The 230,686-nt window shown below is 49.3% G+C and carries 203 protein-coding genes, 5 tRNA genes and 4 pseudogenes (2 of these 212 cut by a window edge); 171 read left to right on the forward strand and 41 right to left on the reverse strand.

The window, feature by feature from the left end; translation table 11 throughout:
- On the forward strand, positions 1-150 hold the final stretch of the coding sequence (gene groL, locus KB559_RS10330) for a chaperonin GroEL (RefSeq protein WP_211021658.1). It extends 1,470 nt beyond the left edge of the window; the window shows 150 of its 1,620 coding nt (coding positions 1,471-1,620); its start codon lies beyond the left edge, outside the window; its stop codon occupies positions 148-150.
- A gap of 89 nt (positions 151-239) precedes the next feature.
- Here groL and KB559_RS10335 read toward each other — a convergent pair whose 3' ends face one another.
- The gene (locus tag KB559_RS10335) at positions 240-521 is read right to left on the reverse strand and encodes a phosphatidylinositol kinase (protein ID WP_211021659.1); all 282 of its coding nucleotides are present in this window, start codon (positions 519-521) and stop codon (positions 240-242) included.
- A gap of 221 nt (positions 522-742) precedes the next feature.
- Between KB559_RS10335 and KB559_RS10340 the strand changes: the two genes are divergently transcribed.
- The 9 genes from KB559_RS10340 (at position 743) to KB559_RS10380 (ending at position 17,824) form a co-directional block, all read left to right on the forward strand.
- A complete protein-coding gene (locus KB559_RS10340) occupies positions 743-1,855 on the forward strand; it encodes an amidase domain-containing protein (RefSeq protein ID WP_211021660.1) in 1,113 nt (370 codons plus the stop codon).
- A 76-nt stretch (positions 1,856-1,931) separates the two neighbouring features.
- Positions 1,932-3,416, forward strand: a complete 1,485-nt coding sequence (locus tag KB559_RS10345) for an oligosaccharide flippase family protein (RefSeq protein ID WP_211021661.1) — start codon at positions 1,932-1,934, stop codon at positions 3,414-3,416.
- Positions 3,417-3,675: 259 nt separating this feature from the next.
- The gene (locus KB559_RS10350) at positions 3,676-5,310 is read left to right on the forward strand and encodes a sensor histidine kinase (protein ID WP_211021662.1); all 1,635 of its coding nucleotides are present in this window, start codon (positions 3,676-3,678) and stop codon (positions 5,308-5,310) included.
- A complete protein-coding gene (locus tag KB559_RS10355) occupies positions 5,310-6,896 on the forward strand; it encodes a response regulator transcription factor (protein WP_211021663.1) in 1,587 nt (528 codons plus the stop codon). Before KB559_RS10350 ends, KB559_RS10355 begins: the two co-directional genes overlap by 1 nt.
- A 244-nt stretch (positions 6,897-7,140) precedes the next feature.
- Positions 7,141-8,493 (forward strand): ABC transporter substrate-binding protein, encoded by a 1,353-nt coding sequence (locus KB559_RS10360; RefSeq protein WP_211021664.1) that lies wholly within the window; start codon positions 7,141-7,143, stop codon positions 8,491-8,493.
- Positions 8,494-8,592: 99 nt separating this feature from the next.
- Positions 8,593-9,465 carry a carbohydrate ABC transporter permease gene (locus tag KB559_RS10365; protein ID WP_211021665.1) on the forward strand — a complete coding sequence of 291 codons (873 nt, stop codon included), beginning with the start codon at positions 8,593-8,595 and terminating at the stop codon, positions 9,463-9,465.
- Entirely contained in the window at positions 9,450-10,307 is an 858-nt protein-coding gene (locus KB559_RS10370) for a carbohydrate ABC transporter permease (RefSeq protein WP_211021666.1), read from the forward strand. Before KB559_RS10365 ends, KB559_RS10370 begins: the two co-directional genes overlap by 16 nt.
- A 278-nt stretch (positions 10,308-10,585) precedes the next feature.
- Positions 10,586-12,220 carry a methyl-accepting chemotaxis protein gene (locus KB559_RS10375; RefSeq protein WP_247681731.1) on the forward strand — a complete coding sequence of 545 codons (1,635 nt, stop codon included), beginning with the start codon at positions 10,586-10,588 and terminating at the stop codon, positions 12,218-12,220.
- A 333-nt stretch (positions 12,221-12,553) separates the two neighbouring features.
- The gene (locus KB559_RS10380) at positions 12,554-17,824 is read left to right on the forward strand and encodes an InlB B-repeat-containing protein (protein ID WP_211021668.1); all 5,271 of its coding nucleotides are present in this window, start codon (positions 12,554-12,556) and stop codon (positions 17,822-17,824) included.
- Between the two features lie 94 nt (positions 17,825-17,918).
- Here KB559_RS10380 and KB559_RS10385 read toward each other — a convergent pair whose 3' ends face one another.
- Positions 17,919-18,164 carry a hypothetical protein gene (locus tag KB559_RS10385; protein WP_211021669.1) on the reverse strand — a complete coding sequence of 82 codons (246 nt, stop codon included), beginning with the start codon at positions 18,162-18,164 and terminating at the stop codon, positions 17,919-17,921.
- A 168-nt stretch (positions 18,165-18,332) separates the two neighbouring features.
- Here KB559_RS10385 and KB559_RS10390 point away from each other — a divergent pair, with 168 nt between their 5' ends.
- A complete protein-coding gene (locus KB559_RS10390) occupies positions 18,333-18,821 on the forward strand; it encodes a hypothetical protein (protein ID WP_211021670.1) in 489 nt (162 codons plus the stop codon).
- Positions 18,822-18,963: 142 nt separating this feature from the next.
- Here the strand turns inward: KB559_RS10390 and KB559_RS25125 are convergent, their stop codons facing one another.
- The 3 genes and pseudogenes from KB559_RS25125 to KB559_RS10400 form a co-directional block, all read right to left on the reverse strand.
- On the reverse strand, positions 18,964-19,881 hold the full coding sequence (locus KB559_RS25125; protein WP_247681733.1) for a glycine betaine ABC transporter substrate-binding protein: 918 nt from the start codon (positions 19,879-19,881) through the stop codon (positions 18,964-18,966).
- A gap of 14 nt (positions 19,882-19,895) precedes the next feature.
- Positions 19,896-20,727: pseudogene (locus tag KB559_RS25130) on the reverse strand (ABC transporter permease); the annotation flags it as partial.
- Positions 20,711-21,928 (reverse strand): quaternary amine ABC transporter ATP-binding protein, encoded by a 1,218-nt coding sequence (locus KB559_RS10400; RefSeq protein ID WP_211021671.1) that lies wholly within the window; start codon positions 21,926-21,928, stop codon positions 20,711-20,713. The gene KB559_RS10400 and the pseudogene KB559_RS25130, both read right to left, overlap by 17 nt.
- A gap of 328 nt (positions 21,929-22,256) precedes the next feature.
- On the opposite strand from KB559_RS10400, the gene KB559_RS10405 reads away from it, so the two are divergent.
- On the forward strand, positions 22,257-22,811 hold the full coding sequence (locus tag KB559_RS10405) for a GbsR/MarR family transcriptional regulator (protein ID WP_211021672.1): 555 nt from the start codon (positions 22,257-22,259) through the stop codon (positions 22,809-22,811).
- Positions 22,812-23,490: 679 nt separating this feature from the next.
- Here the strand turns inward: KB559_RS10405 and KB559_RS10410 are convergent.
- Both KB559_RS10410 and KB559_RS10415 read right to left on the reverse strand, forming a co-directional pair.
- Positions 23,491-25,719, reverse strand: a complete 2,229-nt coding sequence (locus tag KB559_RS10410; protein ID WP_211021673.1) for a poly(ethylene terephthalate) hydrolase family protein — start codon at positions 25,717-25,719, stop codon at positions 23,491-23,493.
- Between the two features lie 140 nt (positions 25,720-25,859).
- On the reverse strand, positions 25,860-27,206 hold the full coding sequence (locus KB559_RS10415) for an amino acid permease (protein ID WP_211021674.1): 1,347 nt from the start codon (positions 27,204-27,206) through the stop codon (positions 25,860-25,862).
- A gap of 202 nt (positions 27,207-27,408) precedes the next feature.
- Between KB559_RS10415 and KB559_RS10420 the strand changes: the two genes are divergently transcribed.
- The 10 genes from KB559_RS10420 to KB559_RS10465 all read left to right on the forward strand — a co-directional run bounded on the left by KB559_RS10420 (position 27,409) and on the right by KB559_RS10465 (position 39,158).
- The gene (locus tag KB559_RS10420; protein ID WP_211021675.1) at positions 27,409-28,365 is read left to right on the forward strand and encodes an ABC transporter permease; all 957 of its coding nucleotides are present in this window, start codon (positions 27,409-27,411) and stop codon (positions 28,363-28,365) included.
- A gap of 30 nt (positions 28,366-28,395) precedes the next feature.
- Positions 28,396-29,292 (forward strand): carbohydrate ABC transporter permease, encoded by an 897-nt coding sequence (locus KB559_RS10425; RefSeq protein WP_211021676.1) that lies wholly within the window; start codon positions 28,396-28,398, stop codon positions 29,290-29,292.
- Between the two features lie 94 nt (positions 29,293-29,386).
- The gene (locus tag KB559_RS10430) at positions 29,387-31,075 is read left to right on the forward strand and encodes an extracellular solute-binding protein (RefSeq protein WP_211021677.1); all 1,689 of its coding nucleotides are present in this window, start codon (positions 29,387-29,389) and stop codon (positions 31,073-31,075) included.
- Positions 31,076-31,205: 130 nt separating this feature from the next.
- The gene (locus tag KB559_RS10435) at positions 31,206-32,786 is read left to right on the forward strand and encodes a response regulator (protein ID WP_211021678.1); all 1,581 of its coding nucleotides are present in this window, start codon (positions 31,206-31,208) and stop codon (positions 32,784-32,786) included.
- Between the two features lie 14 nt (positions 32,787-32,800).
- Positions 32,801-34,597: a sensor histidine kinase gene (locus KB559_RS10440; protein ID WP_247681735.1), complete on the forward strand. Its 1,797-nt coding sequence runs from the start codon at positions 32,801-32,803 to the stop codon at positions 34,595-34,597.
- A 478-nt stretch (positions 34,598-35,075) separates the two neighbouring features.
- Positions 35,076-36,296: an MDR family MFS transporter gene (locus KB559_RS10445; protein ID WP_211021679.1), complete on the forward strand. Its 1,221-nt coding sequence runs from the start codon at positions 35,076-35,078 to the stop codon at positions 36,294-36,296.
- Positions 36,297-36,565: 269 nt separating this feature from the next.
- Positions 36,566-36,835, forward strand: coding sequence for a CD3324 family protein (locus KB559_RS10450; RefSeq protein WP_211021680.1), 270 nt, complete (start codon positions 36,566-36,568; stop codon positions 36,833-36,835).
- A gap of 251 nt (positions 36,836-37,086) precedes the next feature.
- Positions 37,087-37,848, forward strand: coding sequence for a TrmH family RNA methyltransferase (locus KB559_RS10455; RefSeq protein WP_211021681.1), 762 nt, complete (start codon positions 37,087-37,089; stop codon positions 37,846-37,848).
- A gap of 7 nt (positions 37,849-37,855) precedes the next feature.
- The gene (locus KB559_RS10460; protein WP_211021682.1) at positions 37,856-38,758 is read left to right on the forward strand and encodes a GNAT family N-acetyltransferase; all 903 of its coding nucleotides are present in this window, start codon (positions 37,856-37,858) and stop codon (positions 38,756-38,758) included.
- A 136-nt stretch (positions 38,759-38,894) separates the two neighbouring features.
- Complete coding sequence (locus tag KB559_RS10465; protein ID WP_211022167.1) at positions 38,895-39,158, forward strand: hypothetical protein; 264 nt, start codon at positions 38,895-38,897, stop codon at positions 39,156-39,158.
- A 261-nt stretch (positions 39,159-39,419) separates the two neighbouring features.
- On the opposite strand, the gene trpS is transcribed toward KB559_RS10465, so the two are convergent.
- Complete coding sequence (gene trpS, locus KB559_RS10470) at positions 39,420-40,427, reverse strand: tryptophan--tRNA ligase (protein ID WP_211021683.1); 1,008 nt, start codon at positions 40,425-40,427, stop codon at positions 39,420-39,422.
- Positions 40,428-41,040: 613 nt separating this feature from the next.
- Here trpS and KB559_RS10475 point away from each other — a divergent pair.
- The 4 genes from KB559_RS10475 (at position 41,041) to KB559_RS10490 (ending at position 44,418) form a co-directional block, all read left to right on the forward strand.
- On the forward strand, positions 41,041-42,159 hold the full coding sequence (locus KB559_RS10475; protein WP_211021684.1) for an outer membrane lipoprotein-sorting protein: 1,119 nt from the start codon (positions 41,041-41,043) through the stop codon (positions 42,157-42,159).
- 190 nt (positions 42,160-42,349) lie between these two features.
- A complete protein-coding gene (gene alr, locus KB559_RS10480; RefSeq protein ID WP_211021685.1) occupies positions 42,350-43,531 on the forward strand; it encodes an alanine racemase in 1,182 nt (393 codons plus the stop codon).
- Positions 43,532-43,782: 251 nt separating this feature from the next.
- Positions 43,783-44,064 carry a CopG family ribbon-helix-helix protein gene (locus tag KB559_RS10485; RefSeq protein WP_018750966.1) on the forward strand — a complete coding sequence of 94 codons (282 nt, stop codon included), beginning with the start codon at positions 43,783-43,785 and terminating at the stop codon, positions 44,062-44,064.
- A gap of 3 nt (positions 44,065-44,067) precedes the next feature.
- On the forward strand, positions 44,068-44,418 hold the full coding sequence (locus KB559_RS10490; protein WP_211021686.1) for a type II toxin-antitoxin system PemK/MazF family toxin: 351 nt from the start codon (positions 44,068-44,070) through the stop codon (positions 44,416-44,418).
- Positions 44,419-44,579: 161 nt separating this feature from the next.
- Here KB559_RS10490 and KB559_RS10495 read toward each other — a convergent pair whose 3' ends face one another.
- Genes KB559_RS10495 through KB559_RS10510 form a run of 4 tightly spaced genes read right to left on the reverse strand, consistent with a single transcriptional unit; the run spans position 44,580 to position 47,856 of the window.
- A complete protein-coding gene (locus tag KB559_RS10495) occupies positions 44,580-45,752 on the reverse strand; it encodes an ABC transporter permease (RefSeq protein WP_211021687.1) in 1,173 nt (390 codons plus the stop codon).
- Positions 45,749-46,393, reverse strand: coding sequence for an ABC transporter ATP-binding protein (locus tag KB559_RS10500; protein WP_211022168.1), 645 nt, complete (start codon positions 46,391-46,393; stop codon positions 45,749-45,751). Before KB559_RS10500 ends, KB559_RS10495 begins: the two co-directional genes overlap by 4 nt.
- A 56-nt stretch (positions 46,394-46,449) precedes the next feature.
- On the reverse strand, positions 46,450-46,968 hold the full coding sequence (locus KB559_RS10505) for a hypothetical protein (protein WP_211021688.1): 519 nt from the start codon (positions 46,966-46,968) through the stop codon (positions 46,450-46,452).
- A gap of 60 nt (positions 46,969-47,028) precedes the next feature.
- The gene (locus tag KB559_RS10510) at positions 47,029-47,856 is read right to left on the reverse strand and encodes an efflux RND transporter periplasmic adaptor subunit (RefSeq protein WP_211021689.1); all 828 of its coding nucleotides are present in this window, start codon (positions 47,854-47,856) and stop codon (positions 47,029-47,031) included.
- Positions 47,857-48,089: 233 nt separating this feature from the next.
- On the opposite strand from KB559_RS10510, the gene KB559_RS10515 reads away from it, so the two are divergent.
- From KB559_RS10515 to KB559_RS10570, 12 genes are all read left to right on the forward strand, one after another.
- Positions 48,090-48,461, forward strand: coding sequence for a DUF4190 domain-containing protein (locus KB559_RS10515; protein WP_211021690.1), 372 nt, complete (start codon positions 48,090-48,092; stop codon positions 48,459-48,461).
- A gap of 135 nt (positions 48,462-48,596) precedes the next feature.
- Complete coding sequence (locus KB559_RS10520; protein ID WP_211021691.1) at positions 48,597-50,822, forward strand: Tex family protein; 2,226 nt, start codon at positions 48,597-48,599, stop codon at positions 50,820-50,822.
- A 410-nt stretch (positions 50,823-51,232) separates the two neighbouring features.
- Positions 51,233-51,379 (forward strand): hypothetical protein, encoded by a 147-nt coding sequence (locus tag KB559_RS10525; protein WP_211021692.1) that lies wholly within the window; start codon positions 51,233-51,235, stop codon positions 51,377-51,379.
- Between the two features lie 363 nt (positions 51,380-51,742).
- The gene (locus tag KB559_RS10530; protein WP_211021693.1) at positions 51,743-53,011 is read left to right on the forward strand and encodes an MFS transporter; all 1,269 of its coding nucleotides are present in this window, start codon (positions 51,743-51,745) and stop codon (positions 53,009-53,011) included.
- Positions 53,012-53,029: 18 nt separating this feature from the next.
- Complete coding sequence (locus KB559_RS10535; RefSeq protein WP_211021694.1) at positions 53,030-53,746, forward strand: thioesterase II family protein; 717 nt, start codon at positions 53,030-53,032, stop codon at positions 53,744-53,746.
- Positions 53,739-62,777 carry a non-ribosomal peptide synthetase gene (locus KB559_RS10540; RefSeq protein ID WP_211021695.1) on the forward strand — a complete coding sequence of 3,013 codons (9,039 nt, stop codon included), beginning with the start codon at positions 53,739-53,741 and terminating at the stop codon, positions 62,775-62,777. The genes KB559_RS10535 and KB559_RS10540 overlap by 8 nt, the downstream gene beginning before the upstream one ends.
- Before the next feature lie 25 nt (positions 62,778-62,802).
- Positions 62,803-64,026, forward strand: coding sequence for an ACP S-malonyltransferase (gene fabD, locus KB559_RS10545; RefSeq protein WP_211021696.1), 1,224 nt, complete (start codon positions 62,803-62,805; stop codon positions 64,024-64,026).
- A complete protein-coding gene (locus tag KB559_RS10550) occupies positions 64,023-65,714 on the forward strand; it encodes a CPBP family intramembrane glutamic endopeptidase (protein ID WP_211021697.1) in 1,692 nt (563 codons plus the stop codon). The genes fabD and KB559_RS10550 overlap by 4 nt, the downstream gene beginning before the upstream one ends.
- The gene (locus KB559_RS10555; RefSeq protein ID WP_211021698.1) at positions 65,715-72,845 is read left to right on the forward strand and encodes an HAD-IIIC family phosphatase; all 7,131 of its coding nucleotides are present in this window, start codon (positions 65,715-65,717) and stop codon (positions 72,843-72,845) included.
- A gap of 22 nt (positions 72,846-72,867) precedes the next feature.
- Positions 72,868-76,866 carry a non-ribosomal peptide synthetase gene (locus KB559_RS10560; protein WP_211021699.1) on the forward strand — a complete coding sequence of 1,333 codons (3,999 nt, stop codon included), beginning with the start codon at positions 72,868-72,870 and terminating at the stop codon, positions 76,864-76,866.
- Between the two features lie 67 nt (positions 76,867-76,933).
- Positions 76,934-81,544, forward strand: coding sequence for an AMP-binding protein (locus KB559_RS10565; protein WP_282103152.1), 4,611 nt, complete (start codon positions 76,934-76,936; stop codon positions 81,542-81,544).
- Positions 81,541-82,014 (forward strand): pullulanase-associated domain-containing protein, encoded by a 474-nt coding sequence (locus KB559_RS10570; RefSeq protein ID WP_211021701.1) that lies wholly within the window; start codon positions 81,541-81,543, stop codon positions 82,012-82,014. The genes KB559_RS10565 and KB559_RS10570 overlap by 4 nt, the downstream gene beginning before the upstream one ends.
- Before the next feature lie 126 nt (positions 82,015-82,140).
- Here KB559_RS10570 and cmpA read toward each other — a convergent pair whose 3' ends face one another.
- Both cmpA and KB559_RS10580 read right to left on the reverse strand, forming a co-directional pair.
- Complete coding sequence (gene cmpA / locus KB559_RS10575) at positions 82,141-82,275, reverse strand: cortex morphogenetic protein CmpA (protein WP_211021702.1); 135 nt, start codon at positions 82,273-82,275, stop codon at positions 82,141-82,143.
- A gap of 96 nt (positions 82,276-82,371) precedes the next feature.
- Positions 82,372-82,725, reverse strand: coding sequence for a hydrolase/acyltransferase (locus tag KB559_RS10580; protein ID WP_211021703.1), 354 nt, complete (start codon positions 82,723-82,725; stop codon positions 82,372-82,374).
- A gap of 100 nt (positions 82,726-82,825) precedes the next feature.
- Between KB559_RS10580 and KB559_RS10585 the strand changes: the two genes are divergently transcribed.
- Together KB559_RS10585 and KB559_RS10590 are read left to right on the forward strand one after the other, a co-directional pair.
- On the forward strand, positions 82,826-83,287 hold the full coding sequence (locus KB559_RS10585; RefSeq protein ID WP_211021704.1) for a SprT family protein: 462 nt from the start codon (positions 82,826-82,828) through the stop codon (positions 83,285-83,287).
- A 36-nt stretch (positions 83,288-83,323) separates the two neighbouring features.
- Complete coding sequence (locus tag KB559_RS10590; protein ID WP_211021705.1) at positions 83,324-83,554, forward strand: hypothetical protein; 231 nt, start codon at positions 83,324-83,326, stop codon at positions 83,552-83,554.
- Here the strand turns inward: KB559_RS10590 and KB559_RS10595 are convergent.
- On the reverse strand, positions 83,513-84,079 hold the full coding sequence (locus tag KB559_RS10595) for an ArsR/SmtB family transcription factor (RefSeq protein ID WP_211021706.1): 567 nt from the start codon (positions 84,077-84,079) through the stop codon (positions 83,513-83,515). The two genes, KB559_RS10590 and KB559_RS10595, sit on opposite strands and share 42 nt — an antisense overlap.
- Positions 84,080-84,176: 97 nt before the next feature.
- Positions 84,177-85,448: an MFS transporter gene (locus tag KB559_RS10600; protein WP_211021707.1), complete on the reverse strand. Its 1,272-nt coding sequence runs from the start codon at positions 85,446-85,448 to the stop codon at positions 84,177-84,179.
- Positions 85,449-85,656: 208 nt separating this feature from the next.
- On the opposite strand from KB559_RS10600, the gene KB559_RS10605 reads away from it, so the two are divergent.
- The 15 genes from KB559_RS10605 to KB559_RS10675 all read left to right on the forward strand — a co-directional run bounded on the left by KB559_RS10605 (position 85,657) and on the right by KB559_RS10675 (position 103,504).
- Positions 85,657-85,732, forward strand: a tRNA-Asn gene (locus KB559_RS10605).
- A 7-nt stretch (positions 85,733-85,739) separates the two neighbouring features.
- A tRNA-Ser gene (locus tag KB559_RS10610) sits at positions 85,740-85,828 on the forward strand.
- Positions 85,829-86,644: 816 nt separating this feature from the next.
- Positions 86,645-87,217 (forward strand): glycerol-3-phosphate responsive antiterminator, encoded by a 573-nt coding sequence (locus KB559_RS10615; protein ID WP_211021708.1) that lies wholly within the window; start codon positions 86,645-86,647, stop codon positions 87,215-87,217.
- A gap of 229 nt (positions 87,218-87,446) precedes the next feature.
- A complete protein-coding gene (locus KB559_RS10620; protein WP_211021709.1) occupies positions 87,447-88,256 on the forward strand; it encodes an HAD-IIA family hydrolase in 810 nt (269 codons plus the stop codon).
- 109 nt (positions 88,257-88,365) lie between these two features.
- The gene (locus KB559_RS10625) at positions 88,366-89,694 is read left to right on the forward strand and encodes an ABC transporter substrate-binding protein (protein WP_211022169.1); all 1,329 of its coding nucleotides are present in this window, start codon (positions 88,366-88,368) and stop codon (positions 89,692-89,694) included.
- Between the two features lie 164 nt (positions 89,695-89,858).
- Entirely contained in the window at positions 89,859-90,641 is a 783-nt protein-coding gene (locus KB559_RS10630) for a carbohydrate ABC transporter permease (RefSeq protein ID WP_211021710.1), read from the forward strand.
- Between the two features lie 15 nt (positions 90,642-90,656).
- Positions 90,657-91,469, forward strand: a complete 813-nt coding sequence (locus tag KB559_RS10635) for a carbohydrate ABC transporter permease (RefSeq protein WP_211021711.1) — start codon at positions 90,657-90,659, stop codon at positions 91,467-91,469.
- Between the two features lie 137 nt (positions 91,470-91,606).
- Complete coding sequence (locus tag KB559_RS10640) at positions 91,607-96,580, forward strand: S-layer homology domain-containing protein (protein ID WP_211021712.1); 4,974 nt, start codon at positions 91,607-91,609, stop codon at positions 96,578-96,580.
- 152 nt (positions 96,581-96,732) lie between these two features.
- Positions 96,733-96,807, forward strand: a tRNA-Glu gene (locus KB559_RS10645).
- Positions 96,808-96,811: 4 nt separating this feature from the next.
- Positions 96,812-96,894, forward strand: a tRNA-Leu gene (locus KB559_RS10650).
- A gap of 169 nt (positions 96,895-97,063) precedes the next feature.
- Positions 97,064-98,731, forward strand: coding sequence for a helix-turn-helix domain-containing protein (locus KB559_RS10655; protein ID WP_211021713.1), 1,668 nt, complete (start codon positions 97,064-97,066; stop codon positions 98,729-98,731).
- Positions 98,732-98,840: 109 nt separating this feature from the next.
- Positions 98,841-99,851, forward strand: coding sequence for an ABC transporter substrate-binding protein (locus KB559_RS10660; protein WP_211021714.1), 1,011 nt, complete (start codon positions 98,841-98,843; stop codon positions 99,849-99,851).
- Positions 99,852-99,873: 22 nt separating this feature from the next.
- A complete protein-coding gene (locus KB559_RS10665) occupies positions 99,874-100,881 on the forward strand; it encodes a FecCD family ABC transporter permease (protein ID WP_211021715.1) in 1,008 nt (335 codons plus the stop codon).
- On the forward strand, positions 100,874-101,896 hold the full coding sequence (locus KB559_RS10670; protein ID WP_211021716.1) for a FecCD family ABC transporter permease: 1,023 nt from the start codon (positions 100,874-100,876) through the stop codon (positions 101,894-101,896). The genes KB559_RS10665 and KB559_RS10670 overlap by 8 nt, the downstream gene beginning before the upstream one ends.
- A 36-nt stretch (positions 101,897-101,932) precedes the next feature.
- Entirely contained in the window at positions 101,933-103,504 is a 1,572-nt protein-coding gene (locus tag KB559_RS10675) for an alpha/beta hydrolase (protein ID WP_211021717.1), read from the forward strand.
- A 65-nt stretch (positions 103,505-103,569) separates the two neighbouring features.
- Here the strand turns inward: KB559_RS10675 and KB559_RS10680 are convergent, their stop codons facing one another.
- Complete coding sequence (locus KB559_RS10680; RefSeq protein ID WP_211021718.1) at positions 103,570-104,421, reverse strand: Cof-type HAD-IIB family hydrolase; 852 nt, start codon at positions 104,419-104,421, stop codon at positions 103,570-103,572.
- Between the two features lie 190 nt (positions 104,422-104,611).
- A complete protein-coding gene (locus KB559_RS10685; protein ID WP_211021719.1) occupies positions 104,612-105,238 on the reverse strand; it encodes a PAS domain-containing protein in 627 nt (208 codons plus the stop codon).
- A gap of 256 nt (positions 105,239-105,494) precedes the next feature.
- Here KB559_RS10685 and KB559_RS10690 point away from each other — a divergent pair, with 256 nt between their 5' ends.
- The 6 genes from KB559_RS10690 to KB559_RS10715 all read left to right on the forward strand — a co-directional run bounded on the left by KB559_RS10690 (position 105,495) and on the right by KB559_RS10715 (position 110,773).
- A complete protein-coding gene (locus tag KB559_RS10690; RefSeq protein ID WP_244861582.1) occupies positions 105,495-105,809 on the forward strand; it encodes a helix-turn-helix domain-containing protein in 315 nt (104 codons plus the stop codon).
- Positions 105,810-105,872: 63 nt separating this feature from the next.
- Positions 105,873-105,955: transfer RNA gene (locus tag KB559_RS10695), tRNA-Leu, on the forward strand.
- Positions 105,956-106,091: 136 nt separating this feature from the next.
- A complete protein-coding gene (locus KB559_RS10700) occupies positions 106,092-107,804 on the forward strand; it encodes an alkaline phosphatase (protein ID WP_211021721.1) in 1,713 nt (570 codons plus the stop codon).
- 89 nt (positions 107,805-107,893) lie between these two features.
- Positions 107,894-108,595: an ABC transporter ATP-binding protein gene (locus KB559_RS10705; protein WP_211021722.1), complete on the forward strand. Its 702-nt coding sequence runs from the start codon at positions 107,894-107,896 to the stop codon at positions 108,593-108,595.
- Positions 108,592-109,797, forward strand: a complete 1,206-nt coding sequence (locus KB559_RS10710; RefSeq protein WP_211021723.1) for an ABC transporter permease — start codon at positions 108,592-108,594, stop codon at positions 109,795-109,797. Before KB559_RS10705 ends, KB559_RS10710 begins: the two co-directional genes overlap by 4 nt.
- A gap of 13 nt (positions 109,798-109,810) precedes the next feature.
- A complete protein-coding gene (locus KB559_RS10715; RefSeq protein ID WP_348772906.1) occupies positions 109,811-110,773 on the forward strand; it encodes a hypothetical protein in 963 nt (320 codons plus the stop codon).
- A gap of 61 nt (positions 110,774-110,834) precedes the next feature.
- Here the strand turns inward: KB559_RS10715 and KB559_RS10720 are convergent, their stop codons facing one another.
- Positions 110,835-112,184: an Nramp family divalent metal transporter gene (locus tag KB559_RS10720; protein WP_211021724.1), complete on the reverse strand. Its 1,350-nt coding sequence runs from the start codon at positions 112,182-112,184 to the stop codon at positions 110,835-110,837.
- Between the two features lie 161 nt (positions 112,185-112,345).
- On the opposite strand from KB559_RS10720, the gene KB559_RS10725 reads away from it, so the two are divergent.
- The 5 genes and pseudogenes from KB559_RS10725 to KB559_RS10745 form a co-directional block, all read left to right on the forward strand.
- A complete protein-coding gene (locus KB559_RS10725; protein ID WP_211021725.1) occupies positions 112,346-112,768 on the forward strand; it encodes an organic hydroperoxide resistance protein in 423 nt (140 codons plus the stop codon).
- Between the two features lie 195 nt (positions 112,769-112,963).
- Positions 112,964-113,242: a hypothetical protein gene (locus tag KB559_RS10730; RefSeq protein WP_211021726.1), complete on the forward strand. Its 279-nt coding sequence runs from the start codon at positions 112,964-112,966 to the stop codon at positions 113,240-113,242.
- A gap of 75 nt (positions 113,243-113,317) precedes the next feature.
- On the forward strand, positions 113,318-113,740 hold the full coding sequence (locus KB559_RS10735) for a thiol-disulfide oxidoreductase DCC family protein (RefSeq protein ID WP_211022171.1): 423 nt from the start codon (positions 113,318-113,320) through the stop codon (positions 113,738-113,740).
- A gap of 135 nt (positions 113,741-113,875) precedes the next feature.
- Positions 113,876-115,033 (forward strand): nucleotide-binding protein, encoded by a 1,158-nt coding sequence (locus KB559_RS10740; protein ID WP_211021727.1) that lies wholly within the window; start codon positions 113,876-113,878, stop codon positions 115,031-115,033.
- Positions 115,030-115,917: pseudogene (locus KB559_RS10745) on the forward strand (TadA family conjugal transfer-associated ATPase); the annotation flags it as partial. The gene KB559_RS10740 and the pseudogene KB559_RS10745, both read left to right, overlap by 4 nt.
- A gap of 14 nt (positions 115,918-115,931) precedes the next feature.
- Here KB559_RS10745 and KB559_RS10750 read toward each other — a convergent pair.
- The 4 genes from KB559_RS10750 to KB559_RS10765 all read right to left on the reverse strand — a co-directional run bounded on the left by KB559_RS10750 (position 115,932) and on the right by KB559_RS10765 (position 119,253).
- Complete coding sequence (locus KB559_RS10750; protein WP_211021729.1) at positions 115,932-117,449, reverse strand: recombinase family protein; 1,518 nt, start codon at positions 117,447-117,449, stop codon at positions 115,932-115,934.
- A 23-nt stretch (positions 117,450-117,472) separates the two neighbouring features.
- A complete protein-coding gene (locus tag KB559_RS10755; RefSeq protein WP_211021730.1) occupies positions 117,473-118,336 on the reverse strand; it encodes an ImmA/IrrE family metallo-endopeptidase in 864 nt (287 codons plus the stop codon).
- Between the two features lie 301 nt (positions 118,337-118,637).
- Positions 118,638-118,853: a hypothetical protein gene (locus KB559_RS25575; protein ID WP_211021731.1), complete on the reverse strand. Its 216-nt coding sequence runs from the start codon at positions 118,851-118,853 to the stop codon at positions 118,638-118,640.
- A 40-nt stretch (positions 118,854-118,893) separates the two neighbouring features.
- Positions 118,894-119,253 (reverse strand): helix-turn-helix domain-containing protein, encoded by a 360-nt coding sequence (locus KB559_RS10765; protein WP_211021732.1) that lies wholly within the window; start codon positions 119,251-119,253, stop codon positions 118,894-118,896.
- 143 nt (positions 119,254-119,396) lie between these two features.
- On the opposite strand from KB559_RS10765, the gene KB559_RS10770 reads away from it, so the two are divergent.
- The 24 genes and pseudogenes from KB559_RS10770 (at position 119,397) to KB559_RS10880 (ending at position 133,155) form a co-directional block, all read left to right on the forward strand.
- Positions 119,397-119,657: a helix-turn-helix transcriptional regulator gene (locus KB559_RS10770; RefSeq protein ID WP_247681737.1), complete on the forward strand. Its 261-nt coding sequence runs from the start codon at positions 119,397-119,399 to the stop codon at positions 119,655-119,657.
- Positions 119,658-119,804 carry a hypothetical protein gene (locus tag KB559_RS10775; protein ID WP_211021733.1) on the forward strand — a complete coding sequence of 49 codons (147 nt, stop codon included), beginning with the start codon at positions 119,658-119,660 and terminating at the stop codon, positions 119,802-119,804.
- A 12-nt stretch (positions 119,805-119,816) separates the two neighbouring features.
- Complete coding sequence (locus KB559_RS10780) at positions 119,817-119,966, forward strand: hypothetical protein (RefSeq protein ID WP_211021734.1); 150 nt, start codon at positions 119,817-119,819, stop codon at positions 119,964-119,966.
- A gap of 12 nt (positions 119,967-119,978) precedes the next feature.
- The gene (locus KB559_RS10785; RefSeq protein ID WP_211021735.1) at positions 119,979-120,224 is read left to right on the forward strand and encodes a hypothetical protein; all 246 of its coding nucleotides are present in this window, start codon (positions 119,979-119,981) and stop codon (positions 120,222-120,224) included.
- A gap of 88 nt (positions 120,225-120,312) precedes the next feature.
- Positions 120,313-120,828 (forward strand): helix-turn-helix transcriptional regulator, encoded by a 516-nt coding sequence (locus tag KB559_RS10790; RefSeq protein WP_211021736.1) that lies wholly within the window; start codon positions 120,313-120,315, stop codon positions 120,826-120,828.
- Between the two features lie 9 nt (positions 120,829-120,837).
- Positions 120,838-121,122 carry a hypothetical protein gene (locus KB559_RS10795; protein WP_211021737.1) on the forward strand — a complete coding sequence of 95 codons (285 nt, stop codon included), beginning with the start codon at positions 120,838-120,840 and terminating at the stop codon, positions 121,120-121,122.
- A complete protein-coding gene (locus tag KB559_RS10800) occupies positions 121,122-121,418 on the forward strand; it encodes a hypothetical protein (protein WP_211021738.1) in 297 nt (98 codons plus the stop codon). The genes KB559_RS10795 and KB559_RS10800 overlap by 1 nt, the downstream gene beginning before the upstream one ends.
- A complete protein-coding gene (locus tag KB559_RS10805) occupies positions 121,415-121,591 on the forward strand; it encodes a hypothetical protein (RefSeq protein WP_211021739.1) in 177 nt (58 codons plus the stop codon). Before KB559_RS10800 ends, KB559_RS10805 begins: the two co-directional genes overlap by 4 nt.
- Before the next feature lie 138 nt (positions 121,592-121,729).
- Positions 121,730-121,963 (forward strand): hypothetical protein, encoded by a 234-nt coding sequence (locus tag KB559_RS10810; protein ID WP_348772907.1) that lies wholly within the window; start codon positions 121,730-121,732, stop codon positions 121,961-121,963.
- A gap of 60 nt (positions 121,964-122,023) precedes the next feature.
- Positions 122,024-122,287, forward strand: a complete 264-nt coding sequence (locus KB559_RS10815; protein WP_211021741.1) for a hypothetical protein — start codon at positions 122,024-122,026, stop codon at positions 122,285-122,287.
- Positions 122,284-124,281 carry an AAA family ATPase gene (locus tag KB559_RS10820; protein WP_211021742.1) on the forward strand — a complete coding sequence of 666 codons (1,998 nt, stop codon included), beginning with the start codon at positions 122,284-122,286 and terminating at the stop codon, positions 124,279-124,281. Before KB559_RS10815 ends, KB559_RS10820 begins: the two co-directional genes overlap by 4 nt.
- Positions 124,282-125,343: a recombinase family protein gene (locus tag KB559_RS10825; protein ID WP_247681738.1), complete on the forward strand. Its 1,062-nt coding sequence runs from the start codon at positions 124,282-124,284 to the stop codon at positions 125,341-125,343.
- Positions 125,343-126,050, forward strand: a complete 708-nt coding sequence (locus KB559_RS10830) for an MBL fold metallo-hydrolase (protein WP_211021743.1) — start codon at positions 125,343-125,345, stop codon at positions 126,048-126,050. The genes KB559_RS10825 and KB559_RS10830 overlap by 1 nt, the downstream gene beginning before the upstream one ends.
- Complete coding sequence (locus KB559_RS10835) at positions 126,047-126,235, forward strand: hypothetical protein (protein WP_211021744.1); 189 nt, start codon at positions 126,047-126,049, stop codon at positions 126,233-126,235. The genes KB559_RS10830 and KB559_RS10835 overlap by 4 nt, the downstream gene beginning before the upstream one ends.
- An 11-nt stretch (positions 126,236-126,246) precedes the next feature.
- On the forward strand, positions 126,247-127,128 hold the full coding sequence (locus KB559_RS10840; RefSeq protein WP_211021745.1) for an HTH domain-containing protein: 882 nt from the start codon (positions 126,247-126,249) through the stop codon (positions 127,126-127,128).
- Positions 127,115-127,456: a hypothetical protein gene (locus KB559_RS10845; RefSeq protein ID WP_211021746.1), complete on the forward strand. Its 342-nt coding sequence runs from the start codon at positions 127,115-127,117 to the stop codon at positions 127,454-127,456. The genes KB559_RS10840 and KB559_RS10845 overlap by 14 nt, the downstream gene beginning before the upstream one ends.
- Positions 127,428-128,840: a replicative DNA helicase gene (gene dnaB, locus KB559_RS10850; RefSeq protein ID WP_211021747.1), complete on the forward strand. Its 1,413-nt coding sequence runs from the start codon at positions 127,428-127,430 to the stop codon at positions 128,838-128,840. The genes KB559_RS10845 and dnaB overlap by 29 nt, the downstream gene beginning before the upstream one ends.
- A gap of 14 nt (positions 128,841-128,854) precedes the next feature.
- Positions 128,855-129,043: a hypothetical protein gene (locus tag KB559_RS10855; RefSeq protein WP_211021748.1), complete on the forward strand. Its 189-nt coding sequence runs from the start codon at positions 128,855-128,857 to the stop codon at positions 129,041-129,043.
- A 119-nt stretch (positions 129,044-129,162) separates the two neighbouring features.
- Positions 129,163-129,576 carry a RusA family crossover junction endodeoxyribonuclease gene (locus KB559_RS10860; RefSeq protein ID WP_348772908.1) on the forward strand — a complete coding sequence of 138 codons (414 nt, stop codon included), beginning with the start codon at positions 129,163-129,165 and terminating at the stop codon, positions 129,574-129,576.
- Between the two features lie 19 nt (positions 129,577-129,595).
- Entirely contained in the window at positions 129,596-129,985 is a 390-nt protein-coding gene (locus KB559_RS10865; RefSeq protein ID WP_211021750.1) for a replication terminator protein, read from the forward strand.
- An 8-nt stretch (positions 129,986-129,993) separates the two neighbouring features.
- Positions 129,994-130,701, forward strand: coding sequence for a hypothetical protein (locus tag KB559_RS10870; protein ID WP_211022174.1), 708 nt, complete (start codon positions 129,994-129,996; stop codon positions 130,699-130,701).
- 88 nt (positions 130,702-130,789) lie between these two features.
- Positions 130,790-131,224 carry a hypothetical protein gene (locus KB559_RS10875; RefSeq protein ID WP_211021751.1) on the forward strand — a complete coding sequence of 145 codons (435 nt, stop codon included), beginning with the start codon at positions 130,790-130,792 and terminating at the stop codon, positions 131,222-131,224.
- 11 nt (positions 131,225-131,235) lie between these two features.
- Positions 131,236-131,892, forward strand: a pseudogene (locus KB559_RS25465) (DNA cytosine methyltransferase); the annotation flags it as partial.
- Between the two features lie 39 nt (positions 131,893-131,931).
- A complete protein-coding gene (locus tag KB559_RS10880) occupies positions 131,932-133,155 on the forward strand; it encodes a hypothetical protein (protein ID WP_247681778.1) in 1,224 nt (407 codons plus the stop codon).
- On the opposite strand, the gene KB559_RS10885 is transcribed toward KB559_RS10880, so the two are convergent.
- A complete protein-coding gene (locus KB559_RS10885) occupies positions 133,139-133,345 on the reverse strand; it encodes a hypothetical protein (RefSeq protein WP_211021752.1) in 207 nt (68 codons plus the stop codon). The genes KB559_RS10880 and KB559_RS10885 overlap by 17 nt on opposite strands.
- A gap of 164 nt (positions 133,346-133,509) precedes the next feature.
- On the opposite strand from KB559_RS10885, the gene KB559_RS10890 reads away from it, so the two are divergent.
- Together KB559_RS10890 and KB559_RS10895 are read left to right on the forward strand one after the other, a co-directional pair.
- Entirely contained in the window at positions 133,510-133,749 is a 240-nt protein-coding gene (locus tag KB559_RS10890; protein WP_211021753.1) for a LexA family protein, read from the forward strand.
- A complete protein-coding gene (locus KB559_RS10895) occupies positions 133,746-134,177 on the forward strand; it encodes an ASCH domain-containing protein (protein ID WP_211021754.1) in 432 nt (143 codons plus the stop codon). The genes KB559_RS10890 and KB559_RS10895 overlap by 4 nt, the downstream gene beginning before the upstream one ends.
- Positions 134,178-134,269: 92 nt before the next feature.
- Here the strand turns inward: KB559_RS10895 and KB559_RS10900 are convergent, their stop codons facing one another.
- On the reverse strand, positions 134,270-134,755 hold the full coding sequence (locus KB559_RS10900; protein ID WP_211021755.1) for a hypothetical protein: 486 nt from the start codon (positions 134,753-134,755) through the stop codon (positions 134,270-134,272).
- 173 nt (positions 134,756-134,928) lie between these two features.
- Between KB559_RS10900 and KB559_RS10905 the strand changes: the two genes are divergently transcribed.
- Positions 134,929-135,129, forward strand: a complete 201-nt coding sequence (locus tag KB559_RS10905) for a hypothetical protein (RefSeq protein ID WP_211021756.1) — start codon at positions 134,929-134,931, stop codon at positions 135,127-135,129.
- 335 nt (positions 135,130-135,464) lie between these two features.
- Complete coding sequence (locus tag KB559_RS10910) at positions 135,465-135,962, forward strand: Ntn hydrolase family protein (RefSeq protein WP_211021757.1); 498 nt, start codon at positions 135,465-135,467, stop codon at positions 135,960-135,962.
- Positions 135,963-136,061: 99 nt separating this feature from the next.
- Here the strand turns inward: KB559_RS10910 and KB559_RS10915 are convergent, their stop codons facing one another.
- Together KB559_RS10915 and KB559_RS25375 are read right to left on the reverse strand one after the other, a co-directional pair.
- A complete protein-coding gene (locus tag KB559_RS10915) occupies positions 136,062-137,672 on the reverse strand; it encodes a hypothetical protein (protein ID WP_211021758.1) in 1,611 nt (536 codons plus the stop codon).
- 420 nt (positions 137,673-138,092) lie between these two features.
- Positions 138,093-138,224, reverse strand: a complete 132-nt coding sequence (locus tag KB559_RS25375; RefSeq protein WP_282103146.1) for a hypothetical protein — start codon at positions 138,222-138,224, stop codon at positions 138,093-138,095.
- A gap of 615 nt (positions 138,225-138,839) precedes the next feature.
- Between KB559_RS25375 and KB559_RS10920 the strand changes: the two genes are divergently transcribed.
- The 28 genes from KB559_RS10920 to KB559_RS11055 all read left to right on the forward strand — a co-directional run bounded on the left by KB559_RS10920 (position 138,840) and on the right by KB559_RS11055 (position 164,704).
- Complete coding sequence (locus tag KB559_RS10920) at positions 138,840-139,142, forward strand: hypothetical protein (protein ID WP_211021759.1); 303 nt, start codon at positions 138,840-138,842, stop codon at positions 139,140-139,142.
- Between the two features lie 324 nt (positions 139,143-139,466).
- On the forward strand, positions 139,467-139,712 hold the full coding sequence (locus KB559_RS10925) for a hypothetical protein (protein ID WP_211021760.1): 246 nt from the start codon (positions 139,467-139,469) through the stop codon (positions 139,710-139,712).
- Between the two features lie 260 nt (positions 139,713-139,972).
- The gene (locus KB559_RS10930) at positions 139,973-140,785 is read left to right on the forward strand and encodes a hypothetical protein (protein WP_211021761.1); all 813 of its coding nucleotides are present in this window, start codon (positions 139,973-139,975) and stop codon (positions 140,783-140,785) included.
- 61 nt (positions 140,786-140,846) lie between these two features.
- Positions 140,847-141,719, forward strand: coding sequence for a phage terminase small subunit (gene terS, locus KB559_RS10935; protein ID WP_211021762.1), 873 nt, complete (start codon positions 140,847-140,849; stop codon positions 141,717-141,719).
- On the forward strand, positions 141,716-142,984 hold the full coding sequence (locus KB559_RS10940) for a PBSX family phage terminase large subunit (protein WP_211021763.1): 1,269 nt from the start codon (positions 141,716-141,718) through the stop codon (positions 142,982-142,984). Before terS ends, KB559_RS10940 begins: the two co-directional genes overlap by 4 nt.
- A 212-nt stretch (positions 142,985-143,196) precedes the next feature.
- Positions 143,197-144,633 (forward strand): phage portal protein, encoded by a 1,437-nt coding sequence (locus tag KB559_RS10945; RefSeq protein ID WP_247681739.1) that lies wholly within the window; start codon positions 143,197-143,199, stop codon positions 144,631-144,633.
- Positions 144,633-146,108: a phage minor capsid protein gene (locus tag KB559_RS10950; protein WP_247681740.1), complete on the forward strand. Its 1,476-nt coding sequence runs from the start codon at positions 144,633-144,635 to the stop codon at positions 146,106-146,108. Before KB559_RS10945 ends, KB559_RS10950 begins: the two co-directional genes overlap by 1 nt.
- Positions 146,086-146,427: a hypothetical protein gene (locus tag KB559_RS10955; RefSeq protein ID WP_211021765.1), complete on the forward strand. Its 342-nt coding sequence runs from the start codon at positions 146,086-146,088 to the stop codon at positions 146,425-146,427. The genes KB559_RS10950 and KB559_RS10955 overlap by 23 nt, the downstream gene beginning before the upstream one ends.
- 506 nt (positions 146,428-146,933) lie before the next feature.
- On the forward strand, positions 146,934-147,647 hold the full coding sequence (locus tag KB559_RS10960; RefSeq protein WP_211021766.1) for a scaffolding protein: 714 nt from the start codon (positions 146,934-146,936) through the stop codon (positions 147,645-147,647).
- A gap of 15 nt (positions 147,648-147,662) precedes the next feature.
- Positions 147,663-148,040 carry a head decoration protein gene (locus tag KB559_RS10965; protein ID WP_211021767.1) on the forward strand — a complete coding sequence of 126 codons (378 nt, stop codon included), beginning with the start codon at positions 147,663-147,665 and terminating at the stop codon, positions 148,038-148,040.
- A 30-nt stretch (positions 148,041-148,070) separates the two neighbouring features.
- Positions 148,071-149,213, forward strand: a complete 1,143-nt coding sequence (locus tag KB559_RS10970; RefSeq protein WP_211021768.1) for a major capsid protein — start codon at positions 148,071-148,073, stop codon at positions 149,211-149,213.
- 53 nt (positions 149,214-149,266) lie between these two features.
- Positions 149,267-149,617, forward strand: a complete 351-nt coding sequence (locus KB559_RS10975) for a DUF7210 family protein (RefSeq protein WP_211021769.1) — start codon at positions 149,267-149,269, stop codon at positions 149,615-149,617.
- Between the two features lie 48 nt (positions 149,618-149,665).
- Positions 149,666-150,016 (forward strand): hypothetical protein, encoded by a 351-nt coding sequence (locus tag KB559_RS10980; protein WP_247681741.1) that lies wholly within the window; start codon positions 149,666-149,668, stop codon positions 150,014-150,016.
- A complete protein-coding gene (locus KB559_RS10985; protein WP_211021770.1) occupies positions 150,013-150,345 on the forward strand; it encodes a hypothetical protein in 333 nt (110 codons plus the stop codon). Before KB559_RS10980 ends, KB559_RS10985 begins: the two co-directional genes overlap by 4 nt.
- A 25-nt stretch (positions 150,346-150,370) precedes the next feature.
- Complete coding sequence (locus KB559_RS10990) at positions 150,371-150,772, forward strand: HK97 gp10 family phage protein (protein WP_247681742.1); 402 nt, start codon at positions 150,371-150,373, stop codon at positions 150,770-150,772.
- A gap of 3 nt (positions 150,773-150,775) precedes the next feature.
- The gene (locus KB559_RS10995; RefSeq protein WP_211021772.1) at positions 150,776-151,180 is read left to right on the forward strand and encodes a phage tail terminator protein; all 405 of its coding nucleotides are present in this window, start codon (positions 150,776-150,778) and stop codon (positions 151,178-151,180) included.
- 68 nt (positions 151,181-151,248) lie between these two features.
- Entirely contained in the window at positions 151,249-151,734 is a 486-nt protein-coding gene (locus tag KB559_RS11000; RefSeq protein WP_348772909.1) for a hypothetical protein, read from the forward strand.
- A gap of 78 nt (positions 151,735-151,812) precedes the next feature.
- Complete coding sequence (locus tag KB559_RS11005; protein ID WP_211021774.1) at positions 151,813-152,220, forward strand: hypothetical protein; 408 nt, start codon at positions 151,813-151,815, stop codon at positions 152,218-152,220.
- A 35-nt stretch (positions 152,221-152,255) separates the two neighbouring features.
- Complete coding sequence (locus KB559_RS11010; protein ID WP_211021775.1) at positions 152,256-152,519, forward strand: hypothetical protein; 264 nt, start codon at positions 152,256-152,258, stop codon at positions 152,517-152,519.
- 4 nt (positions 152,520-152,523) lie between these two features.
- Positions 152,524-156,666 carry a hypothetical protein gene (locus KB559_RS11015; RefSeq protein WP_211021776.1) on the forward strand — a complete coding sequence of 1,381 codons (4,143 nt, stop codon included), beginning with the start codon at positions 152,524-152,526 and terminating at the stop codon, positions 156,664-156,666.
- The gene (locus KB559_RS11020) at positions 156,667-157,212 is read left to right on the forward strand and encodes a phage tail domain-containing protein (protein ID WP_211021778.1); all 546 of its coding nucleotides are present in this window, start codon (positions 156,667-156,669) and stop codon (positions 157,210-157,212) included.
- Positions 157,213-157,223: 11 nt separating this feature from the next.
- Positions 157,224-157,637: a phage tail fiber protein gene (locus KB559_RS11025; protein ID WP_211021780.1), complete on the forward strand. Its 414-nt coding sequence runs from the start codon at positions 157,224-157,226 to the stop codon at positions 157,635-157,637.
- Positions 157,638-157,643: 6 nt separating this feature from the next.
- The gene (locus KB559_RS11030; protein WP_211021782.1) at positions 157,644-160,415 is read left to right on the forward strand and encodes a hypothetical protein; all 2,772 of its coding nucleotides are present in this window, start codon (positions 157,644-157,646) and stop codon (positions 160,413-160,415) included.
- Between the two features lie 13 nt (positions 160,416-160,428).
- A complete protein-coding gene (locus KB559_RS11035) occupies positions 160,429-161,202 on the forward strand; it encodes a hypothetical protein (protein ID WP_211021784.1) in 774 nt (257 codons plus the stop codon).
- The gene (locus KB559_RS11040) at positions 161,192-161,335 is read left to right on the forward strand and encodes an XkdX family protein (RefSeq protein ID WP_211021786.1); all 144 of its coding nucleotides are present in this window, start codon (positions 161,192-161,194) and stop codon (positions 161,333-161,335) included. Before KB559_RS11035 ends, KB559_RS11040 begins: the two co-directional genes overlap by 11 nt.
- A gap of 42 nt (positions 161,336-161,377) precedes the next feature.
- Positions 161,378-161,911 (forward strand): phage distal tail protein, encoded by a 534-nt coding sequence (locus tag KB559_RS11045; protein WP_211021788.1) that lies wholly within the window; start codon positions 161,378-161,380, stop codon positions 161,909-161,911.
- A 12-nt stretch (positions 161,912-161,923) separates the two neighbouring features.
- Entirely contained in the window at positions 161,924-164,089 is a 2,166-nt protein-coding gene (locus KB559_RS11050) for a prophage endopeptidase tail family protein (RefSeq protein WP_211021790.1), read from the forward strand.
- A gap of 48 nt (positions 164,090-164,137) precedes the next feature.
- Positions 164,138-164,704 carry a hypothetical protein gene (locus tag KB559_RS11055; RefSeq protein ID WP_211021792.1) on the forward strand — a complete coding sequence of 189 codons (567 nt, stop codon included), beginning with the start codon at positions 164,138-164,140 and terminating at the stop codon, positions 164,702-164,704.
- 155 nt (positions 164,705-164,859) lie between these two features.
- On the opposite strand, the gene KB559_RS25140 is transcribed toward KB559_RS11055, so the two are convergent.
- The gene (locus tag KB559_RS25140) at positions 164,860-164,970 is read right to left on the reverse strand and encodes a putative holin-like toxin (RefSeq protein ID WP_247681743.1); all 111 of its coding nucleotides are present in this window, start codon (positions 164,968-164,970) and stop codon (positions 164,860-164,862) included.
- Between the two features lie 126 nt (positions 164,971-165,096).
- Between KB559_RS25140 and KB559_RS11060 the strand changes: the two genes are divergently transcribed.
- From KB559_RS11060 to KB559_RS11080, 5 genes are all read left to right on the forward strand, one after another.
- On the forward strand, positions 165,097-165,315 hold the full coding sequence (locus KB559_RS11060) for a hypothetical protein (protein ID WP_211021794.1): 219 nt from the start codon (positions 165,097-165,099) through the stop codon (positions 165,313-165,315).
- Positions 165,316-165,337: 22 nt separating this feature from the next.
- Positions 165,338-165,616, forward strand: a complete 279-nt coding sequence (locus KB559_RS11065) for a hypothetical protein (protein WP_211021796.1) — start codon at positions 165,338-165,340, stop codon at positions 165,614-165,616.
- A gap of 171 nt (positions 165,617-165,787) precedes the next feature.
- Positions 165,788-166,201: a hypothetical protein gene (locus KB559_RS11070; RefSeq protein WP_211021798.1), complete on the forward strand. Its 414-nt coding sequence runs from the start codon at positions 165,788-165,790 to the stop codon at positions 166,199-166,201.
- A complete protein-coding gene (locus KB559_RS11075) occupies positions 166,167-167,114 on the forward strand; it encodes a peptidoglycan recognition protein family protein (protein ID WP_211021800.1) in 948 nt (315 codons plus the stop codon). Before KB559_RS11070 ends, KB559_RS11075 begins: the two co-directional genes overlap by 35 nt.
- Before the next feature lie 11 nt (positions 167,115-167,125).
- Positions 167,126-167,476, forward strand: coding sequence for a phage holin, LLH family (locus tag KB559_RS11080; RefSeq protein ID WP_211021802.1), 351 nt, complete (start codon positions 167,126-167,128; stop codon positions 167,474-167,476).
- 106 nt (positions 167,477-167,582) lie between these two features.
- Here KB559_RS11080 and KB559_RS11085 read toward each other — a convergent pair whose 3' ends face one another.
- The 3 genes from KB559_RS11085 to KB559_RS11095 form a co-directional block, all read right to left on the reverse strand.
- Positions 167,583-168,848 carry a ComF family protein gene (locus tag KB559_RS11085; protein ID WP_211021805.1) on the reverse strand — a complete coding sequence of 422 codons (1,266 nt, stop codon included), beginning with the start codon at positions 168,846-168,848 and terminating at the stop codon, positions 167,583-167,585.
- Positions 168,829-170,022, reverse strand: coding sequence for a DNA-processing protein DprA (locus tag KB559_RS11090; protein WP_348772910.1), 1,194 nt, complete (start codon positions 170,020-170,022; stop codon positions 168,829-168,831). The genes KB559_RS11085 and KB559_RS11090 overlap by 20 nt, the downstream gene beginning before the upstream one ends.
- Positions 170,023-170,354: 332 nt before the next feature.
- Positions 170,355-170,507 (reverse strand): aspartyl-phosphate phosphatase Spo0E family protein, encoded by a 153-nt coding sequence (locus KB559_RS11095; RefSeq protein WP_211021807.1) that lies wholly within the window; start codon positions 170,505-170,507, stop codon positions 170,355-170,357.
- 255 nt (positions 170,508-170,762) lie between these two features.
- Between KB559_RS11095 and KB559_RS11100 the strand changes: the two genes are divergently transcribed.
- Complete coding sequence (locus KB559_RS11100) at positions 170,763-171,428, forward strand: hypothetical protein (RefSeq protein ID WP_211021809.1); 666 nt, start codon at positions 170,763-170,765, stop codon at positions 171,426-171,428.
- 52 nt (positions 171,429-171,480) lie between these two features.
- On the opposite strand, the gene KB559_RS11105 is transcribed toward KB559_RS11100, so the two are convergent.
- Entirely contained in the window at positions 171,481-172,344 is an 864-nt protein-coding gene (locus KB559_RS11105) for an ATP-dependent DNA ligase (protein ID WP_211021811.1), read from the reverse strand.
- A gap of 565 nt (positions 172,345-172,909) precedes the next feature.
- Between KB559_RS11105 and KB559_RS11110 the strand changes: the two genes are divergently transcribed.
- The 13 genes and pseudogenes from KB559_RS11110 (at position 172,910) to KB559_RS11170 (ending at position 185,181) form a co-directional block, all read left to right on the forward strand.
- The gene (locus tag KB559_RS11110) at positions 172,910-173,323 is read left to right on the forward strand and encodes a YhjD family protein (protein WP_211021813.1); all 414 of its coding nucleotides are present in this window, start codon (positions 172,910-172,912) and stop codon (positions 173,321-173,323) included.
- 132 nt (positions 173,324-173,455) lie between these two features.
- Entirely contained in the window at positions 173,456-174,466 is a 1,011-nt protein-coding gene (locus KB559_RS11115) for a hypothetical protein (protein ID WP_211021815.1), read from the forward strand.
- Positions 174,467-174,556: 90 nt separating this feature from the next.
- Positions 174,557-174,934 (forward strand): annotated as a pseudogene (locus tag KB559_RS11120) (CpaF family protein); the annotation flags it as partial.
- Complete coding sequence (locus KB559_RS11125; protein WP_211022178.1) at positions 174,934-175,743, forward strand: type II secretion system F family protein; 810 nt, start codon at positions 174,934-174,936, stop codon at positions 175,741-175,743. The pseudogene KB559_RS11120 and the gene KB559_RS11125, both read left to right, overlap by 1 nt.
- Positions 175,744-175,755: 12 nt before the next feature.
- Complete coding sequence (locus KB559_RS11130; protein ID WP_211022179.1) at positions 175,756-176,634, forward strand: type II secretion system F family protein; 879 nt, start codon at positions 175,756-175,758, stop codon at positions 176,632-176,634.
- A gap of 30 nt (positions 176,635-176,664) precedes the next feature.
- Positions 176,665-176,859 carry a Flp1 family type IVb pilin gene (locus KB559_RS11135; RefSeq protein WP_211021819.1) on the forward strand — a complete coding sequence of 65 codons (195 nt, stop codon included), beginning with the start codon at positions 176,665-176,667 and terminating at the stop codon, positions 176,857-176,859.
- The gene (locus tag KB559_RS11140; protein WP_247681744.1) at positions 176,856-177,515 is read left to right on the forward strand and encodes a TadE/TadG family type IV pilus assembly protein; all 660 of its coding nucleotides are present in this window, start codon (positions 176,856-176,858) and stop codon (positions 177,513-177,515) included. Before KB559_RS11135 ends, KB559_RS11140 begins: the two co-directional genes overlap by 4 nt.
- Before the next feature lie 45 nt (positions 177,516-177,560).
- Entirely contained in the window at positions 177,561-179,786 is a 2,226-nt protein-coding gene (locus KB559_RS11145; protein WP_211021822.1) for a TadE/TadG family type IV pilus assembly protein, read from the forward strand.
- A complete protein-coding gene (locus KB559_RS11150; RefSeq protein WP_247681745.1) occupies positions 179,755-180,783 on the forward strand; it encodes a TadE family protein in 1,029 nt (342 codons plus the stop codon). Before KB559_RS11145 ends, KB559_RS11150 begins: the two co-directional genes overlap by 32 nt.
- A 59-nt stretch (positions 180,784-180,842) precedes the next feature.
- Positions 180,843-181,355, forward strand: coding sequence for an A24 family peptidase (locus tag KB559_RS11155; RefSeq protein ID WP_247681746.1), 513 nt, complete (start codon positions 180,843-180,845; stop codon positions 181,353-181,355).
- A 23-nt stretch (positions 181,356-181,378) separates the two neighbouring features.
- Positions 181,379-182,959: a DUF6382 domain-containing protein gene (locus KB559_RS11160; RefSeq protein WP_211021824.1), complete on the forward strand. Its 1,581-nt coding sequence runs from the start codon at positions 181,379-181,381 to the stop codon at positions 182,957-182,959.
- Positions 182,960-183,112: 153 nt separating this feature from the next.
- The gene (locus tag KB559_RS11165) at positions 183,113-184,150 is read left to right on the forward strand and encodes a FecCD family ABC transporter permease (RefSeq protein ID WP_211021826.1); all 1,038 of its coding nucleotides are present in this window, start codon (positions 183,113-183,115) and stop codon (positions 184,148-184,150) included.
- A complete protein-coding gene (locus KB559_RS11170) occupies positions 184,147-185,181 on the forward strand; it encodes a FecCD family ABC transporter permease (RefSeq protein WP_211021828.1) in 1,035 nt (344 codons plus the stop codon). The genes KB559_RS11165 and KB559_RS11170 overlap by 4 nt, the downstream gene beginning before the upstream one ends.
- Before the next feature lie 12 nt (positions 185,182-185,193).
- Here the strand turns inward: KB559_RS11170 and KB559_RS11175 are convergent, their stop codons facing one another.
- Positions 185,194-186,123 (reverse strand): TIGR01777 family oxidoreductase, encoded by a 930-nt coding sequence (locus tag KB559_RS11175; RefSeq protein WP_211021829.1) that lies wholly within the window; start codon positions 186,121-186,123, stop codon positions 185,194-185,196.
- A 153-nt stretch (positions 186,124-186,276) separates the two neighbouring features.
- Complete coding sequence (locus KB559_RS11180) at positions 186,277-186,747, reverse strand: DUF2621 domain-containing protein (protein ID WP_211021831.1); 471 nt, start codon at positions 186,745-186,747, stop codon at positions 186,277-186,279.
- A 216-nt stretch (positions 186,748-186,963) separates the two neighbouring features.
- On the opposite strand from KB559_RS11180, the gene KB559_RS11185 reads away from it, so the two are divergent.
- The 17 genes from KB559_RS11185 to ppnP all read left to right on the forward strand — a co-directional run bounded on the left by KB559_RS11185 (position 186,964) and on the right by ppnP (position 211,543).
- On the forward strand, positions 186,964-188,076 hold the full coding sequence (locus KB559_RS11185) for a deoxyribonuclease IV (protein ID WP_211021834.1): 1,113 nt from the start codon (positions 186,964-186,966) through the stop codon (positions 188,074-188,076).
- A gap of 52 nt (positions 188,077-188,128) precedes the next feature.
- Complete coding sequence (purU, locus tag KB559_RS11190) at positions 188,129-189,028, forward strand: formyltetrahydrofolate deformylase (protein WP_211021836.1); 900 nt, start codon at positions 188,129-188,131, stop codon at positions 189,026-189,028.
- 150 nt (positions 189,029-189,178) lie between these two features.
- Positions 189,179-191,557, forward strand: coding sequence for a DUF7408 domain-containing protein (locus KB559_RS11195; protein ID WP_211021838.1), 2,379 nt, complete (start codon positions 189,179-189,181; stop codon positions 191,555-191,557).
- Complete coding sequence (locus tag KB559_RS11200; protein WP_211021840.1) at positions 191,554-192,495, forward strand: ABC transporter ATP-binding protein; 942 nt, start codon at positions 191,554-191,556, stop codon at positions 192,493-192,495. The genes KB559_RS11195 and KB559_RS11200 overlap by 4 nt, the downstream gene beginning before the upstream one ends.
- Positions 192,479-193,420 (forward strand): ABC transporter permease, encoded by a 942-nt coding sequence (locus tag KB559_RS11205; RefSeq protein ID WP_211021842.1) that lies wholly within the window; start codon positions 192,479-192,481, stop codon positions 193,418-193,420. The genes KB559_RS11200 and KB559_RS11205 overlap by 17 nt, the downstream gene beginning before the upstream one ends.
- Positions 193,421-193,492: 72 nt before the next feature.
- A complete protein-coding gene (locus tag KB559_RS11210; RefSeq protein WP_211021844.1) occupies positions 193,493-195,214 on the forward strand; it encodes a phage tail tape measure protein in 1,722 nt (573 codons plus the stop codon).
- Positions 195,215-195,240: 26 nt separating this feature from the next.
- A complete protein-coding gene (locus KB559_RS11215; protein ID WP_211021846.1) occupies positions 195,241-196,230 on the forward strand; it encodes an AAA family ATPase in 990 nt (329 codons plus the stop codon).
- A complete protein-coding gene (locus KB559_RS11220) occupies positions 196,227-197,156 on the forward strand; it encodes a DUF58 domain-containing protein (protein ID WP_211021848.1) in 930 nt (309 codons plus the stop codon). The genes KB559_RS11215 and KB559_RS11220 overlap by 4 nt, the downstream gene beginning before the upstream one ends.
- Before the next feature lie 57 nt (positions 197,157-197,213).
- Positions 197,214-199,202 (forward strand): vWA domain-containing protein, encoded by a 1,989-nt coding sequence (locus tag KB559_RS11225; protein ID WP_211021850.1) that lies wholly within the window; start codon positions 197,214-197,216, stop codon positions 199,200-199,202.
- Positions 199,186-202,293, forward strand: coding sequence for a VWA domain-containing protein (locus tag KB559_RS11230; protein WP_211021852.1), 3,108 nt, complete (start codon positions 199,186-199,188; stop codon positions 202,291-202,293). The genes KB559_RS11225 and KB559_RS11230 overlap by 17 nt, the downstream gene beginning before the upstream one ends.
- Positions 202,294-202,775: 482 nt before the next feature.
- Positions 202,776-204,128 (forward strand): extracellular solute-binding protein, encoded by a 1,353-nt coding sequence (locus KB559_RS11235; RefSeq protein WP_211021855.1) that lies wholly within the window; start codon positions 202,776-202,778, stop codon positions 204,126-204,128.
- 89 nt (positions 204,129-204,217) lie between these two features.
- Positions 204,218-205,108 (forward strand): carbohydrate ABC transporter permease, encoded by an 891-nt coding sequence (locus KB559_RS11240; RefSeq protein ID WP_211021857.1) that lies wholly within the window; start codon positions 204,218-204,220, stop codon positions 205,106-205,108.
- A 15-nt stretch (positions 205,109-205,123) separates the two neighbouring features.
- On the forward strand, positions 205,124-205,948 hold the full coding sequence (locus KB559_RS11245; protein WP_211021860.1) for a carbohydrate ABC transporter permease: 825 nt from the start codon (positions 205,124-205,126) through the stop codon (positions 205,946-205,948).
- Positions 205,949-206,032: 84 nt separating this feature from the next.
- Positions 206,033-207,796: a sensor histidine kinase gene (locus tag KB559_RS11250; protein ID WP_211021862.1), complete on the forward strand. Its 1,764-nt coding sequence runs from the start codon at positions 206,033-206,035 to the stop codon at positions 207,794-207,796.
- A gap of 2 nt (positions 207,797-207,798) precedes the next feature.
- Positions 207,799-209,004: a response regulator gene (locus KB559_RS11255; protein ID WP_211021864.1), complete on the forward strand. Its 1,206-nt coding sequence runs from the start codon at positions 207,799-207,801 to the stop codon at positions 209,002-209,004.
- Positions 209,005-209,160: 156 nt separating this feature from the next.
- Positions 209,161-211,185 carry a transketolase gene (gene tkt / locus KB559_RS11260; RefSeq protein ID WP_211021866.1) on the forward strand — a complete coding sequence of 675 codons (2,025 nt, stop codon included), beginning with the start codon at positions 209,161-209,163 and terminating at the stop codon, positions 211,183-211,185.
- Between the two features lie 34 nt (positions 211,186-211,219).
- Positions 211,220-211,543: a pyrimidine/purine nucleoside phosphorylase gene (gene ppnP / locus KB559_RS11265; protein ID WP_211021868.1), complete on the forward strand. Its 324-nt coding sequence runs from the start codon at positions 211,220-211,222 to the stop codon at positions 211,541-211,543.
- Positions 211,544-211,687: 144 nt separating this feature from the next.
- Here ppnP and KB559_RS11270 read toward each other — a convergent pair whose 3' ends face one another.
- Positions 211,688-212,584 carry an NAD(P)-dependent oxidoreductase gene (locus KB559_RS11270; protein WP_211022183.1) on the reverse strand — a complete coding sequence of 299 codons (897 nt, stop codon included), beginning with the start codon at positions 212,582-212,584 and terminating at the stop codon, positions 211,688-211,690.
- Between the two features lie 180 nt (positions 212,585-212,764).
- Here KB559_RS11270 and KB559_RS11275 point away from each other — a divergent pair, with 180 nt between their 5' ends.
- The 3 genes from KB559_RS11275 (at position 212,765) to KB559_RS11285 (ending at position 215,458) form a co-directional block, all read left to right on the forward strand.
- Positions 212,765-214,120 (forward strand): glucose-6-phosphate isomerase, encoded by a 1,356-nt coding sequence (locus KB559_RS11275; protein WP_211021871.1) that lies wholly within the window; start codon positions 212,765-212,767, stop codon positions 214,118-214,120.
- Between the two features lie 103 nt (positions 214,121-214,223).
- Complete coding sequence (locus KB559_RS11280) at positions 214,224-214,856, forward strand: YigZ family protein (RefSeq protein ID WP_211021873.1); 633 nt, start codon at positions 214,224-214,226, stop codon at positions 214,854-214,856.
- Positions 214,857-214,861: 5 nt separating this feature from the next.
- Positions 214,862-215,458 carry a TetR/AcrR family transcriptional regulator gene (locus tag KB559_RS11285; protein WP_211021875.1) on the forward strand — a complete coding sequence of 199 codons (597 nt, stop codon included), beginning with the start codon at positions 214,862-214,864 and terminating at the stop codon, positions 215,456-215,458.
- Positions 215,459-215,632: 174 nt separating this feature from the next.
- Here the strand turns inward: KB559_RS11285 and KB559_RS11290 are convergent, their stop codons facing one another.
- The gene (locus KB559_RS11290) at positions 215,633-216,034 is read right to left on the reverse strand and encodes a secondary thiamine-phosphate synthase enzyme YjbQ (RefSeq protein WP_211021877.1); all 402 of its coding nucleotides are present in this window, start codon (positions 216,032-216,034) and stop codon (positions 215,633-215,635) included.
- A 220-nt stretch (positions 216,035-216,254) separates the two neighbouring features.
- On the opposite strand from KB559_RS11290, the gene KB559_RS11295 reads away from it, so the two are divergent.
- Positions 216,255-217,319 carry a sulfate/molybdate ABC transporter ATP-binding protein gene (locus tag KB559_RS11295; RefSeq protein ID WP_211021880.1) on the forward strand — a complete coding sequence of 355 codons (1,065 nt, stop codon included), beginning with the start codon at positions 216,255-216,257 and terminating at the stop codon, positions 217,317-217,319.
- A gap of 73 nt (positions 217,320-217,392) precedes the next feature.
- Here the strand turns inward: KB559_RS11295 and KB559_RS11300 are convergent, their stop codons facing one another.
- The 3 genes from KB559_RS11300 to KB559_RS11310 form a co-directional block, all read right to left on the reverse strand.
- Positions 217,393-218,334, reverse strand: a complete 942-nt coding sequence (locus KB559_RS11300; RefSeq protein ID WP_247681773.1) for an ABC transporter permease — start codon at positions 218,332-218,334, stop codon at positions 217,393-217,395.
- Between the two features lie 113 nt (positions 218,335-218,447).
- The gene (locus KB559_RS11305) at positions 218,448-219,404 is read right to left on the reverse strand and encodes an ABC transporter ATP-binding protein (RefSeq protein WP_211022184.1); all 957 of its coding nucleotides are present in this window, start codon (positions 219,402-219,404) and stop codon (positions 218,448-218,450) included.
- 47 nt (positions 219,405-219,451) lie between these two features.
- On the reverse strand, positions 219,452-220,612 hold the full coding sequence (locus tag KB559_RS11310; RefSeq protein WP_211021884.1) for a COG1470 family protein: 1,161 nt from the start codon (positions 220,610-220,612) through the stop codon (positions 219,452-219,454).
- Positions 220,613-220,907: 295 nt separating this feature from the next.
- On the opposite strand from KB559_RS11310, the gene KB559_RS11315 reads away from it, so the two are divergent.
- The 3 genes from KB559_RS11315 to KB559_RS11325 are packed head-to-tail and all read left to right on the forward strand — an operon-like array spanning position 220,908 to position 223,169.
- A complete protein-coding gene (locus KB559_RS11315) occupies positions 220,908-221,501 on the forward strand; it encodes an RNA polymerase sigma factor (RefSeq protein ID WP_211021886.1) in 594 nt (197 codons plus the stop codon).
- Positions 221,479-222,309: an anti-sigma factor gene (locus tag KB559_RS11320; RefSeq protein WP_211021888.1), complete on the forward strand. Its 831-nt coding sequence runs from the start codon at positions 221,479-221,481 to the stop codon at positions 222,307-222,309. Before KB559_RS11315 ends, KB559_RS11320 begins: the two co-directional genes overlap by 23 nt.
- Positions 222,310-222,356: 47 nt before the next feature.
- Positions 222,357-223,169 carry an MBL fold metallo-hydrolase gene (locus KB559_RS11325; protein ID WP_211021890.1) on the forward strand — a complete coding sequence of 271 codons (813 nt, stop codon included), beginning with the start codon at positions 222,357-222,359 and terminating at the stop codon, positions 223,167-223,169.
- 88 nt (positions 223,170-223,257) lie between these two features.
- On the opposite strand, the gene KB559_RS11330 is transcribed toward KB559_RS11325, so the two are convergent.
- The gene (locus KB559_RS11330; protein WP_211021892.1) at positions 223,258-224,061 is read right to left on the reverse strand and encodes a Cof-type HAD-IIB family hydrolase; all 804 of its coding nucleotides are present in this window, start codon (positions 224,059-224,061) and stop codon (positions 223,258-223,260) included.
- 303 nt (positions 224,062-224,364) lie between these two features.
- On the opposite strand from KB559_RS11330, the gene KB559_RS11335 reads away from it, so the two are divergent.
- Genes KB559_RS11335 through KB559_RS11355 form a run of 5 tightly spaced genes read left to right on the forward strand, consistent with a single transcriptional unit; the run spans position 224,365 to position 229,351 of the window.
- Positions 224,365-225,534, forward strand: a complete 1,170-nt coding sequence (locus KB559_RS11335) for a serine hydrolase domain-containing protein (RefSeq protein ID WP_211021894.1) — start codon at positions 224,365-224,367, stop codon at positions 225,532-225,534.
- Positions 225,535-225,588: 54 nt separating this feature from the next.
- Positions 225,589-226,788 (forward strand): serine hydrolase domain-containing protein, encoded by a 1,200-nt coding sequence (locus KB559_RS11340; protein WP_211021897.1) that lies wholly within the window; start codon positions 225,589-225,591, stop codon positions 226,786-226,788.
- A complete protein-coding gene (locus tag KB559_RS11345; protein WP_211021899.1) occupies positions 226,785-227,594 on the forward strand; it encodes an ABC transporter permease in 810 nt (269 codons plus the stop codon). Before KB559_RS11340 ends, KB559_RS11345 begins: the two co-directional genes overlap by 4 nt.
- Positions 227,591-228,373 (forward strand): ABC transporter permease, encoded by a 783-nt coding sequence (locus KB559_RS11350; RefSeq protein WP_211021901.1) that lies wholly within the window; start codon positions 227,591-227,593, stop codon positions 228,371-228,373. The genes KB559_RS11345 and KB559_RS11350 overlap by 4 nt, the downstream gene beginning before the upstream one ends.
- A gap of 3 nt (positions 228,374-228,376) precedes the next feature.
- Positions 228,377-229,351 (forward strand): ABC transporter ATP-binding protein, encoded by a 975-nt coding sequence (locus KB559_RS11355; RefSeq protein WP_247681747.1) that lies wholly within the window; start codon positions 228,377-228,379, stop codon positions 229,349-229,351.
- A 69-nt stretch (positions 229,352-229,420) separates the two neighbouring features.
- Here KB559_RS11355 and KB559_RS11360 read toward each other — a convergent pair whose 3' ends face one another.
- Positions 229,421-229,627 carry an LSm family protein gene (locus KB559_RS11360; RefSeq protein WP_211021904.1) on the reverse strand — a complete coding sequence of 69 codons (207 nt, stop codon included), beginning with the start codon at positions 229,625-229,627 and terminating at the stop codon, positions 229,421-229,423.
- Between the two features lie 204 nt (positions 229,628-229,831).
- Here KB559_RS11360 and KB559_RS11365 point away from each other — a divergent pair, with 204 nt between their 5' ends.
- Positions 229,832-230,686: the 5' portion of a tellurite resistance/C4-dicarboxylate transporter family protein gene (locus tag KB559_RS11365; RefSeq protein WP_211021906.1), read on the forward strand. Its footprint extends 201 nt past the window's final position; only the first 855 of its 1,056 coding nucleotides appear in the window; its start codon is at positions 229,832-229,834; the stop codon falls past the right edge of the window.

Genomic DNA, 230,686 nt, shown 5'->3' on the forward strand with positions numbered 1-230,686 from the left:
GTCGATCCGGCGAAAGTAACCCGTTCCGCATTGCAATATGCTGCTTCCGTTGCAGGCTTGTTCCTGACTACTGAAGCTGTAATTGCCGACAAACCGGAACCAGAAAAACCGGCTATGCCTGACATGGGCGGCATGGGCGGCATGATGTAATAAAGGGTTCTACAACCCCGTATTACCGCAAGATGAAAGGCTCCCGAAAGGGAGCCTTTTTTTGCATAAAATCATGTTCCCCACACGCGCTAGATGAAAAACGGAAGCAAAAACAAGCTGGTGATAAAAGGAAATGGGATGCGTCTCGAAAAAAAGCGGCGGCGCGGGAAAAAACCTGGATGGAATCCGAATTGTCTGTACGTAGATGCATTGGCCGGCATCCCCGCCATTTCTGATGAAGGAATGGCAAGAGTAATGTAGTCATCGCCAACATGTGCAATGAATCCGTCATAAGACTGTCCGTCAGAAGTTGTTATACCCACATATTTATTCATGCAGCTCAATGCGATTTGTTGATAATTGGTATCCATGAATAACCTCCTCGAAATTTTTACTCGACTACAGTCTATGGACTTTTACCTATAACGCTCGCGGCAAATGCCCATTGCTCTAAAATATAATGGGTCCCTGGCCTGTTATTTTTCTTTAAAAATTACCAGCTTTACCGGAGGAGATATTGGATACCATACCTTCTGGGAAGGATATGAAGATCGACTAGTCGTCTTCACTAAAATGGATGGTGTGGTGACAAATGATTAGAATCCTAAAGTTGATTGTATGTTTTTCAATTTCTATTACCGGTTGTTTTTGGTGCGGGGAAGTTCATGCAAACGACAGTAAAGCAGAAGAGGATATTAAGGTTTTTTTGAATCAGGTATATGGAAAAAGAGCAGAGGCAATGATTCACCAGAACGATCACGTTTTGGAGGATAATTACTTATCGGATAAAGCAAGTATAAACGCTCTTCATAATGAAAAAAGACGGATAAAATACATCAATTCATGGGCCGGCAAAAGATCGATCAAATTAGTTGACGCCAACAGTGAAATAAAAATTGTTCGCTTAAAGGCTATGAACGAAACAGCTACAGTATCTGTAGTACAGTCACTAAAGGTAAGTTACGATTACTTGAATACAATCGTCCCGGTCCAATCTTTTGGAATAGGGACCCGGCATTTTATGACATTGAAAAAAGCAAATGGCGAGTGGATGATTTCGCGTGAATGGTATTTAGATCCACTGGATGAGAATCCCGATAAAATTGCGGAAACCGAAGATGGAGCAGCGCCGTCCGTTCCTAAAACCGGGAATATAGTCAACGGCAAAAGGTATAAAAGGCAGCAGGCAATAGCGTACGCAGACAAATATGCGGGAACGGCTTGGGGAGCCGGAAATAATCGCAGATATAACCCGGATTATAAGGATTATACAGGCCGGGGAGGGGACTGTACCAATTTTGCTTCTCAAGTGGTTGGGGACAAAAGGGGAGGCAGCCTTCCCATGACGAGCCAATGGCGGTACAACAAACAATCGGGTGGAACCCAATACTGGGTTAGAACGGATTCCTTCAAACATTTCCTTCTCAACAGCGGGTACGGAAAACAAGTTTTTAAAGGCGGGTATGAGCAAGTTGTAAAGCCGACAAAGGAAGATCCTAATGGTGCGCTTGCGCGGTTACAGCCTGGGGATCTGATCGGTTATATCATTCATGGGAACGATATAGACCACTTTTCGGTGCTTGTTGGATATGATGAATATGGATACCCGCTCGTTAATTCGCATACCACAGATCGGTATAGAGTCCCGTTTGATCTAGGTTGGGACAGAAATACAAAATATGTTCTGGTCCATATTAAAGATTAATACAATGCTTGTCAGCATAACTGAATTTGAAATGTAATAAAAATGAGGTATGCACATTGAGTCCCTGGGGGCGAATATGAACAAACCTCATTTATTATTACAATCTGCAATTAGAGCCAGTGCAATGGCATTGGTAAAGTTGCTTGGCTTAGTGGGCCGAATCATTCTTGCCAGACTGGTTGGTGCAGAAGGAATTGGCTTGTACCAAATGGGTTATTCGTTATACGGTTTCGTTATTATGCTTTTTGGAGGGTTGCCTACTGCTTTGGCGATTATTACTGCAAAAAAGCCAGCGCAAGGGTGGCAACTCCTAAAAATACTATCATTCGGCATAATCATTTCGGGCGGTATTCTTAGTCTAACTGTATTCTGGAAGTCTCCCCGGATCGCGGTGTTGCTTGGCAATCCGGATTTAAACGGCGCACTGAAAAGTATTGCACCGGCCATCTTTGCTGCTCCTTTACTGGGGCTGTTGCGGGGCTATCTACAGGGACTCGAACGGTTTAGTATGATTGCCGTTTCGGAAGTGGTTGAGCAGGCTTCTCGAGTGTTTCTGATGCTGTTGATTATTTACTATTGTCTGCCTTCCGGATTAGGGGCTGTTATTGGAAAAGGGTTATATGCCACTTTTTTGAGTGTGGTTATTACCTTCATATTGCTGACGATTTATATTTCTTATCACGGTTTATATTCTTCCGGTTCACAGCAAACTAAATCATCACTCCCTATCAACTGGTTACTTCGGGCGTCAATCATGATTTCGGTTACCCGATTGTTGGTTCCTGCCTCTGAATTTGTAGATTCGATTCTTATACCTAACCGGTTAATGGCTTCGGGATACAGTCCTTCGGAAGCTATTTCGATTTACGGCATTATCACGGGGATGGCGGTTACTATGGTGTATACGCCCACGCTAATAACAGGAGCCCTTAGCCATACTTTAACCATGAGAATCGCCTCGCAGTGGCAGCAAAAGGAAAGAGTGAAATTTCATGAGCTTCTAAGGATCGCCATAAAATTAAGCTGGTTATGGGGATTGATTTCCGCTTCATTTTTATTTGTTTATGCCAAAGAACTTTCATTTTACATATTTCATACCGACAAGGCCGGTGAGTTAATCAAGTATTTATCGGTCATTCCAATTATTGTAGGGCTGCGAGAGATGACGACCAGCATACTTTGGGCTCAGGATGTTAAGAAGGTTCCCTTCCTAGGGCTTGCGATCGGGATAGGCTCTTCGACGATCATTCAGTTTTTTACATTGGCGATCCCTGGTTATGCTTACGTTGGAGCAGCAGCAGGTGTGTTATCCATGGAAATAGCTCCATTTATATTGAATATAGCGGTTTTTAAAAGAAACCTGAATATGATCAAAGTTTTACCTTCAGCATTGCTGGACGTTCTGGTAATCGGAGGAAGTATTATGGTGTTGGCACAAATAAAACCTAAATCAATCATAAGCTTCTCCGACTTTTTAATGAGCATTGTTTTCTTTTTTTCTTTAACAGGGATTTATATGATTTTGCGGTGTAGAGACTTGAGAAATATGAGTTCAAAATAATCCAAAACGTCTTTTTCCGTCGTTTGTTCGGGCTATGGCGAGTGGACTTTTTTAATCATAGGCATATTACCGGGTTCGTCGTAAAATAAAGGAACGATCAGAGATGGTTATGAGCTAAATTACGATAGAGGGGAACCCAATGATTCGAAATTTTAGAAATAGTATAAAGATGAAGCTGATGATCTCTTTTCTCGTTGTATTAATTATTCCAACGGCCAGTATCAGTGTAAGTACGAATTTGATTTCTAAATCTTTATTGATGGAACGGGTAAGTGAATCTTTTATGGACAACCTGTCCTATCTCGGCCAATCGTTAGAGTTTGATATGAAGGAATGGGAACGAATTATCGATTCTTTGCAAGTAAACCATACGATGGAGTCGATTTTTACGTCCAAATATGACAGCGACGTGGATTATTTTTTCGATGTAAAGAAGGCGGGCCAAGTATTTGATGATTGGGCCTACGCGTCCAATATGTACAAGTATATCTCTTCATTAGTCCTCATAGGCAGTAACGGGAAGATTATTCGCTATGGCGACGATGTAGGACATTTGGATGTGGATAAGCTCATCCGGAAAGATTGGCTGCAGGAGTTGAAGACATCCGACGGTAAGCTCGTATGGCTCGGTATTCACGAAAACTATGCGGATGTTCATTACCGGACACCTTATGTCATTTCTTTAGCCAAGCGTTTGGATTACGGAAAACATGATGTGATTGTGTATATGTCCTTTAAATCGCAGTTTTTTGTCGATAAGCTAAATACAAAGCATGATCCCAATAACAATCTGTATTTGCTCGACGGACACAACAAAATCGTTTACAATCGTGAAGCAAAGATTATAAACGAGCGATATGAGAATCCGATAAATACTCGTGTTAAAGGTGATACGGTGCGTCGAAGCTCAAACGGGGAGAAAATTCTGGTGGCTAGTCTTCCTCTCTCCAATACAGGATGGAGTATTGTGGAGACCATCCCTTTATCGACATTGACGGAAGGATATTCCTTAATTTTCAAGGTCACGGTCATCGTATTCCTGCTGTCCGTTTGTTTCTCCGGAATCATATGGTTCGTCATTGCCTCCAAAATTGTCAACCCGATCCAGAGACTTGCGAGAGTGATGAACCGGGTTCAGGGGAATGAACCTTCCGTGATCACGATGTCGAATCGTAAAGATGAAATCGGCCAGCTGACTCAAAACTTCAACTATATGATGAAGCGAATCGATCGCTTGCATCAAGAGCATTTGCAGGATCAAGCGAAGAAAAATGAAGCCGAGTACCGCGCGTTACAAGCACAGATTAATCCCCACTTTCTGTATAATACTCTGAATTCGATACGCTGGATGGCAACGATTCAGCATGCGGACAATATTCGGGAAACGGTGGAAGTGCTGGGGCGGTTGTTAAGGAATACCATTAAGACGAAAGAAACGATGATCCCGATCCATATGGAACTGGAATTGTTGAATGATTATATATATATTCAAAAAGTCAGATATAACGATAAATTTGAAGTATTATTTGAACTAGAACCATCCATTAAGGGTTACCGATGTCTAAAATTTATTTTGCAGCCTATTGTTGAAAATGCAATCTTCCATGGGATAGAACCTAAAGACGAGAGAGGAACGATTACCGTCCGGGTCTTTCAGGAACAGGAACGGATTGTTTTTGAGGTTCATGATAATGGCGTCGGGATGCCGGAGGAAGTATCGGAGAAGCTATTATCATGCCAAGAAGGCAAAGATGGTATAGGACTGAGAAATGTTCATGAACGGCTACAAAGGACATTCGGCAAAGATTACGGTCTGGAAATTGAAAGCCGTTGCGGAGAGTACACGCTCATTCGTATCAATCATCCCGTTATTCTGCAACAGGAGGATCAATAGTGATTAAAATACTCATTGTAGATGATGAATTGTTGGCACGTATAGGCATCAAGTCTTTAATATCCTGGAATGAAAGCGGATACTCGGTTGCGGGTGAAGCCGATAACGGCAAGAAAGCTTTCGAGATGATCAAGGAATTGCATCCTGACATTGTAATAACCGATATGAAAATGCCCGTCATGAACGGGATTGAGTTAATCCGAAAGGCGAAGGAGCTGCCGAATCCGCCGGATTTTATCGCTTTGAGCTCTTATGATGATTTCGATTATGTGAAACAAGCACTAGTACTGGGGGCAAAAGATTATTTTCTGAAGTTGGAACTAAAATCCGAACAGCTCGTATCCGCTTTGGAGCGAGTGAGCCAGGAGAGAAGCAGAACAAAAGCAGTGAAACGACATTCGAAGCAGCCCTATGCCGAAAATTTATCATCGAAAGATTATGAAATTGTTAAAAATAACTTTTTGAAAGAAATGATTCAAGGTAGTTACTACAAGGAGAATGAGATTGAAGATAAGCTTCGGAACTTGGGGATTTCATTTTCTCCGGATCGTATTCAATGCGGGGTAATCGTATTGAGTGGGATTGAAGTCTATCAAAAATACAAAAAAGACGACATACCTTTATTTCGGTTCACCGTCCAGAATATTATTTCGGAAATCGTATCCAACTATCGGCATGCGCATGCCATGTTCACGCAGTCTAAGGAAATCACGGTTCTTTATGCTCCTGTGCGGCAGGAGGAAATGGATGAGAAAATGGAAGAGCTGATGTCCTCCATGCTTAAATCGCTTAAAACGTATCTAAATATCACGGGATTCATCGGAATTTCCGAAGTTCGTTCAGGTTACGGTTCCATCAAGATGAGTTACGGGGAAGCGTTGGACAATGCCAAAAAGGATCATTTTCCTGAGGGTTTTTCAAAGCCATTCGTGAAACAAGACAATCCTATCCTGAATGTCAATAATTATATAAAGCAGTTTGACACAATTTTACAAGTTGCCGATAAAAATAAACTGGAGCAATGCCTGGGCTCCATAGCGGGAATGATTCAAGCTACATTTGCCGAGGACAAACACAAAGTGAAAAGCCTTTGTTCAGCCCTGCTGCTTTCCTTAAGCTCTTATATCGCGGAGCAGCCGACGCTTCAACTGGACCAGCTTTGGGGATCGGACCCTTATCAATCACTGGAACATTTGTATACCGACTATGATTATCTTGTCTGGATTAAGCATCTGGAGACGACCATTCACCTGGTTTTCAATACTTTAGGAGAATCCCGCAAATTAATTCAACAGGCGAAGCAATTCATTCATTCGCATTATGCACAAAATATGACTCTTGAAGTGATTGCGGAGGAGCTGAATCTTTCACCCAATTATTTAAGTTATTTGTTCCGTAAGGAAACCAAGGAAAGCGTCGTTGAATATTTAACCGGATATCGCATCGAACAAGCTAAAAAATTGTTAAGAACAACCCACTATAAAGTATACGAAGTCGGACAAATGGTTGGTTACGATAGCGAACAATACTTTAGCCGGGTATTTAAGAAGGTCGTAGGCATACCACCGGCCAAATATAAAATGTAATGAAGAAACTAAGTCCGTATTGATCCTTCGTGGCAATGCGGACTTTTCGCTTGAATATTCGAATTGTCTAATTTTTCTTACAAAAAGATAAGAGCTACGGAGTGCCTTGTTGATTACTTAGGATCGGGTTCATAAAAGAATTGGAAAAGATAAGTTTCCGAAATATTCTCCATTAACTTGAAGGTGCGAATTTTCTATACTTTCTTTATAAGCAAGAAATTAAGTATTTGGGGGAATTTAGTCTATGAAAAAGAGAAGTAAAATTGTCGCTTTGTTGCTTGCGGCAGTAATGTTGGCAAGCCTGGTGGCAGGATGCGGTTCAAATAATTCGAATAAGGATGCTTCGAACGGGCCATCTTCGGATACGGCGGATGCTGGCGGAAAGAAGACCGTTAAGATATACGTGGACGGGAACCGTGCCAAAGACGTTAATTTTTTGAATGTCGTTGATGGATTTAAAAAAGATACGGGGATTAACGTAGAGTTTAACGTGATTCCTGGGGACGGCGTAGATATTTACAAAAAAATTGATATTGATATGGGAGCTAAGGACAGTTCTACCGATATTATTTTGCTGGGGACCCCTATTTTGTTAGATAAGTATATCAAAAGCGGATCTCTACTTCCGCTCAACGAATTGATTCAGGAAGATAACTATGACGCGAAGGGCAAGTTTGGAAAATACCTTCAGGAAGTTGACGGCAATGTTTACAGTCTTCCTTTTGGTGCAGGAAATTGGGCGGTTTACTTTAACAAAAAGATATTTGACGATGCGAACGTTCCTTATCCATCCGGGGCTTGGACTTGGGATCAATATATTGAGACCGCTAAAAAGTTAACGGATAAATCCAAAGGAATCTATGGTTCGTATATGCTCGATTATGACTGCTACATGTATTTCACGGCACGGCAAAAAAATGTACCCGGTCATAAAGCGGACGGCACCTCGAACTATGATGATCCGGCATTCAAGGAGGCACTTCAGTTCTTTGGCGATCTCGGAAATGTGCACAAGGTTCAACCAAGCTGGATGGAATTTAAAACAAAAAAATTGGCTTGGGATGGATTTATGTCGGGCAAATATGGGATGCACGTCATCGGAACCTGGTATACAAATATGTTCCTGGACAAGGAGAATTATCCGAGGGATTGGAACTTTGGCATAGTGGAACTCCCGACCCCTGAGGATGGAGCCGGAAACAACAATCTTGGCGTAATTAGCAGCCTAGGGATTAATGCCAACACCAAGCAACCGAAGGAAGCTTTTGAATTTGTTAAATATTTCGCCGAAAACAATTATAAATTTACAGGAGATCAGCCGGCTCGCGTAGATTTAACGGATAAAGACATAAACGACATGTTCCAAACCCTCGTTGACCGGCTTGACGGCGAAGTTTCGGTAGATGATTTGAACAAAGCGATTTATCAAAATGATTTAGGCTTTGCCGATGAGAAAATCGTAGGCCCGGCTTCCGCGGAATATAGCAATATTATTTTGCAGGAAAGCGAGCTGTACTTAATCGGTCAAAAATCTTTGGACGATACCGTAAAATCCATTAAGGAACGTGCAGATCAAGCCATCAAATCCGAACAGTAAAATCCAAATCAGAATATCAAATTTGTTGGGTTGGGCTGCCATAGGTAGCCCACCTACTATTTAGTGGGGTGAAGCAGCATGGTATCCATTAGAGAATCGATGAAATCAAGCGAAGCAAAAGCGGGGATCGGGTTCATCCTTCCATTTTTGGCGGGTTTTCTGATTTTTAATTTATTCCCGCTTCTCTATGCCTTTTATATTAGCCTTGTCGATTACAATACCTTGAAGCCGAGTTTTAACTTCATCGGCTTTGATAACTTTACTAGAATTTTTCACGACCCAATCGCGTTGCAAGCCTACTGGAGCAGCTTTCTTTACACATTAATATATGTCCCGGCTTTGATCGTGCTCTCTTTCTTTCTCGCAGTATTGTTGAATCGTAAGTTTTTCCTGCGGCCTGTCAGCCGAACGATGATTCTGATTCCGTATGTGGCCAACGTAATTGCGATTGCGATGGTTTGGTCCATGATACTCGATCCTTATGACGGTCCCGTCAATGCCTTCCTCCATCTAATCGGGGTCCAAAACCCGCCGATGTGGCTGGGCGGAACGAAAACGGCACTCCCAACCATAGCGCTCGTTAACGTTTGGCAAAGTCTATCCTTCCAAACCATTGTCTTCTTGGCCGCGCTGCAAGGCGTGCCGAAGGAGTTGTATGAGGCCTCGGAGCTTGATGGGGCTGGACGATGGAAAAAGGTACGCAATGTGACCATTCCGTTGGTTTCTCCAACCACCTTTTTCCTGGTAATCACAAGCGTAATCGGTTCTTTCCAAAACTATGCTTCCGTACGCGCATTAACGAATGGAGGACCCGGGGTAGCTTCGAGAGTCATCTCACTCAACATCTATGAAGAAGCATTCACCTATAACCGCTACAGTTATGCGGCGGCACAGGCCATCTTGTTGTTTGGGGTTATTCTTGTAATTACGATCATCCAGTGGAGGGGGCAGAAGAAATGGGTTCACTATTAATGAAAAGAAAGAAATCCTACGCTGAATTTTCAATCTCGACGGTCATCGTTTCAATTATAATTTTCCTGCTCGGCCTGATGATGGTAGTTCCCTTTTTATTCATGATTTCAGCGGCGCTTAAGCCAAATGCGCTTATATTCTCGGAACCTCTCAAGTTCCTGCCCGATCAAATCTTTTGGGACAATTTCAAAACGATTTTCCATCACGAATATTTCTTCAAATGGTACGGAAACTCAATCTATATCGTAGTTTTGACGATGATTACGAGATTTATCGTCGTGACCATGGCTGCTTATGCCTTTGCTAGATTGACTTTTCCTCTTAAAAATACAATCTTCTTCCTCTTGATTTCAACCATGATGATCCCGGCCGATACCACGGTAATCGCCAGATATATGCTGTATAGATCATTGCATATTTACAATTCGGAATGGGCTCTGATTATTCCGGCCACGTTCGATGTATTCTTTATCTTCTTGCTGCGCCAATTTTTTGCGGGTTTGCCTAAAGAGATTTCCGAAGCGGCAGTAGTTGACGGCTGTTCCCAATTCAAAATTTATTACCGGATCGTCTTGCCGCTCGCGGTTCCCGCGCTTGTGACCATGCTGTTGTTTACTTTTATTTGGACCTGGAATGATTTCGTAAATCCTTTTATCTTTATTTCCAGCATCGATAAGCAGGTCGTCACCGTAGGGTTGGAATATTTCCAGGAACAAGCGGGGACGGACTATGGGCTGCAAATGGCAGGAGCATGTATTATTGTCATTATCCCGATCCTATTGTTTGCATTCTCCCAAAAATATTTTGTCGAGGGGATTGCAAGCTCCAGTGTAAAAGGATAGACTCGACGATAGAGTGTTGCAAGCCCCTTGAATAAAGGTTTCCTTTTCATATGTTGTATATTTAGGCAGCTTCTTGCAGGCAAAATTCTGCAAGAAGCTTTTTTATACAAACAGGGTCCTAAGGGGTGTACTAATATAGGTATTTATACCTAACAAATTCAACTGAATTAGCCGATATACCTACTATAGTCTCAAAAATATATTACATCATAGGAGAGTCACACATTATGAAGGTCTCGGTAAGGAAAAAGATTTTGTTAGGCTTTTTAAGCGTCGTAATGTTGTTAGGATTAACAGGCGGTATTTTTTATTTCGAGGTCAAGAAGATGGATGAATCTTATTCCGATTTGGTTGATCGGAGGGCGGAAATTCTTTCCCATGCTAAAGATGTGCAGAATTACGCTTCGAGAGAAATCAGCAGCCTCAGAGCCATTTTGTTGAGGGAAGAAGGGGCTTACGATTCATTGAAAGAAGTCATCTCCGGGTTGGAGTTCTCCGTTCAACAAATGGAAGGCTTGGTGCAGCTTCAAAACACTAAGGATGAGATACAGAAAATCACCAGCCTGAACATGGAATTCGTAAATAAGGTCGAGCAGGTTGTAGAGATGCTCAGAACTCGTCCCGAAGAGGCGTCAAGAATAGCTATAGAAGAAGCCATGCCCTTGGCCCGGAGTATTAGAGATGACGTAGATGCATTGGTGTCCGATCAGGCTCAACGCATGAAAGAAGGCAGCAAGGCAAATACGGAGCTGGTGGATTCCATTAATTTCACTATTATCGTATTAAACTTGTCGGCGCTTCTATTAGCCCTCGCGATTAGCGCGCTTGTCGCGCGCATGATCTCCAAGCCGATATCGGCAATGGCGTCAGCCGCGAAATCGATCGCGGATGGGAATTTGAATATAGCGGATATTTCCGTTAAAAATAGAGATGAGATTGGCAGTTTGGCGGACTCTTTTAATCTAATGAAGAGAAACCTGCACGATCTGATCAGCCAAATCGGCTGGAACAGCACCCAGGTTGCCGCTACCTCCGAACAGCTTTCCGCCAGTGCGGAGGAGAGCACCAAGGCAACGGAACAAATTTCAAATGAAGTTCAGGAAGTTGCAGCCGGTGCGGAGAAACAAATGACATTGTCGGATGAATCCGCCCAAGCTGTTGTTCAGATTCATGATCAGATGAATCAGGCTGCTTCTACCATCCATGCGATGGCTAGCTATATGGAGTCGACCAATAACAAAGCGATATCCGGCAACCAAGTTGTGTTGAACACCGTTGATCAGATGAATGCCGCTCAAGCATCGGTAGGCGTGACAGTGGAAGTGGTCCATGATCTGAACCGGAAGCTGCAGGAAATCGGCCAAATTGTCAATCTGATGACCGATATCGCAAGACAGACGAACCTGTTGGCGTTGAACGCGGGAATCGAGGCTGCCCGGGCGGGAGAACACGGCGGAGGCTTCGGGGTTGTGGCAAAAGAGGTACGGGGCTTGGCGGCCCATTCCAACGATGCCGCAGAACAAATAAAGTCGCTGATTCAGGAAGTGCAAACGAAATCGGAACATGCGGTTCGAGCGATGAACGAAGGAGCGGCCACCTTGGATAACGGCATCCAATTGGTACATAGAACGGGAGATACATTCCAAGAGATAGCGAATTCGGTAGAACGGTTGACCGAAGGATCCCGGAACATATCAGAGATGTTCGAACAAGTTACGCAAAGAGCGGTAACGATGACGGAATCGATAGAGCATATGGCACGGATTTCCCGGCAATCCGCAGCCAATACGCAAAACGTTGCGGCTTCAGCTGAAGAACAAAATGCTTCAATGGAAGAAGTGTCTGCCGCTGCAGAATCTCTGAGCAGCATGGCCTTAGAGCTTCAGGCAACTATCAAGAAATTCGCAGTATGATCTATTTGCTAGATATATAGTAACTTAAAAAGGACTCAAGTAAGGGCAAAGTGACCTTGCTTGAGTCCTTTTTTTATTAGTTTCTTTCGACTCTGTCGAATAATTTGAAAAAAAAGGTGAATTTCGTCATTTTAATACTATTCATATGGGACAGGTTATAATATAGTTTTTTTAATAGGCATTTAAAATTTGTGCATTTAAAAATTCAGGAGGTGAGGTATGTTACAACGGAGACAACTATTTATTCCAGTCCTTTTGTTTTTTGTGTTATTTTCTTGGCTATCACCGCAAGCATCCGCGGCAACAATCGATTTTGGAACTGCCCGAGTAGATGTGGAGACTAATGATGTCCAAGATGGGTATGCGCCTCTAAAGCCGGTGCCATTGGGGGACGATCTTCTGTTGTATTGGCAGGACTATACGACTACGAAGGATTATCTAGAATTGATTCATCCTGACGGTTCATTCAGTTCGCTGCCCGCTCCGACGATTAGCCCGAGAACGAATGATCAGAGCGATACGATTATTTACGAGGGGCTTTCGAATGGCAATATTCTTGTGTATTGGTACAGCGGCAGTTCGGGTACAGGGCTTACGGATACTTATTTTAAAATCATCAATCAGAATGGAACCGAAGTTGTTGGAGCTACAAAGATAAATTCGAGTCCGGGCAGCTTGAATCGGTTCACGAAAGTCGCTGAATTGTCCAATGGCAATTTGGCGTTTGTCTGGGCGACAGACGGCAGCAATTACGCTCTGAGAAGATTCCAGCCGAATGGTACCCCTGTAGATGCTGCACAATTGTCGGTAACTTCTCTGGCGGGGATTTCGGGGTCGCAATACACTCATGATATTGCAGCCCAGAAGAACGGCAAGTTTATGATAATGATTTCATATTATAACCCCAACTATGTTGGAATGATTTTTAATAATGATTCACCGACGCCGATTCAGATCAATGGGCAGAATTCTTTCGTCATTTCAAACCGGGGCGAAAACGGGAATGAAGTTCAATGGTTGAAAGCTATGCCGGACGGAAGATTCTTAGCAATTTATCGAAAGAAGACGGGGGCCGATACCAGCTCCAGGAGCGCGGTATACCAAATTTTTAATTCCGATGGCACCGTATCCAAAGCGGAGACTCTGATTCGGAATCTGAATTCATGGGGAGGCATATCCGAACCAATCCTGCTTCCTGAAGGCGGATATTTACTCGAAACTTCATATTTGGACTACAATACCGAACCCGATACATATCATTCCTATTTCGAAATTTACGACGATTCAGGAGTGTATCAAGGCGATGTAACGGCCAGCTTTCCAACGTTAAATGATCAATACGGCACAAGTATTCTTTTTTTGGATGTGGACGGGAAGCTTTCTCTTCTGATTAATGATAAGGAACCGAATCGAGCTACTTATGACGTTTGGCTTTTAAGGCACAGTCAAGCTGCGAGCTACGAGGTGACTTTTGAAGATTGGGACGGGACCGTGTTGAAGACGGAGACGGTGAACCGCGGAGAGGATGCCACCGCACCAGCGGCCCCTTCGAGAACCGGCTACACATTTACGGGCTGGGATGTCGGGTTTACGAACGTAACTTCAGCTTTGACGGTAAAAGCGCAATACAAAGTAAACCAATATACGGTGAGCTTTGATAGCAATGAAGGCAGCTTGGTAACGGAAATAACGGCGGATTTCGGTTCGAAGATCGTTGCTCCGGCAGAACCGACGTTAGAAGGCTTCACCTTTGCTGGCTGGTATAAGAACGAGGCATTAACGCAAGCCTGGAACTTCGCCATAGACACGGTTCCGCTGAACGGAATTACACTGTATGCGAAGTGGAACATCAATGTTTATCAGGTCACATTTGAAGACTGGGACGGAACCGTGTTGAAGACGGAGACGGTGAACCACGGAGCAAATGCTACGGCACCAGCGTCACCTTCGAGAACCGGCTACACGTTTACGGGCTGGGACAAGGGCTTCTCTAACGTGACTGGAGCCTTGACGGTGAAGGCACAATACGAAGCGAACCAATATACGGTGAGCTTCGATAGCAATGGAGGCAGCCCGGTAGCATCGGTTACGGCGGATTTCGATTCATTGATTGTTGCGCCGACTGAGCCAACGCTGGAAGGCTTTACATTTGCTGGCTGGTACAAGGACGAGGCGTTGACGCAAGCGTGGAACTTCACCACGGATACGGTTCCACTGGACGGGATTACACTGTACGCGAAGTGGAACATCAATGTTTACCAGGTCACATTTGAAGACTGGGACGGAACCGTATTGAAGACGGAACCGGTGAACCACGGAGCGGATGCTACCGCACCTGCGCCACCTTCGAGACCTGGCTACACGTTTACGGGCTGGGACAAGGGTTTCACCAACGTGACAGGAGCCTTGACGGTGAGGGCGCAGTACGAAGCGAACCAATATACGGTGAGCTTTGATAGCAACGGAGGCAGCTTGGTAACGGCAATAACGGCGGATTTTGGTTCGAAGATCGTCGCTCCCGCGGTACCGACGTTAGAAGGCTTCACCTTTGCTGGCTGGTATAAGGACGAGGCATTGACGCAAGCGTGGAACTTCACCACGGACACGGTTCCACTGGACGGGATTACACTGTACGCGAAGTGGAACATCAATGTTTATCAGGTCACATTTGAAGACTGGGACGGAGACGTCTTGAAGACGGAACCGGTGAACCACGGAGCAAATGCTACGGCACCTGCGTCTCCTTCGAGACCCGGCTACACGTTTACAGGCTGGGACAAGGGTTTCACCAACGTGACCGGAGCCTTGACGGTGAAGGCACAATACGATGCGAACCAATATACGGTGAGCTTTGATAGCAACGGAGGCAGCCTGGTAACGGCAATAACGGCGGATTTCGGTTCGAAGATCGTCGCTCCCGCGGTACCGACGTTAGAAGGCTTTACCTTTGCTGATTGGTATAAGGACGAGGCATTGACGCAAGCGTGGAACTTCACCACGGACACGGTTCCACTGGACGGGATTACACTGTACGCGAAGTGGAACATCAATGTTTACCAGGTCACATTTGAAGACTGGGACGGAACCGTGTTGAAGACGGAACCGGTGAACCACGGAGCGGATGCTACGGCACCTGCGCCACCTTCGAGACCTGGCTACACGTTTACAGGCTGGGACAAGGGTTTTACCAACGTGACCGGAGCCTTGACGGTGAAGGCGCAATATGAAGCGAACCAATATACGGTGAGCTTCGAAAGCAACGGAGGCAGCTTGGTAACGCCTATTACAGCGGAATTCGATTCATTGATCGTTGCGCCGACTGAACCTACGCTGGAAGGCTACACCTTTGCTGGCTGGTATAAGGACGAGGCATTGACGCAAGCGTGGAACTTCACCACGGATACTGTTCCGTTGGACGGAATTACTCTGTATGCGAAGTGGACGATCCAATTGCCATCGGTACCCTCAAATCTAAGGGTAACGACAGGAGATGGCCAGGTCACATTAAACTGGGACTCCGCATCTGGTGCAACCTATTATGACGTATACATGTCTACGACGCCGGGACTGGCCGGCAAAACCTCGATTGCAACCGTAACGGAGGCAACCTATCAAGTATCGGAACTGAGTAACGGTACCACTTATTATTTTGTAGTTAAAGCCGGAAATGCCGGCGGTTTGAGTACCGAATCCAATGAGGTGAACGCTACTCCGCAGATTCCTGCACCGGGAGCGCCCGTATTGCAGCAAGCAATTGGGGGGAATGCCAAGGTACAACTGTCATGGAGTCCGGTTCTTGGATCTACGGGATACCAGATTTACCAAAGTACTGAATCCGGCATTTATGGTTCAGAGACCGCTACGGTTACTGAGTCGGTATACAGTTACGAAGTGGACGGATTAACCAATGGTAAGGTTTACTACTTCGTGGTCAAAGCAATTAACGAAGGCGGCTTAAGCGCAGAATCTAATGAAATGAGCGCAAAACCGGCAACCGTTCCATCTGCTCCAAGAGATGTTACTGCGGTGGCTGGAAACGGTCAGGCAACGATCACCTTTACTTCTCCTGCCGACAATGGCGGCAGTTCTATTACAAAATATGAGGTGACATCATCGCCAGGTAATATTGTAGCGACAGGAGTAGGAAGTCCGATCGTCATTACCGGTCTATCCAACGGGACAAGTTATTTCTTTACCGTAAAAGCAATAAACGAACAGGGCGGCAGCGAGTCGTCCGCGTCATCCAATACCGTGACGCCGTTTGTTTCTTCAGGGAATAATGATCCTGGTTCTTACAGTCCGCCGGCCCAAACGACACCTTCGAATCCGGCAGTAACGACGGAGAACAAGAACGTAAATATTCTCGTAAACGGCAAAGTTGAGAATATCGGGACGCAATCGTTGGACGTAGTGAACGGGCAACAAGTTACTACCATTCAAGTTGACGAAGCGGAATTCCAAAAACGTCTTGAAACGGCGGGTAACGGGGCAGTCATTACTATTCCGTTTGACGGGGAGAGCGACATCGTGATCGCCGAACTTAACGGCCGCATGTTGAAGAACATGGAGGATAAGAAGGCGACAGTGGAAGTTCGTACAAACGGGGCAGTATACACGTTGCCTGTGCAACGCATCGACATCCAGTCCCTGGCCAAGCAGTTCGGGAGCAACTTGGAAATTCAAGATATTATGCTCCGAGTTGAAATTGGAATCCCGTCTAAAGAAAGTATCCAAACAGCAGAAAAGGCTGCTTCTGCCCAAGGGCTGCAAATGATAGTTTCTCCGTGGAATTTTAGTGTTAAGGCAGTCTACGGTGGCCGCACGTTGGAAGTGACGAAATTCGATTTCTTCGTTGAACGCTCCATTGCGATTCCGAATAGTGTGGATCCGAACAAAGTCACTACGGGGGTAGTAGTGGATCCGGATGGGTCTATACGCCATGTGCCAACAAAAGTTATAAATCAAGAGGGGACCTATTATGCGCAGATTAACAGTCTAACGAATAGTATGTACTCTGTTGTATGGCATCCTGTAGAATTTGCTGACGTGGAGAATCACTGGGCAAAAGATGCGGTAAACGACATGGGATCAAGAATGGTCATCAACGGAACAGGAAACGGGATGTTCGATCCGGATCGTGATATTACCCGTGCCGAGTTTGCATCCATCATAGTACGCAGCCTGGGGCTTAAGCAGGAAAATGCTCCAGAGTCGGCGACATTCTCTGATGTATTCACGTCGGATTGGTTCAACGGTGCAATCAATACGGCATCCGCGTACCAGCTGATCAACGGCTTCGATGACAGCTCATTCCGTCCGAACGACAAAATAACCCGGGAACAGGCGATGGAGATCATCTCCAAAGCGATGAAGATCACGGGCTTGGAAACAAAAGGTTCGACCTTGGACTCGGATTCGACGCTTCGTCCATTTGCGGACAGCGAAGACGTATCCCATTGGGCAATGAATGGCGTAACATCTAGTGTTCAAGCGGGCATCGTATCCGGAAGAAGTGTAAACGAACTTGCACCAAAATCATTTATTACTCGTGCCGAAGTATCGATGATTGTGCAGCGTTTGCTTCAAAAATCCGATTTAATTTAAGCGTAACGGTTAGTTATAGTTATAATAAAATTTGGCCGCTCCAAAAGCAGATATTTGCTTGGGAGCGGCCATTTCATTTATAGAGATTTACTATTCAGATCAACGCGATTGCGAGCAGGGTAAACAGGCTCAGGGTCAAAATGTCATTACCGTACCAGCCTGCACCGCCGTATGGGCCAGGGTAAAATGCGGACGTTTGGACAATTCCACCGCGTTCCGGACGCAAATATACGTTGTTACGATCAACATCGACAATAGTACCCGTATATTGCTGTCTATCAAACGTCATGATGCGAACCTTCCGATTTTTCAGGCGCAAACAATTGTAATAGGCATCCACTTGGGCATTCCTCCTCCTTTTCTATAAATTATGAGGAATAGGGCTAGGGAGTCACGGCGAAGGGCTATATGCCAAACTTTATATAAATGATTCAGATCGGTTAATAGTCGGTTTAATAATACTTATTGGCTTTACAACGGATTTCGGTCGGGAGGAGATGATGCTGTCATGGCGAAATTACTAATTGCAATCACGAAGTCTAGACAAGACGCAGCCTTGGTCATTGAGGATTTAAAGCAGGCGGGGGTTAAAAAAGGAAGTATTTCGGTCGTAGCCAGAACCGAGCAGGAGTTGGGACTAATTAGCCGGGATACCGGGCTTTCGAAGCCGAAGCGAGGCGACGGGAACCATGCGTTGTTCCATCCGCTTATCGAGGTCGCCGCCATCCTCGAGGATGAGCCGGCAAATGTGGCCGTGATCGGTCCAGCAGCAAAATTGTTGGCGGGTGCGGAGATCGGGAAGGGCAGCGACGACTTCGTCGTCGGTCTAGTGGGAGTGGGCATTCCGGAGAAGGATGCGAAAGAAATTGAACGGGTTCTGGTAAAAGGGGATTTCGTGATTTTTATCGAATCCGAGGAAGAGGAGGCCGGAAAACTGGGAGAAATAATAGCTTCGCGGGAAGATGTCAGACCTTTTCCGTCTCCTTTGAAACCATAAATAAATTAATCTGTTTTTCAGGTTTCCGTAAGGTTGTATTAAGGAACTGTTGGTACATTATATATACTCCCTCTTCATTAATATAGATGCAGTAAAGAAACCATCCCAGCCAGAGGGATGGTTTCTTCGTTTTAATCGTGAATTATTTCAAATCTTCGATCGAATTAACATCGACATAGGCAGGAACGACCAGCCCGGTTTTTACGCCGGTCATGTTTGGACCGAGGTCCTCCAGCTTATCGCCGTACTCTGTCCAATAATCGGCATGTGTCAATGGCAGCCATGCGGCAGGAGAGGCATCGACATCCCCGCTGGCAACGCCGGTCCACATTGGGCCCGCTTCAACCTGAAGCGCGGTAACGTCATACCCCAGCTTACTTTCCAGCACGTATTCCAGCAGGTTGGTGCTGGCGATTTCCGAATCCCACGCTACATAACTAAGCTTGAGTTTATCGCCGCTGACAGGCTTCAAATCCTTCGTCCAAGTGTCCACACGGTCGCCATGACTGTCAGCCCATTCTTTGGCTGCATCCGCCGGATCTTTCCCTTCCTGGATGGCGGTCATAATTTCACCCATCTCATCGGAACTCCATTCGAAGCGGTCAAGAAACTCATAAGCTACAGGATGATCTTCTTTTAAGCCTTTCCGTGCGACGGTATGGATTTCTTCGGCTTCCCCGAATACTTTTTTCGGATCTTCAAGATACTTCAGATCGTATTTCGAGAACATCCAGTGTGGGGTCCAGCCGGTAATGATGATCGGCTTTTCAGCCTTTACCGCTTTGTCGAGCATGGCGGTCATAGCCGCTCCCGAACCTTCGATCAGCTTCCAGTCGGTGAGACCGTACTGGTCTATCGCAGCGGCGGTAGCTTTCATAATGCCGGCCCCAGGGTCGATCCCGATGATTTCATGTTTAACCTGATTCCCGAACGATTCAGCTGTACCGGTTTCCCCTTTGTTCCCGGTATTGGCGCCTTTACCTGAATTAGAGCCGCAAGCGGACAGGGCCAGAACCCCGGCTAAACCTGCAAGTACTAGTAGTTTCTTCGATATCTTCATTCTTTAACCTCTCCCTTTGTTCGATTTGAAAAGATTTTGCGTAAACCGGTCAAGTACGATAGCCAGCACGACCACAGCAAGGCCGGCTTCGAAACCTTGTCCGATTTTAAGCTGGGTAACGGCGCGGTAGACGGTGGCGCCGATCCCCTGGGCCCCGATCATCGAAGCGATGACGACCATGGACAAGGATAGCATGATCGTTTGGTTGATTCCGGCCATCATGGTCGGCATGGCGAGCGGAAGCTCAACCTTGATCAGCTTCTGCCAGGAAGTCGAGCCAAAGGCGTCGGCCGCTTCGGCCAATTCGCCGGATACCTGCTTGATACCGAGGTAGGTCAAGCGAATGGTTGGCGGAATCGCGAATATGACGGACGCAATAACGCCGGGCACAACGCCGAGACTGAAGAACGTAACCGCAGGCAGTAAATACACGAATGCCGGCATCGTCTGCATGAAATCAAGCAGAGGCGATATGATCCGGTGCGCCGTTTTGCTGTAGGCACTCCAGATTCCGATCGGAATGCCGAATACGATGGATATGAGCCCTGAAGTAATGACCAATCCAAGCGTGTTCATCGTTTCTTGCCAGTAGCCGAGATTATCGATGAGCAGGAAGCCGATCACCGTAAACAGGGTCAATCTCCATTTTCCGACCAGATAGGCGAGAATTCCGATAATAACGATGAAAAGCAGCGGATGCGGAAGCAGGAACAGTCCTGAGAAGAAGCCTACGACGGCTTCGATTACGTCAGAAATTCCATCAAACAATCCTTCGAGATTGGATGCCATCCAGTCGACGATCGCTTCTATCCAGTCTGCGAGCGGAAGCTTAGGAATGAAGTCCATGTTCGCTCACCTCCTTGTTATCCACTTCTCCAGCAAGAGCGCCGAGCACGGCTCCTCTAACAATGACGCCGAGCAACCGCTCCTGTTCGTCAACGACCGCCAGCGGTACCTTCGCGGAACTGGTCACTTCAAATAGCTCATTCAGCAAAGTTTCAGGTGGCACCTTCGGGCCGTCTTCGATCAGAATATCGCGTAGGGAAGCCCCTGTTTTAAGCGCTTGAGAGGCGTCCTCGGCCGTAATGACCCCAAGCAGCCGCTTGGCCCGGTCGATTACGAACAGATTGGAAATACCTCTTTCCCGCATGAGCTGCAGAGCGACCCGCGGTCCGCGGTCCAATGTTACTGTTTCTGGCCGGCGCATTACCCGCGATGCCGTCAGGACTTTGGACAAGTCGACATCTTCGATAAAGCGTTCGACGTAACGGTCCGCAGGCTGGGTCAACATTTCTTCCGGCGTACCGATTTGCACGAGCTCCCCGTCCTTCATCAGGGCGATCCGGTCGCCGATGCGCAGCGCTTCATCCAGGTCATGGGTAATAAAGACGATCGTTTTCTTCATTTTCTCTTGCAATTCGAGCAGTTCATCCTGCATGTCGCGGCGAATGAGCGGATCGAGTGCGCTGAATGCTTCGTCCATCAGCAAAATTTCCGGGTCGTTGGCCAGCGCCCGCGCTAAGCCGACCCGCTGCTGCATGCCGCCGCTCAACTGATCCGGCATAACATGCTCCCAGCTCTTCAGCCCAACCAGTTCCAGCGATTTCTGGGCTTTTTCGCGGCGCTCCGCTTTATTTACTTTCTGCACTTCCAAACCGTATTCCACATTCTCGAGAACGGTCCGGTGAGGAAAGAGAGCAAATTTTTGAAACACCATGCTTATGGTTTTGCGGCGAACTTCTCGAAGCTGAGACTTATTCATCTTTCTCAAGTCCTGTCCATGGATCAGCACTTCGCCTGAAGTAGGTTCGATCAGACGGTTAAGCATGCGTACCAAGGTGGATTTACCGCTGCCGGACAGTCCCATGATCACGAAGATTTCACCTTCATTAATACTGAGGCTTACCCGGTTTACGCCGACCATGATGTTTTTTTCCTTAGCGAGCCGTTCCTTTGTATACCCTTGCTCCAGGAGTTGGATGCCTTGCTCGGCACCGGGTCCGAATAGTTTACTTAGTCGATTGACTTTTAAGATTTCACTTCCCATACATTCACCCCTTTTGAATTCAGCAAATTTCATTTCTCTATATGGACACAGTTAATTTTCGCCGTACCGTGCCAATCCATGCTCCTAGTGTAGCAAATAACCAAGCTTTTAATCAATTCTTAAAACCGTACGTATAGAACGTACAGAAAAAACTGTACGTAAGGAATCTTCGTATACCTGCCGAATGCTCCAAAATGCTACCCGGTTCACTTCTTTACTTTTGGGCATCCTTTTCTTAAGATAGAAGAAGTATCCGTCCGCCTGCGGAAATGCCGATAACTGCGGAAATGAGGATGCCTTGATTGCGCAATGATAGGAGGTCGCACGCATGAGCTTGGACCAGCTCACTACGGAACAACATGCCGAGTTATTAAAAGTGCGTAAGCGTGTTATAGAAGCGATAGGCAGAAACATGGACTTATATGGAATATCATTGTCGACGGGCCATTTGTACGGGCTGCTTTTTTTTGCCGACAAGCCGATGACCTTGGATGAAATGGGACTGGAAATGAAAATGAGCAAGACTAGCATGAGTACGGGAGTGCGTACCCTGCTTGACTTGAAGATGGTAAATAAAGTGTGGGAGAAGGGCTCCCGCAAAGATTTGTATGAAGTAGAGTATGATTGGTATCAGACGTTTACCGATTACTTTGCGATTAAATGGAGAAAAGCGGTCGAAACCAACATCTTGGTGCTTCGCCGCGCGATACAGGAAATCAATAAGTCGTTGGCGGGAGAGAACAGTCCGCAGGAGCCGTTCCGTTCCATACTTGAGGAAGACCGCCGCAAGATGGGCGAAGCCGTCAAATATTACGAATGGATGGACCGGTTAATCGATGTGATGGAGAGCGGCGAGATCTACGATCTGGTGCCAAAGGAGTAACAACAGAAAAAGGCGAGTTCCGGTAGGGAACCTCGCCTTTTTTATTTTCAGGATCTGCCGCTCAGAAAATGTAACGGACATGAGGGCCGTTATCCGGCGCAAAATGAAGCGTTTTGAAATCTAACGGACACCAGAGACCTTAATGAGGTGAGAAAGCCAGGTTTGACGGGGAATGGAGGCAAATAACGTCCTGTATGTCCGTTAGAATTTAAAAACCGGGGATTTTCCAGGAATAACGTCCCCTGTGTCCGTTAGAGCTACGCTTATCGTCTGTCGAGCCACAAATCACCGCTCAGCACCCAATGTACAGCGTCAAATACCTAACACACAGCGCCAAACGCCATATACAGCGCCTGCGATCCGCAATCTACCATCCATCACCACGGACCACAATCGACCCAGGCATCTCGTCAAACGTCCACCGACCAGCACCTACAGATCAACGTCCGCCGACCGCCGCCAACAGATCACCGCACACCGCACACCGCACACCGCACACCGCACACCGCACACCGCACACCGCACACCGCACACCGCACACCGCACACCGCACACCGCACACCGCACACCGCGAACACCTTGCAGACCAGCATCCGCCGACCACCCACCTCTAAAGCTGAGCACTTAGAACCGAGCACTTAGAACCGAGCTCTAAGAACTGAGCTCGGAACCTCGCCGCTCAATACACCCCGATATCATCCAGCATGACCCGTCCGGGGCCGTCGGTCAGGCGGAAGGTGAGCCGCGAGATGCCGGAAGCTGCGTTAAAGTCCGGGTCTTCGTCGCTGAAGGCGGATAGCGGCAGCAAATAAGTTTGGAAAACCGCCTCTGTCGGATTTTTGTATTTGCCGTCGGACAAATGCAGGTCCAGCCAAGGGTGGAGGGTGTAGTTGGTTTCGGGTAACGGCAAAATCGGCATGAACTTCGAAAGAGGTAGTCGTACGATGACCCCATCCAAACTCTCCAGCTCCACTTCAATATCTATTTTTTTCACCTGGCTTATTTCATAGCTCCGATCCGACAAGGAAAAGGATAGAAATTGTGCCGATGCCTTGCTAGGCGACGGTGCTGCTTTATCCCAGCTCAAACTGTAGGTGGACACCGTCTCGGATTGATCATCTCTCTCCAGCACCGCACCCCGCGTGCCTTTGCCGGACTGGCGGCGGTTTTTGGCCTCTTCTTCCTTCCAAAGAATATCCTGGCCTTCGGCTACGCCTCCGCCCGGAACGGTCATCCGGTTCATATCCTCGTCGAACTTGGCCCAAGAGGTCATTTGTCCGCTTTCGAACCGGTTAAAATAGGTGGTCTCGGGCAGCCAATCCAAGCCGGTCCTGTAGTCGCGGAACAATGGAAGGTACTGATCCTGCCGGTGGAGCGTGGCCTCCAGAAATGCGGAAATATAAACCTTTGCTATCGTTCGTTGTTCTGCGGCGGGCAGCAAGCCTTTTCGGCTCAGCAGAATACCTTTCGGGTAACTGATATCCCGGCCGCCCCAACCGGTATTAAACTGGCTATGGTTGGCGTCCGCAATATAGAGGGAAGCTTTGAAAGAAGCCTCTCCCTTCGAAAACGAGGTCCGAGCGTACTGGCGCTCTCCGTCGAAATCATTGACGTCGCCGTCCCGCGCGCCTTGCAGCGTCAAATAATTGACATCCTTCAGCTTGGCATAATTGCCGTCGACTTTTTTGTCGGTCGGGGCAATGGCTGCGATCGCCCGGATCTGATACTGATCGATGCCTTCCAACGTTTCGTCGGCGGCGAACCACCGTTTATAATCGGAAGCCATCGATACGGCCTGACCGCCCCGGGAGTGCCCGATCAGAGCGATTTGCTCAAAGTTGACCCGCCCGTAGAACGGCGTCTCAGGATCCGCGGCGAACTTGCCGATTTCCTGCAGATGTTTGAGCAGAATCCACGCCCGAACCTTCATATCATTATCCGGGATACCGGTCCACACGGAATAATTAAGGAAATTCTCGTCCACAGACACGGCAACGAATCCCCGGCTTGCTAGCAAATTCCCCAGATAAGAATAGCCGTCATCCGAATAGTCTTCCATTAAATGATTCCCATGAACGATCAGGACGAGCGGAAAAGGACCGGAACCTTCCGGCATCCATACCCGTCCGTTTATAGGAAGTGCCTTTTCATTGAATCCCCAATAGAACGTTCTGAAATCAGACCATTTTTTAATGTAAGCGGAGGCATCCGCCGAGCTTGAAATCAGATCGGCGCCTACGCCGTATTCCGGCTGCCAAATATCCTTGCCGCTTCCGTAATAGAAGGATTCGACTTGGTAATTGCCCGGTTCGCCGGGATTCAAGGCGTTGATTTCAGGAAGGTCAGAAACATCCACGGAGACCGCGGATTCCGTTGGATCAGGCCATACGGCAGAGGACAAGCAAGCCAGCACCAATACGGCGGCCACACTGGCTTTAATCCGCAGCGTAATTTTACGGGAAGCAAATAACCCCACCAACAGACCGATAAGCACCCCGGTAAGCGTTACAGCCGAAGATACGATGGCCGAGATCGCGAACGCTTCATCTTCCTGATAGAAAATGAGGAAAATGGCAACCAGATCAAAAATGACAGTGCCTATAAACAGGCGGGGAGCGGGTAGGCCGGTTAAAGCCAGAATGATTGCGATGAGATGGGCTATCAGAAACAGTGCCGCTGTTCCGGCAAAGGCGAAGGTCATGGTGTCAAAGGCGGTACCCAGCCCTGTCGGCATTCCCAGCGCGGCAAGGATAAACGCGAAGATGCCGGCCCCCCAGGGACCGGCTATGCTGATCCGCCAGAACGCGGTATCGTAGCGATACGTCTCTCGGATGCGCTCGCGCAGCTTTGAACGAAGCGGTATTTTCGGTTGCTTGATGACATACTCTGTCCGGATTTCAAGTTCCATGGCTTCCCCCAGCTATTCTCTATATATAATGTCTGAAGATTGTGCGTCGTAACAACCTTCATTGTAACATGCACAAAGGAGGGAGAGGTAATGGAGAATACCGGGTCTTCAATTTCAGGTTCATAAATACCGACTTTTGATTACCGGCCTCGATTCGGTTTGAAGCGGATGAAGGACCAGATGAACAGGACGAGCATAATTGCGAGACAGACGCCGATGCTAATCCGGTTTTGCTCGTCAAAGAGGAAGAGAACCGCGATGACGGATAAGCAAATGACGGTCAGAATCGTGATGTAAGGATATCCCCAAACCGTAAATCCCGGCTTGGTAGGGTAAGTTTTACGAAGTTTCCATTCCGACAACAGAATGCTGATCCAGACCAGCAGCACCACAAAACCGGGCACAGCCATCAGCAGTCGGAATACGTTGTCCTGAGCGATATAAGCAATCATGGATCCCAGAATAAGCACGACGGCACACAGCTTAAGGCTGTTCACCGGTATGCCCTTGGAGGACAGACGTGCCAATCCGGATGGGGCTTCTCCGTCTGTAGCCATCGAATGCAGCATCCGGGTTGCACCGTATATTCCGGAATTTGCCGCGGACAGCACGGCAGTGATCAAGATGAAATTCATTAGATGTGCGGAGCCTTGCAGCCCTGCGGAAGTAAGCACCTGCACAAACGGGCTTGTATGCTCGTTCAACGAATTCCACGGTATCAGGCCGCAAATAATCAGTATCGGTAAAGTGTAGAACAGGACTACGCGCAATATAAAGCTTTTTACTACTTTAGGAAGTACTTTTTCGGCGTCTTGCGCTTCCGATAGAGTCAGGCCGATCAGCTCGGAGCCCCCGTAAGAGAACATGACGATCAACAATGCGGGGAAGATGGCGGTCCAGCCGTTCGGAAAAAATCCGCCGTAAGCGGTAAAATTATGACTCCATGAGGCGCTTGCCCCCGGAAGAATTCCGAACAGGATACAGGCGCCCAGCACAATGAACACGATGATCATGGCGATCTTGATTCCTGCCAGCCAAAACTCGAATTCCCCATAGCCTCCGACGCTCATCATATTGATCGCCAGGATAAATCCGGCGCTGGCCAAGCTGAGTACCCATAGCGGAACATCCGGGAGCCAGAACTGCAGGAAGCTTCCCGCGGCGATCACTTCAATTACGCAGACGGCGAGCCACATGAAGCAGTACAGCCAGCCGACGACAAAAGACAGCCGTTCGCCAAACGCTTTGCGAATAAAGTCTTTCATATTGAGACCCGGGTACACGGTAGCCATTTCGGCAATGGCCCCCATTACGACCAGGAGCAGCAAGCCGGCGAGGATATAGGACAAGACGACACCGGGTCCGGCCACGCTGACCGTTTCGGCGCTTCCTTTAAATATGCCGGTGCCGATTACCCCGCCCATCGCCATGAAGCTGATGTGCCTCGGGAGCAATTTTTTTTGCAAAGTATTCTTGTTGGAATTCAACGATCGTAGCCTCCTGACCTAAGGTCAATTTTAAGTGTATTGCACTATATTACAATAAAAACCGGATTTATTGTAATGCAATAGATTATAATTCCCCATTGTTGATTAGTATCATATTTCGTTGATTGCTCTGATAGTAAGCGGTTTCCTGTTCTATTAGAATGTAAATAGACGGAGAAAGCAGTTTGGGGAGGAAAGACAGATGACACAGCTATCCGTATCAAAACCGGTGGAGACGCCGGGGAAAAAGCCAAACGGGGTGCAGCGATTTTTTAAACAAATCGATTTGCAACTGATGGTTATTCCGGCGCTCATCCTCATTTTTATTTTTAGTTACATACCGATGTACGGCATCCTGATGGCTTTTCAGGATTACAAAATCGGAAGAAGTTTTTCCAGCAGTCCGTGGGTAGGGCTCAAGCACTTCACTTATTTCTTCCATGCACCGGAATTTAAAACCGTGATGAGAAATACGATTGTTATCAGTTTTCTGAAATTTCTCATCGGATTCCCGGCCCCGATTGTTCTGGCTCTCATGCTAAATGAAGTTAGAAAAATGGCCTTCAAACGGGTTGTTCAGACGATTACTTATTTGCCTCACTTTATGTCCTGGGTTATCCTGGGCGGTCTGGTCAGCGCATTGCTTGCGGTGGATAACGGCAGCATCAACATGCTTCTGGAGAAGCTGAGCTTCATAGACAAGCCGATTAACTTTTTGTCACTACCTCAATATTTCTGGGGGATTCTCGTAACGACGAACGTCTGGAAGGAAATCGGATTTGGCTCTATCGTCTACCTTGCGGCAATCGCCGGTGTGGATCCAAATACATATGAGGCTGCATCGATCGATGGTGCGAGCCGATTCAAGCAAATCTATCTGATTACGCTTCCATCCATTATGCCTGTTGTCAGCATCTTCATGATCTTGGCTATCGGCAACCTGTTAAGCGCGGGTTTTGAGGACATTTTGATTCTCGCAGCCAACCCGGCCATCCGGGATGTATCCGATGTATTGGATACGTATGTGGTGCGTGTCGGGATCGACAATTACCGATACTCCTATGCAACTGCCGTTGGGGTCTTCAAAGCCGTAGTCAGCGTGGGTCTGCTAAGCTTGGCCAATTTCATAGCACGGCGGTCGGGCAACAGTTTGTGGTAATCCGGATATAATCAGAGGAGGTTGCTTGATATGAAGGACACCTTGGGTGATCGCATTATGATGCTTTTTATCTATTCATTTCTTATTTTGCTCGCGGTATCTACGCTGTATCCATTCTTGAACGCTTTAGCGGTATCTTTTAACCAGGGGCTTGATACTTCCAAAGGCGGAGTTACGCTATGGCCGAGAGTATTCACCTTGGAAAACTATAAAGTAGTGTTTAAGGATGACCGTTTGATGAGCGGATTTTTCATCTCGGTTCTACGTACCATCATTGGTACGGCATCCGCGATTCTGTGCACAGCGATCTTTTCTTACGGCATGTCCAAAAAGGAACTGATGGGCCGTAAATACTATATGGTTATGTGCATTATCACAATGTATTTTGGCGGCGGGTTGATTCCTACCTTCATGCTGATTCGCAACCTGGGTTTGATGAACTCGTTCTGGGTCTTCATTATTCCTTCGCTGATCGGCGTGTGGAACATGATCATTTTCCGAACCTTCTTCCAAGGGCTTCCGAATGGATTGGAGGAGTCGGCAAAAATCGACGGCTGCGGCAACTGGGGGACCCTATTCAGAATCGTTCTCCCTTTGTCGGGACCGGTTATCGCCACCCTGGCGCTGTTTACCGCCGTGTATCACTGGAATGAATGGTTCCTCGCCGGGATTTATATCTCCGATCAGAATAAATACCCGATCCAGACGATTTTGCGGCAGATTCTGTTATCCAATATCGTCTCCGAACAAGGGGGAGGGGGGCTGGATGCTTCATCGCTGGCCCACATGCAGCGGGCCAAAACGATAACAAGTAAATCGCTTTCGATGGCGACGATGATCGTTGCTACGCTTCCAATTATTTGCGTCTATCCTTTTGTACAAAAGTACTTTGTCAAAGGCGTACTGGTCGGTTCACTGAAGGAGTAGGTAAAGTGGATAAACGATATTTCAAGCGGGTTTAGAGCACAAGCTTTAACCATAGATCATATCATTTGTATTTCAGAAAGGGGAAAGCAACGCTATGATGAAGAGGAGAAATTGGCTGGTTACCGTTTTATCGGTCCTGACGATTATTGCACTGGTTGCCGGTTGCTCCGGCAAAAACAGCAATAGCGCTAAACCGGCTGAACAGAACGGCAACACTGCGGAGACGCCAACGACAGAGGCGAACTCAGAGGGGCCGAAACTCTACGAACTTGGGAAAGAGCCGCTCAACATTACATTGTTCGGAAATTATGACTGGTATACGATGCCTAAGTGGGGCGATGATCCAACCACGAAATGGGTTCAAGAGAACAAGAAAATTACGGTGACGGAAGTACCAAACGGCGGCAACGCAGCTCAGAAGCTGAATACGATGATTGCATCCGGCGAATTGCCTGACATCGTATGGGGCGAACGGGGAACTGACGTAGAACGGCTGCGTGAAGCAGGATTGCTTGTTCCGCTTGATGATTATATCGATAAATACCCGAATTTGAAAAAATGGCTCGACCCGAAAGCTCTGAACATGCTTCGTTCACCTGACGGTAAGCTGTATCAGTTCCCGAACTGGTATACGAACCGGCCGAACGGGAACGCCGGCTGGGTTGTAAACAAGGAGTACTATACGGCGCTTGGTTCGCCTAAGCTTGAAACTACGGATGACTTATACGCCTATTTGAAACAGGTTAAGGAAAAGTATCCGAACGTAATTCCGTTTGAAACGGACCTTGCCACTGAAGGACATGGTCTGGACCAAATTTACTCCGCGTTTAAGGAAGATAACATGGGCTTCGGCAGATTCTTTGCCGTACCTGACGGTGACGACAAGATGAAATCAATCTATAAGGATGAACCTTACCGTGAGTCCGTTGTATATGCTGCAAAATTGTTCCGGGAAGGCTTGATGACGCAGGATGCATTTACACAAACTCGTGACCAGGTCGATGAGAAGTTGATGAATGGCCGGGTAGCGGTATATGCGACAGCGAACCCGACGGTTTACGCGATGGCTGCGGATACCGAGCTTAGAAAAAAAGATCCGTCCAATCCTGATCTTGGCTACTTCATGATATGGCCGATTCACAAAGAAGGGCTGGATAAGAACAAAATCTATCCGGGTACCTACAACAAATTGGGTTGGAATGCGGCAGTAATTACTACAAGCGCTAAAGATCCGGAAGCCGTCTTTGCATTCCTGGATTGGTGGACCGGTCCGGAAGGAACGACGCTGCAATTCTGGGGCGTGGAAGGCGAGTACTGGCAAGGACTTGAAGCGGATGGCTACACACCGAAATTTACGGAGAAATACGGTACGGAGAAAGACAAACTGGCTGAGTATCAGAAGTTCATGGATCCGTTGATGTGGGTCGGCAACACCGTATTTGCCGATGATACAAAAGGTAAATACGAGTCAACATTGGCTGAAAACGAGCGTAACTGGGCGACTTACTGGCAGTATCAAATTACCTGGAAAACGCAAGGGGACGCTACGGAGTTCGTTAATATGCCGCCAAGCCCGGACAGCGAAGCAGGCATTGCGTTCCAACGCGCTAAGGACATTTGGGATCAAGTGAGAGCGCAAACGCTGTTCACGAAGAATGACGCAGAAGTGTTGGCTCTCCTAGACAAGGCTTATGATGATACGATGGCTGCGGGATTCCAAGCAACATTGGACCACTTCGCTAAGAAGTGGGGCGAGAACAAAGCAATGATTAACGGGAATTAATTTTTCATGAAAGGGCCTGGTTTGTTCGGGCCCTTTTTTTCTATCACTGCCGGATGAATATGTGCCTGTTCAAGGAACATATTGGAACGGTATACTGGATTAAAGAGCCTATCCTAGGAGGATTCTCATCATGTATAAAGTGTTGTTGGCCGATGACGAATTGCTTGATTTGGAAGGAATGAAGCGTTTTATTCCGTGGACAGAGCTGGGATTGGAAGTGGTCGATGCAGTAAACAACGGATTTATGGCATGTGAAGTCATGGACCGCCATTCGATCGACATTCTCGTTACGGATGTCAATATGCCGAATATGTCAGGACTTGAATTGGCCAAAATCGCCATTGAGAAGAAGCCGAACGTCAGGATTATTTTTGTTAGCGGTTACCAGGACTTTCACTATGTGAAAGAAGCCTTGTCATTAAAGGCCTGCAGCTATGTGCTGAAACCGATGGACGATAATGAGCTGATTGCATCGCTGCGGGGGATTTCCGAGGAATTAAAGCTGGAAGAAAGACAGCGGGAAGCGGAAGAGAACTATCAACGCATGAAACCGATGGCGAAAAATGATCTGCTCGTGCGGTTGCTGGAAGGGGAAATTATCTGGAATCAATCCGACAGTATGATGAAATTGACCGCTTCCTACGGGCTGAATCATCTGGAGGGACCGCTTCGAGCAGCGGTGTTGGAAATCGACGACTTGAATTGGCCAAAATCAAGGGACTCGGATCCTGATGCCGGGACCAAACTTGAGAGCTGTCTGAATCAACTTTTTGAAGTGGTTTTTAGCCAGGACCTTCACTACTGCAAATTGGCCAGAAACCGGATTGCAATTGTATTGCATGGACCCGAAATGAGGCAAGCTCTTGAGGAAATCCGCGGGGCAGTCGACGCGTCTATCTCAATGTCATTAACGGTGGGGCTTGGCGGAGAGGTGCAGCATATCTCCATGCTTCCCCTTTCTTATAAGCATGCTTTGGAAGCGCTGGACGGAAAAATGTTTTTCGGGCGGGGACAGGTCATTAATTTCGAGGACGTCAGGAAGGCGCCCGAATTAAACGATGCCAAAACCTTGGACATCCGCCTGGATGCCCTGTTTAAAGCGATGTCTGACTATGAGTTGGTCCATATCCATGACGAGATCGATAATTTGTTCAAGTCGGTGTCCACGCTGCGCTCCAAATTTACAGTCTACAATCTGGCCATGTATATTGTGTTCAAGCTGGAGCACTATCTGCAAGAATTGGACGAAGATTTGTTTGACATGCTAGGGATGGAACTACATAGTCTGGATGTTGTCCTGAAATTTGAGCGGATCGGGGATATCCGTTCCTGGCTGGTTCGCCGGGTATTCGAGATCTCTGAATTGATCCGAAGGAAGAGAACATCCAAGAACAGCCGGCTGATTCGGGAAATAATAAGAACGATGGAAGAGCGGATGAACGAGAACATCACACTGAAGGACATCGCGGAACAATTCTCGTTTTCTCCGAATTATCTGGGACATTTATTTAAAGAAGAAATGGGCAAGAACTTCAGCGAAATGTTGATCGGCATGCGAATGGAGCAGGCCCGTGAATTGCTCAAAAATCCTACGCTGAAAATCTATGAAGTTGCCGACCAGGTCGGTTATCGTTATATTCCTTACTTTAGCCGGCAGTTCAAGGAAACATACGGGATAACCCCGATGGAATTCCGTAAGGGAGACCAGTGACGGAGGAAATGAATATGCCTACTTTAGGGGAGAAGCAAAAGCATAAATATATCCCGTTCGGTTATAAACTGATGATTACGTATATGGTGTTTATTATTCTGCCGGTCATCGCGATCGGTTACTTTTCCCATTCGATGTACCAGGATTCTATCCGTCAACAAACGAAGAACAATATCCAGGGGACGCTGGTGCAAATGAAAGATAATATCGAGTACAAAATGGGGGAAGTGGACCGGATATCCACGATGCTGTATGGCGACTACTCGTTGATCACGCAGCTTAGAGTTTATGGAAAAGGGTGGGATAGCTTCGAGCGGACCACTAAAATTATTATGCCTAAGTTTTCCATCGCCCTGAATTCCACCGGACTGAACATCGCGATGTTTTTGTTTTTGGAGAACGACACGTTTCCCGAGATTTATTACGGCTCTATCGATAACGAACGGCCGGAGGATTTCGAAGGAAGCTATAATATATACCATTTGTCCCGGATTCAGGACAAGGCGTGGCATATGGATTTTCCTCCGGAACAATTCGGAAAGACGAAGCTGTGGCAGCGGGTGGAAAAGGATAGGGAATTCAAACGCATCTCCTTTTTGCGGCGGTTAGTGGATTATGAGAAACCGCTCGAATTGAAAGAGATCGGGTTTATGCGGATCAGCGCCAGGACGGAGGAACTGTTTCAGGCGGTGGATTATCAGAAAATTGGAGTCGGCAGCGCACTGCTGATCAAGGATGAACTAGGCAGGGTTCTATACCAGTCCGGAACCGTTCCTAAAGAAACCAGCGGCAAGCTGAGTCAGAATGCGGAGTATTTGACCATTCGGGAATCTGTCGGAGAGCAGTCGTGGCAGCTCGAGGCCTATGTCCCCCTGACGGTTATGGAGCAGGATTCGGCTAAAGTACGTATGTTCATCATCTTGATTTGTTTTTTGTGTTTGGTAGTCTTTACCTTTGCGGGGGTATTCATTTCGAGATACTTCTCGGTTCGGATGAATAAAATTGTCTTCGTACTGAACGCATTCCGGGAAGGGGACCTGAGGAAACGGATGGGCTACCGGGGTAAAGATGAGTTCTCGCAGATCGCTTCGGCTTTAAATGAAATGGGCCGCAATATCGATAATTTGATCGAGCAGGTGTACGTGACCCAAATCGAGAAAAAGGAAGCTGAGCTGGAATCGCTTCAAGCCCAAATCAACCCCCATTTTCTATATAATACTCTCTCCTCGATCAGCCGCTTGGCTCAGTTTGGGGAGGTGGACAAGCTGCAGCGGATGGTGCTGGACTTGGCGAAGTTTTACCGGCTTTCCTTGAATGAAGGACGGACGGTAATTCCGATCCGCAGCGAATTGGAGCAGGTTCAGGCCTATATGAATATCCAGACGACCAAATTCGGCGACTCGGTGTCGGTGTTCTACGATATTGATCCGGAGATTATTAAATACGTGACCGTGAAGCTGATTCTACAGCCATTTATTGAGAATGCCCTAGAGCACGGCTGGTTCGGAAGCCCGATTCATATCCGCGTCTCCGGCAAAATGGAAGAGGACAACATTGTATTTAAAATTATCGATGACGGTATCGGTATGTCCGAGGATTTAATCCGGCAAATATTCGATCCGGTGGAGGGATTGAACACCGGGTTCGGCATCCGGAACGTCAACAGCCGCATCCAGCTCCATTTCGGAGCAAAGTACGGAGTTACGATCGGAAGCAGGCCGGGCATTGGCACAACGGTGCAGATCGTCATTCCCGCCGAGCGGGCCGAATGTCCTAATCACGGGACAAAAGGGAAGCAAGATCCCGGTTAAATCCATGCAATATGGAACTTAATCCCTGTTTTGATGCGAAGGTGTTTGCGGGGAGCGCAATGAGGGTAAGAGATCAAAGGTACAACGTGCCGGATACCTTTTTGCAAAGGAGTCTATGACATGAATCTCAGCGTACATAGCCCCGTGCCTTACCACTCCCAATACCCGAAGTCATCAGCGGCTAATAGGGAAAAAAGAAATGAAAGTCAAAATACGTCTCTCAGCTTCCATGATATATTACTTGAGAAAATGAAATCGAGCCGGGACCGGCACACTTCGGGACCGAATCGAATTCCTGCGCCTAGACAAGTCTAGAGCCATTACAATTGTCCCCCCTAGTCCAAACTCATCGACTGTTAGTATAACAGCGACGGGTTTTGGACTTTTTTTCTGTCCCTGCAAATTTCTTGACAGATTTCGGCATCTCGGTTTTAATAATCCAATAGTTTTTATATTCGGATCAGGAAAGGCAAATTTTATGAACTCACACTTGAGACAGATTCATCCGTTATCATGGACCATTATCATCGGGACGATCTTCGGCCGGATGGCCACTTCCATGAGTATTCCCTTTCTCTCGATCTACCTGATCAACCGGCTGGGCTCTTCGCCTACGCAGGCTGGTACCGTGGTTGCCGTAAGCTCGCTGATCGGCGTGTTTGCAAGCTTTTATGGCGGGTACATCTCCGATGTTATCGGACGCAAGAAGGTGCTCTTTATTTCGATATTCGGTTGGGCGGTCGTGTTTGTCGGCTTCGCCCTGGCGAATCAAATCTGGATGTTCTTCGTTATTAACGCGCTTAACGGACTTTGCCGGGCGATGTTCGAACCGACGTCCCGCGCGCTGCTGGCGGATATCACTCCGCAAGAGAGCAAACTTCTCGTATTCAACCTCCGCTATGCGGCCATTAATCTGGGGGTCGTGGTCGGTCCGATTCTTGGATTGCAGATGGGCAATTCCAATTCGGGATTTGCGTTTTATATTGCGGGCCTTGTTTATTTTTGCTACGGGATGGTCTTAGTCTTCCAGTTTCTTTTGCATAAAGGGATGGGCGGAGCGACAGGGCAAAGCACCGACAGGATTTCGCTCAAGGGAGCGCTGCGGATCACCGGAAGGGACCGTACATTTGTATATGTTTTGATCGGAATGATCTTCTGCGTGCTTGGTTATGGGCATTTCAGTTCGACGCTGGCACAGTATCTGGAGTTAAGTCCAAGCTTTACGGACGGGGCAAAATGGTTCGGTTACATGCTGTCGCTGAATGCGATTGTGGTGTTGGCGGTTCAATTCCCGCTGGTCCGGTTCTCCAGCCGCTTTTCTCCCATCGTTCCGCTGATCGCCGGCAATCTGTGCGTAGCCTGCAGTCTGCTTATATTCGGACTTTTTCCGTATATATGGACGATGGTGCTTGGTGTTGTTCTCTTCACGATCGGTGAGGTGCTGATGTTCACCATGACGGATGTGCTCGTGGACCGGATCGCTCCGAACGAACTGCGCGGGACCTATTTCGGCATGTTCGGATTCAACAACTTGGGGAATGTCATGGCCCCTTTGCTGGGAGGCTTTCTACTTGATGCGCTCGGAGTGAACCGGCCCCTGCTCATTTTCGGGATCATCGCGTTGACGACGGCGTTCGGTCTGCCATTCTTGCTGTTGGCGCGGCGGCATTTGCCTGAGGAACAGGCTCGTGTAGAGTAACCGGAAAAATTGTGAACGATGTTATATCCTTTTTTTGGAATATGGGAGATACTATTGTAGAGATTCAGATGGAAAGGAGGATCCTGAAAATGGTTTGGGTTATCGATTTCGTACTCGCTGAGCTCCATGCAAAGTCTGCAGAATCGACTGGGGCGATAACTTGCATGGAGCGTTAAGGAATATCGCCTTCTAACGGAACGACAATATCCGAAGTGGATTACCGCAGGCTTTGCTACCTTAAATTCAATTGAATTAAGGAGCGGGCTAAAATGAAATATATGAAAGCGGAAGTCATATTGCCGGAAGATCTATTGAGAGAACTTCAGAAATATGTTCAGGGAGCTACCCTATACATTCCAAAGTGTGAAGGAGTACGCAAAAAGTGGGGCGAAAACTCCGGAAGCCGGGATTTTCTGAGTCATCGAAATCAGGAAATCTGCAATAAATTCCGGGAAGGTCACTCCATAGATGATCTCGCCGAAACTTTCTGTCTCTCGTATGACAGCATTAAGCGCATCGTCTATTCGAAAAAAAGATAAATCTTAGCCCGTTCGCCGTTTCCTGGCGGCGGGCTTCTTTGTCTCTCCGTCTTTTGTGTCATAAACAAATAGAAACAGAACTTGATCTATCAGCCGCGTATTTGATCATTTATGGTTATTTATATACCTGATACACAAAAGGAAAGATGGATATGATTTCTCCGGAAATAACATTATTACTCGATAAGTATCTCCATAAAATCAAAGCGGTCGGTATACATCATGAGAAAATAGCGGAGCTAAGGCGTTTATTGAATCATGGGACTAATGGACAGCCCGGGTTGCGTTTTGCTGCCGAAGGGATGTGGTCGCAGCAAAAACTGCTGTCGGCGGGGCTGACAATCCACTCGTTCTTTTTCTGTCCGGATTGCGCCTATAGCCTAGAGGCGGTACAGTTGGCCGAGAAAATGATCCACGCAGCCGGTGAAGTATACCTGATTTCTAAAAAGGTGCTGGAAAAGTTGGGTGACCGGGATAAACCTGATGGCTTCCTCTCGATTTCCGAAATGCCAATAATTACGGCACAGGAGCTAATTTTGCCCGATAATGCGATGGTTATGGTACTGGACGGACTGGAATCGCCAGGGAATATCGGAACCATTCTGCGAAGCTGCGACGGCGCAGGGGTAGATGCCGTATTGATCTGCAACTCCAAAGTAAGACTGACCCACCCGAAACTGATCAAAGCTAGCATGGGGGCGGCATTTGTGGTCCCGTTGGTTTGTTTTGCAGCCGCAGAGCACTGTGTTGAATGGTTGGTGTCCCGGGGTTACGAAATCTATTTGGCGGATTCATCAGCGGAGGACAGCTATACAACAGTGATCTATCGTCGCTGTAATAAAGCCCTCGTTGCTGGCAGTGAGCGGTATGGACTTTCCGAAGCATGGAACAGGACCCGAGCGGGAATCCGTAAAGTTTCGATACCAATGCATGGAATATGCGATTCCTTGAATGTCGGGATCGCGGCCTCGATCCTCATTTATGAGATAAGTACAAAATGCAGTAAAGGGTGACAGAGATATGAAACCAAGATTAAGGAAATATGAACCCGACGATATGATGAAGGTGCGGAATTTTATAATCAGAACGCACAGCTTGCTGGGACAACCGAATAGTTGGGGGATAGACAGGTGGGAATTCGTTCCTTACTGTCAGGAGAAGAAGAATGGAACCTTGGAGCAATGGCTGAGCAGAATCGGAATATGGGAGCTTGAGAACGGGGAGATCGCCGCGGTCGCTTGCGATGACGGGGATGCTTATTTTTTGCTGGATACCTGGGAACCCGGCGATGCGCTAATGCATGAGATGTTCGAATATGCGGAAAGTCATCTTTTATTTAGTGAACCGGGGCGGCGTATTACGCGAAATGCACTGGCAATCACGGCGGGGATGAAGGGGATGGAGCATATTGCGGCAAGCAGAGGGTATGTACGGGAGCCGCAGGCAGATATCATGTTGTCGATGGAGCTCGACCGTCACTATGATGTAATCTTGGCTCCAGGGTTTGTCATAAAAGACGGCAATGAAGTGAACGATCAAAAAAAAGCGTTGGGGCACATTCGAGCCTTTGACTATGAGGGAACGGATGAAGCGGTAGATACGATGATTCATTTTGGAAATATCCGGAATGCTCCTGATTACAGGGCCGAACTGGATTTGTTCGTTATGAATCCTTCAGGCGAAGTCGTTTCGTTCTGCGGTCTCTGGCACGATGGAATTAATCATATAGCGATTTTGGAACCGGTGGGGACCCACAAAGATTACAGACGCAAAGGTCTAGGGAAAGCTGTCATCTACGAAGGCTTGAATCGTTTAAAACGCCTTGGCGTCCGCGAGGTTTACGTGGGATCCGACCAACCATTTTACCGTAGTATAGGGCTGCAAAAGGAACACCTGTTACACCGCTGGGTTAGGCACTTTTAGAGGGCTGGAGTCCTTAGGTCATTCTCCAGCAGAAAAATAGTGTGACGTCCCGATGAGGCGAGGCATCTGCCCAATCTTTCTCTGGGTTTGACACGTATACTGTGTCATGACCTAGAGGAGGTGGGGGATTTTGACGATGAAAGCACGGGGGAATCTGGCCCGGAAGTATCTGGGGAAGAAGGTTCGGATCAAGACCAAAACCGGTGCAATCTTCTACGGTAAAATCGTGAAAGTAGGAAACGGCAAGGTGTATCTCAAGACCGACGCGGTTCATAGCAAGGGCAGCAAGGCACATGCGACCTTTGCTCCGTTTATTTTACCTCTGGTACTGTTCGATTTGCTGGCGATTGTGCTGCTGGAAACGAGACCGAGACGGAGAAGAAGAAAAAGAAGATGGTAATCATAAAAAACGGTTGGGGCAATGAAGATCATGCCTAACCGTTTTTTATGATTACATATAACTGTATTATCTACAGTTAATTAGGGACTTGAAGCTCTTGATTGCGTATTAACTGGAAAACCTGCAGTTAAATAATAGATTTATTCAAGTGTCGGCCTGATATGGAAGAAATAACTGTAGGTTATACAGTTATTATCTACCATGAGCCGTAATATGAAAAATTAGCTGTATAAAATCCAGTTAATCTTCTTCAGATGGTCTTCACATGGTCCGAAAATAGTCCAGTCCCATCGCTTCACGCACCTCGGACAACGTCTCGCGGGCAACCTCCCGGGCCCGTCTTGTCCCCTCTATGAGGATTTCGTCGACGGTCCGGGGAATGCCCGTATAACGGGAGCGCCGTTCGCGCATCGGCTCCAGCAGGGTGTTGAGCGAGGATTCGAGCCGGTGTTTGCATTCGCTGCAACCGATCGAGCCGCGTTCACAGGCTTCGTGGATTTCCGCGACGCCGGAAGGCTCGAATACTTTGTGGTAAGCATAAATTGGACATACCTCCGGATGGCCGGGGTCATGTTTTCGGACCCGGGCCGGGTCGGTAACTGCCCGGCGGATTTTGTGGGCCAATTGTTCCTGAGAAATGTCCAGCTCGATGGCATTACCGAGGCTTTTGCTCATCTTCGCGTTGCCGTCGGTGCCGATCAGCCTTGGTGTTTCGCTGATCAGCGCCTGCGGCTCGGGAAATACGGGGCGATACAGCTCATTGAACCGGCGTACGACCTTCCGGGCAAGCTCCAGATGAGGGAGCTGATCGTCGCCTACTGGTACAATAGAAGCTTTGCAGAAAGTAATATCGGCCGCCTGGCTTACGGGATAGCCCAGGAATCCGTAGTACAGATCGTCAAGGCTGCTGCCCTTCGATTCGGATTTGATCGTAGGATTGTGGCGCAATGCATTTACCGTGACGAACATGGAGAAGAAAACGGTGAGCTCGGCGATTTCCGGAACCATGGATTGAACGAAGATCGTAGCCCGGTTAGGATCGATTCCAACCGCCAAATAGTCGAGGGTCACCTCGCGCAAATGCTCCCGGATGGAGTCCGGTTTGTCAAAATGGGTTGTCAGCGCCTGAACATCGGCGAGCAGAATATAGGAGTCATGCTTGTCTTGCAGCATTACGCGATTTTGGAGACTGCCGACGTAATGGCCGAGATGAAGTTTTCCGGTTACGCGGTCGCCCGTAAGCATCCGTTCTTTGTTTTTGGGGTTCATTTGATTTCCTCCTTAAATTGGGGACCTGGTTCCCCGATGAGAACAGGTCTGTGTAATCTAGAACTGCACAACATAGCAAAACGTGCCACCACCAGCCATCATCCACGGCCATCACCTCCTTAAAAAATAAAAAAACCTCGTCCGTATAAGGACGAGGTTATCGTGGTACCACCTTAATTAACCATCCGCCTCCGCATAATGGGGGGAATGGCCTTCTCGACCGGTACGGAGAATGCATCTGAATCTTAAAATTCAATTTCGATATTCTCGATACCTGTCCCTTGATAACGGCGGGAACCCCGGCTTTTCCTACTATGCCCTCCGCGGACAGTTCGGCCAAGCAACTCCAAAGGCCATTCGATCAAACGCGGGATACCGGTTCACAGCGGCCACCGGCTCTCTGAGAATCCCTGCATGTCTGTCTACTTACCCTTCATCACAGTTGTTCACAAATATAGATACAATATTACAACCGCTGAGATGCACGGTCAACATGAAATGTACACGGTTGCCAGCCTCTTTCGTCCAAGCCGGAACTCGTCTGCATAATCGGCCAAGTTCCCTCATAAACATGTATCAGTTTAGGAAATCAAACTGCAGAGGGGATGATCTCATGCGTCGGATCGCAAAGATGCTGACTATTTTGATTGTGTTAAGCATCGTACTTGCCGCATGCGGGAAAAAGGATGCCGCTGGCGTCGTCAAGGATTTGGACAAAGTGGTTACCAAAATGGAAAGTTATCAGGGCACCGGCACCATGACGCTGTTTACCGGCGAGAAGCCCCAGGAGTACAAGGTAGAGGTGTGGTATCAAAATCCTTCCTTTTACCGGATTGCGCTTACCAATGCCGAGAAGGACGTGACTCAGATCGTTCTCCGCAATGAACAGGGTGTATATGTTTTAACGCCGAGCTTGAACAAGAGCTTCCGCTTCCAGAGCGACTGGCCTGAGAACCAGGGCCAAGTGTATCTTTACCAAACCCTGGTACGGAGCATTCTGAGCGACGGCTCCCGTCAATTCGTGAGCGACAAAGACAGCTATGTATTTGAAGTAGCGGCCAATTACAACACGCATGCGCTCGTACGCCAGAAAATTTGGCTGGCTAAGGACAATTATGCGCCAAAACAGGTACAAGTCTCTGACGCACAAGCAAAAGTGGTCGTAGAGGTCAAATTCGACAAATTCGATTTCGATGCCAAGTTTGAGAATAACTCCTTCGATATGCAGCATAATTTGGATGCCGCGGCCAAGGATGCCAAAGGCACGCTGCTGGAAGTCGATGAGAACGGCATGCTGGTCGAGAAGGCGCCGGAGGCGAGCCAGAATGATCCTGCAGCTGAGGACACTGCCTCGGCCGTAGATAAAGGAGATGCCGCACTTCCTGCGTTGTCCGATCCGTTCGGCGTAATTATTCCGACCTATCTGCCTGATGGGGTTGTTTATCAGGATGATAAAATCGTTGATGACAGCGACCGGAGCCTAGTGCTGCAGCGCTATGGAGGTACATATCAATTTACGCTTACGGAATCCAGGTCTCCGGACCGGACGGCCTCGCTGGTTCCCGGCGAATTGATCGACCTTGGCTTTACTTGGGGCTTATTAACCGGAGATAAGCTCCAGACTCTGACCTGGACTACGGATGGTTTGGAGTTCCGGATCACAAGCGACAATCTTCCGCTTAATGAAATGGTGAAAGTCGCCGCTTCTATGCAGGACCAAACGGGTAAATAATTTAGGACAATAGGCGGATTACGGTTATTCCGGAGTCATTTGCACTCCGGAACCCGTCTATTCGCCTCTTTCTTTATTTCTCAGCTCCCGGATTTGACAGCCGCTCCCCGGGACATTACCATTAGTGTATTGTTTGAGAAATGTATTATTTGAGCATGGACTTTCAATCATTAGAGAAGGTGACCTAGAAGTGCAAGTGAAGTATCGACCAACCCAGGCAGTCATTGATTTGGACGCGTTGTATTCCAATTATACGGAGCTGCGGCAGGGACTGCCGTCTGACATGAAACTGCTCGCATGTGTAAAGGCTAATGCCTATGGGCACGGCGCAGCGACTGTGGCAAAGGAGCTTGAACGGTACGGAGCGGATTATCTCAGCGTAGCTTTTTTGGATGAAGCGCTGGAACTGCGCCGTGCCGGAGTGAAGATCCCCGTATTGATTCTTGGATACACGCCGCCGCATGGCGTAAGAACTGCATGGGAGCACGACATCACGCTGACCGTGTTCAGCTGGGAAGTGCTGGAGACGATCAGAGATCTGGATCCTTCGGAATTTCCGCATAAGCTTAAGGTCCATATCAAAATTGACTCAGGAATGGGTCGTCTTGGCCTACTTCCCGGAGAAGAGGCGGTTGCGTTCATTCGCAATGCGCTGCAAATTCCGCATGTGGAAGTGGAGGGGATGTATACCCACTATGCCACGGCGGACGAAGAAGACAAAAGCTATACATTGGAGCAGTACCGGCGTTTTCAGGAAGTGGTGGACGCGCTGCGGGAACATGAAATTCATATCCCGATTATACATACGGGTAACAGCGCCGTAGCTATTGATATACCGGAGCTTTCTTGCCGTATGGTGAGAATTGGCATCGCTTTATACGGTCTTTATCCTTCGGATGAAGTACATAGGGACCGTATCAAGTTAAGACCGATATTATCGCTGACAACGGAGCTGGTAAGGGTTAAAACAATGCCACCGCACTCCGCCATTAGTTACGGGGCGAAATACGTAACCGACCGGGACGAAAGAATCGGAACGATTCCGATCGGCTATGCCGACGGTTATTCTCGGTTGCTTGGCGGCAAGGCGCAAGTATTGATACGCGGACGCCGCGTTCCTGTAGTCGGAACCATCTGCATGGACCAATGTATGGTGTCGCTTCAACCTTTGGCTGAGGAAGCCGAAGAAATCCAAGCCGGCGAGGAGGTTGTACTCATCGGCCAGCAGTCCGGCGGCGAAATTACCGCAGACGAACTGGCCTCCATGCTTGGAACTATCCACTACGAAGTGATTTGCATGCTTGCGCATCGGGTCCCCCGTTTATACGTTAGTACCGGGAAACCCGACATTCTGGTGAATCCCCTGTTATAAAAGCAAGGGACGACAAAAACCTACAAAACTTTTTTCCTGTATGAAGGAATTTATGACCGGGTAGCGAATGAATAACACATGGAAATCTTCTGGTATGTACGGCATAGTCATTTTTGTTTATAATGATATGCAGCATACTTGATATACTCTCGGCATATATTTCTTTTGTATATATTTCCTTGAATAATGCTATACTGAATCACAAGGTCAGGGGAACAGGGTCGACAAGGTTTTGGGGGTGGAAGTTAGGGATGGCCAACATGCATAACACCAAAAGAATCATGATTAGTTTACCGGATCATCTTTTGCAGGAAGTGGATGGAATCGTCGCGATGGAGAACTCCAATCGCAGCGAGCTGATCAGGCAAGCCATGAAGCTGTATTTAAATGAGCGGAAGAAGAGATTCATCCGTGAGTCGATGCAGCGCGGCTATATGGAAATGGCTAAAATTAATTTATCCATGGCCTCTGAAGCATTCCATGCGGAGGAAGATGCAGACATCACTCTGGACCGCCTAGTAAGCGGGGTGTAACCATTGATCGTAAAGCGCGGCGACGTTTTTTTTGCAGACCTCTCCCCTGTAGTCGGTTCTGAGCAGGGCGGGGTAAGACCGGTGCTTATTATCCAGAACGATATCGGCAACCGATTCAGCCCGACGGCGATCGTTGCCGCTATCACGGCACAAATCCAGAAAGCGAAGCTGCCGACTCATGTGGAGATTGAGGCGGCTACGCATGGTTTTGACCGTGATTCCGTTATTTTGCTGGAACAAATCCGCACGATCGACAAACAGAGACTAACCGATAAGATTACGCATTTAGACGAAGAGACGATGAAAAAAGTGAATGACGCTTTGTTGATCAGTCTTGGTTTAATTGACTTTTAAGCATACAGCCAGACGGGATCTTCGATCCTTGTTGGCCGGGCGCTCCGAACAGGTTGTTCGGGGCGCTTTTCTTTTTTGAAGGATAAGAAAAACAGTGATTTGCCTCAAAATGCTGGAAGCGAATCACTGCCGATATTCAGAGAAAACCCGGGTACTAAGAGTCAATCTGTGCGTAAAGCGTAGATCGGCCGGAGTTTGGCCGCCTTATTGGCAGGAATCATTCCGAACACGATGCCGATGAATAAGGAAAAGCCGAAGGCGATCAGGACGATCGGGACGGAAACCGAGGTGGAGAGGGAAGAGTAATGGCCGATCAACGCGCTGGCGCCGTATCCGAGTCCAACTCCGATTAAACCGCCAAACCCGCTTAAAGCGGTAGACTCGACCATGAATTGTAGCAGGATGTTCCTCTTTTTTGCTCCGATCGCTTTACGTATCCCGATTTCTCGTGTTCTTTCGCTGACGGAGACCAGCATAATATTCATGATGCCTATGCCGCCTACAAGCAGTGAAATGCCGGCAATGCCCCCGAGTGCGAGCGACAACATTTGCGTGGTGGAATTCAAGGTGTCCAGCATTTCCTGCGAATTAAACACAGTATAAGCATTGTCCGCGTTCATGAATTTTTTATCAAGAGCGGCTTCCAGCGATGACTTGACTTGTTCGATTTGTTTCGTGTCTTCCACCTGTACGGTGATGGAACGAACTCCCCGGCTTCGCAGAAAGCGTTCGGCCGTGCTGATCGGAATCAGGATTTTGTTATCGTTTGAACCGGTCAGACTGGACCCCTTTGACTCCAGCAGGCCGACAATTTTGAAGCTGGTGCCGTCCAACTGGATCGTTTTCCCAACGGGATCGGCCGTGCCCAGAAACGTGCTGGCCGTTTCGGTCCCGATTAACGCCACCTTCATTCTGAATTCATTGTCCAGATCCAGGATATAGCGGCCCGACTGGACGTGAAAGTCCTGCACCTCTTCATATGACGGAGCAATGCCCTCGATGGATACGGAATCATTGACGGTATCTTTTTTGGCTGTAGCTGACCCGCTTACGACAGGAGAGACCGCCTTGATCCCCTCAATGTCGGCAAGCTGCATTGCTTCTTCATAAGACAAAGAAGTCGTATTTCCCCGCCCCGTAATGTTTACGGTCAATAAGTCCGTGCCCAAGCCTTCGAGCTGCTCCGTAATCTGCGAAGTAGTCCCCTGGCCTACCGATACGAGCGTGATAACCGAGGATACCCCGATAATAATTCCGAGCATCGTGAGCAGGGAACGAATCTTCGCCCCGATGATGCTTTTCCAGGCCATTTTTACGCTTTGCAGCAGATTCATACCGCAAGCCTCCGATCCTCGACGATCATGCCGTCCTGAATGCTGATGACCCGTTTGGCCTGCTCCGCGATGGAGAGATCATGGGTGATGATAATAATGGTATGACCGAGACGGTTAAGCTCCTTCATCTTCTCCATAACCTCTATGCCAGTCTTGCTGTCCAGTGCGCCGGTGGGCTCGTCGGCCAGAAGCAGGGGAGGATTTCCCGCAATCGCTCTTGCTATGGCCACCCGCTGCTGTTGTCCGCCGGACAGCTCGGAAGGTTTATGATGCATCCGGTCCGCCAGACCGACTAGTCTCAAGGACTCTTCGATCGCCTTTTTTCGCTCCTTGTACGGGACATTCCGGTAAATGAGGGGAAGCTCTACATTTTCGAATGCCGTTAGCTTGGGCAAGAGATTGAACTGCTGAAATATGAACCCGATCTTTTCATTACGAATTACGGCCAGTTTATTATCCGACAATTTCTTCACATCCTGGCCATCAAGCAGGTAGATTCCTTCATTGGCTACGTCCAGGCAGCCTAGCATGTTCATCAAAGTGGATTTACCGGAGCCGGATGGGCCGATAATCGCCACAAATTCTCCCTGGTGGATCTGAAAGCTGACGTCTTTGAGGACTGGCATGAGTTCTCCAGCCATTTTGTATCCGTGCCCCAACCCGGAAACGTTGATCAGAGGCTGCTGTAAATCAGACACTATCTGCCACCTCCTGTCCGACTAGCTCCGCCGCCAGGTGTGCCACCGCCCGAGAAGCCTCCACCGGACATGCCTCCGCCAGGCATGGCGCCGTTCGGATTGACACCGCCTCCGCCGAAGCCTCCAAAGCCCCCAAAGCCCCCGGCTTGGCCCATTTGCTCCTGCTGCCGGGTTGAATTAGAGGAGGAGGAACCCATCACTGTAGGAATGACGACTTCGTCGCCTTCTTTTAAACCGCTGACGATTTCAATGGAAGTTTCGTTATGAACGCCGATTTCAACCTCTTGCATGTTCGTTCTGCCGGTAGTTTTAGTTCTTTGCCTGTCTTGTCCTGAATCGCTTGAGGGCTGCCTGTTATCTTCCGATATTTGGGAAGGTCTCGACGGTGGTTCGCCGGAGGTTCCGATTGGCTGCTGCAGATCGCCTTCCGGAACGATTCTTCCGCCATTCCGGCTGCCGGCCGCGGAGGCGTCGGTAGTCGGAAGAATCACGAAGTAAGACTCGCCTCTTTTTTGCACGGCTTCAACGGGGAGGGTCAAAATATCTGTCTTGTCGGAGAGAACAATGGATGCTTCAGCCTACATGCCGACGCGGATCCCGTCCGATTGCTTCAATTTAATCGTGACATCGAATAGGGATACTCCGCCCGAAGCGGTGCCTTCATTCGCAATTTCGGATACTTCGCCGTCGATCGTTTGATCCGGCAGCGCATCCAGTTGAACGGAAGACTTCATCCCGGTTTTCACCTGCGGGATATCCAATTCATCCACTTGAATTTGTACGCTCAAATTCTGATAATCCTGGATGACGAACAATTCGCTTCCATTGTTGGCCTTTTCGCCGGCAGTGATATTTACCGAAGTAATCGTCCCGTCCATAGGTGATGTTAATGAGTCGGGTGGAATCATATCTTCTTTTATTGAGGCGATTTCATTCTCCGTGCTTTTAATATTCAGTTCTTGCTTGGTGATGGATTTCCGGGTGTTATTCAAATCTTCCTCGGAGGCGCCATCATAAACCTGACGCTTGTACTGGGCCTGAAGGTCAATCAAATCCATTTTCTGCGATTCCAGAGAAGTTTCCTTTGTCTCCAGACTGTCCGATAAGTCGTCGGCCTCGAAGGTAAGCAGGGTTTGCCCCTTTTTCACAATATCTCCGGCTTTGACCATTACCTCTTTGACTTTGCCTTCATCCTTGGTACGTACGCTTTGGCTATCCGTCGATATTACCGATCCTGATCCCGACACACTGACGAGGATATTGCCTTTGACAACCTGGGTTGTCCGTTGGACAGGCGCGGCTTCTCCGGTTTTTTTATCCGGCAGGATCAACATCGTAGCCGCCAAGGCAATCAAAATGGCGCCGACAATTCCGACTCCGATCCATAACCATTTCTTTTTTTTCATTCGCTCACTCCAACTTCCCACGGGTATTTTAAAGATAAAGGTATGTATCAGGTCATATACTAAGGGGCCAATATTAAAGGGGTCTGAAACGAAACTTAAAGTTGTCTGAAACGTAACTTAAAGTTAGCTGAACGTTTTCCGGTACGAAAGCAAGCCCAAAAGCCAAAAATGGTTGGCGCCCGACCCGGAGATGAAGTACAATAATCATAGTTTATGGAGGAGGTACTTTTTTAATGGATCAGAATCCGTCAGATCAGTATCAATATACGACATTCAATAATTATCCGCAGGGTTATCAGCCTGCGCCGCCAGGACCGCCGACACCGGCCAAGACGAACGGCAAATCGATCACATCGCTCGTACTGGGCGTTTTGTCCATCGTAGTCCCGTACATAGGTTTCCTTTTGGGAATTGTCGCAATCGTGTTTGCCAGCCTGTCCTTCAAAGAGTTGAAGCGCACCGGGGAGCAGGGCAAAGGCTTATCGATAGCCGGATTAGTTTGCGGAATCGTCGGAACGGCGATTTACGGAATAATTCTATTTATTCTTGTTTTGGCAATTATTATGTTTGCATCGGCAGGGGTGGAGAATTACTCCACATTTTAATGCACAAACAGAAAGCACCGCAGCCTGGAAGATAATTCGGGCCCGGTGTTTTTCTTCTTTAATCCGCGATGCCTGAAAACTACCATTCGTCCTGCGGTGGAAAAGACGCGGGAAGTTTGTGATAATAAAGGAATCATGGAATTTTTGAATGAAAGAGGGATTTCTTTGTCGCAATCGGAAGCTAACGCAACGCATGAGAAGAATGAGAGCGGAGACCGGGAACGGATTGTTCAGCAGGTAGCAAAGGAACTGAGCTTGTCCCTGAAACAGGTGCGGACTACGATTTCGCTGCTGGATGAAGGCAATACGATTCCGTTTATCGCCCGTTACCGGAAAGAAATGACCGGAGAACTGGACGAGAACCAGCTTCGCGATATCGAAGAGCGCACGAATTATCTCCGGAATTTGGAGGAGCGTAAATCCGAGGTAATCCGGATCATCGCGGAGCAGGACAAATTGACAGGCGAACTGGAGGCGGCGATCCGAAAGGCGGTCAAGCTCCAGGAAGTGGAGGACTTGTACCGCCCTTACCGCCAGAAGCGGAAGACACGGGCCAGCTTGGCGAAGGAAAAAGGACTCGCCCCATTGGCCGATTGGTTGCTCTCCCAGCCTAAACAGGGCGCTCCGTTGACGGAAGCCGCCAAGTACATTCAGCCGGACAAGGGCGTGGAGACGGCGGAGGAAGCGCTACAGGGCGCTATGGATATCGTGGCTGAAGGCATGGCCGACGAAGCGGCGACCCGAGCTTGGGTCCGCAAGTATACGATGGATCATGGCATGATGACGTCCGAAGCGAAGTCGCCTGAGGCCGAGTCTGTATATGAGATGTATTATAACTACCGGGAAGCGGCCAAGAAAATGCCGTCCCATCGGATTCTCGCCATGAACCGCGGGGAGCGGGAAGAGATACTTAAAGTCTCTCTTGAAGTGGAGCCAGAGCCGATCCACCGTTTTATTGCCGGCCGATGGATCAAGGGCAGTTCCGTTGCGGATAGCTTGCTGCATGCCGTTGTGGAGGACGCCTACAAACGGTTGATCGCGCCTTCCATCGAGCGGGAAGTGCGCGGCGAGCTCACGGAAAGAGCCGAACAGCAGGCGATTTCCATCTTTGCCGGAAATCTGCGCAGCCTGCTGCTGCAGCCGCCGGTGCGGGGCAAGCGGGTGCTGGGCGTCGATCCGGCATTCCGGACCGGCTGCAAGCTCGCCGTTGTGGACGATACGGGCAAACTTTTGGAAGTTGCGGTAACATATCCGACGCCGCCGAACAACAAGAAACGGGAAGCGGCCGCCAAGTTTAATGAGCTGATCGATCGCTATGATATAACCCTGATCGTTATCGGCAACGGTACGGCATCGCGCGAAACGGAACAGTTTGTGGCGGAAGTAATCGCGGAACGCAAGTCTCAGGAACTGGCCTACTTGATCGTCAACGAGGCTGGAGCAAGCGTGTACTCCGCATCCAAGCTGGCTGCGGAGGAGTTCCCCGATCTGGATGTCGCCGAGCGAAGCGCGGTATCCATTGCCCGCCGGCTGCAGGATCCGCTGGCGGAGCTGGTTAAGATCGAGCCGAAGGCGATCGGGGTTGGCCAATACCAGCACGACGTCTCGCAGAAGCACCTCGACGAGAGCCTGACCACCGTAGTGGAATCGGCGGTAAACCACGTCGGTGTCGACGTCAATACGGCTTCGCCTTCACTGTTATCGTACGTGTCCGGCGTGAATGCCACCACGGCGAAGAACATCGTCAAATTCCGCGAAGAGAATGGACGCTTCCGCAACCGGAAACAGCTGCAGAAGGTTCCGCGCCTCGGCGCGAAGACCTATGAGCAATGTATCGGTTTTATGCGGATCGCCGAAGGCGAGCATCCGCTGGATCGTACACCGATTCATCCCGAGTCGTATGAGGTGGTAAACCGGTTGTTCGCCGAGCTGGGCGTAGGCTTGGATCAGCTTGGCTCTAAAGAGCTGGCGGACAAGCTTGCAGCGTTAAACGCCGAGGCACTGGCGGAACGGCTGGAGGTCGGCGTGCCGACCCTGCGCGATATTCTGGACAGTCTCCAACGGCCGGGGCGCGATCCCCGCGAAGAGCTGCCGCTTCCGATTTTCCGCACCGATGTGTTGAAGATCGAGGATCTGGTGCCGGGGATGGAGCTGCAGGGCACCGTCCGGAACGTGATCGATTTTGGCGCCTTCGTGGATATCGGGATCAAGAACGATGGCCTCGTCCATATTTCCCAGCTAAGCGAGGGCTATGTCAAACATCCGATGGACGTCGTATCGGTTGGAGATAATGTTACCGTTTGGGTGCTGAATGTAGATCTGAAAAAAGGACGCGTCGGATTAACGATGCGGAAGCAGTAACGAACATAAGGACATTAACTACAGATAAGCCCGCCGATTTCGGCGGGCTTTTACATTGTGATAGAATTCAGCTTGTTTGAGTTGGAGAAGCGCGTGAAGGGTTTGGACAACGCGATTAATTGTTAGCGCTTACAAATATGGTGAATTTGACCTATTCATCTGTGATAATAGTCTGATGTTAGATGACCGTGGAGTCATATATTATGAAAATAAATTCATTGACTAGAATATGTATTCAAAATATAATTCAAATTGAAGTTATTGGGTTGGCTTACAATTAAAAGTTGAACCTTTCTCTAAATTGCAAACGTTTGCCCAACTTCATAGTATCTCCTAAAGGAAATGTGGCGGTATTGTTGTCGCTTTTACCCGACTCTATGTTTTTTATTATTTATTGTTAGGAGGTTCTTATGGAAAATATTTTGCAAATGGGCAAATCCGATTCAATGTCGCTTTTTGTCACGCTTTTGTCCTCTTTTCAAGGCATGCATCACAAATACAACGATCAAGAAGATATCGTTCTTTCCCTTCCTATCCTTCCATCCGTACCCGATTAATTCAACGATTCTATATTTTAGACCGAGTTTCGATTCAACAGGAATGACATTTCAAGATGAAGTAACCCCCGGCTATCTTGCATCAAGACCACTCTTAAGTCATTGTTCTGAATGATTTCACCTCACACTAAGCAATTCATTCAATACCGATCCAAGTGACCATACCCACAAACAAGACCCTGCGAAATGTTTTTAACTACTTATCAAATTCATTTGAAGAATGATATACCTGTTCCATATGAAGACACCTCCAATGACGATTTTGTGCAAACGATTGAACAATCGGGAAAAGTCAAGCCATTCAGGTGGACCGATGTTAGTGAACATGATGATTCAAGCATTTCTGTATAAGGGGGTGTGTCCGTGAATTCAGAAGCTTTAGTTGCAGCCAAGCCGCAGGAGGCCGTTCCGGAATCCCAGTCAAAGCGTCTGATGAATAACCGAACCTTTCTGTGGATCTATTTAGGAAGCACACTATCCATTATGGGGGAAGGTTTTCATTCCATTGTAGTCGGCTTCTGGGTACTATCGACGACAGGCAGCGCGAAAGCCATGATGACCATCATGGTGGTTCAGATGATAACAAGCTTTTTACTAGGAAGTGTTGCCGGGACTATAGCGGACCGTTATAACCGACGGATGATTATGCTGGGCATGGATATCGTGCGGGGGATTCTGATGGTAGGAGTTGCCGCTGTTGTTTCTTTTGGGGAAGGTCAAGGCTGGTGGATGCTGATTGTTTTACTGGCATTGGTCGGTGCTGCTTCACAATTCCATAATCCTGCCTTCTCCTCCTCGCTCATTAACATTGTGGGCAAAGAACAGATCCAGAGAGCAACGAGTCTGATGCAAATTACGGATACACTGGCCCGTCTTGCCGGGTTGTCTCTTGGGGGAGCTGCTGTCGCCATCTTTGGCGGACCGACATCGGTTATCGTCGTAAGTATTGCTTTTTTTATCTCAGCAGGCTGTGTGCTTCTGTCCGGCTCGTTTCCAAACCCTATACAGCAAGACAGGGAAAAAAAGGGGTTTTGGGCCGACTTAAAGCACGGATTGTCTTATATTCGCGGTCATTCCATTGCCCGTTCCGTCTCCATTCTACTGCCGTCGATCATGGTCTTCTTCGTCGCTTCGATGATGGTTTTTCAAGTGCTTGCCGTAACGATATGGAAGGCGACTCCGTGGCAATTCGGCATGCTGGAGGCCATTATCCCGATTGGGTATGCGACGGGTGCTGGACTTATCGCATTCATGGGAAGCAGAATCACCAAACGAGGCATCTGGGTGAGTATTGCCATGCTTTTGGCCGGGCCCAATTTAATGCTTCTTTCATCCATAAACGATGTCTATTTTGCCATTCCCTTTGTCTTTCTTGTTGGCTTTATCCTGTCTGTCGGAACGATCATCGTAATGGTAATGCTGCGCACCGAAGTGGATGGAGAATACCAGGGGCGCGTGTTTGGAACAATCGGATCCCTTTCCAGTCTCGCCACGCCTTTCGGGATCATTTTGTCCGGAGTGTTCTCTGACCTATATGGTGCTGACCTTGTCCTGATGATGAATGGGGCAGGATTAACACTGATTGCGGCGGTTTGTATTTATTTCCTGAAAACTCTGCGCAAATACAATTAATAAAGGGGATGGGGAGTTTTGAAAAGACTCAACATGTTTTTCTTTCCGTATGCTGGAGCTTCCGTATCGGTTTATGAAAGGTGGAAAAACTTGCTGTCTCCTTCCATTACACTAGTCACTGTCGAGCTTCCGGGGCGAGGAAGACGTTTCGGTGAGCCGCTGCTGACTTCTGTAGATGAGATAGTGGAAAATGTTCAGCATACGCTGATTCCACATCTCGACGGCAGTCCATATGCGATGTTTGGACATAGCCTGGGCAGTATTATCGCCTTTGAAATGAGCCGTAAACTGAGCAGTCTCGGATACCCGGAGCCTGAACACCTTTTCGTTTCGGGCCGTGCTGCACCGCATGTCATCGAGAATGAGAATATGCACTTGATGCCGGATGATCTGTTTCTGGCTAAGATTCAGGAATTAGGAGGAACACCGCGGGAATTTTTTGAGAATCAAGATTTGTTATCTTTGTTCTTGCCGATTTTGAAATGTGATTACCAAGCATCCGAAACCTACCGATTCCATAATGATGATCGCAGCCCATTGTCATGCGACTTGACCGTATTCTCGGGTTTGCAAGACGGGGATTATGATCCGATGGAGTGGAGCGAACATACGACTGGCCGATGCGAAGCTTTTGCCTATGAGGGAGGGCATTTTTTTCTTCATGATCATGCGGAGCAATTGGCGGAAAAAATTCAATCACGACTGTTACAGCCGGGGAGGTGCTGTGATGAATAGTTTAGTCGAGCTCATTCGGATGCGGGGTGATAGTGTCAAAGGCATCACCTTCATCCGCAACGGCAAAGAGGAAGCTGCGATAACCTATGGGGATTTGTTGCAACGTTCATCTGCACTGCTCAAACGTATGCAGGATAAAGGGCTGCAGCAGGGCAGGGAAATTGTGTTCCTTCTGGAGGATCAGGAATTGTTCCTGACTTGGTTCTGGGCCTGTCAGCTAGGAGGGATGATTCCGGTTCCCTTATCCGCCGGTGCGAGCGAGGAGAACAAAAGAAAGCTCATCAAGGTGTTTCAAAAACTTCATGCCCCTCTTCTGGTAATTGAGGACAAGCGGGTTCTCGAACGATGGGAAGGGGAAGCGGAGTCGGAATCGGAAGATCAGATTACATTCTTTAGAAAGTTAAGGGATACGACCTGGCAGACAGGAAAAGAGGATTTGTTCGAAGGTCCGACGGGAGAAATACATCATCCAGACCCTAATGATCTTGCTTTCATACAGTTTTCTTCCGGATCCACCGGTGATCCCAAAGGCGTCATGCTGACGCACGCTAATCTGCTTGCGAATATGCAGGCAATTGTGGCTTGCTCCGAAGCAACGGATCAAGACTCCTCCCTCAGCTGGATGCCGCTTACTCATGATATGGGGCTGATCGGTTTCCACCTGACTCCGTTGCTGGCTGATATGCAGCAATATATGATGCCGACTGCTCTATTTATCCAACATCCGACGATGTGGTTTCAGAAGGCAAGCGATCACCGTATTACGACGCTGGCGTCCCCAAATTTCGGGTATAGTCATTTTTTGAATTTTTACAAGAAGGATCGGGCAACGGGGTGGGATCTGTCCCGCATCCGTTTGATATTCAACGGTGCAGAACCGATATCGGCCAAACTGAGCAGACAATTTACAGAAGAGATGAGCGCATACGGACTCCGTTCTCATACTGCATTTCCCGTGTACGGTATGGCGGAAGCCAGTCTAGCGGTGACGTTCCCGCCGGTTGATGAGCCGCTCCTCGACATTCGGATTGAACGTGATACCGCCGTAGGAGAACCTGTCAGGGAAATTGCCGGGGACGATGTGGGAGAACTTTCGGAGTTGTCGTTTGTCGATCTCGGGATGCCGGTGAAGTATTGTCAAGTTCGTATTTGTGATGATGACGGGAATCCATTATCTGAACGAACGATAGGTGAAGTTCAAATCACGGGACCGAATGTGACCAGCGGGTATTATAACGACCCGGTGGCTACAGGCAAAGCGATCGGGGAAGATGGGTGGCTGAGAACCGGGGATTTAGGTTTCATGCGTAACGGTCGCTTAGTCGTTACAGGCAGAAAGAAGGATATTCTGTTTGTGAACGGTCAGAATGTGTACCCGCATGATTTAGAGCGAATCATCGAAGAAATGGATGCAGGCAAATTACGAAGAGTCGCCGTATGCGGCGCATTTAACGAACAGTTGCAAAGTGATGAAATCATCGTATTCGCCGTATATCGGGGCAGCATCGAGTCGTTTGCTCCCCTTGCGGATAATGTAGCCAAATTTATTCGTGAAAGAGCGGGCTACGAAATTGGCTGGGTACTGCCTGTAAAGCAATTGCCGAAGACAACGAGCGGCAAACTGCAGCGATATATTCTCGCAGACCAGTACAAAAACGGTCACTTCGATCAAGATAAAGAAGCACTCCAGCAAATCAGGAAGAGTTCGGAGCAATTGCGTGAGGCCAAGTGGTCCGAGGATGAGACGGAGCGAGCATTACAGCGGTTATGTTCAGAAGTATTGCAAACGGGACCGCTGGATGTGAATGATTCTTTACTTGATATCGGTATCAATTCCTTAAAGGTGATGATGCTGGTTTCCGCCGTGTCCGAGAGGTTTGGCGTAGACCTGTCCATTCGGGAGGTGTATTCGGTTCCTACAATCCGAGAGCTGGCCAAGGTGGTGAAAATGTCCAGAATTGAGGAACGAGGACCAATCGAAAAGGCAGCGCCACGTCCGTACTATCCATTAACAAGTGCGCAGAATCGGATCTATATGCAAGAGCAGCTTGGGGGAATCGGTGCTACATACAATATTCCGGCCTCTTTAAGCATGAATGGTTCCGTTGACTTGAACCGTGTAGAACAAGCGCTGCAAGAGCTGGTCGACAGGCATGAGTCGCTTCGGACCTCGTTTCATTTTGTGAACGGGAAAGCAGTGCAGCAAATTAAAAACAAATCAAAATTCAGCCTGGGTAGGGTACAGGCGGAAGAACAGGAACTTTCCCGTATAATGGAACGTTTTGTTCAACCATTTGAAATATCGGAGGCGCCATTGTTCCGAGCCCAAGCGGTTCGGTTGGGGGAATCCAGCTACGTCTTGCTTCTGGATACGCATCATTTAGTCTGTGACGGGATTTCTTTAAACGTGCTGATTGATGAATTCAGAATGCTCTATCAAGGGAACACGCTTGAAGCGGTCCCGATTCAATATAAAGATTATGCATTATGGTCGCTCACTGAACGAAGCGGAAAGAGGATGGAGCGCCATCGGACTTACTGGATGCAGCGTCTTGAGGGACCGCTTCCGATACTGGAGATGATCACGGACCACGCTCGTCCAACCGAGCGGACTTTCGACGGAAATCAGATTAAGCTCCCTATCCCTGCTCGAACCGTCCAAAAGTTGAATAAGCTTGCAGCTGCGCGCGGCGCCACCGGTTATGGGATATTATTGTCCATTTATACTGTCTTGCTGCATAGGTACACATCGCAGAACGACTTTGTCATCGGCGCCTTAACGGGAGGACGGATTCGGCCGGAAAGTAACCGGGTGATCGGGATGTTCAACAATTTCTTACCGATTCGCCAAGAGGTGCATGCGGAGCAATCATTCATCGATTTGCTGCACCAACTGAATGATACCTTGCTGGATGCATACGATCATCAGGAAATGCCGTTTGACGAGATTGTGGCGAATTGCGGAATCGTACAGGATCGATCCCGTAATCCTTTATTCGATACGATGTTGATTTACCATAACCAAATGGATGGAAAAGTGGGCTTTGAAGCAAACGGAGTCCGTTTCATCCAAAGGGATATACCGGGGAGAACTTCAAAGCTCGACCTGAAGTGGGATATATTCCCCGGCGCTGACGGACAATTGGATTGCGTGCTGGAGTATAACTGTAACTTATTCGATCGAGATACGATGAATCGGTTTGCCGAGCGGTTCATCCAACTGACGGAAGAGGCGGCCGAGCACCCGGAGCGGCCTGTGGGCGAATTGGAAATGATGACGCCCGGGGAGAAGGGGGAGCTTGTTCAATGCAGTGCCGGAGAAACGGTGGAATACCGCCGCGAGGCGACGCTGCATGGACTGTTCGAGGAACAGGTGCGAAAGGATCCGGATCAAGTGGCTTGGAACCTGGATTCCTCAGCTCTAACCTATGGGGAATTGAACGAACGGTCGAACCGGCTGGCCCGGCATCTACGGGATTGCGGTATCGGTCCGGATGTAATCGCCGCCGTGGTAATGGAGCGCTCAGCGGAGATGATGGTCGCCCTGCTCGCCATACTCAAAGCTGGCGGCGCTTATCTGCCGATATCGCCGGATTTCCCGGCCGAGCGGATGTCGTACATGCTGGAAGACAGCGAAGCAAGAGTGGTGTTGACGCAAGGGAAGCTGCTTAGTGAATTGCGCGGGGAGCTCGCTGCATGGAACGGAGTGTGGGTGGATGTGTCCGCGAAGATTGGTCCTGAAGAGAGTGATTCGGCAGACAGGCAGGCGGATAACGATAATTTGGAACCGCTCGGAAACTCACAGAATTTGGCCTATGTGATCTATACTTCCGGCTCAACCGGCCGCCCGAAAGGGGTCATGGTGGAGCATCGCTCCGTCGTGAACCGGTTGAACTGGATGCAGAGAGCCTATCCGCTGTGTGACCAGGACGTTATTTTGCAGAAGACGCCGTTCACATTCGACGTCTCGGTATGGGAGCTGTTCTGGTGGGGACAAGTTGGAGCTAAAGTGTGCTTCCTGGCCCCGGGGGGCGAGAAATACCCGGCAGAGATTATCGAAGCGGTATTCAGGCATGGCGTAACTACGATGCATTTCGTGCCATCGATGCTGAATGCGTTTCTCGACGAATTGGAGACGAGACCGGAAGGCATTGGCAAACTGGGAAGTTTGCGATATGTGTTCGCCAGTGGAGAGGCCTTGACAGCACGACAGGTGAACCGGTTCCGGGCGCTGCTTGGAGGCAGCGAAGGCGAAGAAGCCGGCGGAGTACGGCTGATCAACCTGTACGGACCGACCGAGGCCACGGTGGATGTCAGTCACTATGATTGCTCGGGTATGATGGAGGTCGTTGACCCGGTGCCGATTGGGAAGCCGATTGACAATACGAGACTTTACATTGTGGATAGCGGTAACCGACTGCAACCGGTGGGCGTAGCAGGGGAGTTGTGTATTGCCGGCGACGGGCTGGCAAGAGGGTATTTGAACCGGAATGACTTGACGGTCGAGAAGTTCATTCCGTGTCCGTTTGAAGCGGAATCGGGCGGAGTGATGTACCGGACGGGTGATCTGGCCCGCTGGCTTCCCGACGGCAACATTGAATATTTGGGACGGATCGACAACCAAGTGAAAATCCGGGGTTATCGCATTGAGCCGGGTGAGATCGAGGAAGCGATTTTGAGGTTTGAAGCGGTGAAGGAAGCGGTGGTCACAGCCCGGAAGGATACGCACGGCAACGCCTACTTATGTGCGTATTACGTAACGGAGCGTGATGGGTTGCTTGAGCCGTCCGAACTGCGCAGCGAACTGAAGACTCACTTGCCGGGTTATATGGTTCCGGCGTTTGCGGTTCGGCTGGAGAATCTTCCTTTGACGGTTAGCGGCAAGATTGACCGGAAGGCGCTGCCGGAGCCGCAATCGCAGCATACGGCAGAGGAAGGGGATTATACCGCTCCAACCGGGGAGACGGAAGAAAAGCTTGCGGAGATTTGGCAAGAGGTGCTCGGGGTGGAGAAGGTTTCCGTGCACGATCATTTTTTCGATCTGGGAGGGAACTCCTTAACTGCGGCGCAATTGACGATGAGGATTCATCGATCCTTCGGTCGGAGCTTACCGCTTCGCGATTTGTTCCGTACGCCGACTATAGCGGGTCTGGCTAGCCAATTGGAGTTGCTGGAATCAACCGGGGACTACTCGGAAGTTGTACCGGCAGAGTTAAGGGATGCATATCCGCTAACCCCTGCCCAGAAGCGTCTATTCTTCCTAAGCAGAATGGAAGATCAAAGCCGGGCTTACAATTTGCCTGTTGTCATTGAGATCACAGGAAGCGTGGATGCGGGCCGGTTGGAGGAAGCATTCATGAAACTCATCGAGCGGCACAGTTCTCTTCGAACCGCATTCGTGCTAAAGGATGGAGTTCCGGTTCAAATGATACGTGAGAACGTCGGCTTCGAGCTTTTCACTGCCGATATCGGGAATAAATCACTCCAGGAGTGGTACCAGAGATTTGTAACTCCGTTCGATCTTGCAAACCCTCCGTTGTTAAGGGCAGCCCTGATCAATGAGACGGATGAAAAGCGATATTTGCTGTTTGATATGCACCACATTGCCGGAGACGGCTTGTCGATGGTTGTGCTGCAAAATGAAGTGATTGCCTTATACGAAGGGAAGCCGCTTGCCGAGCAGACGGTGCAGTACAAAGATTTCGCATTGTGGCAGCTTGGGGAAGCAAATCAGCGCATGCTGGAGAAGCAGCGGCTTTACTGGCTGGATGCGATGGCGGGAGAACGGCCCGTGCTTGACTTGCCGATGGATTATGCCAGACCGTCGCTGAAGAGCAACGAAGGCGGCCAACATACATTCATTATTCCGGAAAGACTGGCTTCCAAGCTGAATGCCCTTGCTTCTCAAGCGGGCGCAACACCTTATATGGTACTGCTATCCGTCTTCCATATCCTTTTAGCCCGAAGTTCCGGTCAAACGGAGATTATGATCGGAACACCGGTTGCAGGAAGACCGCAAGCATCGCTTGAATCCATGATCGGTATGTTTGTGAACACGCTGGTCATTCGGAATCGTATGAACAACGGGCAAAGTTTTAAATCGTTTCTGGAAAGCGTCCGTACGACTGCGCTGGGTGCGTTCGACAATAGTGATTATCCATTCGAGGAATTGGTCGATGAGCTCGGAATAGCCCGGGATTTAAGCCGAAACCCGCTATTCGATGTCATGTTCGTTATGCAAAATATGCAGCGGGCGAAGCCGCAGATCGGTGAGGTCACCTTTCATTCATTGGATATACCGACGGGCGTCTCAAAATTTGATTTATTACTGGAAATTATGACGGACGAAATGGATGCATATGCATACAAATGCAAATTCGAGTACAGTACGAAGCTGTTTAAAGCCGCAACGATCGCACGATTTGCAGAGCGGTTCATCCAGCTGGCCAATGAGGCGGCCGAGCACCCGGAGCGGCCTGTGGGCGAGTTGGAAATGATGTCGTCAGGGGAGAAGGAACAGCTTGTTCAATGCAGTGCCGGAGAAACGGTGGAATACCGCCGCGAGGCGACACTGCATGGACTGTTCGAGGAACAGGTGCGAAAGGATCCGGATCAAGTGGCTTGGAACATGGATTCTTCAGCACTGACCTACGGGGAATTGAACGAACGGTCGAACCGACTGGCCCGGCATCTCCGGGAATGCGGTCTCGGTCCGGATGTAATCGCCGCAGTTGTAATGGAGCGCTCAGCGGAGATGATGGTTGCCCTGCTCGCCGTACTCAAAGCAGGCGGCGCTTATCTACCGATTTCACCGGATTTCCCGGCGGAGCGGATGTCGTACATGCTGGAAGACAGCAAAGCTCGATTCGTGTTGACGCAAGAGAAGCTGCTTGGTGAATTGCGCGGGAAGCTTGCTTCATGGAACGGTGAGTGGGTGGACGTGTCTGCGAAGATTGGTCCTGAAGAGAGTGGTTCGGCAGACAGGCAGGCGAATAACGATAATTTGGAACCGCTCGGAAACTCACAGAATTTGGCCTATGTAATCTATACTTCCGGCTCAACCGGCCGCCCGAAAGGGGTCATGGTGGAGCATCGCTCCGTTGTGAACCGGTTGAACTGGATGCAAAGAGCTTATCCGCTGTCTGATCGAGACGTCATTTTACAGAAGACGCCGTTCACGTTCGACGTCTCGGTATGGGAGCTATTCTGGTGGGGACAAGCCGGCGCTAAAGTATGCTTCCTGACCCCGGGGGGCGAGAAAGACCCGGCAGAGATTATCGAAGCGGTATCCCGGCATGGCGTAACTACGATGCATTTCGTGCCATCGATGCTGAATGCGTTCCTCGACGAATTGGAGACGAGACCGGAAGGCATTGGCAAACTGGGAAGTTTGCGATATGTGCTCGCCAGTGGCGATGCCTTGACGGCACGACAGGTAAACCGATTCCGGGCGCTGCTTGGAGGTAGCGAAGGCGAAGAAGCCGGCGGCGCACGGCTGATCAACCTGTACGGACCGACCGAGGCCACGGTGGATGTCAGTCATTACGACTGCTCAGGTCTGATGGAGGTCGTTGATCCGGTGCCGATTGGGAAGCCGATCGACAATACGAGGCTTTACATTGTGGATGTTGGAAATCGTCTGCAACCGGTGGGCGTAGCAGGGGAGTTGTGTATTGCCGGCGACGGGCTGGCAAGAGGGTATTTGAACCGGAATGACTTGACGGCCGAGAAGTTCATTCCGTGTCCGTTTGAAGTGGAATCGGGCGGAGTGATGTACCGGACGGGTGATCTGGCCCGCTGGCTTCCGGATGGAAATATTGAATACTTGGGACGGATCGACAACCAAGTGAAAATCCGGGGTTACCGCATTGAGCCGGGTGAGATCGAAGAGGCGATATTGAGACATGAAGCGGTGAAGGAAGCGGTGGTCACAGCCCGGAAGGATACGCACGGCAACGCCTACTTATGTGCGTATTACGTTACTGAGCGTGATGGAAAGCTTGAGCCGTCCGAACTGCGCAGCGAATTGAAAGCCCACTTGCCGGTTTACATGGTTCCGGCGTTTGCGGTTCGGCTGGAGGAGCTTCCTTTGACGGTCAGCGGCAAGATTGACCGGAAGGCGCTGCCAGAGCCGCAATTGCAGCATACGGCAAAGGAAGGGGACTATACCGCTCCATCCGGACAGATGGAAGAGAAGCTGGCGGCAATCTGGCAGGAGGTGCTCGGTGTGGAGAAGGTTTCTGTGCATGACAACTTCTTTGATGTTGGAGGCAACTCCTTACTCCTGCTCCGCATGCAGCATGAATTAGATCGTATGGCACCGGGCGCTGTGAAAATAACCGATTTGTTCGCTCATCCGACTGTAACCAAACTGGCGGCTTTCATCGAGGAACGGCAACGGGATGGGAATCGTCCATGGCCGGTACAACCTGCAGTGTTGCCTGTTTCTTTCTTCACGGTTTCTGGGCAGAATCAACAAGCGACTGTACTTGAAAGTCGGCTGGATTCGGAAACAACTCAACGCTTGAATACCTTTGCCCAAGCGTATAACACCGATCTTTATGCAGTTCTCGTGACGTCTTACTTATTCGTCCTTGGCAAACATGCGCATGCGAAGGAGATGACAGTCCAGGCGGCATTACCAGGGCAAACACTGGTTAATGTTGGGCAGCAGTTTGAAGGAATTACCGACTTCTCTGAATTGCTAGACAGTGTATCCCAAGGAATGTCTAATGCCGGCAATTCTCTCATCTATACTGCTGACGAAATGAGGCAGCGGGGTGTGAAAAAAGATGACCATGAGGCGTATCCCTTGGTCCGATGGAAGAAAGACGGACAATGGGGAAGCCGTGAACTTCATTGGTTTGACTTCGTATTGTCCGCCCAACAGGATGCCAGGGGCGTAGAATTTAGTCTCGATTACAACGGCAGAAGAATGAGAAGAGAGAAAATGAAGGCCCTCTTATCAGATCTTATGAAATTCCTTGTTTATTTATCCGAACAGAGCATGCAGAAGGAAGGGGCCGTGTGAGGATGAGGAAGGAGGAAGTGAATGGATGAAGCGATTAGCCGTTTTATTTCCCGGGCAAGGATCGCAGTACAACGGAATGATGAAGGAAGATTATGAGCGGTACAGTGTGGTCAGACAAACGTTTGAAGAGGCGTCAGATACGCTCGGGTATGACATGGCTGCCTTGTGTTTTCACGGCGGGGAAGAGAAGCTGGCCCAGTCGGATCTGACACAGCCTGCCCTCTTGACCGCAGGAGTAGCGTCCTATCGGCTTTTTGTCCAAGAGACGGGTATACGACCTGCAGCGGCGGCAGGGCATAGCTTGGGCGAATATACTGCGCTAACTTGTGCAGGCGTGTTGAAATATTGCGATGCCCTCCAGCTCGTTAGGGAAAGAGGACGTCTTATGATGGAAGCATCGGCGTCCGGCCTTGGCAGAATGCTTGCCGTTAGCGGCATTACTGAATATGAAGCGGCAAATATGTTAGAGAGGATGCGGGATGTAAAGATCCGTCCTGTGATTTCCTGCTATAACTCCTCCAAGCAAATTGTACTTTCGGGAACGACAGAAGCGGTAACGGCAGCCGAAGAGCTGCTGGCCGCAGAGGGAGTAAAGTTATCTTCCTTAAAAGTAAGCGGAGCTTTCCATTCCCCACTCATGGCGGAAGCAGCGAATGAATTGGAAGAGCGGCTTAGGCGATATGAATTTGGAGCATTCACTTTTCCCGTGATTTCCAACATCCAAGGGGAGATATATGGGGCGAATGCTGAAGAGATCATCGGCAGCTTAAAGCGTCAGATGACGGAGCCTGTCCGTTGGCGGCAAAGTATAGCCTGCTTACTGAAACGCAGCATGGATGCGGTTGTCGAGCTAGCTCCGCGCAAAACGTTAGCCAGGCTGTTGAAGGAGGACTATCCTGCATTTCCAGCATACTCGATGGATGACCAGACTGATCGTCAAGTTGTGTTCTCCCCGTCTTTTAAGGCGAACTACCAATATACGGAGCGTCGTGTGTTGGAGGAATATTTGGCGATAGCGGTATCTACCAGAAACCACTGTCATAATGAGCAAGTCTATCAAGAGCAAGTAGTTGCTCCGTATCGTCAATTGGAAGGTCTTTTGCTGAATCTTGAACATAACAACGCGGAACCATCTGCCGAGCAGTTAAGGGAAGCATGGAATTGGTTGAAGTCTATCGTCAATGCGAAAGGAGCCGAGATTGAAGACTATGGTAACCCATTTGAAACAGAAGGGATGTTTACACGATGAAGAAGCAGGTTGGAAGCGTGATCCTGAAAGTGGTTGTGCTGCTAGGACTGTATCTCGTTGTATTTGAAGGCCAAGTATTCATCATGTCGCTGAATGAGTCCTACAAAAAGCTGCTGCAAAACAATGTGCCTGTATGGCTATTGATTAATTTCAGCGTGATGTATCTGTTGCTTATTGCGCTATTTGGTATTCGAAATCGGGTGAGTAAGAAGGAAAAGACAACATTTTTCGAAGAAGCGGGATTCCGGCCGATCAGCGGGAGAGATCTCTTGCTTTCTCTGACGATTGCGATTAGCTGTGCTTTTGTTTTCATCGGACTGATGAAGCTCCCGTTCCTTCCACAGCCGGCACTTCATCAAATGCAGGCGTACGTGGATATATTCGGGCAGGCGGAATTATTTATTTTTACTCTGATCGGGGTTGGACTTGCCGGGGCATTTATGGAGGAAATTTTCTTTAGAGGACTTGTGTTCAATCAGCTTCGCAAAGGGCTGCCATTTGCAGCAGCTTACTTGATTCAAGCTGTCATATATGCCATCTTCCAGCCGAATTTAACGATTACTGTCTATGCCTTCTTCCTGGCACTTATTTACGGATTTCTCTATACGAAAACAGGTTCCATTTGGTCAACGATTTCGATTGCGGTAATCGTGAATGTTCTAATTGTAAGTGCAAATGAAGCCGGTATGATTGACCGGATTGCACAGGGCAGTTTGCTTGGTTATGTCATGTTGCTGATCGGGTTAGGGGGGATCGTTACAGGATTGATCCTGTCGGCAAAACGTCCGGAGGAACAGGTTCAGGTTCAGGCCGCAATGGAGTTTGCAGCAAAGGCTAAACCTTACCTGGTGATGATAGGAAGGCTTGTCGTATTTATAGCCATCTACTATGCCGTTCTTCAGCCGCTGGTGTACTTATGGTACAACCAACTGACGAAGATAGATGCCTTTCGTCCCTGGCTAACGGATGCCCGAAACGGGAACTGGGGGCTGGTATTGAACGATTTTATCGCCATTCCGGTCTATTACTTCATTATGCGCAGGTATCAGAAGAGAGACTTGATTCAAGTATGTCGCTTTGAAAAAATCCCTTTCCGCAGTGTGTGGCAAATTGCTCTTCTCTCGATATGTATGGGGCTGTGGGTAACAAGCATGGTGAAAATCCCCGCGGTTTCGGAAACGTTCCCGCAGTTTGAGATTTTGTTCAGTTCATTAATTGGCGGCGCGCCAATCGCTTTCCTTATCTTCTTGGTCGTACATTCGATCTACAAGGAAGTGTTGTTCAGAGGATTGGTTTTCAATGAATTAATAAGTGTTTTGCCGCTCGGTTTTGCGCTGGCCGGTAATGCGTTGGTATACGGTTTGCTGTTCTTCAATCTCGATCCGGCGCTGACGCTTTACGGGGGGATGGGGACGGTCATTTTCGCCCTTCTCTATTATTGGTACCGTTCGATATGGGCGTCGATCGTCGCGGAAATCGGATTGTTCGCCACCTATTATATTGCCCGAAACCTGTATAGCATGTTTGAGATCGGCTTTAACATGTACTTTGTTATCCTCATCGCCATCTGCTCGCTGGCTGTGCCTCCGCTAATGTATCGTTTGTGGAAGCAAAGTCCGTCCTATGAGGCGAAAAGTGCAGTTACAGTAAGCACAAGTCAACTTCAGGCAGAGGCAGGGGGGAGATAAATGATCGATTTAGTTGGATTCTCGTTTGACATGGAAGAAGATGACTCAGAAAAGGTAGAGATCAAAGAAAGCTCTCTTCAGGATATCGCCGTAATCGGGATGTCCGTATGTCTTCCCGGAGCCGACCACATCGATCAATTTTGGCGCAGTTTGGCCGAGGGAGAAGATTTAGTTTTTCCTTTTCCTGAAGAGAGAAAACGGGATCTCCGGGATTACGCCGAAAGAATTGGACTTGATCTTGATCATACCGATTTTTTCAAAGGGGCATACTTGCCGGAAATTGATAAGTTTGATTACCCGTTTTTCCGTTTGTCGCCCAGGGAGGCCGGTTTGATGAATCCGAACCAGCGTCTCTTTCTGGAAACGGTCTGGAAGACGATCGAGGATGCCGGATATGGAGGAGGTCAGTTGAAGGGGACCAAGGCGGGGATTTTCCTTGGATATTGTGCAGATGCATTTCATGACTATAAAAAACTGATCGAAAACCTTGACCCTACTGGAGTCTCGATGGCGGTTCCCGGTAATTTGTCCTCCGTCATCGCCGGGCGTATCTCTTATCTGCTGGATCTAAAAGGGCCTGCGATCACCGTGGACACCGCTTGCTCATCGTCACTGGTTGCGATTCATCTCGCTTGTCAGGCATTGCGGAGCGGAGATTGCGATACAGCGCTTGCCGGTAGCGTGAAGACATTAGTCTTCCCCGCAGATACCGGGATTCGAATCGGTATTGAGTCGTCCGATGGCCGGGCGAAGTCCTTTGATCACGGATCGGATGGAACCGGAATGGGCGAAGGGACCGCTGCGGTAATGCTAAAGCCTCTAGCCCGCGCCATCGCAGATGGAGACTCGATATATGCAGTTATCAAGGGTTCGGCCGTGAATCAGGACGGCAGCTCTATCGGGTTATCCGCTCCGAATGTGGCAGCACAGGAAGAAGTGATCGCTGATGCGTGGTTGAATGCCGGTATCGATCCGGAGACCATTTCCTATATTGAAGCGCATGGAACAGGAACGAAGCTCGGGGATCCGATTGAAATCGAAGGAATTCACCGGGCGTTTCGCAGATTTACTTACCGCAAACAATTTTGTGCCGTAGGCTCGGTCAAATCGAATCTGGGGCATTTGGACAATGCGGCGGGTGTGGTTGGATTCGTAAAAGCTTGCCTGGCATTGAAGCATAAGCAGCTTCCTCCGAGCCTGCATTTTAACAGGCCGAATGCATCCATCGATTTTATCGAGTCTGCGGTCTATGTCAATCGCCGGTTGAAGCATTGGGAGGACGAAGGGCATCCGAGAAGATGCGGAGTCAGTTCGTTCGGTCTCAGCGGAACGAATTGTCATGTCGTGTTGGAGGAAGCACCTGTACTGGAGGGAACACATGACACCACGATGTTCACAAATCGGCCGGGCCCGAATTCGAATGACAGTGAACAATATTTGTTTACGCTGTCCACGCAGAGTCTGTCCTCGCTGTCCAGATTAGTAAATGCTTATGCCGATATGTTGTCTGATGAGGACCGCCACTGGAATATCGGGGACCTTTGCTATACGGCGAGCTTGGGGAGAAGCCATTTTAGTTACCGGCTTGCGTTCGTCGTAAAGAATGTAAATGAAGTTATGGAGCATCTAAGAAGGCTTCAGCTTAACTCCGAATTACTGTCATCACTTACAGCATGCAATCCGGAAACAACATCAAGGAAAAACGAGTGTTGGGATGAGCTTTCGCTTCAAGAATGGCGGGATTTATATATCTCAGGTGCGGACATCCCGTGGAGTTTGCTTTATCGCAGCGGTACCTACCGCCGAGTGCATTTACCTTCGTACCCGTTTGATAAACATCGCTGCTGGGTGGAGAACAATTCTCCCCCTATTCGTCCTATTATGGCTCCCCTGGGCGAGGGGACGGAGCAGGCAGCAACATCAGCTAGAAAAGTCAATCTGACGGGACGGGCAGAAGGACACTATTCTCACACGGAACAGCTCATTGGCAACGTATGGGGACATGTTCTTGGATTTACAGAACTTAATATCCACGACCATTTCTATAGTCTGGGCGGGGACTCCATCTTGGCTTACCAAGTTGCTGTCAAGCTGGCAGAGCATATTGGAAAGCCGGTGGAAGCGGTTGACATCCTAAGGTGCGAAACCGTAGCACAATTAGCTGCTCATTTGGATCAGCAGGTCGAGCAAGGGCCATCAAACGGAACTGCAAGTATAACGAAAGACCGATATCCGCTAACCTCCTCACAGCTTCGGATTTTTATTCAAGAGCAAACCGGAGGAATCGGCACCAGCTATAATATGCCGCTTGCCTTTCGAGTAAGGGGAAAGGTTGACCATGCGTCAATGGAGCGTGCTTTGCAGCAATTGATTAATCGGCATGAGGCGTTACGTACGACATTTGCGATGGAAAAAGGCGTCCCGGTTCAAATCATTAGAGAGCGGGCGGAAATGGACCTGGAGCGTTATGAATCAGCGAATGGCGGAGTATCGGACATTATCACCCGGTTTATTCGTCCTTTTGATTTGAATGCCGCGCCATTGTTCAGAGCCGGACTCATTACGATCAACCCCGATGTCGAGGTGAATGAGCAAGAGCAACATGAACATGTGCTCATGATAGATTCACACCATCTTGTCTCGGACGGATTCTCCACGGCAATTCTGGTCAAACAGTTCTTCGAGCTCTATCAGGGCAAGAACCTGATTCCGCCAGCGTACCAATACCGGGAATACGTAGAATGGTGTGAACAATTCGATAACTCCGATGTCATGGTGAAACAAGAGTCTTTTTGGATAAACCAGCTTGAACAAATGTGTAGTCCGCTGCGCCTGCCGCTGGATCATCACAGGCCGAAGGTGAAAACGTTCGCAGGAAGACAGATCGGTTTTCGCATTGAAAAATCTACGAGTCAGCGTATCAGGCAAGCTGCGGCAGAGAATCACACGACTCCGAATGTGATGCTGACTTCCTTGTATGGTCTGACTATTCTTAAATACGCGGACCAACAGGAGGCTGTCGTCGGATCGATTGTATCCGGACGGGGACGTCCAGGGCAGGAAAATGGCGTCGGGATGTTCATTAATTTTGTCCCGCTGCGATTCCGTGCAGAGAGCAATTGGACGTTGCAGCAATACATTGAATCGGCAAAGTATCTGATGACGGTCTGTTATGAGAATCAGGACGTTCCGTTTGAACGGATGGTGGAGTTGTATAACCGGCCTGTGGATCGCTCACGGAATCCGATTTACGATACGATGGTGGTTTTTCATAATGAGTACCGAATGACGGGCTCGGATCAGATGCGTGTTGATGGGCTCCAGTTTGAGCAAATGGAGCTTCCGATCGACACGGCGACTCTAGATATCAAGCTTGATGTGTTCCTGACGCAAGAAGGCGAGCTGGATTGCAAACTGAATTATAATGTGGACTTATTCCAAGAACGGACGATGTTACGTTTTATCGATGATTTTCAGCGTGTGATCGCCGGTTACCTGGAAGAGCCTCAGCAACCTGTCGGGAATGTTAGATTGTTTGACGAACAGGAAGAGGCTGAACTGGCTGAACGCCGGAAGTTGAATGATGGTTTGAAAGATTCCTTGAGTAAAGAAATCGTCGTGAACGCTACGTTCACTTCAGAGCCGATTGGGGGGCATTTGCAATGGTGGATGCAACAATTCAGTATTCCGGCTTCCGTTCGACTTGGCGGCTACAATCAAGTGTTTCAACAATTGCTGAATCCTTCGGATCAATGGGATGGCGGGGACGGCTGTAGAGTCATGCTAATCCGTTTTGAAGATTTAATCGGCGGCGCCGAGGCTGCACGAGATTCAGTGTACACCGAGTTGGAGCGTCACTTTACGGATTTGCTGGGCTTGGTTCAAGCGGCTGATAAGTCGGTTCCGTACCTGTTTGGCATATTTCCTACATCGACTCATCTGGGCTACCCGGACTCGCTTCTTCGTTATCTTGACCAATTATATGAACGGTGGAAGCAGGCGCTAGAACATATTGACCAAGTGTACACCGTCGACTTCCGTGGAGCAAGGCAGAATTATTCCGTTTCTGAAGTGTTCGACCCAATCACAGATCGGGCGGGGCATATGCCGTTCAGCGAGGAATTTTATGCGGTGATGGGTACTTTACTTGCCCGGAAGGTTATTTCGATGGTTGCCGCACCGTTCAAAGTGATCGCGCTGGATTGCGATAACACGTTGTGGCAAGGCGTTTGCGGCGAAGACGGTCCGCTTGGCGTCAAAATCGAGACTCCCCATTTGCTTCTGCAAAAATGGATGCTGGACCGGGCGCAAGAGGGACAGTTACTGACGATTTGCAGTAAAAACAATGAAGCCGACGTATGGGAAGTATTTGAGCAAAACCCGGATATGCTGCTGAAGAAAGAACATTTTGCCCATTGGAAAATCAACTGGCTGCCCAAATCGGACAATTTGAAGCAAATGGCGAAGGAACTGAATTTAGGAGTCGATAGTTTTGTCTTCATCGATGATAATCCTCTGGAATGCTCGGAGGTCATGCAGAACGCCCCGGATGTGCTGACACTGCGACTTCCGGCTGAAATACGTTATATGGAGAAGTTCCTGTCTCATATTTGGGCTTGGGACCGCATGACAATTACCGAGGAAGACCAGATGCGCACGCAATTATACGCTGCGGAGCGTCATCGCAGAATGAACCGGGAGGCATCCGCCGCTACCCTAGATGACTATTTATATGGATTAGGCCTAAGGATGAGCATGCGGACGATGGATGATGCGGAGGTCGTTCGAGCGTCACAATTGACGATGCGCACGAATCAATTTAACTTGAACGGCATTCGATTGACGGAGGATGCGCTGAATGAAAGGAGATCGCAGAACGATTGTTGGTGCTGGGTAGTTGAGGCATCGGATCGTTTCGGTGATTACGGCATTGTCGGTGTGGTTCTGGCTTCATCCGATGAGGATCTGCTCCAGGTTGATGCCTTCCTGCTTAGTTGTAGAGTGCTTGGCCGGGGGATCGAGGATGCGGTGTTGTCTCAATTGAAACGGGTTGCCGGAGCAAACGGATTGCATGGAATCGTGCCGGATTATCACAAGACGGATAAAAATGATCCGTTTCTTTCATTCTTGCAGCGGGTCGGTTGGGACTACGAGAAGAATGATGTGATCCGGTTGGATCAAATTTCGGATTGTCCGGGCTATGTGGAACTCTATTTCGAATCTCTCTATGAGAAGCCGGAGAACGAAGCGGTATCATTGCCTGAGTATTTTGTACCTGCTTCAGATTCGGCAACACCTCCTAAACAAACTGTAGAAGATACAACAACAGTCGCGATAATGGATGATTGGAACCCTGAAATTCACTGGCTGCCGTCCGGCGAAATTCCGGATCATGTCCGTCACCAGGCATACATGAAAGTCATTTCTTGCAGTCGTGCTGATCTCTTGTTGAATATTGCAGTCAGCGAGTTTACTGGATTGCAATCTGTACCAGTGAACCGGAAGCCTTACGAAGCTCCTTCCACCCCGACGGAGCGGCGTCTCGCACAAATCTGGACGGAGATGTTGGGCGAATCCCCCGGAAGACATGATCACTTTTTTGAAATCGGCGGGAACTCTCTCAAAGCGGCTTCGCTCGTCTCAAAGGTTCATCAGGTGTTTGGTGTGGAACTGACGATAGGAGACATGTTCACAGAGCCGTCCTTATACGAGTTGGCCCAAATGATTGATAGCTCGGAAGCGTCGGGTTTTGAAACTATTGAATTATGCGAGGCGCGGGATTATTATCCCGTTTTGTCGGCTCAGAAGCGCTTGTTCCTGCTCCATGAAATTCAAGGTAATCAGGACGGATACAACATGCCTGGTGTCCTGCTGCTTGAGGGACAAGCAGATATCGAGCGAATGGAAACCGCTTTGCAATCCGTAATTTCGCGTCATGAATCATTAAGGACTTCATTCACCTGGGTGGACGGAGAAATCGTGCAGAAGATTCATTCGGATATGAAGTTCAATTTGGAGTTGCACAATCAAGTCCCCGATAACAACGTCGACTCGTTGATTCAAGCCTTTGTCCGTCCGTTCCGGCTGTCGGAACCGCCTCTGCTGCGGGCCGGATTTATTACAACCATATCGGGCAAGCAAATGGTGCTGATCGACATGCATCATATCATTTCAGATGGCGTTTCGCTTGGTAATCTGATTCAGGACTTTGCTCGGGCTTATCGTGGAGAGGTTCTTCCGCCACTTCAACTGCAAGTCAAAGACTATGCGGTTTGGCAAAAGAACAGGCTGGAGTCGGGAGGAATGGAAGAGACCCGGAGATTTTGGTTGAATTCTTACTCAACCCCAGTTCCCAAGCTAAGCATGACAGCGGTGCAGGAGCGGCGTTCTACTGATCAGAACGAAGGAGCGTTACTTTCCTTCCGGGGAGATTCCGATTTGCGCCGGAAGCTGGCTGATTACGCCTCCAAGAAAGGCGCAACATTATTCATGGTACTTATATCCGCTTACTACGTGCTCTTGTCCAAATATTCGGGACAGGAAGATATCGTTATCGGCACACCGGTAGCAGGTAGAATTCGGCCTGAGCTTGAACCGCTGATCGGCATGTTTGTTAATACGCTAGCACTTCGGAGCTATCCTGCAAGGGATAAAACATTCGACGAGTACGTAGTGGAGAATCGGGATTTGATATTGAAAGCGTTGCGGCATCAAGAGTATCCGTTCGAGCTGTTGGTTCAGGAACTGGATATTTCTCTGCAGAGAGGTCAGAATCCATTATTCGATACGATGTTCGTTATGCAAAATATGGACCCTTTCCGCTATGAGTTCGAAGATTCGGTACTTTCTGAATATTTCTTCGACTTTGGAGTGTCCCGGTTTGATCTGACGATGCAAGTGCGGGAGTTGAATGATGAACTGAATTTCACGCTCGAATACCGGACCCATTTGTTCCGTAAGGAAATGATGGAACAGCTTTCCTTGCATTACATTCGGATTCTGGAGCAGATTGCGAGTGATCCAGAGGCACGACTGCAGGATATACGTATTCTCGGAGATGAGGAAAGGGCAAGCGCAGTTGAGCGTATTCGCACTAATCCAATGATGGAATTTGCCGAATTTGACTTCTAGACTACATGGGGAGTGAAGTGTAATGAATTTGGATCTGCTGAGCGGAGAAGTGGAGGAATACCGGGAGGCCAGACAATTTTGGCTGGACACGCTGGCCGGGAAAGAAGAAGTGGAAGTGCTTGTGCCTGATCGGCCATCGGAACTGCGAAAGCAGGGAGTGTTTAGCGAGCGGCGACTGAGTCTTCCGATCACATTATCGCTAATTGAGGGTCTTTTAAACTGGTCCAGCCGAAAAGATTCACTTATCTATGTCATTTTATTGTCAGGGACGATGACTGCACTGGCTAAAATAAGATCCAGCCGATCCGTCATCGTTGGCTGTCCGGCGATCGCAGGCCCAAATGAGGAGTCTGCGGTTAATTCCTTTCTGCCCACTTCACTCCAGTTGGATGGCAGTCAAACGATGAAGCAATTGTGGAAGGATTTGAACCGGACAGTAACGGCGGCATACGGCTATCAGTATTTTCCCGTGAATCAGTTGTTTCAAGGTGAGCAAGAACAGAAATGGGATTTCTCTCAATTATGCAATGTGGCCTGTGAGCTTGTGCCGATGCATGATCCGTCGAAATTGCAAAATTGCAGGATGTCTGCCAGCAACGGAGTCACCTTCTCTTTCAAGAGAATAGATGAAGATATTACGGGCGAGTTGATCTATAATGGCGAGCTGTATAGTGAAGGAATGATGCAGGCGCTGGCGGACAGTGTTCTTCATATTCTTGAACAAATGGTCGGAAATCCGGAGATGCAAGTACAAGCACTTTCGCTTGTGAATGAGAAGGTACGGACGCAGCTTTTGACGGAGTTTCATTCAAATAAAGGCGAGTTTTCCAGTGATAAGACAATTTCGCAGTTGTTTGAAGAACAAGCTCTACTTAAGCCGGAACGCACGGCTCTGGTATGCGGTGCAAGAAGTTTGAGCTATAGGGGGTTGAATGAAAGAGCGGAAGTGTATGCCGAGCAATTGAAGAAGAACGGTATCCAAAGGGGACATATCGTAGGTGTTGTTTGCGACCGGACCATGGATATGGTTATCTCCATGATTGCTGTGCTCAAGGCGGGAGCGGCTTACTTGCCGATTGACCCCGATTATCCGCAGAAGCGCATTCAATATATGCTGGAGGACAGTGGTGCGGTCTGCTTGATTACCCCCGTTAAATATGTCAGCCAATGCCCGTTCAGCGGTTCCACTTTGCTCATCCAGGGAGATCAATTGCTGCCAGTGCAAGCCAGTGCAAATTCTGAGAATCAAGTTGAGAAAGGGGCTTCCGCAGGGGGAGAGGAGATAGCCTATGTGATCTATACCTCCGGTTCGACCGGAAGTCCAAAAGGGGTCAAAGTTGGACATCGAGGCATGGCGAACTTGCACAGCTACTTCAGGAATGAACTGGGTATAAGGGAAACCGATAAAATCGTTCAGTTTGCGAGCGCCTCCTTCGATGCTTCGATCTGGGAGATATTCATGGCGTTATTTACAGGGGCGGAGCTGCATCTGCTAAATAAAGAGACGATTGAAAGCTACGACGATTTCACGGACTATGTCCAGCAATCAGCAATTACCGTCGCTACGCTGCCGCCGGCCTATGCCGCTCATTTGGAGCCTTCGCAGATGCCGACGCTGCGTATCCTTGTCACCGCGGGATCGGCTTCCAATCCGGAACTCGCAGCGCGCTGGGAGAAGCATCTCAACTATATAAACGCATACGGACCCACGGAATCGACGATTTGTGCGACCTACTGGCAAACGGGGGAGAAGTTAAACCGGGAGGATGACAGCACCTTAACGCTTGCAGCGAATGTGGCGAAAGTACCGATCGGTAAGCCCATTTTGAACACGGAGATCTATATTATCAACCATGAACAACATCTCGTGCCGATCGGCTTCATGGGCGAGCTGTGCATCGGCGGGGTATCTCTGGCCCTGGGGTATTTGGGGCGCGAGGAAATGTCGGCGGAACGATTCGTCGAGAATCCGTTCGTTCCCGGTGAACTCATGTACAAAACAGGGGATTATGGGAAATGGCTCCCGGACGGCAACATTGAGTTTTTAGGCAGGATGGATGATCAGGTGAAAATCCGGGGATTCCGGATTGAGACGGGTGAAATCGAAGTCCAGTTGATGCAGCATCCGGAGATCAGCGAGGTTTTCGTAACGGTGCAAAAAGATCAACGCGATAAAAGCGATGAACAAGTCTTGTGTGTGTACTTTGCAGCTTCGAATACGTTAGGCGCAGAGCAGTTGCAGGAATGGCTCGGAAGCCGTTTACCGGCTTATATGCTTCCCCAGCATTACGTCCAGATGAGTGAGCTTCCTTTGACAGCCAATGGGAAGATCGATACGAAATCGTTACCCGATCCTTCATTATCCAGTTATGCCGGAATTGACGTGGCGGACAATCCGAACGCAACGGTGACGGAACGCCGGCTTGCAGCGTTGTGGAAAAGCACGCTCGGTATAGATCATGTGAACCTGAACGATCATTATTTTATCCGTGGGGGACATTCGCTGAAAGCGGCTATGCTAGTCACGGAAATCCACAAGCATTTTCATATCCAGCTATCGCTGCGAAAAATTATGGAAGTTCCGGTATTTCAAGACATGGCGGTTGAGATTGATCGGAGTCTAGTGAGCGGAGCATTGCCGACGATCAGGCCTGCTGAGCATAGAGATTTCTATCCTCTGTCGCTGGCACAGAAACGGCTCTTTATTTTAAACCAATACGACCCGATGCAATTAACCTACAACATTCCTGTATTTTTACAAATCAATGGCCCTGTACAAGTGGACAGGCTCCAATCAGCAATGAACCGACTGGTTCGCAGGCATGAGACACTCCGGACCGCCTTTATGCTGCATGAAGGAAAACCGGTTCAGTATATCCATGAGGAAGAGGAACTGTCACTGCAATTGGGCTGCAGAACGATTCAGGAATCGAATTTAATAACGGAGGTCCGGACTTTCATCCAGCCGTTCGATTTGGCGCAGGCGCCGCTATTAAGATCACAGCTGCTCCGTATCGGCGAAACTCATCATGTTTTGTGCCTGGACATGCATCACATGATTTCTGATGGAGTCTCTATGTCCGTCCTCATCGACGATTTATTGGCTTTCTACCAGGATGAGACAGTGGAACCCCTGCGTCTACAGTATAAGGATTATGCCTGCTGGCAAAATGAGATGCTGGAAACGGGACAGCTTGCTGAGCAAGAAGCATTCTGGTTGAACGAGTTTGCTGTACCTGCTCCGTTGCTGCAAATTCCAACCGATTATCCTCGACAGGCTAACACGGAGGGGGAAGACGACGCTGTAAAAGCAGTCCTTCCCCCCGATGTTGTAGAAAGCCTTCATACTCTGGCTTCCAATACAGGATCTACATTGTACATGGTGTTACTGTCGGCTTATACTCTTCTATTGTCCATTTACTCCGGTCAGAAGGATATTGTCGTAGGAACGCCGGTTGCCGGACGAAGCCGTGCGGATCTCCAGCCTCTGATCGGGATGTTCGTAAATATTATTCCTCTGCGCAGTCTGCCGGAAAATCAGAAGACCTTTATTGATTTTTTAGTTGAAGTAAAGGAAACGGCACTTTCGGCGTTTGAAAATCAGGATTATCCTTTCGACGAATTGATTCGCAAGCTGAATGTTTCGAGAGACGCCGGGCGGAATCCGCTGTTTGATGCTTCATTTGCCCTGCAGAACATGGATACAGCTATACCGGAGATCGAGGAGCTTAACATCAAACCGTTGGATTTAGTCTTTTACAGAGCAAAGTTTGACCTTACGTTATGGGGTGAGGAAGCCGGAGAAGAAATCCTGTTGGCGCTCGAATACCGAACTAGTCTTTTCAAAAGAAGAACTGCAGAGAAAATGCTGCATGATTTCATCCGGATCTTTGATCTGATCATCGAACAACCGCATAGGCCGTTGGGACAATTTGATTTGCGCACGACTGAGGTGATAGAGGAGCAGAGGCGAAGATATACAGAACTGGAGGCGCTGCTGGAAATGGACTTCGATCTGTAGAGACTGTAACGAACATTCCAATCAAAGGAAGGGGTTTAATCTACTTATGAGGATGATAGAGGAGCAGATGGAAATTGGGAGACGTTATTGGTTGAGTCATTTAACCGGTGAAATTCCCCGTTCGGCTTTACCTGTTCAGTATCCCAAAACAACGGCCTTTGAACAGGCTTCTTACCCCATTGAACTATCGACTCCTCTAGCCGCTCAGTTGTCGGAGGTCAGTAAAAATAAGAAAATTGCCATTTTCTTGACTTTATTCTCTGCTTTTCAGGCGTGGATCGGAAAGGTGAATGGGGGGCTGTCGGAGATCGCGCTTACGATCCCAGTGCTTCCGCTTTCTTCAGACGAATCATCAGGGTCTCATCTCATTATTCGAAATCAGATCATGTCCGAAGCCAATTTCAAAGAAACGCTGGAACGGGTCAAACAAAGCGTTGCCGAAGGGTATAAACATCAATATGTCGACCTTCAAGAGATCGCCGGGCAATTGGGACTGCAAAAGGAAGAGGCGTTATCGACCCCGCTGGCTTTTGCGATGTCAGGGTTGCATCGTGAAGCAGACATTCAGTCGTTGTGTAATGGAAAATATGAAGCTGTAATTGTAGTGGATCAGCAGTCCGATGGTATCACTATAAATTTTCATTACAATGGGCGATTGTTTGCATCTGAGGCTATAGAAATTTATGCCCGAAGTTTTATATTTGCTTTGGAACAGTATTTGGAATTTCCGGAAAATCGGATTTCCCATGCGTTACTCATTGAGCAAGGGGAAGGAAAAGCTCTCATTGAAGCCTTCAATGATACGGATGTTGCTTATGTCAGCGAAATGACGATCCCGCAAATGATTGAAAGTCAGGTACTGCTTACTCCTGATGGGGTCGCCGTATGTTCGGAGGGCGGTTTGGAGGTTACGTACCGGGAGCTCAATGAAAGAGCGAACCAGCTTGCCGCATTGCTTGTGGAACAAGGAATTCAAGCAGGCTCTTACGTTGCCGTCCTGCTGGACCGCTCTGTTGAGATGATCGTTGGCGTCTTGGGGATTTTGAAAGCAGGCGCGGCCTACGTACCGATCGAGCCGGGATTTCCAAAATCCAGAATCGAGACGATACTGGGAAGTTTACCGATCAAGACCATCGTCACGAAACAGGACGTCATGCGCCCTTTTCAGGAATTGATATGGACCATTGAATCATTGCAGGACGTCGTATACCTGGATGTGAAGGCGGCGATGCCTCCTGCGGAACAAGAAAACTTGCGAATGATGGGGGCGCTGTGGGATCAAGTCGCAGAGGAATCGAAGGACTACATCACGGCGGGAGGTTTTATTAGCAGCTACAGCGGGCTTCCTTTCACTGAAGCCGAGGTGGACGAATATCGCGACCGGGTTGTCGGGCAGGCTCGTCCTTTTGTTACCCCCCAGTCCAGCGTACTTGAGATAGGCTGCGGGGCCGGACTGATCGCCTTTAGCATCGCACCCATGGTTCAACGCTTTGTCGGCCTTGATCCATCCAGGCGGATGATGGAGATGAACTCCGCCAAGTCGGCGGAGCTTGGATTAAATCATATGGAGTGGATAGAAGGTTATGCGCTTCAGATTGAAGGAATGGAGTCAGGGAGCTTTGATCTTGTCCTGATGGCGAGTACGGCGCAGTTTTTCCCAGGTTACTTCTACTTTGAACAAGTGGTTCGTGAAGCGATGCGATGTCTTAAGCCTGGAGGAACCCTGATCGTTGCGGACATCATGGACTTGCGGCGGAAAGAGTCTTTCCTTGAAAGTGTACGTCAGTATCGAGTGGAGCATGGGATGTCGTCTAATGATAGAGGGGCAAATAATCACGAGTTATATTTTGATGAAGACTTTTTTACTGACTTGCAGCTCCGTATCCCTGAAATTGACCATACAGAAGTGTTGCACAGGCGGGAAGGCTTTGCGAACGAGTTGGGGTATCGGTTCGATCTCGTCTTTCGGAAGAAGATCGGTTCACCAAAGGAAAAGGAAGGGACAAGCTTTGCAGAAGATGTTTACCCAATGACACGCTGCCGGAAAAGAAGCTGGACCCGGTTCCACCTGGATCGTTATCCAACTTCGAATCCAGCTACGGGATTAACTTCGCAGCATGAGGCCTATGTCATATTCACATCCGGCACAACCGGAACGCCAAAGGGCGTAGTTGTCCGGCATCGCCCGGTAATCAATCTCATCGAGTGGGTGAATCGGACGTTCGGGGTCGGTTCCGGGGATCGGTTGTTGTTCGTAACTTCCCTCTGCTTCGATCTATCGGTCTATGATATTTTTGGCATGTTGGCTTCCGGGGGGTCTATTCGAATTGCCTCGGAGGGAGAACTATCCGATCGGGAACGATTGCTTGAAATTCTCCGTACGGAGCCGATTACGTTCTGGGATTCCGCACCGGCAGCCCTGCAGCAGCTTGCATTATTGATGGAAATCGATGCTGAAGCAGCTGCTGCTTCGAATCCGAACCTGCGTTTAGCATTTTTAAGCGGAGACTGGATACCATTGACATTGCCGGATGTCATGAAGAAGCATTTTCCTAACGTGCAAGTAGTAGCTCTTGGAGGAGCGACGGAGGCGACCGTCTGGTCGAATTATTATCCCGTCACCGAGGTGGAGGAACATTGGGTGAGCATCCCTTACGGAACTCCGATTCAGAATGCGAAATACTATATTTTGGACTCAAAGCTCCAACCTTGTCCGCCGTATATTCCCGGAGATTTGTACATTGGAGGCGAATGCCTGGCATCGGGGTACACGGATCCTCGATTAACGGAGGAACGTTTCCTTCCGGATCCATTCCGGGAGCGCAAGATTGCCGGAGCCCAAATGTATAAAACGGGTGATTTGGCCAGATGGATGCCGAATGGCGTGATGGAATTCCTCGGGCGCAGCGACCATCAAGTCAAGATTCGCGGTTACCGGATTGAGCTTGGAGATATTCAGGCACAGCTTCTCAAGCATCCTTGCGTGCTTGAAGCGCTGGTCACGGATTGGACGGATGCGAGCGGCAGCAAATCGTTATGTGCTTACTATACTTTAAGCGGCGAGCAATTCTCTGGAGAATTAAAAGAGTATTTGTCCGGCCTGCTCCCGGACTATATGATTCCGTCCTATTTCGTTTCATTGCCCGTGATGCCCATAACGGCGAATGGGAAGATTGATCGGGGCGCACTGCCTGGTCCACAGGATCATCTATATACGAACGTTTCCTATGAAGAACCGGTTAATTCGCACGAGAAGATGCTTGCTCAAATTTGGGAAGAGGTACTCGGCGTGGAGCGGATCGGGGTTACGGATGATTTTTATACCTTGGGCGGGGATTCACTAAAGGCGGTACAAGTGGTAGCGAAGGCCAATGAGTATGCATTTGCGATCAGTTTGAGGGACATGCTCAGTTATCGTACGGTTCGTGAAATCGTGGAAGCTGGAGAATGGCGGACAGTGGATGAAGCGGCCGTTGGAATTTCGAACACCGAGGATTCCGATGCCAGAAAATATAATCTTGCTTTTGGCGCGAACATTCAAGAGATTCCTTATTACTATCCTTGCATGATGGGAGCTATGTACACCAAAATACAGTACGAAGCGGGCTATCCTATTCCTAGAGGCTTCCTGCCGGTCTGTATTGGCTTAGGGATATCCGTATTCAGCGTTCCTTTAAGCGGGGTAATGGAGGATCGGCTTCAAATCGATGATATCCGTGACATTCCGGGTCTGGACTTGCTTGGAAGACTTGGTATTGATGTTAAGCCGAAACAGTTCAATTCGATTGAGGAAGGTATGGCTTGGTGCGAGGAGAAGATGAGTTTAGGTCAGCTGGTAATCGGAGTTGGTACGACCTATTTTTTGAACTATTCCCATGATTATTTAATGGAAGAGGATCAATTCGCAACCAAAATACTCGAGATAGAGCAAGGGATTTCCAAGAACGATGTAGATGGGATTCACCATTCGCATATGTTTTTGCTTGTAGACCATACACAGAACGGCTATACCGTCTACGACAGTACTTATAATTTCTATGGAACAATTCCTGAAGAAGAGTTAAAGCGTTCCTTCGCCGGCGCCGGAAGTTTGGAATTTTTAAAACGCTATCCAGTCCGGTATGCGAATGCGCAGAGGATTGTCCTTGACGTCAGTTTCGAGAATTTTCAGGAGGTCCCATTCAAGCAGCTGGCAATCGAGATTTTGGAAAAACATATCGACCATTATTGTTCACCTGAACCGTTTGAGCTCGTGACGGAAAAAAGATTAATCTATACAGGTTTATCGTCATTTAAGCCATTTCTTAAACTGATTGAGGATGCTTCTCTGGATGAAGAATTCCACGAGGAATTATATTTGTTCGTGATGTTCTGGGTAAGGAAGTGGAAATATACGTTTATCTTCTTCAGAGACTTCTTACAGGACGCCCAACCTCTTCTGGAACTACAGTCATTTGAAGGATTAATAGAGGTTATGAAAGATTCAATAAATTGCTTGGGTAACCTGTTCGATCAGTTGCAGGACGGTGTAGACCGAAGGAATGAAATACAGCTTGCAGAGTTACAAAGGAATATTGAATTGGTGTGGGCAGAAATGAATGGTTTGGAGACGAAACAACGGAAGGCGTTTGCTGGTGTGCAGGATGAATTGGATCTGATAAGGGAGTGGTCAAAATGAGATCATGGTTAATCGGAGCTTTGTTGGTAGTGATGGGGTTAGTATTGCCGGTCTCTTATGTCCAAGCTGAGGGAAAAGATACGACCAAAGTAGTGATTCACTATGAACCGTTGGAAGGGGATACGACGGAATGGAGTTTGTGGGTATGGGGGGAAGGTGATGAAGGGGCCCGTTATCCATTCACAAGTGTAGATGAGAAGGGTATGAAAACAGCGGAAATCGAGCTTTCCGGTCAATACAGCAAAGTCGGGTTTCTGGTGAGTACCGAGGATTGGATCAAAGACGGCTCGGATCAGTTTATCGATGTCGTGAATGGCGTGGCTGAAGCTCATGTCATGGGCGGTGGCTTGGATAGCGCTGAAGGGATGGGCAATGGCCCCATGCTTTGGCTGATTGTAGGCTTGCTGCTTGCTATTATTTACATTACAGTTATGGAGCAACTGCGGAGACGGCGTGTGGCGGCGGCTTAATATCGGAATATGGAGGGAGACGGGAGATTTATTATCTTCCGTCTCTCTGCATTCAAGAGCAAACCACCCGATGGACGGGTGGTCATGATGGAGTAAGGCTATTTGTCCGGTATGGGCTTAATCTCATTATAGGTTGCTGGATTCGTTATTCGCGCCCTGGCGATTGTAATAAAAGAACCAGCAATCATTGAGCAAAACAATCTGGCGGCGGTCGCGCTTATGGAAGGCGCGCATAATTTGGTTGCTGAGCCATTTGGGCAACAGGGTCTCCTCCTCCGGCATTCTTTGTAGGTAGCATATGGGTGAATGCCGGAAACCGTGCAGGTCCAAGAGGGTTCTGCAAAATGAAAGAATGAATTAGACGATGCCTTCCTCTTCGTACCACTGCTCCAATTGAGCTTGCAGGGCACGAATTTCCGTGAGCAGGGAGACGAGAGGGTAATTCTCTTCCCGGATGGCGGTGAATGCCGCCTCAAGCTCATTAATATACTCCAATCCGCTCGTGATTTGCAGCGATTCCTGGAGCAGATCGAGACGGTCGCATTCCGCGATCGCCCGCGGTAAAACCGGCACTTGCTCTGCCGTAAGCTTATCGATCTCTTTGTTAAGGCGCAAATTCAGCGCGCTCAGCTGATAGGCGTAATCGCCGGGCATTTCCACGAACAATAGTTTCTGATCCTGCTGTAAAATGACGTATCTCATAACGGCCATGTCAAGATATTCTCCTTTTCGTTCTATACCTACTTGACAGTGTAGCGTAAGGAGAAGTTAAAATTCAAGTACATCCTCAGAAAAGGAGAACGATGAAGACATGAACGACAAGCAGCTTCAGCAATGGGTCGAGGAGATCTCGCTGCGAAGTTTCGGGGTGCCGTTCCGCCATCAGGCGAGGTTTAACGGACGACTTAGAACGACGGGCGGAAGGTATTTTATGAAAACCCACCATATCGAAATCAACCCGGCCCAATTGGAAGCTTACGGAACGGATGAGGTGGAAAAAATAATTAAGCACGAGCTATGTCACTACCATTTGCATCTATCCGGAAGAGGGTACCAGCATCGCGATCCCGAATTTAAGGCCCTGTTGAAGAAAGTCGACGGAAGCCGCTTCTGCCAATCCCTGCCGGGCCAGACGAATCGTAAAAGCCTCCCTTACCGGTATAGGCTGGTTTGCTCGGACTGCGGAATGGAATATCTTCGTAAACGCCGGGTGGACCCGGACCGTTACCGTTGCGGCAGATGCCGGGGTGTCTTAAAACTGAATATGTTATAATGAAGTGGAATGTAAATTGTAAGGAGTGAGATCATTATGGCCAAATCGCAAGCCCAAAAAATGCGCCAAAAGCTGGTCCGGGAAGGGAAACGCAATCCGGAGCTGAGCCGCAGCCCATTCGCCTTCGCGGATATGAGAATGAGAAAGACGAAGAGCAAGCAGGAGCAACTGAATAGCAGCAAGTACAAGAACCGGATTTCCTCTTATGGAGATGATGGTTCTTTTTTATTTGTCCCCGGAAGGCTCGGGTCCCTGGTTTCTGGCTAGGGTAAAAAAGACTTCATAGTACTCGCGGGATGCGGATGGGTCGTTGTTCTGATGCTTTTCACAGAATTCAGTGATCAAAGCTGTTAGTTCTGCGGCTTCCTCTTTGGTCAAAAAAACATCGTGAGTCATCAGCGTCCCCTCGGGAGAAGGACCTTGGTTGGCCCGTAAAAAGCGCTTCTTGCTTTCTTCGAATAGATTGAACAGCAGCTTTTGAGTTTCGGATTGAAATACTTGCTGCACGGTTTCGTCGAACTCGCTCTTCTTGATCGCAATCTGACCTTTGAACGGCGCATAATATTTGGCGGTGATCCCGTTCACCAGTTTGGTATCCACGATGGACACAAGTCCGATGCTTTCCAGTTTCTTCACATGATAATGGACCTTGGCCGGGACTTCGCCCAGTGAGTCGGCAATCTCTTTAACAGTTGCCGGACGGCCGAACTTTTGGAATTCATTCATAATTTGAATGCGGTACGGATCGGAATAAATGCGGATTTCTTCCAATGATTTGAGTTCCTTTTTCATGTTCCTGCCCCCGAATTTGATCCAAAGCTGACGATTTGGAGTTGTTGAGTTTAAGTATAACGCATGATCGGGACGGCATACAAAGAGAAACGGTTGTTTATAGCTTCATAAAGCTTCGGTTTCTCATCAGAAGGAAGCCCGGTATGATCAGGAACAGTCCGAAGCACAGATAGAGCGCATGGATTTGAATCTGTTCCCCCATCACTCCCGCCAGCAAGCTTCCAAGCGGTATTGCACAACTAGATATCATACTATACAATGCGCCAACTCTCCCCAACAGTTCTTTCGGGACCGTCTCCATAAAATACGTTGTTGAGGGCGTACTAGCCAAAGGGACTGCTATGCCCATCCCGAAGCTGAACAGTGGGGCCAGGTAAAGCGGGGGAATCGGTAAGTAAGCTGGCAGGTAAAAAAGGGCATAGCTTGCGCCAAGCAGCATATACCCGGCGATAATAAGCCGGCTTTTTTTGTAAGAATCGCCTTTGCGGCTGAGCCATATTCCACTGACAACCATGCCGCTTAGGAGCGTAATTCCAAGCAAGCTCAACCCGACGGGGCCCGATTTCAATATTTCATCGACATAAACAGGATTGAGTACGTTATAGGGGGATAGACAGAAATTTACATAGGCGGCTATAAGCACGATGGTGAGAATTAACTTATTAGCAAAAATGAATTTAAAACCGATCCGGATCTCCTGCAGCAGACTCGTCTTCTCGATGACCTTGGAAACAGGAGTTTCGGCAGTTTCGGCTGGAACTTTAATCATAAAGATGAAGGCTGCCGCTGCAAAAAAGGTCAATCCGTCAATTAAAATGGCGCCGGATATACCGGCAATAGCAATGATCCCCCCAGCTACAGCCAGGCCGGCGAGCTCCGAAACCCGTGAAACCGTTGTGCTGATGGAATTACCGCTAAGCAGCTTTTCTTTAGGAAGAAGACGCGGGACCAGCGCTATTTCAGCCGGTGCGGTGAAGCATTCCAGAGTCGAGATGAGGAAGGTAAGCACGTAAAGATGCCAAGGCTGTAGTAGAGACAATCCATATAAGACAGCGGTCAGAATAACCAGCAGGCCCCGGCCCAGGGATGTAAACAAAACGACATGGCGTTTGGACCAGCGGTCCACGAGAGCGCCCGTAAAAAAGCTGAACATAATGCTGGGTACAAAGTTCAGAGCAAACAGCGACCCCATCATCAATTTGGACCCGGTCAACGTATAAACCATCCAGCTATAGGCAATGGAATCGATGGAATCCCCAAACCGGGAAATGGTTCTTGAAATCAGTAAATACATAAACGACTTATGTTTGGTAAGTCCCGATAATCCATTCGTAATACTTTTTCGTTTAGTTAATGCTTCCGCACGCATCACAGCAGCTCCTTTGATTGAAATTCGTTAAAATAATTTTAACGTTAAATATATTTTAACGTTGAGATCGAATTTTTCAAGCCCTAAAATGAAATTTTTTTTAGAGTTTGTGACGGTTACTCAGAGAGCATTTTAGGGCTGCATTTGTTGACTTTGTTGCAGAAACGTGTTAAATTTAATCATGTTCTGATCTTAATTTTCTCAATGTTCCCTGATAGCTCAGTTGGTAGAGCACTCGACTGTTAATCGAGTTGTCACAGGTTCGAGTCCTGTTCGGGGAGCCATTTTCTTGGAGAGATACCCAAGTGGCTATAAGGGGACCCTCTGCTAAGGGGTTAGACTGCGTAAGCGGTGCGAGGGTTCGAATCCCTCTCTCTCCGTTCTGAAATACAACGACAAAACAGCCTGCTGATGAAATCGGCGGGCTGTTTTTTTGCATAGGGATGAGAACCCTCACAGGAGGGGGCGCCGGAGCATAGACATCGTGAGAAATGGCTTCGCAGTCTCGACCAACGGGAGAGTATCCCTCTCTCTCCGTTCTGAAATACAACGACAAAACAGCCTGCTGATATAAATCGGCGGGCTGTTTTTTTGCATAGGGATGAGAACTCTCATAGGAGGGGGCGCCGGAGCTTAGACATCGTGAGGAATAGCTTCGCAGTCTCGACCAACGGGAGAGTATCCCTCTCTCTCCGTTCTGAAATACAACGACAAAACAGCCTGCTGATGAAATCGGCGGGCTGTTTTTTTGCATAGGGATGAGAACCCTCACAAGAGGGGGCGCCGGAATGGGAGCATTAACTGCTGCTGGATTAATAACATTAGGGACAAAATGGGTCTTATATCGGAGAAACTCGCTATTTTGAGAGCAATAGAGGACTAAAAGGACGCTATTTGGCCACAAAACAGGGCATTGTCCCCCTTTCTCCTGCAATCTAAAGAAATAAGACCCAAAAAGGCGCTATTTCTGCTTGAAACCGTGATTTGGCTTAAATAGAAGCCTGAAAGTCCCCTATTTGAAATACTTAGCGTACAAATAAGTTAAGAAGGCCGGGCAAGGGAAGTGAGAGAATCCCGGTTCGGCGACCTTATCCTAAAATTGAAAGAAAAACTGGCAGGTTTCGTTAATACTGCTCAAACAGTTTATTGCTAGACTAAAGACAGGACAAGACAAGAATCATAGGGCAGGTGGGAAAATGAGACATTATCCAATCATCGCTTCGGTAACGAAGGAAGAGCAATTTGTACAAGTGTTGCAAAGCGATGTGAAGCGCGTCAATCTGATGATCGGGCATATCGGGAATATTGAGGAGTATATCCGCCAGCTTCATGAGGCGGACAAACAGGTCTATGCCCATATCGAGATGATCTCGGGACTTGGGAGAGATGCTCATTCCATCGCATATTTGTGCGATAAATTCAAAGCAGATGGCATCGTTACGACCAAATCCAGCGCCATTACGGCAGCGAAGCAGGCTGGCATCAAGAGCATTCAGCGCATCTTCGCGATCGATACTGCGGCCATGACCACGGCTGTAAGGATGATCAACAGTACGAATCCGGATGAAGTAGAGCTTATGCCCGGCTTAATGCCCCGGGTGACTCGCGAATTAAAAGCCTTGATTAAACAACCCCTGATCGTTGGCGGGCTCATCCGTCATGAACATGAAATGGTCGAGGCTTTGGAAAGCGGCGCGGACTATATCTCCAGCGGAGACCCGTTGATATGGCAGCATGCGGAGGCATCATTAAAGGTAGGGCTGCATTAGTAAAAAGCAATAGTAGCGTTTTACATTACAATAACAATGGCTTGATACCCCCTTGATATTTCGGTTATATACTAATCTTGTACCATAGTTACTGCGATAATCGGGTTGAGACCAGGAGAAAACCCTTGTTCGGTAATGATGATACGGTAAGGCCGCCAGATGGTCTGCTTCCGTATCTCATTTTTCGGGCAAGGGTTATTTTGTTTGAAAGGAGCAGCTTGGGAAACAAATGCAGCAGATCCCTTTGAGTGATTTTTCCAGTTATCTGTTTGACCTCGACGGCACCATTTATGTAGGGAATCGGGTTTTGGAGGGCGCGGCCTCCACGATCGAAGGCTTGCGGGAGCGGATGAAAACGGTCCTGTTCGCCACGAACACAACGGTTTACACAAGAGAAGAAGTGAGGGACAAGCTCGGGCGCTTCGGCATTGCCTGCACCGCGGAGGAAGTGATCACCGCTCTGTCCGTTGCCGGGATGTACTTCCGGAATTATGCTTCAGGCGCAAAAGTACTCCTTCTCGGAGATGAAGCCATGCGCGAGGAGATGACCCGCAGCGGGATTGCCGTCACCGGCGAAGCGAGCCACGCAACTCATGTTCTGGTAGGGCTGGACCGCACCTTGGATTTCGATAAACTGACGGCCGCCGTAAACGCCGTAAGGAACGGGGCATTTCTTATCGCCGCAAATCCGGATCCGTATTGTCCGATGGAGGACGGGGTAATCCCCGATACCTGGGCGCTCGTCAAAGCGATCGAAACGGCAGGTAACCGGTTAGCCCACGACACCGTCGGAAAGCCTTCAGGGCACTACGCTGCTTACGCTTTACAGAAGCTGAAATCGCCCCCCGAGCAATGCCTGATGGTTGGAGACAAGCTGGAGACGGATATCATGCTCGGTAAAAGTATCGGCATGCGGACAGCGCTTGTCCTCTCCGGCGTAGACTCCCGGGAATCCGTTCGCTCGACGGGAATTCACCCGGATTACATTTGCTCTTCTATAAACGACATTTTGGAAGAAACCCGGTTGGAAACCATTTGATGTTTCACCCAGGCAATAACCTTCGTCCTTAGATGAAGGAGCAAATATAAGCTTCATAAAAATAGGAGGGAATAACGTGAAGAAGTTTAGTCTTCTCATCATTGCCGTGATGCTCTTGCTTTCGGCTTGCGGAAATGCCGGAAACAGTAAAGGTGCCAGCGGAAACAGCGTTGCCTCGGCAGCGGAACAAGATTCGAAAGGGAACAACAAATCAACTGGAGGCGGGGAGGAAAAACCGGTCGACCTTAGCTTCTATTTTCCAGTAGCGGTCGGTGGGCCGATTACAGGCTTTATCGATAAGCTGGCTGCCGATTTCCACGAGGAAAATCCATCGATTACCGTAAAGCCCATCTATGCGGGCAGCTACCAGGATACGATGACGAAAGTCGTGACGGCGGTCCAAGGCGGGAATTCGCCGGATTTGGCCGTGCTGCTCTCGACAGAGCTGTACAGCCTGCTGGAAATGAACGCACTCGAAGAATTGACTCCTCGTTTTTCACAGGACTATTTTAACGGATTCTATGAAGCTTTTATGAGCAACACCAAATCCGGCGACCAGGTCTGGAGCGTACCTTTCCAGCGCAGCACGATTGTCATGTACTACAACAAAGATATGTTTAAGGCGGCGAACCTGGATCCGGAGAAAGCGCCGGCCAATTGGAACGAATTAAAGGAATATGCTCAAAAGCTGACCGTCAAAGATGGCGCGGGCACGGTAAGTCAGTGGGGTCTGGAAATTCCGAGCACGGGCTATCAATATTGGATGCTTCAAGCGCTGTCCCTGCAGACCGGCACCAACATCGTATCCAATGACGGCAAAGAAGTTTATTTCAACAAACCGGAAGTAAAAGAAGCCTTGCAATTCTATGCTGATTTGGGCCGCAAAGACAAAGTTATGCCGGAAGGCATCTTGGAGTGGGCCACTGTCCCTTCCGACTTTATCAGCGGCAAAACAGCAATGATGTTCCATACGACGGGGAATTTGTCCAAGGTAAAATCCGATGCGAAATTCGACTTCGGGGTTGCCTACCTGCCTGCGAACAAAAATTACGGTTCGCCGACGGGCGGCGGAAACTTGTATGTGTTCAAAGACATTCCTGAAGAGCGCAAAGCAGCTGCCGTGAAGTTCATCGAATTCCTTACGCAGCCGGAACGCGTAGCGCAGTGGTCCATCGATACCGGATATGTAGGAACGACCAAAGCCGCTTATGAAACGGAGCTTCTGAAGGACTATGTTGCCGGCTTCCCGCAAGCTGCGGTAGCGCGAGATCAGATGGAATACGCTTCAAGCGAGCTGTCGACCTATCAAAACGGACAGGTAACGAAATTGTTCAACGATAATATTCAATCCGCGCTGCTTGGGGAAATGACGCCGGAAGAGGCGCTCGAGAAATCGCAGCAACAGGCGGACGAGATTTTGAAGAAATATCGCAAATAAGAAATCGGGGAACCGATGAACGTAAAACGTAAAGAGAGAAGTGAGACTTTGTGACACGGCACTTGCTGCAAGCATTCCGCAGGTACAGTTGGAAGGACAACATTCTGGCCTATGCCTTGCTATTTCCTTCGCTTATTTTTCTAGTGATTTTTACATTCTACCCCATGATAAAAGTGTTGGATTGGAGCTTTTATGAATCCGTCATGAACGTAAGACACTTTGTCGGTTTGGAGCTCTACGGGCAAGTTCTTCGGGATGAGGTGTTTTTAAAAGTACTTCGCAATAACGTGCTGCTTGCGCTTGTGACCGTGCCGGTAAGCATTCTGCTTGCGTTATACATGGCGGTTTGGGTCAACGGTAAACTGCGGGGAAGAAGCTTGATCCGGGCGGCGTTCTTTTATCCGACACTGATTCCCATGATTGCTATTGCGAACATCTGGCTGTTTATTTATACGCCGGATTACGGGTTGCTCGATAAATTTCTGGGCTTGTTCGGTGTGGACGGTCCAAGCTGGTTGGGCAATCCTTCATGGGTGCTCATTTCCATGATGGGGATGCTGATCTGGAAGGAAGCCGGGTATTTCATGATCTTTTTCCTGGCCGGTCTTCAAGCTCTGCCGAAAGAGGTCTATCAGGCCGCCGAATTGGACGGAGCCGGACCGATCCGGAAATTCAGAACGATTACGCTGCCGCTGGTCATGCCGACCACCTTGTTTGTCCTTATTATTGCGACGACGAATTCCTTCAAGCTGGTCGACCATTTGTACATCATGACCAAGGGCGGCCCGAACAATGCGAGCAATCTGCTGTTATATCATATTTATGAGACGGCATTCAGCTTCTGGGATATGGGCAAGGCGTCTGTATTGACTGTGATTCTGCTCGTCATTCTGCTGGTCATTTCGATCTTCTATTACGGATATTTGGACAAGCGGATCCATTATTAGAGAGGAGTCAAAGCGATGCATCGCCTGTTAAACCAAATCGCCATATCCATACTTGCGCTCATTTTCGCAGTTCCCTTGGTCTGGGCTGCAGTAACTTCGATTACGCCGGCCGGCGAAATGCTGACCCGGTCCAATCCGTTTGCCGTGACGCAGCCGACGTTTGCCAATTACACGGAGGCTTGGCAGACGATACCCTTTCCAGTGTACTACTGGAACACGTTGTTGATCGTCGCAGGCGTACTGATAGTACAGCTGCTGACGGCCACGCTGGCTGCGTATGCATTTGCCAGACTGCAATTTCTGGGCCAAGGCTTGCTATTCATCTTGTTTCTCGTGCAAATTATGATTCCGCCAGATATTTTGATCTTTCCCAATTATACGATTATGAAGGAGCTTCATCTTATCGATACGAAATGGGCGATTATGATTCCGTTCTGGGCTTCTTCCTTCGGTATCTTTCTGCTTCGGCAAACCTTCAAGCAGATTCCTTACGAGCTGGATGAAGCGTCCAGAGTTGACGGATGCAGGTGGTGGCAAAGCTTATGGCATGTTTACCTGCCCTCCGCGAGGCCGACCTATGTCGCTTTTGCGCTGATCTCGATCAGCACCCATTGGAGTAATTTCATGTGGCCGCTTATCGTCACGGATTCGGTTCATAACCGGCCGCTGACCGTCGGGATCGCCATCTTCGCCCAGTCTTTCGAGACCGGGGCGCAATGGGGGACGGTTACTGCAGCTACAATGATGGTCATTGCGCCGTTGCTGATCGCATTCTTCTTTTTTCAGAAACAGTTTGTCGAGAGCTTCATGCACGCCGGTATCAAGTAAACCAAACCGAATAAACCGGGGTAGGAGACGTGGAGAAAACCCTTTATGCAACGGAAGATCGCTTATTTGCGCATTCCTTCCTGTTGGATGAAGGGTTTTTATCGTTTTTTGCCCGCGATAAGAGAGGAAGAAAGCCAATGAGAACACGTACAAAGTATTTGAGTATCTGTTTGCTTACCGCACTTCTCGGGAATACCTTCATGTCCCTGGTCCAGCCTCCCTCAACAGCCGCAGCGGCGGAAGCAAGCCGGAAAGAGTTGAATGTGTCCAAAACGCTGACTGCGCCGGTGATTGACGGCAAGTTCGATGAATCGTTTTGGTCCCTGACGGAGACGCTCGAAGTTCCATTAGGAGAAGGACTGAATACTGCGGCCAAGCTGGGTCTGCTTTGGGATAATCAGTATTTATATATTGGAATGGAGATGCAGGATGATGCCTTGATGTCGGACGCGGCAGGCTCCTGGTTCGAGCAGGATAGCGTGAGTCTGTTCTTTGATCCGAGTCTTCATCAGTCGGCTCCGTTCCAGAACAGCGACATGCAGGCGGGCTTTGTTTACAAGCCGGGTTCGGCCACGCCTCAGTTTCATTTCGGGGCAGCGCTAGGGAACCATGGAGCCAAGGATGAGAAGAACGTCCTGAGAGCCATTCGGACGACCGATAACGGCTGGTCATTGGAAGCCGCAGTACCTTGGAGCATGCTGGAGATGAATCCAGTGATCCAGAAGCAGGTGGGCTTCGAGGCGACCGCAACCGACCGGTATGGGGCCGACACGTCCCAGCAGCGGGTGAATGCCTGGAGCGCGTATCAATCCAGCTCCTTCTGGAACAATACGCAAGGCTACGGGGTGCTGACGCTAACCGATGATCAGCCGGTTTCAGGGATCGTGAATCCGGTGCTCCTTGAGGAGAACTTCGATGCCTATGGAAACGGAGAGATTCCATATGGTTGGATTTCGGACGTGAACGGAGGCAGCACACCGTTTTCGGTCGTTCAGGATACGTACGGCAACGGCAGAATGACGTTTTCCGGGACGGCGTCCGGTCAGCAGGGGCGCATCAGCGCTCCAGTCCAATGGGACAATTACACACTCGAAGCCGATGTCCGCTTTGACAGTGTGCTAAATTCCGCCCGATGGGCTGCCCTTATGTTCCGGGGCGCGTCGGATGGCAAAGCTCCTTATAATCAAATGGCTGTCCGGCAGAACGGCACGTATGAGGTGGCTTACCGGAAGCCGGATAACAGCTGGTCGGTAATCGCCAGCGGACCTTCGGAAGCTTTGGAAGTTGGAAAGGACTATAGCTTCAAGGTTCGGGTGTTTGACAATAACGTGAAGGAATATATCAAAGCCAAAGAGGATGAGGATTACAAGCTTCTGGTCGACAAGAGCTTTGCTACGGACCTGTTGGCCCGAGGGAAAGTGGGGTTCCAGGCCGACCAAAGCACGGTTTCCTTTGACAACCTGAAGGTTACCCGCATTACGGCGGATGAGCTGCGTCTACAAGTGCCTGCTTCCATTGAAGCATTGACAGGGCCTTTAACGGTAACAGGCAGCGTCTACTATTCCGATGGTTTGACAGAACCGCTGGAGGCCGGGAAGCTCCGGTTCTATTCCTCGGACGAAAGCATTGTAAAGGTAAGCGATGGCATGCTGTATCCGGTAAAAGAAGGAACGGTGACGCTAACGGCAGTTTACGCTAATGCGGATTGGTCCGGTTCAGTAACGGTTACGCCAAGCTCGAAAGGAGCAGCCGTAACCTCCCTTGCCCATGAAACCGGATATACGCTGGCCGAAACGGGCAAGGAGCTTGACCTGTCCGAATTACAGTTTGAGGCCAAGTTTAACGATTTTACTGAGAAGTCCATAACCGGCGCTGAGCTAGAATGGACTTCAAACGAGAGTAATGTGGAGATCCGTGACGGAAAGCTGGTTCCTCGTCAGAAAGGAATCTATTCCATTGTCGGCAAGAAGGATGAGGCCGCAGTGAAGCTGATGATTGTAGTGAAAGACGAAGGAGATGCCGAGTACGTACTCTATGAAAATAACTTTGATCAGGAAGCGGAAGGCGAGCTGCCGTCCGGCTGGTCGAGAATCGAAGGGACCACGAAAGCCAATGCGGCCGTAAAAGCCGGCGCTTTCGAGATCCGGGCAAGCGCCTCCCCGGACAATCCTTCCAGAGTGCTGCTTCCGGATTACTTATCGCTGTTTGGAGATTACAAAATCGAGGCGGATGTGACGCATCTCGCAGCCAATGATCTGGCAAGGTGGCACTCCATCATGTACCGGATTCAGAATCCGCAAGGCAGCGGGTCCCCTTACTATCAAATGGCCGTCCGGCAAAATGCAACGGCGGTCAACGGAGTGGAATTCGCGGAAAGAACGCCGACCAATGAGTGGAACGTCATGAATAAAGCCGCTTTTTCCGAAAAGATTAGCCCGGACAAAATGTATCATTACTCCGTTACGTCCTATGGCGATAGAGTCATGCAATCGATCAACGATAAAGTGCTGATTAATACGGCTAATGCCGGGGCTTATCTGAAAGGCGGCATCGGATTGCAGGCGAACGGCAGCGTCATGAAGGTGGATAATCTCCGGGTCACGCTGCAGTTGGAAGAGTTGCCTCCGCTGCCCGAAGAACGTTTCGTCTCCGTAGCCGAGACCGACACCAGAATTGCGCTTGCTCCATCCATCATCACGGAACTGGAAAGTGCGGAGCAGTTGAACGGGTTAAACCGCAGTCAAATGCCTGCGACTCTCTTTATTTATGTGAATAAAGACCTCAACGTGACGACTCCTGGCGGCAGCAAAGTCATCATGAGCCTGCAGGAAGCGATTGAGAAGATTGGAACGGTAATGATTCCGGCTTTTTACGTCAAGGACGAACAAACCGTAACCGCCTTGACGGATTATTTGAAAGACATCGATTTGGAGGATGCCTTTATCGTATCCGATAACCCCGATCTAGTGAAAAAGGGCAGGGAAGCGTACTTGATGATCCGCGGGATCGTCGATTTCAGCGGAGTGAAGGCGGCTAATGATGAAGAGCTGATGGATATTCGGAAACAGGCCACGCTTAGCAAAGCAAAGATTGTGATTTTGTCTCAGGCTGCGGCGACTAAGGACAATGTCGCATATCTTCAGCAGCGGACCATGATGGTTTGGGCCAAAGAAGGAAAGGGGACAGGAACTCAGGAGGAGTATGTGAACCTGCACCGCCTGATAACGGCAGGCGTCAATGGGATTGTAGCGAAGTCACCGGCGGAGGTCAGACGGGCGCTTCAGGTGTATTCCCATGAGACTACGCTCATTCGCAAGCCATATATTATCGGACACCGGGGAATGCCTTCGGTTGCTCCCGAGAACACGATCATCAGCAATGAGCTTGCCCTGGATGTCGGCGCGGATTACATTGAAAATGATATTTATCTGTCCAAGGATGGTCACCTGGTCATTATTCACGATAGCGTAGTAGATACGACGACCCATGGAACGGGTTTGGTGGAAAACATGACTTTGGAAGAGCTGCGGAAGCTAAAAGTGAAGCAGGTACCGGGTACCAATTATCCCGATGCAAGAATAGCGACGCTGGAGGAACAGATCGATCTGGCCAGGGAACGGGGCGCCATGGTTTACGCCGAAATCAAAACCGGTACGCCGGCGGCAGTGGATGCTTTTGTGAAATTGGTGAAAGAAAAAGATGCCGAGGATCTGATCAATGTCATGTCGTTCGATACGAACCAATTGACCCGGCTTGCCGAGCAGCTGCCCGACATGCCGCTTGGACTGTTGACCGGCGGATATGCGAACGAGAACCGGGTGAACGGCGCGCTTCGGGAGACGTTTAAAGTGATGCAGCAGTATGACAGCACGTTGAACACCAGCTATGGCGGGCTCGGGCCGAAGTTCATGGAGGCGGCTCACCATCGCGGCCTGATCGTTTCGCCTTGGACTTACAACAACAATGCCGAATTTAAATCGATATTTATGTTGGGTGTGTTCGGCATCACGACGGATTACGCATTTTGGGCGAAGGACTGGGACATTTTGCTGACGCCTCAGCAAACCGAGGTAACGCTTAAACAGGGAGAGAGTATTCAGTTATCGACTATCGTAGAGAGTTACAGCCGCAACCAAAAAACGGTCAGCCCGGAGATCGTGCTTCTGGATAACAGCGGAGTCGTCAAGCAGGATGAAGATGATCGCAGCCGGATTACGGCGAACAAGCCGGGCCGGACGTATGCTTTGCTGCGGTACACAGCCTCGCTGGATGCCGAGAAGGTTTACGATATTTACACGGAGCCGGTGTTGATTCAGGTATCCGGTAATGGAGATGGCGGCGGAGCTCCGGGCGGGGGCGGAGACGGAGGCGGCAACAACGGGAACAACGGAAACAATGGAAACAATGGAAACAATGGAAACAATGGCAATAACAGCAATAACAGCAATAACGGAAACAATAGCAATAACAGCAACAACAGTAATGGTAGCAATAATGGAGGTAGCGGTGTAAACAACGGAAGCGCCGGTTCCGGCAGCAACACTAACGTCGGAAATGGGGGCCCGGTAACTCCTTCGCCTGTGTTCGCGGATGTGGCCGGACACTGGGCTTCTGCTTCGATTCAACGTCTGGCGGAGCAAGGTCTCATGACCGGTTACGAGGACGGCACGTTCAAACCGGACCGCCTGGTAAGCAGGGCGGAGTTTGCGGCCATCATTTTCCGGATGCTGGGACTAGAGAGATCTTCGGCCAACACCGGCTTTAAGGATGTTCAGGCAGGCGCTTGGTATGCCGAGTACGTAAACGGGCTGCAGCAGGCCGGACTCATCAGCGGATTCCCGGATGGAACCTTCAAGCCCGGCCAACAGATTACGAGAGAAGAAGCGATGGTGATTTTGTACAAAGCGATCAAATCAGACCTAATGATGCCAAATGGCAAGACGGGATCTGATTTCAAGGATAAGGCACAGGTATCGGCCTGGGCATCACAGGCTGTACAAGCTTTAACCGCAGCCGGAGTAATTTCCGGCTATCCTGACGGCACGATGAAGCCGAAAGCGAATATTAGCCGGGGGGAAGTAGCGGCTATTATTGCCCGGTATATTAAATAACCTGTTTAAATTTAATTAGCATTCCGTCACTCAATATGGAGAGGCGGAATGCTTATTATTACATTCGAAAAAAAATACAAAAAAAGTGTTGCAAGGTATATTGGTATTTGGTATACTCAATCTTGTCGCTGCTTCAGAGCGAAATTAAATAAGGCCCGTTGGTCAAGGGGTTAAGACACCTCCCTTTCACGGAGGTAACAGGGGTTCGAATCCCCTACGGGTCACCAATTTGCGGTCGTGGTGGAATGGCAGACACGCTATCTTGAGGGGGTAGTGGGTGTATACCCGTGGAGGTTCGAGTCCTCTCGACCGCATACAAAACTGGAAAGCTCCTGCATATGCAGGGGCTTTTTTGTTGCATTCAGCATACATAGAACCGGCATAAGAATGGCGGATATTTCTCGGACATATTTTCTGGACAGGGGAACCTCGTTATGGTATCTATATGATAATGATAACCATTATCAATAAGGTGGAATTAATTTGCTGACCAATTATAATACTGACGGCCCTGGAGCTCGGCAATCCTCCGGCGGAAATGCTTGGACCATCCGGTTATGGGAGATGGGAATCTATGGTGGACAAGAACTGCCTTTAGATCCATGCCTGACTTGGAATATGGTACTGATCATCCTGCTTGAAGGAGAGGCCAGTATGGAAAGGAACGAGCAGGTTACCCGAATGGCCAAAGGAACCGCCTGCTTTTGTCCTCCGAACAGCACTTTCGGAATCCGTGCCGTTTCCGGGGCAAATGTCAGCATCGCGGTGTTTCAATTCAGCGTGTTCCAGACGGGAGACTCATCCGACCATGCATTATGCGAAGGGGTGCCGGCAGGAATATTTCCAGAGGGGATGATAGGCTTGGCTTCGGCAGAAGACCGGGTACACCACTGGGCCTTTTCGATTTATCAAAACTCCCGTCACCAAAAACTCCTAAAGCAGTGGAGAGCCCAGGTCGATTTTCAGGAAATGCTGTATGAAATTCTGGAGACGAGCGGGCAAAACTTCAACAATCAGGATAAAACCCGGATTCTGGAGAAGACCAGAATATATATGGAAGAGCATTACGGTGAAGATTTAACAACGGAACAGCTTGCCGGGATCGCTGAGCTGAGCCCGAAATATTTTGCCGAGGTGTTCAAGAAGACATACGGTTCCGGCGTCATGGAATTCTTGACTCAAATCCGAATGAATAAGGCGAAGCAGCTTATGCTGGGCACGGGCCGTTTACTTCGGGAAGTCGCCCATCAGGTGGGATACAGGGACGAATTTTATTTTAGCCGGAAGTTTAAAAAAGAGTTCGGTCTCCCGCCGTCAGCCTATATGAAGACGCACAAAAATAAACTTGCCGTGTACGGCTCCTCATCGATTCTCGGTTATCTGATCCCGCTTGAGGTCACCCCTTATGCCGCGCCGCTTCATCCTAAATGGTCCCGTTATTATCATCAGTCTCTCGCGCCGATCGTTCCCGTTCACCTCAGTGCCTATCGGCAGAACCATAACAAGGAAGAAAACTTGCAAAAGCTCAGCGCTTCACAGCCGGATTTGATCCTGTGCGCCACAGGTGTCGAGCCTTGGGAGAAAGAACGTCTAAAAGAGATAGCACCTATATATGAAATGAAGGAAAATGTCATTGGCTGGGAAGCCCAGCTTCGTGAATTAGCAGAGCTGCTTGGGAGAATGGAGGAAGCCGATCGATGGCTCGAAGGATACAACCGGAAACGGGCGGTCGTTTGCCGGAAGCTCCGGAATGAGCAGGATATGAGCTTGAACTCTCGCATGTTGCCGCTCCGTTTTCATAGAAACGAGTTATGCCTGAATCAAGGACCGGGGATCAACGAGGTATTGTTCGGGATTTTAGGTTTTATGCCTTCATCTTTAATGGACAACAACGCTCATACGAATCCCTTTACAACTTCCCATCTGGTCGATTGTGATGCGGACCATTTATGGCTGCTGATTCGTCAAGACACGGAAACTCTGGAATACTGGAAGACGCTACAGTCCTCTCCCGAATGGATGGGCCTCCCTGCGGTTCGGGCCGGAAGGGTGCATGTACTCTCGTCTTATCCTTGGCGGGAATATTCTCCTATCGCTATATTGCGAATGTTGGAGGAGATCGAGGATATCATTTCCGTAAATAATCCATGAAAGTTCCGGTAATATTCCATGGCGAAAAATGCCGATTCTCTTTACGATAAAAATGATAATAATTATCATTATCAATATATTGGAGATAGGAAGGGAGTAGCAGGTATAAATGAAACAGACGAAGTGGATCGTGGGGTTGTTATTAGTATTTATGCTAGCATTAACGGCTTGCGGAGAGAAGAAAGAGACATCCGGAACTGCTTCCGGCAACGCAACTGCAAATGCTGAGACAAATGTGGAAGCGTCGGAGAATTCCGAGGCACAGCAAGCACAGCAAGAAACCAGAACCGTGAAATACCTGGACAAGGAATATACGCTGCCGGCGAAGACAGAACGAATTGTCATTACCGGGGCCGTCGAAGCGATGGAAGACTCGATCGTACTTGACGTAAAACCGGTTGGAGCCATCACGTTCTCCGGCGAGTTTCCGGAGCTGTTCCAATCGATTACAACGGATGCCGAATCCGTCGGCGAAAAGACCGAGCCGAATTTCGAGACGATTTTAGCTCTGAAGCCAGACGTAATCCTGGGGAGCACCAAGTTCAAGCCGGAAGTGATGGAACAGCTGAGTAAAATTGCCCCAACCATTCCTTACTCCCATGTCTCTACGGATTGGGAAAGCAACCTGCAATTGCTTGGAGAATTGAGTGGAAAGCAGGAGCAGGCCAAACAGACGATTGAGAAATACAAGGCGGATTTGGAGACAGCCAAGTCACAGCTTAGCGATACCGTAAAAGGTGGAAAAGTAATCGCGCTACGTATCCGTGCAGGTGAATTGTACATTTATCCGGAAAAAGTGTTCTTTAATCCTGTCCTGTACGAGGAACTCGGCTTTACCGTGCCGGCGGAAGTTAAGGCAGCAAAAGCACAGGAACTGGTATCCAAAGAGAAGTTTGCGGAAATGAATCCGGACTACCTGTTCTTGCAATTCTCCCCGGACGAAAACAAAGACACGCCTAATGCGCTCGAAGAGTTCCAGAATGACCCGATCATCAAAAACATATCCGCCGTCAAAAACGGAAAACTGTTCGTCAATGTGGTTGATCCTTTGGCTCAAGGGGGCACGGCTTACAGTAAGATCGAATTTCTGAAAGCAGCGGTTAGTCAGTTGACAAAATAGCTTAGAATAAGGCGTGTTGAAAATGAGACACAAAAAAATACTGCCGGCGTTCATCCTAGCGATGGCTCCGGCAGTCGCTCTTTTATTGATCATGGTATCCATCCGTTACGGCGCAAAAAATATGACCTTCGATACCGTCTGGAATGCGGTATTTTCATTTGACCAAAACAGTCTTGATCACCAAATCGTGATGACCTCCAGACTGCCGAGAGCCGTAGGCGCTATGCTCATCGGTGCCTTTCTCGCGATTTCAGGGGCGCTGATGCAGGGGATTACAAGGAACTATCTTGCCTCTCCTTCGATTATGGGCGTATCGGACGGTTCGGTGTTTGCCGTGACCTTGTTCATGGTCCTTATGCCGAATGCTCATCCGGATCTCTACATTTTAAGCTCGCTGCTCGGGTCTGCGGCAGGTGCGGCAATCGTATTCGGTCTGGCATGGGCGATTCCCCAGGGAATGAGCCCCGTGCGGCTGGCGATTTTGGGTACGGTGATCGGAAGTTTTCTGAGCGGGACCGCGAGCGCGGTTGCTGCGTATTTTCAGCTATCGCAAAAAGTCAGCTTTTGGTATAATGCCCGGCTGCATCAATTGGACCCGGAATTGATCAAGCTTAGCATTCCATTTGCGATCGCAGGCTTGCTGCTAAGCCTGACCTTGACGAAATCAGTCTCGGCGTTATCCCTGGGCGAAGAGACGGCGGCGGGGCTGGGTATGCGGATATGGCTGGTGAAAGGACTCGCCATGCTGGCGGTCGTCATTTTGACCGGGGTGTCCGTGGCGCTGGCCGGCAAGGTTGCGTTTGTCGGGTTGATCATCCCCCATATCGCGAGATTTGTGTCCGGTTCCGATTACAGGTGGGTCATCCCCGTATCCGGGGTACTGGGAGGTCTGTTCCTGACGGCCAGCGATATTATCGCCCGGTTCCTGAACTACCCGTTCGAAACTCCGGTGGGTGTCGTGACCGCCTTGTTCGGCGTGCCGTTCTTCCTTTATCTCATCAGGACGAAGGGAGGGGAACAGCGTGCCTAAATCTTCGAACGGCAGGTTCGTCACGGTGCTGGCATGCGGAATCCTGGTCGTATTCGTTGCGGTCTACTTCAGCTTGACTAACGGGACGTTCGACATTTCCGTAATGAACATTTTAAAAACGATTCTGCGCATCCATCATCAGGCGGATTATGATCTGGTCATCTTCGATTTCCGGCTTCCCCGGATCGTATTGGGGCTGCTTATCGGCTTCGCGCTGGGTATTGCCGGGACGGTTATTCAAGGGATTACGCGCAATGGACTGGCCGATCCCGGGATTCTGGGGATTAACGCGGGGGCCGGCATGGCGGTCGTCTTGTTTATGCTGCTGATCCAGGGCACCATGAGCCTGACCGGCTGGATGGGCGTGATGGCGATGCCGCTGTTTGGACTGGTCGGAGGGATTGCTGCCACGGCGGTCATCTTTTTATTTGCAAGACAGGGCGGCAAGCTGGATCCCCAGCGCTTGATTCTGGTCGGAATCGCGATGAGCTCCGGATTTGGCGCCGTGACGATGTACGTCTCGCTTAAGATGAATCCGCAGGACTATGAAACGGCCGCAGTTTGGCTGGCCGGCAGTCTTCATGGCGCCAATTGGAAGTTTGTCGTCGCCACGCTGCCCTGGATGTTGACGATTCCTGTGGTCATCTGGCTCCGTTCACATGTGCTCGATCTGTTCCAGATGACCGAAGATAGCGTAAAAGGGCTTGGCGTAGCGGTGGAGCGGGAGAAGAACCTGTTATTGCTGTGCAGCATCGGCCTGGTTAGCGCAAGCGTCGCCGTTTCGGGTTCGATCAGCTTCGTCGGATTAATCGCTCCTCATTTGGCGCGGCAGCTGGTTGGATTACGGCATAAGCATATTCTCCCGGTCAGCGGTGTCGCAGGGGCGGCAATCGTCGTCATTAGCGATTTTATCGGCAAAACCTTATTTGCTCCTGCCGAATTGGCAGCAGGTATTGTGGTGTCCATTCTGGGAGTGCCTTATTTCGTCTACCTGCTGCTTCGGAGCAGAAAATAAAAAGCAGAGGCTCGACAGAGGGGGCATGATGTGTAAATGAAGCTTTTTAGACAGATGACGATTGGGACTAGAGAAGTGCTGTTGTATTTGCCGCCATCCTATGAAGATTCCGACCGCCGTTATCCGGTGGCTTACGTCCAGGATGGAGGCTTTCTGTTTACGGGATGCATCCGGTATCTTGAACATCTGTTTGCTTCGGAACAGTTAGGCGAAGTGATTCTGGTCGGGCTGGAAACGGAGGACCGGAATGCTGAATATACGCCGTGGCCTGCCGGTTCGGTGGGCGGGAATGGCGATGGATTCGGCGGCAAAGGCAGAGATTACGTAGATGAGGTTGCGGATGTTCTCAAACCTTACATCGATGCCAACTACCGGACTTTGAAGGAGCCGGAGCATACGGCGATGATCGGCGGATCGCTCGGCGGCTTGATCTCCTGGTTTGCAGGATATTGGAGACCCGAGGTATTCGGGCGGCTCGGTCTTTTGTCGGCTTCTCTTTGGTACGAAGGGGTCATGGAATTTATCAGCAATTCCTCAGAGCTGCAGTATGATCTCCAGCGTGATCTCCGGATTTATATGTCCATTGGAGGTTTAGAAGGGAAATACAAGACGAACTCACAACGAAATATGGTCAGGTATAATGAGGAATTGCACAAGCTTCTGCAGGAGCGGGGATTCCCGGAAGACCGCTTGACCTTTGAGTTTGAGCCTGAGGGAACGCATGACGATTTATTTATGATAAAAAGATTTCCCGAAGCGCTGAAGCGGCTATTTGGTCCTGTCCCTAAATCGCCGGTTTCCGTCAGGGGTGATACAAGCCGGTATTCCGTCCCGGGAACGGTGGTCTGGCGAATGACCGCCAAGGGAACAGGCCATGAATATAGAATCTTCATCGCCGTGCCCGACAGTCCTCTGCCGGAGGAAGGGTACCCGGTTATTTATTCGCTAGATGCCAATGCGTCCTTTGCAACTCTGGCGGAATCCATGCGGATGCAGGCGCGTGGACCTCATGGAATCCCTGCGGCTGTTATCGTTGGAATCGGGTATGATTCCAATGATCCGATCGTTAGCGGAGAGAGGTTCCGTGATTATACGGTATATGCGGACGCCAGTGAACTTCCCCTTCGTCCGGGAGGTCTTGCCTGGCCGAAAACGGGAGGAGCGGATGTATTTCTTGATTTTATCGAGCAGCAGCTTAAGCCAGAAGTTGAGCGGTATGTAAGGATCAATACTTCCAGACAGACCTTGTTTGGGCATTCGCTTGGCGGATTTTTGACCTTGTACGGGTTGTTCGCGCGTCCGGGAACGTTCCAGCGTTATGCAGCGGCAAGTCCGTCCGTCTGGTGGAAGAATAAGATGCTTTATAGCAAGTGGGAGGAAGTCAAGCCGCAGTTTACCGCATCGGGAAGAACACCAGAACTGCTCGTTATCGTGGGCACGGAAGAAAAGGAATCTATGATCCGGGATGCGAGAGAGCTGGTGAGGAGGCTGCGGTTGACCGAAACCGGTCTCTCCGTAATGTTTAAAGAAATCGAGGAAGAAGGGCATGTGTCCGTGCTACCTTCTTTGATGAGTCCGCTGCTGCGATTCGCAACCCAATATGAATAAGAACGAACAATAACCGCCAAGAGACTGAGATGTCTTCCGGCGGTTATTTTTTGATACTTGACGTATTAGATCAGATGCTTCAACGCATAAGATACACCATGTTCGTCATTCTTTCGGGTTACGGCAGTACTGAGCTTTTTGATCTCATCCACGGCATTACCCATAGCGATGCGGGTACCCGCGATACGGAACATGGATATATCGTTATAGCTGTCCCCGATGACCACTGTGTCTTCCAGGGGCACCTCGTAGTGTTCCGCCAGAAACTGCAGAGCTCGTCCTTTGTCCGTTTCGGTCGAAATGACTTCCAGCGTATGGTCGGCAGAGGAAGTGGTGTGTACGTAAGGATGGTTATCAAAGTGGCTTCGGATCGCATTCAGTTTGGTTTCATTATAGGTAAAGATAAGGAGCTTGTACGCTGAATTCCCGGATTTGATGATGTCCAGAGGCTGTTCGGTAGGTTTGATGCCGAATTGTACAAACTGGACAAGCGCGCTCTCCCATAATTGATCGTAGTCTATATCGGGATTGGCGCTCTTGTTTACATCCATCTCCGCACGCAGCTTATCTTCACCCCGTGAAGGAGAGTAGATGGCATCCGGGCAAAAGATTTCAAAATAAACATCCTGCTCTTCCAAATAGGCGATAGCCTCCATAGCGGTTTGACGCTTAATCGGCGTTTCTTTTAATAATTGGCCGTTCTCGTCATGAATAGCCGCTCCGTTAAATGAAATGATGGGCAGCTTTATATCGTCTCCTACCAGATGGCGCACATCATAGCCGGCTCTTCCTGTGCAAATTGCGACTCGATGATGGCGTTGTTCCAGCATGTCACGGATCGCAGCCAGCCCCTCCCCGCTCGGTTTGCTTTCCGAGGTCAACAGCGTTCCGTCCAAATCTATAGCAATTAATTTCATGATTATTCCTCCTTGTCTCAAGTTGTCTGCCTGTGCTGGAATGAGTATAAAACATGAAATGCATTTCAGGTCAACCCTTATTGTATGTGAAGTATGGAACGGTATGCAGTCGGGCTAAGTGTAATGTGAACGAAGTGGTGTCGTTAGTGTAGAGAGGATGGCAGGGGTCATGGCAGGAATGATTGGGCTGCTATAGATCGTTCGGCTGGTCCAAGATTGAGGAATATTGCGGATACAACAGCCTGATGCATTCGGGACAAATATCGTGGGTAAATTCGGCATGGGTATGCTTCATTAAGTATTCTTCGATGGAATTCCAGTTTTCTTGCTCGTCCTTGATTTGCTTACATACCGCACAGATTGGCAGTAAACCGCGCAAGGTACGAATTTGACAAGTGGCCTCTTTTAATTGTGATTCAAGCTCCTTATAGCCCGTAATGTCGGAATATACAAGCAGCATGCCGCGAAGCCGTATCATCCCTTCCAAATTAAGCGGAACCGCTTCCAAGAGATACCATCTTGATTCTAGGTGGTTAGAGTAAATCTCGGTGGAGTAGTAGAGGCTGTTACCTTCCAGAATACACTTTAAACTGGGCCACAATTCGCGGACGAGTGGTGCATTGTCACCAATGAAGTTCTCGAAATGTCGCTCGAGATTTAATCCCGGACGATCCCACAGCGGGGATAACCCGTGCAATAACGCAAGCTTTACCCAAGTCCGGTTGACGAATTGAATCGTTCCATTGGGATCGACGAAGGCCACGCCTTTGGGAAGAAAATGTGCGGCTTCCTTCAGTAAAGAAAGGGGTTCGGTCACGGTTTACGCTCCTATAGTCCAAAATTAGATGAATAGAAACATACATAGGCTGCTCGGCCTATTATTTGTTGGAAATTTTATGTTATAATTGGCCGATGACAGGAGCACAAAAAAGTGTTCAGTTCATTATATGCGTAAAAACGTTATTTAACAATAATGAATACTTAAATGCGTAATCCGGCGTATTTTGAAGGAAGGTCGAAGAAGTTTGTCTATCTATGACAGGATTGAACTTTTGATTAAGACTAAAGGTCTCATGAAAAAGGAGTTTTGTCTCGAACTAGGAATCAGTACGGGAAATCTGGGAGATTGGAAACGGGGAAAGTCGACGCCGAGCACGAACAAATTGATCGAGATATCAGCTTATTTTGATGTCAGTTTGGATTGGCTTTTGACCGGTCGCGAAAGAACCGCTATACAGATTCAGGAAAGCAGCGCTGTATACGCAGCCAACCTCACGATGAACTGGGAGAAGCTGGCCGGCGATTTAACACCAAAAGAGGCGCTCTTTATTCAAGAGTATCTGGAGTTTGCAAGGTATCGGAAACACAAGAAAGAGGGAGGGAATTAATTCCACTTTACATTTAGTAAACACAATTATATAATAAAAAATGTTCGTTTCTGAAACTGCCGAGCGGTCGTGGTGGAATGGCAGACACGCTATCTTGAGGGGGTAGTGGGCGTATGCCCGTGGAGGTTCGAGTCCTCTCGACCGCATCATATTTAACAAAGGAAAGTCCCTGGACATGGTCCGGGGACTTTCTTTTTTTACGTATCCGGAACATTTCTCTGACATTCCCCTAATACTGGCCCTTTAAACTCTACATAGTGTCAATAAATGGGAGGGGACAAAATGAATAAATTCTGGAGAGGGCTTGCAGCTTCCGGGTTAGCATTATCTGTCATCGCAGCCGGGCCGGCGGCCGTCGCTAAAGAAAACGGGAATGAAGCGGCAGGCGGGAAGTCGAAAAATCTGATCGTATTGATCGGGGACGGCATGGGGCCGGCGCAAGTATCGGCAGCACGGTATTATCAGCAGTATGTCAAAGGAATTGATAAATTGAACCTCGACCCCTATTACGTCGGGCAGGCTACTACATACGCCGACCGCGGTGAAGACGGCGGTACGATCGTCTCCGGAATCGTTACGGATTCGGCTTCGGCCGGAACCGCTTTTGCAACCGGACATAAAACCTATAATGCGGGCATCAGCGTTTCCAATGAGGATGTTTCCAAGCCTTTCGCTTCCATTATTGAAGCGGCCGAAATTAACGGAAAATCTACAGGCCTCGTGACGACTGCACGGATTACTCACGCTACTCCGGCCGTATATGCTTCGCATGTCCGGAGCCGCGACAACGAAAGTGCGATTGCTTCCCAATATCTGGACAGCGGAGTGGATGTATTGTTCGGCGGAGGCAAATCTTTCTTCGTGACCAAAGAGGAGAAGGGCAAACGGACTGATAAAAACCTGCTCCCTGATTTTGAGGCCAAGGGCTACAAAATAGTAGAGAATGCACAAAGCCTGAAGTCGCTGACCGCGAAAGACGCCAAGGTGCTTGGGCTGTTCGGTGGCTCGCATGTTGCTTACGTACCGGATAGATCGTCGGAAACGCCAAGCCTTGCGGATATGACATCCAAAGCGCTGGAAATCCTGTCTGCAGATTCGGACGGCTTTGCGATCATGATTGAAGGCGGCCGGATCGACCATGCCGGACATGCCAACGATCTTCCGACCATGGTGCAGGAAGCCCTGGACTTCGATGCCGCTTTTAAAGTTGCGATAGATTTTGCGAAAAAGAACGGAAATACTTCCGTCGTAGTAACCGCGGACCATGAGACAGGCGGACTGTCGCTGTCCAGAGATAATATTTACGAGGTAAATATCGATCTGTGGGATAAGCAGAAGCATTCGTCGGAGTCCTTGATCGCCGCATTGGATGGAGCCAAAACGGTAGCCGATATCAAGAAAATCGTGTCCGAAAACACTTGGATTAACGATTTGACCAATGAGGAAGCACAGCAGATTTTGGATGGAGACGGTTCTTCCTATAAGCGGGAAGGCGGATATAACGCCGTCATCTCCAAGCGTTTGTTGATCGGCTGGTCCGGTCACGGCCATTCGGCGGTGGATGTAGGCGTTTGGGCTTACGGACCGATTGCCGATAAGCTGAAAGGGCAGGTCGACAATACGCAAATCGCGATTGCCGGGGCGGAAGTGCTTGGTGTTGACTTATCCAAAGCCACCTCCAATTTGCAATCTAAGCATTTGTATCCGAAGTTCAAAATTAACCGTGACAAAGAGGTGCTCTATCCGGCTAAAGCTTTAACCGAATCGCTTGGAGGAACTTACCAGGCAACCGGAAATAACGTGACATTAACCGGAAAAGGCGCAACCATAACCGTCGATCTTGGCGCGGGAACGGCCAAAACGGGCGGCAAGTCCGCTTCCTTTACCGTAGACGTGGACAACGGAACCTTATACCTGCCGCTGTCGGCATTCAATCAGCTTACCGGCAAAACGCTGAAATGGGATGCTTTGTCGGAACGGATCCAATTAAATTAACGGAACAGGTCAAGACAAAACAAGGCAGAAGAAAACAGGAGAAGCCGCTTCTCCTGTTTTCCTTTTCATGATGGTTAGGGGGAAGAGTCATGCTTCAGATCCGCGGTTTGAGGAAACAGTTTCATGTGGCGGGAAAAGAGATTCCGATTCTGGACATTCCGGAATGGCATGTCGGACAAGGCGAAAAAATCGCGATTACCGGACCGAGCGGCTCCGGCAAAAGCACGTTGCTTCACTTGATTAGCGGCATTATGCGGCCGGATGAAGGGGATATCCTGATCGGAGAGAACAAGCTATCCGGCATGAGCGAGGCACTCCGAGACCGTTTTCGGGGAGAGCATATCGGTTACATTCTTCAGGATTTTCATCTCATACCCTCTCTTACGGCGAAAGAAAATGTGGAGATCGCTTTACCCGGGAACCGGAATACCGGGCGGAGCGAACGCCTCGAACTCATCAACCACTGGTTTGAACGGGTTGGGATGCTGGAGCGGAGGGATCATAAGCCCTCCCAGCTCTCCAGAGGACAACAGCAGCGTGTGGCCATTATCCGGGCGCTGATCTCAGGACCATCGCTGGTCCTTGCCGATGAACCGACAGGCAGTCTGGACTGGGAGACCGCGGACGAAATCGCGGAGCTCCTGCTGGAGCTATGCGGGAGCGACCGTCATACCCTGCTTGTCGTTACCCATGATTTAAGAATGGCGGAGCGTTTCCCGGCATGCAGGCACATTCATGAAATTAACGAAATTCATCGCCGGGTTCGTAAGCAAGGGGGGCTTGCGATATGAGTCTCCTCCGTTATTTATTTAAAAATTTGCTGCACCGTAAATATTTATCGCTGTTGACGATTGTGTCCGTCTCCGCAACCGTCGCCTTTATCATTTTGCTTACCTTGTCAAAAGCGGGTGTAGAGCAAGGAGCGGAGAAAGGCTATGGTCCGTTCGATTTGGTGATCGGGGCGGCGGGCAGCGAAAGTCAGCTTGTGTTGAACACGTTTTATCATGTTGGTGCACCAACCGGGAATATACCTGGTGAAACACTGGAGAAGGTGCGTGAGAACAACTCCGTCGAAAAGGCGTACGCTTTGACGACAGGTGACCATTATAACGAATATCCGATCGTCGGTATCGATCCGCAATATTTTATGACCAGGTACGGCGATCAGCCGATGACAGAAGGGCATTTATATGGGCAGACCGGAGAAGTCGTGATCGGTGCTTATGCGGCGAAAATGCTTCATGTGCAGGTCGGAGATACGTTTTCAGGGGCGCATGGCCTGGTGGAAGAGGTTCATCTCGAAGAAGAGGAGAATCACGGAGAGCATGATGAACATGAGGGTTTTGTCTATACGGTCAAGGGAATTTTGCCGCGGCTGAATACCCCGGATGACCGGGCTATTTTTACGACGGTGGACTATGCATGGGCTGTTCATGGGGAAGCCGCAGAAGACCGCGATATAACGGCTATCCTTGTGAAGCCAGCAACCCTGCAGGCCGGGCAGGATTTACGGTCCTTGCTTGAAGGAGAAGGCCGGGTTCAAGTTATTTATACAAGCAAAGCGGTTGCCGATGTGGTTAATCTCGTGGATAAAGGCTCCGAACTGCTTGGAATCGTGACGGCGCTATGCATTTTGCTGGCTGCGGTGTCGATCCTGCTTTCCTTGATCGCCGCTGCAGGAGAGCGGACGAAGGATGCGGGGCTGCTGCGTCTTTTGGGGAAAACGCGTGGTTATATCGTGATGGCCATGTTGGGCGAAGGTCTGGTTCTGACAGGGGCCGGGCTCGTCCTTGGGATTGCGGCGGGTCATGTCGGTGGTTACTTTTTGCGGGACGCTCTGTTTCAATACGCCGGAATTCAAATTTCACCGTTCCTTGTTTCAGGTGATCACGCTTTAATCGCAGCAGGCACTCTCGCGATCGGAATCGCAGCTGCATTGCTGCCCGCTGTCCGGATGTATCGGCTGGATCCGCTCGCCTTGTTCAAAGCTTAAGGAGGTAGATGAGGTGAAAAAAACATGGGTATGGGGGCTGCTACCTTCTATCATCGTTTTTGCGATGCTTATGCAGGGCTGCGGTCAAAACAAGGCGCTTACTCCGTCTGCTGGTTCTTTTGGAGAGGCCGCCGGTTCTTTGCCGTCAAAGTCCGGTTCGAGCGAAGAAGTTCCTGCGAAGACGGGGTTAGCAGAAGCTGAATCGGCTTCAACAGGAGTACCGAGCCAAGTACAGGAAACAGAAAAAGCCGGAGATAAAGTGAAGGAAGAAGATCCAACCGCTGAGGAGAAGAAGGCAGCTTCGCCTGAGGAAAAGAAGGCAGCTCTAGCTCCATTGCCAAAGTCCGCTTCAGAACAGCCGGAGGATTTGGAAAGCCAGGTGGAGAACAAGCCGGATGGACGGACGAACTCCACGGGCGGAGCGGTTTCGGCGAAGGAGCAAACGACGTCAAAGGAGCTGAAATCGACGGAAACGCAAACCAAGGTAAAGGCGGGAACGGGGAAAGATAGCAACGCGGTCTCCGGTAAAGCGACAGCAAACGTTGCTTCTACAAAGCCCGATACATCCCAAGGGAATAAAGCCACATCAGGTGTTAAGGATAAAAAGGGGGCTCAGCCGATCGGATGGTCCCAATTTTTTGACGGCGACGATCAAACGACTCCATCCGAAGCATTCTGGGACTTAAGCGGATCAACCGTAACGATCAAGGGGTTTATGGGAGAAGTGTTGTCTTTTGAAAATAACTGGTTCCTGCTTATTCCCGAACCGGGAGCGGAGTGTCCTTTTGATAACGGGGACGAAACTTACTGGAATAAAATTATGATTGTGTTTGTTCCGGAGGATGTCAAATTGAGATATAAATCGGAGCCCCTCGAAATAACGGGCCGGCTCGATGTCGGGATCAAAATAGACGAATCCGGTTATAAAACCATGTTCCGGCTTTATGATGCCTCCTTTAAAGAGATCAAGGAGTAGCTTCGGATAGAATCAAAACCCCCGCAGCGCCTTGATTTCAAGACGCAGGCGGGGGTTCTTATCAGAACAGGATACTTTGAACCAGCAGGTATACGTTCAGCACGACGATAACGCCGGCGATAAGCCAGGCCAGAATGTTCAGCCAAAGCTTGTTGGCGAATTCGCCCATCTTCGTTTTACTCGAGGTGAACCTGACCAGCGGAATTACGGCGAACGGAAGCTGTAACGAAAGAATGACCTGGCTAAAAATAAGCAGATCCTGAGTCCCTCTTTCCCCGTAAATGGCGGTAACGATAACGGCCGGGATGATAGCGATCAGGCGCGTAATCAAACGTCGCAGCCAAGGAGTCAGGCGGATGTTCACGAAGCCTTCCATGACGATCTGCCCGGCGAGCGTCCCGGTCAACGTAGAGTTCTGCCCGGATGCAAGCAGCGCGACCGCAAACATGACGCTTGCCAGAGTGGTGCCTACAATCGGAGTAAGCAGGTGGTAGGCTTCGCTGATATCGGCGACCTGGGTCATTCCCGCAGAGTGGAATGTCGCGGCGGAAACGATCAAGATCGCCGAGTTAATAAACAAAGCGAATGTTAGCGCGATGCTCGAATCCCAGGTCGCGAACTTGATCGCCTGCCGTTTGCCGGCCGGAGTCCGGTCATACTGTCTGGTTTGCACGATGGAGGAGTGCAAATACAGATTGTGCGGCATGACTGTCGCTCCCAATATACCGATCGCGATATAGAGCATTTCCGGCCGGCGGATGATGTCCGCGTTAGGAATATAACCGAGGGCGACCTGCCCCATATCCGGTTTGGAGAGAAACAGATCGATGCCGAAGCAAATCCCGATCGTAGCGATAAGGACGACGACGAAAATTTCCAGCGTTCGAAATCCTTTGTTCTGAAGCAATAGTATAAGCAAAACGTCCACGGCGGTGATCATCACCCCGTAAATGATCGGCAATCCGAAAAGCAGATTAAGCGCAATTGCGGCCCCGATGACTTCAGCCAGGTCCGTCGCGGCGATCGCCAATTCGCAGAGCAGCCAGAGTGTGATGACGACAGGTTTGGAATAATTGTCACGGCAGGCCTGCGCCAAATCCTTGCCGGTTACAATGCCGAGCTTGCCGGAGAGGGACTGGAGCAGGACTGCCATAAGATTGGATAACAAAATAACGGATAAAAGCGTGTAGCCGAAGCGTGAACCGCCTTCGATGTCGGTCGCCCAGTTCCCTGGATCCATATAACCGACGGCAACCATATAGCCGGGTCCGGCAAAGGCCAGAAATTTCCTGAACCAAGAGCCAGTCGCCGGAATGCGCATGGAGCGATGGGCTTCCGGCAGAGAAGGCTGATCGCCGTTCATTCTCCACCCGGGGATACCGGCCTCTGCTTTATCTTGAGTCTCATTCATGGTATCTCACCCTATCTATTGAAAAGATCTTTTTATATTGTACACCTCCAAGAGTTTTTGTCTAGGGAAACTTTTTGGGGTTTGTCCGTTTCAAATCGGCCGTATTGCTTTAAATGGACTGTGACCCCCCCATTTTATATTGGCTTTAAGGAGGTATTGCCATGAAGACTTTATATACGGCTACTGTGACAGTAAAAGGCGGACGCACAGGTTCGCTTGAATCCTCGGATGGCGTCTTGAAACTTGACCTTAGTATGCCCGAATCCATGGGAGGACAGGGAGGCAGCGGAACGAATCCGGAGCAGCTCTTTGCTGCCGGATACGGAGCGTGCTTTGCAAGCGCGTTGGCCAATGTAGCGGAAAAGGCTGGAGTGAATGCGGAGAACGCGGAAGTAACCCATCATGTCGGCATCGGAAAAGACGAAAGCGACGGCGGTTTTAAACTTGCCGTGGAAATCGACGTCAAGCTGCCGGGTGTGGAACGTTCCCAAGCCCAAGATCTGCTGCATAAGGCTCATGATTTTTGCCCTTATTCCAAAGCGACCCGCGGGAATATCGAAGTGAAACTAAATCTTGTTGAATAGGCCGGAACTTCTTCTCAATAAAATGACTTCCTTTGGGTATAATGTAAAGGAAGTCTCTTTTTTGACCGGAGGGTATGCATCTTGTTGCAATCGAGAGTCTTTGTCATCCCCTTCCAAGTTGACACGCCGCCCAAAATTAATTAATATGTCTAAGTACTAAAACAGGATTCTAATTTGATAATGCGGGTGATGACCATGTCTTACAGACCGAGTGTTGATAACGTGACCAAGGCCGGGAGCAACGACAAAGAGGGATTGTACGAATTTATCGTCAAGCTGGCCGACGGCACCGAATGCCGTGTGTTTTACCATCGTTTTCCTGAATGGCGGCTAACCAATATCAGCCGTTTGCAGAAAACGCCTTGTCCGGTCTGCCGCAAAGATTTCATATGCAAATGCATGGATAGTTTTGCGGGAGATATCGGACGTCAAGTCGAAGACGGACAATGGATTGACAAGGCTTTGGCCGAGTAACGGCGCAAGGTTCTGGATAGTAGGCGCGGGGCTGTTGGCTCCGTGCTTTTTTCTATAGTTTCTCGGGAGGCGAGGATACTGGGACAAAATAATCGTGAGGTCGATACAGTGATTTTATTTGATGGGGTCTGTCACCTTTGTCAGGGGGCTGTGAAGTTTATTATCAAACGCGATCCGCGCGGCATATTTCACTTTGCTTCTCTTCAATCCCCTGCGGCCGATCGCCTGCTCGAAGGAAAGACTCCGGAAGGCGGTTTTTTGAACACGATCGTCCTTGTGGAGGACGGAGTTCATTATACCCGCTCCACGGCTGCGCTGCGAATCGCCAGACGGCTGCGCTTCCCTTGGCCGCTGATGTATCTCTTTATTGTAATTCCCCGCCCGCTCCGCGATGCTGTGTACGGCTGGATAGCAGCGAACCGCTACCGCTGGTTCGGTAAGGATGACGCCTGCATGATGCCGACGCCGGACATCAGGAAGCGTTTCTTGGAGAAATAGGACTTGTCCGAACAGCTCTTCTATGTTATTCTAATTGTAAATTTTAGGAATACGGAACGGAAGCACCGTCCAATTGACCGAGAGATCGGTTATTGGGCGGTGCTTTTTTGCGTTCCCAAGAAGAGGTGGTGGACCGTGTTACCAGTCAGAGTCGTGCTTGCCGTTCAAGATGAGCAATATATCGAGCCGTTTCTTCATTACGTACGATGCAGCGAGTTTGCCCGGCGACTGATCATGACGGCATTTAGCCGGAAGGAGGCGTTCTTGAAGTTTTTGGCGGAGTCTTCGGAAATAGTGGATGCCGTACTTGGCGAATCGTCTTTTCTTGAAGCCGCAGGGGAAGGAAATCATGGGAGAATCACATTTATTCGCCTGAGCGACGGGGAGCAAGAGACTTTTACAGGCAAGCAGTTGGCCAAGTATCAACCGCTGCATTTATTGCTATCTTCCCTTCTTGAGATTGTGCGTGGGGGTAGCGAAGGAATCGCTCCGATGGACGGCAGGGCCAGGATTATCGGGGTTACGTCTACCGTAGGAGGCTGCGGCAAGACGACGGTGGCGCTGAACATGGCCAGACAGTTGGCGGCCGAGGGAGCCAAAGTCTTTTATTTGAATCTGGAGACGATCCAGAGCGGATTTATGCGCGAAGGGCATGAAACCCGGGGCGACGGGCATCGCGCGGGATTGGCCCGGCTGCTGTACGACCTGAAAGCTGCGGAGGACAGGCGGGAACCTTTGAAATTTCCGGTCTCCGCCTATGTCTACAGACATCCGTTGCTCCAGGGGGATACCTTCGGTCCATTGGACAACTTGAATGAACTGTTGGAGATGGAGCGGAAGGATACGTCCGAATTGATCGACTATATCGCGGGGAGCGGGCTCTATGACTCGGTGATCGTCGATACCGATTCGTTTCCGAACGGGCGGACCGAAATGGTTCTCGAGCGATCGGACAAGCTGGTCTGGCTTGTGACGGAAGACTGGAGCGTCATGAGAAAGACGGAAGTATGGCTGGCCCATCTCGAGCGTTCCCATCCTTCCTTATACAACTCCGTGATCGGCAAATCGCTGTTTGCGGCTAATCGGGTTACCGGGGAATATGCGCTTTCTCCGGCAAGAAAAGAAATGGCCGTGGCGGTAACATTATCGTTTATTCCGGCTTGGAGCCAAGGAAATGGGGAAAACGGCGCCTTGATGCATTCGCCGATCTACCAGCGCGATGTCATGAAGCTGTGCCGATTGTTGAATCCGGGTATGGCGGGAGTGGATGAGATAGGGAGTGCGGCAAGATGAAGGAAGATATATTCGCCTTGCTCCGCAGGGAAATCCGCTCCGGTTTGGATGTGACTTCTTCCATGCAGGACGATCAACTGATGGATTATATCGAGCGCCAGGTGCTTGAAGAACAGCGCCTCGCGGGTCTGACGGCAGCGGATAAACGCAGGTGGGTAAGGCGGTTGTATGATTCATTCCGCGGTTTGGATGTCCTTCAGCCGCTTGTCGATGACCTTACCGTAACCGAGATCATGATCAACGGACATGAGGAAATATTCGTGGAACAGGATGGGCAAGTGCGGCGCCTGCCGGTTCATTTCGAGTCCAGGGAAAGGCTTGAGGATATTATTCAGACCATAGTGTCAGGAGTCAATCGGGTCGTAAACGAATCCTCGCCCATCGTCGATGCAAGGCTGAGGAATGGATCCCGGGTAAACATCGTTCTTCCGCCTATAGCGCTTAAAGGACCAACCATGACGATCCGGAAGTTCCCGGAGCGTCCGATGACCATGGAGGATCTGGTTGAGAAGGGATCTCTGGATACGGAGACGGCGAACTGGCTGCAGACATTAGTAAGGAGTAGGTACAACATCTTTATCAGCGGGGGAACCGGATCCGGGAAAACGACTTTTCTGAATGCATTGTCCCAGTATATCCCGGGTGATGAGCGGGTTATCACGATTGAGGATTCGGCGGAGCTGCAGATCGTGACTGTTCCCAATCTGGTGTCCCTGGAGACGAGGAATGCCAATACGGAAGGCAAGGGAGAAATTACGGTCAGAGATTTGATCCGTTCTTCACTACGGATGCGGCCCAATCGGATCATCGTCGGCGAGGTACGGGGAAGGGAGGCTTTGGATATGCTTCAGGCGATGAATACTGGCCATGACGGGAGTCTATCTAATATAATGTGGGGTCAATTAAAGGTGATATCCTGGACAAAGGCGTCAAAGAACTTGTTTTTTACACCTTTGACCTCCTTGAGATTCGTATTGATGACGATCTGGGAGAAGAGGGTATAAACAAGATCCTTCTTTTCTTGGTCATCGAGATATGGCCAAGCATCAGCTAGGCCGGCCAACTCCGTTAAGCGTGGGATACCGGACAGTGACTTCTGACTTGCTACTATGAGTTGTTGAATCTCCTGCTCTTTTTTATCTTCCTCTGCAATTTTCTTTCGAATATCTTCTCTGCTTATCAGCCCTTCCACAAACATGTATTGCCATTTCTCCCGGCGCTCCATAATTTTTGCAAGTTCACGTTTTTGTTTATCAATCTCAATTTTCTTCTTACTCTCGTCTTTGGAGAGACGCATTGCTTCTTCTTTGATTTTATCCATGTCGACCTGTAGCTGTTTTATATACTCCAGAACTAAGTGCTCTACATGCACCTGACGAAAAGTAGGAAGATCACATGATTTGCTATGATGACGATTTGAACAGATATAGTATTGTGTTCTTACATCGCCATTTGAGGTTGTTCTTTTTGTAGTCAAGCGTCCAAACATGGCTGCGCCACATCTACCACACCGTAGGACACCGCTAAACCAGTAGGTACTGATCCTACTGTATCCCCCGGAAGACTTGCGCTCCATGAATGCTTTGAGTTCGTTATACTCGCCTTGAGTGAATATGGCTTCGTGACTCCCCTTTCCGTAAACACATTTAACACGCTGATCCCGTTTACTGTTTACATAGTTACCTGCTGGTGTCTTCGACCCAATACGAATAATGCCGGCATAGTAGGGGTTTTCCAAGGTGTACGCAACGGTGGCATCGGTCCATTCACTAGCTCGGCGCAGCTTTCCAGCCCGGTTCATTGTCATAGCAACACTTTTATAACCTAAACCACTCATATAAAGGTCCCTGATCTCACGTATATAGGCCGCTTCTTCGGGAACTAATTCCCCGTCTTGAGTGTATCCATAGGGAAGTACTCCACCAGGACGACGTCCCTCGGCTACCATTTGCTCCACACCGAAGCGAACACGCTCTGAGATCGTCCCACGCTCCCACTCAGCCATCGCGCCAACTAAGGTGATGAAGAACCGCCCCATAGCAGTAGTGGTCTCAAAAATCTCTGTAGAGCTCTTAAACTTGACGCCGTAGAGATCGAACGTTTTTAGTAGGGCGTGCAGATCGGCGACCGAACGCGTAAGCCGGTCTAATTTGTAAACCAAGATCACATCAAACCTTTTGTCCTCCATGTCCGCCAGCATTCGTTTCATACTCGGTCGGTTAAGGTCTTTGGCTGAATACCCATCATCAATGTAAAAATCATATATAGCCCAGTCCTGGGACTCCGCGAAGCTAGTGAGGCGAGCTCTTTGCCCTTCTATAGAGAAGCCTTCCTCAGCCTGCATATCGGTGGACACGCGGATGTAAATAGCGGCACGCATGACCCTGGTTACTGTTGCGTCTGATTTCGTAACCATGTGATTTCCTCCCTTGAGTTTTTCTAAAAATAAGCCCCATGGAACTCTAAAACTTCCTCCAAATCTTTCCTTTGAATAACAAAGGTAAAAGCAGAGTTCCTATGCCTTGAAGCAAGATAATTAACTCTCAAACTGACCATTTCGTCCTTATAGTCCATATCATCGTAGAAGACAGGTTTACTGTCCTGAAAACTATCCAATTGATTCTCATCAATGCGGTCAAATGGCCCGTTTGGAGAAAATGTGATCTCCTCTTGGGTGAGGAGGGTCTGCTCGTCCACACAAACGACGATTTGCGACGGGGCGTCAAATTCTCCCGTCGGATCATAATAAGCGTATATCTTTGTCTCAGTGGGTTTAGACGGAATGATCGGCTGTTTAATCAATGAATTTTTAGCAGTTGCCATCATTATCCCTTGTAGTTCTCTCCGCTGAATTTGTTCAAGTCGTTGCTTCGCGATTTTTAAAGGAACCTTGAATGTAGACGCGAGAAACTTAATTGCATCGTTCTGCCTAGGCGGCAATTGAAGTTTTGAAATGATATAGAAGGGCATAGAAGCATAAAGAAGGAAGGCGCTAGCCTCAGCTTCCTGGGCATCTTTAAAAAGCTCGGGCATTTTGCGCTGGTCGCCAACGTGACGGAGCACATGGCACAGTTCGTGGAAGAAAATCATCCGAGCGGCAACTACGGCCAAGCGGTTATGTAAAATAATGACCATTTCTTTATTGTCTGAAAACGATTTGCAAGTGTCGTACTGGAGATCGACTCCAAATATTTCCGCCATCCTCCCAATTTCTAAATCTTCAGGTGTGGTAATGCCGTTAGTGCGGAAATGATCTGAGATCCACTGCTCAAGAACCGTCTCGTAATAATGAAGAAATAGCATAATAAATACCTCCATAGGAATGTATGTTCGGTTTATGGTTTAAATAAAAAGCCGTTGCCGGCTTAGATTTATAATCGTTTTTTGTTGTTGGGACATGTAGATGACGCCGCGATCTTGGCAGCCAGTTCAGGATCTAAAGCCACGCTTTCTGTCTTTATGATCACCGGCTCGGGTTTTGTATTACGCCCATTACTGGTAAAGACTCCTATACGTATTATGGCAATTACCTCCTATAGTAAGAATGCATGTTCGGTTTATGGATGAAAAATATGAGCCGAATTTGGCTCGCATTGTATTGAACTTATCCTTTAATGTAATTACCATTAGCATGTTTGATCAACTTTGATTTGCATTTGTAGCACTTTGTTGCATTACCTACAACATGAATTGATCTACCGCATACGGGACATTCAATGGATGGTTTTGATAGTGCTACAGCTGATTGCCCAGACTTATAAATTAACATGATGAATATACCAACGATAAAAACAGCAATGAATATAACTAAAAATATCATTATTATCTCCCGAACTTTTCCTCATCGGCTGAGGTACTTGCTACTTATCCGCTTCTCTTTCCTTTGCGGCTTCTTCTGCAGCTCTTCGCTTCATCGCTCTGTATCGCTCCAGAGCTGCTTCCATTTCTGCGATTTCATCAGGCGTGTATTTCTCTGGGCCGCCAAAAAAGGACATATTTGTCTCATATCCTTTTGGATTGTCGGTCCGTCCATGAAGGTAATCAATAGTTACTTCAAATTGATCGGCGACTTCGTTTGTAAATTTAATAGAAGGTTCTCTTTCGTCTCGTTCATACATACCAATCGCACTCTCACTGACCTTGAATATTTTAGCAAAGTCTTTTTGTGTGAGGTTATGCGCTGTGCGAATTTCGCGCAGTCTTTGCCCAAAAGTAGCCATATAAAATCACCCAATCACATATTAACACATTCTGTGTTAATTTTAGTCATTAAACACAAAACGTGTTGACAACACAAAATGTGCGGTATATATTAATAACAACAACACAAAACGTGGTTTTTGGAGAGGTGGTGTAAGGGATTATGAAAGAACTTATTGCAAAGAGATTGCTTGAACTACGGGGTGATTCTAGTAGAGAAGCAACTGCAAAAGCAATCGGAATTAGCGTAAGTGCTCTTCAGATGTACGAAAACGCTCAGCGGATCCCTAAAGATTCAATTAAGGTTCGCATTGCTACACATTTTGATAAAACAGTACAAGAGATTTTTTTTGATGATCAACCGCACAAAACGTGTTTTTTAGACAGTCAATCCGCAACTTCCGAGCAGAAGGAGGTGGGATAGATGGATTTTTCTCTACAAGATGTTAAAGAAGCTCAAGAAACTTTCAGCATAGCAGAAGTGAATCGGATGTTAAGCGAAGGTTGGGTACTTGTTTACATCAGCCACGAGCCAAGCCGCAGTCGTTATGTACTAGTCAAGTTCGAATAGGGAGGGTTGGTAATGAAAAAGGAGTATCCAGCACCTTACAATCCAGGCTTATCAGAAAAAGCATGGGACAAACTTCATAAGTTCCTGGCAGAAAAGAATGTGAAGTATGCTGAGCAAATTCAAAATGATCGGAAAGCAAAAATAGAAAATGCTGCCGGCTGAGGAGGGAATTTAATGCGAATCCGCTGGAAACGTCAATCTTCAAGGGCTGGGCTCATCTCGGCAGTTGTCACTCGCAATCTAATTAAAGGAATGGATATGGAAGTAGCCCTGGAGTTATCGTTGCCAAACTACTCCGCTAATCCCGAAGGGTTATCTCAGTTCGAGAGAAAACGAATCCTGAAGGAAGCAATGAAAGAATTGAAAAGGATAGAAGAAGCCCGCCGGGGCGGTACCGGCCGCCAGCGGGCGAGGGGATGAGGGGAAAGGTTAAACTCACAACTTAATATTACACCGACCCCTTGTCCAATAACATCCTACTTATTTGGACAAAGGAGGCCAATTGAGAATGGCAGTTGGACATTTTTCAGGAGCACTTGAAGAAGTAATGAAGCAAAATGGCGATACCCTCGCAAAAGCTGGTAAAGCGGCCCATGTGGACGGATCGCAGATTGGCAAGATTATCAAAGGAAGTCGGAAGGCTTCGAAGCCAGTTATTAAAGCGGCGGCTCAGCACTACGATGACGGTCGGCTTTACATCGCGGCAGCTGGAGAAGTAACAGATGGCGCCTCAGCCCCCTGGCTCAACAACGTAGATTTACATAGATCGTCGGTACATCTTAAAGTGCTCGAGGAGATCGGCGAGGTCGAACAAGCCCTATTACAAGCACCGATCACCAAAACCAAGGATCAGCTTGGCCAGAAGGAAATGCAGCAAATCAAGATAGCAATCATGGAAAGCATCGAAGCTATTACGGCTCTGATGCATTACGTAACGGTCTTATGCAAGGAATATTCTTTCTCCTACTTCAGCGCCTGGCGAGAGCATCGTGCAGATCTGAAGGCCAAAAAATATATGAATTGAGGGATTGAAATGGAAACGAAAATGACATTGGAAGAGGAAATCCGGATTGTAGCTCGCAATGCAGCTCGTAACCTCCGGACAATTCGGCAGAACCCGGAAAACGTGTCACCGGACAAGCTAGAGAAAAACATTGATTACCTCAAAATGATGATCCAGCTCCACAAAACAGAGCTGAAAGCACAAAAAAACGCCCGGCGGGCAGGCCGGACGCTCTCGTTGAGAACTCGTCTAAAGTCTCTCTTGGTGTCTATTTTAGCTGATAGTGGCAAAGAGGGCAAGGAGGGAACAGCCTGATGGACAAGTATTGGCGGTCGCTTCTCTTCATTTTTCAAAACACACCGCGGCTCAAACCGCTTCTGACAAAACGATATATTGATGTGGAATTAAGGTCGGTTTATGCCACAAAGCTTCGAGCAGCATCGAAAGGCTGGTCGCAGTCAGAAAAATTTATGTTGAATCTCGCACTTCATCTCTATAACGAATCGAACAAAGTGAATCTTTCAGACATGGATTATCTGGATTACGAGCATAAGGAAGTGGCTTTCGAAGCCCTTCGCATTCGGTACGACTATAGGGAGGGATCGGCATGATTAACAAAATCAGCGTAGAGCATCTGATAGGGCGGGCATTAACCCCGAAGGAGATTCAAGTTATTGAATGGTTGAACGGCTGGGAAAAGGAAACAAACGGAACAGTCGCCCACCTAATCAGAGCAGCTTATCTAAACGGCCGTTTGGAGAAGAGCGAGAAGAGCAAGGAATAATGACTGGGTTTCGGCCCTGTCTCCCGGCGTCGGACGGTTTTCATAACCTTCTCCGTTCGGCGTCGAGAGATGCGGCTGACGCATCAAACATAATCGAAAGGAGGACAAGCCATGTATCCAGTTATTCAACGGTTGACCGTGGTTAGCAACCCAACCCGAATATTTGAAGTTGGAACGGTGATCGAAGGACGCGAGGTCATCGAGATCAAGCAGACTGGTACTGAAGATTTTTCGGAGTTTTGGGTCCTGGACGAAAACGGCGCACTGATCGCGAGCGTCGAGAACTGCCCGGTCATAGTGGATTGGAAGACGATCGCTGTCCACGACGAAAAAGAAAACGACCTGCGGGAACAGGTCGTATCTGGGACTTAAATAATTTTCTTGCCACTATCTTAGCAGATTGGGGCGAAATCAACAAGAGGAGGGGTTTGGATGGGGGGTACTGCTTATTCAGTTGACGTAACCGGCCAGAATGTGGTCGTAGAAGTTTCTCCTGAAAAACAGTACAGTTCGCCTGCACTTTGCATCCGGGGTACGTTCGGCAGCCTGCAGTTGCTTGCAGCAAATGAACATTTGGCGGAAATCGAATTTGCCCTAAGGACTTACCTGGACGGCATCCGCTATTCGGAGACTCCGGACCAGCAAGCCATTTTAATCCACGAAATCAATCAATCCATTGAGGAGGGAATCGCTTGAACAAAATTATCTTGGAGCGTCTGACAGCTCGGAATTTTAAAGGCTTCCGTGATTTTGGCTTCTCTACAAACGGCGGTAATGTTGAAATTTACGGGGATAACGGAACGGGGAAAACAACTCTGTTCGACGGTTTTACATGGCTGCTTTTCGGAAAGGACAGTGCGAACCGATCGGAACAGAAATTTGAAATCAAGGAGCTTGACTCCGCTGGAAAGGTACTTCGGCATAAGTTGGAGCATGAAGTGGAAGCGGACCTCCTGGTCAACGGCCGCCGCCGGACATTCCGGCGGGTGTACTCCGAAAAGTGGACCAAGAAGCGCGGATCCGTTACGGACTCATTCGAGGGGCATACCACAGATTACTACGTTGACGGGGTGCCGGTTAAGCTCTCTGAGTATCAAACCGAAGTGGATTCCATTATTAAAGAGGATCTCTTTCGACTCTTGACCAGTCCTTCCTTCTTCAACGAACAGCTCAAAAAGGAAGAACGCCGGAAGGTGTTGCTCGAAATCTGCGGGGATGTAACTGATGCGGAAGTCATTCACTCCAATCCGGTGCTCAGCCGTCTGCCAGAGATTCTGGGAGATAGAGATGTCGAGAACCACCGGAAAGTAATTGCGGCACGCTGCAAGGAGATCAACAAGGAGATCGAGCGTATCCCTGACCGGATCGACGAAGCCCAGCGTAATCAGCCGGACATTGCCGGATTGAATGAAAATCAACTTGATGATCAGATTGCGCAACTCCGTTCGGAAATCAAAGCTAAAGAAGCTGAAGCCCTTCGCATTCAGGCCGGCGGGGAGACTGCCGTGAAGGAAAAGCGGATCCGGGAGATCGAGAGCGAGCTGCTTTCCATTCAGAACCGACTTCAATCGGCCGTGTTGGACAAGTTCGCTTCCAAGCGGGACGAGGTAAGCCGGTTGCAGAGGGATTATGATGCGGCTCGCCGACAAATCGACAACAAGCGATATACCATCCAGCAAAACGAGAAAAGCATCGATTTGAAGAGCCGTGAGGCAGATCGACTAAGAGCCGATTGGACTGAAGTAAATGGTAAGGCGTTCGAAGGTCACCAGCACGACACGAATTGTGCAGCTTGCGGACAGGAGCTGCCAACAGAACGAATTCAAGAGGCTCATACGAAAGCAGAGACCGCGTTCAACCGCTCTAAGGCTCAAACTTTGGAGCAGATCAGCGTTCGCGGTAAGGCTGCCAAGGAAGAAATTCACCGCCTGCAGGAAGAGAATGAACGGATTAGTCGGGACGTTGAGCAACTGAATGACCAGGTTGCAGAACTGAAGAACGTTCTTTCAGTGGCGGAAGCCGAACTGGATAAACTTCGGTCAGGTATCCAGGATCCGAAATCTGACCCGGGATACCAAGAGTTGCTGGAAGAGAAAGCTTCGATCCAGATGGAAATCACTAGACTCCGAGAATCGGTTCAAGAAGAAGAGTCCCGTCTGGCAAGAGAGGTTTCCGAGTTGGAGAGCCGTCTCCGCGATCTGGAGCGCGACAGATACAAATTCGACGCATTCAAGGATACCGAGAAGCGCATCGCCCAACTTGAAGGCCAAGAGAGAAGCCTGGCCGCCGAATACGAGCGGTTGCAGGAAGAGCTTTTCCTTACCGAAGAGTTCACCCGTTCTAAGGTCGCGCTCCTTGACTCCAAGATTAATTCAAAGTTTAAACTTGCGAGATTCAGGCTGTTTGAAGAGCAGATCAACGGCGGGCTGAAAGAAGTCTGCGACACGCTGTACAACGGCGTGCCATATGATGGCGGCCTGAATAATGCGGCCCGGATCAATGTCGGCTTGGACATCATCAACACACTTTCCGAGCACTATGGTTTCTCGGCTCCGATCTTTATCGACAATGCCGAGGCCGTTACAAAACTGATCGATACAGACGCCCAAGTGATTCGCCTGGTCGTAAGTGAGAAGGACAAGAAGCTTCGGATTGAACCTAAAAACAACAACATGCAGGAGGCGATTTAATTGAACGAGCAACAACAGACATTGGCGAAACAGGAGCCAACCCAATCAGAACGCTTTATGACCAAGGTAATCGCGGAGTTTGGCTCAAGCGTAGGCGAGGTGGCTCTGACGAACTTCCAGAAGAGGCTGGCTCAGAATTACTTTATCGCACTGGACGCTGTTCTCAAGTCAACTGAGGAAAAGCGCCTCAAAAAATCCGAGAAGTACCGGGATCCTCTGCCAGTGACCTGGTCTAACGTGAACATGGACAAGCTTTCCAGAGATGTAGTGGCCTATGCTCGAATTGGGTTCGATCCTTCCCAGCCGAACCACATTAACCTGATTCCTTTCAAAAACAACAATACAGGCAAGTATGACATTGGATTTATTGAGGGGTATCGGGGGATTGAACTCAAAGCCACCAAGTACGGCCTTGATGTACCAGATCATGTAACAGTCGAGTTGGTTTACTCGAACGACCGTTTCAAGCCAATCAAGAAGGATGCGAATCATCCGCATGAAGGATATGAGTTTGAGGTTGTGAATGCCTTCGATCGAGGACAAATCATTGGTGGGTTTTATTATCATCTGTACTCTCAGGCACCAGAAAAAAATAAGTTGGTCACGATGACAGTCAAAGAGATCGAGAAACGAAAACCTGATCATGCAAGCCCTGAATTTTGGGGCGGGGAGAAAGATAAGTGGGAGAACGGCCAGAAGGTTGGTAAGGAAAAGGTCGAAGGCTGGTACGAGAAAATGTGCTGGAAGACAGTATACCGGGCTGCCTTCAACGACATCACAATTGACAGCCAGAAGATCGACGACGATTACCTGCGCCTGAAACAGATGGAGAGCGACTTTGCCGAGGCAGAGGTTGAGCGGGAAATTAGCGCAAACGCCAATAAGGATGTCATCGATATTACACCTTCACCTGCTACTGAGGCTGAACCTGAGCCGGAACAACAAACGAAGCAGACACGCACCTCCAAGACCAAATCAGAGCTAGCCGCACAGGGAGAAATGGATTTCGAAAGTAAGCCAAACGATATTCCTCCAACCGGTTCCGAAGGGCCTGACTTCTAATGATCGAAATTCAATGCCTCGGCTCCAGCAGCGCGGGCAATGCCTACCGGATCACGGACGGGCATACCGCTCTCCTGCTGGAGGCAGGCTTCCCTTTCAAATCTCTGCAGCGGGCGCTTAATTTTCGAATGTCGGATATTGTTGGTTGCCTTATCAGCCATGAGCACGGAGACCACAGTAAGGCCGCCAAAGACGTGATGAAAGCCGGGATAACCATTTATACCGGACAAGGTACAGCGGATGCCCTGGGGCTCTCCGGGCACAGGATAAAGTCAATCAAAGCACATCAGCAGTTTGAGATTGGTACATGGTCCATCCGGCCATTTGAGATCGAGCACGATGCCGCAGAGCCCCTGGGATTTATCTTAGCTAATACGGAGGGGGACAAACTGGTCTTTCTGACAGATACGTATTACTGCCGTTACCGATTTGCTGGCCTGACTCACATCATGGTCGAATGTAACTACTCGCTGGACATTGTTAATAAGCGAGTCTCCGCCGGGCAGTTACATTCAGCGCAAAAGAAGCGCCTCCTTCGATCACACTTTGGTCTGGAACACGTCAAAGGCTTCCTTAAGGCTAACGATATCAGCAAGGTCGAGGAGATATGGCTGCTCCACCTCTCAGATGGAAACAGCGATGCTGAGAGATTCAAACGTGAGATTCAGGAAACGACCGGGAAGCTGGTCATGGTAGCTGATCGATGATCGGCAACGAGAAACCACTCTTAAAAAGTATGATGGGCGACCGGATCTGGAGATTAATGCAGTCGGATCCGGAAGCATTCAAGCACGAAACGAGGGAATACTTCGCCCGGGCTTACCCCGGATGGACAGTGGTCCGAGTGAAATATCCGCTCGTGCTTTTGAGAGACGATAGAAAGCAAGTTTAGGGGATGAGCATATGCCCGAAGGCAGTTACCCTTTTCCAATGTATTCAGGAATCTTGGAACACAGACATTACAAAAAAATAGGTTCAGCGATCTGGCTGTTCCTTTGGTGCATCAGCTCCACGACATCCGAGAAGGAAAAGGACGGTATTGTCTGGGGCATCGTCCTTGGGAACAAGCCTATCAAAATCAGTGAATTGGAAGATGAATTTGGAGTTTCTGATAGGACGATACGATCATGGATTAAAACGCTCGAAGATAACCACTACATAAAAGTCACCAGAGCGCCTTACGGACTTGTTTTCACAGTTCGGAACTCCAAAAAGTTCAGAAACAGATCGGAAGAAAACTTCCACTCTGACAAAGGAGATCGGCAATATTCTTCCGGTCTGGAAGAGAGTGATCGGCAGGAAACTTCCGATCTCCCGGAAGAAAACTTCCGATCTAATAAAGATATTACAGAGATACACAATGCTGTTACTGTCATCACTGATCCCGAGACCATATTAAAACTCGCCCATGAAGTCGAAACCTACTTCGTCCAGAAACGAGGTTCAGGGTTCAATGTTTCTACCTCTGACTTCGACGAGATTAAGAAAATGGTGGCTACGGGTATCCCGGTGGAGATCGTGAAGCGGAGCATTGATAAATCTTTTGCAGAATACAAGCCCAAGCACGCTTGGGACAAAATCAGAAACATGGCCTACTGTATCCCTCGCTGCCTTGACGAGTGGAGCAAATCGCAAGTGGATGAATCCATAACCGATGGCGCGTTGCCGAACCGCCCGGTCGCCCTTGGACCTTCTCCACAGCGGGGCCGACTCACCAAGCAACAAGAACAAATCGAAGAACTCGATCGATTTATCGAGGAGGAACGGAAACGTGGAGCTCGTTGAAATAGCCGAACTTTATCGGCACATCAAAAAATACTATCCCGCTTTTGACGCTTCCCTTGATCGAGTCAAGGAAGACCAAAAGTTTCTCTGGGATTTCCCAAGGGATACTGCTCATGCCAATGTCGACGAACACATTCGGACAAGCAAATATCCGCCAAACATCGCCGAGATCCGCGGGAACCTTGGCGAACAGATCGAGCGGGATCGGATGAAGGCGGCCACTGAGGAATACTTCGCCGCCCGCGAGGAAGCCGCAAGGAATGCCTGCCCTCCACCGCCGGGTTGGAAGGAGGCCATCTATGCAAAGCTTGGGCGAGCTACTCGGTGAGCTGCCGCATGATCTAGCTGCCGAATGCTCGGTGCTCGGGGCGATCATAATCGAGCCCGAAGTGATCGAGCATATCGAGGGAATGCAGCCAGAAGTATTTTATCACGATGGTCATCAGATCATCGTACGGCGGATGCTGGAGCTTGCCGGTGAGGGCGAGCCGATAGACCTGGTAACGTTGTGTTCCCGGCTAAAAGACCACGGGGAGCTGGAGGAAATCGGCGGGGTAAGTTACTTGTCGCGTCTGGCCAATGCGGTACCGACGACGGCGAATATCGAGAGTTACGTTGCGGCAGTAAAAAACAAGCACGTCCTCAGGGAAATAATCCACACCGCACAGGCACAGATCGCCGCGGCGGCCGCTGGCGAAAACGTCCAGACTTTGTTATCTGGGATGCAGGTTTCAACCGCCCTGCTGACGGACCAGGCTGCCCCACCGCAGGATTTTAAGCGGATCAAGGATGTGCTTGTGGATGTCATTGAAACCACAGAAGCCAAGGCAGAGGCTTTCAAGCAGGGCAACGTTGTCACAGGACTCAAAACAGGGTTTGCGGACCTAGACAAGATGCTCGGGGGCCTCCAGAGGAGTGACTTAATCATCGTTGCCGCCCGGCCTTCGGTCGGGAAAACGGCCTTTGCGTTGAACGTGGCCCAGAACGTCGCGGTTGAAACTGGTGAGACGGTGGCGGTGTTCAGTTTGGAAATGTCCGCATCGCAGTTGGTTACCCGGATGGTTAGCGCCGAGGGTAATCTCGAAGCGAGCCGGCTTAAGATGGGCGACATGGTCGATGACGATTGGAGCAAAATGTCTGTGTCAGCCGGCGTACTCGGGGCGACAAATATCCTGATTGATGATTCCGCAGGCATCACGGTGCACGATATCAGAGCGAAATGCCGGAGGCTGAAGAAGCAGGATGGGCTCGGACTAATAGTTATCGATTACCTGCAACTGATCGCCAGCGTCGGCGGTAAGGGCCGCGGATCGGAGAACCGGCAACAAGAAGTGTCTGAGATTTCTCGGACACTGAAGCATCTGGCACGGGAACTGGACGTTCCGGTCATCGCCCTTTCTCAGCTCAGCCGCGGCGTCGAGCAACGGCAGGACAAGCGTCCGATGATGTCGGACCTGAGGGAATCCGGAGCGATCGAGCAGGACGCCGATATCGTGGCCTTCTTGTACCGGGATGACTACTACAATCAGGAATCAGAAAAAAAGAACATCATCGAGATCATCATCGCCAAGCAGCGGAACGGCCCGGTAGGCACCGTGGAGCTCGTCTTCCTGAAGAATTACAACAAGTTCGTGAATTATGACCGGGGTCATAGTGACCCAGGGCCACAAGCGCCGCCGGTACCCGATATGAATAAGCGCCAATGGGCGTGAGGGGATGAATGGATATGAGCGGACCATGGAGCAAATGGAGCGTTTACGAATACATGCGGCACACCTTTATGAGGGCTGGACGGGCTCCGGACTTGCCGGAGTTGGTTGAGAACTTCCCAGAAGTACCTCTATCGGAAATCAAGGAGGGGATGAAGGAGTTCCAGCTGACGCTCTCGATCGGGGGCGGCAAGCGTGCGCAGTGAAGCTTTGGTTGACCCGTATTATCAGGACGTGCCATGGGACATCGTCTATGACGACCAAGGCCAGCAGATCGGCGAGGTTTACGTCTTGCTTGGAGAGGCCAGAAAGGAGGGGATGCCGCGTGAAAATAAGATTCACCGTGTACGGCGAGCCCGTTGCCCAAGGAAGGCCGAAGTTTTCAACGGCCGGAGGATTCGCTAAGGCATACGATCCGGAAAAATCAAAGGACTACAAGGACTATGTCCGATTAGCCGCTTCGCAACATGCGCCTGCATTCTTGCTTGAGGGACCTATTCAAATGACCTTGATCGCTTATAGGTCAATCCCAAAGAGTTTCAGTAAGAAAAAAGCTGCAGAAGCCGAAGCAGGCATTGTCTTTCCGACAACCAAGCCGGATGCAGACAATTACCTGAAGGGTGTGAAAGATGCCCTGAAAGGTGTTATCTGGCGGGATGACAGCCAAGTGGTGGATGCCACGGTTCGGAAAAGGTATAGTAACCGGCCACGAATCGAGGTTCACATAGATCATATTTAATACGAGAGGGGAAAGGGATATGAACATTAATCTGAATGATCTGGCTGAAGGGGCGGTCGGAGAACGCTTTGATCTTGAATTGCAAAAGGTGCTTGATAACATTCAAGACCCAAATACTGATTGGAAGAAGGCACGGAAGCTTACTCTAACGCTGACGATCCAGCCGGATGAAACCCGGGAGATCGCCGTGGTTGGCATTGATGCCAAAACGACGTTGGCGCCAGCCCGTGGTCTTGCAACGAAAATTATCATGGGCCGAGACGGCAGGGGACAAATCGTTGGCGCTGAACTGAAGTCCGGGGTCAAAGATCAAATGATGATCGACAATGACGGGGATGTAGCCGACGATCGCGGCCAGAAGGTGTCCTATCTGCAGAAAAAACAAAAAGAAGCCCAGGGGGGTAACTAATCATGGAAATGCAAAAAGAAGCGCTGGAATACTTGGTGGAGCTGGGGAATAACGAAATTACTGAGATTAATGGGCGAACATTCTCCCGTCATCCTTTGCAAGTCGTGAAGACTCCGGTTGTTGCTCCCATTGTTGTTCGTAGCCTTTCCGGCATGGTTGGGTACCTGCAATCCGAATTTGATGTTGATGTTCCTTTGATGGTCCACGTTGAGAGCCCGACACGGGTGAGTGTATTCAGTACGGTTAATTCGGATGCCGCTCGTAACGTATTCATTCAGGCGGAGGCGTTGCTTCCAGAAATGCGATTTGGTCAGTGGTACGACACAGAGGAGTTCAATATTAAGCTGCAATCGGTATTTGTGAACGATGGAGATCGGACGACAATCCTGAAAGTGGTCGGCAACATCCAAGAGGAGAACGTATCAAAGACCGGGGACGATGGAGTTTCGCAGAAGGTAACCGTAAAAACAGGCGTGGCTACAGTGGCTGATGTGATCGTACCGAATCCGGTGAGCTTATATCCTTTCAGAACGTTCGTAGAGCTCCAGCAGCCTGAAAGTTTATTCGTCTTCCGAATGAAGTCCGGACCGGCCTGTGCATTGTTTGATGCTGATGGGGGCGCCTGGAAGGTCGAAGCCATGGACACAATCAAAGATTACTTAGAAGAAACGCTGAGTGAACAAATTGCTGACGGAAAAATCGTTATTATCGCTTAATTAACATACCCGGGTCAAACGGATCGGGTGCGGCACTGCTCGGCCGTTTGACCAAACATATGATCTTGTTTTGAAGGGGGAAGGGAGTATGCCGGCATTAGATTTTGAAATCAAGGACCAGATCCACGATTTGCTGGAAGAGGAATACATCACTCACGCAGAGGCCCGTTTACTGGAAAACTTCTTTTCCAGCCCGAGCCGTAAAGAAGCGGCCCGGCGATCGGGTATCAAATTTGAATCATACCAGTCAGCGATATCTCGACTTGCTCGTGACGGCATATTGATCCGGGTTTCCCGGGGAGTGCTCAAACTTACGGAAGATACCAACACCATCAAACGACAATCCCGCAATACACTACCGCCTCCGGTGGAACCGCCACTGCAAATGAGCAAAACAGAGCGGGAGTGGATGCTGACAAATTACAAGAGCCGGAAAAGAGCGGAAGCAGCATTGAAGTTAGGACGGAGCAAGTACGACATCAATCGGATGGCGATCACTCTGGGGATCGACCAGAAGAATTAGGAGGGGAAGAAGTGAGGTTCAAAGATAACATTCAATACAAGACATCTGCCTTCCTATTCGCAGGGATTGGAGGAGCCACTGCCGGCGCGATGCGCTCATCGGTTGAATACGGAGGGAAAGTGTATAAATTTAAAGTTCTCTGCGCCATTGATAGCGATCCGGTCGCATGTAGGAACCATGACTTAATATGTGGTGAGGAAACAGCGATTGTCATGGACTTGTTTCAACGCTGGCAATATGTCGCTTGGCATGGACACGAGCCGCCTGAGGGTTGGCGCGAAATGACGCCTTGGGACATTTGGCAAGCTTTCAAGGAGCAAGTTCCGTTCTTCCTATTCTTATCGCCGCCCTGCAAAGGGTTGAGCGGCCTTCTACCGTCCGACAAGGCGGCTTCTGATAGGTACCAGGCGCTCAACTATCTGACGGTTCATGGAATGGAATTGACACTACGTGCATGCGTTGAATACGGCGGCGGCATTCCGGCTGTCATTCAATTGGAGAACGTACCGAGGATTACGACACGTGGCAAGAACCTGCTAAAAAAGATCAAGCAGTTACTCGAAAAATTTGGATACGAAATTAGCCTTAAGGCTGATCACAATCTGGGCGAAATTGGCGGACTCGGTCAAAAAAGAACTCGCTTTCTCCTTATGGCCCGGGATCCTAAGCAGATTCCGAACACTATTTTTTACCCTGATATAAAACCGATGAAGAGCATCGGCGATGTCATAGGCCAACTTCCATCGCCTGGGGATATTGTGGCGGGTGGACCGCTGCACCGATTGCCTCGACTCCAATGGAAAACTTGGATGCGGCTGGCCCTCATTCCTCCTGGAGGAGACTGGAGAGACCTGAACAAAGTCGACTGGAAGAACTTGCGCGTAATCCATGAACCACGTCGTGGGGCGTTTGAAGTTGCGGACTGGGGTGAACCGAGTAGAGCGGTCACCAGCAGCGCTGGACCCGGGCGAAGCAATGGAGTCACTTCAGTAGCTGATCCTAGACTGCAGATCAACGGTGAAGGCAAAACGAATTTGTACCGCGTACAGTCGACTGAGTCATCGGCAGCATGTGTTACGGGTGCCACCGGCCCAAATCAGGGGGCTGGTTGTATCGCAGATCCATCGCTAAAGGAACGCCCCGGACGCCACCCGGCTGCGTATCGGGTAGTATGTGCGGACGAAATATCGCCATGCGTGACAGGGACGCGATTCGGTAGTGGTGCTATTGCCGTTGCGGATCCAAATGTTAATACCATACTAATGCCGGATAGCTACGGAGTACAAGCCTGGGGCGATACCGCCAAGACGGTTCGTTCGGCTAATCGGATTATGCAGGCTGCGGGTAGTGTGTCAGATCCACGAGTGCCGAACCGACCGGGACGATATACAGACCAGTATCGGATGCAGTCAACGGACGTACCGGCGGCAACGGTGACCGGCTCCAGAGATGTTCAAAACGGAGCACAATTGATTGCAGACCCTTCATTAAAATGCGCACCACGGGCGGACAGTTACGGCGTCCAAGATTGGCAGCAACCTGCGAAGACCGTTATTGGTAGCTCTGATATTCATGCATCAGCAGCAGCAATAGCCGATCCGCGAATCCCGGAAGATAACGAGCAAGGGGTCTGGATGATCATTGCCCAGGATGGAACATGGCACCGACCACTAACTACTTACGAGCTGGCGATGCTTCAAAACTTTCCGACACACCTGCCTGACGGGCGACCGTTCCAACTCGAGGGATGCAGTGATGCAAAGGCCCGGGAATACATTGGCAACGCTGTTCCAAGAGCAGCAGAGGAAGAGATGGGAAATGTCATCCTACTGGCGGCAGCAGAGGCAGAAGCGGGGATCAGTTTCTCATTTAGTTGGAATCCGGTGTGGGTGGCTCCTGAAAGTGAAGATGAGCTCACTCTGGTTCAATGAATTTATAGTATTCGGTTTCGAGCATCAATCGGAACAGTCGCTCGCCCTGCTCAAATGTATTTGCTTGACCAGCTTCCTTGGCATACTTCCAAGATTGGAAGTATGAGTTGTACTCATAATGCTTAAGTACGAATCCTGCAAAATATGTGTCATGTTTTTTGGGCTCGTATTGAATAATTGGTTGTTTCATAAATTTAATCTCCTTCTCAGATAAGAGTTAGTTCCGTTCCACTAAACATATACAAGATAATCATGTGTATTTTTAAGGGCGGATAATATTTATCTGAGGTAACTATCGTTTTATGGTGGCTTTTAGTTGTGGAGGCCTGGTCGAAATTTTTAGGGGGGATTCAAATGAGCAACAAAACATTAACCCAGCGCCAATCCGAGGCTCTTGAAATCATAAAATCATTCGTAGCCCAAAATGGTTATCCTCCTTCTATCCGAGAGCTCGCCGATCAATTAGGTCTTCAATCATCTTCGACGGCGTTTAATCTGCTGGATCAGCTCGTTCGGAAAGGATTCATTAACAAGGGGCCGGGCCCGCGGATGTTACGAGTTATTTATCAAAGCGAAGGGAGACCATCTGCATGAAAGCCATAACGATTATCCAGCCATGGGCGACACTGATCGCCATCGGAGAGAAACGATTTGAAACTCGAAGCTGGCCAACAAAGCACCGCGGAGAAATCGCTATCCATGCCGGAAAGAAAGTAAATCATGACGCTTGCAGGAAACCAGAGATAAATGCAGCGCTCGCCCGGCACGGGTTTACAGCATATAACTTGCCGACCGGGGCAGTAGTTGCAACTGCTCAACTGGTCGATTGCTTGAAATCAGTGGATACCTGGACAGATGGATATGAGCTTGAGGGCCGGAGGCTTATTTATTCCCCTGAATATGAATTCGGGGACTTCACACCAGGGCGCTATGCATGGGAAATGGCAGACGTCCAGCGGCTGGCGGAGCCGATACCTGCTAAGGGGCAGCAGGGGCTCTGGAACTGGATTTATGCGCAGTAGACACAAATAACGAAGGAGGCTTCGGAATAGATACTAATAGCAGAGTAAGAGTAGGGAGACAAAAAGGAGCGACATAAATCGCCCCTACAAGGTTATCGGCTTGGGAATATCTCTACTCTGAAAAGAAACGCGTAAACATCATTTTCAAGTATAAATTGTTCTTTAAGTTCTGTTCTTACGCCAACCGATATTGAATTTTTCTTTGAATCAAAGATATCAAAGGTCATTTCTTCTATCTCATCTTCGATTTTACTAATTGTTAGACCCAGTTTATTTGGATCCTCAATTTTTCTAAGGACCAGTACTTCCTTTATAGATTTTGAAGTTGAGCTACCATATTTATTGTCTTTTAAAAGGCCAAGGGCAAAATATACAGACTGCTCATCCAGTGTATTGTCTGGGAAAGACGGACTTAACATTCCTGCCACTGTTCCGTTATACACCATTTGAACCTTAGTAACATTAACTGGTTTATCCCATTGCTCTGTGCCCCAAGCAACACGATATTCAGCATTTTTAGGATGTCCGCCAGTTGCTGGAATAAAGATAGACTTCTTTGGATCAAAAACTCTTGCCATTTATAATCGCCTACTTTCTTTTGGTGTAATACCAATGGTAATAAACCAACAGTATTACACCATTGGTGAAAAGTCAATAAATTCTGGTTATTGATAATGAACAGTACGAAAAAATAGCGAAGGAGATTACGATTTCTCACTACCAATGCAAGTATTGTGACCGGCCAGAAGGGTTGTACGGTATCCCGATCACCGTCGAAGATGAAGAGAATTGCGCCTGCGGAGCGGAATGGGCGGAAGCCAAGATCCTGGTAAAGGATGATGACTACGATGCTGGACAAGGGGACTTAAACCGAAGTTTGGACGCCGGAGCAGATCGCCGAGCATTGCAAGCGGATCGGAGCGGACAAGCCGCCAGTCATAGCTGTCAGTAGTCGATTGGATACGACGGCGCCGCAAATGGCCATGAAGAGTGGCAGGTTCCGCAAACGGGGCGGAGAGTATTGATTGTCACGCTTAGTATTCAAAATACTCTAGGAGGTTAGTGTATGTTTGTCGTGTGGGAAGAGTTTTTTCGCTGGCAGTGGAAAATTGGAAGATTTAAAACCATGATAGACGCGGAGAAGGTTGTCAAAAAATGCCCGGTAGGAAGACGCAGATGGATCGAACCTATTTGAATATAGCAAGACCCCCAAATCCTTGGCCGGGGCGGGGGTCAATCAGTGATATATTCCTCTCAATAATTATAACATAAAGGGGATTGAGGGGAATGGCGATGGTATGGGGACAAGGGGAACTTTTTCCGACGGCAAATGAGAAGGAAATCCAACGTACAAAGTTCCTGCTCAAGAAATATAAAGAAATGACTATTCTGATGCAGGATTTTGAAAATTATGAAGAGGAACTGAAGCAAACGGCAGTCGATGGGGAAACGGCGCGCCGGATCGATCAGGAAGACCTTCATGCGGACAAGACTGCGAACGCGGCAATCCTGATCGAAAAGCAACGATGGGTGTATCAACAGTACCGCTTTTATACGCACCAGCTGCGACGGGCCTGGGGGCTTATATTAGATGTTGAAGAGAAGCGGGCGATTGAATATAGATATATTCAGGGCTATTCCCGAAAGGAGACTTTGTTGTTTTTCCGGCACAGCATGAGTGACAGCACAGTTCGTAGGAAGATTGATGATGGAGTAATGAGTATTGCAAATACGTTGAAATTAATCGGATTCTTTGAGCAGGAAATAAAGAAGTTTCAAATGTAAAGACAAAATAAGCGGGAACTAGGATTCAAATTAAAGTCTTAGTTTACCGCTTTTTATTTTGACTAACGTTTAATGTTAGTTTAATAATGCAAATATGGCCTAAGGTGAAACGATTTCTGAGAATTCTTCGAGTATAGAATTAAGTTGGTTTTGAATAAAAGTTGAGCGTTTAGGTCTAAAACTACCTCTAAATAGATAGTTTTTAAATGGCATGTACTTCGTTAATTCTTCTGTGTTTTTATTCTCAAGAATTTTAAACACAGGTTTTGCGTTAGCTCTTGATATTAACTCCATTAACAATTCAAACTCTTCTATATCCAGGTGAAAATGATATGCTATAGGTATCTGAAAGACTTCTTGTAAAGCTTCATCTATTTGTAATTCAAATGGCTTTAATGTTGGAAATTCACCGAAAGTTACTGAGATAAAGTATAGTTTTTCTACACCAACAAATGCATCATGATTTCGGTCAATTAATTCGCTTACTCGATCATGTAACTGCTTGATCGGTTTTATTGCCATTCTCTCAATATCTTCTTCAATCACATCGCTCGAATCAATGCCACCAATTAAGGAATCCATCTTTAAACGATACACCTTAGCTTCTATGGCTAACATGGAGTTATTTAATCTGATCAAGGCATCTGGTGATCTTTTCGAGTTGCTGTCATATTGGAACTCTGGAACAAATCTATATGGTAATTTTGATTCACTTGCAGAATGTTCTGCAAGTTTTTCGACATATTTTTCAAAGCATTTACCATAAAAGCTTATTACTTGGGTGTTGTTTGCAGGAAAGGTTGATCTAATTTTGAAGTATAGCTCACTGAACACCTTTTCCTGAAGAAATTGAAGATCAATCGGAAAAAAAATTCCGTTAGCGAGTTTAAGTATAGGTTTCTGTCTAAATTTCGTATAGTTCCAAGGCTGGTCAATTGTTAATAATGACCATTCTCTCGCTTCTTCAAAATTCATAGACAATTCATCAATTATCAACTCAGCTATTGCAGCTAAAGGGCTATTTTGAAAATAGTCGGATGGTTTAGCCCAATTTTGGCTAACCCCATCGTTTTCTCTTTTAGAGAACCCAGCAAATAAAGCAAAAATTACACTTAAATATTCTTTGATTGAATATCCATATGCTTGCCGAAATGGAGTATGGATATCTATATAATCATTTGAGTGGAAATTTTCAGGGTCTTTTGAGATCTCATCAAATATCAGCATTGACCTTGCTAAAGAAGATCCTAATTCAGGTTCTGTATTAAATACTGCATTTGCGAAGAGTTCATACTTAATATTATTTGCATTAATTCGAGAATCATTAAGATAATCGGATACTATAAGATTAAAAAAAAGCACTATATTGATACCATTTTCGATTATTACTTCTTTCTCCAGGTGTTCTAAATTACCATGAGCCAATAACCATTTCCAGACAGCCAGCAGCCCCTGCTTTGAATATATAACATCTGACTGAATTTTGGGCTCTTTAATATATTGACCTGGAAACATGTCCTCTAAAAACTTCATAAAACTGATTTTTGTTTTTTTATTATCCAGCGGTAGAGCAGTAATTTGAGAAAGAACATTCAATACTCCGCCGAGAGGAACTTTTTGAATATAGAGTTTTAATGTTTCTTGAGGAAGCTTATAACCAAATAAATTACCAAAAGTTTCGTATACCCCATAATAAGGAAGTTTCTTCATAGAAAAACACCTCTTGTACTGAAATAGTTTGCTACCAAGGGATCTTATATTGCTAATTCTGCGTCATTCAAATTAATCCTTTCCAATGTTTTGTTTTAACTCTGTATTTCATATGAATGATTTCTTAATACCCTCTATATTGAGAGGCGCCAAGAGTTTATTATTTATTATGTTATAAAACTAAGAGAACCAGCTTAAACTTTAAACAAACCGATATATATCTATGGTAAATGGGGGAAATGGACAGAGAATATTGATAATAACTCGATATAAAAAAATGACTATAATGTGACTCAAAGTTGAAAATCATATGATAATTTTTCTGTGATATATTGGAAGCATAGAAAAGGCGGAAATGACACGCCACGGCCGCATGAATGTGGCATTGAAACCGGGGCGTAACTCTTCTCGCCTTTTTTGTTAATTGAACATTGGTGCGAACTGTTGAATTCTATCTGGGAAATTAAGAAAGACGTAAACAATTGCCGCTGCCAGTCCAAAGCCCACAATTAAAGCAAGAATGGTGCCAATAGCTTTATTTGATAAACCCATGTGATTAACTCCTTTACTTATATGTATTTCTTCCAGAATAAACCTTTTGGTGGAGAATATCAAAAGAGTGATCATAAAGGAGGAAAAAGCAGGTTTCTTAAGTGAAATGGCGGATATTCATAAAGAAATGCTTTGCCCTCTATTTTTAAAGCTTGTTAAAATGGTCTTGTCATACGTATCTAGTAACTAGATACATATTCTTTTAAGCAAAGAGCGAAGCGTTTTTGCGGCGTCCGTGTACGGGCGCAATTATCTGAAGGATCTCTTTGCTGAAGAATTCAATATATAAACTGAAGTCGTTCCTTCCAGGAGCGGCTTTTTTTATTTTTCATTGGAGCGTGATTTATATGAGAATCATCAGATGGCTGGTTAAAGTGACATATGGCAGATCGGATGATCCAAGAAATCGAGGTGAACGGCGACATGGCCGGGAAGCATAATCTGTTGCAACGTCCGCGATCGGAACTGAAGCAACCGGTTCGGTGCAAGGGATGTATTTGGGGTTCTTGGACCTGGACAAAGCAGTTTTGTAGCAAGCAACGGTGTGTTAAGCAGTATAAATTGAAATGATTGGTTAATTCTTTCATACATATGATAGCAAAGGAGGATGGGAAATTGTGTAAACATGGCACAACGAAACCTGTAAAGTTAAATACCCCTAGAATGGTTTCAGGAAATCAGGTAGTGGATGTGGATGCTTGTATTGCTGATGAAATACAGGAATTGAATGACATGGGGATTATCACGATCGGATCTTGCTGTGGACATGGCGCAGATGGCGAGATACCGCATGTGCTTATTGAAGAGGAGAGCGTAACTATAGCTAATCGACTCGGTTATCAATTTGAGCCATATTTGCATGGGAAAAATGATTATCGAGGAGTATATATTGTAAAATTAAAAGGGGAGAACGTTTAACTCCCCTATTTTGTTTAATACTTCGATCCCCCAATACAATGGGCACAATTGTCAAAACCCCTAGATTTCGCAGTGGAGTGCGAGTCCGGGGTAAAGGTTACAATATGTGAGTCTTTAATTAGATCGATTTTACAGCTTGTTTTTTCATTATCCAAGTCATGAACTTCATTTGTGTTACTGTTACCGATGTATTGCTTGCCGTTAAATGGAGAACGGTATCTTCTTGCCATATAGATCACCCCCTTTCTACCTAGGACTTTCGACACCAAAGGAGGGAAATCCTTCCTAATGTCGAATTGTGATGTCAAGAGGAGGTGATTTGAGATGATTAAAGAAAATGGCGCATTGTTGAAAGTCTATTTTGATTGGAGAGCTCTTGCGGATTACTCACAAAAAGGATATGGTGACGCTAGATTAAATCCCTGCCTAGAAGACCATCCGGATCCAAGTATGAGATGCAACATAGAATTATATGTTCCTGTTAGTAACATTGACTTAGAATATCATAGCAGTGCATCTAGGGTTAATCGAGTCAAAAGAGAAGAGTTCATTAGAGTGATTAACAAATAACTTGTTAAAGAGCTGGCGCCTCCGGGCGCTTTTTCTTTTGCCTGCTACACGCATGTATGTTCTGGATGTTCGAATACAGCGACAACAGTACAGAACGCCAGCACGGTACCATTCTGTGCGCCTGGTGACACATTGAACGCTGACCTCTTCGCAAAACCAACTCAACATAAGTTCTTCTCGATCATACTTATACTTGACCTCAACAGCAAGTTGGCCGATACTAGAAACAAATTTTTATTTAGTCTGAGAGGAAGGATGTAATGAAAGAGAGCGATTTCAATCATTCAAGAGATATTAGGGAAATGTTAAAGAAATTATCAATGGCTTCGAACGAATTTAGTAACCGTTACCGAGCTGCAATTTCTCCTATTTCTGAAGCTCTTAACACTTTCAAAGAATCAATCGCATCCTTATCAATACCCAAAATTGAGCTTCCTCAATTTCCTAAATTGTCTGGATTTGAGTGGGATGAGTTTTATAAAGAATTTGAGGAAGAGTGTAAAAGCAATGCAAAGCATGGTTGGTGTTTATCTGCTGAAATGGATATACCTGATTATAGACGTATTGGTTCATCAGAAGACAATCAAAAAACTAAGGACTATTTATTCACTGAGTTGTTTGAAGTCAATGATTTTGAACTTTATAATTACGAAAAAAACTCAATCATCAATGAAAGCAGTAATGGATGGCAAGAGTTCTATAAAGATTGTTTTCACTCTATAGAAAATGGAAGGTTAATGGTTGCTATCCCGTCTCTAATGATGGTTATCGAACATGAGTTATCCAATGGTATTGATATCGACCTATCGGGTAAACCATTAGTTAGAAGTGTTAAATCATCAATTGAACAAGAAAGAGAGCCTGGAAAGTTCACTACCATTATTGCGACATCGCTATTCTCTTTGCTAGAGAACGGGATCTTCGAAAGAGGGATCACCGGTCCTCGTTCCGAATTAATTAACCGAAATAGGGTTCTTCATGGAAGAGATGACCCTTCAAAGTGGACGAAGACTGATGCATATAGGTTGATTACTATTATTTCTGCTCTCAAAATGCTTAAGGACTATAAGTGATGAAAACGGACGGATCTTTTTGATCTCGTCCGTTTTATTTTCGGAGGTGGTGATGAATGTAATGCCAAGAGCACGAGATCCGAACCGTGACCGAGCCAATGAAATCTGGCTTGAACACGGCGGTGAAATAACGAACCGGCAGATCGCCGAGCAGTTGGGCATCGACGAAAAGAAGATCGCCGTTTGGAAGCAGCGGGATAAATGGATTGTTGTACAACAATCAGAAGGGAACGTTGTACAACAGACTGAACCCAATGTTGTACAACAAAAGAAGGGCGCTCCTAAGGGGAATAAGAACGCGGTTGGTAATCGAGGCGGCGCTCCTCCGGGCAACCAGAACGCCAAAGGCAATCGCGGTGGCCCCGGTGGACCATTTAAGAACGACCACGCCGTAACACATGGCTTCTTCCGAAAGTATCTGCCGGAGCGAACGCTTGAGATCATGGAGCAGATCGCGGACCGCTCGCCGATCGACATGCTTTGGGATCTGATCATGATTAAGTATACTGCCATTATTGCTGCTCAAGAGATAATGTTCGTCGAGAACAAAGACGAGATGATCAAGGAACTCAAGAAAAGCAAATACACGGTCGTTGATACCAGTACCGAAGAAAAGAGTTCCTTCGAACAGGTAGTGACCGAAGAAGAATACGAATTCCAATTCTCTTGGGATCGTCAGGCAACGTTCCTCACCGCCCAATCCCGGGCCATGTCCGAACTGCGCAGCCTAATCAAACAGTTTATCGAGTTGGCCAATGAAGACGATGAGCGCCGCCTGAAGCTTGAACAGATGCAATTGAACATCGAGAAGACGAAGGCGGATGTCGAAAAGGCAACTGCCGAAGCTGAGAAGCTGAAGAAGGGAACGGCCGGCAAAGAACCGCTTCATATCATTGTTGATTATGGCGATGACGAAGAGGATGATGCATCATGAGTACTGCTGCAGCTGTTAAGGTCCAGTTCAATGCTCACTTTAAAGCGGTCAACCGATCGAAACGGCGATACCGGGCTCTCAGAGGAAGCGCGGGATCCGGGAAGTCGGTAAATATCGCCCAGGACTATATCCTTAAGCTTGGCGATCCGAAGTATGCCGGCGCGAATCTGCTATGCGTTCGTAAGGTAAACGAGACCAACCGGAATAGTACCTTTGCCGAGCTCACCGGCGCGATCAACCGTATTTACGGGGATCGGGCGGAAGAGTACTGGGAAATCCTACGCTCGCCGCTGACGATCCGCAGCAGAGTGACCGGAAACGAAGTTATCTTCCGCGGCATGAACGATGTTCGCGATCGGGAAAAGGTCAAGTCGATCAACTTTGCCCACGGGAAGCTCGTATGGATTTGGGTCGAGGAAGCCACAGAACTGCAGGAATCGGATGTCGACATTCTCGATGACCGGCTGCGGGGCGTTCTTCTGAATCCGAACCTGTACTATCAGATCACGTTCACCTTCAACCCGGTTTCAGCCCAGCACTGGATTAAACGGAAGTACTTCGACCGGGAAAGCTCGGATGTGCTCACGCACCATTCCACATACCGGACCAACCGCTTCATTGACCCGGCCTATTTCCGCCGGATGGAGCGCCGGAAGATCGAGGACCCGGAAGGGTATGCGATCTATGGCGAGGGCGAGTGGGGCGAGCTGGGCGGCCTGATATTCAAGAACTTCGTCATTCATGACTTTAATACGTCCTTCGAGATGTTTGATTCCATGCATCACGGACAGGACTTCGGCTTTAACCATGCGAATGCGATCCTCACCGTCGGCGTCAAAGATGGTGAGTTTTTTATTTGCGACGAGATTTACGTGCATGAGCTGCCGACGGATCAGATTATTGAGATTGCTGACCGAAAGGGATTGAGTAAGTATCTGGCTATGTATTGCGACTCCGCCGAGCCAGATCGCATTCAGATGTGGCAGAACGCAGGATACAGTGCGACGGCTGTGGTCAAGGAGCCGGGCAGCGTGCAGGCTCAGATCGATTACCTGAAGCAGCGTAAGATACACATTCATCCTGATTGTGTGAACACCATCAAGGAGATTCAGCAATGGTCGTGGAAGAAGGACAAGAAGACGGGGCTTTATCTGGACGATCCGGTCAACTTCATGGATGATGCGATGGCAGCCTTGCGGTATGCGGCAGAGCCGCTGCGGCGTCCGGAAATGGTATACAGCAATCAACGGCCTGCGGGCTGGTAAAAGGAAGGTGCTCAATGTGAAGAAAAAAGATGGAGTAATTAAAATTGGTTCATTAACCATTGATATGAAAGGCAACGTAAAAGGAAATTTCGCATCGGTCGTCATTATGTGACGGCTATTTTTATTTGCATTGAAAGAGGGTGATGAACCTGACGATTGTATATACGAAAAAAAGCTTTCCACCGCCGCCATATGACCAGGAGATCAGCATGATGCAGTATTATCGAATGCTGTATGAGGGCGAACACGCCGAGATCTTTCCACGGGCCCGGGCGGTATCGACGGAGAAGACAATTACCCACCGGAGAGTCGGTGTCAGGTCTTGGCGACCGCAAGAGAAGGTATTCAGCGCTGACAATCAGTATATCGTTGCCAACTTCAGCAGCCTGGTCGCCGAGGTGCCTGCGGATCTCTTGAACCGATCGCTGGGAAATATCTCGGCGGACGTAGAGGAAGGACCGGAGCTTGAGTTCATTTCATCCGTTGTGACCGCCAGTAAACCAAACGAGAAGATATGGGCGGCTGTCACGCAACATCAGGTCGACGGCATAGTCGCTTACCGAGTGCGGCGGGATGAATCCGGCTCCGTATGGTTTGAGTGGATCCTCGGCGACAAGTATCTTCCGCATGATGACGGTCGCGGCGCAGACATTGCTTGGATCGAAGAATGGGGCGACAACGACCGGAAGGATCGTTTCCTCCGGGTCGAACGGCAACGGCTTGAATCTGGCGGGCTGACAATTAAGCAACTTGTCTTTAAGATGGAAGGCGACAATGTTGCGGATGAGGTGGAAATCGACACTTACGCCACCGGCCACGGTCTTGAGATTCCGGAGGACACCGTACTTAGCGGAGTAAACGAGCTGCTTTGCGGCGCGATTACCAATGACGACACGCTTCTTTATCCTCGTGGGCGTTCTGCGCTTAGAAACATCGACGGGCTGCAAGAGGAGATCAACTGGACGATCACCCGGGATTCCATTGTCTTTGAAAAGCATGGAAAGCCGAAATTAGCTATACCGAAGGGACTATGGGACACAGTTGCCAATCAGAACCATCGGGATTATGGTGGCCGTTTTGTTCGGAGTTCTGACCTTGAGGTCGTTTCCTTTGACGAGAAGACCGGGGCAGTGCCGCAGTACATCACCTGGGACGCCAAGACAGCCCAGTCCTTTGAACATGTTACCAGGCTGATCCAGTTCATGCTGGCAATCAGTAAAACATCTCCGCAGGCAGCTGGGCTGGAAGAAGGCAAAGGAGACTCCGGTGTCGCACTGCTGTATCTCTGGATTCAATCGGTTATTAAAGCCGAAGCGATCCAATCGAAATTCGACGCGGCGATTAAGGACGCCATCCGTAAGTGCATGGTGTTGGAGAACGCACTCAGGTCTGGCGGACTTAAGGCGGAGAATCCAGTGATTGAATGGGGAGATATGCTGCCGAAGGCTGAATCTGAAAAGAACGACGAAGAGCGGAAAAATTACGCTGATGGCGTTCAATCGCTTGAGACTACAGTTCGCCGGATGCATCCGGATTGGTCAGAGGAGGCGATCACGGCTGAAATCCAGAAGATTCAGGACGAACAGGCAACAGGCAGCTTGAACCCAACCTATACGCAGCCGCCCCGAGTGAACCTGGGTGGTAGCTAATGGCGGACGCTGAGAAGCTAATCGCGCTTTATACTCGGGCCGGTGAACGGTTACTTGAGCTCATAAGATCGCTGGAGGAAGGGAATTACAGCCGAAGGCGCAAGGAAAGTCTCCTGATGGAAGTGGACGAGATACTGGCCGGGCTGACCGACGGGGCGGCTCAGAGCATGGCTGAGCTGCTAGCTGAAGCCTACAAAGAGGGCGTCGACGAGGCAGCGGACAGCATTCGGGCTCAAAGTGTGCCTGAGGAACAGATCAACACTGTACTGGAGCCGCTCATCCACCAGCAGGCTGTACAGGCGATCATGGACGATTCCTTTTTGCAGATCCTCGAAGCGACCGATAACATGTCCCAGGACGCGAAGCGTCGGGTCGAGGAAACCGTCCGGACGGCAACGGAACGGATGCTCACTGAAGGCGTCGGTCGGCGGCAGGCGACGAAAGAGGCCGTTGCGCGGTTGGCGCAGCAGGAGATCACCGGGATCGTGGCCAGAAATGGCGCCCGTATTCCAGCCGACAAGTACATGGCCGGCGTGGTGCAGTACAATCTCCGAAAAGCACATGTTACCGGGGCGGAGAAAACGATTGTCCAGAACGGTCTCGACCTGGTTTACGTGAACTACGTTGGGATCACCTGCGAATACTGCGCCAAGTACCAAGGCCGCGTGTACTCAATCAGCGGCACGCATCCGCGCTTTCCGAAGCTGGAGGTGCGGCCACCGTACCACTCACACTGCGTTCATTCCCTGTCGGCATGGATTGAGGATTACCAGGCGGCAGACGAGGTCGAGCGCATGGTTGCCGCTTCAAACCGGCCGTTTACCGACAACCGGACGGAGGCCAATATACGGCGGTACAACGAAATCCAGCGGGACAAGGTCCGGAAGAACGAGACGCGGAAGCAGTGGATCCGATATAAGGCTGTGCTGCCAAACGATACGCCGGATCTTCGAAGGTTCGCCAGCTTGAAGGCAAGAGGTGGGCAGGCATACAAGGACCTTCAGGAACTTTACCGCAAGGCCAACGTAGTAAACAGAGAACAAATCCTGCCTAAAAACGTTGCAGTGATCAAATCATATGGCCAAAATGTTATAATGGTGAGAGAGCAACTAATCGTGAATGGACCGGAATGGAAGAGTATTCAACTTGCCGAAGCTCACCTCGCGAAGCGGAAGAAACGAGGGCATATTCCGGCCGATTGGACCATGGAAAACTACGATAATAAAATCCGACAGATCGTTGAGAACCACGAGTCTCAGGTATATCAGTACCGGCATCCAGGCTTTGATCAGGACTATTATGTATTCGGCGATGGCACAAGATGGATCGCTATTATCGGTCAAGACGGAAAGTTGGAGACAGCATTTCCTTTCGACAACGAACGGAAATATCGTAACTACTTGAATGTGGACGAAGGTTACACATATATTGGAACGACAAAGGAGGTGTACCATGAGCTTCGAAACGGAGATTAAAGATTATGAAGATGCAGCAACGGGCGAACTGCTCAGTATTGCTGAATTGCAGTTCTCTTTAGTCAGTCGTGACACTTTGCACCATTCGGAGTTAAGCCCTGGAGATCTTGTACGGGTCAACGAATTGGACCGAGCATTCATTGAGCGTGCCGAGGAAGTCAGGGACTTTATTGCTGGGTACGGGGACGCCGACGCGATTTTCGTTGAGAAGCCGCCCCAGTTTTGGTGGTGGCACATCGCCCGGATCGCTTCCGGCCAAATGTTGGTTGACTTAGTGCATCGAACTGTAAAGTACAAGGAAATTGAATATAAGTACTGAAACACCTTTGTTAATCACAAGGGTGTTTTTATTTTAGGGTTGAAATTTTTCAATCTAAAATTTATAATTTATATTGTAAATAAAGTGTTTTATGCATTTATTTTTCAATGTGAAAGGATGATTTGGGTTGAGAAATTCGAATTGGACGGAAGCAGAACAGATGAAAGTCGTTTGGAACATTATTGACTCTGAAGTAATGTTTAAGACCGAGCCTAGAACTCAACAACGTAAAGTTATAATCGAAAGCATAGCCACAAAGTTACTTAATGATCCGGACTTCTCTGAGAGACATAATGCCGAAGATCCCCTTGATACAATAAAACAACACATCGTTGCTTGGTTAGGCTATTTGGAACAGAGGAGGGAAAGTCGGCCTCCTCTGATTAGAAAATAAAGAACAAAAGTCTCTGCTTCTTAGCAGGGGCTTTTTCTTTTGTCCAAACCGTGGCATGACGTAAAACTGCACTCGAGGATGTCCACCCGGACGTAAAACAGGAGGTCAAACCATGAAAGAATATATCGCAAGACGGTTTCCTTTGGCTTTGGATCTACAACTCTTCGCTGAAGGCGGTGCAGGCGGCGAAGGTGGAGAAGGGGGCGAAGGCGGTGTTTCTGGTGGTGATGGTGGCAGTGGCGGAAGCGGTAGCAAGACGTTTACCCAGGCTGAACTTGATGCTGCTGTTCAGTCCCGTCTTTCCCGAGCAGAAAAGGCCGCTCAAAAAGCCTTGGTCAATGGCCTGGGCTTTGACTCGGTCGAAGCCATGCAGGCCGCCCTGAAAAAGGAAAAGGGAAGCGACAAGAAAGATGACGGGAAACTTGGCCCCGAAGACGTTGACAAGCTGGTCGACGAGAAGATCAAGGAGCGTGAGAAGGAACAGAATCAGAAAACCTTCAATCGCTTGCTGAATGCCGAGGTAAAGGTAATGGCGAATGAACTCGGGTTCGCCGATTGGGAGGACGCCCGTGCCCTGGCCGATTTTTCTTCCGTGAAGGAGAACGATCAAGGCGAACTGGAGGGTGTCAGGGAAGCAATGGACGATCTGGCCAAGAAGAAGCCACACCTGCTCAAAACGAAGCAAGGCGGTGGTCGGATCGGCGCTGATATCGGTGGCGGAACTCCTGCTGATAAGAAAAAGCGTCAGGAAGAAATTATCAATCTTGCTAAAAGCCGCGGGACAATCGGCGGACAAGCCGTGAATGACCCTTGGGCGAAAAACTAAGGAGGGAAAGTATCTATGAGATTGCAACCAAGACCACGTGTTGTTGTACAAGATGAGCCGGAAATCCTTGCATCGTTCGAAGTGATCCGGGAGGTAACGAACGGTATCACGATTGATTCTGCTGCTATTGCGGCGGACGGCAGCGGCGATAAGATCATCAAAAAGGGTATGCCAATGGCGAAGCTGACCACTTCCAGTAAGTTTGTCCCTTATGATCCGGAAGGCACGAACGGCAGCCAAAACCCGACCGTCATCCTGAAACGCACTGTCAACGTTAAAGACGGGGACCATGTTGTTGGTGGCTACGAGGTGGCCAAGGTCATTACCGAGCGGATCCCAGTTACGGTGGATGACACGTTGCGAAGCAAGATGCCGCACATTGTCTTTGCCTAATAATCAAAACTAGGAAGGAATGAAATAAGAATGACGAAGAAAAATCAGTTTCGCTTAAAACTCGATCTCCAAACCTTCGCCGGTGGTGACGATCCCATTGATCTGACGCTGGAAGAAGCGTTGACTGGCGATGACTTGCTGGTCTACTCCCGTAATCTTGAAACATCGAATGAATATTTGCATCCGCTTCTGTTTCCTCCGCGCGAAACTGCGGAGCTGACGGTGGATGTTATCCAGGAAGAGTCGCCGCGGCTGCCGGTCATGGCGCAAATTGCCGAGCTTGGTACCGAGGTCGAATACGGTTCCCGGGAAGGATTGAAAGGATCCCGAATTGAGATTCCAAAGATTCAGCGTGGCCGTTACATGGATGAAAAGCTGGTCCGCATGGCCCTACAGGCATCCCAAAGCTTTGGTCTCCGTAATGAGGAGCGTAACCAGCTCCGCACCCGGCAACTGAACGATGCTCAGTATGCTGTTGACGCAATCCGCGCTCGCCGTGAATGGATCGCCATGACTTCCATTTGGAGCGGCAAGGTAGTTTATACTGAGGGCAACGTGAAGGTTGACGTTGACTTCGGCTATACGCCCGATCAGAAGCCGGTACTGTCCGGTACCGACCTGTGGAGCGACATCGTAAATTCGACGCCGCTGGATGATATCCAACTATGGGTTGATCAATGGAGAGCCAAGGGCATCCGTCTTCGTCGGGCGATGACATCCCAGAAGATCATCACGCTGCTTCGCCGGAACCTGTCGGTCCGCAAGGCCTACCACGGTGATCCAAGCGGCAGTGCACAACCGCCACAGCTTACGAAGGCCCAGTTGGATACGGTATTCGAATCCATGGAATTCCCGACGCTGGTTGCCTATGACGCACAGGCCCGCACCGAAGATCGTGCATTGACTGGCGGAAAACTTTCCTTTACGACGGTCCGGATGGTGCCGGAAGATCGCTTTATCCTTCTTCCAGAGGGTCCGCTGGGTAACTACCTGTGGGCTAAGACGACCGAGGAGATGATGGCCGAGATCGAGGCGGAGCAAACCGGAGATATGGGCTTGTTCGTCTTCCGTGATGTGACCAAGAATCCAATCCGTCTGCGTACCGCGGGCGTTGCGCTGAACTTCCCGGCATTTGCCTGGGCAGATTCGGTCGTATCGGCAAAAGTATTGTAGGAGCTCTTTCGAGGGCTCCTTTTCTTTTTACTAATTCAGAAAGGGTGAATGAAGTGGATATCAAAGTAACCGGTACCGTAAAGCATAACGGCAAATGGTACGGCCCTAATGATGTCATTTCTGGTTTGGACGAGGCAGAAGGAGAGCGTATCATCGAGATCAGCGCAGGCATCAAGGTAGAAAAGACTCCTGATCAGATCGCTGCGGAAGAAGCGGCAGCAGCTAAGGCAAAAGCAGAAGCGGAAGAGGCTGAACGGAAAGTCGCAGAAGAAAAAGCGAAGAAGGAAGCTGAAAAGCAACATAAGAGCCTTCGCAAAAAGGCCGCTGAACTCGGCATCGAAGGTGCCGACGAAAAGGACGCCGAAACGCTGGCCGCTGAAATCAAGGCTGCCGAGCAAAAGTAGGTGATTGATGTGGAAAAGCAAGAAGTAGCCGACTGGATCGCGGCCAACATGTTGGATACAGATGCTTGGGACCGGGCTTCCGAGCAAAAGCAGGCTGTCGCTGTCGTCCAGGCGAAGCGAAACCTCGCCATCTGGTATCCGGATATCCACCCTATAGCCGTTTCCATCGTTGCGTTTCAGGCTGTCTGGGAGCTGCAAGGCCTTGACCCGGCGCTGAAGTACCAGAAACACAACGTCAAGACTGTTTCTGACAACGGTGAATCCATCAGCTACAAAGACGGTGAGCGGCCTGCTGTGGCTCCTGATGTCCGCACGTTGCTTGGATCTACCGCTGATGAGTTGGCCGAGGAAGAAGCCGCAGAGGCGGCACAGAAACAGTATGGCGGTGCATTGATATGAGCCTGTTTGGGTATCCGGCGACGGTTATTCATTACCATTCCGAGGTGGACGATTGGGGGCGGCCGTTGCCCCCTACCAGCACCGCTAGGGCGGCCAAGGTCGTGGAAGAACAAAAACTCATCAAGAATGCCAAGGGTGAAGAGGTGCAAATCGCTTACGAAATCCATGTGGAGGGTGCTATTCCGATCGGCTTCGAAGACTACTTCCTTTATACCAATGTTCTTGGCCTTGAGATCCGCTGCGATGTCGCTCATTTCGAAGTGAAGAAATACCTCGGCACCGACGACGTGAAGAAGGTGATCGTTTATGGCCGACCACAAAATATTTAGCTTCAGCCTCGAGGGGATTGAGGCTATGATTGACCGCTTGGATCGGCTGGAGGATGATCTAGATCGCCGATTGGAGGAGACACTTACCCGGCTTGCTCTTAAGGTAATTGCCGATGCGAAGAAGTTGGCGCCGATCGACTCCGGCGACCTAGAAGCGGCTTTGGTGATCGGCGAGGTGAAGCGATCCATTGCCGGCATGTATATCGACCTGGGGACAAGCCCAGAAGTCGACGGCTATGCAGTCGTGCAGCATGAGGGATTCCGCAAAACGAAGGACGGTAAACTCGTTGAAATGACGCCTGGTCCGAAGACTATGAGCAAACCGTCTCACGGTGGTTTTATGCCGGGCAAAAAATATCTGGAGAATGCTTTGAAGATGAACGAAGAGCTCATTTTGGAAGAACTCTCCAAGGTACTGGAGGGGTGATGCGTGCTTGCAGATGACTTGATCAAATTTCTGACCGGGGCCGGCTTCAACGTATACCCAGACCCGAACTTCATCCCGGCGGACCTATTGGAGAACAAGTTTCCTTGTCTCTTTGTGTTTGGCAGCGGCGGCTTTGCTCCGCATGATTATGTGCCGACCGAGCGGCCGACCTTCCAAGTCATCGTTAAGGGGAAGTCCTACAAAACGTTGCCGGCGAACATGGCAGCAGCGGAGAAGCTTGCGAAAAGCCTGGTCGAACTTCTTCACCGCAAAGCGAATTACCCGATCGGCCAGACCCATGTGTTTTCGAGCAAAGCCATGCAGCAGCCGATTCCACTAGGTCTGGACGACAAGGATAGGCCGACGTTTTCTACAAATTTCATGTTTTATACGAAGGAGGAAGAATGAAGATGGCAGACGTAGATAAGATTTATGCAGGTCCTGGTATTTTTACCTGGGGGGTTGATGAAAACGGGGTGCCGGAAGCTGACTCTGTCGTTTTTGATTTGACGCAAGGTGGCATCCGGTTCTTTACGGAAACAACGTATTTTGAACCAACGATCGACCAAACCGGGACGGCGCCGGTGAAGTCATTCACGACTGGGACTGTGGGTAGAGTAGAGTTTGATACCCCTGATACTGATTTTGAGAAAGTCGTAAAGTTTAACGCCAACGCTTCCAAGGTTACGGATGCTACGAATCCGGATAAGGTGAAATACCAAGTTACTGGACTTGCCGGCAAGGAGTTGCCTCGGAAACGGGCAATGATCCAGCCACAGGGAGTAGCAGACCCTTCGCGATTTATTTATCTCGAGTCTTGTGGTGTGAAGTTCGACGCTAACGCGAACTACCAACTTGACGACAATCAGAAGTTTACGATCAACGCGACGGCGTACCCGGATCTTAGCGCGACACCGCGCGGCCTGCTCTATACGTGGGGCGACATTACGGCGACTGCTTAATATTCAGTTTGATTACGGAAAAGGGGGAGGTCCATGCCTTCCCCTTTCTTATTACTTATCGAGAGGAATGATTCTAATATGTTCAACCTTGGAAAAAAGGATTACGTAACACTTGGAAGTAAACGTGTCCAGGTTCCTAAGCTGACCCGGAACCGATTGAAGAAACTAACCGATCACATTGGATCGATCGGTGACTATCTCGTAAAGCTTTTTCTGACTCCAGAAAAAGATCGTGCGGTGTTCATCGTGGCAGCCGCTGACGTGTCCATAGATGAAATTTACGAATTGACCTCTCTCTTGAGTGATCTACCTATCGAATACCTGGATGAGCATGCCGCTTTTTCGGAATGCACGGAATTTTTGCGACTAACTTGGGAGAAGAACGATATGAATGAAGCCCTAAAAAACTTAGGCGGCCTGATTCCACCGGTGGCTCAGCAGTTCGTCCAGAGCATCGTCAGTCGGATGAATCGGGCCGAAAAGTAATTACACACGATGATTTTGTGCTCCGGTGCTGTGCTGTGCTCGGGAAGACGCAGCATGAAGTTGAGAATGAATACAATTTTGTGGACCTGCCAGAACTGCTCATGCTGAAGGACCAGATCAGAGCATCGGAGTTGCTGGAGAATATTGATATTGCTACCTTCCCTCATCTTACTGAAAAGAAAGATAGGGAGGCTATAATCAAGCGGATTACGAGTCCGCTCCCGAAACCGCCGGCAGAGCCGCCGAAGTCGGCAGAGGATCAATATCAAGCGCAACTGGCGCGGATGAGAGGACGGTGAGGGGATGGCTATTGAAATTGGTGAGCTTCGGGCACGAATGACTGCAGAAGCTCAGGAACTCAAGGCTGAAATAAGAGCGACGAAAAAAGATTTTTCCGATTTAGGGGAGCAAGGGAAAAAGACAGCCTATGACATTGATAACTTGAACTCGTCTCTTGGACAGTTGGGGAATAACAAAGATCAAATCAACCGTCTCACGTCAGTACTGGAAAACGTGAATGCGAAAATTGAGATCCAACAGAGAAAACTCGCCGAACTCAAACAATCCTATGAAGCGACCTTCGATGAGGCGAAAAAGAGTAAGCTGCAGGAGCAAATCGTAAACACAGAAGGTGTATTAATCCGGCTTACCCAAACGTCTGATCAAACTGCTCAGAAAATTTGGGCTTTGGAGGATAGCTTAAACCAGGCCGGCGCGGGTGGTCAACACGTAGCGGCTCAAATGCATACTCTTGATGATGCCCTGAAAGGGATCGGCCTTAACGCAGATCAAATCAAAACCATAAAGAGGCATCTTGACGAAGCGGATCCGACAAAACTCGATCGTCAACTGGATGAATTAAGTGCTGCCCTTAGAAAGCTTGGGGTAGACAGCAAGCAGATTGAAAAAATCACAAATGAACTCCGCCAATCGGAACAGGAAGCTCAGAAGACAAAACAAGGCATCAATGGATTAGCTTCTGGCTTGTCTGCACTTGGAGCCGGGGCAGCTACCGCGAAATTGGCTAACGTATTCAAGTCCCTTACAGGTGAAGCGCAGCAACTCGGACGCTCCTATCAAGGTCTAATTGAAGTATCCAAGTCGTATAACGTAAATACTGAGGATTCCATTGGTCTGGCCGAAGAACTCTCCGATCGCTGGGGATTGAACAAGGGAACGATGTCTGATGTCGTGAAGACATACTTGACCATGAACATGACACTTGAAGAAGCGGAAAGGATTATTACTGCTACGGCAGACGCAGCCGCATACAACCGCCAGGCTCATTTGTCGTGGGAGGAAGCAATTAAACAAGTTGCTGAAGGTATAAAGTCCGGTAACTCCAATTTAACGGACGCTGCTGGCATTACAACCAACCTGTCTGTAATGTATGACCGATTCGCCAAGTCGATTGGGACAACCGCTGGGAAACTGACTGAGGCAGGAAAAATTCAAGCGGCCTATAACGGAATCATGCAGGAGTCTGCATTATTTGCTGGGGACGCTGACTCAGCAATGACAGGATACACAGGTACTCAAGCGACGTTCAATCAGACCATGCAGATGGCTAGAGTTGAACTGGGTGAAGCATTCATGCCGGTGATTCAGAAAATCACGGAAGAAATCGTGCCAATGGTTAAGGGATTTGCTGAGTGGGCGAGCGAGAATAAGGAAGTTGTTGCTGGGATGGGGGCTGCGACAATTGCGGTGACTTCTCTTATTGCTGTGGTAGGAGCACTAGCGGCAGCGTTTCTCATGCTCAATGCTGCAATGGGTCCAATCGGATGGATAGCATTAGGGATAGGAGCTGTTGTAGCCGGAATGACAGCATATTCTTTTGCGGCGGATACAGCTGCAGGCTCGGTTTTAAAACTGGCTAAAAATCAAGAAGAGTTGAATCAAAAGCTGAAGGAATCACCTACAACTTGGTCAACTATGGATGTAAAGAATGCACAAGCTGATATTGAAGTTTTGAACGGTTTACTCGAAGAACGGAAACGGATCCAAGAAGATATAGAGAAATTAAATCAGAAAATGCAGGCAGGTTCTGAAGCAAGACAACCTAACCTTCCGCTTGATAGGGATTTATTAAATCAACTTCATGATATGCAAAAAGCAATTGACGGCATTGATAAGGAACTCCGGGAGATGGATTTTAAAAATGTCGAGGAAGCCAGCAAATATTTAAAAGAAATGGGGAAGTCCGCTGATTCTGCGGTGCCGGCATTGATCGAAATGAAAAGAGCAGAACTGCAAGATCTCGCCGCCAAGAATCAGAAGATTTCTTCGATGGAGAAGTTGGTTACTCGATACAAAGAGCTGAGTGGGGTACAAAAGCTGGATCAGATCCAGAAGACCGAACTGATCAGCATTACCAATCAACTCAAATCAGAGTATCCGGACTTACACGCCCTCATGGATAAGGAAGGCCGGATCCGGATCAAAAACATCGATTACATCGAAGAGCAGATCGGTGTTGAAAGGGGACTGATTCAGGGTTCTGTCGATTCGGCCAAGGCTTACATCACGAACCTGCAGAAGATGGCGGACGCACAGAGAGTTTCCGTTGAAACGCAAATTAAGAATTACGAGAAGCTATTGCAAGCTATGCAGGCCGTGTCTGGTTCAAAGTCCAGTACATCGCTTCTCAAACAGGCAAACCCTCTTCTGGGGAATTACACAGAAAAATATGCAGAAGACAATCTGCAGCCGACGAAGGACAAGTTGAATGAATTGTACGATGAACAAAATGAATATGCCAAGGCTCAACTTGAATTAAGGAAAATTGCAAACTCATTGGATTCAAGCGGAATTGATTCTTTTCTCCCCTCGAGTGGGAGCAGAAGTCTGTTTGATGAAAACGATAAGAAGAAAAAGGAAAAGAAAGGGAAGACAGCAGCGGACCTCCGGAAAGATGCTTACGACGCTGCTATTGCCACGGTGCAATATCAAGCTGAAATGTACGATTGGACAGCAGAGCAGCAGATTGCCGCTTATGAAAAGATCAGGAAGCAGCATAAGCAGCACCTGAAGGAGACTGTTGAGGATGAGCGACAGTTAAATCTACAAATCAAACGCCTGCAGGAAGACAGCATAAAATCCCGTTTTGACTTTTCTTCCGAGTGGATCACCAAGGAAGAGCGGCGAATGGAGGAGTCCGGGAAGACGGAGATCGAGATCGCTCAAATGAAGATCGATGCATGGACCCGGGTGCGGGATCGGTATGCCAAGGACAGCGAGCAGTATAAACAAGCTGACGAGGCGTTATACCGGGCTCGAAAGGATCTGATCAAGCTGCAGGAGCAAGCCGAGAAAGAGGCAACCAAAGCCCGAGAGGAACGAATTAAGGAATACCAGAAGCAAAATGATGACCTCCTTAAATCAGAACTCAAGGCTATCGACAAGGCTAAGAAGGCTGAACTGGATGCAATCGATAAGCGGAGGAAGGAATACGTAGCTGCTCAGGACGAAAAGATTGCAGCGATCGATGCTCTGCTCAAGAAGGAAGAAGAACTCAATGCAGACGCTGACTATGAGACCCTCCTTGCTGAAAAAATGGCTCGCAAGGAATTGCTCAGTACCGCGGTATCCCCGGAAGGCCGAAAGGAACTGGCTGACCTTATCGCCGAGATTGAGCGCATGCAGCTCGAACATAGCCGCGAGCTGCGGAAACGTGACCTCCAGGACCAAAAGGACAAACTTGAAGAAGAGAAGGACGAGAAAGAAGATGCCTACGATGAAGAGAGACGGCTCACCGAGGCGCGATATGATGCGCTGACCGAGGCGTTACAAGAACACCAGGATGATATCGAATTTATTGAGTCAGCTATTAAGGACTTCCGTATCTCGGCAAGTCAGGAGGCGAACACGCAAATCCTGTCCGATCTGGATCTATTCGTTTCTGAATACCGGAGCCGAATGTCAGAAATTGCTTCGCTTTCCGCAGTCACAGGGTCCAACGGTGGCAGTTTAGCAGGTTCCGCATCATCTCAGGCTGCTCTTGATCTCGCAGAGTACAACGCAAACAAGGATGCTTGGGATGCAGCGAAGGCGCGCGGAGACAAGACCGAAATGGCCCGATTGACGGCTCGGAACGAGGAGATCCGGAAGCTGTATGGTATTGAAAAGGATACTGGTAAACTCCCGAGTTTTGACGTGGGCGGTGTGGTCCCCGGTCCAATCGGAGCGCCGATGCAGGCGATCATTCACGGCGGGGAGATCATCACAAACCCTAGCCAGTTTGAAAACATGTTCCGCCGGTTGACGGCGCCTATCGCTTCTCCGGCATTGAGCCAGCCGGCTACACCTGTTAAGCAACATATCGAAAACCACTTTGATATGTCAGTCGGTACGGTGCAAATTGAGGATCAGACGGATGCTGAAATCATGTATACCGAACGCGAACGGACAGCTCGCCGACTTGCGACGATTGGAGGCGGGAAGTAGATGGAAGACTTTGATGTATCGGTTAATGGTGAATGGATCTCCGAAGTTACCGGCGCATTGCTAGTCCGCCGCAGTATCCCAGGACTTCCGGAGGCTATTGAAAATACTGTTGAAATTGCAGAGCGAGATGGAGCAATTGATTTCGGCAGCACGTATGGAACCCGGCCAGTTGGCCTGGGTTTTTTTATTACGGGCGATTATGACCCAACAGTTTCCTTGCTTATGCGCCAATTTAACACCCGGCGGGGCTTACTAGATTTGGTTTTTTCAGACCGCCCTGGTAAACATTATTTTGCTCAGTACCGCGGGACGATGAGCTGGGACGAGTCAACGGGGAACCGGGTGATCGATATTCCACTCAAAATGTATGATCCGTTTCCCGAGAGTGATGAGAGGATCACAGAATTGGAAATCACACGATCACCGCAGATCGTATCCGTCCAATCACTTGGTGATGAGCGGGCCAGCCCAATCATTGTACTGACTAATGTCGGCACGACAACGCTAAATGGTTTTACCATCAAAAACGAATATAAAACCGAATAGGAGGATCAATCATGGCAGACGAAATTTTGCTATCTAAATCGAATTATTGGAAAACGGCCTGTCTGAATGCGGCGCTTAGAAACACACCGTTCACGCCACCATCCAAGGTCTACATTGCTCTTTACACATCCGATCCTACAGATGCAGACACGGGACAAGAGATCACTGGCGGGGGATATGCCAGGGCGGAAGTTATCTTCAGCGCTCCAACCATCGTATCTCGTAGAGCTGTAACCAGTAATACAGCGGATGTGGCGTTCCCGGTTGCAACCGGCGACCAAGGAATTGCATCCTTTGTCGGTATCCGTGACGCTGCCACGGGTGGGAAATTGCTATATCATGGAGCTGTTAAAAAGCCACGAACAATCTTGGAGAACGACCTGATCCGCTTTTTAGCTGGACAACTTGTAATTGATGAGGGGTGATTGACCATGCAAAAAATGTACGATGCGGTTGTAAACTCTCCTAAAACTGAGCTTGTCACAGCGATTACAGCAATTGATACTGACATCGAGGTGGCGGATGCATCTGTATTGCTTCAGCCGGAAGGCTTGGCGGTCATTGGCAACGGCGAAGGGGCAGAAACGATCAGATATACCGAAATGGATGGTAATGTCCTTAAGGGCTGCATCCGGGGATTTCAGGGGACGTCTAAGTCTTGGGCAGTCGGTACTCGACTAGCCCGAAACTTCACGGCCTACGACCACGACACGTTTAAGGAAAATATTGAGCAGCATGATACGGACATCACGGCGCTCTCCGACCGGCTCGACATCGCAGATACTTACACGGTAACTCTCCAAGCTGGCATACAGGTGGTCCATGCTGAACGGGACTCCCGTTTTCGCATGGGCGAGATTAAAGGCCGGACGCTGATTAACTTAATCGGGGATGCAGGAAGTGGCGAAAAAGTTTCTTCGTGGATGCAATCAGGGGTGACGTTTTCCTTAGATTCTTCCGTAAAAAACGGCAGAACAACATCCCTTCGCGTGCAAGCATCCTCTTCTACTACAGAAGAACATTTCTTGTACACTAGTCGAATTCCCATTATGGCAACAAAGTACTACTTATTTTCCGGATATATAAAGCCGGGAGCTGGCTCTGAGGCTATTATCCGACCTATAACGTTCTCTGGAACAGGGGTAACTGGGGATTGGGGAGTTGTTGTTCCTAAGATTAAAGACGCTACTAAGTTTTCGTTGGCACACTATGCAATCCAAGCGCCTGCCGACACTAAGGAATTGGAGCTAAGACTTCATGTAATTAATGCGAACGGGTATGCCAATTTTTCCGAAATATCTGTTTATGAGATAACGGCGGCAGAGTACACAGCACTTAGTGGAATGACTCCGGAGCAAGTCGGCGCAAAGTATCCGTTTGTTCCTTCAGGCATCGTCGGCGTGGATAATCCGTATGTTATCGGATACGGTGAAAACTTGATGCCTCCGTTTTATGAAGTCTCATTGACTTCAATGGCTACTCTTATTGATGCCTACACGGTATCAATCAAAGCAACAGAGGCATTTCAAAACTTTAACTACAAAGTAAAAATTATTCCCGGAAAATACGTGCTTAAACTGGATTCGATAACGGACAGGGGTTTTTTTAAGCTCGATGGATTGGATGCCTCCGGCAATACCGTTGCTGAAAATCTGGTTGTTGCGACAGGCATAGGTGCTTATCGTTTCACAGTTAGTCCGAACATTGATTCGCTTAATGTGGTTGTATCTTCATTTGAAGCCGGAACATTCGTATTTAAAAATCCCATGCTTACACTAGGCTCTACGCCTAAACCGTTCAAACCACGCCGGGACACGATGCTCGCGCTGCAAACGGAGTTACACGCGAATCCGGTCGACGGGAGTGAGCCTGATGTATTGTTCGAACGTGATGCGCAATATTTCAAGCTGGCGAAGTGGAAGAAAGTTATGCTCGATGGGGCGCTTCCTTGGGAGTTCCATGATGCCGCTACTGGATATAAGGTGGTTAGAGTCACTGGAGGGAAAATATCGGGGTTCGCTGACAGCGCAAATAATAATAAATTTGTGACCAAATATAACGGAGTGAAATTGCCGTGGATTGATGGGAGTGGTAACGAAGGCGCTTTTTGGAATGACTTGAATTTTATCGGTGGGTCTTTCTTATTAGTCACTATGAATAAGGACACCGGATGGGGCGATGCCTACACACCGACAGCAGAAGAAATTAAGGCGTATTTTATGGGCTGGAAGATGTACGATGGTAGTGTTGGATTGTACCCTGGCACAGGTCAAAAGTATTGGGTTTCTATTAAGGAGTGGGGAAATGGAAATAGCACCGCGTCTGCTACACTTCCAACCACTAAAATTCCTGATAATGTTGGTACAAATCATTGGTCTCCGTATCAGCTCCTCTATCGTCTCGCAAAAGAAACCGTCGAACCTGTCGTTTCCGAGGGCGCTCTCCGGCTGAATGAAGGCGGAAACCTGATAGAAGTCGGGACGGGGATTGTGCTACGGGAGCGGGCGAATCCCGTGACAAACGGAACAACCATAGTTTACCGTTTTATAAATCGAACCTCTTTCCCTGAATCACTTCTAAAAAATAAAACTCGTGAAATACTGCACGTTTACTCTGATAATAAAGAGCAAACTAGCCTGTGGACGAAGGTTTATGATGATGCTAACGGATTAGTACGAGCGACTTTTGGTAATTTGACGCAAGATTTTAACACATCCGCAGCCTATAGCGTCACATACATCAAGCTCGAAAGATCCCCGATCCAGCCGATCACCGGATCCCTGGCGAATAACGAGAAGGCGCAGCTCAGCGACCTGACAGCGGGAGTGACTGAAGCGTTGCAGCGCGTTTCTGTCGTCGAGCAGAAGAAAGCGGAGAAGGATGCGCCAGTGTGGATTATGCCGACGTTGCTGAATGGGTGGGGGAATTTTTCCGATCCACGATTTGCGTTTCAAGGTTATAAAAAGAACTCGCTTAATATTGTTTCGCTTGCTGGCATGGTTACGGGTGGGGCAACCGGTGCGGTCCCAATATTTAGACTTCCCGTTGGTTACAGACCAATAAACTCCTTAAGGTTTACAGTTTCCACGTCTAGTGGTTCTACTGCACAAGTGCAAATCAATAATATTGGTGAAGTTTCCGTTATAGTTGGAGACAGCGCGACAGGAACGTCATTAACTTTGTCATTTTTAGCCGAACAATAAGGGAGTGATAAATTTGAAAGCAGTACCAAAAGTAAATGTAGACGGCCTTTATATCGAAGACGTAATAACGGACGATACCTTTACTGGTGTCGTCCCTTTTTATGCCGATACACCTGCAACTGGTCCCGACTTGTCGCCTGAAATTGATGCCGAGGAGGCTGAGGAGCAGGCGGAAGAAGAATGGGAGCCAGCCGGTTATATTGTTGGCGCGCCGGTTCCAGCTGGACTGTATCTGCCGCGCTTTGACTTGGCTGGATGGCAGTCCTATCAGGACGCCATTGCTGCGGCAAACGATGATTATCAAGCCGCATATGCCGATTGGTCCTCGCAGCCCGAGGATGAGCGCGGGGAGCCACCAGTTTATTCTGCACCAGCTCAACCGGAGTTATGGTCTGAGGGCTTGACGCCGCAGGAGATCAAGGCGTTGCATCCACCGAAGGAGCCGACTGAGTTAGAATTACTCAAGGAGGAAGTGGCGGATTTACGACTGCAAAACAATCAGCAGCAGGAAGCAATCGACAACGCCGCAACGGGCCTGGAGCAGGTGAAGTCGGAGAGCGAAGAACAGCAGCAGACAATCGGCACGCTGGGAATGGAACAGATCAAGCAGGATCTATCGACTCTTGACCTCAAGCAACAAAATGGCGTTATCGGTGCGGAGCTGGTCAAAAAGGATATATCAATTCTTGATATGTACATGCAAAATCAGGTGCTTGGCCAGATGCTGGCGGCATTAGAATTAAAACTCTTAGCAAAGGGAACAGGGGGCGAAGCGAATGTTCAATAGTGATTTCGAACGGTTGTCATACTTTTACGAAAAAAAGTGGGTTTCCGATGTACAACTCAAGCTCTATGTTCAGTTTGGAACCATCTCAGCATCGGAGTTTAAAGTGATCACCGGCAAGGACTATAAGGCGTAATGGCGCTAAGGAAAATTTTCCTTACCTGAAAGGAGGGAGGATATGTTCGGCGGAAGCTTTAATGATCTTGCCTTTAACTCAGCATCTGAAGATGCGGTAAACATCGTGGATATGGAAGCCCGCTTGTCCGGAGAGGGCCGGGTGTTGGTTGACAAGTTTTCGATGGAAATGGCCGCGACTGCACATCTGTCTGGCGATGGCCGGATAACTGCTGAATACATCCGGGAATATTCCCTGGAACCAGAGCGGATGTCCGGTGAAGGTCGGTTGTCAGCTGCCTTTATCCGGGAGATCAGGCATTCGGCCCGATTGTCCGGGGAAGGGCGTTTAAGGGCGGAAGCAACCAAGTATCATGTAGATTACATCGAGTTCACGGATACCTTTAAGCCTGGTGATGTGATTATCATAGACAGCGGGAAATTAAAAATAACCCGGAACGGCCAGAACGTCTCCCATCTATATGAAGGGGGCTTTTTTGACCTGAACCTCGGCACCAACAATTTGACTTGGACTGATCCTGCCACTGGGCGGACAATCCTATTCCGGATTACTCACCGGGATAAGTTTCTGTATTAAGGGGCTGAAAAAATGCCTAAAACAATGCAAGTATTCGATAAAAACTTCAAGCGCACCGGTACTCTGATTGATGCCTATAGCATCGAACGAAGAAGACGGCTCAATAGTGATTATGAGCTGTCTTTTTTAGTGCCTATGACTAGCGAAGACTATCTGGATAAGATCCAGATGAAGGGCCACGTCCAGGACGAACGCGGCCAGTTTTATGTGATTAACAGCCGGAAACGGGATCGATCGAAGAAAACGCTGACGGCTCTGATCACGGCCACTCACGTCATGTTTAAACTGAACGATTACAAAGTACCATATGATGATTACATTACCGAGGCATATGGTGTCCATATATCGACGCTGCTGAACAAGATAAGCGCGTGGACCGGCGGCCGCTTTACGTTCCAGATTCACGATACCTTCGATATGTGGGATATTAAAGACTTCGGCCGGACAACTGCACTCGCCGCGCTGAATCAAGTAATAAACACATACAAAGCGGAGATCCGCCCGGACAACTTTGTAATTCATATCCATAAGAAGACTGGCTCCCAGACGGAGAGATATGAGTACAGGACCAAGAAGAACATCATTTCCGATTCGTTCAAAGACGAAGGGACCGGGCTTGTTACCAAAATGCATGCTCAGATGAAAGATGGTCGGACGTGGGTCGGAATGACTGCTGACAATCTTACGGCCGAGGAACGCAGCTTGCTCCAATCAATCCCGGGCGCGATCCAGAACGGGAAAGTCATGGTCAACTATCTTCTTTCCCCTTACGTTAATTACTGGGGCAGTGACAGTGTACCGTTTTTCGCCGGCGAGAACATCCAGCAGGACATCGAGGATCCGGTGGAGCTCCTGAAATCTACCCGGGAAGAACTGCGTAAGAAGGAAATGCCGGAGTTGGAGATCAACCTTAGCGCAGCCGATCTACACAAAATCGACCGAGACGAGCAACCTCCGGATCTGGGTGATGCAGCGACAGTTTACGATCCGGAGATGGAAATGCACCGGATCGCTGTCCGGATCGTGGAATTGACCGAGTACCCGTACTCCATTGACCAGCACTCGAAGGTCACGCTGGCCAACTTTGCTTTGAAGGATGATGTTGATCTGATCGCTGACTTGGAGCGGTCCCGGAAGGTGATGGAGAACTTGCTTTCCGGCGGACGGATCCGAGCGGAGATGTTCGAAAGCTTCGCCCGGCAGGCTGTCATTGACATTAACAACAGCAAGACGGAATTGATTTATCCACCTGAGGGTGGAATCCTCGCCCAGGAGAAGACGAACCCTCTAGAACAGGTGCGTTTGACTTCCAAAGGACTTGGTATAAGTACAGACGGTTGGAAGACGATTAGGTCGGCTATTACGGCCCGCGGCGTACTGGCTGAAACCGTAATTGGTCAGCTCGGTGCATTTGTGTCGATGTTGATTGGAAGCGGAAATGACGTCACTCAGATCAATACGAAGGGCATAGCAGCCGGCCACGCAGACTTCAACAGCGCTCCGTTTCGCGTCGATATGAAGGGAAACCTGATTGCAAACAAGTTGACGGCTAATTCGGCACAGATCAAGAGCTCAAATTTCTCCGATGGCGAAATTCTTGGCTCATCCATCAATGTGGGGAATGGGAAATTTACTGTAAGTAAGGCGGGGTACGCTTATGCAGAAGGTGGACTGTTCTCTGGGGGCACAATTACAGGGGCTTTGTTCAGAACCGCTGTAAGCGGGGCTCGATTCGAAGCGGATTCGTCCGGATGGCATACTTATGACTCAAATAACCGTGAACGAATTAGTATTTCCATAAATAACTCATATGGGATGAATGCGATTAACTTCAATAAATCTAATGGTAGTGGTTCAGGAACAATTAATGGTACCGATATCGGTCTGACGCTTGAATCTTTTGGAACATTATTTTTAGCAGCTTTAGGCGGGAATGTCCAAGTGCAAGGTAACACTTATTTCCGAGACAACGTTCAATTCGGAAATGGAGTGAGTGGTATTACGATTTCAAATGTTGACGGACTTCAAAGTGAGCTTTCAAGTTTGCGATCACTATTAAATAATGTGCCAAGATCATTTCAAACAGCAACGAACATGACTTTTGATTCTACCACTCGTAACCTGAAGCTTTATAGTATAACGGGTGACCTTCTGGCATTGGTAAACATCCCTAAGTGACAAATTTTAATGTATACTACGGGTAAACATGTCCATGGAGGTAACATTATGAAAAAAATTGTTTACTCGTCATTTTTTTCTGTTTTGATTATTTGTTTACTAGCAGCCGGCGTATCAGCAGCAACAAACTCGCTAATTGGTAAGAAGGTACAAGCTGTCGTTTCAGTAAAAGTAGACGGCAAACAAGTGAAGGACGCTGTGGTAATAGACGGAACAACCTATGCTCCTGTTCGCAGCTTCTCTGAAGCATCCGGTTACTCCGTAAAGGTTAGTAAAGGAGAGGTGCTGTTGACAACAACTGAAACAATAAATCGCTCAGAGGAAGAGGTTGTAAGGGAACTTAAAATCAAAAATCAGTTGAACATTTTAGAAAATAACATTACTTTTTGGAAAGCGTCACTTGTAGGGCATGAGGAAACGGCAGCTCGAGCGCGCAAATCCATCGAGGAAGCGATTGATTGGAATGCAACTAAACCTGCTGACGCTCCTACTATGACAACAACCGGTTCCCAAACGAAATTAATTGAAGCTGAAACGGCCATTGACGATTTGAAAGCCAAAATCAAAGCCGCCGAAGCTGAAATAAAGCAACTTGAAGCTCAACTGAACAATTGATTTTCTTATCATGTTACATTGAGGTATACAATACTTTATGCTAAGATAACAATAAATAAGGGACCGGTTGCACCCGGCCCCTCTGCACAAAAGCCGCTGTAAGAGCGGTTGGCTGGGTTTGATCTGAAATAGACCGTCTCCCTATCACGGGCGGTCTATTTCTTTTGGTTGAGAAGCGCTAAAACGATGGTTACGACCAGCGTCAATAGCGCGATAATCAGCGCACCGAAACCGATCATGATCGTTAAAACGTCTTTAACCTCCATGGCATCACCTCCCTCCTGGGAGACTAGCCGACCGCCCTTAAGCCGTTCAATTGTACAAGCCAAATTATACCACGAGTCTGCGATCCCCGCAGGCTCTTTTATTTTGCCGGGAAGGAGGTTGATCATTTGGCAGTAATTACGAAAGTAGACGTGTCGCTCGATCTTCGCCAGCCGGCCCAGGAAGTGTGCGATGTCATTACTCTGGTACTCAGCATGCACCCGGGCCGGGAAATTGATATCCTACGCCATATTGACGAGGAGGTCGGCATGGCGTTGGCGCAGTTGGAAAAGGCTCAAGAACAGCAAGCTGATCAGTCCGATCAAGCAGCTACAGATAAAGACTGAATAGAGAGAGGGGAGCGGGGCGATGGGGCAAGAAGAAATTGAAGGTGTGAAGGAGTTTCTCCCTCTTGCTGAAAAATATGGACTGGCGGTGGTGCTCACCTTTATTTTGCTTGTTATCCTAGTGGCATTAGTCCGCATGATTATAAAAGGAGAATTAGTACCGCGAAGTCAATTGGATAAAGCTGAGGAAGATAGGGATCGGCTGCAGGGGATTTTAGATAAAGAACGTGAAGAACTGTGGGGTCCTGTGCTTGAAGTGTTTAAAAACTTAAAGAAGGATCAAAACGAGGACAGGGGATGAACATCATGTTGAATAAATGGATCAGCAGATTAGTCCCCCGACATCGTGACAAGGAAAGCGAATTGGATCGCGCCTCCCGTAAAGTCTCTTTATCTATTTCTCGCTACCGAAACCTATCAAGGGAAATACAGGCCGAAGTAGAAAGAAACCATTTCGCAAAATATCTTGTTTATGATCGAGGGGATAGCCATGGGGATTATTGATTTTATCTTGTTGTTGCTGTATGTATTGGCGATTGGGTGCTCGATTTACATCATCCACTCGCATAAGGGCTATTATCAGGAAAGATTTAAATCGGGCGTTGTCAGTGTCTTCATGCTGGCGATGCTCTTTTTTTTGGCCGCGTATACGTTTAAGATGCTGATCGTTTTAACGATGCGTGCGGCTGTAGTATTTGGCTTCACCTCACCGCAGCTGGACGAGTGGCTATTGTACGGATGGACGGCCGCCCAGATCGGCACGACGGCCGGTCTCGCCTCGCTGGCTTGGCTGACATGGCGGAAGCGTTATGACCTATTCCTGTTTTTGCGGAGGGTAGACAAAAAGGGAGATGATCAGGTTGGACAAGAACAAATATCCGATTGAGCGGCGCTACATTAACAAGCGCCCGAATGTAAGGCCAGGCACCCGACTTAAAACGGGCAGCCCGGCCTTTTTTGTTGTACATGACACGGGCAACCCAGGTGCGGATGCCGAAGCTCATTATAAGTATTTCAACAGCCAGACTGATCGTGATGCTTCAGCACAGGTTTTTATCGACGATGAACGAATCCTAGAAATCATTCCGACAGGCACCGGTTCGGATCCGGCGGAAAGAGCTTGGCATGTCCGTTACAACGTGACTACCGACAATGATCGTTTCGGATATGACTCCAATGACACGGCACTGGGGGTTGAGCTATGTTATGGGTCATCGTACAAAGACGGTAAGCTGATCAGGAAAATTGACTTTAATGAAGCATATAAGCGCTTTGTATGGTACCTGGCCTATTGCTGCGACAAGTGGGACAAGAACCCTTCTACGCATATCCCCAGCCATAAGCAACTGGACCCGGGGCGGAAAAGTGATTGTGAACAGGCGCTGGCTTCTGCAGGAAAGACGTTTAAGGACTTAATCACGGACGTGGCCGCCGAGCTGGCCTCCCCAATCAGGCCGCCGGACTTTGTTAAACTGCCGGCAGTGGTTGCACAGCATTTGATCGATACTTACATTTCTCCAGCCTGGTATGAATCGCAGCGAGCAGGGGATGAGGTCGGCAAGATGCACTTTCATAATCTGGCGAACAACCTCCGGATGGCAGCCGGCATTCCGTTACTTCCTGGTAAAGCAGCATTGCCGATCCAAAAGCTGCCGAAGTCCAACGTCCAGGAACTTATCTTCCGCTGGCTCTCGCCGGGCTGGTTTAAAGCCAAGGCCGATGGCAACATAGCACTGGCCAATCAATTTAACGCAAACGCAAATCACCTGCGGCGAGCTGCAGGAATTCCGATTGAATAGGAGATGGAATCGTGCAATTAATTATTGAGCAAATTCAGCCTTACATTACGGCTATTGTGATTTCTTTGGTCGGCCTGGTTGCAACGGCTATCTTGGGGGTTATTAATACGCTCAAGGTAACGGTGAAGGCGTACTTTGAAGCCAAGCTTTCGACTGAGCAGCGGGCTTTATTGCACCGGATCGCCGGGGAAGCTTATGCTTATGCTGAGACCGCTTTTAAGAATGCTGGCGGGGAAATGAAGCTGTCCGAAGCTCTTGCGTATGCTTCAATTCAACTTAAAAGGCGAGGCGTTACCGTTACAGCCATAGAGCTGCAGGCGGCGATAGAGAAGGCGTGGTTAGAATACTTGAATAAGAAGTGATTGCAAACTTTATTTAGGATTGTTACAAGCGAACAAGTAACCGGATAAGTTTGCAAGTTATGGTCTGTCAATAGAAAACTCCCCTAGGATTTCCGGGGGAGTTTTTTTAGAAATCAAGATCATCAAAATCATCAAAATCAGAATAATAATTGCCAATCATATTTTGTTTATTTATTGAGTGCCATCCTTCGAAATAATTTGTTCCTCCCTTACAATTATTTTTCGAGAAATTTGAGCACCCGTAAAAAAAGTCATTATTTCGTTTCAATGTCAATCGTAAATGTCCGTCACATCTATCCACTGGACATGATAAGGTGCTTCTCGAAAAGACGAATGATTTAGGTGTGAATTGGTGACTTGCAATTGCTAATATAGAAACTTTTGTGGCTCCAGCTTTCCTTAGAGTTTCAGCACATTCAGTTACCGTTGCCCCCGTTGTAAATACATCATCTAAAAGAATAATGTGTTTACCTGATACAAGGTTTGAAGAGTAGAACGCATCCTTAACATTAGCGAAACGAGCGTCACTACCTAATTGCTTTTGTTCACGGTATTCCCGAGTACAAATTAACGCATCTAAATAATCATTTAGAGTTGGTCTGGAACGTAATATATTTTCTTGGATGAGTGTTTTTAATCGATCGGCTGAGACCTTTGATGGTCTTGGTGGTACTCTAGTTATCCCATCAGCATTAAAAGAATCAATAACTGGTATTAATACTTCAGAAAAGAGTGCATTTTGGGTACCATCTAACTTGCTTCTCTTTATTCTATGTGATAGCTGATGAGAATTAAATTTATAATGTGAAGGATCAAAATATCTTCCGCAAATGGTTACAGAATAGGGTAATGTTGAGTCTTTCAAACTTGTTTGAAAGACATACCCTTGATAACCATGATGATAGCTACCATCCTTTGTTAGATATACCTCTGCAAGGTATCCTTTATATTTCTGAGTTATGACATCAATTAACTCGTCCAGACTACAAAGAATAAAATCTGGAGTAAATCCGTGGTAATGATATGGCAATCTCCGCCCTTGTGATAATAAAATAGAGCCAATTGGTTCTGAGTGGAGTTGAGGAAGAAATGTCATATCATTAGTGATATAAGCAAGTTCAAAAAGCTCAATTCCCAAAAGGTCAACTGCCTCTTGTATTGTTTGAGGTAAACCAAACAAAGGAGAATGGTTTAGAATGAATTTGGTCCCATCCGCAACTTTTGATTTTAATTCAACTTTCCTTTCGGGAGTATCAACAATAAAAACACAAGGGATCAATTCACAAAGTCTTTTCCAGTCGTGATCTGCCATAAAGTTTTGTTTATTTATATAAATTAGAATCCCTTTCAACTCATTTGTCTCTATAAACATGTTGGGCCCCTATCTGAATCTGCTCAACTTCTTCGCTTTCTCTTAGTAAGTTTGCTTGTTGAAGTTGACCAAGCAATTCATCAATTTTTGAAAAACTATGAGCTCCACTCTTATGAATATATCTTTTCGGCCAAGAAAGTCTAGAATCATTTAATGCGCTTTGAGGGATAAAAACAAGTCTCCCTTGTTTTAAAGCATGATTGGCTTGAATAAGGGCACCACTGGTCTCGCCAGCTTCAATTATTACTGTTGCTAAACTAATTCCACTCATTACTGCATTTCTTGCTGGAAAATTCCACTTTTGAACGGGAGTTGATGGTGCGAATTGGGAGATCAAAAGGAATTTTTGAGAAATTTCTTCTTGAATTTCACTATTCTCCTTAGGATAAGACTTTGTTAGTGGTGTACCAATAACCCCTATTGTAGGTTTGTTAGCCAGTATAGCCCCCTCGTGTGCAGCCCTATCTATTCCTTTAGCTAACCCTGAAGCAACGACTATTTTGTGTTTTCCAAGAATAGATGCTAATGTTTGAGCTCTTTTTTTTCCATCCTCAGAAGGATTTCTAGTTCCTACAATTGAAATAGTAGGATAATGGAGAAGCTCTACATTGCCTCGCATGAATAGGAATCTTGGTGCATTTGCTGTTTTTTCAAGCAATGAAGGGTAAGCAGACTGACCGACTTTTACAATATAATCGGAATCATGAAGCTTCTTTAACCCTTCATTTACAATATTATTAGCTGACAAGATACTTTCTTTTGAGAAACCAGTTAGTTTTGAAATTTCATCAATTTGCGAAGCAAAAGGGACAGACACCTCAATGTAGAGTTCTAACTCTTCAAATATTGTCCTTGTCTTAACATCTGAATGGTTACATAGATAATGAATGGTGAAATAATTAGTAGCCTCTTCTATAATGGATGTATCATTGTTAAATCTAGTCTGAATAATATCTTCTTTATTCATATTAGTTTTTAATTCACGTTTTCTTATTTCTATATCTGATTTAAGATAAAGTGTTCCCGATCGACTTGATTTTAATGGAGTAATCTTTCCTGATTGAACAAGTTGATTTAATCTTTGTGATGAAATTCCTAATAATTTTGTAGCTTCATTAGTAAATAATACTTCTTTTTCAAAAAACTCACGAAGTTCTTGATCATTTAAATTCACTATTCTCACCTCGAATACAGTATCACCTGATTAAACAATACCAAAACCATTGATGATTATCAAGGGGAATATTTGTTCGAATTAATTTCTTTTTTGAATGGGCAATAAAGAAGTCACGTGTTTTATCTCATTCAAAGGGACCCAGATTACTTTATCTGCTGATTTAATCACTACTCTTCTCCGATCCTCTCCCCAGCTTGGGATCCCGGCTATCCGCGATCCATCCTCCAATGACAAAATGATTTCCTGATTAGCATTCATTGCCTTTACTAAATTTGTATGCAAAGATCATAACCCCTTTATCAAGGAGCCGCTCTCGCGACTCCCCAATTTTATTTTGCCTGTTTATTTTCCTGCTGAAACTCATTTAATAATCGATCGAGCTTTTGGCTCAGGATTAATATCTCACGGTCGGCCAGGCGTTTGTACACAGCGAGTTTATTCAATTCCAACCGGAGTTCTTCAATCTTGCGGATCAATTCCAAATCGAACAACTCCTGAAACTCGAATATCTATGTCATACGTCCGCTGTGCACTGGCGACCGTTTTTGCGGAACCCTACTTTAGAACTGTCCGCATCAGGCTAAAGTGGTAATCAAGTATTTCGATATATTAGTACATATATCCTCCTTAATAGATAAATTATGTAAATTTATTGTCGTTTTATAAATTCTATATATTTTATTTAAGAGATAACTGATAATAAAGTAGTATTTAATAATTGTATTAGGAGGGAATATATGAGAATTAAAAGAGTTTCATTGTTGTGTCTTGCTTTTCTTGTATTGGGTAGTGGAGCTGCCTATGCAGCTGTGCCAAATCAGATTAAAGCAACTGTGACATCGCTTAAGTACATCGTCGAGGGGCAGAGTTTCACTCCTATCAGTAAGTCAAAACCAGTTATTATCAATGGCGAGTACTACATTCCAGCTAGCGTATTAAAAGAATCGACAAAAATAAACATAACTGCTGACAAATCGAACTTATACATAGGCGACAAGAAGGTTGAAGTACCGATCATTAAGGAAAAAATTGAAGGTGGATATGGGTCTGGTTTCTCTAAGTTATCCAAATACACGGTTTTCAATGGAGTAGATTATAAGGAAGTGATGGTGTCTGACAAGTTATTTGGTTCTACAGATGTAATTCTATATCCGGAAGGAAAATATCAAACATTTACATTAAAGGCTTTTACTTTAGGATATAAGGCCGAGGTCACAGTAAGTGACTATAAGACAGATACAGTAGTTAAAACGATAAAACTCGAACCGGATACGGAACTTGCAACGTCCGAAATGAATATAACGGGCATCTCAAAGCTTCGGATCCGAATAACATCTTTGGAGAGCAACAGTGATTCAAAAGGAGCGGATGTGGTGATTTTACCAACGTCTTCGTACAAATAAAGATTGAAACTTTAACTAAAGCCCACTGGCCTTAATTGGTCGGTGGGCTTTTTTATACTATAAACCTCTCAAATACAGGACTTCGTAACAACCCCGATTTAGTCCAATTCCTCATTTTGACACGAGCGCGAAGGCGCGGCTCCATGAAAACAAAATCACTATTCTCTCCGACAACAATCTGCTGAGCGACTCCATAAAAAGCATTCTTTTCTTTCGGCCCTACGCCAAACTCGATAATTCCGGCCGGCCGCACTCCACCGCGATCATCCTCAATCCCCGCAAGCCAGCCGAACTCGGCCTTTTTGTATCCCGTAATGTAGACGTCCGCATATGTCCAGTTTATTACCTTACGCCAGTTATCGGATCGGCGGCCGGTCTCATAAACGCTATCTGCTCGCTTACCCACAACGCCTTCCATTCCGCGCGCTTGAATCTCGGCAAATAACGCCTCTCCCGCGCCTTCAACGTGTGGCGTGACGCTGATATTTGCGTTCGGCATCGGAATCCCTGCGAGGATCTCTTTGCGCTTCATTAGCGGCAATTTCCGCAGGTCCTGGCCGTTATAATACAGCGCGTCAAACACCGCGAAATAGGCCGGAATTGTCCCGGTTAGTCGAGCAATCTTGTCGGCCCGCCGTGCCTGGAACCGGGACATTATCGCTTCAAAATCCGAAACGCCGGTCATTGGGTCTACGCATGCAATTTCGCCGTCTAATATGATGTCATGCGGAAATAGTCCTCCAGCGATTTCGGGGTATTGGCGCGTGCAGTCGTTATTATGGCGCGTATAAAGACGGACGTTGCCGGACTCTTGAGAAAAGATTAACCGGTGGCCGTCGATTTTTGGTTCGTATAAGAAACGCGGATCGCTAAACGGACCCGGTGCAGTTGCGAGTAACATAGGATCAATAAACATAAAAAACACCTCTATACCGATTATAGCGTGAGGCCAACCAGTTGAGAGGCGGTAAGTATTACGCGAATATTTAACTTCTTCCAGCGGCCTGGAAATAAACACTTTTTCTATGTATGTATACATGTCTAACCCATTATATTTTGTCAAATATTAATAAAATTGAAAAAACAATACCTATAACATAGCCGATGATTTTTCCTATTCTTGTTCCTGGTTTAGATTCATTTGCGTTTTGAATTTCCTTCCTAAGATTTTTTATACACATAATTAAGAATGCTATACCGCAAATGACGCCGAATAATGGCCATTGCTCGAATTGTCGAGATGCACTGAGATAAATGATACTCACTCCTTTCAGGGAATACTTATATATTCTTTCCTATGTCTTTTTCTCCTCTTTGATCTCCGAAGCAATGCGGAATTAGGACCGTTGTTTCGTCCGGCACCCTCTCCCTAAGTGAAAAGACCACCGAAGCATAGGCCATAGTGGTCTTTATTTCATGTTGTATAAAAAGCAATAATTCGCATATAATACGAATGTGTGTTCCTATTTACGAGGTGCGAAATGAACAAAATAGCCGGAATCATCACAACCGAAGAACGCCGAATGATACGAGATTACATACTGCTTACCCATATGCTTACAATGATACAAAAAAGCATAGAGGATCTTAAGTTTACGGACTCACTTTTTAAAGATGTTTTCATGGCGTGCAATGAGCACATCGAGAACATGGTTTTAATGGACGCCAAAAATCACAGGCTGACACTAAAGGATTATGGGATACAAGTAACCAGGGAGGAGCATGCTGGGTTTGTGGTTTACTATCATTACATATGCCGAGGCTATACAGATCGTCTAGGATTGACTAGGGACGTAATGAGGTCCGAGATAAGTATTAGGTTGGGGAAATACGTGGCAGAGATCGGGGAAGCAATAAAAAGGGCTGCCATGTTGGCACCTAAATTTGAAATGTAATAATTGTCATTTTTTGTCGATCATGCAGCAACGACTATAAATTCAAAATATTGTATTCCTATTCTTGCATAGTAATGCTACGATAATCCTCATAACATTATATAGGTATATCGTAGGAGGCAAGTAACAATTATGAAAAAACGATTATTGTCCATTTTGTTCGTATTCACTTTGGTATTCACGGCTATCCCTAGTTTTACATTTGCTACAGCAAGTAATGCACAAGGTGTCTTCTTCTATGACACATTTACAGCAAACATCGGATCGATTAAAGACTATGGAGGTTCTACAGAAAATCAAGCAGTCAGATTTCATTCTAAGTCAGGGGCTACCTATACATATGTTTCAGACAACAGTAAAGTAGTTAAAGCTACTGGAATAAAAGTAGGATACGATGAGACATTCTTTGAGGAAACTGGTAGAGTGTTTATTACTGGTGTAGCCCCTGGTACTGCTAACCTTATTTTGAAAGAGACAATTAAAGGAAAAACGAAAGTTGTAGGTAAAGTTAAGATTTCTGTAGTCAATACAACTATCAGCTCTTACCATAACAATCTTAAGCATGAATTTGGATTGGGAAATCAAGATAGTTATTTGAAATTTGTCAATCGTAACTCCAACGCTACTTATAATTTTAAAGTCAATAAAAGTGGACTTACATTCTCTACACAAAAAGATGAGAATGGTAGCATGAGTATTCAAATGAACGCTACTGATTACGGTACTTATATCGTAACAGCGTCTGAAACAGTAAATGGTAAGACACGTAAAATTAAGGACATTACTTTTCAAGTAAAAGAAACCATTATTCCTGATGTTATTACCGTTAAAAGTGAGTATTTAGATTTAGAAAAAGAAATGAAATTCTTGGACATGAACTACGAGTATGGCTTAAACATTAAGGGCCAAACTACTTTTAGAATTACTAGCAATGGTTATGTTACTTTTAACCCTGAAGATACCGGATTCTCTACTGATTACGATGTATTCAGTTCTGCAGATTCTAGAGTAGAGAAAATTGGTGTTCTAATTGCTAACAAAGCCACAACTGTAATGGCAGATGTTTATCGTACTAAACGCTACTCTCAAGGTACCGAAGAAGTTGAATACCTCAAGACAATCAAAGTAACATTTAAATTCTAATCTTCTGCAAATGAGTGTTTGCCAAACTTGATAGCCTAATCTTCGACCCCATTTATGGGGTCTTTTTTTATGTTTCAGTTCCACTTTATGCATGATAGGAGTCTTTCAACAGGCCATGCCAACAGTACGGCCGATATGATCAGTCGCCTGGAGACGATGGTACTGAGCGGAGCTGACCTTCCGCTCGGGGTGGTCAGGCAGCAAATCGCCTCGGCGATCGACATTTTCATTCATCTGTCCAGGCTCCGCGATCGTTCGCGCAGAGTGACGGAAATATCGGAAGTAGTAGGAATGAAGAATGGGGAGGTGGTATTGAACCCGTTGTACCAGTTTCAGGAGAAGGAAGAGAGGTCGGGCAGAATTATCGGCGCATTGGAAAGCACCGGGAGACAATTACTGCACACGGAGAAGCTGAGCATGGCCGGAATGAGCCGCTTTGCCCGGGAACAAGCAGGTGTCGGATTATGATGGCCGGGAAGCGAACAACCGGAAAGGCCGGAAAGGTAACGGAGCCTTCCAAAGCAAGCCGGGACGCATTGCCGGATTACCGGGTGTATGTTCTTTCCAAAGGGCAAAGAATGGGCTGCTTGCTGTTTGGCGGACTCGCATTGTACGGAGTAGGCTATGTATTTTTTCATTCGCTGCTGCTTTCGTTGGTCCTGACATGCGGTACCTGCCTGATTCCGAAGTATTGGAGCCGGTATTTGCTGCGCCGAAGGAGAGAGAATCTCGGACTTCATTTCAAACAAGCGCTGTATTCGCTCTCTTCTTCACTGGCCGCCGGGCGCTCGGTTGAGAATGGATTTCGCGAAGCAATTGCCGATCTGAGACTTCTGTACCCCGACGGTAATAATGATTTGATTGTAGAGCTGGGCATCATTTGCACAAGAATGGAGTACGGGCAGCCGATTGAAGAAGCGCTTCAGGATTTCAGCCGCCGGGCTGAGCTGGAGGACATCAGCAACTTTGCGGACGTCTTCACAACCTGCAAACGGTCCGGCGGGGATTTGGTGGAGATCGTAAGGCGGACCTCGGCTATCATCAGCGAGAAGCTGGAGATCAGCCAGGAGATCGGGGTCATGATCGCCCAGAAGCGTTTTGAAGCCAAAGCTATGCTCGCTGCTCCGGTGCTTTTTCTGGTGTTTATGGATATGTCTTCGCCCGATTACATGCAGCCGCTCCATAGCGGGATTGGCCTGGTTATTTCAGCGTTTGCGCTCTTGCTGTTTGCGGGATGTTCATGGCTGATCCTGAAAATTATGGACATTCGAATTTAATAGGGAGGGATCCTGTTGAATTGGATTTGGACAGGACTTCTGGTTTGCTTGTTTGGTAGCTGGGGAGTGCTGTTTTATTACGCTTCCGGCAAATACAAGGGTTGTTCCAATATGGAGATGGAAGGGATCCGTCTGCAAAGGCTGGCGCCCCCTATGCTTTATCTCCTTGAGAAATTGCAGGTGTCCCAAAGGTTTCCGTTTTTCTTCTTCAAAATCCAGCGCTCGGTTCAAAAAATTTGCGGAGATCGCCGCGGAGGCGAATACACGTTGTTATTCCTGGCGGAAATGCTGTCGTATAGTTGGCTTCTGATGGTGCTGGGTAGTATTATGGCGCTTTTCATGAACGGGGATTTTAGCGGTTTCTTAATGGGAGCGGTATTGGCCGTATTGCTTCCTGCGGCGCTTATCAATGATCTGCATCGCAAGGTTGTCCGGCGCGAACGCGAAGTGTTGCTGGAACTGCCGGAATTATTGAACCGGATCATCCTGCTGGTCGGAGCCGGGTCTACGGTACAGCAGGCGATAAGACATTGTCTGGAACGCGGTAAAGAGAAAGAAAATCATCCATTGTACCGTGAGCTTCTGCAAATGCAAAGGGAATGGGAGGGAGGATACTCTTTCCAGCAGGCAATGGAGGGGTTCAGCAAGCGATGCGGCATACAGGAGGTTTCAGCATTTACCACCGCCGTGCTGCTCAACTTCCGTCGGGGAGGAAATGATTTTGTACTGGCGCTTCGCGATCTGTCCCGCTCATTATGGGAACGGAGAAAGGCGGTGAGCAAAACGCTAGGGGAACAGGCTTCTTCCAAGCTAGTGTTTCCCATGGTTCTGCTCTTCCTGGTGGTTGTTATTTTAGTCGGTGCTCCGGCATTTATGATTATGGATTTGTAAGTCAGCAAACATTTCAAAGGAGTGAAAAGAATGCTTACACAGATTTATGGGAAAATGAAAAGCTTTTGGCGTAATGAGGATGGGCTTGGAATGCTCGAAATGATCTTGATCATCGCGGTGATCGTAATTATAGCCGTCATTTTCAGGACACAGCTTAAAGAAATCGTCACCAGCCTGCTCGGCAAGGCGAAATCCAAAACGGAAAATTTTATGGATGGTCAATGATCCGGGTACTGCGTGACCGGGAGGGGAGCTTCACGCTTGAAGCTTCGCTTGTTCTCCCAATTATTTTTTCCACCGTTATGATCCTGTTGTTTTTCTGCTTGTATTTATATCAAAGGGTGTTGTTAGGCCAAACGGCAGTTGTGGCGGCGGAACGGAGTGCGTTCGTATGGGATAACAGTCGTAGGGATCCCTATACGGGGGCTTTCGAGGCGAACCATTATGATCCATTGTATTGGCGGCTGAGTGATGATGGGATGCTGCAATCGATATTCGGTTCCTCCCGGCAAACGCCACAAGTTGCGCTCCGGCTTCCTTCCACCGGCGTATCCGAGGATTCCCTGCCGTTGTATAAGCTCAATCGGACCGGTAAAGCCATCCCCGAAGTAATGAACGGAAAGATGGAATACGATAACAAGGTGCTGCTTCGCAAGGTGAAGGTGTCTTTAAACCGCCTGGTGCCTCTTGTTCCTTTGGAGCGAGTCATCGGTGACCTGGCGCAAGAAGGGCAGGCGGAATCTTATGTCGTGGATCCTGTGGAATGGATAAGGACAGTGGAATTGGCCCGTTATTATGGAGCCAAATTTAAGGGCAGCGATGGAGCGGAACCGGTCGACAAGCAAGAAGCGGGAAAAGCGTTAAAATTGTTCGGCAAGTAAAGCGGTCGGGCATGGGTCTTTGTCCGCCCGGAAGGGGGAAGAGGAATGTTTCACCCGCATCGGTCCGAACGGGGAGCGGTTTCGGTCTATTTGATTATGATTTTTGCTGTGGTTTTCGCTTTTGTTTCTATATTCATAGATTTTGCGCGGATGTCCGCGTTGCAGGCAAAAACCGAGATGCTGGCGCACGCCGCATCCCGCTCGGTCATGTCCGCATATGACCCTCAGCTTGTCGAACAGTACGGTTTGTTTGCTTTCGGGGAAACGGACGAAGGATATATCATGTCGAAGGTGCTGCAGGATCAGTTAGAGCTTGTACAACGAAGCGATGATCTGCCGGTATTAGGGGTGCGGCTCGATTCATCCACCGCAGAGCTTCAACGTCCGCTCGGGACTTATGCCGTTTTTGAACAGCAGATCAGAGAACAGATGAAGTATAAGGCGCCCATCGATTTTACGATCGAGGTGATCAACAAGTTTAAACCAATGGCCCAGGTTATGAAGGAAGCGTCCAATACGGTCGATCTGCTGGGCAAATTGCAAAAGCTCTATGACCGTCGTGAAGCGAAGCTGGATGAGCTGCTTGAGAAGCAGAGCAAGGCGGCGCAGGCTGCCGCGGAAATGGCATCGCTTATTCCACGCTCCGGCGGTTCTGGGGTCGGGACTTCCATTGACGACGGCATTTCGACCGCAGCGGATGTAGCGGCGCAGTACGCCGATTATGCATGGAAAGTGGAGGAGGACCGGAACCGGGAGCCGTTGGAACGGATTTATACCTGGGAGATCAGCCGTTATCAAAATGGAGCCTCACGATTGTTCGGCAAGCTTGGGGATAGAAATAGGGACGCTGACAAGCAGCATAAGGAATTGCTCCCACAAGCAAGGGAACTGCTTATGGAGGCTAAAGATATCAATGAGCAGATGAGAATCGTCATTGAAGAGGCCGAACAGCGTCCGGCTCAGGATGGTTATAACGAAGTATCCGCCATGGCCAGTACCGGAGGCGGGGAGCCGGCAACGGGCGGTGATGAAATTGCCAAGATCCGTCAGCGAAGCCGAGATTTGCTATTGCCGGAGCAGTTATTCTCCGACTTTGAAGCGGATATTGCCGAGCAGGAGACAGGTTTTGAGAATCTCTTCGGTTCGGCAAATTCCTTTTTATCCTTGGAGGGTTCTGTCTTTGCTGCTTCAACCTCCACGGGGACTCTTGAATCAGCGGTGAGCGGCATGGGTGGGAAAGTAGACAAATATATGCGTGATTATGTGGATTCGGGCGCCGGGAATATCTTGTTTCAAAACCAAAAAAGGCTCGAAGCCCATCGAGGATCCGACGAAGAGAGAAAGCGTACCGAGCGTGAAGCAAGCGGCAAGCTAAAGGAAGCGAAAAACCTCGTCGGCCGAATTTCGGATTTGAAAGGCGAATTGAAGGAGCAGCAAGAGCAATTTGACCGATTGGAATCTTTTTACAAGTCTAACCGTGAATTGAATCAGCAGTCCATGAACGGTGAAGATGCCGGTTCAACAGTCAAAGAAAGCCCTTATGATGCCGGAGGCGAGGCGATGGCCGGAATGGACTCGCTGTATGGGGGACTCTCAGGTCTTATGAAAGGAATGTCCGACAGCTGTTTTCAGACCGAGTACATCGTTAGCTATTTTGAGTATCTGGATATCAGTACGCTGGACGAGCTTATGGAAGGTAGCGAAAGCGGCCGGGATAAGATCGATATTTTGGCGGATGCTTTTGCTGCGGACAAACAGGAAGTGGAATATATACTTTACGGCTTTCATAACCCGGCTGGTAATATTGCGGCCGCTTACGGGGAGATATTTACGATGCGGTTGGCGATACGAACGATGGAGGGGTTCATTAAGAACGGAGCCAAGGGGAATCCGCTGTTGGTTCTGGCGGCAGCTCTGTTGTACGGAGTTGAGCATGCAGTAAAGGATATGATTGAGCTTACGAAAAAGGGCTCCATACCGTTAAGCGATTATTTGAAAGTTAAGCTTACATACCGGGATCACTTACGAATATTTTTGCTGCTTCACGGACGAAATGAAAGGAGACTTTCGAGGATGCTTGCGGTTATCCGTATGAACACCGGGATCGCACCGGAGGAGCGGGCGACATATTTGAAAAGTACGGTGACGACAGCCATCCCTTTATGGTTTCTGCCCGGTGTTGCCAAAACGATGGGAGAGACCGGAGCCCTAACTGGCAGGGTGGAAGGAAGCAGATATTATGCAATCAAACAAGCGGACTTCTCCTACTAAAGGAGATCGTATGGACGGAAACCGGCGGCTTCAGGGAAGTATCGTCCTTGAGGCTTCCCTCGTAATGCCGGTTTTCGTCATCGTAATATTCCTGTTTATTTACATGGTCCAGATGACTTTGTTATCCACACAAATGCACGCCGTGGCTGCAAATGCGGTCAAACAGGTTTCTGCCCATATGTATCCCGTGGCGCTTGCCGTTTCTAAGCAGTCCGTCGATTCGGCGGAAGCGGAGGGGGGAGAGCAATTGTCTGTTGGAGGGAAGCCATCGTCGTCCGCAAGGAGCATGCCGGGTCTCTCTTTGCCGGAATGGGCAGATCAGTATGCTTCATCGCTTCCCGCGCCGTTCTCCAATTGGATTTCTTCAGCGGCCGACAAAGGCGTCGAACCGCTGCAGGACATAAAAAACAGTGTCACCGAAAGCGTGCTGGACCCGGTTGTAAAGCCTCTTATCAGGCCCTTCTTAAAAGGCACGTGGTTGAATGAACATCGTCTGCATGTCAGCCGCGTCACCGTACCGGATATGAAGACGGGTAAAAATCCTTATTTCGGCCTTGAGATCAGTTATGAGCTGCCGATTAAAGTTCCGTTTACCGGGCGGCCCATCGTGCTTCAGGCAAGAGCCGAAGAGCGGTTGTGGATAGGCGATACGGGAGAACTGGAGCATGGAAACGGGAACGGAGAAGAGAATGGAGAAGCAGGACAGCCTGCGGTGATTCTGTCCAAACCCGAGCCTGCCTACGCGGGTCATCGGGCCAGGATTACGGCTCGGATCGCACCGGGTTCGACGGCCAAATTGACGGTGTACTACAAAAGCGGGGCAAGCCAGGCCAAGTACCTGGGTGAAGCCTCCGCAAACGGAGACGGGCTCGTGGAATGGGAGTGGCTGGTCGGAGGAAATACGACGCCAGGCACATGGAGTTTTGTTATTGAAACGGAGGAAGGTCTGGAGACAGCCGGACAATTCGCGGTCGAAAGTCCAAGGTCTTCGAAATAGAACCGCTTGTGGCTCGTAATCTCCAGACAAAATTTATAGAAACGGAGGGTGATTTTTTCTTGATAAATTGGGACTACTTAGGGTGCTTCATCATATTGGGAGCGGCGTTCATTACGGATATTAAAACGATGAAAATTCCTAATATGATTACCGTATCCGGAATTGTCACGGGGTTGGCGTGGCATCTCCTGACCGAAGGATGGGCTGGGGGACTGTTTGCTCTGAAAGGAGCCGCTGCGGGTTTTGGTCTGATGCTGGTACTTTATTGGTTCGGTGCGGTAGGCGGAGGCGATGTGAAGCTGTTCGGCGGCATCGGGGCCTGGATGGGTACCTATCTGACACTGAGCATTCTGATGTATTCCATTTTTGCTGCGGGCCTAATCGGTGTAGGTGTATTAATCTGGCGGCGGGAAGTATTTTCCCGGCTGCGCGGTGTGCTCCGGCAAGTGATGGGAGCCTTTATATTGCGAAGCTGGAATCCCGTCCGGGCAGGGACGAACAATCAACTGCAGATTCCGTTCATGCTTGCGGTTTTGCCTGGAGCAATTCTGGCTGTCTTTTATTTATCCTAGAAAGGGAGAGGGGGTAGCCTGATATGCGGGAACTGGTCACCGATTTTGTAAGGAACGGCGGTACATATATGGTAGTAACCGCGTTAGAAGGTATGCACTCCAGTCAAATAAGCCGTGTGCAGCAGGCGATGCTTTCCTCGGTGAACATACCGAATCTGCTGAGAGTCGATGTAAGGGAGATAGATTTTGAGGTAAGCATACACTATGAAATTACGGGCAAGCGAATGCTGTCCCAATGTCTGAAGCAAGAGAAAATCGGGATGCCTGAGCTTTACAGTCTTTTGCTCCAGGCGTTGACCGTGCTGGATGACAGCAAGCAGTACATGCTTTCACAGGATAATTTTTTAATGGATGAGAATCATATTTTCGTAGAGGAATCGTTGGCTGCGGGAACGTTGCATTTTGCTTATTTACCGGTAACCGACCGATCTACGGAGGAGCCTTTGGCAAAGAAACTCATTGCCTTGATTACGAAGATGATGACTTCTGTGACTGTGATTGAAGGGAACGGGATTCAGCAGCTTCTCCGCTTTTGTTCGGATGAACTGTTTTCCGTTGCGGAGATGAAGAAACTGTTGCTCCGTCTTCTGCTGGACGACAAACCCGCCAAATCCGAATCCAATATGGTAGCGGGGAAGCGCTTGGTTCAGCAGCCTTTGCCGGCTTCGGTTACTATCCGAGAATATATGCCGCCACATTCGCCTTCTTCGGCTGGTGTTAATATCAATCCACCCTCGTTTCTCGCTCGCGGGAAGGAACAATTTAAATTACCCACAGAGCTTGATGATAACGAACAACAAGTAGGTGAGACGGGAGAGAATGAAGAGACAGGCTCAACTTCCAAAACAACTTACATCATGCTCGGTGCGTTACTGGTGATTGCAATGATTTGGAAACTGCTTTATTTTGATCATCCAGGGAGTTTTTCATTGATGATTTGCCTTGCATTGACCTTGCTTATTGCTGTGTTTGCCATGCTTATATGGAAAGGAAAATGGAGCATTCCCGGGCGCTTCAAGCTCAGCGGCAAGCAACATGATTCCGAAGAGTTAGAGTTATCGGACAAAAGGGAGGATCTGCTTCTGGAGAAGGGCTGGCGATGGAACGAGCCTAACGAGCCTTTGAACAATTTGACGGGGATTCCTCCGGTTCAGGAGGATCGCTATGCTCCTCCGGTTGTCGAGCCCGCTGTCAACTTTGTTCCTGTGCCGCAACCGAAGACGGTATTATTGAGCAGGCGGAGTGCTCATGGTTCCGAACCGGACATGTCTTCGTCCTCCGAGCCGAGCTTTAGTCTCGATCGGATGGGTCCCGGGGAAGATCGAGGAGAGTCGATACCGCTTAGTCCGGGCAGTTTTGTCATAGGACGCTCTGAGGAAATGGTTCAATATGTGGATCTGACGCCAGGTGTCTCGCGGGCGCATGCGGAATTGATGATTCGTGCTGATGAATGCAGCCTGAAAGACCTCGGCTCCAGAAACGGAACCCGTTTGGGGGGAGAAGTCATCGCTCCCTACAAGGAATATTCGCTGAATCCGGGGGACTCCTTCATGATTGCCGAGTGTACCTATACCTTGCGAAAGTCCGGCAGACCGTCTCTCTAATTTGCCTGTAATCGTAGATTATCCTGACGAAAGAGAGTATAATAAGCGAGAATCATTCTCAATTAAAGGATAGGATTGGATTGATTAATTCGTGTATAATACTCAAGCTTACATAATCTATCATCGTTAAACGTCAAAGGATGGTTGTGACTCATGACAGCTTCGACTCAAGCTCCCAAATCCCGTTATCGTACCCGGCCGATAGCGGCTACGTTAATTTTGTTCGGCGGCGTCATTTTGCTGCTGTTCGCAATCGGGCTCTCCATCTCCGTTGGAGCGGCCAACATCAAGTTAGGAACGGTATGGAACTCATTGTTTCATTTTAACGGCAATTTGACGGAGCATCAGATTATTCTGGATATGCGGCTTCCGCGTGCGCTGGCTGCTGCATTAATCGGAGCGGCTTTAGCCGTCGCCGGTGCAATCATGCAGGGGATGACCCGCAACCCGATGGCCGATTCCGGATTGCTGGGACTGAATTCCGGGGCAGGCCTCGCACTTGCTGTTTGCTTTGCGTTTTTTCCGAGCACTTCATTTCTGATGATGATGTTTTATTCGTTTGCGGGCGCGGCGGTCGGTGCCGGTCTGGTGTTTGGAATAGGCTTTATGTCCAAGGGAGGCATGACCCCCGTCCGGCTGACTCTCGCCGGTGCGGCGGTAAGTATGCTTTTGGTCGCTCTGAGTGAAGGAATCGCTATTTATTTCAAGGTAGGTCAGGATCTCGCGTTTTGGTATGCGGGGGCGGTAACGGGAACGACCTGGACACAAATCGAAATCGTTGCTCCTTGGGTGGCTGTAGGGCTGGTCGGAGCATTTGCGCTGTCCAAGTCGATTACCCTGCTTAGCCTGGGCGATGAGGTGGCTACCGGCCTCGGTCAAAGAACCGGCTTGATCAAAGCGGTCAGTATGATTTTTGTCCTGATCCTTGCCGGGAGCGCGGTGTCGCTGGTTGGCGCCATCGGATTTGTGGGCCTCATGATCCCCCATATTGCAAGATTTCTCGTCGGAGTGGATTATCGCTGGGTAATCCCGTCGTCGGCAGTATTGGGCAGCTTACTTATGGTGTTCGCGGATATATTGGCGCGGATGGTCAATCCGCCTCATGAAGTGCCGATCGGCGCGCTGATTGCGGTGATCGGGGTACCGTTCTTCCTCTACCTGGCGTTGAAGCAGAAAGGGGGATTGGAATGAGCGCACCTGATTACTCGGCCCATCTGCGCAAAAAGGCGATCCGGGCCTACACCGTTATCGCTCTGTTTGCTGTTTTGATCCTCGTTGTCTTTATGATCAGTATGAATACGGGGGTCATCCGATTATCTCCCGGCGATGTGTTCAGAACCTTCTTCGGAATGGGAACGGCCAAGCAGGAACTTATTTTATATGATTTCAGACTGCCCCGGATCGTGATTTCCGTCCTGATCGGAATGGGGATGGCGGTTTCCGGTTGTATTTTTCAAGGAATTTCACGCAATCCGTTGGCCGACCCAGGAATACTGGGTATCAATGCCGGTGCGGGTCTTGCCGTTACGTTGTTTATTTCGTTCTACCCAACGGCGGCCGCGGCACCTGTCTTTATGATGCCGTTTCTGGCCCTGTTAGGCTCAACAGCAGCAGCGGCTTTGATCTATGTGCTTTCTTACAAGAAGCATTATGGGCTCCAGCCGATCCGTATGGTGCTGGTCGGTATTGCGCTTGCGGCTGGAATTAATGCAGCCATGATCATATTACAGCTGCGCCTGCGTCCGGAAGACTATCAAATGCTGCAAGTATGGCTGGTGGGAAGCATTTGGGGGACGTCTTGGAAATATGTATTAGCTTTGCTGCCATGGATAGTTATTTTAATGCCTTATGTGTTTATCCGCGCCAGAGCATTAAATGTGCTGAGTCTCGGTGATCAGACGGCGACGGGGCTGGGAACTTCGATCGAACGTTCCAGGCTGGGCCTGCTGGCCGCCGCAGTCGGTCTGACCGGTGCGTCGGTCGCGGTCGGCGGCGGAATCGCTTTTGTCGGCCTGATCGCTCCGCATTTGGCCAGACGTCTGGTGGGACCGAAGCATGAACATCTGCTTCCGGCTTCCGCTCTTGCCGGCGGTCTCCTGGTGATCGTCGGCGATACGCTGGGGAGATGGATTCTGCAGCCTGAAGAGATTCCTACGGGTATCGTGGTTGCCATCATCGGGGCCCCGTATTTCCTGTATTTGCTCACAAAGTCGAAAATCTGACTGTGTACTTGTTCAGAATTGTTTGCTTGATTTCAATGCCGTCAAAGCTTCCTCCAATCCGGGATAAGTAAACGTGAAGCTGGCCTGGATTGCGGCTGCTGGAAGCACCTTTTGTCCTTTCAGCAGCAACATCGACATTTCTCCGAGGAGGAGCTTTAGAAGCGGACCCGGCAAAGGGAACCAGTTCGGGCGGTGATAGACGCGGCCGATGGAGGAGCCGAATTGTTGATTGGTAACAGGGTAGGGACTGACCGCATTTACCGGACCGGATATCGAGGGATGCTTGACGCAAAAGTCGATTAACCGGATCTGGTCATGCAGATGAATCCAGGGTACCCATTGCCTTCCGGTGCCGATCTTTCCGCCGACTCCCAGCAAGAACGGGAGCCGCATCAGCGGGAAGGCGCCTCCGCTGTTTCCGAGGACGACTCCGGTCCGAAGCTTCACGAGCCGACGGCCGGCAAACCCTTCCTCTGCGGCGGCTTCCCACTGCTCGGTCACTTCAGAGAGGAAGTCGCTGCGCCCCTGTTCGCGCTGATCGTTTTCAGTGAATTCGCGACTGTAGGACGTCCCGTATATGCCTACGGCGGATGCTTGCACGATGACCTCAGGACCAGGCGTGTACAGCTTGCTGAGCCGTGCAACTTCGCGGGTTGTCGTTAAACGGGATTCCAGAATGCTTCGTTTAGCCTTGGCGGTCCACCGCTGGCTCAGCGTGGCTCCCGCGAGATTAACAAACACATGCGAGCCCTCCAGCGGGGAGGGGTCCTTCTTTAGTTCATCCCATGTCCAAAAGGTTGGTCCAGAGGTACGTCCCATGGCTTCCGGTGCATCTGTGGTTTTTGTTCTGGAGACGACCAATACTTCATGGCCTTCCTTCAACCAATAACTGCTCAACGCCCGTCCGATAAACCCGGTTCCCCCGAAAATAACGCATTTCATGTCGCAATCCTCCCTATTATGTAATCATGTTTACATAAAAACATCGTTCTTGTTTGTCTTTTACCTCTATTACACCGAACGGTTCATCCTGCTATAAAGCAAAAAACATCCGGTGCCTAGGTTCGTCAGGCCGGATGCATTTTTGTGCCGCACTTATTTGTTCATCAAATGCCGGTAAGGCTGGTAATCGATCTGGTTCTTCTCCAGAAAGGTAATCAGAAACTTGTTGTCTCTTTTCGGGGTTGCAGAAATATATCCTTTGATGCAATGATCCCGAGTCACCTCGGAAGCCTTCTCCTCAAGCGCGATTCTGCCGATTTCGGCGGCAATCGAGTGCTTGGCGATATCGCGGAACGGCCCTGGTACAGGCTGTACCAGCATGGTCAAGAAAGCTTTGGCCTCGTCCGTCCATAAATGGCGGCTTGTTTCGACCCAGTGATTTTGCCAGTCCAGTTTAGACTTGCCATCCGCTTTGGGAAGCACCTTCAAAAATTTGCGGAACATAAAAAATCCGCCGATGACCATTAACCCTAGCAGCACGAACCCCCAGAAGACAATACTGTTTAAAAATAAGTTGCTCGGTCCCTCCGAAGACAGCGGGAGCAGCAAAGCGTTGTTCAGCATGGACTTCACACCTCGATATTCTTCATGTGATATTTGTAATTGATAAAAATTATACCGTATTTCCACGATTATTTCGACACTTCTATAGATTCGGAGGAACATTTATTAGGACCCTTCCAAATGTTTCGGCATTGTCCGCCTACGCTAGCTTTATTTCGATTTTCAAGATAAAATAGGGTTGTTTAGCGATTTACTGTCCAAAAGGGGGAAAAGAAAATGCTTAAAATAGGCTCCCATGTCTCATTCTCGGACAAAGGGCTGTTAAGCGCAACTGCGGAGGCCGCTTCTTACGGCTCCAGCTCGTTTATGATATATACCGGTGCACCGCAAAATACGCGGCGCAAACCGATCGAATCGATGAATATCGAAGCTGGGAAAGCGGCGATGGAGGCAGCCGGAATCGACGAAATCGTCGTCCATGCCCCTTACATTATTAATCTCGGGTCCTATAAATCGAATACGTATCAGCTTGCGGTCGATTTCTTGCAGGAGGAGATCCGCCGGACCCATGCCCTTGGCGTGCGCAACATCGTGCTGCACCCAGGAGCTTTTACCGATAAAGACGCCGAATACGGCGTGGAACGGATTGCCGAAGGCTTAAATGAAGTGCTGAACGGCACGAATGAAACGGACGTCAACATTGCGCTCGAGACGATGGCAGGCAAAGGTACCGAGGTCGGACGCAGCTTCGAAGAGATCGCGGCGATCATTGATAAGGTGCAGCACAACGAACGGCTGACCATTTGCATGGACACCTGCCATATTCATGACGCTGGCTATGACATCGTGAATGATCTCGACGGCGTGCTTCGCAAGTTTGATGATCTTATCGGACTTAACCGGCTTGCGGTCGTTCATATCAACGACAGCAAGAATCCGATCGGCGCGCACAAAGACCGCCATACTCCAATCGGTACCGGATGGATCGGTTTTGAAGCGATTAACCGGGTCGTTCACCATGAGGCGCTGCAAGGGCGGCCTTTCATTCTCGAGACACCTTGGGTAGGCAAAGACGCTAAAACCCAGCGTCCGATGTACGAAATGGAAATCGCATTGCTTCGGGGCGAGGTTGCCGCTCGATTTGGCGAGAATGTGCTCACCGAAATAGAGCAGCTCGGGTCCTTTTTTGCCGGACAAGACATCCATCCGCGGGCTTTTGTGCTTGATACATGGAACTTGCTCAAGAGCGACGCCAAGGCGAAAAAGGCGGATCCGCGCGAGCCGATGGAACGACTGTACGATCTCATAGCCGCAGCGAATTTGTTCCCGGATTATAACGAGGAGCAGATTAATCAGCGCCTGCTGGCCTGGCTGTCTACAGGGCATTGATCGTATTCGTTGCCAACAGATACACATAAGACACAGGGGGATTTAGAAAACGATGGATACACACGTAAAAACGGGCGGACGCCCTGTTAAACCATATGAGAACAATCGGGCGCGGATGCTGATATCCTGTCCCGACGGCCCCGGCATCGTAGCCGCGGTGTCGCAATTTCTCCATGAACACGGCGCGAACATCGTTCAGTCGGACCAGTATACGATGGATCCGGAGGGCGGCATGTTTTTCATGCGGATCGAATTCGACCTGGAGCAATTGGAAGACCGGGTGGACGGGCTGAAAGAAGATTTCGGGTCTATCGCGGACAAGTTCGAGATGCAGTGGAATCTGTATCAGCTTAGCCATAAGAAAAAACTGGCCATCTTCGTTTCCAAGGAAGACCATTGCCTGGTCGAGCTGTTGTGGCAGTGGCAGGCCGGAGATCTGGATGCAGAGATTTCTATGGTCGTCAGTAACCATCCCGACATGAAGGAATACGTGGAATCCTTCGGAATTCCGTACCATCATATCCCGGTTACGCCGGATACGAAACCTGAAGCCGAGCAGAAGCAGCTTGACCTCGTCAACGGAAAGGTCGATTTGATCGTGCTGGCAAGATATATGCAGATCGTATCTCCAGCCCTGATTCAGCCGTACCGGAACCGGATCATCAACATCCATCATTCCTTCCTTCCGGCATTTGTCGGTGGCAAACCGTACGCCCAGGCCTATGAACGCGGTGTGAAAATCATCGGCGCTACCGCCCACTACGTAACGGAGGAACTGGATGGGGGACCGATCATCGAGCAGGACGTTCAGCGGGTTAGCCACCGCGATAATGTCAGCGAGTTGAAACGGATCGGCCGGACGATCGAACGTGTCGTGCTGGCTAGAGCCGTGAAGTGGCACATCGAGGACCGGATTCTCGTGCATCAGAACAAAACCGTCGTATTTAATTAAAAAGCTTGATACAGATCAACCAACCGCGCGGCAGACAGGAGTTCACATGCCGCGCGGTTTTTGTTTTCGGGGTAACTTTTTTATCCCGGTTTTCGTTTAGGGTATGAAGGGGATTCAGGCAAATACATATCGGAGAGAGGGGAACGTCCTGTGCTTTTTTCAATAAAACGATGCTCGGCCATTGTCCTGTTCGTGCTTGCAGTCATGACTGGGCTCGGAGCTTTTGTTCCGCAGCCGGCTTTCGCGGCGGGACCGGCGATCGGCATTCAAACCGAGGTCGGCTTTGAGGGCAATGTGAAAATGAATGAATGGAGCCCGTTGACCATTACTCTGAACAGTAACACGGACGTGTCCGGGGAGCTTGTGGTTCAGGTCGAAGATCCTTATAACGGGACGAGCGTATCCCATATAAAAAAGGTCGATTTGCCGGCAGGAACGACCAAGGCTGTCACGTTCGGCATCATGGGCAGCAGCTTTGACAATAAGAACAATGAAATTCGTTTTTACGAAGGCTCGGCCGAGTCGGGCAAATATATTCCTTTTTCCACCGGCAAGCCTTATTTGCTTAGCTCCATCAATCGAAATACGCTGATCGGCACATTGGCAGGCGATCCCGACAGCATGAATTTTTTGGCAGCTTTGAACGGTACCGGGAATAATGCAGGCATCATCCCTTTGAAAGGCGAGCAAATCCCCGTAGATGGGGTATTGCTTTCGAGCTTGGATGTGCTCGTGTTGAATAATTACCCGACAGACACCCTGAACGACAAGCAAATTGAAGCCGTTCGCTCATGGGTGAACCTGGGAGGAACGCTGGTGCTTGGCGGGGGCCAAGGCTACGCCAAAACGGCTCAAGGGTTCGAAGACTTGTCTCCCGTAGAATTCAAAGGAAGCGCGGATGTCCGCTCCTTCCCCGAGTTGGTGCAAATCGGAGGCAAGCCGCTGTCTTTAAGTGAACCCTTTCCCGTATCTTCCGCGGTCGTGAAAGAGGGGGCCCGGGCGGATATCTCGTCCGAATCGCTGCCTTTGTTTGCTTCCTGGGCTTCAGGTAAGGGCAGGGTTATATACGCCGCCTATGATATGGCGATGGAGCCCCTGCATAGCTGGGGCGGGCATGCAGCAGTATGGAATACGGTACTAAAAGAAGAATTGTCAGCGAATTCCGGCACAATGGGAGGCTGGGTCTCCGGGACGAACATGATGTCAGGCGTAAGCTACTTGCTGGATCTGTTCCCGTCGTTGACGCTGCCTCCATTCTCCCTGCTGCTTTGGCTATTGCTGGGATATGCCGTTATCGTAGCTCCTGTGTTGTATTACGTGCTTAAGAGATTCGATAAGCGGGAATGGTCCTGGGGGCTTATTCCGCTGATTGCGGTCATTGCCAGCGTCGGTATTTACGTTGCCGGCACCTCCGGTAAATCAAGCGTACGCACGCATACGCTCAGCATTGTGGAGCTCGACGGCAAGGGACAGGCTACGCGGTCTGCAGCCACCGCCTTGTTCGTACCGCGCGGCGGCACTTACAATTTGACCTTCGCGGCCGGTACTTACGTTTCCGTTACACGAGAGGACGGGCTATTGGGAGGCGGGCAATCGGGAGGAGCCAACCGGCAGTTGATTCGGGTAAATCCGGAGGCGACGGATGTGAAATTGAGAGATATGACGCACCGTTCGATTGCCAAGCTATGGATGAGTAAATCGGAACCGCTCCAATCCGGAGCGATGAAGATTGAGGTTTCCTATGATGACAAGGGCAATCTGCAGGGTACGGTTACGAACGGAACCAACGGTGATTTGAGCGATGGAGCCTTGCTGGCCGGAGGGAAAGTGTATGCATTGGGAGAGATTTCTAAAGGGAAATCGGTTCCGGTTCCCCCTTCCATTGCATCCGTAGTATATCAAGATTACGGTTCAGCTTTGTTTCCCCATACCTCGACCTCGGGCAGAAACGACGATTATTTGCTCGAGCGACAACGTGGAATGATCAATCAATATGTAGGTACCGGGTTAGTCTCCGGCAATCCCGTATTTCTCGCCTGGAACAAGGAAGAACTGGGTGATTATAAAGTCAACGGCAAAGTAGCGGCCTCTGAGCAGCTAAATATGATTGTGCAGTCTTTTACGCCAAGCTTCACCCATAACGGCGAAATGGCGATTCCATTTGGTTTAATCGGAGCAAAGATTACCGAAACGACATCCAAAGAATGGAGTAATGACGGAGCGGGCCGGATCAATTTGTCGCCGGGGGACATGACGCTGGAGTATGAGCTGCCGCAAAACGAAAACATTTACTATACTAATTTGGAACTGCGCTGGACTTATCAAGGGCAGCAAACCGAAGTCAAGATTTGGAACCAAGAAAGCGGAACTTGGGAGGATTTGGGTCCTGGCGACAAGTTTCAAGCCAAATTTACGACAAATGCAAATTCGTATTTAATGAACGGGTATCTAAAGATAAAACTCACGGCTGGAGCGTGGGATTCCTTCGACCTCCCGGAAATCGCCCTGAAAGGAGAGGCCGGAAAATGATTGAAATTCAAAATTTAACGAAAACCTATGGCGGGTTTGATGCCCTGAAGAATGTCAATCTGTCGATTTCCAAAGGAACCGTATTTGGCTTCGTGGGCCCGAATGGAGCCGGAAAGACAACTACGATGTCCATTTTGGCCACCTTGCTTGCGCCTACTTCGGGAAGCGCGAGGGTCGGTGGATTCGAGGTGACCGAACAGCCGCATGAGGTACGCAAAAGAATTGGCTACATGCCGGACTTTTTTGGCGTATATGATCAGTTCAAGACGACGGAATATCTGCATTTCTATGGCGCAAGCTACGGGATTCCGCGTGCGGAGCGGGATCAATTAATCCCGCAATTGCTGGAGCTCGTCAATTTAAGCGACAAAAAGGATGCTTATGTGGATAGCTTGTCGCGCGGCATGAAGCAGCGCCTGTGTCTGGCCCGCTGTCTTGTACATGATCCCGAAGTGCTCATTCTGGATGAGCCGGCTTCGGGTCTTGATCCACGTGCCCGGATCGAAATGCGGGAAATTTTGAAGGAACTGAAGCTGATGGGCAAAACGATCATTATTTCTTCGCATATTTTACCGGAGCTTGCGGAAATGGTGGATGAGATCGGCGTGATCGAGCACGGGGTCATGGTCGCCCAAGGCAAAGTGAGTGAAATACAAAACCGGCTTAGAGTAAAAAGAGTGCTTCATATCCGTGTGCTCGATCGGGCGGATGAACTGGCGGAACGGCTTCGGGACGAGGCGCATGTCAGCCAGGTGTTTCATGACGAGACCGGCGTCCACGTACACTTCGGCGGCGGCGATGCCGAGCAGTCCCGGTTACTTGGCGGCATGATTTCAGCCGGGTATCAGGTGATATCTTTTCATGAGGCGCAAAGCAATCTGGAGGACGTATTCCTTGAGATTACGAAAGGGGGAGCCGATCATGAACAAATGGCGTAGAGTGCTCATTAATCCCGTGCTCGGCAAGGAATTTACTTTGCGGATGCGGACCCCCAAGTCAGCTTTTTCAGTATTTGCATACGTGCTTGTGATGGGGCTTCTCGCGATGGGCATTATTTACGTGATGACGTCCGGCGGGGGAATTCAAAACGGCAGAGTCGATTCCGGGGTGAGCCGGATGATGTTTTACGCGTTAAGCATCGCGCAGCTCGTATTAATCGCGTTCATGACTCCTGCTCTGACGGCAGGGGTGATCAGCGGTGAGCGGGAAAAACAAACCCTGAATATGCTACTCACCACACAGCAAAGCTCGGCTACTATTGTTTTGAGCAAGCTCTTTTCATCGCTCAGCTTCATGACGTTGATTATCCTGGCGACTTTGCCGGTATATAGCATCGTATTTTTGTACGGCGGGGTATCGCCGAGCCAGCTGGTATCCGTGTTTCTGTTTTATTTGTTCGTGATGCTGCTGCTAGGGTCGATCGGCGTATTTTTCTCCACACTGTTAAAAAGAACGATCGTATCGGTAATTATGACCTACGGCGTTGGCCTTGTGATCTTCCTGGTGACCGGGTTGGCTTATCTGTTTGCGATGAGCATTGATCGAGCCAGCTATTACAATTCAGGCGCTCCGATGCGGGCTTATTCATGGGTAGGCTACCTGCTCGGACTTAATCCGGCCGGGGCGCTGATCAGCATTTTCGAACCGTCGTTTTCTGAATCGGCGTTTATGGTACAGCGGAGCAACCTCCAATCCTCGGCACCTATCGAATTGTGGCAGGAATTCATCCTTGTTTACAGTCTGGTGATCCTGTTATTTCTGTGGATCGCCATCCGCCGCATTCGGCCGGTTCGAGGGAAGAAGCAGCGTAAGAACATTCCGGACAATCCAGTACAGCCGGTAAATCCGGATGAGCGAACCTAACCCTTTTTGCTATAACTCTATGACAATTCAGTATAATTGGGAGTATCAACATCAGGAGAGGAGGCGGCAAATGTGGAGCAGTTGAACAATCAATTAAACATGGTGCGCCGGCGGCTGCAATGGTTTCGGGAACTGGCCGGAATCAGGCAGGGTTGCCTGGCCGGACTGCTTGCCGCCTCTCTTTTGCTTGCGGCAGGGAGGCTTTGGCCAATAGAAGGCGTTATATTTTATGCCTTGGGAAGCCTGGTCCTGCTGACTGCGGCGGGTTGGCTGTGGGGACGTCTGCGCCTGATCCCGCTCGCTGAAGCTGCTCGCGAAATGGATACCCCGGAAGCGGGGAAGGAAAGACAGGATTTTATGACAACAGCGCTGGCCTTTGCTGGAGACGATTCGCTTCCGGCCCGTTTGCAGCGTAAGCAGGCGGAGGAACATGGAGCGGCCTATGTGCAGGAGCTTAAACGGCGCCTGCCGCGGCCTCGCCGCCGCAAAGGATGGTGGGTTCCTTTGGCAGTTGGTGCGTTGGCGTTCGTCCTGCTATCCGTTCTGCCAAACCCGATGGATCAGGTGCTTGACCAGCACCGGAAGGAAAGGGAATGGATTCACGCCCAGCAAGAGGAGACCGATAAGCGGATCCAGGAACTCGAAACCAAAGAGCTGGAGCCTTTGGCCAAGGATGCTCTTTCCAAGGAGCTGGCGGATTTGCGGCAAGCTTTGGATCGGAGCCGGGAGCCTGCTGAAGCGCTGGATAACATGGAAAAGACGATGCAGCGGCTGAAGGAGATGCAGGATAAACTGGATTTGAAACAGCAGCAGACAAGTGACTGGCTTGCGGATTTAAAGAATCATCATGCAACCGAAGGGCTTGCCTCCGCATTGGAGCAAAAAGATGCCGGTAGCCTGGATCAAAAGATGGATGAGCTCCGGCAGAAGCTGCCGGGCATGACCCCGGAAGAACGGCAGGGCTTGGCGGACGCTCTCGATGAGATCGCGAAATCGGCTCCGGAAGGGAATGAGGATGCCAAGCGGCTGGCGGAAGCGTTGAAGCAGGCGGCTTCCGCAATCGACAGCGGAGACCAGGTGATGAGTGATCAAGCGCTGGAGAAACTGGCCGAAGCATTGAAGAAGCAGCTTCAGGCGTCCGATGCGGATGCCGGGCAGGCTGAAGCTGCCGCCGCCCTCGCTTCAGCTTTGGCGAAGCAGGGCATGGGATTGGCTGAGGAAATGGCAGCCTCGGGCCTTGCCGTGTCCGACACTTGGAGCATGGGAGGCAGCGCCGAGCAGCTTGCCGCCGGAGAAGGGGTTGCCGGCGGGGGAGAAGCCGGAAGTGAGGCGGGTGGCGAACCCGGAGCCGGTCAAGGTGCGGGAGGCGCTGAAGGAGCCGGTTCGAACCCTGGGACAGGGGCCGGCTCGGGAAAAGGCACTGGTAATGGATCTGGAACCGGCAGCGGTAGTGGATCAGGCCAGGGTCAGGGTCAAGGCCAAGGTCAAGGTACGGGCCAAGGCCAAGGACAGGGAGCCGGCGCAGGATTGGGCAGCGGGGGAAGAACTCTCGTAACTACCCCGCGCGATTTGAAAGGGAGCGGAAATGTACAGACCGACGGAGGGCCGAGCACGGGAGGCACCGTGCAAAAAGGCGGGGAATCCCCCGTTTTTGACGGGGTAAGCCGACCTTATGAAGAGGTATACAGCGACTACGCCACAGAGGCGAAGCGTTCCCTGGAGCGAAGAGATCTTCCGCAAAGCATGCAGAGCCTGGTGGAAAATTATTTTACGGAGATAGATCCCGGTCCTTAAGCCGAGACAAGAGGAGGAGAATTGTGATGTTGGAACCGTCAGCCCAGGTGAAATCGTGGAGCGATACGATCGATCATGTACGCGAGCAGATTTCTCGCATCATTGTCGGACAGCAGGAAGTTGTAGAACAGATGCTTTGGTGCATTTTTGCGGGCGGACATGCCTTGCTTGAGGGGATTCCGGGACTCGGCAAAACCGTGCTGGTGAAGACGATTGCCGATACGCTTGACCTGTCTTTTTCGCGGATCCAGTTTACGCCGGACTTAATGCCGAGCGATATTACCGGCACGAATGTCATCAGCTTCGGTCCGCAGGGCACGGCAGATATGGTCTTTCAGGCAGGTCCGGTGTTCAGCAGCATCGTACTGGCCGATGAGATTAACCGGGCATCGCCGAAAACCCAGAGCGCGCTTTTGGAAGCGATGCAGGAGCAGACGGTGACCGTCGGCGGGGAAACCAGGAAGCTGCCCCAGCCTTTTTTTGTATTGGCGACGCAAAATCCTCTGGAGCAGGAGGGAACCTATCCGCTGCCGGAAGCGCAGCTGGACCGGTTCATGGTTAAAATCCACGTCGGCTACCCGTCTCCCGAGGAACTCAAGGAAATCGTCCGGCGAACGACCTCGGGCAATCCGCCTGTCCCTGAAAAGAAGACTACGGCTGCCGAGCTGCTGGAAATCCGCAAGGCCTCCAAAGAAGTACTGCTGGCTGATGAAGTGCTGGATTACGGGGTCCGCTTGCTGATGATGACCCACCCGGAGGAGAAGGAAGCTCCGGCTGCCGTAAAGAACTATGTCCGTTTTGGTTCCGGACCGCGCGGGATTCAGTCCATCGTGTCGGCAGCCAAAGTGCGGGCGATTTCCAAGGGGAGGCTGCACGTTTCTACCGGAGACATCGCGGCGGTAGCCGTTCCGGCACTGCGGCACAGGTTATTCCTTAACTTTGAAGGTCAGGCGACGGGGATTTCTCCCGACCGGATCATTGAAGAAGTGCTCTCCGCTTTGGAGGGGACCCGATGATGAGCCCGCTGCTTCCGCCCGGCCTGCTTCCCAAGCTAGAGAGATTATCGGTGAATTCCAGCCGGAGAGTGCGGGGAACCGTCCAGGGCAAACGGCGGTCAGGGCAATTCGGAGCATCTCTGGAATTCGCCGACTACCGCGAGTACACGCCGGGGGACGACATCCGCCGTTTTGACTGGAGCGTTTACCGCCGGACGGGCAGGCCTTTTGTAAGGCAGTACTGGGATGAGCAGGAAATGTACGTCAGTCTTTACTTGGACATTTCGGCGTCCATGGATTTTGGCGGTCAATCGACATCAGATCAAGGGGGAATCACCGGTCCGGAGAACAAGCTGCAATATGCCAAAATGCTGGCGGCTGCCATCGGTTATATGGCACTGGCTTCCGAAGACCGTGTTCAAGCTGCTTTATTTTCGGCTGGAATTGAAGACAGGCTCCCGGGTATTCGCGGAAAAGCCTCGGCTTCCAGACTATTTTCCTTTTTGCAGGAAGCGGCGGTTTCGGGTACCGGGGATATGTCCCGGGCGTTGCATACTCCGTCTTCCTTACCGGTTAGACCGGGAATGACCTGGATTTTCTCCGATTTGTGGTTTGAGGGCGGAACGGAGGAAATAAAGGCTACACTTTCTTATTTTTTGGCGGCGGGTCAGGAAATCGTGCTGGTTCATGTTGTTTCGCAGGATGAGCTTCAGCCGGAGGTTAGCGGAGACTTGCGCCTTGTGGACAGTGAGCTGGGAACGGGTAAAGAGGTCGCGATTACCGGCAAGGTGCTTGATGCCTACCGGAACGAGCTGCTTAGATATACCGGAGAAATCTCCGGGTATTGCAGTGAACGGGGCATTCGTTATGTACAGACGCCGACCTTTTGGCCGCTGGAGAAGGGGATTTTTGAAGCGCTTCGCGGGGCGGGAGCCATCGTTTTTTAATGAGGCGGAATAAGAACGCGGTGATCAATAGGACAGCAGGGATGGAGGGATAGCGTAATGGGGATTGCTTCTTGGGCAGGTTTATGGTTCGGTTTGGCTTTGCCGGCCATCGTCATCATGTATTTATTCAAGCGAAAATATCTCGATACGATCGTTCCGAGCCATTTGCTGTGGGATCGGGTTCTCCGCAATATAGAGGCCAACCGGCCATGGCAGAAGCTTCAAAACCGGCTGCTTCTCTGGCTTCAGCTGCTAGCCGCAGCCCTGCTGGTAGTCGCGCTGATGCTGCCTTTCGTATGGGTCCGGGGCGGGAGCCAGGGACATACGGTAATCATTGCCGATACGTCGGCCAGCATGAGCGCGGTTTGGGGTGCGGCAGAGCGGGATAAGGATATGCAGGATACGAATTTGGACCGGATGAAGAAGCAGCTGAGAGAGGACATAGAAAGGATGTCTTCGGGCCAGGAGGTGACTCTGCTGAGACTTGGAAGTCAACCTCAGGTCCTGCTATCCAGGGAAAAGAACAAGGACGCGCTTAAGAAAGCCGTCTCCGAGTTGTCTGCGGATTATGGAAAAGCGGCCTATCGTGAGACGCTGTCCCTGGCTTCTGCGCTGACCTGGAACGACCCGGAGGCAAGCGTCGCGATCTATACGGACGGCCAGTGGCCCGATGTTTCCGGCTCCGGGAACGTCGCATTTGATGTTCCGGTTCAAGTGAACTCCGTTCAAGATGAGCAGGCGGGCAATACCGCCATCGTTCAATTCGGGGTTAGGCAAGACGGGGAGGAAGGCGGAGTTTCGGGCGTCGCCGTCGTGAAGAACTACCGGAAGGATAAAACGGAGGCCTCGCTGGACTTGTATGGAGACGGACATTTGTTGGCCACCCATCAAGTGGTTGTAGAAGGCGGGAAGAGCGCAACGGTTTCTTTCGAGCGGCTTGATTCGGCCGAAGTGTATAGGCTGTCGTTGAGCGGCGGGGATGCCTACGCACCGGATAACGAAGCGTACGCCTTTCGCGAGAAGGCGGATTCGGCCAATATACTGCTGCTTTCTTCCGGAAATCTATTTCTGGAAAAAGCGCTACAATTGACCGGGTCCCGAGTTACGCGCATGGATCCGGGTGCTTCTACCGGCAAGAATGGCGGTTCCGGAGCTCCGGCATTGCCTGACGCCAAGCCTGATATCATCGTCATCGATGGTGCGGAGCCCGATTTCGCACGGGAGGGTGCATGGAGAAATCTGTTGAAAGAAACCCCGCTATGGACTTGGGGAGGCGGAGGTGAGAAAGCGCAGCCGGAAAGCGCGGAAACGGAAACGTTAAGTCATCCCGTAACTCGTTACTTGTCATTATCTGAGGCGCCGACAGGGCAATTGTTGAAGAGGGAGGTTCCTGTATGGGGAGAACCTCTTCTGAAAATCGGCAGCCTGCCCGCGGCTTATGCGGGAAAAGATCAGGGAGTAGCCCGGCTGGTTTTCCTGTTTGCGCTTGAGGACAGCGATCTTCCGCTGCGTCCCGAGTTTCCGATTCTGGTGAACAATGCGGTGGAGTGGCTGCGAACCGGGCAAGCTACCGGTCTTGGGCGTGTCATGGCCGGAGCCAAGTTGGATCTTCCCGTCGCTGCTGATGATATCGAGGGGACCTGGATTCCTCAGGAGGGCTTTGCTTTGCAGGCCGGGGCGGAGCAGGTAACGGCAGAGCGGAAGCAAGGCGTGGTCTCCTCCCGTCAAACGTCTCCCGGCATTCCGGGATTGTGGCGTCTTGAAGTTAAGGGATCGGAAGGTGCGAAAGAACGGAATTTTTTGGTGCAAGTAACGGCCGACCCGGCGGAATCCGCTTTTGAAGGCATACAGCCGCTCCAGGGAGCAGGAAACCTTTCGGATAGGCCTGTTGAAGGTGCTGTTCAGATGGAGAACGGAAGGCAATCCGGACAGTCCGACAGCCTGATCTCCAAAAGCAGGCAATCGCTGGTTTACCCTGCCGCGCTCTTGGCGCTGCTTGTTATTTTAGTGGAATGGGGGGTGTATCAGCGTGGGCGTTCAATTTGATCATCCCTGGGTATTGCTGCTGTTACTTCCCCTTGCCATCGGAGCGTTCTATGCTTATCGAACCGACTTCAGGCTGAAGGGGGGCCGCAGGAAGTGGGCCGTCGGTTTACGTACGACGATTATTGCTTTGCTGGTGCTTGTGTTGGCGGGATTTCATACATTTACTTTGGTGAAGGACAAAGAAATCATCTTCTTGGCGGATCGTTCCGCCAGTATGATGGACCAGGATCCCGTATGGGACTGGATCAATAGGGCCGGCGCCGAAAAAGGACCGGATGACCGCGTCGGAACGGTAGCCGTAGGGCTGGATGCGGCCGTCGAGAAAAATCTGGATACCGCACCCGTTTCCGGGGGGAGATCCGAAGCGGCGGTGAACTCCGGGTTCACCAATCTGGCAGGAGGACTACAGCTTGCAGGCAGCCAGTTCGGAGGCGGGGAAAACCGGCGCATCGTGCTCATATCGGATGGGGAGAACAATGTCGGAAACGTCCTTACGGAAGCGGCTATGCTTAAGGAACGAGGAATAGCGGTAGACGTGCTGAAGGCGGTGCCGCCGGAGTTGAATGATGCCGCGGTAGAGGCTTTTCATGTACCTGAGAAGCTGTACCGCGCGGAGGCGTTTGCTTTTGAAGTGCTGATCCGAAGTACGTTTGCCGGAGCCGGAGAGCTTCGTTTGTATGAGGACAACCGGGAGATCGGAAGGCAGAACGTCACACTGGAACGCGGGGAGAATCTTTTTTCGCTCCAGGGATTGGCCAAAGATCCGGGCTTGCACCGTTACCGTGCAGAAATCTATGTGGACGGCGACGAGCAATCGGCGAACAATGCCAGTTATGCAATCACCCGGGTTACGGGGAGCCCGAAGGTGTTAATTGTTGAGGGAAAGCAAGGAACCTCCTCCAACCTGGAAAATGCCCTGGCTTCCGGGTTGATCGATCATACGGTGATCGGCCCGGGCATGCTGCCGTCGGAGCTCGTTAAGTATGCGGGTTACGAAAGCATTTTGTTTAATAACGTCTCCGGTGAACAGGTCGGCGGCAAGCAGATGGATTTGATTGAACAAGCGGTCCGTTCTTACGGCATCGGATTCATGATGATCGGCGGGGAGGAAAGCTTCGGAATGGGCGGTTACTTCAAAACCCCGATCGAGAAGCTGCTTCCCGTATCCATGGAATTGGAAGGCAAGCGGGAAATCCCCTCGCTGGGCTTGATCCTCGTGATCGACCGTTCAGGCAGTATGGGAGGGGACAAGCTGAAGCTGGCTCAAGAGTCGGCGATCCGCACCGTGGAGCTGCTAAGGCCCAAGGATACGGTGGGCGTGGTGGCTTTTGACGATCAGCCCTGGTGGGTGGTCGAGCCGCAGAAGCTGGATGACAAAGACGGCGTAATCGCAAAAATAAACAGTATTCCAAGCGCGGGCGGAACGAATATTTTTCCGGCGGTATCGGCAGCTACGGAGGAAATACTGAACGTTCAGGCCCAGCGAAAGCATATTATTCTGCTGACGGACGGACAATCCGCTGTGAATTCGGGATATGATGACCTGCTGAAGACGATGACGGACGGGAAAATCACGATGTCGACCGTGGCCGTGGGGGACGATGCCGATGTCAATCTTCTGCAAAGTCTGGCCGCCGGGGCAAAGGGACGGTATTACCTTGTGAAGGACGCAACGACGCTTCCGGCTATTTTTAGCCGGGAGGCGGCCATGATCGCCAGAACCTATATTGTGGACAAGCCGTTTGTTCCCGCTATTGTTCAGCCCGGGGACTGGAGCGGCTGGTTTCAGGACGGATTGCCCAGCATTTACGGCTACGTAGCTGCAACACCGAAAATGACGGCCCAAACGGTATTGTCCAGCCCGGAACCGGACCCGCTGCTGGCAAGATGGCAGTACGGATCGGGGCGGACCGTGGCCTGGACCAGCGATCTGACGGGCAAATGGTCACGCGATTTCGTGAAATGGAGCCGTTTTCCCGGATTGTTCGCCGATATGGTGAAGTGGACGTTTCCGCAGTTTGCGGCTTCGCCTTATGAAGTCAACACTACCGTCAACGGTAATGAGGTGACCTTCGAAGTGACGGCAGAGGGCGCCGAAGCTCCCGAGGAGCTTGAAGCGCTGGTCAGCGGGGAAGACGGAGGCGAGGAGCGCGTCCCGCTCACCCAGGTTTCCCCGGGCGTTTACGAGGGGAGTATGGCGGTGAGGTCTTCGGGATCCTTCTTGCTTCAGCTCCGGAACCCGAGCGGAGCCGACGGGGATGAGGGTGAAACGGCGGGGATGCAGGGAACCGGCTTCGTCATCCCGTATTCGCCGGAATACCGGCTGCCCCCGGCCGAGCCGGAAGATACGCTGCAGGCCTTGGCCGAGCTGACCGGCGGCCGCGTCTTGGACTGGAACAAGCCGGAGGCGGCGTTCCAGTTCACCGCGCAGCCGACGCGGTCGCTGCGCGGCTGGGAGCGCCCGCTGCTGGCTGCGGCGCTCCTGCTCTGGCTCGCCGACGTCGCCGTGCGGCGTCTGGCGCTGCCTTGGGGCCGCGTGGCGGAGGCCATCGCCGCGGCCATGCCTTGGCGCCGCCGCGCCCGCGCGCTTGCGGCGGCTGCGCAGCCCGGTGCATCCGCAGGCGCTGCCGCGGATGCCGGGCTCGCCCGGCTCGCCGCGCGTAAATCGCGCGCGGCCGCCTTTTACGGCGCGGGCGGCGACGGCACGGAACGCGGCGGCATGCCGCCTGCGTCCGGACCCGCGGCCCAGCCGGGAGCTGCACCGACGGCGTCGCCGACCATGTCGCCGACGGCCAAATCGCCGTCGCGTCCCGCTCCGCCATCGGCTGCTTCGTCGCCTACCATGTCACCGACGGCCAAGCCGCCGTCGCGTAACGCTCCGTCACCGGCCGCACCGTCGCCACCGACCATGTCGCCGACGGCCAAGCCCTCTCCGCCCTCGGCCGGTCCCCAGGCTCCAGGCCCATCATCACCGCCTTCCCCTCCGCGGGAGACGGCCGAGCCTGACCAAAACGGCACATCGTCCCAGGGCGGGACGGGGAGCGATCGTCTTGGCCGCCTTTTGGATGCCAAACGGCGCGGCCGGCGCTAGTCTCGCAGGTTTTATTTCGATTTGACTGGGCGATTTACCGCGATATTATGCTAAATACATCCTTTGTCCTCCCTTCGTGGACAAAACCTCAAAATGTCTTTTCAAAAGAGGACAAAAGGAGAGTAGAGACCCTCAAAGCCATCTAATCCATATATAGATACCCTTCATCATAATTAATACTATATACGGACTTGCTAGACCCGAGGCGCTGATATCTCTTTCACGGAAAAGTGTCCACTCTTTGAAAGACAAATTAAAGGTTTTTTCCACACTAGGCGGACATTTTCGTAATACAGGCTGTCCTTATTACATCCATCTGAATATGCTTGTACCAACAGCTCCAATTGTTTGGGGCTGTTTTTGTTTTTCTTCTTTCGCATGATACCTGAAAAAAACAAACCTGAATCCCAAATTTCACGCCTTGTTGAAAGCGTTTTAGGGAGCAATAATTGACCTATCTTGAATCTAGGGGGCATGAATGAATGGTAAAAAGAGCAGCATTGAAGCCATTGGCGGTAATCTTGGCCGCAGTGATGGCGCTAAGTCTAGCGGCTTGCGGAAATAGCGGCAAGAGCGATACCGCCGCAACCGAGAAAAACAATGGCGCGGCTGTGCAAGGCAGCAGCAGTGACAAGAAGATCACAATTACTTTCCAAAACATTTATCCGGACCCGACGACCCCTTCGCACAAGACATTAAATGAACTGGTCAAACAGTATGAGGCGGATCACCCGAATATCCACATCGAACTGGATACGCTCAATACGGACCAGCAAAAAGTAAAACTGAAAACACAAGCCGCTTCCAAGGAAGTGCCGGACATCACGATCGTCAACCCGGCGGCGCAAATGAAGCCGTTCGTAGATGCGAAATTGTTCGCGCCGCTGAACGATATGCTGGATCAAAACGGGCTGAAGGATACGTACCAAAGCGGATTGCTGGATTACTACAGCTTCGATGGCAATGTGTACGCCCTGCCGGACGGCAACAATATTGAAGTCGTGTATTACAACAAGGAATTGTTCGAGCAAGCCGGAATCGCCAATACTCCTACAACTTATGAAGAATTCCTGAACACAGTTAAAACGCTAAAAGCAAAAGGAATTACCCCGCTTGCGATCGGGGAGAAGGACTCCTGGACCGGTTCGTTCCTGTTCATGAATATTTTGCTCCGCACGAATGGAGGTCCCGGATTCCTGCAGGATGTGATGGACGGCAAAAAAACATTTGAAGATCCTGCGTTCATCGAAGCGGTGGACAGCTTCCAGGAGCTGGTACAAGCCGGCGCGTTCCCGGACGGAGCGACTTCGATCGATGCCAATGCCGGGGGCAATATTTTTAAATCGGGCAAAGCGGCCATGTGGGTGATCGGTTCCTGGGAGACCGGAGCGATCGATGCTTCCTCCGTGGCGGGCAAAGTTGGAGCATTCCAATTCCCGACCGTAAACGGCAAGGGCGATCCTGATGAATTTATGCTGGCGCCGGGCAGTGCGTTCGCCATATCCGCAAACAGCGAGCATCTGCAAGAAACGAAAGACTTCCTTAACTACTTCGCTCTCAATTTTCCGAAGAAGCAATTTGAATTTAAAAATGCGGTCGGTCTTGGCCAAAAAGTGGACGGTGACCTGAAGGCGGCCGGTTATTCCGATCTGGCGATCGAGGTCGCAGAGCTGTTCAATAACGTTAAAGGCGGCGACCTGGCGTTTGACAATACGATGAATCCGGCTACGGCCCAAGTGCATCTCAGCAGCATCCAGAACCTCTTCGTACAAAAGGTTGACTCCGCTCAAGTGGCGAAAGAGCATCAAGCGGCTTTTGAGGCCAACAAGGAATAAGGAATCACGGATTCCGAGCGCGTTATACCGTCGATGCGGGGCAGCTTCGTGCTTCTCCGCATCGAATTTATATGAAGGGGCGAAATAAAATGAAAGTTCTCAAGGTACCCGCCAGAACAATAGCCGTCTTCGTATTGCCGTGTTTGCTGCTTTATGTGTGCCTTGTTTTTGTACCGATCCTGGTTTCCTTTTATAGCGGACTGCTAAAATGGGACGGCATCGCGAATGCGGAATTTATCGGCCTGGCCAACTTCCGGGATATGTTTGCGAATGATCCTGTTTTCTGGCCGTCGGTCAGACGGACGCTGCTCTACGCGCTGGCCTCCATGCTGGAAATTCCGCTCTGTTTGTGGATGGCGATTTTGCTGCACCGTTATTTGAAAAATGGCAGCAGACTGGCGTCCATTTATTTTACGCCCGTTATTTTATCAGTCGTTATTATCGGCCAGCTATGGAAAACCATCTATAACCCTACCTCCATGGGCGGCATGCTGAACGGCGTGCTGGTCTCCCTTGGTTTGGACAGCTGGACGCATAATTGGCTGACGGAGCCGAGCATCGCTATGTACAGTATTTATCTCGTTTCGCTCTGGCAGTACTTCGGATACCATTTGCTGATTCAATATACCGGGGTAACCAATATACCGGAAGAGATTTATGAAGCCGCCAAAATCGACGGAGCCGAAGGCTTTAAAGCAGATCGTTTCATTACGATGCCGCTCATAGTTCCGATTTTTAAAATATCGATAGTTCTTGCTTTTATCGGCTCGTTGCAGGCCTTCGACATGGTCATGGTCATGACAGGCGGAGGACCGGCTCATGCGACCGACGTCATTTCAACGCATATGTACAACAGCTCGTTCTTGTCCTTGAAGTATGGGTACGGCAGTGCGATTGCGACCTTCCTCGTAGCGGTATGCCTGTTGTTCACGGTCGTTATCAATTTATTTTTCAATAAGCTCGAAAATAGATACAGCTAGGAAGGAGTGCGCGATATGTTTAATTTAAAAATAGGAGTCGTGTATCTCCTGTTCGCAATCCCTGTCGTTACCCAGCTTTACCCGCTGCTTTGGTTGCTGTTCTATTCTTTGAAAACGAATGAGGAGATCTTGGACGGGAGCTTCTTTTCACTACCGAATGCACCTCAATGGCAGAACTACAAAGAAGCTTATGAGGCGGGAAATTATTTGAAATATTTGTCCAACAGCGTTTTGGTGACCGGGGTTACAATGATATGCGTATTACTCCTAAGCTCCATGGCGGCCTATGCGATCTCCCGGTTTCGCTGGAAGTACGGCACGGTGGTGATGACCGTTTTCTTGATGGGCATGATGATCCCGATGCAGGCAACCCTGCTCCCGCTGATGGTCATCTTCAAAAATGTTGATATCTTGAACACGCATTTATCGCTGATTCTGCCTTATATCGCCTTCTCCACTCCGATCGCCGTCTTTATCCTTAGCGGATTCATGAAAGGCATTCCTCCTGAGATCGAGGAGTCGGCCTATATTGACGGAGCGAGCATTTACCGGATTTTCCGCAGCATTATTGTGCCGGTATCCATTCCGCCGATGATGACCGTGTGCATTCTGACCTTTATCACGATCTGGAACGAGTATATTTTGGCGGCGACATTTATTTCTTCCGAGAGATTGAAAACTTTGCCGTTCGGGGTTTACACCTTCGTCAGCCAGTATTCCGTCAATTACGGCAACATCGGCGCGTTTCTGGTGATGGGGGCGCTGCCCGTCATTCTGATCTATTTCTTCCTGTCGGGACAAATTACGAAAGGGATGGTTGCAGGCGCGGTAAAGGGCTAATGAATAAGTGGATCTATCGTTACAATTTTAACCTATTTATTTATAATAGAAGAGCAGCAAAACATCGATGGAAGGAGGTTATCCATGCCTACCGGTTTTCGTTCCATACACCATCGCCTGTTTTTGCTGTTTCTTTTTTGCATGTCCGGCTGTGTGCTCGTAGTGAGCCTGCTTTACTACAATCGGACTACGGATCAGTTTCACGAAAAAATAAGCGATTTATCGCAAAAAAACGTGGCTCAAACCGCGGGATTGTTCAGTTTGATGTATCAGGGCTACGACAGTCTATCCAAATCGCTCAGCAACAATTTCGAAATGATCCGGCTGTTGAATGAAACCAGCGATGAGCCGGCGGTAGAATTTATTAACGAGCAAAGAATTACGAATATTATCGGAGCTATATTTTATTCGCGGGATGATTTGGTTGGCATCCACGTGATCACCAATAAGGGCAAAGTATATAACTACGGAAATTATATGAACGTCGTCAAGCCGAATTATCGGGAAGAGGAATGGTATCGGCAGTTGAAGGATTCATCGGGAAAAATGGTCTGGCTCGGCGTGTACGAGCATTCCTTGATCGATCAAGTGGAGGATAGCCCCGTATTTTCGTTTGGGCGGCAAATCTATGATTTGGATGAGCATAAACCAATCGGCATCGTGCTCTATGAAATGAACCCGGAGCCGATTTTGAATGCCCTTGATAATTTGAAGCTGGGTGAACATAGCGAGGTGTTTCTGGTATCCCAGGATGGCCGCGCCGTGTCCTCGGGTAAGGAGCTGCCGCCGGAACTCGAAAGCCTGCCCTTTGATGCCCCTTCGGGCAACGTTCTCGTGCAGCAGGATTCAAAGCATCTGATCGTCGCTTCAAGACTGCCGTTCTCAGGCTGGTCCGTTGCCAGCATGACGCCGAATCGCGACCTCAATGTGGAATTAGTGGAGATGAAGCGTTACCTGATCATCGTTATATCGATCCTTATCCTAGTATCTGCCCTAATCGCTTCTATCATCTCGCGGTCGTTCAGTTCCCCGCTCAAAAAACTGATCCGGGAGATGAAGATGGTGGAGATCGGGAATTTCCGGGGGATGTTGAAAGTATCTTCCTATCAGGAAATTAATATTCTTGTTGCTTCCTTCAACAGGATGGTCAACCGGATCGAGGAGCTCATTGAGCGGGTGAAAATTTCGTCGGTCAGCGAAAAAAACGCCGAAATCCACGCTTTGCAATCCCAAGTCAATCCGCATTTTTTGTACAATACGCTGGACATGATTTACTGGATGCTCGATGAAAAAGGGGAGGATCCGCTCGGGGAACTCGTACTGTCCCTATCCTCGATGTTCCGCTATAGCAGCCAGTGGGAGGAAGGCGCGGAAGTCACGCTGCGCGAGGAACTGGAGCAGACCGGCCATTATTTGAAGATCATTACAATCCGGTTCGAGGGGCGGCTTCAGATTGAAACGGAGCTGGAAGAGCGCTGGCTTGATTATCGGCTGCCGAAAATGACGGTGCAGCCTGTCATTGAAAATGCGGTGAAGCATGGTCTGGAACCGATAGGCAGACGTGGAAAATTGAAGGTTTATACGCTGCAAGAGGATGATGCTTTAAAGATTATCGTAGAAGACAACGGAAACGGAATGGACCCGGAGCAATTGAACCGGTTGAAGCTGTCGTTAAATCAGGAGGGGCCGAAAGAGACGGGCAAGACGGGGATCGGCTTGCAGAATTTGCATCGCAGGCTGAAGTACATGTTCGGGGAAGCCGGCGGTCTGCAAATCGAAAGCGCTCCCGGAAAAGGGACGCAGGTTGCGATCGTCATGCCGCTGTCGCCGGCAGGAAAGGAGCGATGAGCTTGGACATTTTAATTGCCGACGACGAAAGGGCGATCCGGGAAGGCGTCCGGCGGAGCATCCGGAGGAATTGGCCGGATTTTGGACTTTATGTGGCGGCATCGACAGAGGAAGCGGTCAAGCTGATGGGAGAACAGCGGATCGACATCGTGTTGACCGATATTTTGATGCCGGGAATCAACGGGCTGGAATTCATGAAGATTATGAAGCGCAAATATCCTCATGTGAAATGGGTCGTGATTTCGGCGCATAGCGAGTTTTCCTATGCTCAGGAGGCGGTGCGGCTGGGAGCCCGGGATTATTTGCTGAAGCCGATCGGTAAGGATCGGCTCTATGAGGTCATTGCCGGCCTTGCTCAGGAAATCGCTCTTGAAAGCGAAGAATCAAAAGAGCGGGCGCGGCTGATAGCCAACCTGAAATATTTACGGGAAGGCGTGTTTCAACGGTTGGCATTCGGACTGGACGTCGGCAATCTGGATATGGGCTCTTTTATCCAGGAATATCATGATTATTATCTGCTGCTCGTCCAGATGAATGCCGGGGATCGGAGCGTCAGGCTGGAGCATTTTATCGTGGAGAATGTGTTATCGGAGTTGATCGACGGGCATGGGCGCGGCTTTGTCATCAGCTATGACCAAACAAGTTTGCTAGGTTTGTTCACACTTGAGAGACGGGGCGGAATCGAGGATTTTCAAGAGAAGGTCAAGGCGCATTTGTCCCATTACTTGAAAGTGCCGTTTCAGATCGTCGTGTCCGGACAAAACCGCGACATAAAGATGATACCTAAGCTGGTATCTCAGATGAGACAGGCTTGCATGTCCCAGGCTTCCGAATTGGAGCCGCTAAAAGGGAGCGGAGAGAAAGCGATCGATGTCGCCCTGGAGTATATTAAAAAGCATTATTGCGAGGATCTGTCCTTAGAAAAAACCGCTGCGGCGGTCTTTTTGAATCCGGCTTATTTCAGCCAGCTGTTCAAGCAAATCACAGGTCAGGGGTATAAGGAATACGTCACGACCTTGCGGCTTGAGCAGGCCAAGCTGCTGCTCATGAACCCGAAGCTCCGGCTGGCGGAGGTCGCCGAGCGCGTCGGCTATCAGGATATGCGCCACTTTACCCAAGTCTTCAGGAAACGGGTCCAGATGACGCCTACCGAATACCGTCAGCAGCAAAACATAAATATTCTTGTGCCAAGAGAGGGAAAGCTATAAGAGGTAGCAAGTGTCAAAGATGGGTATGGAAAACGGATGCATGAAGTGTTACAATAGATAAAGTCAAAATGATCATTTCAATTTGAATGTTTTACTTAGCAAGCTTAAGCCTTTCTTTGTGCACAAGAATTTTTCCATGACCAAGGAGGAAAAGAAATGCCATTGTCAGACAACAACACCATTGAAAATTTGTCGATCACCACGATCCGTACCCTTGCGATCGATGCGATCGAAAAAGCGAAATCCGGCCACCCCGGCATGCCGATGGGTTCGGCACCGATGGGGTACCAACTGTTCGCCAAAACGATGAACCATAACCCAGACCATCCGACATGGATTAACCGCGACCGTTTCGTATTGTCCGCAGGACACGGTTCCATGCTGCTATACAGCCTGCTTCATTTGTCCGGTTACGATCTCCCTATGGAGGAGCTCAAGCAGTTCCGTCAATGGGGCAGCTTAACGCCGGGCCATCCGGAATTCGGACATACGGCTGGCGTTGACGCTACTACTGGTCCACTCGGCCAAGGGATCGCCATGGCTGTCGGTATGGCAATGGCCGAAACCCAGCTTGCGGCAACTTATAACAAGGGCGATCTGAAAGTGATCGACCATTATACTTACGGCATTTGCGGTGACGGCGATTTGATGGAAGGCGTAGCAAGCGAAGCAGCTTCCCTTGCTGGTCATCTGAAACTTGGCAAACTCATCTTCCTGTATGACTCCAACGATATCTCGCTGGACGGCGAATTGAACCTCAGCTTCTCCGAGAACGTAAGACAACGTTTTGAAGCTTATGGCTGGCAAACGCTGCGCGTTGAAGACGGCAACGATCTGGATGCTATCCAAGCCGCAATCGAAGAGGGCAAACGCGACACCGACCGTCCGACTCTGATCGAAGTGAAGACGGTTATCGGTTACGGAAGCCCGAACAAGCAAGGTAAAGGCGGCCATGGCGGTACGCACGGCTCCCCGCTCGGCGCTGACGAAGCGAAGCTGACGAAGGAATTCTACAAATGGGTCTATGAAGAAGATTTCTATGTGCCTGAAGAAGTGCGCGAACACTTTGCAAAAGTGAAGGAACGCGGCATCGCTGCAAACAAGGCTTGGGACGAAACATTCGCTAAATATAAAGCGGAATACCCTGAACTTGCCGCTCAATTCGAAAAAGCGGTAGCTGGCGAGCTTCCTGCCGGCTGGGACAAGGATCTTCCGAAATACAGCGCCGAAGACAAAGCGGTTTCGACTCGCGTGGCTTCCGGTAATGCACTGAACGGTTTGACTGGCGGCGTACCGCAGCTTCTCGGCGGGTCCGCTGACTTGGAAAGCTCCACAATGACGCACCTGAAGGGTCTCCCTGTTTACACGGCGCAAAGCCGCGAAGGTCGCAACCTGTATTTCGGGGTTCGCGAATTCGGTATGGCTGCTGCGATGAACGGGATTGCCCTCCACAGCGGATTGAAAGTATTCGGCGGCACGTTCTTCGTATTTACGGACTACCTGCGTCCGGCCGTTCGTCTGGCTTCGATCATGAAGCTGCCTGTAACTTACGTGCTTACGCATGACAGTATCGCTGTAGGTGAAGACGGCCCGACTCACGAACCGATCGAGCAGCTTGCTTCCCTGCGCATCATTCCTGGTCTGACGGTCATCCGTCCTGCAGACGGCAACGAGACTTCGGCTGCATGGGCTTTTGCGGTTGAGAACCAATCCAACCCTGTAGCACTGGTGCTGACTCGTCAAAACCTGCCGATTCTGGAGAAAACAGCTGAGCTTGCTCGCGAAGGCATCAAACGCGGCGGCTATGTGGTATCCGATGCGAAGGACGGCAAACCGGTAGCGCAAATCATCGCTACTGGCTCCGAAGTACAACTTGCTGTGAAAGCTCAAGCGGCTTTGGCTGAAGAAGGCATTCACGTGCGCGTTATCAGCTTGCCAAGCTGGGATCTGTTCGACAAACAGGATCAGGCTTACAAGGATTCCGTCATTCTGCCGGAAGTCAAAGCTCGCGTTGCCGTGGAAATGGCGCATCCGTTCGGTTGGGAGCGTTACGCAGGCGAGAAGGGTTCCGTCATCGGCATCGACATTTTCGGGGCTTCCGCGCCTGGGGACAAAGTGATTGAAGAATACGGATTCACTGTTGAAAATGTAGTGAAACATGTGAAGGATCAATTGAAGTAAGGGATTCGATTTACCGTTGAGGGGAGCGGGAAACGTGGAGCAGCAATTGAAAAATGTAACTGTAGACAAAGCCGCCAACATTTATTTTGACGGCAAAGTAACGAGCCGGAGCGTATGGCTTCCGGACGGCAGCAAAATCACGCTCGGGATCATGCTTCCCGGAGAGTACGAATTCGGGACGGACTCGCTTGAAGTGATGGACATTTTGTCCGGCGACCTCAAGGTTCTGCTTCCGGGCGAAACGCTTTGGAGGGAAATCAGCGGCCGCGGCACGTTCACCGTGCCCGCCAACGCTTCCTTCAAGCTGGAAGTCCGTAGCGTAACGGATTACTGCTGCTCCTACGGATCAGGGGCTTAAATGCATCAGGCCGGTCTATCGGCTTGATGCCGGCTCATTGCCTGGCTTCGATTATCTCGATCAAGTTCTAATACATCAAAAGGCAGGTACAAGCTGAGCGCTGTACCTGCCTTTTCTAAAACGTGTTTCAAAATAACAGGAAAACTATTGATGACGATCGCCGATCTTTTGGCCGATCCAGGCTTCGTAAATCTTGACAACGGCAGACAGGTCTTCGTCCCCGAAGCCTTCGGTCTGCCCTGCCTGAAACAGGCTTTTGGCCAGGTTCAGCATCGGAGAAGGAATGTTTGCTCCGTCCGTAAGCGAGGAGGCGAGCTTCAGATCCTTCAGCATCAGTGCGAGCGAGAACTGGTTGGTGAAGTCATGCTCGATGATTTTGCGCCCCTTCAGTTCGGCGGCTTTGCTGCCGGCCGAGCCAAGCTGGACGAGCTCGAGGAAGCGGTCTGCCGGCAATCCGGATTTCGCCGCGATGGAGAAGCCTTCGGCGAGCGCCAGGTTGTTGATGCCAACGATCGTATTGTGTGCAAGCTTGGCGACTGCTCCGGTGCCGTTCTCGCCCATATGGAGAACTTTTTTGCCGAGGCAGTCAAAAATGTCCATCTCGTTGGCGAGAACTTCGGCATCACCGCCGACCATGAAGACGAGGCTGCCGTCGATGGCGGCTGGAGAACTGCCGGTCACAGGGGCATCAAGGAAGACGCCTCCGAGGTCAACGACCAGACCGGCCAGCTTCTTCACAAGCGCGGGCGAGATCGTACTGCAGTCGATCACCGTCGTGCCGGGCTTAAGTCCGGCCAACACGCCGTCTGCGCCTTCATAAACAGCTGCGATGGAAGCATCGTTGCTGACCATCGTAATGACCGTCTCTGCGCCGGACGCTGCCTCCTTCGGGGTTGAGGCGACCGCTGCGCCGAGTGTAGCCAGCGGCTCGCATTTTGCCGCCGTCCGGTTATATACGGTAACCTCAAAGCCTTGCTTGAGTAAATTAGCGGCCATTGGAGCACCCATCGTTCCCAATCCGATAAAACCGATTTTTTTCAAAGTAGTCACCTTCTAAAAAGAATTGAACAGCATTTAATTATTTTACCATGCAGGCCGGAAACCTGCACATTGCGCCTTGTTTTCGCTGGAAATTTACAGTATCCTAGTTACAAGTTGTTACAATGGTTGTCCAAGGATAGGCAGTGAGTCTTAAATAAATAGATGGAGGTATTTTTCAACATGTCTAAAAAAGTGACGTTTGATTACAGCAAAGCTTTGCAATTTGTAGGGCAGCACGAAGTGGATAACTTGGAAGCCCAAGTCCGTGCGGCTCATGAACAATTACATAATGGGACAGGCGCCGGCTCCGATTTCCGGGGTTGGATCGATCTCCCTACGGCATATGATAAAGAAGAATTCGCCCGTATTCAGAAAGCGGCGGCCAAAATTCAAAGCGATTCCGAAGTGCTGATCGTGATCGGTATCGGCGGTTCTTACCTCGGCGCTCGCGCAGCGATCGAATCGCTCTCTCACTCGTTCTACAACATGCTTCCGAAGGATAAACGCAAAACTCCGGAAATTTACTTTGCGGGCAACAACATCAGCTCCACTTACGTGAATCATTTGCTCGACCTTATCGAAGGCAAGGATTTCTCGGTCAACGTCATCTCCAAATCGGGTACGACGACGGAGCCGGCAATCGCATTCCGTATTTTCCGCGCAGCGCTGGAGAAGAAATACGGTAAGGAAGAAGCTCGTAAACGGATCTATGCAACGACCGACCAGGAGAAGGGCGCGCTCAAAAAGCTTTCGAACGAAGAAGGCTACGAAACGTTCGTAATTCCGGACGACGTGGGCGGACGCTACTCCGTATTGACAGCAGTAGGCCTGTTGCCGATTGCCACTGCAGGCATCAGCATTGAAGATATGATGCAGGGCGCGGCTGACGCGGCCAAAGAATTCAGCAATCCGAATCTGGCGGAGAACGCAAGCTATCAATATGCTGCGGTCCGCAACGCATTGTACCGTAAAGGTAAAGTAACGGAAATTCTCGTCAATTACGAGCCTTCCCTGCATTATGTATCGGAATGGTGGAAACAACTTTTCGGCGAGAGCGAAGGCAAAGACTACAAGGGTATTTTCCCGGCAGCCGTCGACTTCTCGACCGACTTGCACTCCATGGGACAATTCATTCAGGAAGGTAATCGGAATATCTTCGAAACCGTCATCCAAGTGACCGAAGTTCCAAGCCATATTACGATCGAATCCGATCCGGCCGACCTCGACGGATTGAACTTCCTGGAAGGCAAAACATTGGATTTCGTCAACAAGAAGGCTTTCCAAGGCACTTTGTTGGCGCATACCGACGGACAGGTGCCGAATTTGGTAGTCAATGTTCCTGATTTGACTCCATATTCCTTCGGTTATCTGGTATACTTCTTTGAAAAGGCCTGCGGTATCAGCGGTTACATGATGGGCGTCAATCCGTTCGATCAACCGGGCGTAGAGGCTTACAAGAAAAACATGTTCGCTTTGCTGGGCAAACCGGGTTACGAGAAAGAAAAAGCGGAACTTGAAGCGAGACTTTCCGAATAATCGTATTATTTTCACCAAGGGCAGGAATAAAGCCGCCAGGAAGCAGTTCACCGGGGTCAACCGGTTGGGCTGCTTCTTGGCACATTCATAAGGATGGAGTCATATGTTGGAACGTTACAAAACGGTTCGCAGAGCCGGAGACAAGGAAATCGTCATCAAGAAGTCGAGATTTATCGGGCATGTAATGCCGGTGGAGAGCGAGGAAGAAGCCGTCAGCTTTATCGAAGAGATCAAGAAGCGGCATTGGAATGCTACCCACAATTGCTCGGCCTATATGATCGGCGAAAGAGACGAGATCCAGAAGCAGTCGGATGACGGTGAACCGAGCGGAACGGCCGGCAAGCCGATCCTGGAAGTGATCCGGAATCAGGGTCTAAAGAATGTTGCCATTGTCGTAACGAGATATTTCGGAGGCATTATGCTGGGAGCGGGGGGATTGATCCGCGCCTATACGGACGGAGCCGTTGCCGCCATCGAAGCGGGGGAATCTATCACCCGCGTACTGCATCGCGAAGTATTTGTCGAGTTGGACTACACTTGGCTTGGAAAAGCCGAAAATGAGCTGAGAAACCGGGGGATTCGCACTGGTGAAACCGGGTTTGCCGACAAGGTTACATTGCTTTGTCTGCCGCTCAACGAAGAGACGGAGAGCTTTAAAGACTGGATGACCGATATGACGCAAGGGCAGGCTGTAATGACGGAAGGTGACAAGGTTTACTTTATTGAAGGGGAATAATGCCTATGGCTAGAAGAGCAGTAGAGCAGGAATTGTCGAGGGAAAGAATTATGGATGCCGCGAGACATCTGTTTATCACGAAAGGATATCGCGGGATTTCCATGAGGAGCATCGGGCAGCATTTAGGTTATAGCCACGGTTCTCTTTACTATCATTTCAAGGAAAAAGCGGAATTGTTCTATGCCATCGTCGTGCAGGATTTCAATCATCTGGCCCGGTTATGCGAACAGGTGACGAAACGCCCGCCGACCGAAGGTTTGACCAAAGCGGAACAACTGATGCTGGAATTCATCAAATTCGGTCTGGAGCATCCGCATCAGTATGAAATCATGTTTATGCTCAGGGACGAAGAAATATTGGCATATTGCAAGTCGGAGCAGGCCAAGTGCTTTGATATGTTTGACAAGATTATCCGCGGTTTTTTGAGAGAGGAAAGGCACCCGCTTGAGAGCAATCCGTCCCTTCCGCTTAGTATGTTTTTGGGAATACACGGATTTATCTCGTTTTACATTCAGGATCACCTGACCTTCGAAGAAATAATGCCCGCTGCCGTTGCCCACGTCAAAATGTTAAGTCAAAGCAGTTACCGATTAACGTCATAAGACGTTTTTGTTTTCCGCGCATACTTTACTCGTTCACACTATCATAGCTGTACTCCTTTATTACATTACTATAATAACGTAACGGACTTCCATTTCGTGATAATGAACTTTTGCAGGATTTGCCCATATTAACAAAGACGCGTTTCTCCAGGGAGATCCGCGTCTTTTGTTTTATTATCCCTCCATAATTTTGACAAGGTATTGGCGGTGCCGGGGACCGTCAAATTCACAAAAGTAAATTCCCTGCCAGCGGCCTAGCATCAATTCTCCTTCATGAATGATTACGGTTTGTGATGAACCGGTCGTGATCGCTTTCAGATGGGAGGCCGTGTTTCCTTCCGCATGCTTGTATTTCGGATGGTTCCAGGGATACACTTCGTCGAGCCTGAGAAGGACGTCATGTTTGACATCGGGATCGGCGTTTTCATTAATGGTGATGCCTGCTGTCGTATGCGGGCAATAGATAACGACAACTCCGTCTATAACCCCGCTTTTATGAACGAGCGAAATGACTTCGCGTGTAATGTCGCGCATTTCGTCCCGCTTGGACGTTGACAGTTCCACGGTATGCAGCATAAGCGATAAGCTCTCCTTTGTCTTCCGATTTACTAAGCTTTCTATATCTGTATTGTACCCATAGTCGCCTGAACCTCCAACATGAAGGGGGATATTTAAATTTATTGACGCATTCGAGCGGGTTTGGTAAAGTGTTTTTATACCATAAAACCAAGTAAGTATATAAGAATAAATAAATTTAAGTATATATGATAAGCAGGCGAAAGGAAGTGGCTCTCCCATGCATGTGGAAGTACGGAATTTGGATAAACATTTCGGCAGTTTTCACGCGGTAAAAGATGTCAGCTTCGGGATTGAAAAAGGGCAACTGATCGGGCTTCTCGGACCGAGCGGCGGAGGGAAAACATCCATTCTCCGGATGCTTGCCGGATTGGAACAGCCGGATTCAGGCGAGATCCTGTTTCACGGACAGCGGGTCAACGCGCTCGCACCGCAGGACCGCGGCATCGGCTTTGTGTTCCAAAGCTATGCGTTGTTTAAGCACATGACCGTATTCGATAACATCGCCTTCGGTTTACAGGTCAAGAAGGCTACAAAGAGCCGGATCCAGGAACGTGTCATGGAGCTGGTGGAGCTGACCGGGCTGAAAGGCTTCGAGAAGCGCTATCCCCACCAGCTGTCAGGTGGACAGCGGCAGCGCGTCGCTTTTGCGCGGGCGCTGGCTCCAGAGCCGCAATTGCTCCTGTTAGACGAGCCTTTTGCGGCGATTGACGCGAAGATCCGCCAGGAGCTTCGTTCCTGGCTGCGCGAATTAATTGAGCGCGTCGGCATTACTTCGATATTCGTGACGCATGACCAGGATGAAGCGATCGAAGTGGCGGATGAAATCATGATTATCAATGAAGGGCGTTTAGAGCAGAAAGGCTCGCCGTGGGATATTTACAAGGAACCGAACACTCCGTTCGTTGCTTCGTTCGTAGGGCAGTCCACGCTAGTCGAAAGAGCGGCCGACCTGAAAGGGTTTGAAGCGGAAGCTGGAGACGGCAAAACGCAGGCATTGATCCGTCCGGAATACCTTGAAGTAGGTTCAGAGCATGAATTTACTCTGCTATCTGCCACCGAACCGGCTGTGGTGAAGCATCTGCACTTTCGCGGAAGCGAATGGCTGGTAGAAGTGGAGGTCGGAGGTCACACCCTGACCACGTTCCGCTCGCTGGAGAAAGAAACGTTGAAGGCCGGTCAGCAGGTCCGTGTTCTGGTGCACCGGGCATATCTGTTCAATGAAGAGAAAAGCTGGATCGTCGAAAACCCGCTGAAAGGCGGACCGATCAGCGTAATGATTTAAAATTGAACACTAATATTAGAATAAAAGGACCAAGGAGGCGTAAGAAATTGCCCGCTTGGTCCTTTCTTTGTATTTAAGCTCTTGCGCGAATTTCCTGGCGCATAAATAATGCGTAGGAGATTCCGAAGCAGATGATCGTTGCTGCGATCAGCCCTGTCAATTGGGGCCAGACAAGAATAACGCTCTGCCCTAGTGGCAGCGGGCTGGCAATAGCACCAACCAGCTGATCCATCGTGAGCGGTCCCAGCGTCCGGATGCCGGGGGATAGCATCGTCGTAATGGTTTCCGAGAAGAGCTCGGTCGGGGACAGCCGGTTCAGTGTCAAAATGAGATTCATTTGACGCAACTGAGCGGCAGGGTCCGGCTGTGTACTGGAAACCGCGGTAGCGCTGTTAATCATACCGATGATCATGCCGTAAAAGATTGTAAAGAATAGCCAGACCGCAATGGACGACAAGGCTGAAGTCGCTGCTTGGCAAAAACGGATCGAGAACAGGATGGACAAGTTTAGCCAGAAGCCGATATATATGACCGCGATCACAAGGAAGAGCACGATTCGGCAGAATTCCTCCGGCGAAGGAGGATAGCCGATCGTCAATAAGCTGAGTCCCATGACGAGAAAGCCGAGAGAGAACACGACGATGAAGATCAAGAATAAGGACGAAATGAACTTTGCGATAATGAAATCGTCACGGTATATCGGCTGCGACAGTAGGCGACCCAGGGTTCCTTTGTTCCGTTCCGAATTCACGGCGTCGAAGCCTAGTGCGATGCCGAGCAGCGGGCCCAGCCAGGACAAAAATGTGGCGAACGACGGTACGGCCAAACTGGAACTCGTCAGAGTGAACATCCTTAAAAACAGAAAGGATTCTCCATTTCCTGTTTTGTCCAGGGTGCCGTCCCGGATGGCCGTGACGGCGGAATAGATGGACCCGACGCAGGCAAGGATGATGATTCCGATGAGGATGCCGAACCTCCAACTGCGAATGTGATCGCCGATTTCTTTTTTTACCATGACCCAAAAAGAAGAGGAAGAGCCCGGTTCACGAGCTTGGGCGGGTCCGGTAGAAACGTTATTAAACAAAACCTCGATTTTTTGCTTAATCTGCAGCCAATTTATCGTCATCGTTATCCCTCCCTTTCAAAGTAACGATGATAGATATCGTCCAGGCCGTATTCTTTACGACGAAGATAGGTAAGTTCCGCTTCTTCTCCGATTACGATCTCTGCAATTTTTGGCGTAAGATCACGGTCGCAAACAACGGTCAGAATTTCATTGTTACGAGAGATGGTTTGTACGCCTTCCAGTTCGGACAAACGATGAACCAGTTGGTCTGTCCAATGCGCCGTCCCTACCTCAATCTGGATCAGGCCGTCCTCGTTCAGGGCTTTCGACAGGGACGGGATATCTCCGGCCGCGATGAGTCTGCCTTTCACGAACAGGCCGACCCGGTCGCAAATTTGCTGAACCTGGTGAAGATGGTGCGAGGATAACAGCACGGTCAGTCCTTCGTCCCGGCTAAGGGAAGAGATGAGCTCCAACAGTTCGCGTACGCCTTCCGGGTCGATCCCCAGGGTCGGTTCGTCAAGAATGATGACCTCCGGGTTTTTAATCAGGACATCGGCCAGACCAAGCCGCTGCCGCATACCCCGGGAAAAGGCGCCGACTTTTTTGCCCGCACTGGCGGCCAGACCGGTCCTTTCCAGCAGCGAAAACGCCCGCTCGGTCGATTCCGATTGAGGCAGCCCGTTCAGGCGGGCAGTATAGACCAAATTATCCAGTGCTGTCCTATCCTCGTAAAAACCGACATCATCGGGAAGATAACCGACTTTCCGCTTCACCTGGAGCGCCTCCCTGGCGGGATCATGGCCGCAGATCTTCGCCTGCCCGTCAGTAGGTTCGGTCAGACCGAGCATCATGAGAATCGTCGTCGTTTTCCCCGCTCCGTTAGGTCCAAGCAAGCCGAAAATCTCACCTTTTGCAATGTTCAGGTCCAAACGGTCCACTGCGATATGTTCACCGTATTTCTTGGTAAGCTTGGTAAGCTCGATGACCGGCATTCCCGAAGGTGTCCCTGAAATCATACCGTTTGAGCTAACGGAGTTTGTTTGTGTATGGATGGTTTTCATGCTTACCTTCTCCCGAATTTCCGGAATAGATAATAGATTCCCGCAATGACGGTCACAATGATCAGAATCCCTATCCATCCCCATAGTACGGATGATTTGACGGTGACTCTCAGATCCGCGCTCGAGCTTTTTCCCGAGGTGGAGGCGCTTAAATTAACGACATAGTCTCCAGCCAGCGATTTGCCGCTTGATTTGATAATGGCCTGCACCTGCTTGCTCTCTCCGGGTGCTACGGACGTGATATTGGACGGTTCAAATGATACCTCCCAACCCGTAGGGGCGTTCGAAGAGAAGGAGATATCCTGAAGTTCCGCCGAGCCGGTGTTTTGCACAATAAAATCCAGCTTTCGCTCCCCACCCGCTTTAATGTCGGTACTGAGCAGATTGTTTTTTGTTGTAAACTGCATTTCATAGGTGCCGGTAATTACGGCTTCCAGTTCGGTATTTGCCGTAGTTTCCCCGCTGGATGCTGCAATCGGGATTTTGTAGGTTTCCGCTGAAACTTGCTCTGGCGGTTTTACCTCAACGGTAATTGATTTCTCCGTGTTAGGCTCTACCTCGACCGAGGTAACGCTGTTGCCATCCGCTTTGAATCTGACATCCCAGCCCATATCGGCCTGTGCGCTCAAGGCATAGGTTTGTTTCTTTGTCGTGCGGTTTTTTAGAACCGCGCTGTAAGTAAAGGTCGAGTCCGAATGCCCCTCCATGTTGGCTTGGTCCACCGTCAGTTCGGTTTTGAAGGTGCCTTGCTCGAAAACGTTCACGATGAGCGGAAGGGTAGCATCATCGGCTTTTATTTTAAAGGCGTAGCGCCCTTTATCGATTTGCAGCGGAACTTCCAGTTCCAGGTTGACACTTTGCGTATCTCCCGGTTTTACGGCAATGCGGGAAATATCCCGGCCTCCGGCGGATAAGGTGTATTTCCAGCCGGTGGATGCCGTATCGAGCGACAGAGCTGCGGAAGCCGTCGCCGCACCCCGGTTAATGACGTCGATCGAATAGGACACGGATTCGCCGGGAGCGGCGGACCATTCCAGATAAGGGGTGTACAGTTCAAGTGCGCCTGCCGCCGAAGCTTTGGAAGGTCCGAAATAAGCGCCGACAGAGAGCGTAGTGAGCAAAGTTAGCAGCAGGAACGCCGCTTTTCTGAAAGAAAGTACCATCTGGGTATTCTCCTCCTTGAATCGATAATCTGAAGGCAATCGACAAGTTCGTTACCCGGTATCTGCCTCGGCTTCTGACGGCGCAACAACGATGGGCCCCTCGTTTTAATCGCCTGCTGAAAAGTCAATTCCATACCGGAAACGTCTTGTTCTCATTGCCGGTTTCATAAGTGATACGAACGAGAGAAGGTTTTGGATTTACAGAAACGAAAAAAAAATTGGGGTTTTCAAACTCCTTCGTTTTTGGTAAAACGAGGATAAAGAGGGAAGAGTCAAGTACGGGAGGGAAGGAGTCATGGACCCGCATAATGAAGAAATGGCGATTTCGCTGCGGGAGATGTGCGATGGATCGGTTGAAGCTTTCGATTTGTTTTACAACGCCTACGCGCCATTTATCATGCAGGTAGCGCTTCGGCTGCTCGGGGAGAAGATGGAGGCGGAGGATATTTGTCATGAAGTATTCCTGGAGGTACTTCGGAGAGGCAAGGATTACGACCCGGCACGCGGTTCTATCCGAGCCTGGCTTGCGGTAAAAACGAGAAGCCGCTGCCTGGACAGGCTGCGGCGGAGGCAGCGGGTCGCGCCGATCGCGGAGGAGTTAGGAAAGGCCGATCCTTCCGGCGAGGATCACATCCTGTCCCGGCTGGAGCAGGAAGCGTTGCGGACGGCGATTCACGGGCTGCCGGATACCCAAAAGAAGGCGATTGTAGGATCGTATTATTCGCTGCAAACGCAGAGGCAAATGGCCGAAGCCTGGAACGTTCCGATCGGCACGGTAAAATCATGGATTCGCTACGGGCTGGTGAATCTGCGCAGGCAGTTGGAACAGCAAGGCTGGAACGGTTCGTCGGAAGGAGGGAAGCGGCATGGACAGGATGGTTCAATATAACTTCATGACAACGGGAGAAAACCGAAGCGGTTCCTCTTGCTTGAAGTCCTTTTCCGAGGAAGAATGGATCGATTGGTTAATGGGATTTGGAGGAGAGGCACGCCGAGCGGAGATGGAGGCTCATTTGTCAGCCTGTCCGTGCTGCAGAGAGATCTGCGAAGCTTGGGAGCCTCTTGTATCTCCGGACACCACAACAGATTTATCGAATGGCCCGGATTCCTGCACAAATGTCCTGCTTTCCGAATCGCTTCATCGCAGGCTGCGCCGGCGGGTTTATCTTACCAGGATTCGCTCTGCGGCCAAAAATCTGCTTGCCGTTCGTTTCAAAGGCGGAGCCCTGCTCACCGGAGCGTTCATACTGCTCATCTTTGTCGGATGGATTTTCCGGACCGGGCTGCATAACGATGAATCCTGGGGAAATTACGTGGAACGTTACGAGCCGTCAGCCATATCGGTGATGCAGAGACCCGACAGCATTTCATACCCGATGGATTGGGGGCGGCCCGAGCCGGAGGCCGGCGTCGTCTGGTATAATGAGAATTCCAGGGAGATGCTCATGCTGGTGGGGGGCCTTGTGCCGGCAGAGGACCAAGTGGTTCATGTATGGGCCGTCAAGGCTGGAAGCCGCGATAGTCTGGGGCTGCTGCAGTATCATGCTTATCGTGCGCATTTGTACGTGAAAGACAGGGATGTTCTGGATGAGGCCGACAATATAGTACTGACAATTGAGTCAAAAGAGGGCGGTCCATCGACAAGATTGCAGCAGGTTATGTTTTCTGTGGACCTGAACGGACGGGAATTGGAATAGAGTCCGGCTTCGGCAACTTTGCTATAGACAGAGAGGACGGATACGAATTGGAACAGCTTGTTTTTCTTGGAACGGGAGACGCCATGGGCGTGCCGAGAGTATATTGCGATTGCGCCATATGTGAAGAGGCGAGAAAGGGCGGGGTAAACCGTCGATACCGTTCTCTGGTAGCGGTTGAAGCGGAACGGATTGGAGAGAATCAAGGGAACCCGTTCCCGTTTGGCGAAGAGGAGGGGTTCCTGATTGATTGCGGTCCGGATTGGCGCAGTGCGATGGAAAGGCGGGAACAGCGCTTCGCGGGTCAAGTGTTGGTGACACATGCGCATTTCGACCATATCGGCGGTTTGCCGGAATGGGCTGACGCATGCCGCTGGCTGGATCGGAAAGGACAGTTGTATGCGCCGCAAGAGGTGCTGGATACGATATTGCGGCAGTATCCGTGGCTGGACCGGAATCTCGATTTGCATACCGTGGATCAGGGAGTTACTTTGGCGGGTTGGAGCATCCGCGGATGGAAAGTAAACCACGGCAAGAATGGCTACTCCTATGCGTATCGACTGGAGAAGGACGGCTTCGTTTGGGCCTACTGTTCGGATTCGATTGCCCTTCCCCCCGAGCAGCGCGGGCTGTTGGCCGAATTGGATCTGCTGGTACTGGGTACAAGCTTTTACCATGAAACCGCAGAATTCTCCACCCGTTCGGTGTATGACGTAAAAGAAGCGCTTGAGCTTTTGCAGGAAATAAAACCGAAGCGGACCATTTTTACACATATGTCTCATGACATTGACCTGCGGCGGGATTACGGCTTGCCGGAAGGTGTGGAATACGCACGGACAGGGCAGACCGTTTTGCTCCGGTAAAAACGGCAATCACATTAAGAATTAAAAAGACTTCGAGTATCACCGGTCGGGTGATATCCGAAGTCTTTTTGTTCGTTGCGTATGGTGTTTATGCTTCAGTACCAAGTACAAACTTGTCGATGACGTGCTTGACGCCATCCTCGTTGTTGCTTGCCGTGACATAGTCGGCGATTTCTTTCAGCGCCGGGATGGCATTGCCCATGGCGACGCCGAGACCGGCGGCCTCCAGCATCTCATGGTCGTTCCAGGAATCCCCGATCGCGATGCACTCCGTAAGATCGCAGCCGAAATGGTCGGCGAGGAATTTCAGCGCATGGCCTTTGGTTCCCTCATGATGCATAATTTCAAGGAATTGCGGCTTCGATTTGGTAATGTGTACGCCGTTGCCGAGCAGTTCGCGAAGCACAGGAGCGATTTCGTCCAGGTAGTCCGGATCGTCGATGATGAGCATTTTCGGCGTCGGCTGGGCGACGAGTTTGGAAAAGTCCGGTTCGATATAATATTTGGTTTTGTTCAGGTCCGTATAGTCGATAATTTTTTGGTTTTCTTCGCGGGCGTAAAGCTTGTCGTCGATATAGGTTTGCAGATGCAGATTATGCTCGATGCAATATTCAAACAGCTTCTGCGCAGCATCCTTCGGAACATAACGCTCGTACAGCACTTGCTCGTCCAGAAGATTTTTGACCAGCGCGCCTTGATAAGTAATGATAGGAACGTTCAGTCCGGTTTGGCGGGCGATCGCCTGGGCCGAGGCGTAAGCCCGTCCGGTTGCCAGAGTAACGACGGCCCCTTTCGCTACGGCCTGCTCCAGCGCCTGTTGTGTGGCAGGGGTTACTTCTTTGTCATCATTAATCAGTGTATCGTCGATGTCGATTGCAATGAGTTTATACAATGTGTTCTCTCCTTTTCGGGACGAAAGCGGCTTTCATCCTTCTGTCTCTAAAAAATTCAACTGCTTCTATTGTACCTCACAAGGCTCAGATTTCAATTCCGCGAATGGTCATTCCCGCAAAAATACATGCACATCATATCAACCGAGGCAAAATCAAGCCTGGCGCCCCTCAAAAACCGGGAAGAATGGCAAGAACAAGCTAAACCAATTCTTCCCTTTACGGGAATATATGTTCTCAGGTAGAATAAAGAAGGATTTCGTATTCCAAAATGTACCAATCAATGATTCAGGGAGGGAACAAGTATGCCGAGAACGTTGCAGATCACCCCGGGAGTGATCCATTCGTCGCCGGAAAGTCTGGGGTTTGATCCAACACGTTTGAAGAAATTGGATCATCATTTTACGGGCCTGGTCGAAACGGGGAAAATCCAGGGAGCAAGCTACTTGGTGGCGCGGGATGGTCAAATCGTGGCCAATTGTGCGATAGGAAGTTTAACCTATCATGATGGAAGCCCCGGGCTGCAGCCGGATTCGATCCGGAAAGTGTATTCCATTACGAAAGCGTTTACCGCTGTTGCCATCGCCAAGCTTGCGGAAGAAGGCAAGTTATTCTATCAGCAGCCCGTCAATACTCTGATACCGGAGTTTGATACGGAGAAGCACCGGGACATAACGATTTGGCATCTGTTGACGCATACTTCGGGGTTAATGGCGGATCCGGGCTGCCAAACCGAGCCTTATCAGCTCCCTTGGTATGAATGGTGGATTCATGAGAAGAAGGAGCATAGCAAAGACGGGCGCCTGCCGGACGGAGAATGGATCCGTACGATTCTTAGCGGACGAATGTGGTGCAAGCCGGGTGAACAGTGGAATTATTGCACGGCCGGCTATGCCATTCTTGGAGAGATTATCGCCAGAGCCAGCGGAAAGTCATATGGACAATACATACAGGAAGAAATTACGGGACCGCTAGGCATGGAACGCACGTTTTTGAATACGGTTCCAGAGGAGTTTCACGCAGAGGTATGTTACGTCAACCGTTGGCAGGAGAATGAATTCCGGTCGCCACACGATATGACGGGCATCCCGGCCGCCGCAGGCAACGGTATATTTTCCACGCTGGAGGATCTGTGGAAGTTCGGGCAGTGCCTGCTTGACGAAGGCACCAGCAACGGCTACACCCTGCTCGGCAGAAGAATGGCCCGGAATTTGGTCTCCAATCAATTGAATAACGTGCCCTCGACCTGCTGGGGAGATAAGGTGAAGAATTATCCGATGTCTCTCGGCTTGAATCTGAATCATAACGATATCTGCACGCCGGGGACTTTTTCTCACGAAGGTGCCGGGCATAGCGGATTGTACGTCGATCCGGTCGAGAGGCTGGTCTATGTATTCTTCGTGCCAAGCCTCACGGGATGGGTGCCTGAAGCGATTATCAATCCGAGGGCTATTGTCTGGTCGTCGCTGTTGTAGACGGGCGGAACTTGCGCTCCTATATAGAAAGGAATGGTATTCATGAATTTAACCATGAGCTTACATCATGGACGACTGGATGCGACGCCGGAAGAAGCCGGTTTCCGGCAAGAAGCGTTGGACCGTCTCGACAAGCTGCTCGGAGAACTTATACAGGACCGTAAAATTCAAGGCGCTTCCTATCTCCTCGCGAGGGGAGGCAAGACATTTGCCCATACTTCAATGGGATCCCTCCGTCATACCGAGTTTAGCGGCGATCTCAAGCCGGGCTCCATTCGCGGAATCGCCTCCGTTACGAAGTGGTTTACGATGGTTGCAGTGCTGACTCTGATGGAAGAGGGCAAGCTTCATCTGACTCAGCCGATTAAAGACTGGATTCCGGAGTTCGACAACAGATTTTATGAAAAGATCAATATCACTCATCTGTTGACCCATACCTCGGGTTTGGCACCGGATATGGGATATTTTCTTGAGCCTTATCCGGTAGGCTGGTGGGATCTCGAGTTTGCCTATGCGGAGGATGAGACCGAAGACGATAAGGAAGAGAAACCGCGGCGGAGCCAGAAGGAGGAAATTGCGGAGCGCAAATCGCGATGGATCAAAGCGATGCTGGCCGGACCGCCGGTTTGTCCGCCAGGGGAGCAGTGGAACTATTGCACGGCAGGCTATATACTGCTCGGTGAAATCATTAGCCGGATCAGCGGGCAAAGTTATGAAGACTATGTTTACGAGTCGATATTACGACCGCTCGGGATGGAGAAGACCTTTTTTACCGTGCCTGAGCCTCTACATGATAAGGTTTGCGTCACTAATGACTGGGAGCTTCAAAAATTATCGCGGGATAAGGAACCCGCGTGGGCCGGGCCTCGTTCGGGCGGCGGATTATTTTCTACGCTGGAGGATTTAAATAAGTTCGGTCAAATGCTGCTAAACAAGGGCACCTATAATGGAGCCAGAATCCTGGGCCGCAAAACGGTGGAAATGCTGTCCAGGGTTCAGGTTCCGGGCGGACTTCCGGCTTTCGGTTGGGGCGAACGCCAGAAGGACAGCGAATTTGGGCTGGGCAGCTCATTGGGAAGAGTGTTTGATCCGTATAAGCCGAACACGATTTTTCATGAGGGCGCGGGGCGGTGCGCTTTGATGGTGGATCCGGATGAGGAGCTGGTAGTCGCCTTTTTTGTGCCTTCCATCGAGAGCTGGGTGCCGGAATCAATCATCAGCGTGAAAAATGTGATTTGGTCGGGCTTGCAATGAAACGCCCGTTTGGCATTATTAAGGCGGTAGGCTGGGCCACTTATAAAGAGTGGGCGGCCTTCCGCTCCCATATGGCGGTCTCCATCCTCATCGGGCCCATTTATTTTCTGGTGCAGTACTTTATCTGGAGCGCCGTCTTTTCTTCCAGGGAGACTTTGAACGGATTCACCCTGACACAAATGCTTGCTTATTACGGAATCATGTCTTGCATTAACTATCTTACCTTCGATTTCGCCGATTGGAATTTACAGATGCTGATTCGGACGGGCAAGTACGTAACCTTTGTACTGCGCCCGGTTTCTCATGTGTTTTTTGCACTATGTCAAAAAATAGGCCATCGTTCGCTAGGCTTCTGGATGGAATTTTTGCCTGTTTTTCTGATCTATCTATGGGTCTTCCGGATCGACTTGCTTCCTTCCCGGCCGATTTGGGCTGTAATCTCGGTAATTCTCGGCTTCCTGATGACATTTTTGGTGAATTACTGCATCGGTTTAACCGCCTTCTGGCTCACAAATGCCGACGGGGTGCGCAGCATGTTCCATTTGCTGCGCAATATTTCGGCAGGTGTGCTTGTCCCGCTGACCTTTTTTCCGGAGCTTATTCAGCGGGTGCTGTTCTTCCTGCCGTTTCAGTTTATGCAGTACGTGCCTGCAAGGGTATTTATCGGGGAATACGAGCTGGCCGGATTTACGATGTCCATTCCGCAAATTGTCGGACTCCAGGCATTAGCCGTGCTGTTAATGTGGGGAATCACGGCGCTGCTGATTCGTCTTGGCAACCGTAAGTTTACGGGGGTGGGCGTATGAAATCGGTTTTGAAGTGCTATGCGGCAATTATGAAGACCAAGCTGGCCGAACGGATGGCCTACCGGGCCGATTTCTTCATCAGCATCCTGATGATGCTGATCGGGGATCTCATGTTTCCGCTAGTTACGCTGCTGCTTTATAGCTCGGGGGCTTCCTTTCCGGGCTGGACGCTGCGGGAAGCGATATTGATTCAGGGGATATTCACCTTGGCGAAGGGCGTAGCGTTTCCTTTCTTCTTCGGAATCGTGTCGACGACTTTGTATCATGTACGGGAGGGCTCGTACGATATTTTTCTGTTGAAGCCAAGGTCCGTCCTGTTTATCACGATGGTTAGCTCCTTTGATATCGATGACTTCGGCAGGCTGATCAGCGGCGGGTTATTGACCGGCTGGGCGCTGTCGGGGATGATGATGCCGGGTGCGGGGGAATGGCTGCAATTCGGGGTCTTGTTCCTATGTTCGATGATTGTGCTGTTTGCGTTCTCGCTGTTCCTGTCGGGAATGCTGTTCAAATGGGTCGGGAGCAGCCGGGTTTATGAAATTTTCGACTCGGTATCCTTATTCGGGATGTACCCGGGGAGTATTTTCTCCAAAACTTTTCAAAATGGGCTGACTTACGTCATTCCGATAACGATGATCGGATTTCTTCCGGCCGCAGCTTTGTTGGGAAAGCCGGTGGCCGGCTCCTGGGTTGCAGGCGGGGTGTGCTTCCTGTTTCTGGGGGCGGGGCTGGCCTTCTGGCATTACATGCTGCGAAACTATACTAGTGCGGGGGGTTAAGCCTTGATCATTCAAGTTCGGGAATTGCGAAAAAATTACATGACGTATCAGCGGGGCGCTTCTTTCCGGGAGACGCTAAAGAGCGTATTCAAACGCAAAGCTATTACGGTGGAAGCGGTCAAGGGGCTAACGTTCGAGGTAGCTGAAGGTGATATTGTAGGCTTCCTCGGTCCGAACGGAGCGGGAAAATCGACTACGCTGAAGATGCTTACCGGCGTGCTGCACCCCTCCTCAGGCGAGGTGCAAATCCTTGGCTTTACCCCATGGAAACAGCGCAAAAAATATGTACGCAGCATAGGTGCCGTGTTCGGGCAAAAATCGCAGCTCCTATGGGATATTCCTCCGATTGATGCGTTCTATATGAACAAGGAAATATACGGTTTGGAGGAAGCGGCCTTTCGTGAAACGCTGGACCATCTGGTCGAACTGCTGGACGTTTCGGAAATTATCCGGAAGCCGACTCGCCAGCTGTCCCTGGGCGAACGGATGAAATGCGAATTCATCATGGCGATGCTGCATCGCCCGTCGGTCGTGTTTCTGGATGAACCGACGATCGGACTGGATGTCATCGCCAAGGAGAAGATTCGTGCGTTTATCCAGGAAATGAACTCGCAAGGGGTCACCTTTATTTTGACCACGCATGATCTTGAAGATGTTGAACAGTTGGCGCGGCGGGTAATCGTAGTCAATCACGGGGAGATTGTATTTGATGACTCGATTTCGGCCCTGCGCGGGTTCCTCGGCGCGAAGAAGACCGTTCGCATTACGACCGAAAGCGCGGCGTTATGGGACAACATCCATGGGGTCAGGGTGTTGAGCCGCGAATCGGAGACGGAGACCGAGCTGGAGCTGGATACGGATAAGCTGCCGCTCAAGGAGTTCATAAGACTTGTGAATGAACGGCATACGATTATGGATATGGCCATCGATGCGCTTCCGATCGATGTCATCATCAAAGAACTGTACCAGGGAAGCTAAATACGTAAGGCCCCAGGATGCTTCATTCCTGGGGCCTTGTCCTATTTTACCAAGGGAGGGGGGATACCTTTAATCCAAGTCGATGTCTTCAATGTTGGTGAAATTTACTCTGACGCGAACCCATTCGCCTCTTCTCCTTACGCGGAGAACGATATAATTCTCAAAAACACTTAGCAGTACGCCTTCGATATCTGACCCTACAAACCGATCGACATCCACACGCCTTCCAATCCATCGCCTAGCTTGACGGCGCAGCCTCGCGATTCGGCGATTCATATTGATCTGTTCACCTCTCTTTCCTGGAATAATGCATTCTATGATTCGTGCTTCAGGTTTGATAGAGATAAAAGAGGAGATAGAATGAAAAGGGGCGTTCGGTGTCAAAAACGATGTCGGTATAATCACAATTTAAATGTTTAAATTATGCTATATTGATTTCTGAATTTGGAGGGAATTTATCGCTTTGGAGGCGGTGGGCGGATGTACAGCATATTGCAGGAGAAGATTGCGAAGCTTTTTCCGGGTTATTTCTCGATGGTAATGGCGACGGGAGCGTTGTCCATTGCGATGTATTTGTTGGGGATTCCGATCCTCCCGCGGCTTTTGCTGTATTTTAATGTGATGGTGTATGTCATGTTATGGATCCTGAATCTTATCCGCATTCTGAAATATGGCCCCCGGGTGAAAAGCGATCTGACGAGTCATTCCATGGGACCGGGATTTTTCACTTGCGTCGCCGGAACCTGCGTATTAGGAAGTCAATTTATCGTAGTGGCGCATTCTTATGCTGTTCCTGCTGTTTTGTGGATTTTGGGAATCGTGTTATGGCTGATCGTGATGTATACTTTTTTTACCGCTGTGACGGTCAGAGAGAAGAAACCCGATTTGGGAGAAGGCATTAACGGAGCCTGGTTGATCGCCGCGGTGGGAACGCAGTCGGTATCCGTCCTGGGAACCCTGTTGTCTCCGCAGATCGGCAGCGGCCGCGAAATGGTCCTGTTCTTTACGCTTTGCATGTTTCTATTGGGATGTATGCTGTATTTGAGTATCATAACGCTGATCTTTTACCGTTTTACGTTCATAGAGCTGAAATATGCCGCTTTAACCCCGCCTTACTGGATTAATATGGGGGCGGTTGCGATTGCTACCTTGGCCGGATCAACGCTGATTCTTCATGTTCGGAATATGCCGCTCCTGGTGGAGATCACGCCGTTCCTGAAAGGCTTTACGATATTCTTTTGGATTACGGGGACGTGGTGGATTCCGCTGCTCTTTATTTTGATGATTTGGCGGCATGTCGTGCACCGTTACCCGCTTACTTACGATCCGCAATTT

It is taken from the genome of Paenibacillus sp. Marseille-P2973, assembly GCF_018101095.1.
Taxonomy (GTDB): domain Bacteria; phylum Bacillota; class Bacilli; order Paenibacillales; family Paenibacillaceae; genus Fontibacillus; species Fontibacillus vini.

Bases quoted from the DNA above. Each gene is read 5' to 3' on its own strand.
- KB559_RS10345 (WP_211021661.1), top strand. From the start codon at position 1,932: ATGAACAAACCTCATTTATTATTACAATCTGCAATTAGAGCCAGTGCA.
- KB559_RS10830 (WP_211021743.1), top strand. From the start codon at position 125,343: ATGATCGAAATTCAATGCCTCGGCTCCAGCAGCGCGGGCAATGCCTAC.
- KB559_RS11115 (WP_211021815.1), top strand. From the start codon at position 173,456: ATGAAAAAACGATTATTGTCCATTTTGTTCGTATTCACTTTGGTATTC.
- KB559_RS10550 (WP_211021697.1), top strand. From the start codon at position 64,023: ATGAAGAAGCAGGTTGGAAGCGTGATCCTGAAAGTGGTTGTGCTGCTA.
- KB559_RS10875 (WP_211021751.1), top strand. From the start codon at position 130,790: ATGCCGGCATTAGATTTTGAAATCAAGGACCAGATCCACGATTTGCTG.
- KB559_RS10720 (WP_211021724.1), bottom strand. From the start codon at position 112,184: ATGAATGAGACTCAAGATAAAGCAGAGGCCGGTATCCCCGGGTGGAGA.
- trpS (WP_211021683.1), bottom strand. From the start codon at position 40,427: ATGAACCCCAAAAACAAAGAACGGATGCTTACGGGCGACCGCGTAACC.
- KB559_RS10855 (WP_211021748.1), top strand. From the start codon at position 128,855: ATGAGCGGACCATGGAGCAAATGGAGCGTTTACGAATACATGCGGCAC.
- KB559_RS10805 (WP_211021739.1), top strand. From the start codon at position 121,415: ATGATTAACAAAATCAGCGTAGAGCATCTGATAGGGCGGGCATTAACC.
- KB559_RS11015 (WP_211021776.1), top strand. From the start codon at position 152,524: ATGGCTATTGAAATTGGTGAGCTTCGGGCACGAATGACTGCAGAAGCT.
- KB559_RS11175 (WP_211021829.1), bottom strand. From the start codon at position 186,123: ATGAAATGCGTTATTTTCGGGGGAACCGGGTTTATCGGACGGGCGTTG.
- KB559_RS11295 (WP_211021880.1), top strand. From the start codon at position 216,255: ATGCATGTGGAAGTACGGAATTTGGATAAACATTTCGGCAGTTTTCAC.
- KB559_RS10950 (WP_247681740.1), top strand. From the start codon at position 144,633: ATGGCGGACGCTGAGAAGCTAATCGCGCTTTATACTCGGGCCGGTGAA.
- KB559_RS11045 (WP_211021788.1), top strand. From the start codon at position 161,378: ATGTTCGGCGGAAGCTTTAATGATCTTGCCTTTAACTCAGCATCTGAA.
- KB559_RS11320 (WP_211021888.1), top strand. From the start codon at position 221,479: ATGGACAGGATGGTTCAATATAACTTCATGACAACGGGAGAAAACCGA.
- fabD (WP_211021696.1), top strand. From the start codon at position 62,803: ATGAAGCGATTAGCCGTTTTATTTCCCGGGCAAGGATCGCAGTACAAC.
- KB559_RS11085 (WP_211021805.1), bottom strand. From the start codon at position 168,848: ATGTTTATAGAGACAAATGAGTTGAAAGGGATTCTAATTTATATAAAT.
- KB559_RS10680 (WP_211021718.1), bottom strand. From the start codon at position 104,421: ATGAAATTAATTGCTATAGATTTGGACGGAACGCTGTTGACCTCGGAA.
- KB559_RS10580 (WP_211021703.1), bottom strand. From the start codon at position 82,725: ATGGCCGTTATGAGATACGTCATTTTACAGCAGGATCAGAAACTATTG.
- KB559_RS10990 (WP_247681742.1), top strand. From the start codon at position 150,371: ATGATTGACCGCTTGGATCGGCTGGAGGATGATCTAGATCGCCGATTG.
- KB559_RS10930 (WP_211021761.1), top strand. From the start codon at position 139,973: ATGAAAGAGAGCGATTTCAATCATTCAAGAGATATTAGGGAAATGTTA.
- KB559_RS10985 (WP_211021770.1), top strand. From the start codon at position 150,013: ATGAGCCTGTTTGGGTATCCGGCGACGGTTATTCATTACCATTCCGAG.
- KB559_RS11345 (WP_211021899.1), top strand. From the start codon at position 226,785: ATGAAACGCCCGTTTGGCATTATTAAGGCGGTAGGCTGGGCCACTTAT.
- tkt (WP_211021866.1), top strand. From the start codon at position 209,161: ATGCCATTGTCAGACAACAACACCATTGAAAATTTGTCGATCACCACG.
- KB559_RS10595 (WP_211021706.1), bottom strand. From the start codon at position 84,079: ATGAAAAAGGAACTCAAATCATTGGAAGAAATCCGCATTTATTCCGAT.
- KB559_RS10335 (WP_211021659.1), bottom strand. From the start codon at position 521: ATGGATACCAATTATCAACAAATCGCATTGAGCTGCATGAATAAATAT.
- KB559_RS11185 (WP_211021834.1), top strand. From the start codon at position 186,964: ATGCTTAAAATAGGCTCCCATGTCTCATTCTCGGACAAAGGGCTGTTA.
- KB559_RS10630 (WP_211021710.1), top strand. From the start codon at position 89,859: ATGATAAAAGTGTTGGATTGGAGCTTTTATGAATCCGTCATGAACGTA.
- KB559_RS10425 (WP_211021676.1), top strand. From the start codon at position 28,396: ATGAAGGACACCTTGGGTGATCGCATTATGATGCTTTTTATCTATTCA.
- KB559_RS10890 (WP_211021753.1), top strand. From the start codon at position 133,510: ATGAGCAACAAAACATTAACCCAGCGCCAATCCGAGGCTCTTGAAATC.
- KB559_RS10370 (WP_211021666.1), top strand. From the start codon at position 9,450: ATGGGTTCACTATTAATGAAAAGAAAGAAATCCTACGCTGAATTTTCA.
- KB559_RS11275 (WP_211021871.1), top strand. From the start codon at position 212,765: ATGTCTAAAAAAGTGACGTTTGATTACAGCAAAGCTTTGCAATTTGTA.
- KB559_RS11020 (WP_211021778.1), top strand. From the start codon at position 156,667: ATGGAAGACTTTGATGTATCGGTTAATGGTGAATGGATCTCCGAAGTT.
- KB559_RS10970 (WP_211021768.1), top strand. From the start codon at position 148,071: ATGACGAAGAAAAATCAGTTTCGCTTAAAACTCGATCTCCAAACCTTC.
- KB559_RS10560 (WP_211021699.1), top strand. From the start codon at position 72,868: ATGAATTTGGATCTGCTGAGCGGAGAAGTGGAGGAATACCGGGAGGCC.
- KB559_RS10775 (WP_211021733.1), top strand. From the start codon at position 119,658: ATGGATTTTTCTCTACAAGATGTTAAAGAAGCTCAAGAAACTTTCAGC.
- KB559_RS11005 (WP_211021774.1), top strand. From the start codon at position 151,813: ATGTTCAACCTTGGAAAAAAGGATTACGTAACACTTGGAAGTAAACGT.
- KB559_RS10510 (WP_211021689.1), bottom strand. From the start codon at position 47,856: ATGAAAAAAAAGAAATGGTTATGGATCGGAGTCGGAATTGTCGGCGCC.
- KB559_RS10865 (WP_211021750.1), top strand. From the start codon at position 129,596: ATGAACATTAATCTGAATGATCTGGCTGAAGGGGCGGTCGGAGAACGC.
- KB559_RS10750 (WP_211021729.1), bottom strand. From the start codon at position 117,449: ATGGTTACGAAATCAGACGCAACAGTAACCAGGGTCATGCGTGCCGCT.
- KB559_RS11125 (WP_211022178.1), top strand. From the start codon at position 174,934: ATGGCCGGGAAGCGAACAACCGGAAAGGCCGGAAAGGTAACGGAGCCT.
- KB559_RS11280 (WP_211021873.1), top strand. From the start codon at position 214,224: ATGTTGGAACGTTACAAAACGGTTCGCAGAGCCGGAGACAAGGAAATC.
- KB559_RS10915 (WP_211021758.1), bottom strand. From the start codon at position 137,672: ATGAAGAAACTTCCTTATTATGGGGTATACGAAACTTTTGGTAATTTA.
- KB559_RS10785 (WP_211021735.1), top strand. From the start codon at position 119,979: ATGCGAATCCGCTGGAAACGTCAATCTTCAAGGGCTGGGCTCATCTCG.
- KB559_RS10770 (WP_247681737.1), top strand. From the start codon at position 119,397: ATGAAAGAACTTATTGCAAAGAGATTGCTTGAACTACGGGGTGATTCT.
- KB559_RS11100 (WP_211021809.1), top strand. From the start codon at position 170,763: ATGAGAATTAAAAGAGTTTCATTGTTGTGTCTTGCTTTTCTTGTATTG.
- KB559_RS11335 (WP_211021894.1), top strand. From the start codon at position 224,365: ATGCCGAGAACGTTGCAGATCACCCCGGGAGTGATCCATTCGTCGCCG.
- KB559_RS25125 (WP_247681733.1), bottom strand. From the start codon at position 19,881: ATGAAGATATCGAAGAAACTACTAGTACTTGCAGGTTTAGCCGGGGTT.
- purU (WP_211021836.1), top strand. From the start codon at position 188,129: ATGGATACACACGTAAAAACGGGCGGACGCCCTGTTAAACCATATGAG.
- KB559_RS25575 (WP_211021731.1), bottom strand. From the start codon at position 118,853: ATGATATTTTTAGTTATATTCATTGCTGTTTTTATCGTTGGTATATTC.
- KB559_RS25375 (WP_282103146.1), bottom strand. From the start codon at position 138,224: ATGGGTTTATCAAATAAAGCTATTGGCACCATTCTTGCTTTAATTGTG.
- KB559_RS10640 (WP_211021712.1), top strand. From the start codon at position 91,607: ATGAGAACACGTACAAAGTATTTGAGTATCTGTTTGCTTACCGCACTT.
- KB559_RS10350 (WP_211021662.1), top strand. From the start codon at position 3,676: ATGGAACGGGTAAGTGAATCTTTTATGGACAACCTGTCCTATCTCGGC.
- KB559_RS11040 (WP_211021786.1), top strand. From the start codon at position 161,192: ATGTTCAATAGTGATTTCGAACGGTTGTCATACTTTTACGAAAAAAAG.
- KB559_RS10725 (WP_211021725.1), top strand. From the start codon at position 112,346: ATGAAGACTTTATATACGGCTACTGTGACAGTAAAAGGCGGACGCACA.
- KB559_RS10590 (WP_211021705.1), top strand. From the start codon at position 83,324: ATGGCCAAATCGCAAGCCCAAAAAATGCGCCAAAAGCTGGTCCGGGAA.
- KB559_RS11075 (WP_211021800.1), top strand. From the start codon at position 166,167: ATGATCAGGTTGGACAAGAACAAATATCCGATTGAGCGGCGCTACATT.
- KB559_RS10940 (WP_211021763.1), top strand. From the start codon at position 141,716: ATGAGTACTGCTGCAGCTGTTAAGGTCCAGTTCAATGCTCACTTTAAA.
- KB559_RS10635 (WP_211021711.1), top strand. From the start codon at position 90,657: ATGCATCGCCTGTTAAACCAAATCGCCATATCCATACTTGCGCTCATT.
- KB559_RS10835 (WP_211021744.1), top strand. From the start codon at position 126,047: ATGATCGGCAACGAGAAACCACTCTTAAAAAGTATGATGGGCGACCGG.
- KB559_RS10800 (WP_211021738.1), top strand. From the start codon at position 121,122: ATGGACAAGTATTGGCGGTCGCTTCTCTTCATTTTTCAAAACACACCG.
- KB559_RS10405 (WP_211021672.1), top strand. From the start codon at position 22,257: ATGAGCTTGGACCAGCTCACTACGGAACAACATGCCGAGTTATTAAAA.
- KB559_RS10435 (WP_211021678.1), top strand. From the start codon at position 31,206: ATGTATAAAGTGTTGTTGGCCGATGACGAATTGCTTGATTTGGAAGGA.
- KB559_RS10515 (WP_211021690.1), top strand. From the start codon at position 48,090: ATGGATCAGAATCCGTCAGATCAGTATCAATATACGACATTCAATAAT.
- KB559_RS10710 (WP_211021723.1), top strand. From the start codon at position 108,592: ATGAGTCTCCTCCGTTATTTATTTAAAAATTTGCTGCACCGTAAATAT.
- KB559_RS10880 (WP_247681778.1), top strand. From the start codon at position 131,932: ATGAAGAGCATCGGCGATGTCATAGGCCAACTTCCATCGCCTGGGGAT.
- KB559_RS10440 (WP_247681735.1), top strand. From the start codon at position 32,801: ATGCCTACTTTAGGGGAGAAGCAAAAGCATAAATATATCCCGTTCGGT.
- KB559_RS10465 (WP_211022167.1), top strand. From the start codon at position 38,895: ATGAAAGCACGGGGGAATCTGGCCCGGAAGTATCTGGGGAAGAAGGTT.
- terS (WP_211021762.1), top strand. From the start codon at position 140,847: ATGCCAAGAGCACGAGATCCGAACCGTGACCGAGCCAATGAAATCTGG.
- KB559_RS10780 (WP_211021734.1), top strand. From the start codon at position 119,817: ATGAAAAAGGAGTATCCAGCACCTTACAATCCAGGCTTATCAGAAAAA.
- KB559_RS11160 (WP_211021824.1), top strand. From the start codon at position 181,379: ATGCGGGAACTGGTCACCGATTTTGTAAGGAACGGCGGTACATATATG.
- KB559_RS10485 (WP_018750966.1), top strand. From the start codon at position 43,783: ATGGCCAACATGCATAACACCAAAAGAATCATGATTAGTTTACCGGAT.
- KB559_RS10665 (WP_211021715.1), top strand. From the start codon at position 99,874: ATGAGACACAAAAAAATACTGCCGGCGTTCATCCTAGCGATGGCTCCG.
- KB559_RS10755 (WP_211021730.1), bottom strand. From the start codon at position 118,336: ATGCTATTTCTTCATTATTACGAGACGGTTCTTGAGCAGTGGATCTCA.
- KB559_RS10600 (WP_211021707.1), bottom strand. From the start codon at position 85,448: ATGCGTGCGGAAGCATTAACTAAACGAAAAAGTATTACGAATGGATTA.
- dnaB (WP_211021747.1), top strand. From the start codon at position 127,428: ATGCAAAGCTTGGGCGAGCTACTCGGTGAGCTGCCGCATGATCTAGCT.
- KB559_RS11025 (WP_211021780.1), top strand. From the start codon at position 157,224: ATGGCAGACGAAATTTTGCTATCTAAATCGAATTATTGGAAAACGGCC.
- KB559_RS10910 (WP_211021757.1), top strand. From the start codon at position 135,465: ATGGCGATGGTATGGGGACAAGGGGAACTTTTTCCGACGGCAAATGAG.
- KB559_RS10360 (WP_211021664.1), top strand. From the start codon at position 7,141: ATGAAAAAGAGAAGTAAAATTGTCGCTTTGTTGCTTGCGGCAGTAATG.
- KB559_RS11165 (WP_211021826.1), top strand. From the start codon at position 183,113: ATGACAGCTTCGACTCAAGCTCCCAAATCCCGTTATCGTACCCGGCCG.
- KB559_RS10495 (WP_211021687.1), bottom strand. From the start codon at position 45,752: ATGAATCTGCTGCAAAGCGTAAAAATGGCCTGGAAAAGCATCATCGGG.
- KB559_RS11250 (WP_211021862.1), top strand. From the start codon at position 206,033: ATGCCTACCGGTTTTCGTTCCATACACCATCGCCTGTTTTTGCTGTTT.
- KB559_RS11200 (WP_211021840.1), top strand. From the start codon at position 191,554: ATGATTGAAATTCAAAATTTAACGAAAACCTATGGCGGGTTTGATGCC.
- KB559_RS10660 (WP_211021714.1), top strand. From the start codon at position 98,841: ATGAAACAGACGAAGTGGATCGTGGGGTTGTTATTAGTATTTATGCTA.
- KB559_RS10840 (WP_211021745.1), top strand. From the start codon at position 126,247: ATGCCCGAAGGCAGTTACCCTTTTCCAATGTATTCAGGAATCTTGGAA.
- KB559_RS10375 (WP_247681731.1), top strand. From the start codon at position 10,586: ATGTTGTTAGGATTAACAGGCGGTATTTTTTATTTCGAGGTCAAGAAG.
- KB559_RS11030 (WP_211021782.1), top strand. From the start codon at position 157,644: ATGCAAAAAATGTACGATGCGGTTGTAAACTCTCCTAAAACTGAGCTT.
- KB559_RS10450 (WP_211021680.1), top strand. From the start codon at position 36,566: ATGAAATATATGAAAGCGGAAGTCATATTGCCGGAAGATCTATTGAGA.
- KB559_RS11140 (WP_247681744.1), top strand. From the start codon at position 176,856: ATGATCCGGGTACTGCGTGACCGGGAGGGGAGCTTCACGCTTGAAGCT.
- KB559_RS10460 (WP_211021682.1), top strand. From the start codon at position 37,856: ATGAAACCAAGATTAAGGAAATATGAACCCGACGATATGATGAAGGTG.
- KB559_RS10420 (WP_211021675.1), top strand. From the start codon at position 27,409: ATGACACAGCTATCCGTATCAAAACCGGTGGAGACGCCGGGGAAAAAG.
- KB559_RS11305 (WP_211022184.1), bottom strand. From the start codon at position 219,404: ATGATTTCAGGGACACCTTCGGGAATGCCGGTCATCGAGCTTACCAAG.
- KB559_RS10885 (WP_211021752.1), bottom strand. From the start codon at position 133,345: ATGAAACAACCAATTATTCAATACGAGCCCAAAAAACATGACACATAT.
- KB559_RS10555 (WP_211021698.1), top strand. From the start codon at position 65,715: ATGATCGATTTAGTTGGATTCTCGTTTGACATGGAAGAAGATGACTCA.
- KB559_RS10625 (WP_211022169.1), top strand. From the start codon at position 88,366: ATGCTCTTGCTTTCGGCTTGCGGAAATGCCGGAAACAGTAAAGGTGCC.
- KB559_RS11300 (WP_247681773.1), bottom strand. From the start codon at position 218,334: ATGGTAAAAAAAGAAATCGGCGATCACATTCGCAGTTGGAGGTTCGGC.
- KB559_RS10945 (WP_247681739.1), top strand. From the start codon at position 143,197: ATGCAGTATTATCGAATGCTGTATGAGGGCGAACACGCCGAGATCTTT.
- KB559_RS11050 (WP_211021790.1), top strand. From the start codon at position 161,924: ATGCCTAAAACAATGCAAGTATTCGATAAAAACTTCAAGCGCACCGGT.
- KB559_RS11145 (WP_211021822.1), top strand. From the start codon at position 177,561: ATGTTTCACCCGCATCGGTCCGAACGGGGAGCGGTTTCGGTCTATTTG.
- KB559_RS10445 (WP_211021679.1), top strand. From the start codon at position 35,076: ATGAACTCACACTTGAGACAGATTCATCCGTTATCATGGACCATTATC.
- KB559_RS10520 (WP_211021691.1), top strand. From the start codon at position 48,597: ATGGAATTTTTGAATGAAAGAGGGATTTCTTTGTCGCAATCGGAAGCT.
- KB559_RS25140 (WP_247681743.1), bottom strand. From the start codon at position 164,970: ATGGAGGTTAAAGACGTTTTAACGATCATGATCGGTTTCGGTGCGCTG.
- KB559_RS10960 (WP_211021766.1), top strand. From the start codon at position 146,934: ATGAAAGAATATATCGCAAGACGGTTTCCTTTGGCTTTGGATCTACAA.
- KB559_RS10500 (WP_211022168.1), bottom strand. From the start codon at position 46,393: ATGGCTGGAGAACTCATGCCAGTCCTCAAAGACGTCAGCTTTCAGATC.
- KB559_RS11105 (WP_211021811.1), bottom strand. From the start codon at position 172,344: ATGTTTATTGATCCTATGTTACTCGCAACTGCACCGGGTCCGTTTAGC.
- KB559_RS11285 (WP_211021875.1), top strand. From the start codon at position 214,862: ATGGCTAGAAGAGCAGTAGAGCAGGAATTGTCGAGGGAAAGAATTATG.
- KB559_RS11070 (WP_211021798.1), top strand. From the start codon at position 165,788: ATGATCGAGGGGATAGCCATGGGGATTATTGATTTTATCTTGTTGTTG.
- KB559_RS10925 (WP_211021760.1), top strand. From the start codon at position 139,467: ATGATTAAAGAAAATGGCGCATTGTTGAAAGTCTATTTTGATTGGAGA.
- KB559_RS10365 (WP_211021665.1), top strand. From the start codon at position 8,593: ATGAAATCAAGCGAAGCAAAAGCGGGGATCGGGTTCATCCTTCCATTT.
- KB559_RS10980 (WP_247681741.1), top strand. From the start codon at position 149,666: ATGTTGGATACAGATGCTTGGGACCGGGCTTCCGAGCAAAAGCAGGCT.
- KB559_RS10815 (WP_211021741.1), top strand. From the start codon at position 122,024: ATGGGGGGTACTGCTTATTCAGTTGACGTAACCGGCCAGAATGTGGTC.
- KB559_RS10955 (WP_211021765.1), top strand. From the start codon at position 146,086: ATGAGCTTCGAAACGGAGATTAAAGATTATGAAGATGCAGCAACGGGC.
- KB559_RS11180 (WP_211021831.1), bottom strand. From the start codon at position 186,747: ATGCTGAACAACGCTTTGCTGCTCCCGCTGTCTTCGGAGGGACCGAGC.
- KB559_RS10790 (WP_211021736.1), top strand. From the start codon at position 120,313: ATGGCAGTTGGACATTTTTCAGGAGCACTTGAAGAAGTAATGAAGCAA.
- KB559_RS11240 (WP_211021857.1), top strand. From the start codon at position 204,218: ATGAAAGTTCTCAAGGTACCCGCCAGAACAATAGCCGTCTTCGTATTG.
- KB559_RS10525 (WP_211021692.1), top strand. From the start codon at position 51,233: ATGGAAAATATTTTGCAAATGGGCAAATCCGATTCAATGTCGCTTTTT.
- KB559_RS10690 (WP_244861582.1), top strand. From the start codon at position 105,495: ATGAAAAAGGAGTTTTGTCTCGAACTAGGAATCAGTACGGGAAATCTG.
- KB559_RS10400 (WP_211021671.1), bottom strand. From the start codon at position 21,928: ATGGGAAGTGAAATCTTAAAAGTCAATCGACTAAGTAAACTATTCGGA.
- KB559_RS10340 (WP_211021660.1), top strand. From the start codon at position 743: ATGATTAGAATCCTAAAGTTGATTGTATGTTTTTCAATTTCTATTACC.
- KB559_RS10475 (WP_211021684.1), top strand. From the start codon at position 41,041: ATGCGTCGGATCGCAAAGATGCTGACTATTTTGATTGTGTTAAGCATC.
- KB559_RS11315 (WP_211021886.1), top strand. From the start codon at position 220,908: ATGGACCCGCATAATGAAGAAATGGCGATTTCGCTGCGGGAGATGTGC.
- KB559_RS10705 (WP_211021722.1), top strand. From the start codon at position 107,894: ATGCTTCAGATCCGCGGTTTGAGGAAACAGTTTCATGTGGCGGGAAAA.
- KB559_RS10675 (WP_211021717.1), top strand. From the start codon at position 101,933: ATGAAGCTTTTTAGACAGATGACGATTGGGACTAGAGAAGTGCTGTTG.
- KB559_RS11065 (WP_211021796.1), top strand. From the start codon at position 165,338: ATGGGGCAAGAAGAAATTGAAGGTGTGAAGGAGTTTCTCCCTCTTGCT.
- KB559_RS10430 (WP_211021677.1), top strand. From the start codon at position 29,387: ATGATGAAGAGGAGAAATTGGCTGGTTACCGTTTTATCGGTCCTGACG.
- KB559_RS11110 (WP_211021813.1), top strand. From the start codon at position 172,910: ATGAACAAAATAGCCGGAATCATCACAACCGAAGAACGCCGAATGATA.
- KB559_RS10730 (WP_211021726.1), top strand. From the start codon at position 112,964: ATGTCTTACAGACCGAGTGTTGATAACGTGACCAAGGCCGGGAGCAAC.
- KB559_RS10895 (WP_211021754.1), top strand. From the start codon at position 133,746: ATGAAAGCCATAACGATTATCCAGCCATGGGCGACACTGATCGCCATC.
- KB559_RS11340 (WP_211021897.1), top strand. From the start codon at position 225,589: ATGAGCTTACATCATGGACGACTGGATGCGACGCCGGAAGAAGCCGGT.
- KB559_RS11350 (WP_211021901.1), top strand. From the start codon at position 227,591: ATGAAATCGGTTTTGAAGTGCTATGCGGCAATTATGAAGACCAAGCTG.
- KB559_RS10700 (WP_211021721.1), top strand. From the start codon at position 106,092: ATGAATAAATTCTGGAGAGGGCTTGCAGCTTCCGGGTTAGCATTATCT.
- KB559_RS10965 (WP_211021767.1), top strand. From the start codon at position 147,663: ATGAGATTGCAACCAAGACCACGTGTTGTTGTACAAGATGAGCCGGAA.
- KB559_RS11220 (WP_211021848.1), top strand. From the start codon at position 196,227: ATGATGAGCCCGCTGCTTCCGCCCGGCCTGCTTCCCAAGCTAGAGAGA.
- KB559_RS11245 (WP_211021860.1), top strand. From the start codon at position 205,124: ATGTTTAATTTAAAAATAGGAGTCGTGTATCTCCTGTTCGCAATCCCT.
- KB559_RS11235 (WP_211021855.1), top strand. From the start codon at position 202,776: ATGGTAAAAAGAGCAGCATTGAAGCCATTGGCGGTAATCTTGGCCGCA.
- KB559_RS11225 (WP_211021850.1), top strand. From the start codon at position 197,214: ATGGGGATTGCTTCTTGGGCAGGTTTATGGTTCGGTTTGGCTTTGCCG.
- KB559_RS10620 (WP_211021709.1), top strand. From the start codon at position 87,447: ATGCAGCAGATCCCTTTGAGTGATTTTTCCAGTTATCTGTTTGACCTC.
- KB559_RS11215 (WP_211021846.1), top strand. From the start codon at position 195,241: ATGTTGGAACCGTCAGCCCAGGTGAAATCGTGGAGCGATACGATCGAT.
- KB559_RS10585 (WP_211021704.1), top strand. From the start codon at position 82,826: ATGAACGACAAGCAGCTTCAGCAATGGGTCGAGGAGATCTCGCTGCGA.
- KB559_RS11310 (WP_211021884.1), bottom strand. From the start codon at position 220,612: ATGGTACTTTCTTTCAGAAAAGCGGCGTTCCTGCTGCTAACTTTGCTC.
- KB559_RS10900 (WP_211021755.1), bottom strand. From the start codon at position 134,755: ATGGCAAGAGTTTTTGATCCAAAGAAGTCTATCTTTATTCCAGCAACT.
- KB559_RS10795 (WP_211021737.1), top strand. From the start codon at position 120,838: ATGGAAACGAAAATGACATTGGAAGAGGAAATCCGGATTGTAGCTCGC.
- KB559_RS11055 (WP_211021792.1), top strand. From the start codon at position 164,138: ATGAAAAAAATTGTTTACTCGTCATTTTTTTCTGTTTTGATTATTTGT.
- KB559_RS10565 (WP_282103152.1), top strand. From the start codon at position 76,934: ATGGAAATTGGGAGACGTTATTGGTTGAGTCATTTAACCGGTGAAATT.
- KB559_RS10410 (WP_211021673.1), bottom strand. From the start codon at position 25,719: ATGGAACTTGAAATCCGGACAGAGTATGTCATCAAGCAACCGAAAATA.
- KB559_RS11135 (WP_211021819.1), top strand. From the start codon at position 176,665: ATGCTTACACAGATTTATGGGAAAATGAAAAGCTTTTGGCGTAATGAG.
- KB559_RS10390 (WP_211021670.1), top strand. From the start codon at position 18,333: ATGGCGAAATTACTAATTGCAATCACGAAGTCTAGACAAGACGCAGCC.
- KB559_RS10765 (WP_211021732.1), bottom strand. From the start codon at position 119,253: ATGGCTACTTTTGGGCAAAGACTGCGCGAAATTCGCACAGCGCATAAC.
- KB559_RS10570 (WP_211021701.1), top strand. From the start codon at position 81,541: ATGAGATCATGGTTAATCGGAGCTTTGTTGGTAGTGATGGGGTTAGTA.
- KB559_RS11205 (WP_211021842.1), top strand. From the start codon at position 192,479: ATGAACAAATGGCGTAGAGTGCTCATTAATCCCGTGCTCGGCAAGGAA.
- KB559_RS10540 (WP_211021695.1), top strand. From the start codon at position 53,739: ATGAATAGTTTAGTCGAGCTCATTCGGATGCGGGGTGATAGTGTCAAA.
- KB559_RS11150 (WP_247681745.1), top strand. From the start codon at position 179,755: ATGCAATCAAACAAGCGGACTTCTCCTACTAAAGGAGATCGTATGGAC.
- KB559_RS11360 (WP_211021904.1), bottom strand. From the start codon at position 229,627: ATGAATCGCCGAATCGCGAGGCTGCGCCGTCAAGCTAGGCGATGGATT.
- KB559_RS10615 (WP_211021708.1), top strand. From the start codon at position 86,645: ATGAGACATTATCCAATCATCGCTTCGGTAACGAAGGAAGAGCAATTT.
- KB559_RS10870 (WP_211022174.1), top strand. From the start codon at position 129,994: ATGCAAAAAGAAGCGCTGGAATACTTGGTGGAGCTGGGGAATAACGAA.
- KB559_RS11290 (WP_211021877.1), bottom strand. From the start codon at position 216,034: ATGCTGCATACCGTGGAACTGTCAACGTCCAAGCGGGACGAAATGCGC.
- KB559_RS11170 (WP_211021828.1), top strand. From the start codon at position 184,147: ATGAGCGCACCTGATTACTCGGCCCATCTGCGCAAAAAGGCGATCCGG.